We start from the raw sequence: 230686 nt of genomic DNA, 5'->3' as shown, positions 1-230686 counted from the left end.
GGACGGCATCAAAGCGCAGGCCGTCGAAGCGGTATTCCTCAACCCACATCAGAGCGTTATCAATGAAGAAGTCCCGGACCTGAGGGCGTTCGAAATCGATCTCATCGCCCCAGGGCGTTCGCTCACCGGTAAAGAAATCGCCGGCGTAGTGCGGCAGATAGTTCCCGTCCGGGCCGAAGTGGTTATAGACCACATCCAGAAAGACCATCAGGCCCAGGCCATGAGCCTCATCAATCATGGCCTTGAGCTGGTCCGGCGTGCCGTAGGAAGCTTCGACGGCGTAAGGCAGTACTCCGTCATAGCCCCAGTTGCGTGCCCCGGGGAATTCGTTGACCGGCATCAGCTCGATGGCGGTAATGCCCATGCCGGCCCAGTCCTGGAGGCGCTTGCGAACGCCATCAAATCCGCCCAGCACACCGACATGCACTTCCAGAATGACGGTTTCATGCCAGGGCCGTCCCTGCCAGTGGCTGTTTTTCCAGCCATGACCCTGGGGGTCGATGACCACACTGGGCCCAGTGATGTCTTCATGCTGGGCACGTGCCGCCGGGTCAGGCACGGCCAGATCATCGCTGATGCGATAGCGATAGTGCGCCCCCGGTGGGCACTCGAGCTCAAGCGCAAAATGACCGTTCTGCCCCTTTTCCATGGAGAGAACTTCGGGTTCACCGCCGGGCGTGCGTGACAGCTCCAGCCTGACTGTCTCGGCATCGGGTGCCCAGAGGGTAAAGCGGGTGCGGTGATCGTCCAGTACGGTGGCACCGTAATGGCAGCGATAAGAAAACCGATCACCAGTGGATTCGGATACGGAAGCACTCATGTTGGCCAGTCTCCCTGACGCAGATAAAGCGTACTCAATGGTGGAAGCGTCAAAAGCAGTGACGCAGGATGGCCATGGCTGGGGTCGGGGTGTGCATGCAAGGCACTCCCGTTGCCCTGGTTACTTCCAGCGTAGAACACACTGTCGCTATTAAATATCTCGCGCCAGACACTCATGACCGGCACACCGATGCGGTAGTGATGACGAACCACCGGCGTCAGGTTGCATACCACCAGCAGTGGCGCCTTGCCGGGCTCGGCGTGGCGCATGAAGGCAATTACGCTGTTGGCACTATCATCGCCGACCACCCACGAAAAGCCCGCCGACTCTCCATCCCGCGCATGCATTGCCGGATCTTCCACATAGATCCGGTTGAGATCGGCGATGGCCCGCGCAAGCCCTCGGGGCCCGGCTTCATCCAGTCGTTCCCAGTCCAGCTCACGGTCATGATGCCACTCGCGCCATTGTCCGAACTCGGAGCCCATGAACAGAAGTTTCTTGCCGGGGTGGGCCCACATGAAGGCCAGATAGGCGCGAAGCCCCGCCAGTTTTTGCGCCTCATCGCCGGGCATTTTCGACAGCAGCGATCCCTTGCCATGCACGACTTCGTCATGGGAAAGCGGCAGCACAAAGTGCTCGGAGAAAGCGTATTGCAGCCCGAAGGTCAGATCGCCGTGATGCCAGGCACGATAGAGCGGATCACGCGACATGTACGACAGCGTGTCGTGCATCCAGCCCATGTTCCATTTGAAGGTAAACCCGAGCCCGCCAGCGGCGGTCGGCGCTGTCACGCCCGGCCAGGCCGTCGACTCTTCGGCGATCATCATGACCCCGGGGCATCGCTCGGCCACGGTTGCATTGAGTTCACGCAGAAAATCAACCACTTCGAGGTTTTCACGCCCACCGTGGATATTGGGCAACCAGTCGTCATCGGTACGGCTGTAGTCGCGATAGAGCATCGAGGCCACGGCATCCACACGTAGCCCGTCAATGTGGAAGTGCTCAAGCCACTCTAGGGCGCTGGCAATCAGAAAGCCCCTTACCTCGTTGCGCCCGACGTTGTAAATCAACGTTTTCCATTCAGGATGAAAGCCTTCGCGCGGGTCGTGATGTTCATAGAGGGAAGTACCGTCAAAGCGCACCAGCCCGTGCTCGTCGGACGGAAAATGCGCCGGCACCCAGTCCAGAATGACGCCGATGCCGGCACCGTGGCAGGCATTGACGAAACGAGCGAAGGCATCGGGCGAGCCCATACGTGAGGTCGGGGCAAACATGCCGATGGGCTGATAGCCCCATGAGCCTACAAAGGGATGCTCGTTGATGGGCATCAGCTCTATGTGAGTGAATCCCATGTCGGCCACCCAGGGAATCAACCGGGACGCCAGTGTGTCCCACTCGAGCGTGTTGCCATTGTGATCGTGCTGCCAGGAAAGGACATGAAGCTCGTAAATGGATAGCGGCGCCGTGCGGATGTTGCTGGCATCGCGGCGTCTGAGCCACGCGTGATCGTGCCAGCTGAACGGGCGATTGCTGGCCACTACGGAAACATCCGGCGTCGTGGCCTCTGTCCGGCGCGCCAGCGGATCGACCTTGTGGCGAACCTGGCCGTCTTGGTCGACAAGCTCAAAGCGATAGCGCTCACCAACCCTAAGATGTGGCACGAAGATGGCCCAGATGCCACTGCCGTCGTGCCGCTGCATGGCATGTCGGCGCCCGTCCCAGACATTGAAGTCCCCGACGACCGAGACGCGTTGGGCGTTGGGTGCCCAGAGCGTAAAGCGCACGCCGTCCACGCCATCGATAACGGTGGGACAGGCACCGAACACGCGTGCCAGTTCGCGATGACGGCCTTCACTGAACAGATGAAGATCCAGCTCGCCGGGCATTGGCGAAAACCGGTAGGGGTCTTCAGTGATCTGTATGACGCCTTCGGGCCAGGTGATACGGAGGCGATAGCGCACACCCTTTGGCAGGGACGCCTGATAAAGGCCGTCCTTTAGGGGTTCGGCCACCGTGAGTACCTGATGCACGGCATCTATCAGTTCGACAGCCTCAGCTCCCGGCAACAGTAGCCGAACCAGCATTTGATCGTCCTGCTCATGCGGTCCCAGCCAGCGAAACGGAGCGTCGTGTTGTGCCTGTACAAGGCGTGACAAGGCATCACGCTCACTCTGGCAAGCGCTGAAAGATACTGTCGCCATTATATGCTCACATGTCTTAACGAATGGGCCGTCACCCCTGCAGGCACCATCAGTTGATGATAAAGGCGTCGATAGGGAGTTACTGACAGTCGCCACTGATAGTGGATGGCCATGGCGGCGCGACGCATGGCATAAAACAGCTCTGTGCACCCAAAGATGCGGAAGGCACGATCGATGGCCTTCTGGAAATCCTGCTGCGAGAGCTCATCGAATAGAAAGCCGGTGACCCCGTCTTCGATCGTATCGGCCAGGCCGCCAGTGCGATGGGCAATCGGCAGCGATCCAAAACGCTGAGCATACATTTGCGACAGCCCGCACGGTTCAAAGCGCGATGGCATCAGGAGATAGTCGCTGCCGGCGAAAATGCAGCGGGCTTCTCGCTCACTAAAGCCGATGTGCACACCAATGGCGCCGGGAAAGCGCGCCTCAAGGTTGCGCAGGGCATTTTCGATGGCCGGCTCGCCACAACCGATCACAACCAGTTGGCCGCCAGCGCGCACGATCGACTCGGCCGCTGCAATGGTGAGATCCAGTCCCTTTTGATGCACCAGCCGGGAGACCACGGCAAACAGCGGTCCGTGACTGACGGCCAGCCGGAACATGCGACGCACATGATCGGTATTGGCACGCTTGCCGGCCCAGTCATTGGTGGCAAAGGCACAGGCCAGATAGGCGTCCGTTTGTGGGTCCCAGCTGTCATCGATGCCGTTGGCAATCCCGCTGAGGCGCTTGTCCCGGGCGCAATCCGATAAAAGCCCTTCCAGCCCGCAGCCAAAGGCTGGCGTGGTAATTTCCCGGGCGTAGGTCTCACTGACCGTCGTAATGTGATTGCTGTAGATGATGCCGGCCTTCATAAAGGAAAGTCGGTCATAAAACTCAAGTCCCTGCGGCGTAAAGGCGCTTTCGGGAACGCCCAGTCGGGTCAGATATTCCGGACCGTAAAGCCCCTGATAGGCCAGGTTATGAATGGTATAGACGCAGGGCGTTTCATCATTGTTCCAGCGCAGGTAACCCGCAGCCAGGCCGGTCTGCCAGTCATGCAGGTGTAAAAGATCCGGATGCCAGCCCTGATCCTCGAAGCGATCTCCCGAGGACTCCATCGCCATCTGCGCGGCGGCCAGTGACAGCCGTCCAAAGCGAATGGCGTTGTCTTCCCATTCCTGTCCGCTCTCATCGAGATAGGGGCTGCCGGGGCGATCATAGAGCTCAGGGCAGATCAGAACATAGACGGTCAGCCCTTCAGGCAGCTCGATACGCCCCAGATCGCAGGCAGGAATATCGGCAAGGCCGGGTAGATGATCGATGACATGAATCGGCCAGATGCTTTCGAGCACCTCGCGGTAGGCCGGCATCAGTACACGCATGTCGTAGTGATTGAGCAGCGCGCGTGGCAGCGCCGCCGAGACGTCGCCCAGTCCGCCAACCTTGACGAAATCGGCCAGTTCCGAGGTCACGAACAGGACGGGGTCCGCCGGTTCACTTTGACCGGCTGAAACAGTGCTGTGGTGTGAAAGGGCGTCAGGTATTGGTGTAATGGATGCTGCGGGTCTTGTAGCGTGAGTGGCGTGTGCCAAAGCGGCATCAACGGCTGAATGAGACATGCGCGACCTCCTCGCGAAGTGCGCTGACGCCGAAGTGTCTCGAGCCATGAAGCGGTACAGCTGACAGCCCTTCAGGGCGCCGGCACTAATGGGCGGCACCACTCGGACACTGTACAAATATCGTCATCGTCGACAATCCCTATCGACAAACGATCGCTTATGGTCGGCTGTGCATCCGGCACCACCGCTACCTGATAAATCCACCAGAAAATGGTACCGAAGCAACACGACCCTATTTGCCGGAACCATAAGCCAGATATAACGTGAACGGCCAGCAGGGTCAAAGCCCTTTTAAGGCGGCTGTTACCAAATTTGTAACTTTTTTAAACAAGTTGATCTGGGTTAAAAATACTGGCGAAAGAAACGCTGTTCAAGGCAAATTGATGAACAATCCTTGCATTTTTACAGACAATCAGGATCCCTTCATGTACTCGTTTGTAACGGCATGACCCTGTCGATGCTACCGATGCCTCAAGCCTGTTAACAATTCAGGGAGCTTACCGAGCCAAGCCGTCGCGATCGGGAAAATGGCCGGACCACGCTGTCAGTCCCGAAGCGCTTCCCTGTCAGATTGAATGGCGCGATGGACACGCATCCTTTGAAACACTACCCCCCGTCCGGGCGCAAACAGAAAGGACAGCAGAAACAACAACGCCTGAACAAGCACGATGACGGCGCCGGTTTCTACATCCATATAAAAACTGATCATGATGCCTGCAAGCACCGAAAGCCAGGTACTCACAGCGGCCACTGCCATCATCGGAGCCAGTCGGCGCGTCAATAGAAAGGCCGTACTACCGGGCGTGACCAGCATGGCGATGACCAGAACCACGCCGACAGCCTGAAGCGCCATGACCGTCGCCAGCGTCAGCAATACGGTCAGTAAAAACTGCAGTCGATGTGTATCAACCCCCATGACACTCGCCTGCTGAGGGTCAAAACAGTAAAGCCGGAGATCGCTGAACTTCAGCATCAGTGTCCCCAGCACGACAATGCCGGTCACCATCAGTTGAAAGCGCGTCGAACCCTCGATACCCAGCAGGTTGCCCAACAGGATGTGCATAAAGTGCACGTCCGATGGGACCGCCGCCACCAACACCATGCCCAGTGCCAGAAATCCCGTAAAGGCGATCCCCAGCACCGCATCGGAACGGATGCGACAATGGCGCTCGATCAAACCTGCTCCTACCAGACAGCTCAACGCACTGACCAGCGCGCCAATCACCATGGGGATTCCCATGAGCCATGCCAGAACAATACCCGGCACGACCGCATGAGAGGCAGCATCCCCCACCAGCGACCACCCCTTCAAGACGACCAGGCACGACAGCACGGCACAGACCGTACCCACCAGCAGCCCCATCCAGAGCGCCTGTTGCATGAAATCCAGCGTCAGGGGCAACAGCAGCATAACCAGCGTATCGCTCAAGGCGCTCATGAGCCCTCCTCACCGACCACCTGCGACCCACGACGCCGACGAGCCAACACCCCATGTCGCGGTGCCAGCACAAAAATGATCAGAAAACAGAAGGTCTGCAGCAGCACAATGGTGCCGCCGACAGAACTGTCCATGAAGTAGCTTGCCCAGCTGCCCAGGAAGGCACACAGGCCACCGACCAGCGGGGCCAGCCACAGCATATGGCCGAAACGATCGGTTAAAAGCCAGGCGCAGGCACCGGGTGTAATCAGCATCGCCACCACCAGCAGCGCACCCACCGCCTGTAGGGCCGCGACAGTCATCAGGGAGAGCATCGACAACAACAGCACATTGAGCCAGGCAACGTTAAGCCCCATGACCCGGGCATGTCCTTCGTCAAAGCAGTACAGCATCAGATCCTTCCAGCGCAACGACAGTGCCACAAGGCAGACCAGCGAGATGATCACCAGCTGAATGGTCTCACTGTCGCCAATGCCCAGCAGATTGCCGAAAAGAATCGTGGTGAGCTGCACGCCACCGGGGTTGAGCGAGATCAGGACCAGCCCGAGGGCCAGAAAGGCTGAAAAGACCACGCCAATGGCGGCATCACTTTTCAACGCGCCCTGCCCCTTGATCAGCCCGATACCACCCACCGCCAGCAATGCACTGATAAAGGCCGCCGGGGCAAATGGCAGGCCAAGGGCGTAGGCGATCGCAATGCCCGGCACCACCGAGTGAGAGAGCGCATCCCCCAGCAAGGACCAGCCCTTGAGCACCACATAGCAGGAGAGCCAGCCGCATACGGCACCGATCAGTGTGCCGACCCAGATACCGCGCGCCATGAATTGATAGTCAAACGGTGCCAGCAACAAGGCGACGGGATCACCGCTCATGACAGGCTCCAGGCCGAACTGCGATCACAAACGCCACGCTCGGTATCCGACAGGACCGTATCGGCCATGACGTCGCCGAAGGTGGTGGCTAGATGGGGCTGGGTAAAGGTGGTCGCCACAGGCCCAAAGGCGACGAGCTGCCTTGAAACCATGGCGACGTGATCACAGTACTGCGGCACGCTGGAAAGCGCATGCGTCACGATCAAAACGGTCACGCCTTCATCACGCAAATCGCGAATCAGCGACATGATGCTCTGTTCGGTATGCGCGTCCACGCCGGTGAAAGGCTCATCGAGTACCAGAATACGACTGCCCTGAGCCAGTGACCGAGCCAGAAACACACGTTTTTTCTGTCCCCCGGACAGCATGCCGATCTGGCGCTGAGCCAGATCCTCAATCTCAAGGCGGGCCATGGCGGCCTTCACACAGCGGCGATCGGTCTCTGACGGAATGCGCAGCCAGTTCATCTGCCCCTGACGCCCCATCATCACCACATCCCATACAGAGACCGGAAACTGCCAGTCCACCTCTTCGGCCTGAGGCACATAGGCAACAAGATTGCGCTTCTGAGCCTGGCGCACGTCCATGCCCAGAAGCCTTACCCGGCCACTGGTCGGACGTGTAAACCCCAGAATGGTTCTGCACAGGGTAGACTTGCCGCTGCCATTGGGGCCGATCAGCGCACAGACACTGGCGCTCGGAAGAGACAGGGAAATGTCCTGAATCCCCAGATGCCCGTCGGGATAGCGCACGCTGATACGGGAGACTTCAATGAACGGTTTGTCATCTCGATCAGGGTTATTCAAGGTCAAACCCCTTTTTTATCTGCTGGGCGTTATAGCGCAAAAGGGTTTCATAATCGGGCACCGGCCCTTCGGCACGTGTCAGTGAATCGACATACAGTGTACCGCCATAGCGCGCACCGGTTTCGGAGGTCACCTGCTTCATGGCCCGATCATTGACCGTGCTTTCACAAAAGGTCACCGGCACGCGATCGGCGTTGAGATCATCGATCAGGCGGCGAACCTGTTGCGGCGTGCCCTCCTGATCGGCATTGACTGCCCAGAGATAGCGTTCACGAAAATCATACTCGCGCGTCAGATATGAGAAGGCGCCTTCACAGGTGGCCAGAATGCGCTGCTTGTCGGGAATTTGTGTCAGGGCAGTCCTGAGCTCGCGATCCATGTGCTCAAGACGCTCACTGTAGGCCCGGGCATTGCGGTTGTAGGTGTCAGCCTGATCCGGGTCCAGTGATACCAGCGCTTTCCTGATGTTCTCGATATAGATCAGGCCATTGATCGGTGTCATCCAGGCATGTGGATTGGGGCGCCCCTCATAGGGACCTTCCTCCAGGCCAATGGGCTCGATGCCCTCGGTCAGCACGGCAGTGGGGACATTCATGCCCTCATAAAAGCGCTCAAACCATCGCTCAAGACCCATGCCGTTATACAACAGAAGATCCGCCTGACGCGCCTTGAGGATATCGCGTGGCGTAGGAGCGTATTCATGAATTTCGGCGCCCGGCGGCACAATCGAGATGACGTTCAGGGCATCGCCTGCCACCTGACGTGCCATATCCGCCATGATGGTAAAGCTTGCCACCACGGTTTTGCGCTCCTGTGCCAGCGCCGAACCGGAGAACAGCATTGATGCTGACAGTGTCAGAACCATGATTGTTCGAATGACTGACAGACGAGCCTGAACAGACGCCCCCATGGCTGCCTCGAGCCGTGAAATCATGACAGATCCCTCTGTGACCCATATCATCATGACGATGCTATTTAACCGTGGTTAAAAATTAAACCCCAAGTTGCTTAAGCAATCCTGACGACCCGGTTCTCATGGAGCGTTTATGGCTCGCGCCCGCTATACCGCTGGGGCAACATGCCGTTTCGATGATTGGAAGAGGCCATCACGTGTCAATACATTCTCGACGTTCAGGGCGCGGCCCTGCTCTGATAACAGGGTTGATCCTGTCATGGCTGGCAACCTCGGCCATGGCGCACCCTCATGGCTGGGTCGACTACCGCGTCACGGTCATGGTCGATGACCATCAGCGGGTCACGGCGCTCAAGCAGTCATGGAAGATGGACCCGTTTCAGAGCCTGACCATGATCGAGGGGCTGGAAAGCGCCGAAGGACATGAGAGCATGCCCGAGCGCCTTGACGCGCTTGGCCACGAGATCGCCGCCAATCTGCCCTCTCAGCACTATCTGACCCATGTCTACGATGGCGACCAGGAGCTGGCACTGGGTGGCATCGAGGATTACACCACTCGCCTGAACAATGATCGGGTCGAGTTCTCCTTTATTCTGACACTGGCCAAACCTCAGCCGCTCAGCGAGACACTGAGCTGGAAGATTTATGACGGCACCTACTTCATTGAATTCCTGTACGACGACCAGACCGAATACCCCATTGAACTGGTCAATGCGCCCGCCCGGTGTCATGGCGAAGTGACCCATGCCGACCCTGATCCGGCAGTCGTTGCCAGCGTTTCCGTCATTGACGTGACCGGCGATACGCCCGAAGGCGTCGGCAGACTTTTTTCGGATACTGGAGGCATCAAGTGTCCGGCTTCCTGAAACCGGTCGGAGTGGCGCTGTCCATGGTCGCAGTAACCGTACTGCTGTTCGCACCCCCTGGCCATGGAATCTGGCAATCGCTGGTGGCAGACATCATTGCCTGGCAGCGTACGCTGCACCGGGGGCTGACCACGGCCATGATGACGCTTTCCAGACGTGAGGAGGTGGGAGACTGGTGGGATCTGATGGCGCTGAGCCTGGGCTACGGTGTCTTTCACGCGCTGGGGCCCGGCCATGGCAAGGCAGTGGTCGCCACTTACCTGCTGACCCATCGTGCAGCCCTTAAACGAGGGCTGGTCATGACTGCCAGCGCCGCCCTGCTTCAGGGCGTGGTCGCCATCGTCATCGTCACGGTGCTGGTACTGGGGTTTGGCTGGCTGACCCGGGAAGCCATGGCAAGTACCGCCATGGTCGAGAAGGCAAGTTTTGTCGCTGTCACCCTCCTGGGGCTCTGGCTCATGGTTCGTGCCGGTCGCGGTCTCCACGGGCTCAGACGCCAGCCCTCCCCGTCTTCCTCTCTCATGGGAACCCTTCAACCGGCTGCCTTGAAGCTCACTGCGCCACAACCTTTCGATACCCGCGTTATGACGCCGTTGAACCATGTCAGCAGCGGACCCTGTCACTGCGGTCGGACCCATCATATCGACCCCATGGCCAGCGGCCGCCACTGGCGTGAAATGACCGCCGCCGTCATCTCGATCGGACTGCGCCCATGCAGCGGCGCCGTCATGATACTGGGCGTGGCCGCCATGCTCGGCTTCTGGTGGGCGGGCGTACTGGCCGTGCTGGCAATGTCGGCAGGTACGGCGCTGTCGACCTCGATTCTGGCGGCGGCGACGGTACTGGGACGCAGACACATGGCCGGTCTTTTCCAGCGCGCCGGGAACCGGCGCCTTCCAGGACTGGGCCACTTCTTCGCCCTGATGGGCGGCGCGCTGATCACGCTGCTGGGCATCGCGCTTTTACTCAATGCGCCTGATGCGGCCCTGTCACCCTTGATGCAGGGACCGCTTCGCTGACCGATGGCGTATCAGGTGTCCGGACGCAGGCCGGTGGCATCCCAGGGGATCAGCACGCCCTCAATGGGATGAACAATGCCGTTGTGCGCCCGAATCTCCTGTTGATCGACAGGAATGTCGTTAACCCTGTACTGACCGTTCTCGACGTTCAGCCCCAGCTGCCCCACAAGGGCCTGGGGACGCCCAAGCACCTTGAATTCACTGGCCGGCACCGTTCCTGGCAACATGTGATACTTGAGCACCTTCTTGAGCCACTCCTCGTGATCACCGCCCAATAGCGCCTCACGTTCGCTCTGAGGCAGCCGCGCGAAGGCTTCATCGGTCGGTGCAAAGATGGTGTAGGGGCCGTTGTCATTGAGCATGTCACTCATGCCGACCTCATCAAGGGCTCTGACCAGTGTATTGAAGTGGCCATTGGCCTTTAACGTTTCAAGCAGCGTCTGATTCTCATGCTCGGTAATATCGCCCGGCTGCTGCTGAGGAGCGTGCTGTGACTCGGTCTGGGCCTGCACCACCGGTGCCATGCCGCCTCCTGCCAGCGCCAGACAGGCCGCCATCCAAACACTGCGATACAAGGTTTTCATCGTTTCTCCATGACACGGATATAAAACATCGGTCGCTACCGGAGCACATCAGGTCTCGCGTCGAAAAGGCAGCATGGTGGCTGCTTCGAGACGCATCTGTTGCATGACCACTTCTTCACGCCCCAGAAACTCCGCCACTGCGTCGCGAAATCCGTCGTGGGCCAGCCAGTGCAGTGAACGAGTCGCCGTCGGTTCAAACCCCCTGGCAATCTTGTGCTCTCCCTGGGTACCCGGATCAAAGCGCGACAGGTTTGATGCCAGACAGTATTCGATGCCCTGATAGTAGCAGGCTTCGAAATGCAGACAGCTGGCCTCGACCTCACTGCCCCAGTAGCGTCCATAGAGCGTAGTCGACCCGCGCAGACACAGCGCTGCGGCGACGGGTCGCGAGGTATCATCCAGGGCCTGAATCAGCACCAGGGCATCAGGCATGTCCTCAAGCAGTTGATAAAAGAAATCAATGTCCAGATAGCCACGCTGCCCATGTTCCAGATAGGTGATCTGGTAGCAGCGATAAAAGTGCTTGATGGCAGTCCGGTCAATCTCGCGCCCCGTCAGACGGCGCATGACCAGCCCCTCCTCCGCTACCCGGCGGCGCTCGCGACGCACCTCCTTGCGTCGTTTCGAGGTCATGGCGGCCAGAAAGCCCTCGAAGTCACCATAGTCACGGTCGAACCAGTGATACTGCATGCCGCTGCGCTCCAGCAGATCGGGCCAGCGCCGACGCCAGTGCTGCGCAAGCTCGGCTTCCGGAAACAGCAGATGCCACGACACCAGCCCGGCGCTTTCCAGGTGCTCGGCCATCATGGTCAACGCGTCATCGGTATCGATGTCGCTTGATAACAGCAGGCGCGGACCCGTGGCAGGCGTAAAGGGAATGGCACTCAACTGCTTGGGATAGTACTCCCCGCCGGCGCGTTCCCATGCATCCGCCCACTGCCAGTCAAAGACATACTCACCCCAGGAATGATCCTTGAGATAGCGAGGCATGGCACCGACCAGTCGGTCGCCCTGCCAGATCGTCAGGTGGTGCGGGGTCCAGCCGGTGCGCGCGCAAACGGCGCCGGTCACTTCCAGGGCGTTGAGAAACTCATGACGAATGAAGGGATAGTCCGAACCTGCCAGCGCATTCCACTGCTGCGCATCGATATCGGCCATTGCACCGATATCGCGAATATCGAGACTCATGGCGCTTCTCCAGCCAGGTGCATGATAGGGGTACAGGATAATGACAGGGGTAAAGGATAGAAGGCCCTGACACGCTGCGGTCAGGTCTTGTGTCAATGCATCGGGATGGAGTCAGCGTAGCGGCTGCGCTATGCTGTCAAGCTATCGTTTAAATGGCCATCAACAGAGATGCCGACTCGCTCAATGCTGCATTCGATCCTTGATAATGACTTCTACAAGTTCACCATGCAAAACGCCGTGGTGAAACTGTTTCCGAACGCTCATGCACGCTACAGCTTCATCAATCGTGGCGAGCATGCCTTCCCGCCCGGCTTTGGTGAACGGCTCAGGGAGCAGGTAGATGCCATGGCGGCACTGCGGCTGACCAGCGAAGAACGCCATTTTCTGGAGGTCACCTGCCCCTATCTTGACCCGACCTACCATGATTTCCTGGAAGGCTTTCGCTACAAGCCTCATGAGGTCACCATCGAGCAGCACGGCGAGGTTCTCAGCGTTACCATCGAGGGGCTTTGGTATCGCACCATCCTCTGGGAAGTGCCGCTGATGACGCTGATCAGCCAGATCTGGTATGAGATGCTCGATGAAAAGCGCGACAGCGATGAGCTGGTGGCCCAGCGCACACGTGAGAAAATCGAGCATTACGGCGAACTGGGCGTGCGCATTGCCGAGTTCGGTACCCGCAGACGTCACTCCTATGAGGTGCATGATCTGGTTGTCAGCACCCTCAAGCGCTATGGCGGCAGCACCTTTACCGGCACCAGCAACGTCCATATGGCGCATCGCCACGGGGTCAAGCCACTGGGTACACATGCTCACGAGTGGTTCATGTTTCACGCGGCCCGCTTCGGCTTCAAGATGGCCAATACCCTGGCGCTGGAAAACTGGGTGGAGGTCTATCGCGGCGATCTGGGCATCGCCCTGTCGGATACCTTTACCACGCAGGTCTTTTTCGAAGGCTTTGACAAGATGTTCGCCAAACTCTTTGACGGCATCCGCCATGACAGTGGCGACCCCATCGAATTTGCCAAGGCCACCATCGATCACTACGAGCACTACGGCATCGATCCGCGCAGCAAGACCATCATCTTTTCCGATGCGCTTGATACCCACAAGGTGGAAAAGATTACCCGTTTCTGTGAAGGCCGCATCGGCATGTCGTTCGGTATCGGCACCAACTTCACCAACGATGTCGGTCTCAAGCCGATGAACATGGTGGTCAAGATGACCGAAACCCGTCCAGAAGGGGATCAGTGGCTGCCGGTCGTCAAGCTTTCCGACATTCGTGCCAAAAACACCGGGGATCCGAGCATGATCCATCTGGCCCGTCGTATTCTGTCCCTGCCGCATTAGGGGCCTGCTCACTCATCCCGCGCCATACATTAAAAGCGCCGGCACGATATTGATCGTGCCGGCGCTTTTAATGGGTAAACAGCATATCCCGACGGATGTCGCCTACTTGGCGCTGGGCTGTGGCGCTGCAAACACCTTGTTGAACACATTGAGCATGACCTGCCAGCTGGCAGCATCGGCTGCGGCGTTATAGGCCAGCGGCAGATCGAACTCCCTGGCCTTTGCATCCACATAGGGATTGGTAAAGGCATGCATGGCATTGGGGTACTGGATCAGGGTGGCATCGGTCTCCACACTCTTGAAGGTATCCAGCAGGGACACCAGCGCCGACTGCTCGACCATCTGATCCTTCAAACCATTTTGAATGATCACACGCCCATCAAAATGGCTGGGGGTTTCAACGACCTGGCCGGGACTACCGTGAAAACTGACCGCAGCCTTGAACGGCATGCCATCAAGCGCGGCATTGAGTGCGATACCACCGCCGAAACAGTAGCCGATAATGGCCATGCGCGAGGCATCCACACCCTGCATGTCCTTGAGGGCATTGATGGCCGTTTCAAGGTTATTTCGAGCACCGGGCCAGTCACTCATGACCGCCTTTGAAAAGCTGCCCGCCTCATCGGGATGTGTGGCCGTCTTGCCGCTGCCATACATATCAACGGCAAAGGCCACATAGCCGAGTGCCGCCAACTGCTCGGTCCGCTGTCGAATGTAGTCGCTCAGCCCCCACCATTCATGCACCACCAGCACCAGCGGGCGTTTGCCCTCCTTGCCGGTGTCACGGGCCAGATAACCGGTGTACTTCTCGCCATCCACACTGTAGGTCAGCGTCCGTGTTTCAACCGTTGGCCCGATCCGTCCCGGCGTTCCTTCATCCCCCCAGGTACTGGCGCTGGCCAGCATCAAGCTCATACCGACTCCCAGAAACATGGTTTTCATGAAATCCCCCTGCGCTGTTGTAAGAGCATTATGTGACGTCATTATGATTGGCAGTATAAGACATCATGGATACCTGGAGGGCCATGTTGCTTTCCATTATGAGAAAGAGGGCTTCGCCAGTCATGGCGAAGCCCTCTTTCAAAAACAGACAGGCAAGGAATAATTCAGGCGCGCCGCTGCTCGGCAAGAATGACGGGTTCCTTGTCAGACACCTGCCCGAGGGCGGCATCAGTCGAGGCTGCTCCATGCGTCTTCGCAGCCTCTCGCGCAAGGCTTGCTCGAACCAGATCACGAAGCTGATCACAGGTGATGATAATGCGTTCCGCGCGGGGCTGACCCTGCCAGATCACATCAATGACAGGATGCTCTCGCGTCTGATCGATACCAACAATGCGCCCCTGCCGCTCCCGACGTGCATCCCTCAGCGTTGATCCCAGAAGCTGATGCACACCGCTGACACATTGTTTCTTGGATACATATGGCATGGCTGGCTGACCTGTTGCTGCCATTGGCGGCAGTCATTTCGGGTGCATTGCTGCACGCAGACAGATAATTCAAGGTTGACAATTTATTCGAATTGGATAGCAACCTTAACATAACCAACTGATCAGAAGACAGGTTATTTGTCAATTAAATTGTCGCCATAATGCGACACCCATGACGCTTCCGGCTAGGTGGATTTTCAGCATCAGGGCATGCTGAATGACCCGATGGTGGCTCGATATCAGCGCGCGCTGGCCATTCGATCAGCCAGCTCATCCAGGCGATTAACTTCAATATTGGGCGCCAGTGATGGGTCCTCTATCAAAGCGGTCGGGTCGCGATGAATCCAGGCGGCCTTCAATCCCACATGACGCGCACCCTGGATATCCCAGTTGTTGCTTGAAACAAGCCAGGTATTGCCATGTTCCACTTCCATGCGACGTATCAGATGGTGATACACCACCGGATCGGGCTTGAAGCGCTTGATATCATCGACGCTGACCATCGCTTCAAAGTGACGAAAAATCCCTGCATTTTCGAGCACTTCCTGCATGGCCTTTTCCGTTCCGTTGGAGAACGCCACACAGCGATAGCCGGCGGCGACCAGTGATGCCAGCGCACCATCAACTTCTTCAAAGGCCGGCAGACTGGAATAGGCCTTCATCCAGTCGTCGCGGGTGCTGGAAGCCACCTCGACGCCCTGTGCCGCAATGGCCACATCCAGAGCATCACGTGTACAGACCGAAAATTCGACATAGCGACCCATAAGACCCCGGCGAAAGGACAGCTGTAGCTGGCTGGCACGCCACTGGGCTGCCACGCTCTCTGCCTGCTCGCCAATCGTTGGGCGCAATATGTCAGCCATGGCGTTCGGATTGATCAATGTGCCGTAGACGTCAAAGGCCAGTAGTGTTTGTGTCATGTCTCCTCCTTGAGAACGTAAAATTCGAAAAAGCGGTGTCAAAAAAGGACGCCCGAAGGCGTCCTTTGATTCGATCATACCGCAATGGTGCTGAAAGAAATGATTTAAAGCGTTTTCCCCATGGCCAGCGCAGTGTCCAGCATACGGTTGGAGAAGCCCCATTCGTTGTCGTACCAGGCCAGAACCTTGACCAGCTTGCCGTTGACACGAGTATGGTTGGTGTCAAAGGTCGAGGAGCTTGGGTTATGGTTGAAATCGATCGACACCAGCGGCTTTTCGTTGATGTTGAGCACGCCCGATTTGGCAGCGGCATCACGCATGATCTGATTAATTTCGTCGCGACTGGTCTCGCGCGAAGCCGTAAAGGTCAGATCCACGACCGAAACATTGATGACCGGTACACGAATGGCAAAGCCATCCAGCTTGCCATCCAGCTCGGGCAGAACTTTCGCCACGGCAGAAGCGGCCCCGGTCTTGGTCGGGATCATCGACTGGGTGGCACTGCGCGCACGGAACGGATCGGAGTGATAAACATCCGACAGGTTCTGGTCGTTGGTGTAGGCATGGATGGTGTTCATCAGCCCGGTTTCGATACCCACGGTATCGTTGAGCGCCTTGGCCACCGGCGCCAGGCAGTTGGTGGTGCATGAGGCATTGGACACGACCGTATGACCGGCTTCCAGTACCTGCTCGTTGACACCGAATACGATCGTGGCATCGGCATCACCACTCGGACCGGAGATCAGCACCCGCTTGGCACCGGCTTCGATATGCTTGGCCGCAGCTTCGCGCTTGGTGAAGATACCCGTGCATTCCATGACCAGATCGACGTTCAGATCGCCCCACGGAAGATTGGCCGGATCACGCTCGGAGAGAATGCGAACACGGTCCCCGTTGACGGTGAAGCTTTCATCGTCATGAGTAATTTCAGCATTGAAATGGCCGTGTGTGGTGTCATTTTCCAGCAGTAGCGCATTCAGCGCCGGGTCGCCCAGATCATTGATGGCCACGACTTCGATACGGTCACGATAACCACTTTCATAAAGCGCGCGAAAGGTATTACGTCCAATACGTCCGAACCCGTTGATTGCGACACGAAGCGTCATGTTTTCTCCTCCTGCGATATTGGATAAAGCTCATCACCGACAGGTTAATGAGCCGCAATTCTCTCGGTTTTCGGCCCCTGATATCTAACGTGGGGTTGTTTTTTATGACCTCAATGGCCCAGTGCAGGAAATGGCTTGTCCGATGATCAAGAATCATTCGGGCAGGCATCTGCATTTCAGCTTGCCACCATGGAATACTCGAACCAGTCTGGCCCCGGATGGCAAATTACGCCAGACCCTGGCCTGACCAGGCCGCGGACGTCGCTCCTTCTCTACCCCTGAACAGAATACGTCAGCCTGCACGATTTCCAAAAAGGACATGAATCGTGTCAAACAAGGCGCAACCCGGTAAAGTCCTTGCTATATGACATGTCTTATCCTGTGCAAACACCTCGCATCAGCATGGCGCCATGATGACTGATATTCTGGCGGCATTGATGATGCAGGATTTGTTTCAAGGACTTACAGAACTTCAGGAGTACCATCCGCCATGACACGCCCCGCCTTGGTCGGCGATATCGGTGGCACCAATGCCCGTTTCGCTCTGGTGACCCCCGGCGCCTTCGATCTGCACGATATCCAGACGCTGGCCTGTGCCGATTACGCCAATCTCGATGAGGCGGTCAACGCCTACCTTGCCGGCATCGAAAGCGAGCGACCGAATGAAGCCTGTCTGGCCTTTGCCTGCCCGGTACACGATGATGAAATCAAGATGACCAATAATCCATGGCGCTTTTCAAAAAGCGACATGAAACAGCGCCTCAAGCTGGATAACTTCAAGGTTATCAACGATTTTACCGCCATGGCCCTGGGGCTGCCCCACATTCCTGATGAGGATCTGGTCAATCTCGGCGATGGACACAGTGAGCCCGGGCGAGCGCGCCTGGTCATTGGCCCCGGCACCGGCCTTGGTCTGGCCGGTCTGGCGCCCAGCCAGCGCTTCTGGATACCCCTTTCTGCCGAAGGTGGCCATGCCAGCTTCGCGCCGGTCGATGATTTCGAGATTCGTCTGCTGCAGTGGTTTCGCGGCCGATACGGTCGCGTCTCGATCGAGCGCGTATTGTGCGGTCAGGGGCTATTGGACATTTATACCGCCATGTGTGAGTTCGAAGGCCATGACTGTACCCTCAGCACGCCGGCCTGCGTCAGTGAAGCGGCTCGCAGCGAAGAGGACCCGGTAGCTCACCAGGCCGTTCTGCGCTTTTGCAAGATCCTCGGCGATGCTACGGGCGATGCCGCCCTGACACTGGGCGCTCGCGGTGGCGTTTATCTGTGTGGGGGGATTTTGCCTCGTATCCTTGATACGCTTCGGATCAGCGATTTTCGCAAGGCCTTTGCCGACAAGGGACGCATGAGCCCCTACAATGCCGATATCGCGACCTGGGTAGTGACCGCCAAATGGACCGGACTGCTGGGCGCTGCCGAAGCACTGCACAACGAGGAGGTGACATGATCCCGGATGCACTGAGCGAGCTTTTATCGGCCACGCAGGGGCAGCGTGATGCCACCTGGCAGGGCCGCTCGCTGCTGGTGATCAATGATGACTGGGGAGAGCTCATTCTCTCTCGTCACGGCGGCCATCTACTGCACTATGCACCGGCCGGAGAGCGGGGATGGCTCTGGACAACATCAACGCCAAAGGCACCGCCTGAAGCTCTGCGCGGCGGTGTACCGTTGTGCTGGCCCTGGTTTGGTGAGCCCGAAGATGGCAACGGCCCGATGCATGGTCTTGCGCGTACCGCCAACTGGCGTATCGATGCCGTGGATGAAGATGTGGAAGGTGGCGTGGAAATACACCTCTCCCCCGAAGCGCGGCTGCATGACTCCCTGGCACCTCGCCTGGTCATTCATGCCAATGCCCAGCGCCTGGCCATGGAACTTGTCACCGAACACATCGGTGAGACACCGATACGCCTGACCCAGGCCCTGCACGCCTATTTCTCGGTACCGGACACCCACCAGTGTCGCATCGAGGGGCTGGGTGGTGCTCGCTATCTGGACAAGCTGGCCGACTACGCCGAAGCCGAACAAAATGGTGTATTGGGCATTCGTGGCGCGCTGGACCGTATTCATCACTCCAGCCGACCGCTGATACTTGATGATGGCCACAGACGTCTGAGAATTGCCAAGCAGGGTAGCGACTCTACCGTGGTCTGGCATCCGGGCGACAGGTTGCCGACTGATATTCCAGAACGTGAACGCCTGAACTTTATCTGCATCGAACCGGCCTGCACCCGGCTGGATCCGGTCTGGCTTGCCCCCGGGGCACAGCACGTCCTGTCGATGCATATAAGTCCTGAATCCTCCGCTCAGGAATAAGCCTGATGAGCATGACAGCCGCGCCCTTCGTGATCGGTCTGCGCCAGCTTCCGTACTACGACAGTCTGCAAACGCCCGAGTCGTTGGCAGGCTGGTTTCAGCAGCGCCTTGAAGAAGGGCTCTGCGAATTTGGCCACAGCAATCTCGAGAAGGACCGTGAAGGCCTGCTGGGACAGGCCATCCGTCAGCTTCCGGCAGATCAGAGGCAAAAGCTCTGCTTCAACATGAGTGCGGGTGTGGTGCCGGCTCGTCAGAATGAAGACCATTTTGGCGCCAAATATTACGACACCCGCCCCGAGTATCTTGATGGGGTGGTGAATCGTACGCTGAAACAGCTGGGGGTCGAGCAGCTCAACACCTTTATGCTCATGCGTCCCGACCCCTTGATGGATGTCGAGGCCACCGGGCGCGCGCTGGATGCCATCGTTGAAAGTGGACGAGCACGCCAGATTGGCGTGGCCAATTTTCTGCCCGCTCAGTGGCGGCATCTACAGGCCGCCATGAAGACGTCACTGGCCTGTCAGCAGATGGAGATGTCGATCGCTCGCAGTCAGATGCTCTTTGATGGCATGTGGGACAGCATGCAACGCGACAATATGGCCGGTCTTGCCGGCTCTCCGTTATGGGGCGGCCGCATCTTTGAAAATCAACTGGGTCAGATGCTCAGGACCATGGCCGATACTCATCAGGCCAGCCCTGGCGGTGTCGCCTTGGCCTGGCTTCATACCATTCCCGGCCAGCCCAGAGCCGTTGTGGGGACGCTGCGCCCTGTGAGACTGCAGGCACTGGCACAGGATGCCGGACTGACGCTGATCCGGCAGGAGTGGTTCGCCCTGCTGGAGGCCGTGCGCGCCTATCGCGTGCCCTGACGCCTACTTCCCTTGATGTACTCAAGGCTGCCCGTTTCCCAACGGGCAGCCTTTTTTATCGGTGCATGCCGGCGCTGGGTCATGACCAAAAAAAGCCCGCCTCAAAAGAGACGGGCAAAACAACAGCCGAGGCTGCCGAGAGAGCCGGTAGCAGCAGGATCATGAATGTCCTGCCGTCTGATCATTCAGTGTCTTTAGTGCTTGATGGTCGATACGGTTTCGCGAGCAATGGCGCGAATGCCGTCCCAGTCCTCTTTTTCGATCAATTCCTTTGGCGTCACCCAGGTACCACCCACACACATGACATTGCGAAGCTTCAGATAATTGGCTGCATTATCAGGGGTAATACCACCGGTCGGACAGAACTGTACGTCACCCAGCGGGCCTGCCAGCGCCTTGAGCGCGGCAACACCGCCGCTGGCCTCGGCCGGGAAGAACTTGAAGCGACGGTAACCATACTGCCAGCCGGTCAGAATCTCTGTGGCCGTCGAGATACCCGGCAGCAAAGGTACCGGGCTCTGGATGCCATATTCGTAAAGACGGTCAGTGGTGCCGGGTGTGACGACAAAATCCACGCCGGCATCTTCAGCACGACGATACTGTGCGGGGGTCAATACCGTTCCAGCACCGATACTGGCTTCAGGCAGTTCATCACGCAGGCGATAAAGCGCTTCCATGGCACAGTCCGTGCGCAGAGTCACTTCCAGTACCGTCAGACCACCTTCATAAAGTGCCCGGCACAGGGGCACGGCATCTTCGATGCGATGGATGGTCAACACCGGAATTACCGTGGCCCGCTGACAGATACTGTCAATTTCAGTCGTACGTGTGGACGGTAGCTGCTTGTCCGATGCCATGAAGCCTCCTGATCGTCACCCCGGCGTTATACGCCATGCTATACAGGCCGAGACAGACGTTCTCGACCTGGCGTGTTTCCTGCCCGGCATTATCTCACATACCGGGATAGGCTTTATCGTGTCATGGAGCCCAGTAAAGTGCCAGCGGCGCATCAAGAAAAGCCCGGATCGGCAACTCATCCTGATCACTGCCTGCCATCGCGCGGGCCAGCACTGCCTTTTTATCCGCACCGTTAAAATGCAGATAGCGACGGCGTGACTGCATGAGTCGATGGCGCGTCAGGGAAATGCGTGGCTGAGCAACACTGGGGGCATGCGCCGCAACGACCAGCGCATCGCTTCCTAGCCCATCGCCAAGCTCGGGACTGTCAGGAAAAAGCGACGCGGTATGACCGTCACCGCCCATCCCCAGCACCACGACACTGGCAGGCCAGGTCAGCGCGGCAAGACGCTGTCCGACTTCTTCGACACCGGCTTCAGGCGTGGCCTCATCGTTGACGAGCGGCTGAAAACGAGCCTCGGCCGCTGCATTGATCAACATATGGGTCCGAACGAAGCGATCGTTGCTGTCGTCGTGATCGGTTGGCACCCAGCGCTCATCGGCCAGCGTAATATCCACTCGTGACCAGGGCAATTCCATTTTGCTCAGCGTCTGCATGAATGGCCTGGGTGTGCTGCCGCCCGAGAGCACCAGCGTCACCCGCTCCTGCTGCGCCAGATCCTCTCTGAGCGCACCAGCCACGCTGGTCGCCAGATCATGGGCCACGCGAGCACGTGAATCTATATCAGTCGTTTTCATGATCAATAGTCTTCATACCAGCTGCGTCCGTCCTGAGTGATCATGCCAATGGAGGAAACCGGCCCCCACGAGCCCGCCGGATAGCGCTTGGGCACGATATCACGTGCTTCCCAGCCCTGAATCAGGCGATCAATCCAGCGCCAGGAGTGTTCGATCTCATCGCGACGCACGAACAAATATTGCTGACCCTTCATGACCTCAAGCAGCAACCGCTCGTAAGCATCGGGAATGCGTGCCGAGGGGAAGGCCTGATGAAAGTCGAGATGAAGCGGTCCGGTGCGCAATCGCATGCCCTTGTCCAACCCGCTGTCCTTGGTCAGAACCTGCAGGGCGATCCCTTCATCAGGCTGCAGCCGAATGATCAGCTTGTTGGCGGCCATGTTGCGCTGATCGTTATCAAAGATGTAGTGCGACTGCGGGCGGAAGTGAATCACGATCTGCGAGAGTTTTTCCGGCATGCGCTTGCCGGTCCGCAGATAGAAGGGCACCCCTGCCCAGCGCCAGTTCTGGATCTCGGTCTTGAAGGCAACGAAGGTTTCGGTACGCGAATCAACGTTGGCGCCCTCTTCCTCAAGATAGCCCGGCACTGACTTGCCGTTGATGGTACCGGCAATGTATTGGCCCCTGACCACATCGGTATCAAGACGTGCGCCCTCGAACGGACGAAGCGCCTTGAGCACCTTGACCTTTTCGTCGCGAATGCTGTCGGCATCCAGGTTGGAGGGCGGATCCATGGCGATCATGCACAAAAGCTGCATCAGATGGTTCTGCACCATGTCGCGCAGCTGACCGGCCTGGTCAAAATAACCCCAGCGACCCTCGATCCCGACCGTTTCTGCCACGGTAATCTCGACGTGCGAAATATGGCTCTGATTCCACTGGCTGCCAAACAGCGGGTTGGCAAAGCGCAGGGCCAGAAGATTCTGGACCGTTTCCTTGCCCAGATAATGGTCGATGCGATAGATGCGGCTTTCATCAAAGACGGCACCAATGGCGTCGTTGATTTCTTCGGAGGTCTGCAGTGAATAGCCGATCGGCTTTTCAACCACCACACGAGATTCATCATCAAGACAGCCGGCGCTGGACAGATTGGCGCAGATATCGCCGTACAGCCGAGCCGGCACTGACAGATAGATGGTCAGCGGCCGCGTGCTATTGCCATGCCACTGGGCAATCTGGTTGTAACTATCAGGGGAGGCAAAATCGATTTCGATATAATCGAGACGCGCCAGGAACCGATTCATGCTCTCCTCGGTCCGCTCATCGGCGCGCACCCGGGTTTCCAGCGCATCGCGGACGCGTGCGCGGAAGGCATCGTTATCGTATTCCTGCCGGGCAAGCCCCAGAATTCGGGTCTCTGGCGCCATCAGCTCTTCGCGATCCAGATGGTAAAGCGCGACATATAGCTTGCGCAGGGCCAGATCGCCCAGCGCGCCAAAAAGCGCCAGATCGACAGCAGTACTGTTGTCGTCGCTCACACTCATGCCGTGCTCCCTTCCCGGTTTGGTAGATTTCCGACAACGTTAGACATCAGGACATTATCCTCGCAACACATTGCTTCACTTCCATCAGGGCAGCCGATAGCAGCCCCATCATCTTCCCTTGCGGGCATGGATACTGTCGAACCGATACATCTGACATGGCTGGCAAACCGTTGATACACGGACATGGCTGCGCACAACCCTGATCATGCGTCGTTTGACAGGGACAGGATAGTTCGGCGGCATCGAGGCTGCATGAAGATCCAATGATATCAGCACTCTTTTACATTGGGGATGAGATTTTCAGAACACCCTGATTGTGAAAGCCATCTTCTCAGGCCCTGGTCATAAGTCTTTGGTCTAACAAATGGCAATAATGACTGGCCTTACCCCAGCTTAACAACTTTATTATGGTGCGCATGATTCATGGGCTAACCGTTGTTGATCAATGAGCATTTCGTGGGTGTGTTCACAGCAGTCCATTTGGACCAAACCCACCCGCTGGAGATGAGCGCGAATGCCCGCAATGGCGCAGCGCCTTTGAAGCGATACTGCTAACCTGGTGCTGACACGATTAAGCAACTCCTTCACCCTTGAAGTACAAGGAAAATGATATGGTAGGTCACTCGGGCAGCAGCTCAAGCGCTGCACAAAACCAGCAGGCAAAACCGGACGCCGTCAGAAATGCCGACATTGTCCCCATGGTATGGTTAAGCTGCGGTCTGGCCGCACTGGCCGGCCTGTTGTTCGGTATGGACATCGGTGTCATTTCGGGGGCACTGCCCTTTATCGTCAACGAGTTCCACGTTTCCACCCTGATGGAAGGCTGGATCGTCAGCTCCATGATGGTCGGTGCCGCCCTGGGGGCCATGGGGGCAGGTGCCATCTCGCAGCGTTTCGGGCGCAAGAAGGCACTCCTTTACAGCTCGCTTCTCTTTTTTGTCGGCGCACTTGTCGCTGTGATGTCCACCGGTCCGAACGTTCTGGTTATTGCCCGTATCCTGCTGGGGCTGGCCGTGGGCGTGGCCTCCTTTACAGCGCCGCTGTATCTCTCCGAAGTGGCCCCGGAAAGAATCCGCGGCACCACCATTTCCTTTTATCAGCTGATGGTCACCATCGGTATTCTGGCCGCCTTCATGTCCAATCTGGCCTTCAGCTACATTGAAAGCTGGCGCTGGATGTTTGGTGTGCTGATGGTTCCGGCCGCCATGCTGTTCATCGGCGTGCTCATGGTTCCCAATAGCCCGCGCTGGCTGGCCTCACGTGATCGCTTTGATGAAGCGCGCGCGGTGCTTAACAAGCTGCGCAGCAGCAAGACCGAAATCGACTATGAGATGGGCGAAATCGAGGAGAGCATCAACGCCGAACAGAAAAGTCGCGGCTTCCAGATGTTCAAGGAAAACCCCAATTTCCGCCGCTCCGTGATGCTGGGCATCTGCCTGCAACTGGTGCAGCAGTTCACCGGCATGAACGCGATCATGTATTTCGCGCCCCAGATCTTCCAGATGTCAGGCTTTGAAGGTACTGCCGCTCAGCTCTGGAGCACGGTGGCGACCGGTCTGGTCAACGTACTGGCGACCTTTATTGCCATCGGTTTTGTTGATCGTCTGGGTCGCAAGCCCATCCTGTATGCAGGCTTTGCCGTCATGGCCGCCAGCATGGCCGTCCTAGCCTCGATTCTGGTTATTGGCCCGACAACCACCTTCCTGCAGTACACCGGCATGGCGTCGCTTCTGATCTTTGTGGCCGGCTTTGCCATGTCGGCAGGCCCGCTGATCTGGACCCTGTGTGCCGAGATCCAACCGCTCAATGGCCGCGATTTCGGCCTGAGCTGCTCAACGGTCGCCAACTGGGTAGGCAACTTTGCCATCGGCCAGTTCTTCCCGGTCATGATTGCTGCCATCGGCGGTGCCATGACCTTTGGCATTCTGTCGGTACTCAATGTGGTCTTTATCATCTTTACGCTGCTATTGATTCCGGAAACCAAGGGTATCTCGCTTGAGAAGATTGAGAAAAACCTGATGAGTGGCAAACCTTTGAAAGACATCGGCAGCTGACTCCCCGGTATCCGTATACTCAAAAACCCCTCTCCTTTGAGAGGGGTTTTTCTTGTTCCTTCTTCCTTTGGGCGCTTATACCCGGGCGCACAAAAATATCAGCGGTGGCGTATATAGCCATCATGGCGTGCTAGCATGCATGCTTAACCCTACTCGACGCTTCTGAGGAGTTTCCCCGATGCGCAGTCTCGTTGCCCTTTCCCTTGTCATGCTGAGCACTTCGGCGTTCGCCGACACCTTCCGCTTTACCGCCATTCCCGATGAGGATGAAGCCAGACTGGTAGAGCGCTTTGACAAGGTCGCCGACTATCTGTCCGAAAAAACGGGGCTTGATGTCGAGTATGTACCGGTCAAGTCCTATGCCGCGGCGGTCAGTGCCTTTCGCAACGATCAGGTTCAGCTGGCCTGGTTTGGCGGGCTGACCGGCGTTCAGGCCCGTCAGATTGTGCCCGGGTCGAAAGCCATTGCCCAGGGCAAGGAAGACGCCGAGTTCAAGACCTATTTCATCGCCAACGCCGACACAAATATTCCGGCCGATCAATCCGAACTGCCTGATGCCATCGAGGGCAAGACCTTTACCTTCGGCGCCAAGACCTCCACATCCGGTCGTCTGATGCCGGACTACTATCTGCGTGAGCGTTTCAACGAAGCCCCCGACAAGGTCTTTTCCCGCGTGGGATATTCGGGCGATCACACACGCACCATGACACTGGTCGAATCGGGTGCCTTTGATATCGGCGCACTCAACTACACCGTCTGGGATGCCGCCGTGGCCGATGGCCGGGTAGATACCGACAAGGTACACGTGATCTGGTCCACGCCGGCCTATCCTGACTACCAGTGGACCATTCGCGGGGATGTCGATGACCATTACGGCGCCGATACGACACAGCACGTTCAAAAGGCCCTGCTGGACATGACGGACCCGGATCTGCTGGCAAGCTTCCCTCGTGAAGGCTTTATTCCGGCCTCCAATGAGGACTATGCGCCCATTGAGAAGGTCGGCCAGGAACTGGGTCTGCTGCGATAAGACGATGCTGGAGACTGCCTCTGTCGGGCCGAGCGCCGCGAGCGTGCTTGCCGGGTTTGAACATGCCCGGCTCGGTCACGACAATCGTGTTGTTTTTCCTGACCTGACACTGCATATCTCGCAGGGCGATCGTATCGCCCTGCTGGGTCGCAGCGGTGTGGGCAAGTCGACCCTGCTCGACGCGCTGCGCGTTCGGCTCGGCGACCAGGCCGCCTGGTGTCCACAGGCCAATGCTCTGGTGCCGACGCTTTCGGCCTATCACAACATTTACATGGGCCGTCTGGCCCATTACTCACGCTGGCAGAACCTGATCAATCTTTTGCGCCCTAGGCCAACCTGCTGGCAGGAGATCGGCGAGCTTGCTGGCACACTGGGGCTGGACGGACTGCTCCGGCGTCAGGTCGACCAGCTCTCCGGCGGTCAACAACAGCGTGTCGCCATTGCGCGAGCGCTATATCAAAAGCGCCCGGTCTTTATCGGAGATGAGCCTGTAGCCAGCGTCGACCCCCGTCAGGGCGTTCGACTGCTGGAGCTGATCAACGCCCGTCACGAGACCTGTGTGGTCGCCCTGCATCAGCGCGAGCTGGCACTGGCCCATTTTGATCGCATCATCGGTCTGGATGACGGGCACGTCATCATTGATGCGCCGGCCAGCGAGCTGTCGTCACACGATCTTGACGTGCTTTATGTCACGAGCTGAGACACCGCCCGGCTGGTTCAGCTGGCTTCGCGGCGACAATGTCGGCGCCAGGCTATTGCGTCTGACCCTGATCATGCTGGCCATTACTCTGGCGCTGCTGCCCCTGGCGGATCTATCGATCACCACCAGTGATCCGTGGAAGGAACTGGGGCGTATGCTTCAGGGAATGATCCTGCCGGACATCACGGCGACCGAGTCGCCTCTGCACGCCCTGCTTCTGACGATTGCCTTTGCCCTGTGGGGAGTGGTGCTGGGCATGGTGCTCGGATTTCCACTGGCGCTGATTTTCATGCGCTCTCGCGTGGTGCGCAGCCTGTGCGCCTTTGTGCGGGCCATCCACGAGATTTTCTGGGCGTTGCTGTTTCTTCAGGTCTTCGGGCTTTCTGCCATTACGGCGTTGACCGCCATAGCCCTGCCCTATGCCGCCACCTTCGCCAAGGTCTACGCCGAAATTCTGGCCCAGATTGATCGAAGCCCCTCACAGACGCTGTCGCCCCACACCGACCGACTGTCGCGGTTTGTGTATACCGAGCTGCCGCTGGCCTGGCAGCGACTGTCCGGCTACACCCGCTATCGTTTCGAGTGCGCGCTGCGAGCCAGCATTCTACTGGGGTTTGTGGGGCTACCGACACTGGGCTATTACATGGAAAGCGCTTTTCGCCAGGGGCGATACCATGAAGGAGGCGCCCTACTATGGGCCTTTTACCTTTTGATCGCCCTGCTGCCCTGGTGGGCGCACCGACGTCTGCTGCTGCTCTGGCTGGTGGGCACGGCGTTTTTGCTGGGGCCCTGGCCCAGCGTCAATCCGACGCTTTTATGGCAGTTCCTGAGTCATGACATCTGGCCGCGACCGCTACTGGAAGGCAATTTCGCCGCCATGCCGCAGTGGTTTGCCCGGCTGCCGGACATTCTTCCCGCCGTTGGCAATACCCTGTTGCTGGGACTGATGAGCACCGTGGGCTCGCTGCTGGCCTGCCTGCTGGCCTGGCCACTGGTCAGCCGCCATTTCGGCAACCGTGCTACCCGTACCATGGGTCGCGGGGCGCTGATTGTCATGCGATCGACCCCGGAACTGCTGCTGGCCTTTATTCTGCTGCTGCTGACCGGCCCGTCACTGCTTCCGGCATGGATCGCGCTTTCACTGCACAATGGCGCCCTGATTGCCTTTCTGGCGGCGCGTCACGCCGATGAGATCACTCCCGGGCTGCCAGGTATTCGCGGCATCAACCTGTACAGTCATGAGCTGCTGCCGCGTGTCTATCCCGGCATTCTGGCGCTTTTGTTCTACCGTGCCGAGGTCATCATGCGTGAGACGGCGCTGCTGGGGATGCTGGGCGTGGTGACGCTGGGCTTTCATATCGACTCAAGCTTTGAGTACCTGATGTTCGATCAGGCCGTCGCCCTTTTGGTGGTGACGGCCGGCATCAATATGGTCGTGGACGTGCTGTCACGGCGCCTGCGGCCGGACGCCCTGCCCGAGCGCCGCGAACAGCCCCGACCGGCACCGGTCGGCGACAGCGTTTAGCGACACCGGGGCGGGCCTGCCCTCACCCCGGGTGGAAGATCGAGAGATTGAAGCTCTCCGGCAGGGTTGGCTGTCCGCTTTTGCGGTCAACGAAGCGAACCCGAAAGCCTTTCCAGGCCTGATACTTCACCGAACCCGAATAGGCCGAAAGATACTCGATGCCATCATGGACAATGCCGGCATCATCTACCGTCACCGTAATGATCGGATCACGCAGCTCCACTTCCCCATCAGGGAAGGAGAACTCGACCTGCCCCTTGTCGACGACCTCACAGCGAGTGAAGAAGTCACAGCCTGGTCCATCGCCGCCCTTACGCCATTTAACGAACTGAGGGATACCGGTCAGGGCATGACGCACCTTGCCCTTTTTATCCACCAGCGACGTTTCGCCAACCACGCCGGGACGCCCCCGATTTACCCGGTAGTCGTCATACAGCACCTTGTCATCGCTGCTGACCTGGGAGGCGAAGCGCAGACGGCCATCCCACACGCCCTTGTTGCCCGAGTCCCTGTCGGTATCGAACACCACATCACCCTCGGGGCCGCTATGGCGAAACACAATCGGGTTGGTCTGACGGGTCTTTTCAGAGTGACTCGACTGGATGACCAGCGGCGTGGCTTCCTTCCAGGCATCCGCTTCGGCACGTATCGCGTCCGGCGACAGGCGCAGCGCGTTACCGGTTGAATTGCGAATAACGACTTCACCCCCATCCAGCGAAACACCACCCATGCTGCCACTGTGTTTTTCGCTGTCGAAAACGTTGGTCCAGCCGTAGACGCAGGTATTGGAGGTGGCAAAACAGTTCATGAACTGCTGGCTTTCGGTCGTGCGCACGCAGGGCCAGGGTGCCTTGCCCTTGTTGCGGCCCTCCCACCAGTTGCCAATAAAGCTTGAGCGATAGATCAGCCTTGCACGAATGGCATCCCCTTTCATGGCCTCGAAGATATTGTCCTGAAAGGTCGCCCCATAGACATTTTTCTCGAAGATAATGCCATTATCGGAATAGTTGAATTCGTTGCCGACAAAACGTGCCGTGGTGGAATTATTGCCCTTTTCGTCATCGACCTGTACGCCGATTCCCATGCCAATAAAGGTACAGCGCACCAGGTTGTAATTGACCATGATGCCCTTAACGCGGATACCGATACCGCCCGAGGCGAAGTGCACGTTTTCAACAACGGTGTTGTAGCCCGGCCCAACAATATAGGTGCCTTTCCATCGCCCCTTTTGACCGCTGGAAAAGTTGAGGTCACGCATCACCGGGCCGTGATCGGTGAACATGACGCCATCACCCAGCGAATGAAAGGGCATCAGAACAGCGTTGCCCTCGTTTCTGAAACGCTGCCTGCCGGGGCCGACAAGATTCTTGCCCTTGAGATCGACCGTTTGTCCGATCGCGTAGCGTCCGGGCGGTACATAAAGACTGTTGACGATGCTGGAGCGCGCGGCGCGCACAAAGGCTGCCGAACTGTCGCGCTTGCCGGTCGGGTCGGCGCCCCAGTAAATCACGTTATTGCGAGCGGTCATGTCGAGCGCTTCGGATCGCTCACGTGACTCACTGGCCTGCGCATGTTCCGGGGCCGTCAATGCCCCTGCCATACCTGCAACAGGCAGCAGCGTCAGTGCACGACGCATAAAGCGTCGGCGGTTGCGATCGTCTGTAGAAAGCGCCATTCCAAACTCCGTATAAAGCCATAAAAGGCTTGAATCAGGGGGTTATCACACCTGTTTTGAACAGACACTGCCATGCCATTGTGGCGGTCACCGGCTGGAGCGTCTCATCACCCGTGTCTGTCATGTTTGTCATACTTGCGGTTTATGAAACCACGCCTGCCGCTTACAATCAGATGTCATTTTCCGGGAGGCTCGCATGGACTGCTTATCCCATGCTGATACAGCACAACCTACGCTCTATCTTCATCGCTGGCGCGCCTGGCTTCCCGAGCGCGCAGGCGAAGAGGTGCCAGCCGGTGTCATTACCGATGAAAAGCCGGCGGCCACCAGTGTACCGGCCCTGCTGCGACGACGCCTGACGCCACTGGGGCGTGCCGTGTGTACGCTGCTTGGTGACATGGGCGCTCATGAGCGTATCGCCATGCCGATACTGCATGCCTCACGCCACGGGGACGGTCATCGTCCGCTGGACATGCTGGATACGCTGTTTGAGGGCGAGCCGCTATCGCCAGCTCGCTTCGGCCTGTCGGTTCATAACGCCGTACTTGGCGTCTATTCGATTGCCTTTAACAATCACGCCTCGATGGCCGCGCTGGCCGCTGCCGGGGAAGAGTTCGAGGCGCTTTTGAGTGAAGCCCGCGGCTATCTGGCAGAGGGATACGATAGTGTCATGCTGGTGCTGACCGACTCGCCGGTCCCCGACCGTTATCGCATCCAGACCCAGGCACCGCAGGCGCCCTCCGCCATGCTGATGGAGCTGTCACTCTCACCTGCCGCCGATGCCATCGCCCTGCAGGCGAACCCGGCTGAACCTCCTGTTGATTCGCTGCCGACCGTGACACCGCCACTGCTGATCGACTGGCTGATGGGGCGGTGCGAGCTCAAAACGCGCGCGCCACGGCTTGACTGGCTGCTCGGCGTAATGGACAGGACACCACACGGCGGATAGCACCCCAAACAATGTTCGGTTCTGGCATCATATGCCGCCCGAACATATCGGACAGATGCCCCTCCAGCAGCGTATTCATCTGTTCGAACAAGACAACAAGGACTGCGGAGAACACCACATGGCCAAGACTGCATTGACCGACCTCGAACGCGATGTCGCCAACATGATCATCGAAGCGCTGGAGCTTGAAGACATTACGGCTGATGACATCGAGCCTGAAGCGCCCCTGTTTGGCGACGGGCTGGGGCTGGATTCCATTGATGCGCTGGAGCTTGGGCTGGCGCTTCAAAAGCGTTACGGTATCCGCCTGGACAGCGATGCCGAGGAGAACCGCGAACACTTTGCCAGCCTCAGACAGCTCAGCGCTCTGGTCGCCGAGCGTCGCTGCGACTGAGGTTCATGATGGGAGTCATGCCCGCCGGACGCCCGGGAACACGTCACTGGTCATCACCGCTTTCGATGGTGCTGTTTCCGGTCGCACTCTGGGTCGTTCTGCCACTATGGGGCACCCGGGCCCTGCTGATCACCTTCATGGTTCTGGCCAGTCTTCAGTGGCTGGCAGGCCTTCATCGCCTGCGCTGGACTGCGGTGCTGGTGATACTGCTGGCCCTGCTGCTTGGCGGGCAGGCCGAACTGGGCATTCGGCTCTATCCGGTCATCATCAATGTCTCGCTGGCACTGGTCTTTCTGGGCAGCCTGCGGGCCACTCCCCTGATCGAGCGTCTGGCGCGTCTTTCAGAGCCCGACCTGCCTCCCAGTGGCGTGCGCTACACCCGACGTGTGACCTGGATGTGGGGCATTTTCATGACGCTCAACGCCCTTGTCGCTCTGACGCTGGCGCTGTGGGCCCCCCTGAACGTCTGGCAGATCTATACGGGGGCCATCAGCTACCTGCTGGCGGCACTGCTGATGGCCGGTGAATGGCTGGTACGTCAGCGCGTTCGACGCAAAACGGTGCACGCATGATTCATCACTCTCTCTGCGCGCCATCACTGACCCGCTGCCCGTGGTTGACGGGAGAGCCCGATGACATCGTGGCCCAATCAGGACAGCGGGTACGCACCCGCGGTGAACTGTGGCAGGCCATCGAGGCCTGGGCCAATACGCCGCTACCGGCCGGACAGGATGTGGCCCTTTACGACACTGACCCATGGCGGTTTACGACGGCCCTGCTCGGGCTCTGGCACGCCGGCCATCGGGTCTGGCTACCTGGCGACAATCTGCCAGAGACCGTGGCTCATCTGCGCCGGCACCATCTGACCCTGCTGGGAGAGTTTGTCGATGCATGGGTCCCCGCAGCGCCGGTCACGCCGTCTCGGCCCATTCCCGATCTGTCGCCCGATCATGACGCTGTGGTGCTGTTCACCTCCGGCTCCAGCGGCGAACCCACGCCCATCTTTCGCACTCTGGGCCAGCTCGAGGCAGAAGTCGCCGCCTTTGAGCGGCACTGGCCGCTCGCGGAAGGGGTCGTCATCAGTCAGGTCAGTCACCAGCATACCTGGGGGCTGACCGCCGGACTTTTGAGGGCGCTTGCCACCTCACACCCCTTCGGGCTCGAGATCGTGACCTGGCCCGAGACGCTGGCCGAGTGGCTGACCCGCCTGCCGGTCAGCGCCCTGATCAGCTCACCGCCCCAGCTTTCCCGCCTGCCGGAAAGTACTACCGGCATGCCGGAGCGCGCCCCCGGACGCATTTTCAGTGCCGCGGCTCCCCTGCCCCATGACGCCGCCGTACAGGCCGAAGCCCTGATGGGCAGTGAGCTCATCGAAATCTACGGCAGCTCGGAAAGCGGCGCCATTGCCTGGCGCAGACCATGTCAGGACACGACATGGCAGGCGCTTGATGATGTCGTGCTGCGCTGCGACGGTAAACGTACCCTTTTGCGATCAAAACGGCTGCCCGAGCCGGAACAGTGGCACGAGCAGGCCGACCACATCGAGCTGCTCGACGAGCACCCTGCCCGCTTTACCCTCCACGGGCGCGCCGACCGTATCGTCAAGGTCGCCGGCAAACGGGTCTCGCTTGAAGGGCTGGCTCATCATATCGAATGCTTTGCTGGCGTCCTGAGTGCCCGCTGTCTGACCATCGATCATTCGGGCGGCCGCATTGGCGCCATTGTGGCCATGACCGAGGAAAGCATTGCTCATGATCATGACACGCGCCGAGCCCTCATCAGCGCCCTGCGACAGCATCTGGCCGATGCCTTTGAGCCGGTGGTGCTGCCGCGCTTCTGGCGCTTTGTGCACCATTTGCCGGTCAACGCGCAGGGCAAGCTGACCCGGACCATGGCACGCCACCTGTTTGATGATCTGGACGATCGACGACAGCCACGCTGGCTGGATATCGAGTCTCCAACGTTCGATCAACGCCGGATTACGCTTGAGGTCCCGGAGCGACTGGCAGCACTGGAAGGCCACTTCCCGGGCCGCCCGATCGTGCCCGGCATTGCCCTGATTCACTGGGCGCGCCAGCAGGCCGAGCGCCTTTTCGGCGAACCGGATCGATGGCGCGACATGCGTCGGGTGCGCTTTCCTGCCCCATTGCTGCCAGGCGATCGTGCTGTCATGACCCTGACCCGCCAGCGTGACGATCTGAACATCACCGTCGCCTCGCATCGGGGTCAGCATCTGCAACTGCGTCTGCTCGGTGTCGATCCGGCCGCCGGCGCCCGGGAGTCTTCATGAATCGCACCCCAGACCGTGCCGCGTTTACGCCCTGCGTGCTGGTGCCCGTCTACAACCATGAGCACGCCATTGTGGCGACCTGTGAGGGGCTCGCCGATCTGAAACTACCCATCGTGCTGGTCGATGATGGCAGCGACGCGGCCTGTGCCGGGGTACTCGATCGTCTGGCGCAGGCAAGTGATGTGCACCTGCTGCGCCTGCCGCACAATCGCGGCAAGGGGTATGCCGTTCGCCACGGCCTTGCTCATGCCCAGACCCTAGGATTTACCCATGCGCTTCAGGTCGATGCCGATGGCCAGCACGATCGTGCCAGCCTGCCGCCTTTTATCGAGGCGGCAAGGCAGGCGCCCGAACGGCTTTTGATCGGCTATCCGCGCTTTGACCATAGCGTGCCGCTTCATCGCTTTGTCAGTCGCTACATCACTCATGTGTGGGTCTGGTTCAACACGCTGTCCATGGCGCTGCGCGATACCATGTGCGGCGTGCGCCTTTACCCGCTGGCCCCGCTCAATGCCATGCTCTTGCGCCACGGCTGCGGCAATCGCATGGAGTTTGATACCGAGGTGCTGGTGCGCTGGTTCTGGGCCGGTCATCCGGTCGATAACCTGCCGGTGCGGGTAACCTATCCCACCGATGGCGTCTCCCACTTTCGCCTTTTTCGCGACAACGTTCTGATGGCACGCATGCACCTGCGTCTGACGCTGGGCATGCTGATACGAGTGCCGATGCTGATCTTCAGGCGCTGCCGGCATCGGCGCGAGGCGCAACACAAGAGCTCTTCATGACATCATCACGACGCAAACGTACGCCGCGCCACTGGTCGGCCATCAGTGAGTCCGGCTCGCTTGGCGGCATCAGGCTGATGCTGGCCATTTACGACCGTTTCGGAGCGCATGCCTATCAGGGCGTGCTGTTTCTGGTCGGAATCTATTACTGGCTGCGCCGTCCGATCGCCCGACGTGCCTCACGCGAATATCAGGCACGACTCAAGGCCTTTTGCCCCTCGGTGTCGATGCCGCGTCTGACCACCGTGCGTCATTTCACCACCTTCGGTACGGCCATTCTGGACAAGGTGCTGGCGCTTTACGGCCGCATTGCCCCCGAGTCCATCCATATCGAGCAGCGTGAAACACTCAGAGCTGCCATCGATTCCGGTCAGGGCGGCATCATTGTGGTCACGCACCTGGGCAGCCACGAGGTCTGCCAGGCGCTCGGACGACTGCGTCGCGATCTGAAGATGAGCGTGGTCATGCATACTCAGCACGCCCAGCGCTTCAACTCCCTGTTCAACGATATCGACCGCCCGCTGTCGGTGGACATCATCGAGGTCAGCGACATGGGGCCTGCCACGGCCCAGCGGCTTCAGGCTCGTGTGGCCGAGGGAGGCTTTGTGGTCATCGCCGCCGACCGCGAACCCATCGAAGCCGACGCCCGACGTCGCTGGATCGATTTTCTCGGCCGACCGGCGCCCTTTCCCGAAGGCGCCTTCTGGCTGGCCATGCTGTTGCGCTGTCCGCTGTATCTGCTGGTCTGCGCCCGGCAGGGACAGTCACATTACGTGCACTTTGAGTCGCTGGGAGATGCCACAAGTCTTTCGCGCCGGACGCGCGATGCCTGGATGGACAGCACCATGAAGCACTTTGTCTCGCGCCTGGAGCATTTCTGCTGTCGTTATCCGCTACAGTGGTTCAACTTTTACCCGTTCTGGCAGTCCGAAAAGCAAAACGCACGTCCACCCCGTTAAACCACGGACACCCGCTGTCCTGCCGGCCCAGGAGCTTGAGTTACATGTCTTGTCGCACGCGTTTACGACCGCTGAGCCTTCTCGTTGTCACCCTCCCACTGTGGATGGCCGCCCTGCCGGCCAGGGCCATGAGCCTTGAGACTCTGGCAGACCACCTGGCCGCTCAGGGCGACGTGTCCGGGCGTTTCGAGCAGACCCGCTATCTGGCCGATCTGGACACCCGGATCGATGGCCACGGTCGCTATCGCTTCGAACAGGGCGACCACGTGATCTGGTCACTGGAGTCGCCGGTAGAAGAGACCATGGAGCTTTCAAAATCAGGCATTGAGCGTAACGGCGAGCACATCAACGATGATCCGGCCGGCGTGGCGACGCTGATCATGCAGCTGCTCAACGGCCAGTTCTCGGCGCTGGCAGAACGCTTTGACATCACGCTTGAAGGCGATCAGGCGGACTGGCATGCCACGCTGGTGCCACGCCAGCAAGGGCTGGCGAACTATCTCCATACCATCGACATGCATGGCGATGCGCGCCTTGAACAGATCGGCATGGCCATGGCCGATGGCGATCGCCTCGATATTCATCTGCTGCCGCCGAACGAAAGCCCCGGCGCCTCTGACGCCGCTTCGCAACAGGTGTCTTCGCCATAATGCGCTCGCTGCGACTGCCGGCACTTCTATGGGGGCTGGTGCTGACGATCTGTCTGATCTTCAGCGCCTGGCAGCTGCTGCGCGGGGCAAGTCTTGATACCCGCATCACGGCACTGCTGCCCGAGACCCACCAGTCTCCCGGGGTTGATCGCGCCAACGATCAGCTCAGCGCGCCCTTTACGCACCGGTTTGTGCTGCTGCTCGATGCCGAGCAACCCGGAGAGGCGGCGGCCGAACTGGCCAGCGATCTGGAGGCGGCAGGCGTTGTCAGCGAACTGCGCTATCGCCCGGGCGACTATCAGCTCGACAGCCTGCTCGAAGTACTGGGGCCATCGCGCTATCGGCTGCTCAGTGATGATCTGCGCGCGACCATCGACAGCGGTGACACCGATGACCTGCGTCGTCAGTCGCTGTCCTCACTGGTCATGCCCACCGGAATCGACCAGCACCCGGTGCGCGACCCCTTCGGACTGCTCAACCGCTGGCTCGACAGCCAGCTCTCCACCCGCTTCGATACGCAGGGCGATCTGGTCACGCTCAAGGTCGATGGCCGAAACCTGGTTGTCATGACCGCAACACTTTCGGGTAATGCCTGGGATACGGGGCTGCAGGATCGTTTGACCGATGCCATCGCAAGCTTTCAAAAGACGCACCCAGAAGCGCATCTTTGGCGCTCCGGCATGGTCTTTCACGCCGCCGACGGCGCCCATCAGGCCAGAAGCGAGATCAGTACCATCGGGCTGGGCTCACTGATCGGGGTACTGCTCATTTTGCTGGTGGTGTTTCGCTCACCGGTCACGATCGCCACCCTGCTGCTGCCACTGGCAACCGGCGGTGTGTTTGCACTGGCAATCACCCTGTGGTGGTTTCAGGGCATTCATCTGTTGACCATCGCCTTTGGCAGCAGCCTGATCGGCGTGGCCATCGACTACGCCCTGCATCTTCAGTGCGCCCGAGTGCTGGCCGGCCGGACATTTCGGCTGCGCACCATGCTGCCGGGGCTGGCGCTTGGTCTTGTGACCAGCGTCATGGCCTATGTGGTCCAAGCTTTCACCCCCATGCCTGGGCTTCGTCAGATGGCAGTGTTTGCCGGCTGCGGCCTGATCGGCGCCTGGCTGACCGTGGTGCTGTGGCTGCCCATGACGCGCGTGCGCACCACTCCAGGTACGCAAACACTGGCCGGGCGGCTCTGGCAGGTGCTCGAGCGTCTTCGTGGTCGGCTCGGCCCGCGCCTGGCACTGGTACTGGCCGTGATCGCCGTTGTCATTGCCGGCGTGCGCCTGCAAAGCGATGACAGCCTGCGTCTGCTCAACACCTCTTCACAGCAGCTGCTCGGCGATGAAGCGCTGATTCAGCGCGAGCTAGGACGCGATACCGGCACCGTCTATCTCCTGATCACGGCTCACGACAGTGAGGGCTTTCTCGGTCGGGTGGAGTCGCTTGACCCGATGCTGGACAGGCTGGTGAAGGATGGCCACCTGAGCAGTCATACCAGCCTGGCCGATCACGTTCCTTCAGGAGCACGTCAAAGCGCCAATCTTGAACGCACCCGCACGCTTTACCAGCAGCAGCTTGATCGCGTATACGCCTCGGCAGGTCTGCCGCCGGCACTGTACGAACGCGCCATGGCCATGCTGGAAACATCACCACCGCTGACGCTGGATCACTGGCTGGCCAGCCCCCTGGGCGAGAGTGATCAGCGCCTGTGGCTGGGCGATATCGGCAAGGGACAGGTCGCCGGCATGATCACGCTGAACGGCCGACTCGACAGTGCCGGACGCCAGCAACTGGAGAGCCTGGCGCGTAGCGATGAACATATCGAGCTGGTCGACCGGGTCGAGCAGATCAGCAACGTGCTGGGCAAGCTGCGCCGCCAGATCGCGCAGTGGGTGGCCGGCGCGCTTGTGGTGCTGACCCTGATGCTGGCCCTGCGCTATCGTTGGCGCACCTGGCGCGTCATTGCACCAGCCGGCGGCGCCATTTTGACCGTGCTGACGCTCTATGCCCTGCTGGGCGTGCCGCTTAATCTGTTTCATCAGCTGGCGCTGTTGCTGGTGCTGGGAATCGGGCTGGACGCTGGCATCTTCATGCAGGAACATCCCAGAGCGCACCACGCCTGGCTTGCGATCACGCTGTCGATCATCTCGAGTCTTCTGGCCTTTGGCCTGCTGGCCTTCAGCGCCACGCCGGTACTTCATCATATCGGCATGACCACCCTGATCGGCCTTGCCAGCGTCTGGCTGCTCACGGCGCTGGTGCAGCATCGCCTGCCTGGGGATCAGACAACGACTTCCGACCATGAACACGACCACGGATAACGCCATGACCACTTCTGTGCCCACCCCTGCCGAGACCGAAATGCCTCTGCATGACACCGATGTGGCCATCATCGGTGCCGGGCCTGCCGGTGCCGTGGCGGCCGCCATGCTGGCCAGGGCCGGCCATCGCATCATCGTGATCGAGGCGACGCACTTCCCGCGCTTTTCCATCGGCGAGAGCCTTTTGCCGCAGTGTCTGATGGACCTTGAAATGGCAGGACTGGCCGAAGTGGTCTCGGGTGCCGGCTATCAGATGAAAAATGGTGCCCGCTTTGTCCGCGGCGATGAGCGGGTCAACATCAACTTCCAGGACAAGTCGAGCGAAGGGACGGGGCAGGCCTGGCAGGTCGAGCGTGCCGACTTCGATCAGCGCCTGATCGAGGCCGCCTGTGAGCGCGGCGCCGAGGTGCGTTTTGGTCAGCGGGTCATGGCCTTTGATCGCCACCCCGAGATCCCGACACTGACCATTCGTGATGAGCAGGACCACTGCTGGCAGCTCAGGGCCCGCTTCGTGCTCGATGCCAGCGGTCTGGCCCAGGTGCTGGGGCGGCTGGAAAACACGCTGGAAGAAACCCATCTGACGCCGCGCCAGGCCCTGTTCACCCATCTATCGCTGACGCCCGAGGCCTGTCGCGAACACGGGTTTGACCGCACCAAGATTCAGATCGGGCTGCATCCACAGGCCAATGTCTGGTACTGGGTGATTCCCTTTGCCAACGGCCGGGCCTCGGCCGGCTTTGTCGGCGCGCCTGATGAGCTTTCACGACTGGCGCCCCCGGATGCCGACGCGCCACAGCGCTTTCAGGCGTGCCTTGAGGCCTTTGGCGAGCTTGATGACTGGCTCGACCCCGCCACGCCTCATCGCGAAGTGGCAGCACTTGGCGGGTACAGCCGCAATGTCACCACGCTCACCGGGCCGGGCTACGCCATCCTGGGCAACGCCGGAGAATTTCTCGATCCCATTTTTTCCTCCGGTGTCACTATCGCCGTGCGCTCGGCCTGTCTGGCCGTACCGCTGGTCAGAGCACAGCTCGAGGGCCAGGTTGTGGACTGGCAGAAAGATTTCGAGCACCCGCTGCGTCACGGCATCGATACCTTCCGCGCCTTTGTGGATGCCTGGTACGATGGCCGACTGCCGGCCATCATCTTCCATCCCGAGCCACCGGCCTACCTGCGGCGCATGATCAGCGCCGTGCTGGCAGGCTATGCCTGGGATGACAACAACCCCTTCGTCAGCCAGCCGCGTCGCCATCTCAACACGCTGGCCCAACTGTGTGGACACGCCGCATGACAGCCCTTTTTATGTCCCGACGACTCTGGCCCGCCGCGCTTTTGCTGATGCTGACCCTGCTTGCCGGCTGTGGCGTGCCGGCCATGGCACCCCAGTCGGCGCCCGGCTGGCAGGGCGAAACACAAACGCTCAAGCGCAAGCTGACCATTACTCCCTTTGATGCCTCACGCCCCGAGCAGACACTGCTGTCGGTCATTCGTCTCTCTGATCAGGGGATGCGCGTGGTGATTGCCACGCCCACCGGTCAGCGGCTGTTCACGCTGGTACGCGACGATCAGGGCGCGCGCTACACCCAGTCGATCATGGATGAGCCGCCCTTTCCGGCCAAATGGTTTGCCCAGCGTCTGGAATGGAGCCTGCGCCCCGAAGCCGATCTGCAGGCGGTCTTCAAGGGCAGTACATGGCGGGTACAGGATCAGCGTTTCGAACATGGCCGAGTGCGCGAGATTCTGGACGGCGACACGCTCATGGCTCGCATCGATACCATTGATCACCCCACCGACCAGGCCCATGACGTCCTGACCGATTTCCAGATTGGTTATCGCATGGTCATCACGCCCTTCGGCAACACTCAAAACGCGGGAAAGACGCCATGACGCGTAAGGATTGCCGACTCTCCTCGCCGGCCGTGATCTGCAGCCTCGGCGGAGACCACGACACCATCATGAAGGCGCTGGCCACAGGGCAGCGCGGGCTGACCAACAGCGAGCGCTACACGCCAGGGCGCGTACTGGCGCTGGGCGATATCACGACGGCGCTGGTCTCGTCCAAGGGCTGGCCGGTCGAGCATACCAGCCGCAATAACCGCCTCATTGCCACGGCACTGGCGGCGCTGAGTCCACAGCTGGATGAGGCGCTCAAACACCACGCCCCGGATCGCATTGCGGTGGTCATGGGCACCAGCACCTCGGGCATCTCCGAAACCGAGGCGGCCATCGCCCGTACCGGGCCCGGCAACGACTTTGACGAACACTATCGCTATGCCCATCAGGAGCTGGGCGCGCCGGCCCATTTCATTCGCGCGCACCTCGGCCTCTCGGGGCCCGCCTGGACCATCTCCACGGCCTGCAGCTCTGGCGCCCGGGCACTGAGCGCGGCTCGACGCCTGCTGCTCTCAGGCCAGGCCGACGCCGTGATCGCCGGCGGCGCCGACACCCTGTGTCACCTGACCGTCCATGGCTTTGATGCGCTGGGCGCGATCAGCGATACACCTTGTCAGCCCTTCACGGCGGACCGATGTGGCATCAACATCGGCGAAGCGGCGGCGCTTTTCATCGTCACCCGCGAGCCCGGCGGCATTCAGCTGACCGGCTACGGGGAAAGCTCGGACGCCCATCACATTTCGGCGCCAGCCCCGGATGGACACGGCGCCATCGCCGCCATCCGTCAGGCGCTCGACATGGCCGGCCGCACTCCCGGTGATATCGACTACCTCAACCTGCACGGCACGGCGACCACACATAACGATGCGATGGAAGCGCTGGCCCTTCATGATGTGTTTGGCAGCCGCCAGCCGCCGGCCAGCTCGACCAAGGCATTGACCGGCCATACGCTGGGCGCGGCCGGTGCGCTTGAAGCCGCCTTTTGCTGGCTGGCGCTGGAACACGGCTTTCTGCCGCGCCATGTTCATGATCAGCCGCTCGACGCCTCGCTGATGCCCCTGTCGCTGGTAGATGCCGGGATCACCGGACAGCCGCGCGTGGCGCTTTCCAACGCCTTTGCCTTTGGCGGCAACAACGCCGCTCTGGTGCTGGAGCGTCACGATGCCTGAGTCCAGCCCGGAATCTGTCTGGCCACCCGTGGCCTCGCTGGTGCCGCATCAGGGGCCGATGTGTCTGCTCGACCACGTCATCAATGCTGATGAGCACCATATCGTGGCCGCCGTAACCCCCTCATCCGGGGATCTTTTTGCCGGCACCCGCGGCATTGCGGTACAGGTGGCACTGGAATGGATGGCCCAGGCCTCGGCGGCCTGGTCAACCCTGCAGCCTCGCGAGGGCGGCACACCCAGACAGGGCATGCTGCTGGGCGCTCGACGATTCGAGGCGAACACTGATTACCTGAGTTTTGACTGCCCGCTGGAAGTCAGAGTCAGCGTGGACACCGTCGCCGACAGTGGCCTGGGCACCTTTGAAGGAGTGCTCTACCGAAGTGGTGATACCCCCGAACACGACTGGCTGGCCAGGGCAACGTTGAGTGTTTTACAGACCCCGGATGACGCATGATCGCCGCACCGTCCATTCAACCCTTCATTGCCAACGAACATACCCTCCAACGCTATCGGAAGATGACATGTCACAGACCATCCTGATTACCGGCGCCAGTCGCGGCATCGGCAGGGCGGCCGCCCTGCGTCTGGCACGCGACGGTTTTGATATCGTCGTGCACTATCGCCACAGCGAGGCCGGCGCACGTGCCGTGGCCGATGAAATCACCGCCATGGGTCGCCAGGCACGCCTGCTGTCATTCGATGTCGGCGACCGCGAGCAGGCACGCGCCTGTCTTGAGGCTGATATCGCCGAGCACGGGGCCTATCATGGCGTGGTGCTCAACGCCGGCTTTCATCAGGATGCCCCCTTCCCGGGCATGTCTGATGAGCAGTGGGACAGCGTGCTCAACGTGGATCTGGGCGGGTTTTACAACGTACTCAGGCCGCTGGTGATGCCCATGATTCAGCGTCGAAAGCCCGGTCGCATCGTGGTGCTCTCCTCCGCCGCCGGCGTGATCGGCAATCGTGGGCAGGTCAACTATGGCGCGGCCAAGGGCGGCCTGATCGCCGCCAGCAAATCGCTGGCGCTTGAGCTGGCCAAAAGAAAGATTACGGTGAACTGTATTGCGCCGGGCTGGGTCAATACCGACATGACCGATAACATCGATGTGGACATCAAAAAAATCGTCCCGATGCAGCGCATGGGCGATGCCGAGGAAGTGGCCGGTGTCATCAGCTTTTTATGCTCGAAAGACAGCAGCTACGTGACCCGCCAGGTGATTGCCGTCAACGGCGGACTGTTCTGATCGCGCTTTTTCAGGCCAGCATCAGGCAGTGCGCTCGTTTTTGAGTGTTTCGTATCACGACAAGACAATAACGAGAGACGATACATGACGTTCAAGGCAGCGCTATATGGCTGGACGGCCACGACCCTTCGCACGCTGGACCATCATGGTGTCCGGCTGCGTTATCCTTACCGTGACCGCATCATGTTTGAAAACCACATTCTGCCGGCCATCGCAGGCGATGACAGCATTCGTCGCGTGCTGATGGTGGGCTGTGGCTGGTATACCCATCACTATCCGTCACTGCTGGGCGACACCGAGGTCACCACCATCGATCTGGACGCCGCCAAGCGCCCCTTTGGCGGAGACAGCCATATCGTGGGCAACCTGACCATGCTCGGCGATCATATCCCGGATGAGGGGCTCGACGCCGTGCTATGTAACGGCGTGCTGGGCTGGGGGTTGAATGAGCTGGCCGATGTGGAACAGGCCTTTACCGCCTGCATTGACTGTCTGCGTCCCGGCGGATTACTGCTGCTGGGCTGGAATGACCACCCCCCTTATAACCGGGTCAGCCCCGAGGATATTCCAGCGTTTGCGCAGCTTGAGCCCGTCAGGGTGCCGGGGCTCGATGCGCACCGGGTCGTGGCACTGCCGCGAAATCAGCACTGCTTTCAGGCCTTTCGTAAACCGTTTTCAGACTGAGGCCCGCATCGTGGCCTTTCGCAAACGTGTGTGAAAGGCTACATTGTGCACCCTGCCTTTTTGATACCTCCCGGAGGACGTTCGATGACCTTCCACCTGCCCTTTAAAGTCTCACTGGCTGCCGCCATGACGGGTGCCCTGATCATGCTGGCCACGGCAGGCCCTGCACAGGCACGCAACACCTTTCTGATGCAGCCGCTGTCCGAGGTCATGACGCAGCCCGAGGCGCAGGAAAAGCTCGACCCCTCGATCCGGCTCTATTTTGCCGACCAGCAGCATCCGGCCATTCAGACACGTCGTGGCGGCTTCTATAGTTCCAACAAGGTACGCGCAGCCCTACGTACCGATGACGAATCCTGTCGTCTGGCGGCGCTTCAGTCGCTGCTGGCCCTGCAGGAGCGTGCCCGTCAGGTCGGCGCCAATGCTATCGTCAATATCACCAGCTACTACGAACAGCGCGCCAATCCGGACAGTCAGCGCTATGAGTGCCGTGCCGGCAACGTCGTGACCGAAGTGGCCTTCAAGGGCGACATGGTCACAATGGGGCAGTAACGTCTCTTGTGAAGCCGATCAAAAAAGGGGCGCCCGGTCGGGCGCCCCTTTTTACTGGCGGTGGGGGTGTGATCAGCGCATCAAAAGAATCGCGCCCGGCATCGCCTCCAGCAACCTGTGGGTCGTACTGCCCATCAAAAAGCGCCGCAGCGAGCTGTGTCCATAGGCGCCCATCGCGACAAAATCGATCGCCTGCTCACGAGCGTAGGCCGGTAGCTTGCGCCCGGCATCCCCTTCCAGAGTGACAGGCTGGGCATCAATACCGGCCGCCTTCAACAGTTCAGCGCCACGCTCGGCCGGTGCCTTGTCAGCCGGTTCGCTGACATGCACCACATGCGTTTCGAGCCCTTCAAGCCAACCCCATTTGACCAGCCGCGAAAGCTGCTCAAGACCTCTTTCACTGCCATCGAAGGCCACCATGGCACGAGCCGGCACCTGAAACCGGGCCGGAGCGATCAGCATGGGCACATCGAGATGCTGCGCCAGATCTTCCAGATGCGCGCCCAGTGATGTGCTTTCATCTTCATGATCGTGCTGATGGCCACATCGCCCCAGTACCAGTAGATCCTCTTTTTGACACTGTTCACGCAGGGTCTCTGCCAGCACGCCATGGCGCTGCTGGGTCTGTGGCGTCAGGGTGTCATCGGTCAAACGCGCCTTGAGCGCCTCAAGCATCTGGCGTCCTTCGTCACGCGCCTGACGAATCATTCGCCCTTCTTCTTCGGTGCGCTCCTCCAGCATGCGCTCACGAGTCCCCAGCCCGATCTGGCCGGAATAATCCTCATGCGTGATGACTTTTTGCTCAAGAACATGCAAAAGACACAAGGGCGCCTCGATCCGGCGGGCCGCCCAGGCCGCATAGTCACCGATGGCGCTGTCAGAGCGTGCCTGATCATCGAAGCAGGCAATGATGGTTCTGCTCATGGGAATCTCCCGCAACACGTGTCGTTGTTCGAGTGTGGCTCATACCGGGCACACATGCCGTGGCCCGGAAACATGATGACGCTCAGTGACCGCCCGGCTCTATAATGCCATCGGTCTTGTCGTGTACCCCAAAGCGATCGACCATGGTCTGACTGGCTTCGTTGAGCCCGATCACCTCGACATCGATGCCCTCTCGACGAAACTTCATGACGATTCGATCCAGTACCTCGACCGCTGTAATGTCCCAGAAATGGGCGTGCGTCACGTTGATGCAGACCCGATCTACCCCCTCCTTGACGTCAAAGGCATCGGCAAAGCGAGTGGTCGAGGCGAAAAAAACCTGACCGCGCACGTGATAGTCACGCTGCTGCTTGCCTTCCTGCTCGGCAAGCACGCTATCAATCTGCAGGATTCGGCCAATCTTGTTGGCAAAGAAAAGCGCCGCCAGCAGCACGCCGACCAGTACGCCCATGGCCAGATTATGCGTAGCCACGGTCACCGCCACGGTAGCGAGCATGACGATGTTGGTGGTCAGCGGCTTTTTGGGCAGATCACGGATCGAGCCCCAGTCAAAGGTACCGATCGAGACCATGACCATCACGGCGACCAGCGCGGCCATCGGAATCTGTGCCACCCAGGGGCCCAGAAAGACCACCATGATCAAAAGCCCCACACCCGCCGTCATGGTCGAAAGCCTTGTCCGCCCGCCGGATTTCACGTTGATGACGGTCTGGCCGATCATGGCACAGCCGGCCATGCCGCCCAGAAAACCGGTCGCCACGTTGGCAATGCCCTGGCCTCGGCATTCACGATTCTTGTCACTGGGCGTATCGGTCAGATCATCGACGATGGTGGCGGTCATCATCGACTCCAGAAGCCCGACCATCGACAGGGTCAGGGCATAGGGGAAGATGATCATGAGCGTATCGAGATTGAGCGGAATATCAGGAATCAGGAAGACCGGCAGGCTATCCGGCAGACTGCCCATGTCCCCCACGGTGCGCACATCAAGCCCGAAGATCATGGCTACGGCCGTCATCAGCACAATACAGACCATCGGCGAAGGGACGACCTTGCCCACCTTCGGCACATACGGGAAGAGATAAATGATCGCCAGCCCGCCCAGCATGATGGCGTAGACCGTCAGCGTGGCATTGGCGCCGGTGATCTCCGGCAATTGCGCCATGAAGATCAGGATGGCGAGTGCGTTGACAAAGCCGACCACCACCGAGCGGGAGACAAAGCGCATCAGATTGGCCAGTTTCAGATAGCCCCACAGAATCTGCAAAAGCCCGGTCAGGATGGTCGCCGCCAGCAGATATTCAAGGCCGTGATCGCGTACCAGCGTCACCATCAAAAGCGCCATGGCACCGGTGGCTGCCGAAATCATCGCCGGCCGTCCGCCGGTAATCGAGATGACCACCGCCATCGAAAAGGACGCATATAGCCCGACCTGAGGATCGACGCCGGCAATGATGGAAAAGGCGATGGCCTCGGGGATCAGTGCCAGTGCGACAACCAGCCCTGACAACACGTCAGGACGTATATTGGACAACCAGTTTTGTTTTATTGAGCCTCTCATGCTCACACTTCCTTCCACGGTTAAAAATTCATGATGCCCCCATGGGGCAAGCGAGTGCTGCCGGCGCTCAAACGTCGCGCGCCGGGCGGAAAAACGGATGACCTGTCGTGCTACGATGGCTATCTACATACCATGAACATGCCTGACGCCTTGCGCCGAAAAACGATCAGCGACGGCATCGATACCATGGTCCTGTCTGAAACAGGACATGACATGCCGCCCCCCGGTAACGGGCGGCGAGCCTCTAGTGACACAGCGATTTAATTTAAAACGACATACGGGGATTTGACGCCGGAGACGTCACGACAAAAGCACTCGTGCGAGTGCACCGCTCGGGTGAGCGGAAAGTCCTGAAAGGCTCAGGGTGGCGTGGAACGCCAAAGGGTCGTGACAGGCATCGAGATCATTGCTTCAACTCATCAAAGAGGTCATCAATTGCGGCGCAGTTTAACAGCCGAAGATTCATCATGCATCCCGCGGTCGGCATATTCTGCAGCCCTCATCCGCCGTCCAGAGGATGACAACCGCTGAGTACCGGGATTCAAGGACACGTTCTGACACCACAAAAAAGGCCGCGATCAGCAAGGATCGCGGCCCTGTCAATCAGACGTCACGGACGCCATGTCCTCGATGGCAGAAAGGTAACCGACTTTATTCTGGAACGAATTCCGCTTCGATCTGCAGCTTGACCTCATCGCTGATGCCCTGCTGATCACCTTCCGGCATCAGGTAGTTGATGGCAAAGTCGCTGCGCTTGATGGTGGCCTCACCGTTGAAACCGATGTGGTATTTCTTGTCAAAGGCGTACACGCCCCCGCGGTTGAACTCGGCGTCGATTTCCACGGAATGGGTCTGACCATTGAGGGAGAGATCACCAATAATGGTGGCCTCATCATCACCATCGAGTTCGATGCTGGTAGAGGTGAAGGTCGCCGTCGGATGCTTGCTGCTATTAAAGAATTTCTCGCCCTGAAGATGCTCGCTCAGGTCGCTGCCGGTCAGCACCCTGTTCAGCGGGATCTCGATTTTCAGGTTGCTGTCGGCCGGATCTTCACCGAGTCTGAGCGAACCGGACAGATCCACGAACTGGCCTTCGTAGTGAGAAAAACCGTAATGGTCCACGCCCCAGGTAATCTTGGAATGCAGCGGATCAATCGTATAGTTGCCTGCCGGCACATCGTTGATGTTATCGGTTTCAGGCGTCTGCTGATCGGCCATGGCCGGTGCAATGCTCAACATGCCTGCCAGTACGGCAGCGCTCAGTACGGTGGTTTTTTGCACGTGGTGCTCTCCCTCGATGATTCTTGAAACGACGTTTCACATCATAGGTTAGATTGTTGATGTCTGCGGTACGATTTCAGATTTGTCACAGTCGCTCAGGGCTCTGAACGATTGCGCATCTGCTCAAAGATTTTGGTGATCTCCAGCGGCAGCGGGAAGACGATGGTGGAGGCATTCTTGTTGCTCATGTCACTCATGGTCTGCAGATAGCGAAGCTGCAGGGCGGCCGGGTTTTTGGACATGATCTCGGCGGCTTCCACCAGCTTTTCGGAAGCCTGCATCTCCCCTTCTGCCGCGATGATCTTGGCCCGACGCTCGCGTTCTGCCTCGGCCTGTCGTGCGATGGCGCGCACCATATCCTCGCTGATGTCGACCTGTTTGATCTCGACGTTGGAGACCTTGATCCCCCAGGCTTCCGTCTGCTGATCGAGAATGGTCTGAATATCATCATTAAGACGATCCCGCTCGGAAAGCATCTCATCGAGATCGTGCTTGCCCAGCACCGAACGCAGCGTGGTCTGGGCGATCTGACTGGTGGCCATGCCGTAGTTTTCGATCTGGATAATGGCACGCTCGGGATCAACCACCTTGAAATAGACGACCGCGTTGACCCGCACCGTGACATTGTCGCGCGAGATGACATCCTGCCCCGGCACATCCAGCGTCACCGTACGTAGATCCACAATCTCCATTTTCTGAATCACGGGAATAATGAAAAAGAGCCCGGGCCCCTTGACGCCCTGAAAGCGTCCCAGAAAGAACACTACTCCGCGCTTGTATTCCGGCAGCACCTTCACCGAGGCGGCAAGAATGAAAACAACAACAACAATGGGAATCAGATAGGTGAGCATGCGACGTCTCCCTGACAGGGCCTGATAGGCTTATTCATGCGTGGATGTTGCATCGTTTGTGGTGGCTGGCGCCTCGTGCTCGAGGACCAGCACAAGGCCATGCACGTCGCTGACGCGGCGACGCTCTCCTTCTGCCACGGGGGTAGTGCTGCGCGCCTGCCACCGCTCGCCCTTCACTCGGGCATAGCCGTGATAGTCCCCCTGATGGTGTTCGGTGAACTGACGAGTAGCTTCGGCCACGGCGCCGATGACCTCCTCGCGCCCGCCCATCGGCGTGATATGTCGAAAGCGCAAAAAGCGCATCACGACCCATAGCAAAAAGCCCCCCAGCAGCAGGGCCGCCGCGATGACCATGGCCATTCCTAGCGCGCTGTCGCCTCCGGGCAAAAGGCCTGCGTTGACCATCATCGACGCCCCGATAACAAAGACCAGAAGCCCAAGAAGGCCCACGACACCAAAGGTTGGGGTCACGGCCTCAATGCCGATCAGCAAAAGACCCAGCAACACGATTAAAACCCCGTCCTCGACGGCCAGCGGTGTCGCCGCCCAGGCAGGCAATGCGACCAGCGACAGTGAAAGAAACATCAGTATGCGGGATGAAGGAGTCATAAAATCCCCCGGCAGACGCGCTGCATCAGACATCATTGATTAGCAGGATACACCCGCTATCGTCCGCCCGCCTGAACGAATGCCCGCGGTCTGGGCATTGTGCAGACACGACCGGATCGAAGCGCAGCGGCCTTGCACGCCTGAGACGCGCGAATCGGCCTAATCGGCATAGCACCAAATGCGCTAGCGTCCGCCCCACTCCATTAAACCTGAATTATGGAAAGCTTATGCAACCGCGGATAGATGTACTGTGGACAGGCGGCTGGGATTCAACCTATCGGGTGCTTTCGGCGGCGATGGTCGATCAAAGGACGGTTGTCCCACATTACATCGTCGACCTGGGACGCGGCTCCAGTCTGCGCGAACTGCAGGCCATTTCAGAGGTACGCGCGGCGCTGAACAGTATCGACCCGGAAGCCGCCGCCCGAATCGAGCCGCTGCGGATCACGCCGGTCACCGAAATTGTGGAGGATCATGAGCTGAGCGCGGCGTATCACCGGCTAACGCAGCAGGCCCATCTGGGCAGTCAGTATGACTGGCTGGCCCGCTATGCCAAAAGCGAAGACCTTCATCATCTGGAGCTGAGCGTCCACGTCGATGACAAGGCCTATCACTTTTTGAAGGGCCGAGTGGTCGCTACCGAAGAAGGCAGCTGGACCTTCGATGAACGCGTCGATACCGACGAGGCTATCTTCCGCTTTTTCGACTTCCCGCTGCTGGAGATTTCCAAGACGCAGATGAAAGCCGAGGCCGAACGCCACGGCTTTATCGAGGCACTGGAGAAGTCCTGGTTCTGCTACAGCCCGATCGATCAGGCGCCCTGCGGACTCTGTAACCCGTGCCGCTATACCATCGAGGAAGGCATGGAATACCGCCTGCCGGCAAAGGCGCTGCGCCGCCATCGCACCCGACACCTGCGACGTGTCGCCAGAGCGCCAAGAGCCCTGTGGCGCCGGGCAGCGCGTGCCCTCTCATCCTGACAAGCCCTGCGCCGGTACGATCCGGCAGTAGCATCGGCTAGATCAGCGCCTTTACGGCACGCTCCACTCCGCGCAGCTCGGCCAGTCCCTTGAGCCGTCCGATCAGCGGATAGCCGGGGTTGGTCTGTCGTGCCCTGTCGTCACAGAGCTGGTGGCCGTGGTCGGGCCGCATCGGCAGTCGGGCGCCACCGTTTTCGGCGCGGCGGCGCTCCTCGCTCACCAGCTCGCGTATCACCCCAACCATGTCGACATCGCCGTCCAGATGCTCCGCCTCGATAAAGCTTGAAGGGTCGTGAGCATCACGCCGTGTGGCGCGCAGATGAATGAAGTGAATGTGCGGGGCAAACTCGCGCGCCATGGCCACAATGTCGTTATCTTCACGCACCCCATAGGAGCCGGTGCAAAAGGTCAGGCCGTTGGCCGGACTTCGCACCTGCTCCAGCACCCAGCGGGCATCCTCGGCGGTCGAGACAATCCGTGGCAGCCCCAGCAGCGGGCGCGGCGGGTCATCCGGATGCACCGCCAGGCGTATCCCCAGCCGCTCGGCTACCGGCACGACCTGCTGCAGGAAATGGCGATAGTTGTCCCGCAGCCGGTTTTCATCGATGGCCTCATAGGCCTTTAGATGCTCGAGAAACTGCGACAGCGTGTAGTGCTGGTCTGCCCCCGGCAGCCCGGCGATCAGGGTATCGACCAGCCGTGCGCGCTCGGTGTCATCCATGCCTTCAAAGCATTGGCGCGCCGCCCCGATCTCGGCCTCACTATAAAGCGCCTGCGCCCCCGGGCGTTCAAGAATGAACAGCTCAAAGGCGGCAAAGGCGGTCTGATCAAAGCGCAGGGCGCGCCCGCCGGTGTCGGTGGGCCATTCAAGCTCGGTGCGCGTCCAGTCCAGAATCGGCATGAAGTTGTAGCACACCGTATCGATGCCGCAGGCGGCCAGATGTTCAAGCGTTGAGCAGAACACTGCGATGGCGCGGTCACGGGCCTCGATGTCCAGCGCCTGCTTGATCGCCTCCGGTACCGGTACACTTTCCACCACCGACCACGACAGACCCGCCGCCTCGATCAGCGCCTTTCGCTCAGCGATCTCCTCGACCGACCAGGGTGCATCAGGCGTGTGACCGTGCAGTGCCGTGACAATGCCGGTGGCACCGGTCTGGCGAATATCGGCCAGCGTCACCGGGTCCTGGGGGCCGAACCAGCGCCAGGTATGTTCCATGCCCTTTTTCTCCCTCTGCCATCCATTTTGAAAATGATCCGCCACTTTCGCCTCGGCTCAGACTCCGGCCAGATGCTGCTCGAGCGCGGCGCGCATGCCAAGCTGCTCGATCGATGAAAGTGCCTTTTGTACCTGCTCTCCAAAGCGCGGCGCCCTGACCAGCGACGGTGAGAAGATCGCCTCGATGCCCATGACAGCCGCGGCTCGATCAACGCTTTTCTCATGGGCATGGCACTGCGCCAATTGATCCGCCATCGGATCGCTGATCGGATAAGCTCGGCCCTGCTCATCGATCCCGCGGGTATAACGAATCCAGGCGGCCACGCCGAATACCGTGGCGCAAAGCGCCTGCTCGTCCTGCGTGGCCGCCAGACGCGCCTCACCGCCACGCAACCAGCGCTGGGGTAGCTTCTGAGAACCGTCCATGGCGATCTGGTGCAGGCGGTGATGCAGGCTGTCGTTGCCAAAGCGCGCCATAAGGGCGCGGGCGTAATCCTCCAGCGAGACGCTTTCCGGCATCGACAGGGTCGGCGCCGCTTCCTCCAGCATGTAACGGCGCAAAAGCTTCTGCATCAGCGGATCACCGACCGCCTCGGCCACCGTTTCCAGTCCCATCAGAGGGCCGGTATAGGCCAGCAGTGAATGCGCGCCGTTGAGCATGCGAAGCTTCATGGTCTCAAAGGGCCCGACATCCTCGACCATCTCGACGCCGTGTTGTCCCCAGTCGGGCCGCCCCTGCGGGAAGTGATCCTCAATCACCCATTGAAGGAAGGCTTCGCTGACCACCGCCGCCGGATCGTCACAGCCAAGCGAGCGCAAGCGCTCCAGGGCGGCGTCATTCATCGCCGGCACGATGCGATCCACCATGCTGGAGGGAAAGGCCACGTGGGTGTCGATCCATTCGGCCAGTGCAGCGTCACGCCGCTCGGCCAGCGCCACCACGGCCTGACGGGTGCGCGCGCCGTTGTCCGGCATGTTGTCACAGCAGAGCACCGTAAAGGGGGCAATGCCCGCCTGGCGGCGCCTGGCCAGCGCCTCGACCAGAATGCCCGGCGCCGTACAAGGCGCTTCAGGGTGTGCAATGTCGGCCACGATGGCCGGATCATTGCTCAACAGCGTCCCCTCACCGGGACTCAGGTAATAGCCCTTTTCGGTGACCGTCAGGGTCACGATGCGTGTATCGACATTGCTCAGGCGATCCAGCAGAGCCGAAAGATCCTCGCCCTGCTGGCCCTGCGGGTCCGTGCCGGTAAACAGCGTCTCGTTGATGGCGCGAATCTCGCGCAGGGTGACATGGGTGCGATCGGTATATTCGGCCAGATGGTAGCGAAAGCCCTGATCACGAAGCGTCTCTACCAGCGCCCGATTGCCACGAATGTTGACGCTGCAAATCCCCCAGTCACGCTCGCCGCGAGCGATACACTGCTCGATCACCTGGGCCTGATGCGCCCGGTGAAAGGCCCCCAGCCCCAGGTGCACGATGCCGATGCGCTCGGGCGCATGTCCTGATGCGATGCGAACGACCTCGATGGCATCGTGATTGTCGGATGCGCTCATCACTGTCTCCTTGTCTGTGACGTTTTCCCGGTAGCCGGCGCCACGTTAGCCTGCTGGCCCCATGACCAGATTGGGCAGCCACAGCGAAATGGCCGGGATATACATCACCAGCACCAGTACTGCCAGATTGCACAAAAGAAACGGGATGATGGCGCGCGCGACCTGACTCATGCGGATCTCGCCGATCCCCGACACCACAAACAAACAGATGCCTACCGGCGGTGTGGTCAGACCGATCATCAGGTTCAAAACCGCCATGATGCCAAAGTGCACGGGATCAACACCGACGCCGGTCGCCACGCCCAGAAGCGCCGGGAACAGAATGATCAGTGCCGCAATGGTCTCCATGAAGGTGCCGACAAACAAAAGGATCAGATTGAGGATCAGGATCACCATCAGTGGGTTGTCGCTGATGCCCAGGATGCCATCGGCAATCATTTGCGGAATGCGCTCGCTGGTCAGAATCCAGCCAAACAGATTGGCAAGCCCGACCAGCATCATCAGTGCCGCCGAAGTCAGGGCGGCATCGACAAAAAGCCCGGGCAGGTTGCGCCAGTTCAGCCCCTTGTAGACGAACAACCCCACCACCAGCGCATAGAGACAGGCCACGACCGAGGCCTCGGTGGGTGTAAAAAAGCCGCCGATGATGCCGTAGAGGATGATGAAGGTCATCAACAGCGCCCAGAACGCGCTCTTGCCTTCACGCAGGATCTCCTTGAGCGTGGCGCGCTTTTCCTTCGGGTAGCCCCTTTTAACCGCCAGTACGTAGACGGTAATCATCATCCCCAGCGCCAGCAGAATGCCGGGGACAACGCCTGCCATGAACATGCGCCCGACCGAGATGCCGGACAGCGAGCCCACGATGATCATCGGCACGCTGGGCGGAATGATCGGCCCGATCGTTGAAGATGCCGCCGTGACGGCCGCCGCGAAGGGCTTGTCATAACCGGACTTCGCCATGCCCGGAATCATGACCGCACCCACGCTTGCCGCATCGGCCACGGCCGTGCCGGAAATGCCGCCAAAGATCATCGAGCCGCCCACGTTGGCAAGGCCCAGACCGCCGCGGATATGACCGACCACGGCGTTGGAAAAGCGCACGATGTGCTCGGTGATGTTGCCCACATTCATCAGGTTGCCGGCCAGAATGAAGCCGGGGATACACAGCAGTACGAACGAATCCATGCCGGCAAACATGCGCTGGGGCACGATGGTCAGCGGAATGCCGGCGGTAAAGAGATAGGCCGCCGAGGAGATACCAAGAGCAAAGGCAATCGGAATACCGGCAAACAGCAGGACAAAAAACACTGCAAACAGCATTAACACTTCCATGGTGCTACCTCCGCTCGCCGCCAGGCGTTGCTTTGTCGTGACGAGACAGGCCTAGAAGCCCGGCCACGGCTTCAATCGCCCCGATCACGCCGTACAAAATGACCATGCCAAACAGCACCACGGTGGCGCCAAAGACCCACTGCATCGATACCTTGAGTGCCGGTGAGGTCTGAAAGGCCCCGATGCTTGAGTACTGCCACGCATAGGGCATGATCAGCCAGGCAAAGCCGACGAGCACGACGCTGATCAGCAGCTGATAGAGGCAGGCGCCCCTGACGCCAAAGCGATGATGAAAAAGCTCCAGGCTGATGTGCTTGCCGCGTCGCATGACAAGCCCGGCGCTGACGGCAATCATCATAATGAAGAGATAGCGGGACAGCTCCTCGGTCCACACCGGCGCCGCCGGCAGGATCAGACGTCCCAGAATCTGCAGGATCACAACGCCTGCAATCGAGATCAGTGTCAGACCGGCGATGGTGGCCAGCAGCCGATCCAGAAGGTTGACCAGGGCACCAAACACGCCGCCCAACCGCGGCACACGCCCCAGAACATCAAGCGCCTCCAGGGCATCGCTGGCTCGCTTTTCAGTGTCGCTCACGTTGTATATCTCCCTGCTGCCGTACCCCTTTGGCGTCAGCCAAAGGGGTACGAAAGTCAGCATTCAGGCCGTGACTGGAGGATTTCAGAGCTTTTCGATGCGCTCGAGAAGCTCGGTCTGCTCGGGGTCGAGCGCTTTCTTGATGGCCGGCATGGCCTTGTCGGCGAAAGCTGTGGTGTCGACCTCAACAAAGGTCATACCCTTGTCCTTGAGAGCCTTCTCAAGGCGTTTCTGGTCCTCGGCGAACAGCTTGCGCTCATAGCTTTGCATGTCGCCGGCGGCATCGCGCACCACCTTTTGCAGATCATCCGGCATGCTGTCGAGCTTGCGCTTGCCAATCACGACATAGATCCAGCTTCGCACGTGATTGGTCATGTTGACGTATTTCTGTACCTCGGAAAGGCTCGCGCTCTCGATCAGGGACAGCGGGTTTTCCTGAGCATCGATGGTGCCCTGCTGCAGCGAGGTGAACACTTCGCTGAAGGCCATGGGCGTGGGCCGTGCACCCAGCGCCTGCCAGGTATCCACAAACAGCGGCACGTTGGGCACCCGCAGGCGCAGCCCCTGCAGGTCATCCGGGGTCCTGATTTCACGATTGGACGTCAGCTCACGTGGGCCACGCTCAAACCATGTCAGCGGGACCAGCCCGGTGCGTTCTGTAATCTGAGCCTCGATTTCGCTGCCAATATCGCCATCAACGGCCTTTTTGAGCTGCTCGCTGTCATGAAAGGCGTAGGGCACAGCCATCATGGCCGCCTTGGGGGCCCAGTTCTGCAGACTCTCGCCGGTAATGGTCATATCGGCCGTGCCCAGCTGGATGGAGTTGATCATGTCCATCTCGTTGCCCAGCTGTTCGTTGGGATAGACCTGCACTTCGATACGGCCGTCGGAGTTTTTCTCGACCTCCTCCTTGAAGTGCATGGCGGCCTTGTTCCAGATGTTCTGCTCATTGGCCAGGTGGCCGAATTTCAGCGTGTAATCGGCGGCCTGTACCGGTGTGGCCATCGCCAGAACACCAGCGGCCAGCACACCGGCCCCAATCAACTGTGATAGACGCAGACGTGACATTTGACGCATCGACATACCTTGCTCCTTCAGGGCCTGCACCCTGATCAAATCAAGCGGTGGGGTCATCCATTGCCCGACAGGGCGTTATTGATCGTTTTGCCTTTTTTTATCGACCTACCAGTGCCAGAGCGTGCCATCCTCGAGGCGGTTGACCGGCAGACTGGCGCGCCTGTAGGGGTATTTCCCCGCCAGTTCCTCGTCGATGTCCACGCCATGACCGGGCGCCTCGCCCGGTGTGAAGTGGCCATCCTCGAAGCGGTAGGCGTGCGGGAAAACGGCTTCGATTTCCTCGCTGTGCGGCATATGCTCCTGAATGCCGAAGTTGGGCACCCAGGTATCGAAATGCAGCGCCGCCCCCATGCAGACCGGAGAGAGATCGGTCGGGCCGTGGAAACCGGTGCGCACGTGATAGAGCTCGGCCAGTGCCGCGATACGACGCACGTGCGTGATGCCGCCGGCGTGGGTCAGCGTGGCTCGGATATAGTCGATCGACTGCGACTCGATCAGCTCGCGGCAATCGTGAATCGAGTTGAAGACCTCACCCACCGCCAGCGGTGTGGTGGTGTGCTGGCGAATCATGCGAAAGGCGCTCTGGTTTTCGGCCGGCACGCAGTCTTCAAGCCAGAACAGGTGATAGGGCTCGACTTCCTTGCCCAGCCGCGCGGCCTCGATGGGGGTCAGACGGTGATGCACGTCGTGCAGCACGTGCAGGTCATCGCCGAAGCGCTCGCGCACGGCCTGAAAGAGCTTTGGCACGTGATTGAGATATTTCGAAGTGCTCCAGACGTTTTCGCTGGGCAGGCTTGAATCCGCCGGTTCATAGCGCTCGCCGGCCTTCTTGGCGACGCCATAGGTGGAAGCGATGCCGGGGATGCCGCACTGAACCCGGACGGCGCGATAGCCCTGCTCAACGTGGCGGGCGACCTCTTCAAGACAGCCTTCGATGTCATGGCCGGTGGCGTGACCGTAAACCATGACTCGATCACGGCTCTTGCCACCGAGCAGCTTGTAAAGCGGCATGCCGGCAGCCTTGCCCATGATGTCCCACAGCGCCATGTCGACGGCGCCGATCGCTGACATGGTGACCGGCCCACGCCGCCAGTAGGCGCCGCGATAGAAAAACTGCCAGATGTCCTCGATATTGGAGGGATCACGTCCGATCAGTGCGGGGGCCACGTGCTCTTCGAGATAGGCCACGACCGCCAGCTCGCGACCATTGAGCGTCGCGTCACCGATACCGTAGATCCCTTCATCGGTTTCAATCTTCAGGGTCACCAGGTTACGACCCGGACAGGTCACGATGACACGTGCATCTACAATCTTCATGGAAGTTCTCTGCCTGTGTGCTCCAATGACGCCAGGCTACCTGCATTATGATTGGCATACCAAATAGACATTGGTATACAAGTGGTTCGCAGGGCTTCAAAGCAGGTCTTAAAGTGTTGTTATATGGGCTTTATGAGCATACCGCTGTAGAATTGGCATGCCACAACAGGCAATCAAAAAACCAGAGCGCATGGGGTCTCATGCACTTCTGGAGCCATCAGGGAGGTCGGGATGCGCCGACAGTATCAGATCATTGGCGAGCAGATCGGTCAGCAGATCGACCGTGACGGCTACCGTCCCGGCGAAAGACTGCCCACGGAGCGCGAATACGCCGAGCGCTTTGACGTCAGCCGTACAGTGGTCCGTGAAGCCTTTATCATGCTGGAACTGGCCGGACGCGTGGAAGTCCGCAAGGGATCAGGCACCTATGTCCGTGACGCCGGTGACAGCAACGAATATGCCTCGACAGCCGCCCTGAACATGTCTGCCCCCACCGAGGATATCGGCCCTTTTGAGCTTTTAAAGGCGCGCCAGGTGGTAGAAAGCGCCGTAGCCTCGGCCGCCGCCGAGCAGATCACGCCGGGCGATATTCGTGCCCTGTCGACCCTGCTGTCCCAGGAGCGCCGGGCGCTTGAAACCTCCATCGGTGGTCATGAGCTGAGCAACGCCCCCGATCAGGCCGACCGAGCCTTTCATTTACTGATTGCGCGGGCCAGTCAGAACACGCTGCTGGAAGATGCCGTCAGCCGGCTCTGGGAGCAGCGCGATCGCAGCCCCATGTGGCGACGGCTGCACGGGCGCATCATGGATTTTTCCTACCGCCGCAACTGGCTGGATGACCATGATCGTATTCTTGCCTGCCTTAAAAAGCGCGACAGCGTCGGCGCTCATGACGCAATGTGGGCTCACATCGAACATGTGATGCATACATTGTTCACCCACTCCGATACCGACGACCCGGGCTTTGACGGGTATCTCTTCACCCGCGGCATCGAGCGTTCCTCTTTCTGATCCCCCTTGCCGATTCAAGGCGCAGAGCGCCATGTCCGGCTCGCCATTCTTATGCGACTGACCTAATGTAGATATCCAGGGCGCTCGTTCTGGATATCAACGCCTGCGCGTCCAACAACAATACCAATATGGATGACCGGCAGCGCCACCGGGCTGACCGGCACGGGAGGGTGACATGGCCTGGCTGGATTACGGGGTTATCGCAGTCTATCTGGGCGGTTTTTTGCTGCTGGGGCAGCTTTTCAGGAAACAGCACTCGGGCGAGGACTATTTTCTGGGCAATCGCGGCTTTGGCTGGTTTCCACTGTCGCTGTCGGCCGCCGCCACTCAGCTATCGGCAGTAAGTTTCATCTCGGCGCCCGCCTTTGTCGGCATGAAGGATGGCGGCGGGCTGATCTGGCTGACCTATGAGTTCGCCGTGCCGCTGGCGATGATCGTGCTTATCGCGCTCTTTTTTCCAACGCTCTACGCCGCCGGCGTGGTCAGCATCTACGGTTATCTGGAAAAACGTTTCGGCCGCAGCACCCGCATTCTGCTGAGCCTGGTCTTCCAACTGTCGCGTGCCTTCGCCACCAGTGTGATGGTCTATGCCATCGCGCTGATCCTCACCCATGCGATCGGACTGCCACTATGGGCCACCATCGTGGTGATCGGCGTGGTGGTCTATGGGGATGTCATTCAGATGGTGCTGCTGGTGATCGGACTGGTAGTCTGCCTGCTGTCGGCCCTGTCCCTGCTTGGCGGCTGGGACGCCTTTCTGGCCAGCGTGGATCCGGCACGCCTTGAAACCGTACGCTTTGACGATTTCGGGATCGGACAGGACAGCAACGGGTTCGGTTTCTGGCCCATGGTGATCGGTGGGCTTTTTCTCTACGCCGCCTACTACGGCGCCGACCAGAGCCAGGCCCAGCGGCTATTGTCCGCTCGCGACGCCCGCACGGTGCGTCATACGCTGCTGGCCAACGGGTTGCTGCGTTTTCCGGTCACTCTGTGCTATTGCCTGCTCGGGCTGGTGCTGGGAACGCTGGCCGTCACGCATCCGGAATTTCGCGCTCTGGTTCCCGCAGACGAGCCGGATCTGATGGTACCGCTGTTCATGCGTGACTATCTGCCGGCAGGGCTGACCGGCATTCTGATCGTGGCGATCTTTTCGGCCGCCATGTCCTCGGTCAGCTCGGCGATCAATTCGCTGTCAGCGGCAAGCGTAGAGGATCTGTTCGTACGTGGACGCCCCATCAGCGAGGCACGTTACATGCGCCTGTCCCGACTCACCTCCGTGTTCTGGGGCGTGGTCTGCATTACGCTGGCCTTTTTTACCGGCAACATCGCGCCCACCATCATCGAAGCCATCAACAAGGTGGGGTCGCTCTTTTTCGGCCCGATGCTGGCGACCTTTCTGGCCGCCATCCTGATACGACCCATCAATGGGACGGGCGCCAACTGCGGGCTGGTCGCCGGGGTAGGCCTCAACGCCTTTTTGTGGCTGTTCGTACCGGAACTTTTCTGGTTCTGGTGGAACGTGACCGGGGCCATCACCATGCTGGTCGTTGCCCTGGCCACAAGCGCCGTGACGCATCGCCGCACGCATGGCGATGTCATGCCCCGCCCCGTTCTGGACGCACATGTGCCCACGATCGCGATACTGGGCGTTTTCTTTGTGGCCATTGTCACGTTCAGCGCATGCCTGCCGGCGCTTTTGACCTGAGCGTTGCATGAAAGCTTCTGAAGCAGGCCTTGATATCGAGGAAGAACGTACCAAAATTCATGGGAAGGACGTCATGGCGAGTCATGAGTGACACGCCATGATGCTCGCAGGAGCGGGCAGTATTTGACTGGTCTAGACAAAAGGATGTGACTCATGAGCAGTGCCAACACCCGTAACATCAAGGACGCCAACCAGAAAGCCGCAACAAGGCTCTACCCGACGCGCAACGATCTCCCGGAAGAGACGCGCGCGAAGGTAGTAGCGGTCATGAATGAACGTCTGGCCGAGCTGATCGATCTGGCGCTGGTGATCAAGCAGGCGCACTGGAATCTCAAGGGCCCGCAGTTCATCGCTGTCCATGAAATGCTCGACGGTTTCAGAAGCGGCATCGATGCCCACGTCGACGAAGTGGCCGAGCGTCTGGTTCAGCTGGGCGGCACCGCGCTGGGCACGGTACAGCAGGTCTCCAAAAACACCAGCCTTGAGACTTATCCGGCTGATATTCATCGCGTCGAGGACCATCTCAAGGCTCTGGCCGATCATTACGCCGGCGCCGGTAAGAGAGTACGCAAGTCCATCGATCAGACCGATGAACTGGGGGATGCCGACTCCTCCGATCTGCTGACTGGCGTATCACGGACGCTCGACAGCAACCTGTGGTTCATTGAAGCGCACCTGCAGGAAAGCGCCTGAGTCGCAACATCGCGCTGCCGGCCATGTCGTCGGCACCTGTCATGTGACAACGGGAGCGCCCCACCGGGGCGCTCCCGTTTTTATCCACGTGCTCAGAGACGTCAGGGCATCTCGGGCATGTGCTCAAGCTCAATGATCGCCCCACGATGGCCGATCACGGTCGAGGCGAGACGGTGCCCCCAGCGCGCTGCCTGCTCGACGTCCCCACCGGTCAAACGACAGGCCAGATAGCCGGCGCTGAAGGAATCTCCTGCTGCCGTGGTATCCACCACCTTCTCGACGCGCTCACCGGCCACCTCATGGCGCATGCCCTCACACTCGATCAGACAGCTCTCGGCTCCACGCTTGATCACGATTTCGCTGACGCCCCGATCGTGATAGAACGCAAACAGCGCCTCGGGTGTTTCAAAGCCGAACAGGGCCTGATCGTCTTCAAAGGTGACGATGGCCAGATCCACCTGCGCCAGCAGCGCCTGATGTGCCTGCCGGGCTTTTTCAACGTCCTGCCAGAGCCTGGGACGATAGTTATTATCGAATACGACGTTAACGCCGCGCGCGCGTATCCCCGGCAATCCCGCCAGCAGTCGCTCACGTCCTTCCTCGGTCAAAATGGCCAGGCTGATGCCGCTGAGATAGATCGTGTCACTATGCGCCAGGCGCTCGAGCAGCTGACCACCTTCATCACCATCGAACATGAAACGCGCCGCAGCTTCACTTCGCCAGTAGTGGAAGCGCCGCTCGCCGGCGTCATCGGCTTCGATGAAATAAAGGCCTGGCAGGCGTGACTCCAGGGTTCTGACGTTATCGACACCAACACCTTCACGAACAAAGCGCTCGCGCATGGCCTGGCTGAATCCATCCGTTCCCAGCGCCGTCACGTACTCCACGTTCAGGTCGTTACCTGCCAGACGCGCCAGATAGGCCGCCGTATTGAAGCTGTCGCCGCCGAAGGTCTGATGGACGGAGTGTCCCGGCCGGCCATGCATTTCAATCATGCATTCGCCCATGAGCGCGATGGTTGATGACAAGATGGTTCTCCCTTTCCGGCATTGTGTTTTGCGACGATGCACCTGAAGCTGTCAGGACTCAAGCCACACCGAAACTTTTCAAACGATACTTTCAAACGTCACGACGTTCCCGAGAGAACGAATTCAGGAGACCCCATGGCAAGACTCAAATGTCTGATCTTTGACTGCGACGGCACCCTGGTCGACAGTGAACCCCTGCTCGCCGAGGTACTGTCACAGACGCTGCCCGAAGCCGGCCTGCCCTTTCGTGCCAGCGATTATATGAACGAATTTCGCGGCGTGGTCTATGCCCATATCGTGGCGGAACTCGAGCAGCGCCACGGTGCCGTTGACGAGACAGTGAAAAAAGAGGCCGAAGCGCGCATGCGCTCGCGCCTGATGGCAGGACTCAAGGATAGCCTGATCGTGATTGAGGGCATTGAGGCATCACTGGACATTCTGCAGCCGGAATATCTCTGCTGCGTGGCCTCCAATGGACCACTCAACAAGATTCGCCAGTCGATGGAAGTATCAAAGCTCGGCCGCTTTTTTGGCGATCACCTTTTTTCAGCCTATGACGTAGGCCATTTCAAGCCGGACCCCGAGCTCTTTTTACATGCCGCTCGTGTCATGGGGGTCGCCCCCGAAGAGTGTCTGGTCATCGATGATGCCCCCGTTGGCATTACGGCGGCACTGGCCGCCGGCATGCAGGTGGCCCACATCAACCATTTTCCCGAAGAAGAGCAGACGCCGGAACGGGCGCATGAGCTGCTTCACATGAAAGACCTGCCGGCGCTGGTGCATGCACTCAATCAGACCTGAATCGGGCACCATGACGTCAGACGATGGTCAAAGCTGTGACGGCTTTCATGCCTCGCACAAGGAGACATTCCATGGCACGCAGTGAACAGGAAGTGATCGACAGTCTGTTTTCCCGCCTGAAGGACACCGAAGCGCAAACCGGCGAACGGGATGCACAGGCTCAGGCACGCATTGATGCCCACGTTCGCGACCAGCCCGGTGCGCCCTACTACATGGCGCAGACCATTGTGGTTCAGGAAGCGGCCATCAAACGGCTTAACGCTCGCATCGAAGCGCTGGAAAAACAAAAGAGCGAGAAGCGCAGCAGTGGCGGCTTTCTGGCCGGTATTTTCGGCGCCGATCAGCGCGAGGAACGTCCCGACGAGCGCAGCCGGTCAGCGAGCTTTTCGGGGCGTGCGGCCGGTTCCGGCCCCGGTCAGAACTGGCAGACCAACGGCCCGGCACCGAGCGCTAACGGCAATGCCAAGCGCGGCGGCGGTGGTTTCCTGGGAGGCGCCCTGCAAACGGCGGCCGGTGTTGCCGGCGGCATGATGCTGGGCAATATGCTGATGGGGATGTTCGGACATCACAACAGCGAAGAAGTTGTTGATGTCATCGAAGATCCGGTCGGCACGGACCATCAGGGTGATCAAAGCGGTATGGACAGCGGTGATCCCGGCATGGATCAGGGCGGGTTTGCTCAGACCGATTATGACTCGCCGTCCGATGCTTCCTATGACGATGGCGGCTTTCAGGATGACAATGCCTTTTTTGGCGGTGATGCCGGTGGGTTTGACGATTTCGACGAGGTCTAGCCGGCACTGAGCGGTTGATCTATCAGGATATCGTGGGTCAGGTGGACCATGCGCGAACGCTTTCGGGCATGGACTTTTTATCCTGACATCAGTACCATATGGCGCCTTCGGAGAGGTGGTCGAGTGGTCGAAGGCGCCGGTCTCGAAAACCGGAGTGGGTTTACGCCCACCGAGGGTTCGAATCCCTCCCTCTCCGCCAGATATGGAAAAGCCGGCCCCATTGGCCGGCTTTTTTGTGAGTATGTGACAGGCAATGACCTCTCAAGGGAGGTGATGAGAGCCCTCGAGTTCGTGCCGAGGCGCGCAGCGCCGACAAGCGGAGCGAAGCGAGACCCATCCCTCCCTCTCCGCCAGACATAAAAAAACCGGCCATCAGGCCGGTTTTTTTATGCCCGTTTTATGCTCGATATTCGGCTTCGATCCAAGCATCTATCCGCTATAGGGCATGGACTGAGCAGCAGACCCCGACGCTGGCCGTACCGGCTGAGCGACGTGGCGCAGCTCGATGTTTTGCGTGGTATTGATCGGCTGGCCGTTGCAATCCAGCTGACGAAGCCGGTCATTGCCGATGACCTGAAAATTCATGCAGCTGTTGCTGCCTTGTGGGTCAAGTCGATAAATCACGGCCTGTGGGTCAACCTGATTGCCGCGCGTGACGACCCAGTCGCCCGAACGCGTCTGTACCTTTGCCCGGTCGTCGGTCCCCAGATAGCGCTGCTTGAGCGTATAGGTCGACGCAAAACCGGTCATTCCGGAAGACACCAGCGTCAGCTCGGTATCAATCCCTTCGCAATCTGCACATGGCAATACGCCCTGCCAGCTTTCCGCCACGGACATGACCTGCGGTGCCGACGACATTTCCGGCTGCTGACTGCAGCCTGCCAGTGCCAAACCTGCTACGGCCAGCAGGATACCGCTGGAAAAAGCTCTTTTCATGACGCGCCCTCGTTTGCCATTGATGATCCGGACTCCGATCGGGTCCTGACCCTGCCTATAAGCAAACGTAGTCGAGTCGCTTCAAACTGTCCCGGCCTTCAGGAAACGATTCGGTCGCGACCGCGTCCCTTAGCCTGATAAAGCTTTTGATCCACGCTTTCGACCAGATCGTTGCTTCTCATGCCGCGAGCATCGATGATGCCGGCCGAGAAGGTCACCTGAAGCCCGCTCGGGCTGAAAAGTTCAAGCGCCAGAGAGTGACGCAGACGCTCAAGCGCCTGAAAGGCGCCGCTAACGTCGATCCCCGGCAGGATCAGCATGAACTCCTCACCGCCCCATCGCACCAGAATATCGCTGGCTCGCAGCTGGCGCGACAGCACCTCGGCAAACTGCTGAAGCACCTGATCGCCGACGGTATGGCCGTGGTCATCGTTGACACGCTTGAAGTGGTCGATATCCAGCAGGGCAACGCTGATATCCAGATCCTGGCGCTCGGCCTGCTCAAGCGCCGCCTCAAGACTGCTGATGCCAAACCGGCGATTGCGAATGCCGGTCAGTTCGTCATGGGTGGCAAGATATTCAAGGCGTACGTTTTTCTCTTCCAGCGCCATTTCGAGCTTTTTGCGCTCGCTGATATCGACCAGAAAGACCACATCGCGAGGCCGGCCGTCTTCCCCCTCAATACGCACGCTCTCGACGATCACCGTATGACGCTGGCCATGACGTGCCACCAGCTCACACTCCCCGAAATGCTGAGCATGACCATGACGGCTACCCATCGCGCCATGCTGCTGGCGCCGGAGATACTGATGGCTGCTGTAGGGCACCACCATCGAAAAGGGGCGGCCGATCAACTCGTGCTCTTCATAACCATGAAAGCGGCAGTAGGCCGGGTTAACCATTTCAAAGCGGCCATTTTCGGTGAGCACACATATGCCCATGGGAGTGGCATTGATGATGCTGGAGATACACCTTTGGCTACGCCTGAGCTCTTCGTGCTGAACGATCTGTTGAGTACAGTCCTGCAGCACCAGCATGACGCGAGCAACCTTCCCCTTACTTTTCAGGCGACAACCGGTAAGGTTCAATGCCATGCGTCGACCGCATTCATTAAAGCGGAGCCAGCGGACACGTGGCGTCTGTCCACACTCGGTGGCCGCACCATCACGACACCATTCCTGAACAGGATGGCAGTCCGTTTCGTCAGGTACCCATTGCCAGGGCTCATCCGTCCTGATGGTGTCAAAATGGTTCAGCAGGGTTCGCGCCGAACAGTTGATACCTTCAAGCGTAATGCGCTCGCCGCACTGGTAGACCAGCGCTGCAATGTTGAGCTTGTCGAGTGCCTCGATGCTCGGGCAGTCGTCAGCAGGCGGCGGCAGACAATGACTCATCTCGTGATGATTACCTTCCATTACGTTATTACTACCAATAATCACATTATGGGCATCAGTATCTGCCACTTCCTGTCTGATTAACGCATTAGCCTTCATCACTGCGAAAATGCACCGCAAAGGATTCGAATGGCACAAGTCGCATGAGCCAAAGACGTACAAAGGAATGAAAAATGATGAATTAGAAACATGCTCGAGGAGGACAACCGACAGCGTTTTTTATCATTCACAAGGGCGAAAAGAGGATATTCAGATCAGTCGCCGATCTTTCTGTTTACACGTCAGTGACAAATCATCCTTCGAATACTGTCCACTGCCATTGCGATGACCACCTTTTTTGCTACCCATCCTGACAACAACATGGGCTCAAGGTGCCCTGTTTCAACCTGAGAGATTGATGCTTTCTTCAGATCGGGGCACCTGACATGGCCTCCCCTCCCGATCAGGCCCTTCCAGTTGCACCATGGATCGGCGCCAGCCTATGCTCGCTCGATAGTGATCCATTGACGACCTGCCCGGGTCAAAGCTCCCGTCCGGGTGCACGCCGGTCCTGAAGGCGTACAATGACATCTGCCAGCAGATTCGACCCATTACTCCAACGCGAGGTAGACCATGACATCCAGGGTATTCGTGGATGGCCAGGAAGGCACGACGGGCCTGAGAATTTTTGACTATCTACAGGCACGCGATGATATCGAGCTTTTACGTATCGACAGTGAACGCCGCAAGGACCGTGATGAGCGGGCACGTCTGATCAATCAGGCCGATGTCGTCTTTCTCTGCCTGCCGGACGAAGCCTCGCGGGAAGCGGCCTCTCTGGTCGACAATCCCGATACCTGTCTGATCGATGCCAGTACTGCCTTTCGAACTGACCCGACATGGACCTACGGCCTGCCGGAACTGACGCCGGGCCAGCGAACGCGCATCCGCAAGAGCAAGCGCATTGCCAACGTAGGCTGCCATGCCAGCGCGTTCATCATGCTGGTACGCCCGCTGATTGATGCCGGACTTCTGCCATCGGACTACCCCTATTCGGCCTTTTCACTGACCGGCTACAGTGGTGGTGGCAAGAAGATGATTGCCGACTATGAAGCTGCAACCGATGGGTCGCTGGATGCGCCGCGCCCCTACGCCCTGACACTTGCCCACAAACACCTGCCGGAAATGCGCATTCACGGTGGCATTGATCACGCCCCGGTATTTACCCCGATCGTGGGTCATTTCCTGAAAGGGCTGTCGGTCAATATCCCGCTTCAACGCTCATATCTGCCCGAGGGCACCACTGCCGAAAGCATCACCCGCGTCTGGCAGGCGCACTATGACGGCGCGCCCTTTGTGAACGTCATGTCGGCGCAGGACAGTGAGGTCCTTGATGGCGGCTTTTTTGACGTCACGGCCTGCAATGATACCAACCGCGTCGATTTGTGTGTCTTTGGCAACGAGGAGAGACTGGCGCTGGTTGCCCGTCTGGATAATCTCGGCAAGGGTGCCGCCGGGGCGGCCGTCCAGAACATGAATATCCATCTGGGGCTTGATGAGACCACAGGCCTGACCTGCCGGCTCGGTTAATCCCTCTCTCCTTGCGCGCAAGGGGCGCGTCAGGAGATTTCCTGCGTTTTGCTGTAGCGGATATTGTCGATGAAAGAGCGCGTCACTCCCTTTCAGCTGTTTATCCTGGTGCTATCGATCTATGTGATCGGCGCCATGGCCGCCAGCCTTTTGCTGACGTTACCGCCGGAACTCAACCGGCTGCTGCAGTACATGGACTACATCGTCTGTTTTTTCTTTTTCATCGACTTCTGCCAGCGTTTCATGCGCGCCGAGAGCAAGCTGGCCTATATGCGCTGGGGCTGGATTGACCTGCTGGCCTGCATCCCGGCCGGCCTCTTTCAGGGCGCGCGCATGTTTCGTGTGGTACAGGTGCTGCGCGTACTGCGGGCAGTCAAATCGATGGAGATGATCTGGCGTCTCCTGTTTCGCAACCGTGCCGAAGGCGTGTTCGCTTCGGCCGCGACCGCCACGGTACTGCTGGTCGCCTTTGGGGCCATCACCATGCTGATGGTGGAAAGACCCAACCCGGCAAGCCCGATCGAAACCGCCGAGGACGCCCTGTGGTGGGCGATCGTGACGATTACCACGGTAGGCTATGGCGATTATTATCCGGTCACCACACTGGGAAGAGTTGTGGCCGTGCTGTTGATGATCGGTGGCGTAGGACTGTTCGGCAGTTTTGCCGCCTACATCAGCTCGATCTTCATTGCCGATGACAGCGAACGGGAATCCCGCGAGGCGCGCGCCCAGCGAGACATGACCCGCGCCCTTCATCATCAGATTCGTGAGCTGACCGGCGAGGTACGCGAGCTGCGCGAGCGGCTGGATCAAATGCACAACACGTCCAGTCCTCCCTCCCTGCCGGGCGAAGACGAAAAAGGCCCCGACCGGCGTTCATGATCAGCGCTTTCCAGCAACGATGAGGCATAACGTCGCATTTGCATTACGCTTTATAGAAAGGGCACGACACGCAGCCCCTCTTTCATACGCAAGCCATGCATGAGGCGATGACATGACCCAGACCGACCATCAGCATCAGAAGGACGGGCAGCAACAAAAGGCGCCCCCACCGGCCGACAACACCACCATGTTCATCTTTGGCGCCAGCGGCGATCTGGTGAAGCGCCTGCTGGTCCCCTCGCTGTACAACCTGGACCGCGACGGTCTGCTTGATCGCGGCATGAGCATTGTCGGCGTCGACATCGCCGAGCACGATGACGACAGTTTTCGCAGACATCTCAAGGACTTTATCGCTGACAAGGCTGCCGACAGGCACGCCGAAGGCGGTGGTCAGGAGCTCGACGAAGAGCACTGGCAGGATTTTGCCCAGCGCCTCCACTATCTGCAGGGCGATTTCACTAAACCGGACGTTTTTGAGCAGATCAAAAGCCATCTCGAGCAGGCTGACAGCGACAACGCACTGTTCTACTGCGCCACGGCACCGCGCTTTTTCAGTGACATCGCCGGGCAGCTGGGCGAAGCCGATCTGATGAAGGAAGGGGACAACCGCTATCGTCGTCTGGTGGTGGAAAAGCCCTTCGGCCACGATCTCGAATCGGCAAAGGCGCTCAACGCCCGCCTACTGGAGGTCATGAAGGAAGAGCAGATCTATCGCATCGACCACTTTCTGGGCAAGGAGACCGTGCAGAACATCCTGGTCGCCCGCTTTGCCAACGTGCTGTTTGAGCCCTTCTGGAACAATCACTATATCGATCACATCCAGATCACCGCCGCCGAAACCGTCGGCGTCGAAAAGCGCGGCAATTTCTACGAAAAAAGCGGCGCCATGCGCGATATGGTCCCCAATCACCTTTTTCAGCTGCTGGCCATGGTCGCCATCGAGCCGCCGGCGGCCTTCGGTGCCGACGCCCTGCGCAGCGAAAAGGCCAAGGTGCTGGGCGCCCTGCGCCCCTGGCCGCGGGAAGAAGTCCGAAAAAACTCGGTCCGTGGCCAATATCGTGCCGGTAACGTCAATGACAGCGATGTGCCCGGCTATCGTGACGAGCCTGATGTCGCCGAAGACAGCAACACCGAAACCTTTGTGGCCATGAAGATGATGGTCGACAACTGGCGCTGGGTGAACGTGCCCTTCTACCTGCGTACCGGCAAGCGCCTGAGCGCACGCGATACCGAGATCGCCATCTGCTTCAAGCCTGCGCCCTACGCCCAGTTCCGTGGCACGGATGTGGAGAGCATGAACTCCAACTGGCTGATCATCCAGCTTCAGCCCAATGAAGGCATGTGGTTCGATTTTCAGGCCAAGCGCCCGGGGCCTGAGCTCGAAATGGATACCGTCAAGATGGGCTTTGCCTACAAGGACTTCTTCGACCTGCCGGCGGCCACAGGCTACGAAACCCTGATTTATGACTGCCTGACCGGCGATCAGATGCTGTTTCAGCGTGTAGACACCATTGAAAACAGCTGGCGCGCCGTGCAGCCCTTCCTGGATGCCTGGGCCGAGGACAACAGCGTCGAGGGCTACGAAGCAGGCTCTGAAGGGCCACAGGGCGCGCATGACCTGCTCGAGCGCGATGGTCGTGAATGGCACAAGATCGGCGAGGTCACCGGCCCGGGTGTGGCCCCGGTACCGGGCAGCTCACGACGAAAATAGCACCGGGGAGGGCCGACATGAGAGACGTACAGCAATGCCGCGACCTGTCGGAGGTTCGGCAACACATTGACCGTATTGATCGTGAAATCGTGGCCACACTTGCCGAAAGAGGTTATTACGTCCACCAGGCAGCTGGCTTCAAGCGTAACGAGCAGGAAGTCAAGGCGCCTCAGCGTGTCAAGCAGGTCATTGAAAGGGTTCGTACAATGGCCGAAGAACAGCAGGGAGACCCCGGGGTGGTTGAGCAGGTTTATCGAGCCATGATCGCGGCATTCATTGAGGCCGAAATGCACACGCACCGGAACAACCACGGCTGAGTGTCCTGGTGATTGGGCAAAAAAACAGGGAGGGCGCGATCGCGCCCTCCCTGTCCTTTTAATCCCAAAACCGGGGACATCAGCGGCCCTTCTACAGGAATGCTTCTGCCGCGTGCCGGGGGTTACTGATCCAGCTCGTTCCGCCAGGAATGCTGCGGCACAAAACCAACCATACGGCGCGCCTTCTCATTGCTGTAAAAGGTCTCGAACTCACCTATCTCTCGCCTGAGTGGCACCCCCTGATAGAAACGCTCGATCACCTCGGCGCTGGTCAGCCCTACCGATAGATCGTCATTGGCCACATTGAACACCTGATAGCCCAGTCCATCCGTCTGCAGGCAACAATCGACCATCCGCCCCAGATCCCGGGCATCAATGTAGGCAAAGATATTCCGACGACGCAGCCCCGGATTCTCCATGAACGCCGGAAATTTTTCGCGGTACTCATGGGGCTCGATCACGTTATTGATGCGCAGGCCATAGATGTCGATGCCCGAGCGCGCCTGAAAGGAGCGCGCAGTGACTTCGTTGACCACCTTGCTCATGGCGTAGCTGTCCTGCGGGACGGTAGGGTGTTCCTCATCCACGGGCAGATAGGCCGGCTTTACCTCGCCATCGGCAAAGCAGATGCCGTAGGTGGTTTCACTGGAGGCGAAGATGACCTTGGGGATGCCCAATCTGGTAGCAGCATCCAGCACGTTGTAGGTACCCAGCGTGTTGATGCGATACGTCTCGTTATCCGGCCGATGCAGAATGGCCGGGATAGCCGCAAAATGAACGATCGCGTCATAACGCGGCACGCCGGTGCCAGGCTCCAGCTCATCAAGGCTGGCATAGGCCTGACAGGCATTGAAGACCTGGCCTGCATCGGTCAGATCGGTGATCAGGGTCGCAATACCGGGCGTGTCGGACCTCATACAGTCCAGATTGGTCACCTGATGGCCTTGGTCGCGAAGAAAGGCGGTCGCATGTCGGCCGGCCTTGCCGCTACCACCCGTAAATAGAATGCGCATGGGGTCTCTCGATGGATGAAACACTAATGACACCCTGGCAAGGCGCGTCCGGCTGCGCCAGTGAATATCACGTGCCGGCCCGATACGTCCTTGTCCTGGAGGGCATCATGGCTGGCCGCAACAAAAAGCCGGGCTTACACCATGCCACCATTGGCCCGCAGCGTCTGCGCGTTGATCCAGCCACCCTCCGGGCCGACCAGAAACGAGACCGTACTGGCGATGTCTTCCGGCTGGCCCAGCCGCTCAAGTGGATTGGCCTTCGCCAGCGTCTCGATCTGCTCGTCGGTCTTGCCATCCAGAAACAGATCCGTTGCCGTTGGCCCGGGCGCCACGGCGTTGACCGTGATATTGCGTCCCCGAAGCTCTTTCGACAACACATCCCCCATGACCTCAATGGCGGCCTTGGTCGCGCTGTAAACGCCATAGGTCGGCAGCTTCGCCCCCACCACGGACGTGGAGAGATTGACGATTCTTCCGCCATCGGCCATCCGGCGCGACGCCTCACGCATTGTCAGAAAGGAGCCTTTCAGGTTGACGTCAATGGTCCGCTCGAACAGCGCATCATCGCTTTCGGCCAGCGGCGCAAGCTGCATGACGCCGGCAGAGTTCACTAGCACGCTCGGTATGCCAAAAATCGCTTCACTCTCGTCGAAAAGTCGTGCCACCTGTTGTGGATCAGACACGTCAGCCCTTGCCGCAACGGCTCGCCCACCTGCCGACTCGATGGCCGCCACCACCTCGGATGCCGTCTGTTCACTGCCCGAGTAGTTGACCACCACGTTGAAGCCGTCTGCGGCCAGACGTTTTGCGATGGCGGCACCGATCCCACGGGAGGCGCCGGTCACCAAAGCGGTTCTCAGGGTTTGTTCGGTCATGGAATACTCTCCTTTTGTCTATCGGACGTGCCCGCGGATCTACTGATCCAAGAATGGCACGCCGTCATGACCGCATAAACGTCATTTTGCCGACATGAGTATTCGGAGAAATCGTACAATGGATCGTTTTGACGAGATGCGTATCTTCCTTCGCGTGGCGGAAACGTGCAGCTTCCGGCGCACGGCTGAAAGCCTTGGCATGCCGGCCTCGACGATTTCCGACGCCGTCAGGCACATGGAGACGCGACTGGGCGTTCGCCTGCTGGATCGTACTACCCGGGTCGTTGCGCCCACTCTGGACGGCGAGGCCTGGTATCAGCGCTGTCTTGCGATCGTCGGCGAGGTCGAGGATGCTGAAGCCGCCTTTGCCGGCGGCGATGTAAAAGGCAGGCTTCGAGTGGATGTTCATGGCACGCTGGCACGTCATTTCCTGCTGCCGACCCTGCCGGACTTTCTTCGCGCCCAGCCGCAGCTTGAACTCGTCATGTCAGAGGGCGATCGGCTGGTTGATCTGATTCGAGAGGGTGTCGACTGTGTCGTACGCGTCACGGAACCAGCTGACAGCGATCTCATCGCTCGGCGTCTGGGCGTGTTGCCAGAGACCATCGTCGCTGCACCGGCATATCTGGAACGCTACGGTTTACCCTTGACCCCTGACGAGCTGGAAGGTCATCGCGTTGTGGCCTTCCTGTCATCAAAAACCGGGGCGCCCATGGATCTGGAAATGATGGTCAATGGTCAGATCGTGACACGACGCTTGCCGACGAGCTTTGTGACAACTGGCGCCGAAACCATGGTCGACGCCGCACGTCTGGGGCTTGGTCTTGTTCAGGTACCGCGCTATCACGTGACCGCCGACATTGCCGCCGGACGGCTCATCGAGGTGCTGACCCACTACGCTCCGGCTCCATCTCCGGTCGTTGCCCTCTACCCACGAAACCGTCAGCTGTCGCCGCGCCTGCGAGTGTTCCTTGACTGGCTTGCCACACGATCGTTTACGGCCTGATCCGTCGGATACCGACTTCAGCTGACGTCCCGACCGCCGGGGCTATTCTGCTGTCGAAGTCCCGCCACCAGCCTTTTCAGCGCAAACCCGGCAATGGCCGTGTCCTGCACGCCGGTGCCGGTCAGATCACACACCGTGATCTGATCACGACCGATACGCGGCGACTGTCCGCTGGCGATCACCTTTCCAAGCTCGACAATCTCAAACGGAACTATCCCATCGACCCAGGCCTTGAGTTCGCCGTTGGTTTCGCTCTGGGCACGGGTGTCGGCCACGAATATCTCGGCACGCGTCATCACCGACGCGTCCAGTTCGCGTTTTTCCGGGCTATCCGAGCCCATGGCCGTCACATGCACACCGGCAGGCAAGTGATCGGCGTAGAGCAGCGGCGATTTCGACGGCGTGGTGGTGATGATTACATCCGCCTCGCGGCAGGCGCTTTCAAGGTCACCATGCACATGGACGGTGAGCCCTTCAAAGCGCTCACGCATCCGCACGGCATACGCCTCGGCGCGGTCAGTATCCCGTGCCCAGACATCGACGGTGTCGATATCCCGCACCAGCTTGAGTGCGGCGATCTGCAGCTCGGCCTGAACCCCGGCGCCGATGACGGTCGCGCGCCGGCTGTCCTGACGCGAGAGATGCTTTGCCGCAATGGCACCGGCCAGTGCCGTGCGAATATCGGTAAGATAGCCTTCGTCAAAGAGCACCGCCTCAACCAGCCCGGTTTTGGCCGAAAAGACAATCATCAGCCCGTTGAGACTTGGCAGACCCAGCGAGGGGTTATTAAAAAACCCGGGGCTGACCTTGATGGCAAAGCGGTCATTGCCGCGAATATGGGCGGTCTTGACGTCAACCTCACCATTGGACTCTTCGATGGCCATGGAGAGAATCGGCGGCTGTACCACCTCTCCCTGCCCAAGCGCGCGAAAGCCGGCTTCCACGGCTTCAAGCGCAGACTGATCCAGCCCAACGACGTCCTGAATCTGCGTGCGGTGATAAAGCTCCATGCCCACCTGTCTCCTGTGTTGCGTGATGGTTCAAGTGTCAGTCATGCCTCTGGCACGCTGCCAGGTGGCCATATCCACACCGTTGCCCGAAACGATCAGTGCCACCTTCTCACCGCGAATATCAATGGCATGCTCCTCAAGCGCTGCCAGCCCCACGACTGCCGCGCCTTCAACCAGCATCTTCTCGACCTCCAGAAAGTGCACCATGGCCGCGGCAATGGCGCGCTCACTGACCTGATGGTGATCGCTCATCACCTCACGTACCAGCGACCAGGTGCAGCGATTGTCGAGCCCGATGCCGCCACCCAGCGAGTCCGCCAGCGTTTCGACCTCCTCAACCTCAACTGGATGGCCGTTAGCCAGACTTTCGATCATCGCCGCCCCGTACATCATGCTCACACCGGTGACGCGAACCCGCGGATTGATCCCGCGCACGGCGCGGCCAATGCCTCCCAGCAGTCCGCCGCCGGAGAGACCAATCAGCACCCGATCGAGTTCGGGCACATCTTCCATCAGCTCAAGACCGATGGTGCCCTGTCCGGCCACGATCAGCGGATCATCGAAGGGCTCGATCAGCGTCATGCCCTCTTCCGCTACCAGTCGGCGTGCCTCCACGAAGGCATCATCCTGACTGCGCCCGACCGTGCGTACCTCGGCGCCCAGCGCCTCGATGGCGGCCACCTTGTTGGCCGGTACCAGGCCGGAGACGCAGATGATGGCACGCGCGCCCAGCCGGGACGCCGCCCAGGCCACCGCTCGGCCGTGATTGCCGGTCGAGGCCGTGGTCACACCGCGCTCAAGCGTCGCCTCGTCCAGTGCAGCGATGGCGTTGAGCGCGCCACGCAGCTTGAAGGCGCCGCTGGGTTGAAGGGTCTCGAGCTTGAGATAGACCTCGGCCTCGAAACGCTCGGAGAGCGAAACGGACTTCACCAGCGGCGTTCTCACCGCCTGTCCCGCGATTCGGGCACGAGCAAGGTAGATATCGTGCAGGGTCACGGCACTTTGGGGGGTTGCGCGGTTGATCATGACACTCCCGGTCGGTAAGGCACATGCTGCCTGAAGGTTCACTCTGGAACCGCTTTACTCTGGAGCATGTGCCATGACGCTTCAAGACACGTCGGGATCAGCTGCCTGATGGGCCCGGCATGTTGCCCAGGCAGAAGTACTTGGTATCCAGATACTCCTCCAGACCCTGGGCACCGCCCTCGCGACCGAGCCCGGATTGCTTGACTCCGCCAAAGGGAATCGGCGCACCGGTCATCTTGAGCGTATTGACGCTGACCATGCCGTACTCGAGCCCGCGCATCATTTTCCAGATGCGTTTGACATCGTTGCTGTAGATATAGGCGGCCAGCCCGTATTCGGTGTCGTTGGCCGCAGCCACGACCGCCTCGTCGTCATCGAAGGCACACACACCTGCCACCGGCGAGAAGGTCTCCTCGCGGAACACGCGCATCTCCGGGGTAATGTCGGCCAGAAGCGTCGGCATGAAGAAGTTGGCCCCCGGTGCCATCGACTGGTTGCCCGCCATCAGACGAGCCCCTTGCGCCAGAGCGTCATCAACAATGGCCTGCGCCGCCTCGACCGCGCGTCGGTGAATCAGCGGGCCGATATCGACCTCCATCATGCCGCTGCCGACCCGGAGCGCCTTCATGTGTACGGCAAAACGTTCCAGAAAACGGTCATAAATGCGCCGGTGGACGAAGATCCTGTTGGCGGCCAGGCAGTCCTGACCGGCCGTCTGAAACTTTGCCGCCACCGCCTCGCGAGCGGCCTCGTCGACATCCACATCCTCACAGACAATAAAGGGCGCATTACCGCCCAGCTCCAGCGACATGCGCTTGACGCTGCCGGCACTCTGACGAATCAGGAGCTTGCCAACGCGCGTGGAACCGGTAAACGAGACCGAGCGAACCCGGGTATCGGTACACAGCACCTCGGAGACCGTAGCAGGCTCGCCGGTGACCACGTTGAAAACGCCCGGTGGAATGCCGGCACGCTCGGCAAGCTCGGCAAGCGCCAGTGCCGTAAACGGTGTCTCGTTGGCCGGCTTGACGATCACCGGGCAACCGGCCGCCAGCGCCGCGCCGGCCTTGCGGGTGATCATCGCCAGCGGAAAGTTCCAGGGCGTAAGCATCACCGATACGCCCACCGGCTCCTTGAGGGTGCCCAGCATGGCATTGGGAATATGACTGGGGATCGTCATGCCATAGGCACGACGCGCTTCTTCGGCAAACCACTGGATAAAGCTGGCGCCGTAATCCACCTCGCCGCGGGCATCACGTAGCGGTTTGCCCTGCTCAAGCGTCATCAGATGCGCCAGATCCTCACGGTGTTCGTGAAGAAGCTGATACCAGCGCTGCAAAAGCCGGCCACGTTCATCCACCGACAGCGCCCGCCAGCCGGCAAAGGCACGCTCGGCGGCGGTCACGGCACCAGTGATCTGCTCGGCGTCCAGCAGCGCGCAATATCCCAGAATCTCGCCGTTGGCCGGGTCCAGTACGGGCTCATCGTGATTACTGCGGCCGGCCATCCATTGCCCGTCGACATAGGCCAGCTGACGGAAAAGGCGCGGATCGTTGAGCTGCATATCACCTCCTGAACGCTTGAGCGTTGTGGCTGCATATCGTCAAACAAGGGGTCGACAGAGCGTGCTGGGCACTGTCGCCATCTGTGTGTCAGCGTGACAGATCCCGCCGTGGTGTTTTTTCTGTCCCCTTGCCTGCAACGGTGCGTTTTTTTCCTTGTGCGTGGTGCAACCTGGTGTTTTTTTGGCCGATGACGGTGCGGCCTCGAAACGCGTCAAACGCACAGACACCAAAACGCCGCCCCGAGGGGCGGCGTTGTCAGCAGGATGTTGAGAGGGGTCGAAGCTTAATTGGTGCTCTGCTGGTCGCTGTTCATGTGCTCATCGACCCACTGGCTGGCGACCTGCGCCGGATCAGCCTTGTCGATCTCGACACGGTGGTTCATGGCCTGCAGATCTTCGGTGGTCAGCGTCTCTGACACACGATTGAGAGACGCGCGTATTTCATCATTCAAGGCCTCGCTGCGACCCACGGCCACGATGTTCTGGGCGGGCTCCAGATTCTTGTCATCCTTGAGCGCGACCCAGTCGTTTTCGGCAATCGCCCCCTGAGAAGAAAACATGCGCGCCACGTCGATGTCGCCATTGGCCAGCGCCCCACGGGTCAGCGGCCCGCCGGCATCCAGCGAGCGGAAGTTGGCAAACTCGATGTTATAGACCCGCTTGAGCCCGGGGATGCCGACATCACGCGTACGCGTCTCCGGCGGCCCACCCAGGGTCAGCTCACCAGAGACCGGTGCCAGATCAGAGAAGGTCTTGAGGTTGTATTGATCGGCCGTTTCCCGCGTGACGACCAGCGCGTCGCGATCCTCGGCCGGCGAAGCTTCCAGCGCCTCGATGCCATCAGGCAGTATGCTGCGCAGTGCCGCCATGACATCGTCATTGCTGCGCGCATCGGCATGCGCCTCGTCCTGATCAAGGTAGGTCATCAATGCGCCTGAGTACTCCGGCAGCAGATCGATCTCACCGTTGGTCAGCGCGGGGAACACCACTTCACGTGAACCCAGATTGAGACGGGTGTTGACGTTGACCCCGTCATTTTTGAGGACGTCGGCATAGATGTTGGCCAGAATCAGCTGCTCGGGGAAATTGGTCGACCCGATGGTCACAGTGGCCTGATCACTGTCATCGTTCTGTGCGGCATTGTTGTCCGCGCTGTCCTCGTCGCCGCCGGAGCAGCCGGCAAGGGCTGCCAGCGCCAGCGCGCCGAGCCCCAGTTTCCATCCACGACTCATGTTCATGGTCCCTTTCATGATGTGCATTCCCTTGTGTTCATCATCGGCCCTATCGATTCTGGCCCAGACCGGCGCGTCGTGCACCTGACAATTGTCATCACTGCGTTATTGTAACCCTTTGGCCGTGATCAGCTTTTGGAGACCGGCAAACAAAAGCTCGGTCATTACGGCCAGCACAGCCACCAGAATGGCACCGACCAGCACCTGGGATAGATCACGCACGGCAAGGCCATCAATCAGATAGCGGCCCAGTCCACCCAGGCCCACATAGGCGGCCAGTGTCGCCGTTGACATGACCTGGACTGCCGAGGTGCGAACGCCGGCCATGATCAGTGGCATGGCGATCGGCAGCTCCACCTGCCACAGCCGCTGCCAGCCGGTCATCCCCAGTGCCATGGCGGCCTGGCGCACGGCCGGGTCGACTTCACGCATGCCGACAAAGCTGTTGGTCACCATGGGCGGAATGGCCAGCGCCACCAGCGCCACGATCACCGGAATCACGCCATAGCCCGCCAGCAGAAAAACCAGAATGATGACGCCAAAGGCCGGAATGGCACGCCCGATATTGGAGATATTGATGGCCAGCAGCCCGCCGCGACCGCTGTGCCCCAGCCCGATACCAATGGGCAGCGCGATGGCGGCACCGATCAGCGTCGAGATCAGCACGTAGGTGACATGCTCAAGAATATGATCGGGAATGCTGCCCGGCCCCTGCCAGTTCATGGGCTGGGAGAAGAAGTCGATCACCCCGGTCATGAGCGTCATGAGCGTCATGACATCATTGTTCATCTAGCGCACCCCCCTCTGCCACGGCGTCAGACAGTACAGGATGCCCACCAGCGCCAGATCCACGGCCACCGCCAGTGCCACCGACAGGACAAAGCCGATGATCAACGGCGTGGCAAAGCTCAGGGTAAAACCGGTGATGAAAAGCTGACCCAGTCCCCCCTGTCCAATCAGGGCAGTGACCGTCACCATGCCGATGATGGTCACCGCCGCAATGCGGATGCCTGCCACGATGACCGGCAGGGCAATGGGCAGCTCCACGGCAAACAGACGACGGGCCGGCGTGTAGCCCAGCGCTCGCGCCGCTTCCCTCACGCTGGGCGACACCCCGCGCAGCCCCTGAACGATATTGCGAAACAGGATCAACAGCGTATAGAGCGTCAGCCCGATCAGCGAAGTGGCCATTGAAAGCCCGGTAAAGGGCATCAGCAGGATAAACAGTGCCAGCGAGGGAATGGTAAACATCACTCCGGTGACAGCCAGTGACGGGCCGTAAAGCCTGGGCCAGCGCACCGCCATCAGCGCCAGCGGGAAGGCGATCAGAAAGCCGAACAGCAGTGACAACCCGACCAGCTGCACATGCTGCAACAGCGCCGCCGTAATCTGATGGCTGTTGGACGCCACCCATTCCCAATTCATGACAGCCGCCTTGTCAGCTGCAGCTGATCAATCACCCCCAGATAGCGCCCTTCAGCGTTCAGCACCGGCATGACCTCGCCCGGCGCACTGATCAGAGCATTGAGCGCGCTGCGCAGGTTGTCATGCACATAAAGGCGATGGCGCCACGGTTTGAGAGGCAGGGAGTCAATCCGTGCCCGTTCATCGGCCTGCTTGATCGTGTCCCAGTCCAGCCAGCCCAGCGGCGCGCGCTGCTCGTCGAGTACCACGATACCGCTGCTGCCGGCCTGCTGAAGATAGCTGCGCGCCCGCGCAACGATTTCATCACGCGGCGCTGTCAGTCCGGCGTCCAGCTCCAGGCAGTCCAGACGCTCCAGCGCCAGGCGCCGCAGCTCGCGATCGGCACCGATAAAATCGACCACAAAATCACTGGCCGGCGCCGACAGCAGGCGTGCCGGGGTATCAAACTGCGCAAGCTGTCCACCCTGGGCAAAGATCGCCACACGATCACCAAGCTTCATCGCCTCGTCGATGTCGTGGGTCACCATCACGATGGTCTTTTGCACCCGCCGCTGCAGACTCAAAAACTCCTCCTGCAGGTGGGTACGCACGATGGGATCGACGGCGGCAAAGGGCTCGTCCATCAAGAGAATCGGCGGGTCGGCAGCCAGCGCCCGCGCCAGCCCCACGCGCTGCTGCTGGCCGCCGGAAAGCTGATGCGGATAGCGCGAGGTGAGCGCATCATCGAGACCGACCAGCTCAACCAGCTCGGCGACGCGTTCGCGAATGCGCTTTTTGTTCCAGCCCAGAAGACGTGGCACGACAGCAATATTGTCGGCAATCGTCTTGTGGGGAAAGAGTCCCGAGTGCTGCATGACATAGCCGATCTGGCGGCGCAGCCGGGTGGCATCCACCGACATCACGTCCCGATCACCGATCAAAAGCCGCCCGTCACTCAGCGTCTCCAGCCGGTTGATCATGCGAAGCGTGGTGGTCTTGCCACAGCCCGAAGGGCCAACCAGCACGGTCAACTCTCCGGCCGGCAGGGTCAGATCGAGCGACTCGACCGCCACCGTGCCATCGCCGTAGCGCTTGGTGACCCCTTCAAACACGATGGCACTGCTGTCGTGCGTATCACGATCTTCTACGCTGGCGCGTTGGCGATGCTCGTCCGTCAACGGCGTATCCTCCTGGAGTGAACCAGCGCTGCCTCACACCGACAGCGCGCGATCAATGGGCGTCAAACCCAGTCGTCAACCACACCGCCGGCGTCACCCGCCACCGGGTCCAGTGCCGGTCTGGGTACAGCTTCGATGCGTTGACGAATGGCAGGGGTATTGTCACTGCCTCGGCAAATGTCCCAGTCACCCTGCCCGCGCGGATATCCGGCCGTCAGGGCAAAATCGTTGCTGGCGCTGATACGACAGTGGCCGGTACCCGCCGGCAGCACGATCACATCACCGGCGCTGACCTCAATATCCTCACCCTGCTCGCCACCCAGACGCAGCGTGGCCGCACCGTCATAAACGCCCAGCACCTCATGAGCCGTGCTGTGGAAATGGTGGTAATCGAACACCCCGCCACGCCATTGAACGGGCCAGTCGTTTTGTTCAAACAGCGCCTCGAGCGTTTCCACCAGTGACCGGCCGTGTTCTGCAGTCAGACCACGATAGAGCAGCGCGGGATAGCGGCTGTTGGGAATACTGCCATCGTCCTGAAACGAAAGGGTCTGCGGCTTTTTCATTCACGCTCCGGGGTCAGAAATCCATGGCCATGACTGGCAAGTACAGCAGGAAATCGCACGATCTGCGATAAATATGCACAGACTCTAACGGGTGCGTGCCGTGCGATGACAGGCGTGCACGGCGCGCTGAAGTCGCCCCAGGTAGCTGTCCTCGATCCCCAGGTCACGCAGCCCCGCGACCGTGTTGTCGAGATACTCAAGGCAGCTCCCCAGCACCCCGGTGGCTCTGGACAACCGACCCACGATGTCAGCATCCGAAAGCCCGGGCAGATAGCGCGGGTGGTCAGGATTGGCGATAAAGGCAATGCCCGGTAGCTCGCCCTCATCGGTGGCAAGCGTCACCCAGCGCGGCATATAGGCACCGGTCAACATCTCGCGCCGCCAGACCAGTAAAAGTTCATGCTCCAGATGCTGCTCCCGAATACGCAGCGCCATGCCTTCACTATCTCCGCCGGGCACCAGTGCCAGCATCAGCCCGGGGCACTCGGGCGTGCCACGACCATGCTCCAGATTCAGGCAGAAGTCGCGATGGTAGCCCTCAAGGCGCACACGCCGGCGCTCCTCGATCTCGATACACGGATTCCACACCAGCGAGCCATAGGCGAACAGATACACGCCGTCGATCTGCTCGGCACATGGCGGTCGATGGGTGAGCATCTCATTGATCGAGTCGCGAAAGGCCTCGTTGGACAGCAACGCTTCCTGCGGGTGGTGCTGCTCGTAATGGGCACGCAGACGATCAGCTTCAAGCACCTCGCGCGTCATGGCCAGCGGTCGTTCATCATCCGGCTGTTCGTTCATGCAGCGCCCTCGCTTGTGACAGTCATGACACAAGCCTAACGTGAACGGTCCCTGAAAACGAAAGCATCGGTGGTGATAACGACATGGCCCTGTCATGCCAGGCGCATGACAGGGCCACCAGACAGTAGATCAGTGACCGCCTTCCAGCGTCCTGCGCGCTGGGCCGCGACGCAGAATGGCATGCAAAATGACCGCGCCGAAGGTAGCGGTGCCGATGCCATCAAGCGTGAACTGTCCAAGACTCAACGAGAAATTTCCGGCACCCAGGACCAGCGTCACCGCCACCACGATCAGGTTGGCGTTATCACCCAGATCCACATTGTTTTCGATCCAGATGCGCGCGCCGGCCACGGCAATCAGACCGAACACAACAATCGAGGTACCGGCCAGTACCGGCCCGGGGATGGTGTGGATAACCGCGCCAAAGCGTGGCGAAAAGCCCAGCAAAATCGCAAAGCCGGCGGCGGCAACGAAGATCAGCGTCGAGTAGACGCGGGTCACCGCCATGACGCCGATATTTTCGGCATAGGTGGTGACACCGGTACCGCCGGCCGACCCGGACAACATGGTCGCCAGACCATCGCCCACAAAGGCCCGGCCGATATAAGGGTCAAGGTTACGCTGGGTCATCGCACCGACGGCCTTGATGTGACCCAGATTTTCGGCGACCAGAATCACCGCCACCGGCGCGATCAACACCATCGCATGGGCGCTGAACTCGGGAGTCGTGAAGGTCGGCAGGCCAAACCAGGCCGCCTGCGAGATCACCGAGAAGTCAATCGGCGTGCCCCAGCCCAGACCATTGGTGACTACGGCATAGATGATATAGGCCGCCACCAGCCCGACCAGAATCAACAGCCGCTGCAGCATGCCGCGGGTGAATACCGCGGCCAGTCCGACGCAGAGGATGGTCACCAGCGCCATGACACTGTCAAATGAGGAGTCAGCCACGCTCGACACTGCCACCGGCGCCAGATTGAGACCGATGGTCATGACGATCGCCCCGGTGACCACCGGTGGCAATAGCACCTCGATCCAGCGAGTGCCCAGTGCCATGACCACAAGGCCCACCACGGCATAGATCGCGCCGCAGGCGATGATGCCGCCCAGCGCCAAAGCAATATTGGGATTACCACCACTGCCGGCGTAACCGGTCGCCGCAATCACCACGCCGATAAAGGCAAAGCTCGAGCCCAGATAGCTCGGCACACGCCCGCCCACGATTACAAAGAACAGCAGGGTGCCGATACCGGACATCAAAATGGCCAGATTGGCATCAAAGCCCATCAATAAAGGCGCCAGCACGGTCGAGCCGAACATGGCCACCGCATGCTGAACGCCCATGACCAGCGTCTGGCCGGCACTCAGGCGCTCATCGGGCGCGACCAGCCCGCCCTTGCCAGCGTCGGCCGGCTGCCAGCGTGGAAACCAGGATTGTGCCATTGCTTGTCTACTCCAGCCTTGTCATCGGATGCCATTTGGCGCGCATTCTACCGTCCCGGGCGACTGGATGCTGCTCCATGATGGTGTCATGCTCCCGCGCCTTACTCCCTGAAGGATCGAGCGACAGGACGTCCTGCATTCGGCATGCCATGACAGACCTGCCTGATCGCAGGCACGACAGCGAAGCATATGCTTCAAAACAGTGACCTATCTCCTTTTACAACGGTATAAAAACTGAAGCATTCTTCAGGGGGAAAGCCATGGGGGGATAACCTCTGATATCCTGGAGTTCCTGCAAGCGATGATGATGACGCATCAATGAGTGATGACCAGACCCGTTTGAAGGCAGTGCCTGCCAACCGCAAGCGTCGCGGAGCCATCGAGCAACGCCGGGCCGGCATGCGCCAGGCCGCCCTGCACTTTTTCTCGCGCTTTGGCCTGCATGGCACCAGCCTCGATCAGGTGGCCGAGCGTGCCGGCGTTTCCAAAACCAACCTGATCTATCACTACCCGACCAAGGAAGCACTCTATACCGCCGTGCTCGGCGACATGCTCGATCTCTGGATCGCGCCCTTTCAGGCGCTGCAGCCGGATACCGATGCCCTGCCCGCCATTCGCCATTACATTCGCCTCAAGCTGGAACTTTCCCGCGATCATGCCGAGGCCTCGCGGCTTTACTGTCTGGAGATGGTACAGGGTGCACCGCACCTGAGTGATCTGTTGAAAGGCGATCTGCAGGTGCTGGTCGATGAAAAGGCATGGGTGATCGGGCAGTGGATCGCGCGTGGCGATATCGCTCCGATCAATCCGTGGCACCTGTTTTATATGCTTTGGGCCACTACCCAGCACTACGCCGACTTTGCCGTGCAGATCGAGGCCATCTCCGGAAGCACCCTTGAGGACCCAGCCTTTCTGGAAACGGCCATCAGCAATATTCAGACCATCGTCATGAACGGGCTGATGCCCCGCCCGGTCTGATCCAGGTCGAAGGGTTACCCGACAGCCCCGCCCGTCCTGAACTACGCTTGAGACATCGGGCTGCTGGCTGGACGCCGGTGCCCACTCAACGCATGACAGGGAGTCGATATGCAACGCCATGATTATCTGATCATCGGGGGCGGCATGGTGGCCGCCAACGCCGTTAATGGTATTCGCGAGCACGATAAAACGGGCAGTATCGCCATTCTGGGCGCCGAACCCGACGGCCCCGTGACGCGTCCGGCCCTGTCCAAGAAGCTCTGGACCGATCCCGATTTCACCTACGACAAGATCTGGATGACACCGGAAGAGGATGATCACACCACGCTCCATACCGATACGCGCGTAAAGAGCATCAATCGCGATGAAAAGACCGTCACCACGGCCTCGGGCGAAGTGCACGGCTACGGCAAGCTGTTGCTGGCCACCGGCGGTGCGCCCGTGACGCTTGAAGACCTGCCTGCCGGTGATCGCGTGCTCTATTTTCGCACCGTGCGCGACTATGACCGCCTGCGCGAGCTGTCGGGCGATCAGCGCCATATCGTGGTGGTGGGTGGCAGCTATATCGGTACCGAAATTGCCGCCGCGCTGGTGCAAAACGACACGCAGGTCACGCTGGTGTATACCGAAGAGGTGCTGGGCGGCAAGATGTTGCCACCGTCGCTGGCCAGTCGTTTCCATCAGACCTATCTGGATCAGGGCGTGAAACTGCTTGGCGGGCGTAGCGTGGATACCGGCCGGGTCCAAGGGGATCACGTGATCCTGTCACTCGATGATGGCAGTACACTGGAAGCCGATGCCGTAGTGTTCGGGCTGGGCGTGACACCCAATGTCGAAATTGCAGAAAACGCTGGCCTTGAAGTGGATGGCGGTGTGGTCGTCAACGAGCGGCTGCAGACCGCCGATGAGCATATCTTCGCCGCTGGTGACGTGGCCTGCTATCCAGATCGGATTCTGGGCCGTCGACGCATCGAGCACGTCGATCACGCCAACCAGTCCGGCATCACCGTAGGCCATATCATGGCCGGCAGCAGTGAAACCTACGACCACACGCCGTATTTCTACTCTACCGTGTTCGACATGGCCTACAAGGCCGTCGGCACGCTCGACAGCTCACTCGACACCATCGAGGACTGGGCCATGCCTCAAGAGCAGGGGGTCGTGTATTACCTGAAGGACGCCAGGGTCCAGGGGGTGCTGCAGCTCAACATGGACCCGGACAAGCTCAATGAGGCACGCCAGGTGCTGGCCGACACGTCAGAACAGAGCGAAGAAACCCTCAAGGGCCGCATCGAGATTGCCTGAGCCTCGCCGTTGTAGCCATGTGCCTGCCGCGGGCTAAAGCGTCAGGCGCATGATGTAGTCGGTATCCACGACCTCGCCCATGTGGAAGTCGTGGGTACCTGTAATTTCAAATCCCATGGACGTATAAAACCCGATGGCCTGGTGGTTATTTTCCCATACGCCCAGCCAGACAAAATGGCTACCGGATGACCGGGCAAAGGCGATCGCCCTGTCAAACAACCTCCGCCCAAGCCCACGCCCCTGAAAGGCCTTTAGCAGGTAAATCCTTTCGATTTCGATGCCATCCTCTTCCTGAGACTCGGTCTGGGCGTCCCCTTGATTCATCTTGAGATAGCCTGCGACCTGATCATCAACCTCGAGCAGCCAAAAGGCTGACTTCGGCTGTTCAAGCTCTCCTGCCACAACATCAGGGGCAAAGGCACGATCGAGGTACTGCGTCATGACCTCGGGGGCATAAAGCCCTTCAAACGTCTGTCGATAGGTCTCGCGTCCAATATCGGCAACCTTCAAGGCATCCGCCGGGCCACACGTTTTAAACACCACCGCCATGACGTCTCCCTGCAACCATATGAACCTTTCGATATCGGCCTGCCCTCTGAAGCATGTGGCGATATCTGAAAATATATCATTCTTGTGAACACAAAACGGGCGCCCTGGTCGCAGGGCGCCCGTTTTAAAAAACCGATCAAAACCTTTAGATGCTCAGGCGGCTGTCATCAAGCTTTGAAATGACCAGCTTCGAGCGGCGCTCAATTTCCTCGAGCATGCCGGCACACTCATCGGACATGCCACTGTCGCGGATCTCGGCCAATGCCAGCAGTGCCTTGAGCTGGCTGCTGGTCTCCAGCGCCTTGTTCTGATCACCGTCGTTGTTGCCCATGACATGATCTTCCAGTTCACGCATATGATTGTTGGCCTGATCCAGAATATTGCGTTCCAGTCTGATCATGTTTTTACCCTTGCTCGATTCATTGCGGTGTATTGCGAGGGGCGCCACTGTATAGATTTGGCGGCGCATATACCACCAACATGGGGACAACCCCGGCCGGATTCAAAATAAAAAGGGGCGTCGGCACGTGCCGACGCCCCCGAACTGCCGGGCCCTGATCAGACCTGTAGATAGTCCAGAATGCCTTCCGCAGCCTGACGACCTTCAAAGACGGCCGTGACGACCAGATCCGAGCCACGCACCATATCGCCGCCGGCAAAGATCTTCTCGTTGCCGGTCTGATAGGCAAAGCGCTGCATTTCCATGTCGCCCTGCTCCGGAGCCAGCACACGACCGCGGTCATCTATCTCGACGCGATGGTCGCTGTACCAGTCCACCTCATGAGGCTGGAAGCCAAACGCCACGACTACCGCTTCGCACTCGATGATCTCTTCGGAGTCCGGCACCACCTCGGCACGCTGGCGTCCGTTTTCGTCCGGGTCGCCCATGCGGGTCCGCACGACCTTGATGCCCTCGACCCTGCCGTCTTCGCCGACCACGGCGATGGGCTGGCGATTGAAGAGAAACTCGACGCCTTCTTCGCGGGCATTTTTCACCTCGCGACGCGAACCGGGCATGTTGGCCTCATCGCGACGGTAGACGCAGGTCACCTCATCGGCGCCCTGACGCAGGGCGGTACGGTTGCAGTCCATCGCCGTATCGCCGCCGCCAAGGACTACCACTCGCTTGCCCTTGAGCGAGACAAAATCAAAGTCAGCGCTGGCAAAGCCAAGGTTATGGTTCACGTTGCCGATCAGATAATCCAGCGCCTTGTAGACGCCGTCGAGCTGCTCGCCGGGGAAGCCCCCTTCCATGTACTTGTAGGTGCCCATGCCCATGAAGACAGCATCAAACTCCGACAGCAGCTCGGTGATCGCGACATCGGTGCCAATGTTGACGCCCAGGCGGAACTCAACGCCCATCTCCTCGAACACCTTGCGACGGCGCTGCATGACGTGCTTTTCGAGCTTGAACTCGGGAATGCCGAAGGTCAAAAGCCCGCCGATTTCCGGGTAGCGGTCATAGACCACCGGTTTGACCCCGTTGCGCACCAGCACATCGGCGCAGCCCAGACCTGCAGGACCGGCACCAATCACCGCCACGCGCTTGTCGGTCCATTCAACGCCGGACATGTCCGGGCGCCAGCCCATCGCAAAGGCGGTGTCGGTAATGTATTTCTCGATCGAGCCGATCGTCACCGCCCCGAAGCCGTCGTTGAGCGTACAGTCGCCTTCACACAGGCGGTCCTGCGGACAGACGCGACCACACACTTCCGGCAGCGAATTGGTGCGGTGGGAAAGCTCGGCGGCTTCCAGAATATTCCCCTCGGTGACCAGCTTCAGCCAGTTGGGAATGTAGTTGTGCACCGGGCACTTCCACTCGCAGTACGGATTGCCACAATGCAGGCAGCGGTGCGCCTGACTTGCGGCGTCACGCGGGCGATACTCTTCATAGATCTCGCCGAACTCCTGCACGCGCAGGTGCGCTTCCTTCTTTTTCGGGTCCTGGCGACCCACATCGATAAACTGAAAATCGTTGGAGAGCTGTTCTGCCATTTGAATTCACTCCTCACTCGGGCCGGCGGCGGGATTCGGCCAGAAGGCTTCCAAGGCTTGCAGCCTTGGGCTTCACCAGCCAGAAATAGCGGACAAATTCGGTGAAATCCTCAAGAATTTCCTGACCCCAGGCGGACCCGGTTTCAGCAACATACGCCTCGAGTGTTTCACGCAGATAGCGCCGATAGGCTTCCATGTACTCGGTGTTGACGCGCTGAATCTCGACCAGCTCGTGGTTGTAGCTATCCACGAACTCGCGATCCAGATCGAGTACAAAGGCAAAGCCGCCGGTCATGCCTGCCCCGAAATTGAGTCCGGTCCTGCCCAGCACCGTGACGACACCGCCAGTCATGTATTCGCAGCAGTGATCGCCGGCACCCTCGATGACCGCAAAGGCTCCGGAGTTGCGTACCGCAAAGCGCTCGCCGGCCGTTCCCGCGGCATACAGCGTGCCGCCGGTCGCGCCATACAGACAGGTGTTGCCGATGATCGCCGTATGGCGACTTTCGAAACGACTGTCCTTCGGCGGAGTAATGATCAGCCTGCCGCCGTTCATGCCCTTGCCGACGTAGTCGTTGGCATCGCCTTCGAGATACATGTTGAGCCCGCGAGCGTTCCACACGCCAAAGCTCTGACCGGCCACGCCCTTGAGGCGCAGCGTGATCGGCGTGTCCTCAAGGCCTGCCTCGCCATAGCGCTTGGCAATGGCGCCCGACAGCGTCGCACCGATCGAACGGTCACAGTTGGTGGTGGTGAGATGAAACTCGCCGCCACTTTGCTCCTCGAGCGCTTCACGTGTCAGATCCATGATCTCGAGATTCTTCTCGCCGCCATCGTGGGGCACGTTGCGCTCGACCTGACAGAACTGCGGTGCATCGTCCGGTACGAAGTCGTTGTGCAACAGCGATTCGAATTCGAGCGCGCGCTGAGAGCGAGTCTCGCCCTCGATTTTCTCGAGCAGATCCACCCGTCCGATCAGATCGGTCAGCTGGCGAACGCCGAGCATGGCCATCAGTTCGCGCACTTCTTCGGCAATGAAGCGGAAGTAGTTCTTGACCATATCCACCGTGCCGCGGAAATGCTCGTCACGCAGGCCCTGATGCTGGGTGGCAACACCGGTGGCACAGTTGTTGAGGTGGCAGATACGCAGGTACTTGCACCCCAGCGCCACCATCGGCGCGGTGCCAAAGCCAAAGCTCTCGGCGCCCAGAATCGCGGCCTTGATAACGTCCAGACCGGTCTTGAGACCGCCGTCGGTCTGCAGGCGAATTCGCCCGCGCATGCCATTGATGCGCAGCGCCTGATGCACCTCGGGCAGCCCCAGCTCCCAGGGAGAGCCGGCATGCTTGATCGAGGTCAGCGGGCTTGCCGCCGTACCGCCATCGTAGCCTGACACCGTGATCAGATCGGCGTAGGCCTTGGCCACACCCGTGGCAATGGTGCCGATGCCGGGTTCGGAGACCAGCTTGACCGACACCTGACCGGCCGGATTGACCTGTTTCAGGTCAAAGATCAGCTGAGCCAGATCCTCGATCGAATAGATGTCGTGGTGCGGCGGCGGCGAAATCAGCGTCACCCCGGGCACGGCGTAGCGAAGCCTGGCGATCAGCGCATTGACCTTGCCACCTGGCAGCTGTCCGCCTTCGCCGGGCTTGGCGCCCTGAGCGACCTTGATCTGCATGACTTCGGCGTTGACCAGATAGGCCGGCGTCACGCCAAAGCGCCCGGAGGCGATCTGCTTGATCTTGGAGGAGCGAATCGTGCCATAGCGCGCCGGGTCTTCACCGCCTTCACCGGAGTTGGAACGACCGCCCGCCTCGTTCATGGCCTGAGCCAGCGATTCATGCGCTTCAGGCGAGAGTGCGCCCAGCGACATGCCGGCACTGTCAAAACGCGGCAGCAGGTTTTCGACCGGCTCGACCTCATTGATCGAGATCGGCTCGGCACCGGGCTTGAGCTTGAGCATGTCACGGATGGTCGCTACTGGACGCTCATTGACCAGCGCCGCAAACACCTTCCATTTCTCGTAACTGCCTTCCTGCACGGCTTCCTGCAGCTTTTTGACCACATCCGGGTTGTAGGCGTGGTATTCGTGACCGTGCACGTAGCGATAGATACCGCCCTGGCGGATCGGCTTGCGCGCCGTCCAGGCATCCCGGGCCAGCAGTTCCTGCTGCAGCTGCAGCTCGGCAAAGCCGGTCCCTTCGATACGCGAGGCCATGCCGTGAAAGCATAGATCCATGATCTCGGACGACAGCCCCACCGCCTCGAACTGCTGCGAGCCGCGATAGGAAGCGATGTGTGAGATGCCCATCTTGGAGAGAATCTTGAACAGCCCCTTCTGCAGGCCGCGGCGATAATTTTCACGCCCGTCTGCCGGGTTGCCGGTCAGCTCACCGGTGCGGTACATGTCCGCCATGGTCTGATAGGCCAGCCACGGATAGACCGCCGTGGCGCCCACGCCAAAGAGCACCGCCATCTGGTGGGCGTCGCGGGCATAGCCGGTTTCGACCACAAGGTTGACGCGCGGACGCAGGGCCAGACGGCCCAGATGCTGGTGCACGGCACCCACGGCCAGCGCCGGATGAATCGGCAGCTGTCCCTTCTCCAGCCCGTTGTCGGAGAGCACCAGCACCACACAGCCGGCACGCGCGCTCTCTTCGGCCTGCTGACGCAGATGCACGATGGCCTCTTTCAGACTCATCGATTCGCTGTCGTACATCATCGGCAGGCGGCAGCTGGCGAAGACCGGATCATCGTGTTCGGTCAGCGCCGTGAACTTGCGCGGTGACAGCACCGGCGTGGTCAGAATCAGGCGGTGAGCATGATCGGGCGTGACCTCGAAGACGCTGCGCTCGGCACCCAGACAGGTTTCCAGCGACATGACGATCGCTTCACGTAGCGGGTCGATCGGTGGATTGGTGACCTGAGCGAACTTCTGACGGAAAAAGTCACTCAGAAGCCGCGGCTGGCGAGAAAGCACGGCCATGGGCGTGTCATCACCCATCGAGCCAACCGCTTCCTGACCGGTTTCGGCCAGCGGCCGCAGCACCTGATCTCGTTCCTCGTTGGTCACAAGGAACATCTTTTCCATCGCCAGCAGCTGGCCCTCATCCACGGCCTGGAACTGCGCCAGCTCGGTCAGTGCCGATTCCAGATAGTGGGCATTTTCCTTCAACCAGCGCTTGTAGGGATAAGCGCGCTTGAGCTTGTCATCAACATCGCGGGTATGCAGCACCTCGCCGGTATGGGTATCCACTGACAGAATCTGCCCCGGACCCACACGGCCCTTGGCCACGACCGATCCGCTAGGATAGTTCCATACGCCGATTTCCGAGGCGAGCGTGATATAGCCGTTGTCGGTGATTACCCAGCGGGCCGGCCGCAGACCGTTACGATCCAGCATGCACACCGCATGGCGACCGTCGGTCAACACGATCCCGGCCGGGCCATCCCAGGCCTCCATGTGCATGGAGTTGTATTCGTAAAAGGCGCGCAGCTCGCTGTCCATGGTCTCGACGTTCTGCCATGCCGGCGGCACCATCAGGCGCACGGCACGGTAGAGTTCCATGCCTCCGGTCAGCAAAAGCTCGAGCATATTGTCCATGCTTGATGAGTCGGAACCCGTGGTATTGACGACCTCCTCGAGCCCTTCGATATCTTTCAGCCGCTCGGTCGCAAAGTTTTCCTTGCGCGAATTGGCCCAGCTGCGGTTGGCCTCGATGGTGTTGATTTCGCCATTGTGGGCCAGAAAGCGAAACGGCTGGGCCAACGGCCAGCGCGGTGCCGTATTGGTCGAAAAGCGCTGGTGAAAGACGCAGATCGAGGTCTCCATGCGCTCATCGCCCAGGTCGTGATAGAAGGTCGGCAGATCCGCCGGCATCATCAGACCCTTGTAGGAAACGACCTTTGAAGAGAGCGAGCAGACGTAAAACTCCTGTTCGCTCTTGAGCCTTTGCTCGGCATAGCGGCGCGCCATGTAGAGATCGACATTGAAGTCGAGGTCACCATCACGATTCTGTGCCGGTGATACGAACATCTGACGAATGCGCGGCATGCAGGACTGCGCCAGCGGGCCGCAGACGCTTGAGTCCACGGGCACATCACGCCAGCCATGAAACGTCAGGCCTCGGGCGGCGAGTTCTTCCTCGACAACGCCCCGCGCCGTCATTTCACGCTCGTCGTCGGGGAAGAACACCACGCCCACGGCGAAATTGTCACCCAGCTCGGCCTTGAGCGACTCGCGGGCGACGTCGCGCATGAACTCTACCGGCATCCCCAGCAGCAAACCGCAGCCGTCACCGGTCTTGCCGTCGGCATTGATGCCGCCGCGGTGCGTCATGCAGGTCAGCGATTCAATGGCCGTGGCCAGAAGGTGGTGACTGGACTGCCCTTCCATGTGTGCGATCAGGCCGAAACCACAGTTGTCTCGGAACTCGTCGGGCCGATGAAGACCTCTTGTCATGAACATGCCTCTCCGTAAACGCTAAAAAGCGAAGCATCAAGAAATTGACACGGTTGTAATGGGTCTAAAAGAAGGATACTCTGCCCGGTTATTTTTATTTCAGACAGCGCCTCTTGAGCGCCCGAGGTGGGAAAAGAGCTGCTTCGAGCATACGATAGACGGCCTTGCAGGCAAACCCCCTTGCCGCCTTCGGCATTTCAAAAAAGTGACTCAATTTCGAAGGGTTACGTACCACTCCGGCTAAAAAACACTGTCTTCTCAAGACGTTAGCTCTGCACCCCAATAGCGCCTCAATTCTTTCGACGCCCTATAAAAGTGCGCGCCCACCCATGCCGTTTATGCATAACCCATGCCTTTTTTGGTTTCGCTTTCGATCCAGAAATGGGGTCTTCCCTATCGCAAAAGGCCCGGAAGCAGGCTTCCGGGCCAGGATGACCTCGTTGAAATCGATAATGACGGTCAGGCGCCTTAATACAAGCCGAAGAGATAGCCCACGAACATCATGATCAGGCTGAATCCCCAGAGATAGAGAAAGGCGTAGCGGATGTAGCGCCCCATCTCGAGACCGGCCAGTCCCAACGCCAGCCACAGCGCCGGTGAGAACGGGCTGATAAAGGTGCCCACGATACTGCCAATCGACATGGCATGAGCCACCGCAATCGGATCGACCCCGGCGCTGGCCGTGATCTGCTGAATGACCGGCAGCAGCGCAAAATAATAGGCATCAGTACTGGTCAGAAGCTCCAGGGGGACCCCCATGGTACCGACCAGAATATGCAGCACGCTTACAGCCTGACCCGGCAGAATCTGCGTCACATCCAGTGCGATCGACTCCAGCATGCCGGTGCCATTGAGAATACCCAGAAAGGCACCGGCCGCGGCGATGATCGCGCCCATGTTGAAGGCCTGTGGCGCGTGCTGCGTAATGACGCGCGACTGTGCCGCCAGGCTTGGATAATTGAACAGCAGTGCCACGGACAGCGCGATCATGAAGATGTAGGCAGGCGCCATCAGACCCAGCGCCAGCGAGACGACCGTGACCAGCGTCAACGCTGCATTGAACCAGTAAAAGCGTGGCATGCCCTCACGCGCCCCGGAGGGCGCGCTCTGTTCGCCATCGTTGGACGCCTTTTCAGTGACAGCCGTGCCTCCGGAAGCAATGTCGGTACTGCTGCCCGGCGGATAATTGTGCGCGATGGCCGCCTCCATCCCGCCAAGGCGCTCAATGCGCCGCTTTTCCCGCCATCCCAGTAGCGCTGCACCGACGACGGCCAGGGCAATGCCGGCCAGCTGTACCGGGATCAGGCCATGCCAGAGTTCGTCAGGAGAGATATCGGTGACGGCCGCGGCACGACCGATCGGCCCACCCCAGGGCACCATGTTCAGGATGCCCATGCTGGTCGCCATCAGGGTCAGCATCAGATAGGGGTTCATGCCCAGTCGACGATAGAGCGGAATCAACGCCGGCAAAACGATCAAAAAGGTCGCAGCGCCAGCTCCATCCAGATGTACACAGGCCGCCACCAGCGCCGTCATGACCGCCACGGCCACCACATTACCGCGTGTCAGCGTCACCATGGCGGAAATCAGAGGGTCAAAGAGGCCACGCTCTTTCATGATGGAGAAAAAGAGAATGGCAAACATGAACATGAAGGCAACACCTGCCACCTTGTTCACACCCTGCTGGAAAAACTCCGAAATTTCGCTGATGCCAAAACCGGCCAGCAATGCACCGATGAAGGGAATGGCACTGAGCGCGATGATCGGAATGACCTTCTCAAACAGCAAAAGGGTCACGATGGTGATAATGATGGCAAGGCCTATGAAGGTCAGCACCTTTACTCTCCCGCGTGTGTTGTCATGAAGGGGACTTCCGGCATCGAGCCGGCGGACAATCATCGGGCGAGCGTAGGGGGCAACACGGTGGCGAGGCAAAGCTTACACAATTGAAAGGAAAGGACTTTTTAGAAACAACCCGAGACAGCAATAAGACCTTGGTATCAGGCATCATTGAGTTAACAGGAATCATTATTATTTAAAGCGGCGTTTGGACGCCGAGCCTTTCAAAAATGAAAGACTCCTTCGATGTAGCGATACTACTAAAGTTGAGTTAAAAAAATGGCCGGTGCGCGATCACACCAGCCAGGCATCAGGGCAAACACACTACATCAGGAAATATTCATTAATCTACTGCCTTTCCCAGTGTTCCAGCAGGTCATGAACCTGGCCTTCGTCGACGTCATCGGTAATGCAGGCGTCGCCAAAAGCCTTTAACAGTACCAGTCGCAGACGTGCATCCATCACCTTCTTGTCCAGATGCATCAACTCCAGAAAACGCTCGGCGCTGACGCTGGCCGGCGCATGGCGCGGCAGACCGGCCGCCTCGAGCAGCATTGCCACGCGCTTGACGGCGGCCTCATCAAGCCAGCCCAATCGATGCGACAGGGCTGTGGCCATCATCATGCCGGTACCCACCGCCTCGCCATGCAGCCAGTTTCCGTAGCCCATGGCCGTTTCTATTGCGTGACCGAAGGTGTGGCCCAGATTGAGATAGGCTCGTACACCCTGCTCGGTCTCGTCCTCCACCACGATCTTGGCCTTGACGGCGCAGCTTTTGAGGATCGCCTCGGTCAGGAGTGCGGCGTCCAGCGAGCGTAGACCGGTCATACTGGTTTCAAGCCAGGTCATGAAGGCCTCATCGCGGATCAAGCCGTACTTGATGACCTCGGCAAGCCCGGCCGTCAGCTCACGTGCCGGCAGGGTCTTGAGCGTATCGGTGTCCACAATGACCGCGCGCGGCTGATGAAAGGCGCCAATCATGTTTTTGCCACGGGGATGATTCACACCGGTCTTGCCGCCGACCGAGGAGTCCACCTGCGCCAGCAGCGTGGTCGGAATCTGGATAAAGGCGATGCCACGCTGATAACAGGCAGCGGCAAACCCCGTCATGTCGCCGGTCACGCCGCCGCCCAGTGCGATCAGGGTAGCGCGCCGGTTGAAACCGGCCGCCAGCAGGGCGTCCCAGATCCGTTCGACGTGCTCGAGATTCTTGGTCGCCTCACCATCGGGCAGCACTACTTCATGCACGTCATGACCCGCGAGGGTCGCCTTCAAGCGCTCAAGATACAGCGGCGCCACAACCTCGTTGGTCACGATCATGACCTGGCGCCCGGCAAGATGTGGCGTCAAAAGCGAGGCATCGTCCAGAAGGCCCGGGCCGACATGAATGGGATAGTGACGATCCGGCAATTCCACCGTGAGGGTCTGCATCTGCGACATCCATTGATCCGTAAAGAGATGATGGCGGTGTCTCGCACCGCCGCTGACGGGCATTGACTAGAGCGGGTAGCCTGACAGGTCAGTGCAACAGCCACGCGCGGCGCTGCTCGCATAGCGTCGGGTGCGCCGGCGAATCTCGGCCACCACCGATCGTGGGCTGCGCCGGTCGGTACTGACAATCAGGGTGGCGGTATCGCGGTAAAGCGGGTCACGCAGCTCCAGCAGTTCGCGCAGGCGCTGCTCGGGATTCTCGCACTGCAACAGCGGACGATTGCGGTCACGCGCCGTGCGTTTAAGCTGCTGCTCGATGGTGGTGGACAGATATATGACCACGCCCCGCTCGCGCAGCAGGCGCCGATTGGTCGGGTGCATGACCGCTCCGCCACCGGTGGCCAGCACGATGCCCTGATAGCGGGTAATTTCATCAATGACCTGAGCTTCGCGAAGACGAAACCCGGCCTCACCCTCGACATCAAATATCCAGGGAATATTGCAGCCACAGCGCTTTTCGATAACGTGGTCGCTATCAAAAAAGTCGCGGTGCAGCTCGGCCGCCAGCGTGCGACCGATGGTACTTTTACCGGTCCCCATGGGGCCGATCAGAAACAGATTGGGTAAAGCCTGCATTAGCGCACCGTCAGGGTGTCCTCAAGGATCCTTGGCGTAATGAACACCAGCAATTCTACCTTTTCATTGGACTGCTCGGTATAGCGAAACAGTCGACCAAGGCCCGGCAGGTCACCAAGGAAAGGAGTCTTGTACAGATTGTTGACCTGCTCGGTAGAGAGGATACCGCCAAGTACGACCGTTTCACCATCATTGACCAGCACCTGGGTCTGAATTTGATTGGTATCGATGGCCGGCACACCGTTGTACTGATTGCTGGAGACGTCGTCATTGTTGACGATCAGATCCATGATGATGCGATTGTCGGGCGTGATCTGAGGTGTGACTTCCAGCGACAGCACCGCCTCCTTGAACTGCACGGTGGTGCCGGTCAGGGTGTTGTCGCCGCCCTGCTGATAGGGAATTTCCTGACCCTGCTTGATCAGGGCCGGGTGCTGATTGGCCGTGATCACCTTGGGCTGGGAAATTGTCTGGCTCTTGCCCTCGGACTCCAGCGCATTGAGTTCCAGGTCCAGCAGCACATCTCCCGAGAGATAGCCAAAGCTGAAGCCGGTGGTAGGCGCTACGGCGTTACCCAGATCCACACTCAGCCCACCATTGGCCGCCAACCCATTGGAGGCACCGTTCAGATTGATGCCGCTTGACGGCGTGCCCGGTCGTGACAGCCCCCATCGCACGCCCAGCTGATTGACCACCCGGTCGCGGGCGATCACGATGCGCGCCTCGATCTGTACCTGGCGCACCGGCACATCCAGATGATCGATGGTGCGACGAATCTCCTCGATACGCTCGCGGGTGTCCTGCACCAGCAGCGTGTTGGTGCGTTCATCCACCGACACGTGCCCACGCTCGGACAACAGTCCCAGCCCCTGCTCTCCACGCAAAAGTGCCGCCATGTTGATCGCCTTGGCATAGCGCATCTGCAGATAGTCGGTGGTCAGCGCCTCGTTGGCCGACATTCCCTGATCGGCCTGAGCGACACGCTGCGCCATACCGGAAAGCTCCTCGGCGGGCGCCACCAGCAGTACGTTGCCGCTGCGCCGACTGGCAAGGCCACGGGTCTGGAGAATCAGATCAAGCGCCTGATCCCACGGCACCTGGCGCAGGTTGATCGTCACGTTGCCACTGACGCTGTCACTGACCACCAGATTGAGCCCGACCTCATCGGCCAGAATCGACAGCACCGTGCGCACATCGATGTCCTCGAAATTCAGCGAGATGCGCTTGCCATCAAAGGGAAACTGCGACTGCAGGCGATCGGCTGCGGCAGAGCCGGCCGGCGATACCCGGATCACGGCCTCGCTTCCTCGCTGGGTGGCCATCGCCACCGCCCCTGGCGCCATGGCCAGCGTCAGCACCACATCCTCACCCGACTGCGAAGGCGTCACGCGGGACACGGGGGTTGCAAAGTCGCTGACATCCATGATGCGCTGCCACTGCGGCGTCAGCCGCACGCCCGACAGGCGTACGCGAGCCTGATCGCCCTGTACGTCCAGCTGGGGCGAGATGCCCTGTCGATCCAGCGTCACGATCAGCTCACCACTTCCCTGACCGACGGCGCGATAATCGATGTTTTCAATACGGGCCCGAGCATCGCTGGCCGCCGCAGTGGCGCTCTCATCATAACCCCGAGCAGTAGCACCACCGGCCTGAACCGCGGCAATACGCTGCAACAGATCACCGCTTCCGGCAGCGGTGCCGCCCGAGATGCGATCGCCGAGCCTGACCTCAAGCACATTGCCTGCAGCGGAGAGCTGCCACCCCACCGGGCGCGCCATGGCCAGAATAACACGCAGCCGATTGCCGGAGACGCGCGCCTCGGCGGCATCGACATTGGCACTGGCCAGCGGCACGCGCGAAGACGACAGCCGACTGCCGGCACCGTCAAAATCCAGCACCAGCCGCTGCGGCGCACTCAGCATCGTGGACTGCGGCACGTTGACCGGACCATCAAAGACCAGCTGAACGACCTCCCCCGAGCCTGTCTGTTTAGAGGTGATATCGGTCAGGGAGGCCGCATTCACCAGCGCTACCCCTAAAAGCAGCAAAAGGCCAGTCACGAATGCCAGGGCATCACGCCATCGCCTGTGTCGATGATTCGAAACGATCGCGGCATAGGGGCCGGGCAACTGCCGACCGCGGTAAACATGGTGACCCATTGGTGTCATGAAGTTGCTCCCAGCGTCAACGTGCGGCTGACGTCACTAAAACCGCCGCGGCCATCAGGCGCCAGCTCGGTAATCTCGATATGGTCACTGCCAATGCGGGTGACCCGTCCACTGTTTTCACCAATACGCGCTCGGTATCCGATGCGTATGACCCGGCCTTCCGGGGTGCGTATCAGCGCGATCGTGCGCCCTCCTACGCTCAGGGTGCCTACCAGTCGCAGTGACTCCAGCGGATAGCGCTCAAGCGGTTCGCGTGCACGGTCGGGGTCCGGACTGACACTGCCTGAAGGTGGCGATGCCGCAGGCGTTGCGGCCACCATGCCCGGCGGGCTGGCAAAGGGACTGCGATGCCCCCCGGCGCTATAGTGCAGGGGTTGATAGGCGGGCTGTTCGGGCAGCGCATCCAGATGACCTACCGGACGAGTGCGCAGCGTCTCGAGTTCGGCGTCCAGCTGCGCCGTATCATTGCGTCCGCAGCCCCAGAGCGCCAGGCACAGCGTCATCACCATCAGGGGCGCGGGCTTCATGGTGTCACCGCCTTCGACGGAGTGGCCTCTACCTGGCCGGGCTCATAGCGATAGGTCTCGGCCTGCAGCGACAGCACCAGCGCATCGTTGGCTCCGCTGGCCGTGGGCGTCAGGGTAAAATCATGCAGCGTCACGATGCGTGGCAACTCTGCCACGCGGGAGATAAAGGCGGCCAGACGGTGGTAATCGCCGCGCACCTGAATTTCCAGTGGCTGGGTAATATAGAAAGGGTGTGATTCGGGCGTGGCCAACCGAATGAAATCAATGTCGAGCTGCTGACGCCGGGCCGCATCGCTGATGTCATCAAGCAGCGCCGGTACTTCACTGTCCGTGGGTAACATGCTCAAAAGCGCACCCATTCGCACATCCAGCTCTTCCATACGCTGTTCCAGCAGCGGTAGATTGGCAGCCTGAAAGGCACGCGTAGCGTACTGCGACTTCATCGTCTCGACCTGCGCGCGCGCCTCGCCTACCTCCTGTGCCACCGGAGCTGCCAGATACCACTGCGCCCCGAATGCCACGATCAGTGTCACCAGCGTGCAGAACAGCACACGCAACAGCCAGGGCCAGCTGCCGCCCTCCTCAATGCTAAGCTCGGTCAGGCGCACCTGACGCAGCCGCTGCCATTCAAGACGCCAGTCGATACGTGTCATGGCAACGCCTCCACACTCGTCGGCACCTCATGCAGGGGATGTTCCGGCACCTGCAGGTTAAAGCGCCGACGGTTCGAGCGTTCATCCTCGGCACGCACGTCCAGCAATAAAGGCTCCCCCAGTACTGGCGCGCTGGAGAGCGCACGCATCTGATCGGACACCTGACGATTGGTCATGGCCAGACCACTGATTTCGAGCTGACCGTCATGGCGATTGATCCGGTCATACACCACGCCATCGCTCAGGGTGTCGGTCAACGCCTGAAAAAGCGCCACGGTCTGGGAGCGGGAGAACTGCAGCTGACGAATCAGCTCGATACGGCCCTGCATCTGATGACGCTTGTCTTCGAGAACATGTCCCTGGTTGATGTCCTGCTCGAGATGCTCGGTGCGCTGCTGAATATAAGCGATGTCATCATTGATGCGATCGAGCTGGTACTGCTGGTAGAACTGACATAAAAACCCGATGGCCAGTCCGAGTATCACGCTGAAAAACAGCCAGAGATGAAATCGTCGTGTACGGCGCTCGCGCGCCTGTTCCCGCCAGGGCAGCAGGTTGATATCGATTTGAGCATTGCCGGGCGTTTCAATGACCGTACTCATGACAGCGACCTCATGGCCAATCCGCAGGCAGTCATCATGGCGGGTGCATCCAGAGACAGCTTAACGTGATCGATTCCGTTGCCAATGCGCATGCTGGCAAACGGGTTGGCAGAGATGACCTCAAGACGGCTCTCTTCGGTCAGACGCTCGGCCAGCCCCTCGATGACGCTGGAGCCTCCGGCAAGGATCAGATGCTCTATTTCACAGGCACCGGCCGTGGTGTAGTAAAGCTTCAGCGAGCGCATGATCTGCTGCACCAGCGACTCGCGAAAGGGGTGCAGAATGCGCGAACGATACTCCGGCAGATCGCCGGCCTTCTTGGCGCGCCCGGCCTCCTCGAACGTCAGGCGATAATGCTGGCGAATCTCGTCGGTGAGCTGGCGCCCGCCCATGACATTGTCGCGGGTATGCACGATGCGGCCACGATGGACGATGTTAAAGGCAGTCATGCTGGCGCCAATATCAATCAGCGCGCTGCCCCGGTCGGGATGATGGGGGATTGCGGACAGCAGATAACGCGTCGCGCGCTCCATAGCGAACATTTCAACGTCCACAACGGCAGGCTCGAGCCCAACCTGTTCCAGCACATCAGTCAACAGCTGCATGTCCTGTCGCCGACAGGCCACCAGCAGAATATCCTGCTGATCGTTATAGCGAGCATTGACGCCCAGACGCTGAAAGTCGAGCGTCACTTCATTGAACGGAAACGGAATATGCTTGTCCGACTCCATGGCAATACGCTGGGTGATGTCATCGTCGTCAAACGACACCGGCATGCTCAGCACCTTGGTAATGACGGCGCCAGTGGGAAGCGCCACCACGGCACGGCGTGCCCGGGGGCCGGCATGATCCATGGCACGCGACAGCGCCATGACCACCTGGTCCATATCACGAATGCGGCGCTCGACCACGGCGCGATCCACCAGCGGGCGTACGGCCCAGGAGGCCACCCGCCAATGATCACCCTGACGCTCAAGCTCAAGCAGCTTGACGGTGGCAGAGGTAATATCCACGCCGATCAACCCCTGTGTCGCACGTCCAAAACCCAGCACGTCAGTTCTCCAGCCTGTGGCCCGTCTTATTACGGCATTGTTTATAACGTGTTCAGGATCGCTCTGATGACGCAAATAACGGGGTTTACGCACGCTTTAAACGGTTTTAAAAGCAGGCACTCTGTGCTCGACTACCCATTAACGCTGGTCGCTCTGGCACCGGCTACTTATAATGCCCGGCTTGCTAGTGCCATATTTCAGCGCGGTCTTCGACAACGACGCCAGACGGTCACCGATGTCCTGCGCACTCAAGCCCGCCTCATCGACGGAACACGTGTTACATGACGTTCATCAAGCGCCTGGTTTTCCATCTCTTCTTCCTGCTGCTTGCCATAACGGCTGGCATTGCACTTTCTGTAGCTGGCGCTGCGCTCTACTTCGCCCCCAGCCTGCCCGACGTTCATCAGCTGCAGGACTATCAGCTCGAGATGCCACTGCGGGTCTATACCAGCGACGACAAGCTCATCGGTGAGTTCGGCGCCCAGCGCCGTCAGCTGGTCAAGGGAGACGAGATTCCGCAGAACTTCATCAATGCCCTGCTGGCCGCCGAAGATGCCGGCTTCTATCAGCATCCGGGCGTGGACCCGCGCGGTCTGCTTCGCGCAGCCCTCGAACTGGGTACCAGCGGTCGCATTCGCTCCGGCGGCAGCACCATTACCATGCAGGTGGCACGTAATTACCTGCTCACCCTTGATCAGACCTTTACCCGCAAGATTCGCGAGATCCTGCTGTCGCTGCAGATGGAACAGATCCTGTCCAAGCAGCAGATCCTTGAGCTCTACGTCAACAAGATCTATCTGGGCCAGGGCGCCTATGGTGTCGGGGCTGCGGCCGAAGCCTATTTCGACAAGCCGCTCAACGAACTGAATCTGCCGGAACTGGCCACCATTGCCGGCCTGCCCAAGGCGCCGTCGAGCCTGAACCCGATCAGCAACCCGCAGCGCTCCCTGATTCGCCGTAACTGGGTGCTGCTGCGCATGCATCAGCTCGGCATGATTGATCAGGCCACCTATCAGGACGCCGTTCAGGCGCCGATCGAAACCAAGCGCCATCACGCCCAGCCTGATGTCCAGGCGCCCTGGGTGGCCGAGATGGCACGCCAGTACGCCCTCGAACGCTTTGGCGACGAGGCCTATACCGGCAACTACCGTATCGTCACGACCCTTGACAGCAAGATGCAGGAAGCCGCTCGTAACGCGCTGATCAATGGGCTGGTGGACTACGACACCCGTCATGGCTGGCGTGGCGCCGAGCAGAGTGATATTCCGGCCAGTCTGTCGGAGGCTCAGGATCGCACCGACCGTGCCGGACTCGAGGAAGAGCTTTCCGAGTCACCGGAAGTCGAAAGTACCGCCCGCGAGGCCGCCGCCCGCAGCAAGGCATCGGTTCCGGGCGTCGATGGCGATGTCAGCAACTGGCAGCGCGTGCTGGATGCCACTCCGCGTCTTGGCCCGCTGCGACCGGCCATCGTGATCGATACCAACGGTCGTACCATGCGTGTCCTCGATGACAACGATGACGTCATCACCATCGAGTGGCCGGGCCTTGAATGGGCCGCACGCTACCTGAGCCCGCGCGGCCGGGCGGCGGCGCCGAGCAGTGCCGGCCAGATCGCCAAACGCGGCGACCTGGTCCGCATCATGGAGCGTACTCGCGGCGACGGCTGGCGTCTGGCCCAGATGCCCCAGGCCGAAGGCGCACTGGTTTCGCTGGACCCGCAGACCGGGGCTCTGAGAGCGCTGCAGGGTGGCTTCAGTTTTGCCAACAGCAAGTTCAACCGCGTTACTCAGGCTCGTCGCCAGCCCGGCTCCAACTTCAAGCCGTTCATCTATCTGGCAGCGCTTGAAAATGGCATGACCCCGGCCACCATCGTCAACGATGCGCCGATCGTGCAGGCCGGTGTTGGTAATCAGGACGCCTGGCGCCCGGAGAACTCCGAACGCAGCTTTGGTGGCCCGACCCGGCTGCGCGTGGGGCTTTACCGCTCGCTCAATCTGGTGACCATTCGGACCCTGCAGTCGGTCGGTCTGGACAAGACCATCGACTTTTTGGTCAATATGGGCTTTGAGCGCAAGCGCCTGCCACACGGCCTGTCGCTGGCGCTGGGTACGGCCGAGCTGACACCGCTGGAAATTGCCCGCGGTTATGCCGAGATCGCCAACGGCGGTTTCCGCATCAAGCCATGGTTCATCGAGCGTGTAAGCCAGGGTGAGGATGGCCCCAATCTGCTTGAAGAGACCAATCCGCCGGCAGCCTGTCGCGAGTGCGATCCGATGGACTCGACCGTCACCATTGATGATCGCACCTACCCGATCGCCGAACGCGTGGCCTCGCCGGACTCGGTCTATATGCTGCGCACCATGATGCGTGACGTGATCGAGCGCGGCACCGGTCGCGCCGCACTGTCGCTTGATCGCGGTGATATCGCCGGCAAGACCGGTACCACCAACGATCAGCGCGATGCCTGGTTCTCGGGGTTCAACAACAACGTCGTGACCAGCGTCTGGGTCGGCAAGGACAGCAACGAGACCATTGCCGAATACGGCGCCCAGGCCGCCCTGCCCATCTGGAAGGACTATATGGGCACCGTCCTCAAGGGAACGCCCGAGGCCTCCCCCAGTGCGCCTGACGACATCGTGACCGTACGCATCGACCCGGACACCGGCAGACGTCTGCATGATGAAGACAGAGGCGGCATTACCGAAATTTTCCAGAAGGACAATCTGCCGCCCTACCAGCCGCGCTCGATTCGCCCTGAACTTGAATCGGAAAGCGGCTCCCAGGGAACCGGCAGTTACGACGCCATTTTCTGATCACCCTTACCTACCTGTCCGGGCGCCCTGCCCGGACAGGTCTTTATATCGCAACGATAGCCATGACCATGAACCCACCCGTTCACGCCAACAGCAACATCATGACCGCACCTGACATGACGACCCTGCCTTACCGGCGCCTGACCTGTCGTCGAGGCCTGGGCGTCTTCGTTCTGGCCGTCATCGCATTTTGCTGGCATGACAGCGCCCGGGCCGCCGATTCGCTGTTTTATGCTCCCCCCCCGCCCAGCGATGATGCCGTGCCCTTTTCAGGCGCCATCGAGCTTGGCTATACGGCGCTGTCCGGCAATACCAATACCGAGACCCTGCTTGGCAAGGGCCGTATCACCTGGTATGACCAGGCCTGGACGCACACAACCCGCGCCGAGGTCAAAAACGTCAAGGACAGTGAAAACACTACTGCCGAGCAGTATCTGTTCAGCCAGCGAGAGCGCTATTCGCTCGGAGATTCTCCCAACTATCTGTTCGGGCTGGCGCGTTACGAGAAGGAGCGTTTCTCGGGCTACGACAATCAGTTCACGACCATTGTCGGCTATGGCCGCCAGATCTTTGACACCGACCTCCAGGCCCTGTCGCTGGAAGCCGGCCCCGGCTACCGCTTCGACGATTATGAAAGCGGGGGCAGCCGACACATGCTGCTGGGTTACCTGGCCGCCGACTACTCAATCTCGATATCCGATACCGCAAGCTTCATTCAGCAATTTTCGGTAGAAGGCGCAGAGGACAACGTGACGCTTCGCTCCTACTCCGCCATTTCGGTAGCCATCAACTCAAGCCTGGCGCTTCGGGTGTCTCACGACATCAAAAGCAACTCCAACCCGCCGCGTGAAGCGGATGCCCATACCGATCGCACCACGGCGGCCTCGGTGGTTTACAACTTCTAACACCGCTCAACGTTTTGGCCAACGAAGACATCAGGCCTCACAAAACGTGACCCCAAACCTCGTGTAGCCCCCACACCTTCCGGGCAAACTGCCCTCGCGCGGCAGCACTGCCGGTTCAGGCCGCGCCACGCCCCAGGGCAGGAACCATCATTGCTGCTAGCGCAGCGTATCGGTATTCAAGAGACTTGCATCATCATGGGTTCACGCTACATACGTTTTTTTGTGCCTCTTCTCCCCCTTTTCGTCACGATGCTGCCGGCCGAACAGAGCCTGGCCGATGACAATGAAAACTTTGCCGGCTATTCAACGCTTGAAAGCGCCCAGCAGGCCGATGATGACTTTGATGGCGAGTATGCACTGGGGTACACAAAACTCTCCGGTAACAGTAACAGCTCCAGCCTGCGCACCCATGCTGACCTTACCTGGTACAACGGCCCCTGGTCATGGAACCTCTATGCCGGCATCAACAGCGCCAGCGATGAGAACGACACCTCGGCCGAGAACTACAACCTTGGCGGGCGCACACGCTACAGCCTCGACGAGGATAACTATCTCTTCGGCCTGGCGCGCTGGCGCAAGGATCGCTTCGCCGGTTACAACTCCCAGAGCACGCTGGCCGGCGGTTACGGCCGCCAGCTACTCAGCGGACCACCGCAGTCGCTGTCGATTGAAGCCGGCCCAGGTGTGCGCCGCGACAGTTACACCGATAGCGACGAAAAGAAATATCGGGCGCTGGCCTATGGAGGACTGAACTATCGCTGGCAGGTCTCGGATACCGCCACCTTCGGTCAGGATCTGGTCATTGAAGCCACGGGACTCAATCTGATCATGCGCTCCCAGACCTCAATGACGGTTTCCATCAACGATGCCCTGGCCATGCGCCTGTCCTATGACGTCGACTTCAACGACGACCCGCCCGAAGACGCCCAACACAAGACCGATACCACCACGGCCGTTTCGGTGGTCTACGACCTCTGACACGGCGCCATGGACCCTGCATAAAAAAACCCCGTCACCATGGGTGACGGGGTTTTTGTGTGAAGGATCCAGCCAGCGGATCAGCCGCCGTAAACATCCTCAACGCTGGTCAGCGGGTAGTGCGACGGATAGGCCTTTGTGGCCACTCCTGAATCGACTGCCGCTTGCGCCACGGCGGAGGAGACGCGGTCCAGCAGACGCGAATCCAGCGGTGTGGGAATGATGTAGCCGCGACCGAACTCGAGAGCATCAAGTTCGTAGGCGGTCAGAACTTCCTGCGTGACCGGCTCACGGGCAAGGTCCTTGAGGGCGTGAACGGCGGCAACCTTCATCTCTTCATTGATTTCGCGGGCACGTACATCCAGTGCACCACGGAAAATGAAGGGAAAGCCCAGCACGTTGTTGACCTGATTGGGATAGTCCGACCGGCCGGTGGCCATGATCACATCATCGCGAGTGGCATGCGCCGTATCGGGATGAATTTCCGGATCCGGGTTGGAGCAGGCAAACACGACGGGGTTGGCCGCCATTTTCTGAAGCTGCTCGGCGGCGAACAGATTGGGCCCGGACAATCCGATGAAGACATCGGCACCGTCGATGGCATCGTCCAGGCTGCGCTCGGAAGTAGTGGCCGCGTAGCGTGCCTTGAACTCGTTGAGATCTTCACGACCGTCATGAATGACCCCCTTGCTGTCGAGCATGCGAATGTTGTCGCGCGCGGCACCACAGGCGATCAGCAAATCCATGCAGGCGATGGCCGCGGAGCCTGCACCCAGACAGACAATGCGCGCATCACCGAGCGTCTTGCCGGCGATATCAAGGGCATTGAGCAGGCCGGCAGCGGTGACGATGGCCGTGCCGTGCTGATCATCATGAAAGACCGGGATATCGCATCGCGCCTTGAGTTCACGCTCGATCTGGAAGCACTCGGGCGCCTTGATGTCCTCGAGATTGATACCGCCCCAGCTGCAGGCGATATTGGCCACAGTCTCGATAAAGGCGTTGGGATCGGCGTTGTCGACTTCGATATCAATGGCGTTGATTCCGGCAAAGCGCTTGAACAGCACGCCCTTGCCTTCCATGACCGGCTTGCTGGCCAGTGCGCCCAGATTACCCAGCCCCAGAATGGCGCTGCCATTGGAGATGACGGCCACCAGATTGCCCTTGCCGGTATAGCGATAGGCAGTTTCCGGATCGCGAGCGATTTCACGCACCGGCTCGGCCACGCCCGGGCTATAGGCCATGGCGAGATGTTTTGAGGAGGTCGTGGGCTTGGTAACTTCAATGCTCAGCTTGCCCGGAATCGGATAAGCGTGATAGTCCAGTGCTGCCTGTTTCTTGTCCTGAGACATGTTCATTACTCGTTCGAAAATCAATTATCAATTCGGCGAAGCGTAACGAAAAAGACCTGCCCCTACAAGTTGATGAACCCGCTATTTCAGTGGATACACGGGCGCTACATGACGACATCCAGACCTTGCCATCACGGCCAGTGCAGAGTGTCATCACGGCCGGTACAGAGAACGTGCTAACCTGCCGCGGCCCGCAGAATCTTCCTCAGCAGGCGGGCCGAAACATCCTTCTTTTTGATTTCTGGAGCAAGCCGATCGTGTCCACGCCCGGGCCTGACCGCGTGATTCTGGCGGTAGCCGTGCCGTCGCCACTCAAGCGAGTATTTGATTACCTGCCAGGCCATGATGCCCCCGAGGAGGGCTGGGTCGCCGGCGTGCGCGTGCGCGTGCCTTTTGGACGCCGATCCGTGATCGGCGTGGTCATCGATATTCACCACCAAAGCGATGTCCCGCTGGCTCGACTGCGTCGCATTGACACCCTGATCGATCGCACCCCCCTGCCAGCAGACTGGCTGTGGCTATGCCGCTTTGCCGCCCGCTACTATCAGCACTCGCTGGGCGAGACCCTGAGCAGTGCCATGCCGGCCCTGCTACGCCAGGGCCGGCCACTGACGGCACGCTCTCAGGCGCGTTGGTTCATCACCGAAGCGGGCCGAGCGCCGGGAGAGGTCTTGTCACGCGCGCCGCGTCAGGCAGAGCTGCTGGCCGCTATCGCCCAGCACCCGCGTGGTCTGGTGGCGTCAGCCATCTCGGCGCTTGGCTTCAATCGCCCTCAGCTTCACGCCCTGCGCGACAAGGGGTTCATCGACTGCCATGAAGAGAGCGTGGCTGCGCCGGCAAGCGTGGGCTCGCCAAAAACGCTGGCCGAACCCACGCTGCCGCTCAATCGTGAGCAGGCAAGCGTACTGGCCGAGCTGCATCAGGATCTCGACCGGTTTCGGGTCTCTCTTCTGCACGGTGTCACCGGCAGCGGCAAGACCGAGGTCTATCTGCAGCTGATCGAGGCGGTGCTGGATCGCGGGCGTCAGGCGCTGGTGCTGGTCCCCGAGATCGGCCTAACGCCGCAGACCCTGTCGCGCTTTAGAAAGCGCTTTAACGCCCCGGTCATTGCCCTGCACTCCGGCCTCAATGACAACGAGCGTCTCGACAGCTGGGAAGCCGCGCGCTCGGGCCGTGCTGCGGTGCTGATCGGCACCCGCTCGGCGGTCTTTACGCCGCTGGCCTCTCCTGGCGTCATCATCGTGGACGAAGAACACGACGGCTCCTTCAAGCAGCAGGACAGCCTGCGCTATCACGCCCGCGACCTGGCCATCGTTCGCGCCCAGCATGACGGTGTGCCCATCGTGCTGGGCAGCGCCACACCATCACTTGAAAGCCTTGCCCGCGCACGCGACGGTCACTACCGCCACCTGCGACTCAACACTCGGGCCGGCAATGCCGCACCGGCCGCCCTGTCGCTGGTAGATCTGCGTGGTAAACCCCAGCGCGGTGGCCTGGGGCCGCAGGCACTGACGGCCATCAGAGAGCATCTTCAGGCCGAGCGCCAGGTTTTGGTGTTCGTCAATCGCCGCGGATTTGCGCCCACGCTGACCTGTCATCAGTGCGGCTGGCTGGCCGAATGTCCGCAGTGCGACGCCCGAATGACCCTCCACCGTGACCCGCATCGGCTGATCTGCCACCACTGCGAACAGCAGCGCGGCGTTCCGGATGCCTGCCCGAAGTGCGGCAGTGCCGATCTCAGGCCTCAGGGCGCCGGCACCGAACGCACCGAAGAGGCATTGCAGGAAGCCTTCAGCGATACCCGCATCATGCGAATCGATCGCGACAGCACCCGCAAGCGCGATGCTCTCGAACAGACGCTGACCGAAATTCGTCAGGGCGGCTCATGCCTGCTGGTCGGCACCCAGATGCTGGCCAAGGGCCACCACTTCCCTCATGTCACGCTAGTGGTCGTGGTCAACGCCGACGGCGGGCTTTACAGCGCCGACTTTCGCGCACTCGAACACTCGGCACAGCTGCTGACCCAGGTGGCGGGCCGGGCTGGACGCGCCCAGCACCCCGGACGGGTGCTGATTCAGACCCTGCATCCGGAGGACCCGAGTCTGAGACTGCTGGTCGAGGAAGGCTACGACGCCCTGGCCGAGGAGCTTTTGACCGAGCGCCGGCTGGCCGGTCTGCCGCCCTTTCGTTTCATGGCGCTCATGCGGGGTGAAAGCGCGCGCATGGAGGCCGTGATCGAGCTGTTCACCCGAGCCGGAGAGGCCATGCGAGCCTGGCTCGACGAGCGGGGGCTGGCGGTTCACTGCCTCGGGCCGGTTCCGGCACCGATGGAGCGGCGTCAGAACCGCTATCATGCTCAATTGCTGCTCAGCGCCGACCGGCGCAGCGCACTGCATGAAGCCAGCGCCTGGCTGGATGAGTGGATGACCCAGCAGGCCGATGCAAGACGCCTGCGCTACAGCATCGACATCGATCCGCAGGAGATGTATTAGAACGATGTCTGCGCTGGAGAGGGCCTGATACATCCCGGACACAATACCGGTTTTGACACTGTCCACGGTTGAACGATAATGGCGGGCGCCAAAGCGCCTGCCCCCGTTTGATCCATCAACCTCGTCAACGCGGACGTTTTGTGACGGGGCGCGCAGTTCAAGACCTGGCCGAATGCGTCGGGCCAGCCATCCACGACCATAGATGCCAGCATGAAAGAGACGATTACCCTACTGCTCAATACGGCGCTCGAGGCGCTCAAGGCCGAAGGCGCCCTGCCCGTTGGCACCCAGCCCGACATTCGTGTCGATGCCGCGCGTGACCGGGCCCACGGCGACTACGCCAGCAACCTGGCCATGATGCTGGCCAAGCCTGCCGGCATGAAGCCGCGCGATCTGGCCGAGCGCCTGATCAACGCCCTGCCGGCCTCCAGCGCCATTTCAAGCGTCGAGATCGCAGGCCCCGGCTTTATCAACTTTTTCGTCAATACCAGCGCCGCGGGCGAAGTGCTGTTCGACATTCTCGAGGCCGGGGATGATTTCGGCCGTAACCGCGATGGCGCCGGCCAGAAGGTGCAGGTCGAGTTTGTTTCGGCCAACCCGACCGGTCCGCTACACGTCGGCCACGGTCGGGGCGCGGCGGTGGGCGACAGCCTGTGCCGCCTGCTCGAGGCCAACGGCTATGACGTCACCCGCGAGTTCTATTACAACGACGCCGGTGCCCAGATCGATAATCTGGCCCTGTCGGTGGCGGCCCGCATCAAGGGCATCGAACCCAACGACCCGGCCTGGCCGGCCGACGGCTACCGCGGCGAGTACATTCAGGATGTCGCGCGTGCCTATATGCAGGGCGATACCGTCACGGCCGACGATCGTCAGGTGACGGCCGCGGCCAACCCCGATGACATGGACGCCATTCGCGCCTTTGCGGTGGCATGGCTGCGTCACGAGCAGGATCTCGATCTCAAGGCCTTTGGTGTCGGTTTTGATGTCTTCTTTCTGGAATCCGACCTCTACGAGAGTGGCAAGGTGGAAGACACGGTCGAGCGCCTGATTCAGTGCGGTCACACCTATGAATCCGACGGCGCGCTGTGGCTCAAGACCACCGACTTCGGGGATGACAAGGACCGCGTGATGCGAAAGCGCGAGGGCGGATACACCTACTTCCTGCCCGATGTCGCCTACCACCTGGACAAGTGGCAGCGTGGTTTCACCACCGTCATCAACGAACAGGGCGCCGATCACCACTCTACGGTCACCCGCGTGCGCGCCGGGCTACAGGCGCTCGACGCCGGCATTCCGAAAGGCTGGCCGGACTACGTACTGCACCAGATGGTGCTGGTTACCCGTTCGGGCCAGGAGGTCAAGCTTTCCAAGCGGGCCGGCAGCTACGTCACCCTGCGCGATCTCATCGATGAAGTTGGTCGTGACGCGACGCGCTACTTCCTGGTATCGCGCGCTGCAACCTCGCAGATGACCTTTGATATCGATCTGGCACGCTCGCAGTCCAGCGACAATCCGGTCTATTACGCCCAGTACGCTCATGCCCGTGTGTGCAGTGTCGAGGCGAAAGCCGCCAGTAACGATCAGCCCTTTGATGCGCAGCGGGCGCGCGCCTCGCTGCACCTGCTCGAGGATGCTCGCGAGCGCGACCTGATCAACCGCCTGGGCAGCTGGCCCGAGACGGTGCGCCGCGCCGCCGACCAGCGCGAGCCCCAGCAGATCGCCCTGTATCTGCAGGAACTCGCCAGCGAATTCCACACCTGCTACAACGCCGTCAAGGTCATGGTCGATGACGCTGACCTGCGCAATGCACGACTGGCCCTTGGTCTGGCCGTGCGCCAGGTCATGCGCAACGGTCTTGACCTGCTGGGCGTTTCGGCCCCCAGGGAGATGTAAATGGCACAGCGCCAGAGCAAAAAGGCGCCCTCGGGCAAGGGCGCCACATCACGTAACAAGTCAAAATCCGGCGGCGACGGCTTCCATATCCCCGGCTGGCTGTGGGCGCTGGTCGGCATCATCGCGGGCTTTGCGATTGCCCAGTATTTCCAGAATGACGCCCCGCCAAAGCGTGACCAGGTAGCCGCCGTGGTCGCAAAAAAGCGCGCTGATGGCGGCGATCAGCAAAAGGGCAGCGAGTCTGCATCAACGGCCGAGGAAAAGGACCAGATGCCGACGTTCGAGTTCTATACCCTGCTGCCCGAATCGGAAGTGATCGCGCCGAACGTGGAAGATTACAACTCGGCCCCGCGCCCGGGCACCGAGGGCGCCGTGCTGGAACAGCACGCCAAACGCATTGCCGGCAATAGCAGCTCTGCGTCGGTAAGTCACCCGGAAAGCAAGACCACGTCACAGAAGAGCGCCACATCCAGCAGCTCCGAAAAGAGCAGCGCCGACAGCGGTGATGCCATCCAGCAGATGGCCTCTCGTCATGAAGCCTCCAGCAGCCGTCAGAGCGCGCCTGCCAGACAGCAGAGCGCGAGCAGTGCCGGCAGCGGCCCCAGCTACATGCTGCAGGCGGCATCATTCAAGTCACAAAGTGATGCCAATAACATGGCCGGCAAACTGCGGGATCTGGGGCTTGTCATGCAGGTCACTCAGGTTAAAACGGCCGACAACACCACCTGGTATCGCGTCCAGGCCGGTCCCTATCGCGACTCCGGGGAACTGGCACGCGCCCGGGGGCTGATGCAGACCCGAGGCATCGACCCGATGCAGATCCAGCAGCGTTAGAGCACGGTAACGCCTGGCCGCGGGGCGCCTGTTGCGATGCAGCAGGCGCCCTTTTTTATTTCAGGACCATGTTTCAGGGCAATGTTTCAGAAACCCTCTTCCTCCCCTTGTGACATTAAAAATCGGCCTGATCGACGCCGCCTTGCACACTTCAGACAACTTCCATATGGGTCATGGCTTGATTTGAGCCCCGGCCGCCCGCACTTCAGGGGAAAGTTTTCAGCAACGCAGATGAGTTCAGGCGCCACTGGCGCCGTTTGCGTTCAAGTCACCAGGTGCATGTCACCAACGCATTGGAGTAGCGCCGATGACCACGATTGTTTCGGTTCGCCGCGGCGAACAGGTCGCCCTGGGTGGCGACGGACAGGTGTCGCTGGGCAATACGGTCATGAAGGGAAATGCCAGCAAGGTCCGTCGTTTTTACCGGGGCCAGGTGCTGGCCGGCTTTGCCGGCGGTACGGCAGATGCCTTTACCCTGTTTGAGCGTTTTGAAGCGCAGCTCGAGAAATATCAGGGACATCTGACCAAGGCTGCCGTGGAGCTTGCCAAGGAATGGCGCACCGACCGCGCCCTTCGCAAGCTCGAGGCGATGCTGGCTGTGGCCGACCGCAATGCCTCGCTCATCATTACAGGCACCGGCGATGTGCTGGAACCCGAGCACGGCATCATCACCATCGGTTCGGGTGGTCAGTATGCCAACGCCGCGGCACGGGCGCTGGTACAAAATACCGACCTGTCAGCACGTGAAATCACTGAAAAGAGCCTCGCGATTGCGGCAGATATCTGTGTGTACACCAACCACAACGTGACGCTCGAATCACTGGACTGATCATGACCGAGACTTCCATGACCGCTCAAAATGCCAACAGCCAACACATGACCCCGCGTGAGATCGTGCACGCGCTGGATCAATACATCATCGGCCAGGCCGATGCCAAGCGCGCCGTGGCCATCGCCCTGCGCAACCGCTGGCGTCGCATGCAGCTCGACGACACGCTGCGCCCGGAAGTTACCCCCAAGAACATCCTGATGATCGGCCCGACCGGCGTGGGCAAGACCGAAATCGCCCGCCGTCTGGCGAAACTGGCCAACGCGCCGTTTATCAAGATTGAAGCGACCAAGTTCACCGAGGTCGGCTATGTCGGCCGCGATGTCGAATCGATCATTCGCGATCTGGTCGAAGCCGCCATCAAGCTGGTCCGTGAGCAGGCCAAGGCTCAGGTCGGCCACAAGGCCGATGACGCCGCCGAAGAGCGCATTCTTGATGCCCTGCTGCCGCCTGCTCGCGGCAGCGAGTACGACAGCGGCAAAAGCCGTGACAGCGCCACGCGTCAGACCTTCCGCAAGCAGCTGCGTGAAGGCAAGCTCGATGACAAGGAAATCGACATTGAGCTGTCGCCGGCCGGTCAGGGCATGGATTTTCAGGCCCCTCCCGGCATGGAAGACATGGCCAATCAGCTGTCCAGCATGTTCTCCAACATGGGCAAGCAGAACAAGGAAACGCGTCGCATCACCGTCAAGGAAGCCCTCAAGGTGGTCCGAGACGAGGAAGCCTCGCGTCTGGTCAATGATGAAGACCTCAAGGCCCGCGCCATCGAGGCCGTCGAGCAAAACGGTATTGTGTTCCTCGACGAGATCGACAAGGTGGCCAAGCGGGCCGAGTCCGGCAGTGGCGGCGATGTCTCCCGCGAAGGCGTACAGCGTGACCTGCTGCCGCTGATCGAGGGCTCGACGGTCTCGACCAAGCACGGCATGGTGCATACCGACCATATCCTCTTTATCGCCTCGGGCGCGTTTCACCTCTCAAAGCCCTCGGATCTGATCCCGGAGCTGCAGGGGCGTCTGCCGATTCGTGTTGAGCTCTCCGCCCTGTCGCCGGATGAATTCAAGCGCATCCTGACCGAGCCGTCCGCTTCGCTGACGCGCCAGTATGAAGCGCTGATGAAAACCGAAGGGCTGGACGTTCAATTTACCGATGATGGCATCGAGCGCATCGCGCAGATTGCCTGGCAGGTCAATGAAGGGACCGAAAACATCGGTGCTCGTCGTCTGCATACGGTCATGGAACGTCTGCTGGAAGAAGCGCTCTTTGAAGGCAGCGACATGCAGGGCCCGCTGGTCATCGACGGCGCCTATGTCGATGAGCGTCTGGGGGCACTGGCACGCGATGAGGATCTGTCGCGCTACATCCTCTAAACGTCTTTATCGTTTAACGCCAACAGCGTATCCTGGAGGGCGGCCCGTTCATGGGCCGCCCGTTTTTTTAAAAGGATGCCGACGCCCCTTTCGCAAGGGCGCTTCATCCGGTGCTACCTGATATCATGGAGACGTCCCATGAGTGCCCCCATGCCAACCGGCGTTCACTATCATCAGCGCAGTCGCGAACTGGCGCTGACCTATGACCTCAACGGTGAATCGCAAAGCTTTCGCCTCAGTGCCGAAATGCTCAGGGTCTATTCGCCCTCGGCCGAGGTACGAGGCCACAGCCCGGAACAGGCCGTCCTGCAGACCGGCATGAAATACGTCGGTCTGAAAAACATCACGCCCGTAGGCAACTACGCCCTCAAGCTGCACTTTGATGACGGCCACGACAGCGGCCTTTATACCTATGCCTACCTCTGGGAAATGATCGAAAACCGCGACCTCTGGTGGGACGACTATCTTCACGAGCTCAAAAAGGCCAATGCCTCGCGCGAGCCACTGGGTATCCCGCTACAGCGTCAATGAGCCAGGCACCTGATGGGCGTCAGGACAAATGATCTCCTGAAAGCTACAATGGCTTTCGACAGGCGCGACCCTCCCGACCGGATAGACGACGCACCGATGCCCAAAGGGCAGGTAGCGCCACTGACGATACCAGAACACATGACTTGCAAACGCTGACAGGGGAACGCCATGGACAAGCAGACAACGCACTTCGGCTATGAGGAAGTCCCTGTCGAGGAGAAGGCCGGCCGCGTCGAGCAGGTCTTCGATAGCGTGGCACGCCGCTATGACATCATGAACGATCTGATGTCGATGGGCGTTCATCGCTTCTGGAAGCGCGTGGTAATGGAGCGCTCAGGCGTACGCCGCGGCCATACCGTACTGGATCTCGCCGGCGGCACCGGTGATCTGACGGCCAAATTCGTGGAACGTGTTGGCCCCACCGGTCGAGTGGTACTGGCCGATATCAACGCCTCGATGCTGCAGGTCGGGCGTGACCGTCTGATGGATCGCGGCATCGGCGCGCAGGTCGAGATTGTTCAGGCCGATGCCCAGGCCCTGCCCTTCCCTGACAATACCTTTGACTGCATCACCATCGCTTTCGGCCTTCGTAACGTGACCGACAAGGACGCTGCACTGGCATCGATGACGCGCGTGCTCAAGCCGGGTGGACGGCTGTTGATTCTGGAGTTCTCAAAGCCTGTCAACGCGGTCTTCGAGAAGGTCTACGATCAATACTCCTTCCATGTTCTGCCGCGCATCGGCAAGTGGGTAGCCAACGATGCCGACTCCTATCGCTATCTGGCCGAGTCGATTCGCATGCATCCCGACCAGCCGACGCTCAAGGCCATGATGGAAAATGCAGGGCTCGAGCGCGTCGAGTACACCAACATGACCGGCGGTGTTGTGGCACTGCACCGCGGTATCAAGTTCTGAACGTCCCGCGCGGATGATGCCCATCACCTGGCAGCATCCGCCGGGCCGCTTTCCCGACAGGGTTAATGGCATGACACACGCGTATTTCATGACTTTTCGTCATTGCATACCTCAAGGGCAGTTCTGCTGATGTCCTTTATTACCCCCGTATTGCTGGCCGGCGTCGAGAAAACGGTAAACCGTCTGCTGGCGCGTGACCCGGCAGCTCCGTCTCGTCTCGCGGCCATGGCCGGGCAGCGCCTTTTACTGAGACTTGAATCCCCAAGGATTGAAGTCCTGGTGATCTTTCACATTCATGGCCTGACGCTCGCCTCCCTGCCCGACGGCGAAGACCGGGATGCCGATACCACCATCGAAATCGATACCGATACGCTCGGCGCCCTGCTGGGCGGCATGCCGATCCAGTCACTCATGACCAGCCACCAACTGGTCGTGCGCGGCCAGCTCGGTCTCTTGATGCAGGCACGCGAACTGTTGATGGACCTTGATATCAACTGGGAAGGCGCCTTCGCCGAATGGTTTGGCGAGGCACCGGCACATAGTCTGGCGACCGGGCTGCGACGCCTCGGCCATTTTGGCGTGCACTCTTCCAAAAGCCTGGAGCAGGATCTGCGCGAGTACATCCTGGAAGAGGGACAGTGGCTCGCCGGCCGTGGTCGCTTCGATGTCGCCCGTGAACATCTAACTGAACTCGAAATTGCGACGGACCGGCTGGAAGCCCGGCTTGAACGTCTCAACCGTCGTCTGCGAGGGCACCACTCTTGATGACGCTATGGCGCCTGATCCGTATTGCCTGGGTAGTCACCCGCTATCGGCTCGACAGTCTGATTCCGACCGAACGCCTGCCGGGCTACGCCCGCCTTGTCATGGCCATCGCCCCCATTCGACTGTTTCCGAAAGGCGACAAGACGCGCGGTGAGCGCCTGCGACTGGCACTCGAGGATCTGGGTCCCATTTTCATCAAGTTCGGACAGATGCTCTCGACACGGCGCGATCTGATGCCGCCGGACATCGCCGTTGAACTCAAGCGGCTGCAGGATCAGGTACCGCCCTTCCCCAGCGATACCGCCCGTCACATCATCGAAGAGGAGCTGGGTGCACCGGTTGGTGAACTCTTTGATCATTTTGAAGCCGACTCGATGGCCTCGGCCTCCATTGCGCAGGTGCACGCAGCGCGACTTCACAGTGGTGAAGAGGTCGTGATCAAGGTCATTCGCCCCGGCATCGATAATGTCATGCGCAACGACATTGCGCTTTTGTATACCTTTGCAAAAGTGCTTTTAAGGGTGTGGCCCGAAGCAAGGCGCCTGCGTCCGGTAGAAGTGGTCAAGGACTACGAGTCCACGCTCTTTGATGAGCTCGATCTGCAAAAGGAAGCCGCCAACACCTCCCAGCTCAAGCGCAATTTTCAGCACTCTCCGCTACTGCACGTGCCGACCATTTACTGGCCACAGACGCGCAAGCGGGTCATGACCCAGGAGCGGGTCAGCGGTGTGCCGGTGGCAGATACCGATGCACTGGAGGCCCAGGGGGTCGACATGCGCCTGCTGGCCGAGCGCGGCGTGGAAATCTTTTTTACCCAGGTGTTTCGCGACAACTTCTTTCACGCCGATATGCACCCGGGCAATATCTTCGTGGATATCAGCAACCCCAGTGATCCCAGCTATATCGCCATTGACTGCGGGATCGTGGGCAGTCTGACCCGAGAGGATCAGGACTATCTGGCGCGCAACATTATCGCGTTTTTCCGCCAGGATTATTACGAAGTGGCCATGCTCCACATCGAATCCGGGTGGGTGGGTGAACACACACGCGCCAACGAGTTTGCCGCAGCCATTCGCTCGGTCTGTGAGCCCATTCTGGAAAAACCGCTCAAGGATATCTCCTTTGGTCAGGTACTGATGGGGCTTTTCCAGACCGCGCAGCGTTTTCACATGGAGGTGCAACCTCAGCTGGTGCTGCTGCAGAAGACCCTGCTCAACATTGAAGGACTGGGGCGCTCCCTCTATCCCGAGCTTGATCTATGGCATACCGCCAAGCCCTTTCTGGAACGCTGGATGCATGAGCGCGCCGGACCCAAGGGTTTCTGGGAGGAGCTCAAGCGTCAGGCACCGGATCTGGCCCAGCGCATGCCGCAGCTGCCGGTCCTGGCCCATCAGGCCCTCTCCCAGGTTGAAAACGAGCGCAAGCACCGTGAGCAGCAAACCGCCGCCTTCGTGACCCTGCAGAACTCCTTTTCAGGGGTTCGCAAGGGCGCACGACGCATCAGGATCGGACTGGTGCTGATCGCAGGGGCACTTGCCTGGCAGCCCATTTCCCAGTGGGCGTTTCAGCAGCACTGGAGCATACTGGCCGCGGCCGGTATCGGGCTGGCACTGGTCATATGGCGCTGAGCGCCGCGGAGAACATCGACAGATTGCGGACGGTGATGATATAAGCTCCCATCGTCCTGAACACGCCCTGGCATGATGAATCAGGAACCCATTTCAATGAGCACCATTCTCGACCAGCTCGATGAGAGTCTGGCCAGCCGCCGCCACGGCGACGCTGATACGTCCTACGTCGCCGGCTTGCACCAGCGCGGTCTCAACAAGATTCTGGAGAAGGTGGGTGAAGAGGCGGTCGAGGCGATCCTTGCGGCCCGTGACGCCGAGCATGGCGATGACGCCGCCAGACAGGCATTGATCAGCGAGACAGCCGATCTCTGGTTTCATTCGCTGGTCATGTTGTCCCATCTGGGACTGGATCATCGCGGCGTGCTTGAAGAGCTGGCACGCCGTCAGGGCATTTCCGGGCTTGAAGAAAAGGCGTCACGCACCGGGAAGTAACATTTGCTTCTTTTACCTGTCCTACCATTACAATGATGGGTGCAGCCACAGGCGGCATCGGATTTACCAATGACCGTGTCCGGTCGGACACAATGGAGAGACGTCATGTTGGGTGGTATCAGTATCTGGCAGCTTCTGATCGTTCTGGGCATCATCATCCTGATTTTCGGCACCAAGAAGCTTCGTAATCTGGGCGGTGATCTGGGTGGCGCCATCAAGGGCTTCAAGCAGGCCGTCAACGATGACGACGAGGCCGGCAACAAGCCTCAGCAACGCGTCAAGCATGACGACGAACGCCCGGGCCACGAGACCATCGATAGCCATACGGACACGCGCGATAAAGAAGACACCCGGAAATAATTCGCCATGTTCGATATCAGTTTTCCCGAGCTGATCGTGGTCGGTGCCATCGCGCTGGTGGTGCTGGGCCCGGAGCGTCTGCCAACGGCAGCCCGTACGGCCGGTTTGTGGCTGGGAAAGATCAAACGCACGGTCTCCAGCGTTCAGCAGGAAATCACCTCGCAGCTTGAGGCCGAAGATCTGCAGCGCAAGATGAAAAGCCAGCAGGACCGCTTCGATCAGGGTCTGAAAAAGGCACGGGAAGATATCGAAGGTCTGGGCGATGACCCCTCGGCCACGAGCCGAAAGCTCTCCGATCGGGCGCTTTCCAGCGCTCCCGCACCGGATCGATCAGGTGAGCAATCACCTGATATCGAACTGTTATCGGATCGCCACGCCAATACCGCCGATCCCTCCACTGCCCCGCTCTCGGCCGCCGAGGCCGCTGAAGCAGAAGTGACAGCTGGCGAGCAGACAACCTCCGATACGTCCTCCGGGCAAACATCGGGATCGGACGGCCATGACGACAGCCATGACAGGGATAAACAGGATCGATGAGCCCACAGGACGGTAATCAGTCGCAGACCCCGCTGATCGATCATCTTATTGAGCTGCGCTCACGCCTTCTGCGCGCCATGATTGTCGTCGTGGTCGCGTTCGCGGCGCTGTACGCCTTCTCCAACCAGATCTATACCTTTGTGGCCGAGCCGCTCATGGCGCTGCTGCCGCCCGGCTCGCAGATGATTGCCACCGAAGTCGCCTCGCCCTTTCTGGCGCCCTTCAAGCTGACACTGATCGTGTCGCTGTTTCTGGCTATCCCCTTTGTGCTTTATCAGGCCTGGGCCTTTATTGCCCCCGGTCTTTATGCCCATGAGAAAAAGCTCGCGCTGCCCCTTCTAGGCTCAAGCGTGCTGCTGTTTTACGGCGGGGCGGCCTTTGCGTATTACGTGGTATTTCCGTTGCTGTTTCAGTTTTTCACCACGGCGGGGCCGGCAGATGTACAGGTAATGACCGACATCAACGCCTACCTTTCATTCGTACTCAAGCTGTTTCTGGCCTTCGGCATTGCCTTCGAGATTCCGGTTGCCACCTTCCTGCTGGTGCTGACCGGCGTCACTACGGTCCAGGCGCTGTCGGCCAAGCGGCCCTATGTAGTGATTGGCTGCTTTATCGTCGGCATGGTGCTCACGCCACCCGATGTCATTTCGCAGACCCTGCTGGCAGGGCCGATGTGGCTGCTGTTCGAGATCGGCATCCTCTTTGCCCGTCTCATTCGACGACCGCGCGGCGGCCGTGATGATGTCGAAATGGACGATACCGACAGTTGAGTGAACCGCCGCGCCTCAGCGCGGCTGCTCCATTAGCGTATTCACGCGCTCCACCAGCTTGAAAATCCCCTGAGCCACGTCCGACGGCCGCTTGCCCATGAGCCAACCGGGCGTGGTCAGAACGCGGTGCTCAATATCCACCACGATTTCCCCGACGCCGGCACTCTTGTGCAGCCCGCCCATGGCACTGATGGTACCGGACAGCTCGGCGCTCTGGCCAAGCGTAACCGGAATGGCCTGCTCAAAGAGACGGGGTACCAGCAGGGCTGCCATACCCACCAGTGCGATGGGCTTGCGGGACTCATGAAATTCGTAAAGCTGACCGACCAACTGCTCAAGCACCTGCATGGAAGACCCGCTGACGGCAAAATCGCTCAGCTGATTGATGGCGCCATGCCCACCGGGGATGATCACGGCCCCAAACTCCTTCGCCTGTAGCTTGTCTAGCGGATAAATCCGCTCATGGACCATGCGGCAGGATTCGACCATGGCGTGACGATTCACACTGTCCATGGGCTCGCCGCTGGTATGGTCAATGACGTGGTGCTGTACCACATCCGGGGCAAAGCAGCTCCATTCAAGCCCGAGCTGATCCAGGCGCAGAAGCACCATTGTCATCTCCTGCACATCGGTACCATCCAGCCATCCGCACCCGGAAATCACGACTGCTACACGCTTTTTCATGCTGCTGCTCCCATGAGATTCATGACATCCGCCTTCCTGGCAGGAGAGTGGCGACAGATACCCTGTCGGCCCTGTCGAATGTGACGATCGTTGTCACCGCTGCCGAACAGGCCAGCTATTATAGTTGTGTCCGTAGTGTCACTTTTGTGTTTCAGGAGTTCTATCGTGGCTGCCATTGTCTCACGCAAATTTCCCGGAACCCGTATGCATCGCATGCGTCACGATGATTTTTCACGTCGCATGATGCGTGAAAGCACGCTGACCGTGGAGGATCTGATTCTGCCTGTTTTTATCCAGGAAGGAGACAATCGCCGCGATGACATTCCATCAATGCCGGGAGTGGAGCAACTCTCCATTGACCAGCTTGTGCAGGATGCCGGCGAGATCGTCGCGCTCGGCATTCCCGCCATTGTCCTGCTTCCGGTCATTGACGCTGATCATAAAAGCGAGCTGGCCGAAGAGGCCTACAACGCCTCGGGTCTGATTCCGAGGGCGCTTCGTGCACTCAAGGCCGCTTATCCGACACTGGGCCTCATTACCGACATTGCCCTTGCCCCTTATACCGTACACGGTCAGGACGGCATTCTCGACGACCAGGGCTGCCTTCTCAACGACCGCACGGTCGAAACGCTGACCAAGCAGGCTCTGAGTCATGCCGAAGCGGGGGCCGATTACGTTGCCCCCTCCAACATGATGGACGGTCACATTGGCGCCATCAGAAAGATTCTCGAAGCCGAGGGGCTGCCCCATACCCGCATCATGTCATGTTCGGCGAGATACGCCTCATACTATGACACGCCCGCCTTCAATACAGGTTCATCCCCTGTCGACCGCGCCTCTTATCAAATGGACCCGGCCAATGGCGATGAAGCGCTGCATGAGGCGGCCATGGATATTGATGAAGGCGCTGATGCAATCATGATCAAACCCGGCATGCCCTATCTGGACGTACTGTATCGCGTCAAGCAGGAGCTGCGTGTCCCGACTTTCGTCTACCAGGTGAGCGGTGAGTACGTCATGCACAGGGCAGCCTTCACCAACGGCTGGCTGGATGAGGATACCGTCATACTGGAGTCACTGCGCTGCTTCAAGCGGGCCGGCGCCGACGGCATCGTGACCTGGTTTGCCCGGCAGGCCGCACAGGCGCTCAGAGCGTGAGGAGTGTCATCAAACGGTCATGAGTGTTTCCCAAACTGATGGATGCACCGCCGCGCCCCAGGGGGCGCCTGTCATTTCCCGGAGAGTTCTCGATGTCATCACTGCCCACTACCCCGGCCTCTGAAACACCTGCATCACTCGAGAATGACCCCGCCTCAACGCTGAGGATCAATCATACCCACGCCGGTATTCGCGCCCGGGCAGTCGCCAATGCCTCGCGCGATCTCAATGATGCCGGGCTCTACTTCAATCGAGAACTGTCGACCCTGCGCTTTCACGTGCGCGTGCTGGAGCAGGCGCTTGATGAGACCCACCCGCTGCTTGAGCGACTCAAGTTTTTGCTGATTTTCTCCTCCAACCTGGATGAGTTTTTCGAGATTCGCGTGGCGGGCCTCAAGCGCCGCATTGCCTATGGCAATGAAGATGCGGGCATGGACGGGCATTCGAGCTCCAGCATTTTTCAGGAGATTGTGAGCACCGCTCATGAACAGGTCCAGCGTCAGTATCATATTCTCAATACCGGCCTGATCCCGGCACTGGCTGAGCGTGGCATCCATTTCCTGCGCCGTAACAGCTGGAACAAGGCGCAAAGGCAGTGGGTCAGCACCTACTTTGATGACGAAATCATGCCGGTCGTCAGTCCGATCGGGCTGGACCCATCCCACCCTTTCCCTCGACTGGTCAACAAGAGCCTCAATTTCATCGTCGAACTGGAGGGCCGGGACGCCTTCGGGCGCGAGGGCGGCATGGCAATCATTCCGGCACCCCGCTCACTGCCCAGGTTGATCAGGCTACCCAAAGAGCTCGAGCGCGAAGGCCGTCAGGAGTATGTGTTTCTCTCTTCGATGATCCATGCCCACGCCGAACAGCTCTTTCCCGGCATGACCGTTCGCGGCTGCTATCAGTTCCGTCTGACCCGCAACGCCGACCTTGCCATGGATACCGATGATGTGTCGGATCTGGCCTCGGCGCTTAAAAGTGAGCTGCTGGCCCGACGCTACGGCGATGGTGTGCGTCTTGAGGTCGCCAACAACTGCCCGGCGCATCTGAGCGACTTTCTACTCAAGCAGTTCAAGCTGGGACAGGAGGATCTGTACCTGGTCGATGGACCAGTCAACCTGAGCCGGCTGATGGCCATGATCGGTGACAGCGAGCGCGCGGACCTGCGCTATACCCCTTTCGTGCCGGGCCTGCCGAAAGCGCTTCGCAAGGACGAGAGCCTGTTCGACATGATCGCTCGGCAGGACATTTTGCTGCTTCACCCCTGGGAGTCGTTTGGCGTCATCGAAAACTGGCTGGCCGAGGCTGCCCGTGATCCGGGCGTTCTGGCCATCAAGCAGACGCTCTATCGCACCGGTTTTGAATCAGGCGTGGTGAGCGCGCTGGTCGATGCGGCAAGAAGCGGCAAGGAAGTCACGGTGGTGATCGAGTTGCGCGCCCGCTTTGATGAGGCCGACAACATTGCACTGGCCTCCCGGCTTCAGGAGGCCGGGGCCAACGTGATTTATGGCGTCATGGCCTACAAGACCCACGCCAAGATGCTGCATATCGTGCGCCGCGAAGCCGGTCGCATTCGACACTACGCGCATATGGGTACCGGCAACTACCACTCCAAGACCGCGAAGCTCTATACCGATTACAGCCTGCTGACGGCCCGAGAAACGCTTTGTGAAGACGTTCATCACGTGTTTCAGCAACTCTCGGGAATGGGCGAACCGCGCCATACCGAACACCTTCTGCACGCCCCCTTTACGCTGCACCGTCGACTGGTGGAGCTGATTGACCGCGAAACCGCGCATGCCCGCAAGGGACGAAAGGCGATGCTGACCGTCAAGTGCAACTCCCTGACAGAGCCCAAACTGATTCAGGCGCTGTACCGCGCGTCTCAGGCCGGCGTCATTTGTCAGCTGATCATCCGGGGCACCTGCTGTCTGCGCCCGGGGGTCCCCGGCATTTCTGACAACATTACGGTGCGTTCGGTTGTGGGCCGCTTTCTGGAGCATACCCGCGTCTTTCACTTCCACAACGCCGGCAAATCCGAGACCTGGTGTTCCAGCGCCGATTTCATGGAACGCAACATGTTTCATCGGGTCGAGACCTGCTTCCCCCTGCTGGATCGCAGGATTGCTCAGCGGGTCAGAAAGGATCTGGACACCTATATGCTGGACAACTGTCAGAGCTGGACACTGCAGCCGGACGGACATTATGAAAAACGTTGCCCTGGCAAGGATGAAGCCGCCATCAGTGCTCAGGAAACGCTGCTGTATGCCTATGCCGCACGCCCCTGACGACATCCCCCTCAACATCCTGCAGTACCCATGACAACACTCGGGCCGCATATGCGGCCCGAATGCTGTTCCCGGAATACTCCAATCAGAGGTCAGACACCAATCATGCCGCCATCGCGCTTTTGAATGACCACGGTTGACGAGCGCGGACGCACCTGCCCCTGTGCTGTTTGCGTGGCATCGTCGGTATCGGCTGCCGGCCAGTTGGCGGGGTGCTGAATATTGATAAATAGCGCCGTTCGATCAGGGGTTGCAAAGATCCCGGTGACTTCAGCTTCGTTGGGGCCGATGGCAAAACGCTTGAGCTGTGCCTGGTTTTGCGCGTTGATGGCTGGCCTGCCCTCTTCATTCATGGCGCCCGGAACCACGGCCAGCACCTGGTCATTGGTCATGTTGGCCACCGCATTCTCGCGTCCCTTGTCCAGCCCGTTATCCGTCTCTATCCAGAGAATACCCTCGCCATTGTCACGCTCGTCAAACCAGAGGCCATCAGGGCTTGCAAAGGCATTGAGGTCGGTCAGACCGGAAGGATTGGTGGCGTCCTGATCATCGGGGCTACCGCCAAATACGAAAGGCTCCCAGCGCATGCGGGTGGGATCATCGTGGCGCTCCTGCCAGCGGATGATATGACCATAGGTATTGTCCGGACGTGGATTGGCCGCATTGACCGGCGCTGTGGCATAACCGCTACCCATGTCAGACACATCGCTGCCGTCACCGGTAAAGCTGGCCGAGCTTTCTTCATCGGTACGTTTGGAGTTGTTGGTCAACGTCATGTACACCATGCCCGACTGCGGATCGACCGTTCCCCACTCCGGACGGTCCATGGGGGTAGCGCCCATCAGGTCCGCGGCGTCACAGGTATTGATGATAATGCCTGCCTGATCCTCGAACAGCTCACCCAGTCGCTGCCCCTTGTGCTCTCCCTGAGGGATTACGGCGTCAACGGTCAGGGGCAGCCACTCCCCTTCACCATCGGCATCAAAACGGGCGACATACAGCGTGCCTTCATCCAGGTAGCTGGCACCGATGGCCTGACGGTCATAGGTCTCACCGGGACGGTTGGCATCGCTTTGCTGCCAGCGTTTGTTCGACACAAACTTGTAGATATATTCGTTGCGGCTGTCATGGCCGGTATAGAAGGTCAGCGGCATGCCTTCGACGACCCGACCGGGCCAGCAGCCCTCATGACGAAAACGCCCCAGTGCCGTGCGCTTGTAGATGGTGCTGTCAGGGTCGTAGGGATCGATTTCCACGATGTAGCCGAAACCGCGAGCCTCGTTGCGATAGTCCCGAGCGGGATCATCACCCTGCGGCGTATTGTCGAAACGACTGAACTCCCCCTGCTCGCCGTCATTGGCGCTTTCCCAGCCGTAGCGGCCACGCTCGCCGTTGATGCCCAGACGAGCCTGATCGGCCGTCAGCTCGCCACGATTGATAAACACCTCGGGCCAGTTTTCCTCGCAGGTCAGGTAGGTACCCCACGGCGTGTAGCCACTGGCACAGTTGTTATTGGTGCCGCGAACATGTGTGCCTTCGGGCGACCAGGCGGTCACCACCCAGGGCGTTCCCGCCACGGGCCCTGCCAGCGCCATGGGCGTGGCCGAGGTAATGCGTCGGTTATGGGCATCGTCGGCCACGGGCGCCCAGTGCCCCTCGTCATCGCGCCGCAGTCGGACAATCGCGACACCGTGGGCATTGATCTCGGTACGTGCCTCATCGGCCGGACGCGCCCCCTCGGCCTTGTGGGTCGGCCCTCCCTGCGGGGCCCAGAGCGCGCCCTGATCGATATATTCGTGATTGATCGCCAACAGAAAATCACGTGAGGCATGCTGCGTATCAAGCGCGAAGTGGTACATGCCATCGTGATGCATGCCCATGGCACGTGCCTGAAAGGCTGGTGTCATGCGCATGTCCTGCTGCCAGCCGACCGTACGGCCATCCAGCGGGGTGCCCCAGGGCACAAGAACCTGAGCGGTATAGCCTTCGGGAACCACAATGCCATCCGTCATGCTGCCGGGGAGCGATTCAAAGCCCAGTGTCAGCCGGCGTCCCGGTTCGGCGCCGGCCTGACGGATGACGCTCCCAAGGCCAAAGTCGGTAAACAGTGTGGCAGCCGCCAGCCCCAGGCTTCCCTGCAGCATGCGCCGACGCGACATGTAGCGTGCCATGACGGAGGAAAAGGGGCGGTTATCGCTATCATTGTGGTTGTCATGATTCTCGATTTCCTGACTCATGCCATCGTCTCCCGTGGATTGATCGATGGCCGAGATTACGACGATATCATGACAGGTTTTTGACACCCCAATGGTCGGGACAGCCTCGACACTGTCCCGGGCGACAACCGGCTACCTTAAACCGGTTCGGACAGCCGCTTCGCCGCCATACGAATATAATGCTCGCTTTCCGCCCAGCCCAGACAGCCATCGGTGACGGAAACGCCATAGCGCAGCTCAGCGCCCATGGGTTGCCTGCCCGTTTCCAGATGACTTTCGAGCATGATGCCGACCAGTGATGACATGCCATTGAGGCGCTGGCGGATCACCTCATCGAGTACCAGCGGCTGTCGAGCGGGATCCTTGCCACTATTGGCATGAGAACAATCCACCATGATGGCGCCTGAAACGCCCGCCGCCCTGAGGGCCAGAGCAGCCTTTTCAACGCTTGGCGCATCGTGATTGGGGCCGTGATGCCCGCCGCGCAGGACCAGATGGGTGTCAGGATTACCGGGTGAATGCAAAAGCGCCGGCTGACCGCTGTCATCAAATCCCGGGTAGCGATGACCATGCTGGCTGGCCCCCATGGCATCGATGGCCACCTGAATGCCGCCGTCAGTACCATTCTTGAACCCGGTGGGCATGGGCAGCGCACTAACCATTTCACGATGGATCTGCGACTCGGTCGTCCGTGCCCCTACGGCAGCCCAGCTGATGAGATCATCCATATAGGCACTCAACATGGGCTGAAGCAGCTCGCAGGCAATCGGTAGCCCCAGCGCCGTGATATCCCGCATAAGCCGGCGCGTACTGGAAAGCCCTTCAGCCATGTTGTCACTGCCATCCAGGTGCGGGTCATACACCAGTCCTTTCCAGCCAACGGTCGTTCGTGGCTTTTCAACGTAGACGCGCATGACCAGCACCATGCGATCAGCCACTTCGTCGGCGAGCCCTTTCAGGCGGCGGGCATAATCCAGCGCGCTATCACGGTCATGAATGGAACAGGGCCCCATGACAACCAGCAGACGCGAATCCTGACCGCTCAGGATATTGCGGATCGTCTGTCGCTGTTCAGCAATCTGCTCCCTTATAGCAGGCTCGAGGGCAATGGCCTTTTTGAGCGCACCGGATGTTGGCAGAGGCTGGGACACGGTGGTGGTACTCGCGTCATCGACCTTATCAGAGGAGATGGGATGGGCAGCTTCAGCGGTGTTGAGTAAGGCATTCATGACGATGTCTCTATCCTTTAACAGCGTAACAAGGGTAAATGTGGAGCGCCCGTTACTGACACGCCAGCGGTCAGCGCTCGAAGCGCCGCCAGCGTGTGGTTAAATCGCCAGCCATACATTGGATAGCCATGAAAGGACATGGTCATGTGATTCTCCCTGTGCCGTTTGACGAATCACTTGTCGTGACGCGCAAAACAAAAAAACCCCGGTGGCGTGCTGCCGACCGGGGTTTTTGAGGGTGGGCAGCACGGTGGATACCGGCACGCCCTGATATTCAGGCGTGCCTGTCTCTAAACCAATAGCCCAGTGAATAACCTGCCGCGCCCGAAGCATACACAAACGCCGCTGTCGCCTTTTGGGCCAGCAGGGTCTGAATATCATTGAGCGCGAGATGCAACATGCAGGGTTATCCTGATCAAAAAATTTGATGCAACATCATGAGAGCACCGCCCTCATGGTCGATCATCCGAGACTAGCATGGCTGACTCAGATGAGAAACTCCTTCCAGATAAACAGCGCCGGCAAAGCCGCTGCCAGCGATATCACTACCACACCGGCCACCATACCGACCAGCAATGCACGATCCTTCAGTAACGTCGACGGCGATGTCATGATGCCACCTGTCACGGTTGTTGGAACAACATTGTCTTGAACATCGTGGTTGTTGTCTGGCGAGTTGTTCGCCGATACCAGTTCACTTCACATGACGTCCGCCGTCAACAGGCAATGTGATGCCTGTGACGAAAGCACTATCGAGCAGGTAGCGCACGCCCTGCCAGATCACCATCGGCCCGGGAACGGCAGGCAACGCTGATTTACTATTGAGATGCGCCAGATAGTCATCGCTATCGCCGGCATTGAGCATGATACCGGCCGGCGCAATGGCGTTGACCTTGATGTCGGGTGCAAACCTTCCGGCCATCGACAGGGTCAGATTTTCAAGACCGGCCTTGGTGGCTGCATAGGCCATATGCCTTTGAGAGCCGTGTGCGGCGCTGTAGTCGGTGATGTGAATGATGTCGCGCATCGGCTCGGGACAGGCCATCAAAAGCGTGTGAGCGTGCAGGTTGATGAGATAGGGGGCCTGCATATGCACCTGAAACATCAGGGCGAAATCCTCGCCGCAGGCCGTGCTGTCTTCATCACGCTGCCAGTGCGAGGCGTTGTGGATAATGGCCCGCAGCGCATGGGTATGCGCCTTCAATCGGGCAATGAACTCCAGAATGGACGACTCGCTTGAAAAGTCGGCATAAAGCGCCGTGATGCCGCGCTTTCGCAGCGCCTCAATGGCAGGACGCTCCCGGCGGTAGGTAATGATGACCGGATGACCATCATCATGAAGACGTTCGGCACAGTAGCGGCCCAGCCTTTGACCGCCGCCCGTGATCAGTATGGGCGCCTGACTCATGACACTTCGTCCGGCCCTTTCCCACGGGGCGCATAGCTGAAGACATCGGAAAAGATCCGCTTGGCCATCGGCTCGATCCGGGCAAGCGTGTCCACCACGGCATATACCATGCCTGGCGAGCCGGCGATGAAGATGCTTGCCTCGTCGGCACGCTGAACCCGGTCGTGCAGGGCATTATCGATGCGCTCAACCACCCCGTCGAAGTCCTCTTCACCGGGCAACTCCACCACCGGCGTAAAGCTGAAATGCTCGTTTTGCTCGGCCCACTGGCGTGCCTGCCACTCCATGTAAAGTTCACTGCGTGCGCGTGCCGCCCACCAGAGATGGATGGGACGTTCGGGATGCAGGGCCAGCGAGGCCTCGATGATGGATTTCATCTGCGCAAAGCCCGTTCCGGCAGCAATCAAAAGCAGCGGGCGCGGATCATCAAGCTCGAGCACGGACTCGCCACCGGCCAGCGACACCTCGATCTCGGCGCCCACATGGAGCTGCCTGAACAGTGCCCGGGCGTTGTCGCTCTCGGCGATATACTGGACATGAAGTTCCAGAATGCCGTCACCGTTGGGCGCATTGGCAATCGAAAACGGCAGATGGTTGCCCTGCACGATCAACATCAGATATTGACCGGGGGCAAACAGAATCTGTTGCGGGTCACCACGCAGGAAAAGGCGATAGACATCGGCCGATAGCGTTTCCATGGTCTCGACCGTGCAGGTCAGCGTCCTGGCAGACATGGTGCTTCCTTCAATCGATAGATATGCAGCAGTGCATTGTGTCAGTAATTCCCGAGCCATGAAGGGCTCAGGTATTGATGCCGTAGGTGTCCCAGCGCTCGTCCACCCGGGCCTTGATTTCATCGCTCATGACAATGGGCGTGCCCCATTCACGCTGGGTCTCGCCCGGCCATTTGGTGGTCGCATCCAGCCCCATTTTGGAGCCCAGACCGCTGACCGGCGAGGCGAAGTCGAGATAGTCGATCGGGGTATTCTCCACCATGACCGTATCGCGCGCCGGGTCCATGCGCGTGGTGATGGCCCAGATCACATCCTTCCAGTCGCGGGTATTGACGTCATCATCCACCACGATCACGAACTTGGTGTACATGAACTGACGCAGAAAGCTCCAGACCCCCATCATCACCCGCTTGGCATGCCCCTGGTACTGCTTTTTCATCGACACCACGGCCAGGCGATACGAGCACCCTTCAGGTGGCAGATAAAAATCCACGATTTCAGGAAACTGGCGGCGCAGAATGGGAACAAAGACCTCGTTGAGGGCTACCCCCAGCACGGCCGGCTCATCCGGCGGACGACCGGTATAGGTGGAATGATAGATGGGATCGCGTCGATGCGTGATGCGCTCGACGGTAAAGACCGGGAAGATATCCACTTCGTTGTAGTAACCGGTATGGTCCCCGAAGGGGCCTTCAGGTGCCATGTCATCGGGGTAGATATGGCCCTCAAGCACGATCTCGGCACTGGCCGGCACGCTGAGATCAGCATGATGACACTTGACCAGCTCGGTTCTGGAACCACGCAACAGACCGGCAAAGGCGTATTCGGAGAGCGTATCAGGCACGGGCGTTACGGCCCCCAGAATGGTGGCCGGATCGGCGCCCAGCGCGACCGCCACGGGAAATGGCTCTCCTGGATGGGTCTGCTGCCAGTCGCGAAAATCGAGCGCCCCGCCGCGGTGAGACAGCCAGCGCATGATCAGGCGATTTTTCGAAAGCTTTTGCTGACGATAGATCCCCAGGTTCTGGCGCTCCTTGTGCGGCCCTTTCGTGATGACCAGCGGCCAGGTCACCAGCGGCGCAGCATCGCCCGGCCAGCAGTGCTGGATGGGAATGGCGTCGAGATCCACCTCATCGCCCTCAAGCACCACCTCCTGACAGGCCGCCTTTTTGACATGCCTGGGCCCCATGCTCATGACCTGCTTGAAGATGGGCACCTTCTGCCAGGCATCGCGAAAGCCCTTCGGCGGCTCGGGCTCTTTCAGAAAGGCCAGTAGCTCACCGACTTCACGCAGCGCCTCGACGCTGTCCTGGCCCATCCCGAGCGCCACCCGACGCGGCGTGCCAAACAGATTGGCCAGCACCGGCATGTTGCTGCCGCGCACGTTTTCAAACAGCAGGGCCGGCCCTTCATCGCGCAGCACGCGATCACATATCTCGGTCATCTCCAGATGGGGATCTACTTCAACGGTGACACGCTTGAGCTCCCCCATCCGTTCAAGCCCCTGGATAAACTCCCGCAGATCGCGATACTTCATGCCCGGTCCTGCTCCCGTAATAAAGCAAAGGGGCAGCATAGCATGCTGCCCCTTCCCTGCAGACGACCCATTGGTACGTCCGTTGCCTCCGACCCGCGCTTTATCGGCGCTTCATGGCCTCGAAGAATTCCAGATTGGTCTTGGTATCCTTCAGGCGGTCGATCAAAAACTCGGTAGCCGCCACGTCTTCCATCGGATTGAGCAGCTTGCGCAGAATCCACATGCGCTGCATCTCATCCTCGGAGGCGATCAGGTCTTCACGACGTGTGCCGGAGCGACGGATGTTGAGTGCGGGGTAGACGCGCTTCTCGGCCAGCTTGCGATCCAGATGTGCTTCCATGTTACCGGTGCCCTTGAACTCCTCGAAGATGACTTCATCCATCTTGGAGCCGGTATCGACCAGCGCGGTCGCCAGGATGGTCAGGCTGCCACCCTCTTCGATGTTACGGGCCGCACCAAAAAAGCGCTTGGGCTTTTCAAGGGCGTGAGCATCGACACCACCGGTCAGTACCTTGCCGGAGCTTGGTACCACGGTGTTGTAGGCACGGGCCAGACGGGTAATGGAGTCCAGCAGGATCACCACGTCCTTTTTGTGCTCGACCAGCCGCTTGGCCTTTTCGATGACCATTTCGGCTACCTGCACGTGGCGGGCCGGCGGCTCATCGAAGGTAGAAGCCACGACTTCGCCACGCACGGTGCGCGACATCTCGGTCACTTCCTCGGGACGCTCATCGATCAGCAGCACAATCATGTGACATTCGGGATTGTTGCGGGTGATCGAGTTGGCGATGTTCTGCAGCATCATCGTCTTGCCCGCCTTGGGCGGCGAGACGATCAGGCCACGCTGACCCTTGCCGATCGGCGAGGTCAGGTCGATGACACGAGAGGTAATGTCTTCCGTGGAGCCGTTGCCGATCTCCATGACCAGACGCTCCTGTGGAAACAGCGGCGTCAGGTTTTCAAACAGGATCTTGTGCTTGGCGTTCTCGGGGCGGTCAAAGTTGATCTGATTGACCTTGAGCAGCGCAAAGTAGCGCTCCCCTTCCTTGGGCGGGCGAATCTTGCCGGCGATCGAGTCGCCCTTGCGAAGATTGAAGCGGCGAATCTGGGACGGCGAGACATAGATGTCATCGGGACCGGCCAGATAGGAAGAGTCGGCACTGCGCAGGAAACCAAAGCCATCCTGAAGGATTTCGAGTACGCCATCGCCATAAATATCCTCGCCGCTTTTGGCGTGCTTTTTGAGGATGGCGAAGATGATGTCCTGCTTGCGCGAACGAGCCAGATTGTCGATGCCCATTTCCTGGGCAACTTCCAACAGCTCGGGAACAGTCTTTTGCTTGAGTTCGGTTAGATTCATCGGCTTGATTCGGAAATCGCTTTAGTCAGCATGGCTGTAAGAGATGCGGCCGGGACAGGAAACGGTATCTTGAATACCGCCTGATTTGTCGTCAGAGCCCGCGGGGTCTCGACGCCTGATGGTTATTGAAACCCCGGCTGTGGAGATACACCCGAAAAGCGCCTCGTTCGAAGGAAAGAAGTAACATGACGGTAAAACCCGAGTTCAGCACCGATCGCGTCAGGGTCAGTTCGTCTGCTTGAGAAATGGCGTGGCAGACTGGGAGAAAAGCAATATGACCCTGCGGGCTCGTTCGGCGGCTGGCTAGCAGCTGAAATCAGGCGAACGCACCGATGTTAGACAACGCTGATCGTCGACGCAAGCCCTTTTATTATCCCGCAGGCTACCGATTCGAGCACAGGGACCGAAGGGTGTATTTAAAGATGCTCATCAAGGAGCTGGTGTAACTGCACTCTGGAAAGGGCACCAACGCGTGTGGCCTCAAGGGTGCCATCGACGAAAAGACACATCGTCGGCACACCTCTGGCGCCCAGGCGTCCCGCCAATGCCGGTGATTCATTGATGTCGACACGATAGACCTTCACCTGTTCAGCGTAGTGCCGGGCCACTTCCTCAAGGGTCGGCATCAGTATACGACACGGTCTGCACCAGTCGGCTTTCAGCACCACCAGTGCCGGCTCGTGCCGATTGGCCACCTCCTGCTCGAAGCGGTTTTCGTCCAGATCGGTAATGATATTCACATCCTTTCCCATCGACGTCGTGTCCTTGCCGGTCTTGAAAGCGACCTGTTGGTTTAAGCAATTGACATGATATCAGCCTGACATCACTCTTTGGCGAACCATTATCTGACCTGGGGCCTGATGCGCAGGGCCTGCCAGGGCAGCAACGCCATGGATACAGGCTCATGACGAATTTTCAGACATCTCCTTCCGCCGCTCTGCGCCTTGCCGCAGTGGATCTCGGATCCAACAGCTTTCACCTTCTGATCGTGGAGGTAGACAACGGCCACTTTACAGAGCTTGAGAAGCGCAGCAAAAAGGTACAGCTGGCGGCAGGACTGGATGATCAGGGCCAGCTCGACGAAAACGTGATGATCCGCGCACTGGAATGTCTGAAAGAGTTTGGCACGATCATCGATGAGCACCGGGTTGACCGGCTGCGGGTGGTCGGCACCAACGCCCTGCGCACGGCCGCCAACAGCATCGACTTTGTCATTCGTGCCGAACAATGCCTGGGACAGCGCATCGAAACCATTTCAGGACGTGAGGAAGCCCGGCTGATCTATCAGGGCGCCTCGACCGCCTGGCAGGAAGACACCGCCCACTGCCTGGTCGCCGATATCGGCGGCGGCTCGACAGAGCTGATCGTGGGCAGCGGCACCCGCCCACTGGCGCTTGAAAGTCTTGAAATGGGCTGTGTGGTCTATACGCGACGTTTTTTTGATAACGGCGACATTACCGAGGCCACCATGGCCAGCGCCGAGCAGGCCGCCCGGCTGGAACTTGCCAATATCACCGCACACTATCGACGGCTGGGCTGGCAGCGCGCCATCGGCACCTCGGGTACCATCAAGGCAGCGGCTGCCACCCTGAGAGCGATACACCCACGTTTAAAAAAGGGCGAAATCACACGGGAAGGCCTCGCAGAGCTGCGCCAGAAGCTGATCGAACTGGGGCATCTTGACCGTGTCAGCCTGCCCGGGCTCAAAAGCAATCGTGCGCGCGTTTTCCCGGCAGGCATCGCCATTTTAAGTGCCATCTTCGAGGCACTGAATCTTGAACACATGCAGCACACCAACGGCGCGCTGCGCGACGGCGTACTGCTGGATCTACTCGCGCGCGACACCCGGCATGACGTACGTCATACCACCCTGAGCGACATGCAGCGTCAATATCAGGTCGACGCTCAACACGTCGATCATGTCGCGGCCACTGCCCTGACGCTGTTTGACCAGCTTGACACTTCCCTTTCGCTGGATGACGCATCACGTCAGCTGCTTGAGCAGGCCGCCATGGTTCACGAAATCGGTCTGGGCGTGGCCCATAATCGCTATCACCAACATGGCAGCTACCTGCTGGCCAACAGCGACATGCCGGGATTTTCCCTGCCCGACCAGCTGGCGCTGGCCTGGCTGGTGCAGGCCCACCGACGCCAGCTTCCCGAACCGCCACCGGAACATCGCGCCGCCCTGCCCTCAGACGTGCTCATGCGACTGGCACAGCTGCTTCGACTGGCCGTGGTGCTCTGCCGCGCCCGCGAATCGTCCACCGACTGGCAGCCAGCGCTCTACGCCGAGGAGGACACTCTGGTACTGACCTTTCCGTCACCGATCCCCGATCTGTTGCGTCAGGATCTGGCGCTCGAGCACCAGTGGCAGCAGCGGGCGGGACTGTCACTCAGGATCAACACGCCCTGAACCTTCAGGATGTTCGGGGCCTTCCAGTGTCCAGCCATCGGCTGCCAGCCTCAAGGGCCCCAGAACGCCGACCGGTGTCTCGCCATGCCACACGACCACGACCCGGTCGCGCTGCCATGGCGGTATGCCCTGCTCCTGCAACAGTTTTTTGAGCGGGCGACGCTGCCCGTGAAGCCTGAGCCGCTCCCCGCCGACTCGAGAGACCAGTGTCAGCGCTGGCTGACCACCTGTCATCGGCGTTAGTCGATCGTGCACGATACCCAGCGGGGTGTTGATCGGCGTCTGACCATCCCAATCGAGCGGCCACGAAATTTCTGAAACCCTTGCTTCATTTTCAGGAAGCAGCAACAACTCTCCTCGCCAGAGCCGTGCCTGCGCGCCGGGCCAATCAACACACATTCGTCGATCCTGACCGGCGCCCGCCAGCTGATCCAGCAGGGTCTCCAGCCGTCCACGCGGCGGTAATGTCAGCGCCAGGCGTCGTAGCGCCGCCTCGATTACCAGCCGCTGCCTCGGGCGGCTCAAATGACACAGCTGCGTGCGGGGCAGACGATCGGGCGTATCCCCCAGCGCCGCCAGATCCATCTCGGCCAGCACCTGCAGGAGCTCGTCCGCCTCGCGCAGATAATCGGCGCTGCGCGCGATCTGTTCGGACGCCGCCGGCCAGCGCGCCTTCAGGGGCGTCATGACGTGATGGCGCAGGTAGTTGCGGTCCTGAATAGCGTCATGATTGGTAGGGTCATCGCACCAGGCGATGGGGGTCTCGGCCAGACGGGCATCAATGTCTGCTCGACTCGTTTCCAGCAGCGGGCGTTCGAGCCAGCCCGCCCCCAGAGCTCGACGCGCCGGCATACCGGCAAGACCCCGCACGCCGCCACCTCGCATCAGGCGATAGAGCAGCGTTTCGGCCTGATCATCGCGATGATGGGCCATCCACAGGGTATCGCCGGGTGAGAGCAGCGCTTCAAACACGGCGTAGCGGGCACGACGTGCATCGGCTTCAAGTCCGTCACGTGTTTCAGGCCTCACCCGTTCGACATGGAGGACCACCCCCAGCCGGTCGCAGGCTTCCTGCGCTGACTCGACAAAGCCATCGGCGGCCGGTTGCAGCCCGTGATGAACATGAACAGCGTGCAGGGTAACGCCGGGATAGCGCTGCACCGCATGGGCAGCCAGCAGCAAAAGACAGGTACTGTCGCGACCACCGGACAGCGCGACCCAGAGCGTGGAGGTTGCCGCGCGAGAATGCAGTGCTGCCATGGCATGATCGATACGCGCCTCAAGCGATGACGTCATGGCAGAAGAGACTCCGTGCTCGACGGGGGTGGACAGGAGCTACAGGGCAAAATGCCCAGAGGCGTTTTAACCATCAAAAACGGGAAGGCAGAGCCTTCCCGTGATGTTGTCGTGATTGAGCAACGTGTCGATCAGTCGAGAGCACCGTAGCTCATCAGGCGCTCGTAGCGGCGCTCGAGCAGGGACTGGGTGTCCATGGCCTGCAAAACGTCCAGCTGCTGAAGCAGGGAAATCTTGAGACGACGCCCCATCTCGGACATGTGGCGATGCGCGCCGCCCAGCGGCTCCTCGATCAGTTCATCCACGAACCCGAGCTCCTTGAGCCGGGTCGCCGTAATGCCCATGGCCTGAGCGGCGTCCGAGGCGCGGTCGGCGCTTTTCCACAGAATCGAGGCGCACCCTTCCGGCGAGATCACCGAGTAGGTGGAAAACTGCAGCATGGCCAGCGAGTCACATACGCCGATGGCCAGAGCCCCGCCGGAGCCGCCCTCACCGATCACGGTCGAGATGATGGGCGTTTTCAGGCGCGACATGACGGCCAGATTGCGGGCGATGGCTTCACTCTGTCCACGCTCTTCGGCATCAATCCCCGGATAGGCGCCGGGCGTATCGATAAACGTCAGGATGGGCATGTGAAACCGCTCGGCCATCTCCATCAGGCGACAGGCCTTGCGATAGCCTTCCGGACGCGGCATGCCGAAGTTACGGCGCACCTTGTCCTTGACCGTTCGGCCCTTCTGATGGCCGATGACCATCACCGGGCGGTCATCAAGACGCGCCACGCCACCAATCAGCGCGGCATCGTCCGAGAAACTGCGATCGCCGTGGAGTTCGTCGAATTCGGTGAAGATTTCGTCAAGATAGTCCAGCGTATAGGGACGCTGAGGGTGACGGGATAGCTGAGACACCTGCCACGAGGTCAGATCGCGAAAGATCTGTTCGGTCAGCTTGCGGCTTTTCTCCTCAAGCTTGGCGATCTCGTCACTGATGTTGATCTTGCTATCGTTGCCCACCAGCCGCAGTTCTTCGATCTTGGCCTGCAGTTCGGCAATCGGCTGTTCAAAGTCGAGATAATTTGGATTCATAGGGGTCGTCACAGAGCTCTTTCATCAACGCGAGCAGCGCAGGGCGTGCACGACAGTATCGGCCTGGACCGTCGCGGCACGGATAGGCAGCGCACGGCGTCGGTGAATCGGTGGGTCATTATCCCATTGTGGGCGTTGGGTGCAACCATGAGACGACATCCATTGCATTGCGATGTCGTCTCGATGGATCAATTGCGTCAGGGATGACGGCGTCAGCGATAGCAGAGCCTGACCTGAGGATGGCCTTCCACGCCCTCCTGAAGCCCGGTGATCAACTCATCACAGGGCGAGACTCGCCACTGGGCATCAAATTCGAGACAGCCGCCGGCCTGACTGTTGCGATATTGAAGACGAATGGGCAGCCCCTCCTGATCCAGATGCGGGGTCAGCCGGTCCATGAGCGTGCGACTGAAACGTCCGTTGATATGCTCGGCATCAATGCTAATCTCGAGTGCCTCGCCAAAACGCGCGCGGGCCTCGACCATCGGCGTCACCTCTTTGGCCCGCAGGCGCAGTCCACCGGAATAGTCATCCAGGCTAACCTCACCTTCAAGAATCACGACCCGATCGGCCGCCAGATGCTGGCGCACCTGGTCATAAAGCTCGCCAAAGAGAGAGGCCTCGATGCGGCTGGTCCGGTCATCCAGGGTAACAAAGGCGATGGTGTCACCGCGCTTGGACTTCATGGTCCGCATTGCCACGATCAGACCGGCCACGCGCTGGGGTTCACGTGAGGGCTTTAAATCGACGATACGGGTCGAGACAAAGCGCTTGAGTTCGGCCTCGTATTCATCGATGGGATGACCGGTCAGATAAAGCCCCAGCGTATCCTTCTCGCCGGCCAGACGATCGCGATCACTCCAGTTGCGCGCGCCGCGATGGTCGCTATAGACGTCCAGTGACGCTTCATCGTCACTGACAAACGCCTCACCGAACATGTCCACCATGCCAATGCTGGCGTTATTCTGACTCTGCGACGCTGCCCGCAGGGCGTCCTCGAGCGCCGAGAAAAGTACCGCCCGCGATGGGCCCAGATGGTCCAGCGCACCGGAGCGGATCAACGCCTCCAGCGTACGCTTGTTCATGCGCTTGCCGTCAATGCGACGGCAGAAGTCAAAGAGATCACGAAACGGGCCTTCCGCTTCTCGCGCCTCAACGATGGCACCGATCGGGCCTTCGCCCACGCCGCGGATGGCCCCCAGCCCGTAGACCACCTGCCCCTGTTCATTGACGCTGAAGCGGTAGCTGCCGATGTTGACGTCCGGCGGCGTTACGGTCAGCCCCATGCGTCGACACTCCTCGATCAACGGCACCACCTTGTCCAGGTTGTCCATCTCGGTGGAGAGTACCGCTGCCATGAAGGGCGCCGGGTAATGTGCCTTGAGCCAGGCCGTCTGATAGGACACCAGTCCATAGGCCGCCGAGTGCGACTTGTTGAAGCCGTAGCCGGCAAACTTCTCGACCAGATCAAAGAGGTTGCCCGCCAGATCAGCATCAATCCCGTTATTGGCGCACCCCTCCATGAAGCCGGCACGCTGCTTGGCCATCTCCTCGGGCTTTTTCTTGCCCATGGCACGACGCAGCATGTCTGCCTGACCCAGGCTGTAGCCGGCCAGCACCTGAGCGATCTGCATCACCTGCTCCTGATACAGAATGATGCCGTAGGTGGGCTCCAGCACGCTCTTGAGCCATTCGTGCTGATAATCCGGGTGCGGATAGGCAAGCTCAGCGCGGCCGTGTTTGCGGTTGATGAAGTCATCCACCATGCCCGACTGCAGTGGCCCCGGGCGAAACAGCGCCACCAGAGCGATCATGTCTTCCAGCGAATCCGGCTGGAGGCGCTTGATCAGCTCCTTCATGCCACGGGATTCGAGCTGAAATACCGCCGTGGTCTCGGCCTTCTTCAGCATGTCGAAGGTCGGCTTGTCATCGAGCGGGATGGTGGCAATATCCAGCGCCCCCTTCCCTTCTCGCGCTCGTACCGTATCGACCATCTCCAAAGCCCAGTCGATGATGGTCAGCGTACGAAGCCCCAGGAAGTCGAACTTGACCAGCCCGGCCTCTTCGATGTCGTTCTTGTCGTACTGCACCATCAACCCGCTGCCGTCCTCATCGCACAGCAAGGGCGAAAAGTCGGTCAGGCTGGTAGGTGCGATCACAACCCCGCCGGCGTGCTTGCCGGTACCTCGGGTAATACCTTCCAGTCGACGCGCCATGTCCCAGATTTCCTGGGCATCTTCGTCGACGCCCAGAAATTCGCGCAGCGCGCTTTCCTGTTCATGCGCCTTGGCAAGCGTCATGCCGACCTCAAACGGAATGAGCTTGGAGAGCTTGTCGCCCAGCGAATAGGGTTTGCCCTGGGCACGGGCCACATCACGCACCACGGCCTTCGCCGCCATGGTGCCGAAGGTCACGATCTGAGATACGGCGTTTCGACCGTAGCGGTCGGCCACGTAGTCAATGACCCGGTCACGTTTTTCCATGCAGAAGTCGACGTCAAAGTCGGGCATGGAGACACGCTCCGGGTTCAAAAAGCGCTCGAACAGCAGATCGTATTCCAGCGGGTCAAGGTCGGTGATCTCGAGTGCATAGGCCACCAGCGAGCCGGCACCGGAGCCACGCCCAGGCCCGACCGGCACATCGTTTTGTTTGGCCCAGCGGATGAAGTCCATCACGATCAGGAAGTAGCCGGGAAAACCCATCTGATTGATGATGTTGAGCTCGAAATCAAGCCGCTTGCGATACTCGGGTTCGTGCTCTTCGCGCGAACGCCCCGGGTAGATGGGCCGCTCACCGCCAAACAGGAGGTCCAGACGCCGGCTCAGGCCATCATGAGAGAGCTCACAGAAAAACTCCTCCATGGTCTGGCCTTCCGGTACCGGGTAGTCCGGCAGAAAGATTTCGCCCAGTCGCATCTCGACACTGCAGCGCGCCGCGATATGGACACTGTTTTCCAGCGCTTCGGGGATGTCGACGAAAAGTTCTGCCATCTCCTCGGGCGTCTTGAAATACTGCTCCTCGGTGTAGCGCGTCTCGCGTCGCGGGTCATCCAGCGCCTTGCCCTCGGCAATCGAGACTCGGGTTTCGTGTGCCCAGTAGTCCTCGCGAGACAAAAAGCGGACATCGTTGGTCGCCACGACCGGCGTACCGGTCTCCATGGCCAGTTCCACCGAAAGATGCAGACATTCCTCATCGTTTTCCCGCGCCGTGCGCTGCAGCTCCAGATAGAACCGGTCGGGGAAAAAGCGTTGCCAATCGGTGAGCAGTTCGCGGGCCGTCTCGGCATGACCGTGGAGCAGATAGCGTCCGATTTCGCCTTCCCGCGCGCCCGACAGTGCGATCAGCCCCTCGCTCTGCTCAAAAATCCACTCCTTGTGGAGATAGGCCCGCCCCTGCTGCTGGCCGTGCTGCCAGGCTCGGGAGATCAGCTCGGTCAGATTGAGATAGCCGGTCTGATTCATGGCCAAAAGGGTCAGGCGATAGGGATGGGCCGGATCCTGAGCGTTGTAGAGCCAGACATCGCTGCCCACGATCGCCTTGAGCCCGGCGCCCTGCGCCTGTTTATAAATCTTGACCAGCCCGAACAGGTTCGTTTCGTCAGTGACGGCCAGCGCCGGCTGACCGACCTCGACGGCCTTCTGCGTCAGCGCCTTGAGCCGAATCAGCCCGTCAGTCAGCGAATATTCACTGTGCAGTCGCAAATGTACAAAGGGCGTGGTCATGGGTGCAGGCTCGCTATGGTCAACGAATGGCATCAGTCAACGAAGAAGATCGGGGAACATCGGAGAGGCCATGCCATGGTACCGATGATCACCGCTGCCGGGCCAGCGACCCGGCGAGAAGAGAGATGTTTTTACAGCCGGTGTCAGTCCGGCAACAGCGCTCTGACAGGGCGAAAGGAACGCCGGTGTTCGGGCAATGGCCCCAGTCGTGCCAGCGCGTCCAGGTGGGCGCGGGTCGGGTAGCCCTTGTGGGCAGCAAAACCATATTCGGGATGGCGCGCATCGAGTGCGTGCATCTGGGCATCCCGTGCCACCTTGGCCACGATCGAGGCAGCGGCAATCGCGGCCACTCGACCATCGCCCTTGACGACTGCCTGCCCTGGCAGACGGTGACCTGGCAGTCGATTGCCATCAACAAGCAGATATTCAGGCGTGATCGACAGGCCATCGATGGCCCGACGCATGGCCAGATGCGTGGCATGATGAATATTGAGCGCATCGATTTCACCGGAGGTCGCCTCCCCCAGCGACACGGCCAGCGCCCGCTCGCGAATCAAAAGATCGAGCTTCTCGCGACGTTTGGGCGTCATCTTCTTGGAATCCATCAGCCCATCAATGGGACGCTGGGGGTCAAGAATGACGGCGCAGGCCACCACGGTACCGATCAGCGGGCCGCGGCCGACCTCATCAACGCCTGCCAGACGCCAGCCCTGATAGGGAATGACCAGCGGCGAATGCTCGGAATTCGGGGTCATGATTTCGGGAATAAAGTTCATGTTTTGCTGCGCTGTTGTCCAAAAGGAACCGGCTCGGAATAACCGGCTCAGTGTGGCGAGGCCATCAGATCCAGAATGACCCGGGCGGCCCGCGCGCTGGCACCGCGCTGAAGTGTTCGGTGCATGTCGACAAATCGCGCGCTCAGCGCATGGGACTCGGATTCGCTTTCAAGCATGGGAACCAGCGCCTCGGCAATGGCCTCCCCCGTCGCATCATCCTGAATCAGCTCGGGCACCAGGCTTTCCTGCGCGATCAGATTGGGCAGGGAGATCCAGCGCGTCTTGACCAGCCGACGGGCAATCTGCCAGGTCATGGGCGCCATGCGATAGGCCACCACCATGGGACGATGGCAGAGCATGGCTTCAAGCGCCGAGGTGCCCGAGGTCAAAAGCACCGCATCGGAAGCCGTCATGACCTCCCACGCCCGGCCATCCACGATGGTAATACCCTCATTGGCCACACCGTGGGCCATCAGCTCTTCACGCCTTGCCGGTGAAGCGGCGGGAATGACGACCTCAAGTGCCGGCAGGCGCTGTCTTAAAAGCCGAATCGCCTCAAGAAAGACCGGCGCCATGAAGGCAATCTCGCTGCTGCGTGAGCCGGGCAATACCGCAAGCACCCGGGTGCCGTCGCTCAGACCCAGCGCGCGTCTGGCCTGGTGGCGATCGTTATCCAGCGGCAGCTCTTCGGCCAGCGGGTGACCGACAAACTGCACCGGCACATCATGGCGCTCGTAGAACTCGGCTTCAAAGGGGAGAAACGTCAGCATCATGTCGACAGCGCGACGAATCTTTTTGACCCGCCCCTGACGCCAGGCCCAGACCGATGGGCTGACATAATGGGCCGTGGTCATGCCGCCTGATCTGAGCTGGGCCTCAAGCCCCAGATTGAAATCCGGCGCATCGATGCCGATCATGATGTCGGCAGGCCAGGACTGCGCCTCGCGCCTGAGGTGACGACGCACGCCCACCAGCCGGGGAAGATGTCTGAGCACTTCGACCAGCCCCATGATGGAGAGCGTTTCAAGCGGATAGAGGCTCTCGAGCCCCTCCTCGATCATTCGCGGGCCGCCAATGCCACGAAAGCTTACGTCACCATGCTGACGCTTGAGCTCGCGCATCAGGGTCGCCCCCAGGATATCTCCCGAGAGCTCACCGGCTACCAGAAAAACACGCATCGAGGTTCTCTCCGGCCAGCGGCCTGCATCATCAGCGGGTCAGACCACGCGATGAGCTTCTCAGCGAATCGATGAAGACATCAAGCCAGGCACTGCGATTTGCCTGTTGATCCAGCTCTTCAAGAGCCTGCGCCAGAGTGCGCTGGCTGCGAAATACCAGCTTGTAGGCACGACGCAGCTCGTTGACCACATCACTTTCAAAGCCGCGGCGCTTGATGCCCTCGGCGTTGAGCCCATGCGTGGCGGCCGGATTGCCGGTCACCATCACAAACGCTGCGATGTCCTTGGTGATGATGGAACCACCACCGCACATGGCATAGGTCCCCACATGGCAAAACTGATGCACGGCGGAGAGACCACCGAGAATCACGTTATCGCCAATATGGACATGGCCGCCGAGCGTGGCCTGATTGGCAAGAATCACGTTATCGCCCAGCACACAGTCGTGAGCCACATGGGCGTAGGCCATGAAAAGCCCACCGCTGCCGATGCGTGTCACGCCCTGATCCTGGACCGTGCCGCGATGAACGGTGACGCCTTCGCGGAAGACATTGTTATCACCAATCTCGAGGCGGGTGGCTTCCCCCCGATACTTCTTGTCCTGACAGTCTTCACCGATGGTCGCAAACTGATAGACGCGATTGTTGCGCCCCATCGTGGTGGGCCCTCTGACCACCACATGCGGCCCGATAACGCTTCCGGCGCCGATCTCGACATCGGCACCGATCACGCTGAACGGGCCAACCTCGACATCATCCGCCAGACGCGCAGCAGGATCGATGATGGCAGATGGATGTATCAAGAGACTTTCCTCTCGGCACAGATGATGTCGGCTTCACAGACCACCTCACCTTCGACGTGCGCACGGCAGGAAAATTTCCAGATGCCGCGACGCGCCTTGAGCATGCGAGCTTCGAGCGTCAGCTGATCGCCAGGAAAGACCGGACGCTTGAGGCGAACATTGTCACTGCCGACATAGTAATAGATGTAGCCATCGGCGGGACGCTTGTCGACAGTCTTGAAACCGAGGATTCCGGCCGCCTGTGCCAGCGCTTCAATGATCAGAACACCCGGCATGATGGGATGACCCGGAAAGTGGCCCTGAAAGAAGGGCTCGTTGTAGCTGACGTTCTTGCAGGCCGTAATGCATTCGCCCAGTTCCAGTGCGTTAACACGGTCCACGAGCAAAAACGGGTAACGATGGGGGAGATATTCCTGGATCTCGTTGATATCCATGACCATGGGCTCACAACCTCTGACATAACGAAATGCCTGCCGAGCCGGCAGGCATGTGACTGGCGGCCGCATGGCCAACCATTATGATATTTGCTGCCGCAGCAGCAATGGAAAACCGATTGCACCAGCAACCCGAGGGCGCTTATTCACCCTCGTTGTGGCGTTCAAGACGGGTAATTCTTCTGGCCAGCTGATCCAGCTGTTTGAAGCGCACGGCATTCTTGCGCCACAGCGCGCTGGGCATCGAGCCAGTCCCGGAGGAGTAGATACCGGGCTCATTGATAGAGTTTGTGACAAGACTCATGCCGGTCACGTTGACGCCGTCACACAGGGTCAGATGGCCTGCAAGGCCTACCCCGCCCCCCAACTGACAGTGGCGCCCGACATGGGTAGAACCGGCAATACCAACACAGCCGGCCAGCGCACTGTGATCACCAATGTGAACGTTGTGCGCAATCTGCACCTGGGAATCGATCTTGACGTTGTCACCGATGACAGTGTCATCAAGCGCCCCACGATCAATGCTGGTGCAGCTGCCAACTTCCACATCGTCGCCGAGGATCACGCCGCCAAGCTGTTCAATCTTGTGCCAGCGGCTGCCATCGTGGGCAAAGCCGAACCCGTCACCACCGATCACGGCACCACCGTGGATGATGGCCCGGGCACCGATGATGACCCCGTGATACAGGGTCACTCCCGGATGGATCAAACTGTCCTCGCCCACCGTGCAGTACTCTCCAACCACGCTGTTGGCACCGACAGTGACCCGATCCCCCAGAGTGACGCCGGCACTAACGACCGCATGAGCGGCCACGGTGACATCACTGCCCAGCTGCGCGGAGTCATCGATCACCGCAGTCGGGTGGATCCCCCCCTGCTGGCTGGGCAGAATCGGGGCAAAGCAGCGAGACAAATGCGCATAGCCCAGATAGGGATTGTCGATGGCCAGCGCCGGCACGGGGCACTGATCGACCAGATCCGGGTGCAGCATGACCGCAGCGGCCTTCGTACCCGCCAGATCCTTCAGATAGGCACGGTTGGCCAGAAAGGCAATGTCGGTCGTGCCGGCATCATGAAGGGTCGACAGCCCGTCAACACGCACGGCGCCATCCCCGTGAAGAGTGGCCCCAAGGCGCTGAGCGAGCTCGGCGAGTGTGTAACCTTGACTTGAATATCTTGTCATCTTGGTGGAGCGACGCGCGCCTTCAGTTGAGCGAGTTGAAGGTTTTGGTCACTTCCTGAGTCAGATCCAGCGCATCACCTGCATAGATCACGCTGTTGCGATCAACCAGCACGTCCACGTTGTGACGCTTGACTACCTGCTCGATGGCACGATCGAGCTTGGGACGTGCCTGCTTCAGGAAAGCCTGCTCCTGCTGGGCCCGCTTCTGTTCAAGCTGACCACGCTGTTGCTGAAACTGACCGCCCTTCTGACGCAGTTGTTGCATGACGTTTTGCCGCTCGCTGTCGGACATCACGTCACCATTGCTTTGCAGACGCTGCTGGAGCTTTTGAACTTCCTCGCCCAGCGCCTTGACCTGCTGCGGCTGACTACCCAGCTGATTCTTGAGCTGGTTCATCGACTGCTGCGCCGACGTGGTATCCAGCAGCGCCTGCTGCCAGTCAAGTACCGCTACCTCATTGGCCTGCGCAGTCCCCGCAGCCGTTCCAAGCGCTCCGGTCACCGCCAGAGCCAGCATCCACTTACGCATTACTCAACTCCTGCAATTCGCATCATTGTAACGCAACGGCCAATGATCAGAAGGTCTGGCCCAGCGAGAACTGGAAGAACTGTGTATCGTCGCCATCCTTTTTATTGATGGGACGGGCCACCGAGAAGGTCAGGGGGCCTACCGGCGTCAACCAGGAAAGCCCCAGACCCGCGCTATAGCGCAGTTCCCCAAGGTCAACTCCGGAGCTGCACTCGGAAGTGCGGCCTGATTCTACCGGATAACAATCGCTCAGGAAGGTATTACCGGCATCCACGAAGAAGGATGTCTGAACCTGGCGGTGATCCTCGATAAAGGGCGTCGGGAAGATCAACTCGGCGGAACCTTCCATCAGGATGTTACCGCCCAGGGTATCGTCATCACCGTCATTACGGGCGGTGGTCGGCTGGCCCAGCGTATTGCTACGGAAACCGCGCACGGAACCCAGACCACCGGAATAGAAGTTCTCGTAAAACGGCATGTTATCGGTGCCACCGAAGCTGTTGGCATAGCCAAGCTCTGTACGGAACTTGAGCGCCCACTCTTCGGTCTTGATCGGGAAAAGCTTCTGGCCCTGATAGCGCAGCTTGTAGAACTGGGCATCGCCACCGGCCGTTTCCACGGAAGCATTCTGATAGCTGCCCGCCGTGGGCAGGATGCCACGGTTGAGGTTATTACGGGTCCAGCCGGCGGTCAGGCTGTAGGTATTGAAATCCTTGCCTTCGTCGTCGATAAACTGAACGATTTCCGAGGGAGAATCGTCGTAGTCATCGACATGCAGGCTTTCAAGATTGACACCGAAGTTCAGGCGCGACAAATCACTGATGGGATAACCGAAATTCACCCCACCGCCAAAGGCGTCGGTGGAATAGGTGGAAATATCGGAATCCTCATAATCGGTGGCCCGATAGTAGAGGTTGTAGCCGCGCGAGATACCATCCAGCGTCCAGTAGGGGTCGGTATAGCTGAACCGCAGATTCTGATAGTACTTGCTGGTCTGCGCACCGATATCCACGCGATTCCCAGTTCCCAGGAAGTTGCGCTGGGACAGCGAGGCACCGTAAATGATGCCTTCGGACTGGGCAAAGCCGAGGCTGGCCGAAATGCTGCCTGAGGGCTGCTCTTCGACGTTGTAGGTCACATCCAGCTGGTCGGGCGTATCGGCCACCGGCTGGGTATTGACCTCGACCTGACGGAAAAAGCCCAGCCGCTCGAGTCGAGCCTGAGAGTCGCTGATGGCATCCGTCGAGGCAGGAGCCCCTTCAAGCTGGGTCATCTCTCGGCGCAATACTTCATCGGCCGTGGTGGTATTGCCCCTGAAGTTGATGCGTCGAACATAGGCACGACGCCCCGGATCAACGTTGAAGGTCACATCGACCCGATCATCGTTGTCATGAATATTGGGAACTGCTTCGATGCGGGCAAAGGCAAAGCCCTGCGCGCCAAGCGCCTTGCGAAGCGCCTCGGAAGAGGTCGTCAGGTCCGACTGGGAAAAGATTTCACCGCTTTTGGCCTGGACCAGACTGCGCGCCTTGTCGTCAGGCATTTCGATGTTACCGGCAAAGTTGATATCGCCAAAACGATAGCGCTTGCCTTCATCGATATTGACCGTGACATAGATCGAGGACTTGTCGGGGCTGATAGAGACCTGAGTCGAATCAATGGAGAAATTGACGTAGCCACGATCCAGATACCACGAACGCAGACGATCCAGATCGCCCTGGAGCTGCTCGCGGGAGTATTGATCGGAGGAGAACCAGCCAAAGAACCAGCCCGGACGGTCTTCCAGTTCGAACTGTTGCTGAAGGGTTTCGTTATCAAAATCATGGTTGCCCACGATATTGATCTGCTTGATGCGCGCCACGTTGCCTTCGTTGATATCGATATCAACCTGCACGCGGTTTTGATCAAGCTTTTGCACCGAGGTCGAGATTCTGGCGCTGTAACGCCCCTGGCCCTGATAGACCCGCTCAAGCTCACGCTGCATCTCTTCAAGCGTTGAACGCTGAAGTACCTGCCCCTCTGAGAGCCCTGCGTCGCTCAGGCCCTTTTTGAGCTGATCCTCGGGAATCTTGGAGTTGCCCTTGATGTTGATGCTGGCAATTGAGGGACGCTCATCAACATCTATGACCAGCACATCGCCATCGCGACCCAGCTGGACATCATCAAAAAGGCCGGTACGAAACAGCGCCTTGCCGGCATTGGAAATCGACTCGTCGTTGACCGTATCGTGGGCGGAAATGGGTAACGCGTTGAACACGGTACCCGCAGAAACACGCTGCAACCCTTCCACGCGAATATCGGAAACCTCGAAGGATACGGCAAATGCCGCCTGGGAGGCGCCCATTAACAACACCGCCCAACCTGTAGCTCTAATCTTCATGCCGTCATTTCGCTTGTTACAGAATTCCGCCCACTCGGGGCCCGCTTTTGCTCAAGGTTCATGCCAATGCCCTGACAGGGTCCAACAAAAAGGAAACCGTTTCGCTTGTCGACATCGATGCTCCGAGCGGGAAGGCCAGTATGACACCCCAGATACGTCAGCAGTAGTCATCAACCACGCCAACGAGAACAGGCACCTTATACACAACCCCACCACCCTGACAAGCGCGGACGTCATGAGCCAGGTACAGAATTTGTAATGATTGCAGCGACAACCGCCCCGGCCGTCGGGTCTGACACCGTCGAATCGGTCAAAGACGCATGATGTCAAAATAAAAGGCCATCAGCATCAGCGAGGCGATCAGGGCCATGCCGATACGAAGCCCGAACGCCTGTATACGCTCCGATACCGGGCGACCACGCACCAGTTCGATGACGTAATACACGAGATGTCCGCCATCCAGTACCGGCACCGGCAGCAGATTCAGCACCCCGAGGCTGATGGAGAGGTAAGCCAGAAAACTGATGAAGCTTTCAAGGCCTGACCGGGCGGAATCTCCTGCCACCCGAGCGATCGTGATCGGTCCGGACAGATTGGAAGGTGAAATCAGCCCCGTGATCATTTTACCGATGGACCCTACGGTCAGGGAGGTCATTTCTCCTGTACGCGACAATGCCTGCCCCATGGCGCCCAGCGGCCCCCAGGCGAGCGTGCGCTGGTACTCCTGCGGCCAGCTGACACTACCTGCGCCGGCACCCATGAACCCAACCATGGTGCCCTCCTGCTCACGCCCTTCGGGCGTGACCGTGACCGTCATATCGCGCCCGGCGCGTGCGATCTGCAGCTCAAGCGGCGTATTGGCGGCCGCCTGAACACGCGAGACCAGCGCCTCCCATGTCGAGATGGTCTGCCCATCCACCGCCCTGATGCGATCACCCGGCTCAAGGCCACCCTTCGCAGCCGGGCTGTTATCAAGGACCTGACCGATCACCGGGGCGATATCCGGACGCCAGGGCGCAAAGCCAAGTGTGCGCAATGGTTCGGGCGGGTCCTGCCGCGCCATGAAGCTATCGACCGGCAGCTGGTGTGATTCAAGCCGACCCTGCTCGTCGCGCGTCGAGATTTCGAGATGGCCTGTGGCCCCGATTTCGGCCACCAGCGCCAGATTGACCCCGTTCCAGTCTGGCGTCTGCCGACCCTGAACGGAGACAATCTCCTGACCGTTTTTCAGCCCGCCGTGCGCGGCTGGCGAATCCGGCGTGACCTCGCCGACCATGGGCACGATGGCCGTGGTACCGGCCATGAACATGACCCAGTAGGCCACCACGGCCAGAATAAAGTTGGCCAGCGGTCCTGCGATCACCACAGCGATCCGCTTGAGCACATGCTGGCGATTAAAGGCCAGATGCTGCTCGGAAGGATCAACCGGGCCTTCACACTCATCAAGCATCTTGACGTAGCCGCCCAGCGGAATGGCGGCCAGGGCAAACTCGGTGCCGTAACGGTCCACTCGAGAGATCAGAGGCTTGCCAAAGCCCACCGAAAATCGCAGGACACGAATGCCACAGCGCCTTGCCACCCAGAAATGGCCGAACTCATGAATCGTGATCAATAGTCCAAGTACGACAATGACCGCGATGATATTTTGCAGGATTCCCATGGCTATCCTCCGGCAGCAGTCATGGCCAGCTCATCAATAACCACCCGCGCCTCGTGCCGCGCCAGACGATCCTGCGCCAGGATCACGTCAAGCTCATCGGCACTGCGACGTTCGATACGTCCCATGACGGTTTCAACCACGAAAGGAATATCGGTAAAGCTGATACTGCCGGTCAGAAAGGCATCCACGGCAATCTCGTTGGCGGCGTTGAGTACGGCAGGCGTCGTACCACCTGTCATCATGGCTTCTCGTGCCAGTCTGAGACAGGGGAAGCTTTCAAGGTCAGGCGTTTGAAAATCAAGGCGTGCCACGGCAAAGAGGTCCAGCGGTCTGACACCGGCATCAATACGCTCGGGCCAGGCCAGCGCATGCGCGATGGGGGTACGCATGTCCGGATTGCCCAGCTGGGCCAATACCGAGCCGTCGCTGTAAGCGGCCATGGAGTGAATCACGCTTTGTGGATGAACAACCACATCAATCTGGTCCGGCGTGGCATCGAACAGCCAGCAGGCTTCGATCAGCTCAAGCCCCTTGTTCATCAGCGTGGCGCTATCGACCGAAATCTTGCGTCCCATGGACCAGTTGGGGTGCGCGCAGGCCTGATCGGGCGTCACATGGGCCAGTGCTGCCCGGTCGTGATCGCGGAAGGGGCCGCCTGATGCCGTCAACAGCAACCGGGTAATCCCGTGACGCTCGAGCCCACCGCGATGCTCCCGCGGCAGACACTGAAAAATGGCATTATGTTCGGAATCCAGCGGCAGCAGTATGGCGCCAGAGCGAGCCACTTCGCGCATGAACAGCGCACCGCTCATGACCAGCGCTTCCTTGTTGGCCAGTAGAACCCGCCGCCCGGCACGAACGGCGGCCAGCGTCGGCATCAGTCCGGCAGCACCTACAATGCCGGCAACCACCACTTCTGCCGCACCCGCCACCTCACACAGCGCCTGCTCTCCCCAGCTGACCCGGGTGGCCACCTGATGTGCCTCCAGCGCTGCGCCAAGCTGATCAGCCTCCTCCTCACTGCCCAGCACCGCATGCTCGGGCTGATGTTTTAGACACAGCGCCAACAACTTTTCAACACTCGAATGGGCAGTCAGTGCGTGCAGACGATAACGGTCAGGATGGCGTTCGATAACATCAAGGGCACTGGTACCGATGGAACCGGTAGCCCCCAGCAGGGTGACGGTCTGCATGAAAGAGATCCTGAAAACTGAAACGGATGGGAGGCACAAAACGCGCGACCCGAGCCGATTCAATCATGATCATCGGCTACAGGCCACAAAACCGCATGCTGACAACAATTAACCGATCCAGGGTGCCAGCAGGGCAAAAATGGGAATGGCAGCGGTCAGGCTGTCGATTCTGTCCAGCACTCCGCCGTGTCCCGGCAACAGATTGCCGGAGTCCTTGATGCCACGATAGCGCTTGAGCATGCTCTCATTGAGATCGCCCAGCACCGAGGCACCAGTAACAATGGCGCTGATGATGACCAGTACCAGCGTCTGGCCAATACCCATGCCCTGAAAGAGTGCCATGAGCAGCGCAAGCACAGCCGTGCCGCCCAGCGCGCCGTAAACACCGGCCCAGGACTTGCCAGGGCTGACCCTGGGGGCCAGCTTCCGATTGCCATAGGCACGGCCGGCAAAATAGGCCGCGATATCGGCGCCCCAGACCAGAAACAGCACGTACAGAAGCCATATCGGTGATTCGCGCAACAAAAGCAAACCGACCCAGCAGGGTAGTAACGCCCACAGGCCCATGGCATAGCGCATCCCACGGCTGCGCCACTGGTCAGTATTGTCGGGATAGCTGATGACCCAGTAGAGACAGAGCAGCCAGCCGGCCAGCGCGATCCACAGTGGCCAGGTCTGCAAGGCAGCACCGGAGGACCAACCCAGCGCCATCAGGGCAATCAGTGTCACTGTAAACAGGGCGCGATCCTTGAGGCTCTCGCCGCCGGAAAGATTGGACCACTCCCATGCAGAAGCGGCGACCAGTAGGCCCACGAACGTGGCAAACCAGCCGCCCCCCAGTACAAACAGCAGTATCAGTGACGTGGGCCCGATGGCCAGCGCTGTCAACACCCGTTGCTTAAGCACCCTGAACCTCGATTTGTTCGTCGGTCATGCCAAAACGGCGCTTGCGACCAGAATAAACACTCAATGCTTCATCGAAGGCATCGCCATCGAAGTCAGGCCAGTATAGTGGTGAAAAGTAGAACTCTGCGTAGGCCATTTGCCAGAGAATAAAGTTACTGATGCGCTGCTCGCCACTGGTACGAATGCAAAGATCCACTTCCGGGATCCCTGTCGTTGACATTTCACGCTCAAAAAGCGCTTCGTCAATGTCATTGGCCGACAACTGACCATCCTCAACCTGGCGCGCGAGACGCTGCGCGGCACTGGCGATATCCCAGCGACCACCGTAGTTGACGGCCACGATCAGTTTCAGCCCCTGGTTATGACGGGTCAGATGCTCGGCTCGATCAATGGCACGATTCAGGGAGGAAGATAGCTTCGAGCGGTCACCGACGATGCATAGGCGGATACCGTTTTTATGCAGTCGGGAGACCTCACGCTTGAGCGCCATGATGAAAAGCTCCATCAGGGCACTGACCTCCTGCGCCGGACGCTTCCAGTTCTCACTGGAAAAGGCAAACAGGGTAATGGCTTCAAGGTGATGTTCGGCCGCGCGCTTGATCACGGCCCTGACCGACTCTACTCCGGCATGGTGACCGCGCACGCCGGACAGTCCACGAGACTTGGCCCAGCGATTGTTGCCGTCCATGATGATAGCCACATGCCGGGGCATGTTTGAAAACTTGTCAGGCGTCATGACTTCTCACTGCAGGCACGGCCGAAGCCGTGCCCTGAGTCGGATGGTTTCGGGTCCGGACCTCAGACCTGCATCAGATCGCTTTCCTTTTGCTCAAGCGACTTGTCGATCTCGGCAATGAAGCGATCGGTCAGCTTCTGGATACCGTCCTGGGCCTGACGCTCTTCATCTTCCGAAATTTCCTTCTGCTTGAGAAGGGCTTTCAGATCCCCATTGGCATCACGTCGAATGTTGCGCACGGCCACCTTTGCATGCTCGGCTTCGGCCCGCGCCTGTCTGGTATAGCCCTTGCGGGTCTCTTCGGTCAGCGCCGGCATCGGTACGCGAATAACGGTACCGGCCGTGGAGGGGTTCAGGCCCAGATCTGCGGTCATGATGGCCTTTTCCACCTTGGGAACCATGGTCCTTTCCCAGGGCACCACGGACAGTGTACGAGCGTCCTCGACATTGACATTGGCCACCTGAGAAAGCGGCATCTCGGCACCATAGTATTCAACGCGCACGGCATCGAGAATGCTGGGGTGGGCACGCCCGGTACGGATCTTGCCAAAGGTCGAATGCAGCGATTCAACGCTTTTCTGCATGCGGCTTTCGGCGTCTTTCTGGATCTCGTTGATCACTTTATAAATCCTCTGCTCAGCCTTTTGGTTGCACCGGGCCGTTATCGACGATAGTACCTTCTCGACCACCCATGACAAGATTCAACAGCGCACCGTGGCGCGTCATGTCGAAGACGCGAACCGGCATGTCATGGTCACGCACCAGACATATAGCGGTCAAATCCATGACCCCAAGTTTCTGGTCGAGTACATCATCGTAGCTGAGTCGCTCATATTTGGCGGCATCGGGATGCTTGACGGGGTCCTTGTCATAGACACCATCCACCTTGGTGGCCTTGATGACCACGTTGGCATCGATCTCGATCCCGCGCAGACAGGCGGCACTATCGGTCGTAAAGAAGGGGTTGCCTGTACCTGCCGAGAAGATGACGACATCACCGGAGGTCAGGTAACGGATGGCGGTACGGCGGTCGTAGTGCTCGACCACGCCGCTCATGGGAATGGCAGACATGACGCGCGAGCGGATGTTGGCGCGCTCCAGCGCATCACGCATGGCCAGGGCATTCATGACCGTGGCCAGCATGCCCATGTGGTCGCCGGTAACGCGGTCCATGCCGGCTTCGTGGAGCGCTGCTCCGCGAAACAGGTTGCCGCCGCCGACCACGATACCCACCTGGACACCAATGCCCACCAGTTGGCCAATTTCCAGCGCCATGCGATCCAGTACCTTTGGATCAATACCGAAGTCCTGTTCGCCCGTCAGCGCCTCACCCGAGAGCTTGAGCAGAATACGCTTGTACTTGGCGCTACGTTCAGTATTGGGGGGCATGTGACATCCTCCTGATGGCCCGAGGGGAGAAAACGTGAGGTGTATCGCTCATCATGGCATCAAAATGCCATACCTGAGCAGATACGCGAAGGCGTGCGCGAACGCACGCCTTCAAAAGGCCTGCGACCGATATCGGCCGCAGGCCGGAAGCGACACGCCCGATCAGCTGCGGCGTGCCTGCTCCATGACTTCCTTGGCGAAGTCGACTTCTTCCTTCTCGATACCTTCGCCAACTTCAAAGCGCACAAAGCTAACAACTTCTGCGCCAGACTGCTTGGCGTATTCGGCCACGGTCACGTTCTGATCCTTGACGAAAGGCTGGTTGACCAGGCTGTTTTCGGCAAGATACTTCTTCAGACGACCCTGCATCATTTTTTCAGCGATTTCAGCAGGCTTGCCGGCCATGTCGGGCTGCGCAAGGATAATCGCCTTCTCGCTGTCGAGCTCTGCCTGGGGCATGTTCTCGGGATGCGAAACGGATGGGTTGATCGCGGCCACGTGCATGGCGATGTCACGTGCGACGTCCTGATTGCCGCCCTTGAGCACGACAACGGCACCGATACGATCACCGTGAACATAGGCACCGACACTGCCACCTTCAGGCGCGTCGATAACGGCGGCGCGACGTACCGTGATGTTTTCGCCGATCTTCTGGACCAGCTGCGCACGGGCGTCTTCCAGCTCGCCTTCCATCACGACAGCGATATCTTCGCTGCGCGTGTCGAGCACCTTGTTGACGACTTCATTGGCAAAGTTCTTGAAGTTGTCATCGCGCGATACGAAGTCAGTCTCGGAGTTGACCTCCAGCATCACGGCAGTAGTGCCATCTTCGGCGACGCGGGTCAGTATTGCGCCTTCGGCGGCTACACGGCCGGCCTTCTTGGCGGACTTCAGACCTGCGTTCTTGCGCAGGTTTTCAATGGCGGTTTCGATATTGCCATCGGCTTCGGAGAGTGCCTTTTTGCACTCCATCATGCCAAGCCCGGTGCGCTCGCGTAGTTCCTTGACCAGAGATGCGCTGATAGCTGCCATGTCATGAACCTCTGTTGAATCATGTATTCGGTTCCGGAGATCCCGGAACGAGAAGAAAAATCGGTACCACCTGTCAATGACAGTTCCGCGACAGACGCTCGTACACCACGGCCGATGCGATTTGTCGCCTCAAAAAAAGGGGCCCTTGAGCCCCCTTTTGCACTGTCATTCACAGACACCGGCAGTGAACTCCCCTGCCGGTGCGGGTGACATTACTCGGAAGCCGCTTCGGCCGCTTCGTCGACTTCGACAAACTCGTCGCCGCTGCCTTCCTTCGACTTGGCGCAGGCATTGGCAATCGCCTGAACGTAGATCTGGATGGCACGGATGGAGTCGTCGTTGCCCGGGATGATGTAGTCAACACCGTCCGGATCGGAGTTGGAATCCACAACGCCGATGACCGGAATGCCCAGCTTGTTGGCTTCATTGATCGCGATACGCTCGTGATCAACGTCAACCACGAACATGACGTCCGGCAGGCCGCCCATGTCCTTGATACCACCGATGGAGCGCTCGAGCTTTTCCTGCTCGCGCGTGGCCATCAGAACTTCCTTCTTGGTCAGCTTCTCGAAGGTGCCATCTTCATGCATGGCTTCGAGTTCGCGCAGGCGCTTGATGGACTGACGAATGGTCTTGAAGTTCGTCAGCATGCCGCCCAGCCAGCGATGATTCACGAAGGGCTGGCCGACGCGAGTCGCTTCCTCGGCGATGATCTTGGCCGCAGCGCGCTTGGTGCCAACGAACATGATCTTGTTGTTGTTGGCAGACAGACGCTCAACCACGGAGACGGCTTCGTTAAGAGCCGGCAGCGTGTGTTCGAGGTTGATGATATGAATCTTGTTACGAGCGCCGAAGATGTATTTGCTCATCTTCGGGTTCCAGTAACGGGTCTGGTGACCGAAGTGGGCACCTGCCTTGAGCAGGTCACGCATATTGACTGACATGATGACTCTCCTGAGTATCGGGTTAAGCCTCCACGCACCCCATGGGTCCGACCGTTTTCACGGCACCCGGGACCATGTGTCGGTACATGTGTGGTCTCTGTGGTAATGGTTCAGACGCTTTCCGTGATCGCCTGTCCAGAAGACAAGTCTGTCATACCCGGACACGGATTGCAGGAAAACGCGCGGCTTTATACCATATAATGCTGTCAAGATGAAGCCGAACCTTACTGTCACAACCCCTGACTGCGGGGAGATATTGACCCTGCGCCCTCGCACGGCTTCCCATTTCGCTTACCACGAGTCGCCATGAACATCCCCATCCATAATGCCGAAGATATCGACAAGCTACGCATCGCCGGACGTCTGGCCGCCAGCGTACTGGAGATGATCGAGGCACACATTCGCCCGGGCATTTCCACCGGCGAAATCGACCGCCTGTGTCATCACTACATCGAAAACGAGATCGACTCGATTTCGGCCACCATCGGGTACCATGGCTATCAGCACGCTACCTGTATCTCGCTTAACCACGTGGTCTGTCACGGCATTCCCGATTTCGACAAGAAACTCAAAAAGGGCGACATCTTCAATATCGATGTCACCATCATCAAGGATGGCTATTACGGCGACACCAGCCGCATGTTCATCGTCGGCGACAACATCAAGGGCGAACGTCTGTCACGCGTGGCCCAGGAATGTCTCTATGAGGCCATGAAGATCATGCGCCCGGGTGTCTGGCTGTCCGACATCGGCCGCGTTATCGAGGCACATGCCAATGACAACGGCTATAGCGTCGTACGCGATTTCTGTGGACACGGCATCGGACGCAGCTTTCATGAAGACCCGCAGGTGCTGCACTACGACGGCTATAATGAACACAATGATGCCGAGCTCAAGGAAGGCATGTGTCTGACCGTCGAGCCGATGATCAATGCCGGCGGCTGGCAGACCCGGGTATTAAAGGACGGCTGGACCGCGGTCACCCGCGACAAGAGTCTTTCCGCCCAGTGGGAGCACACCCTGATCATCACGGCTGATGGCGTGGAAGCCACCACCGTCCGCCATGACGAGGACCTCGGTTTTCTGACAAACTGATCCATCGTCTGTTCGATGCGCTCTCCGGCCTGCCACTGGCAGGCCCGTGGCGGACGCTGCCGCTCACTTTCATTACGGTCACCGCCCATGCTGCTCCACCACTATCGGTTTACACCGGACACCACCCTGATCGATCTCGAGGCCCTGAAGGCACGCCTGGATCGAGACACCTCTCCCATCGGGGCCGTTCGGGAAGTGCTGGCCGATATTCGCAGCCGTCTGGACGAACGTTTTAAAAACGGCGCAGACATTCGCGACCTGGTGTTTGGCAGGGCATGGTGTATCGACCAGTTGCTGGCACTGCTGTGGTCACGCCTTGAGTGGCATGACGATGGTATCGCCCTGATTGCCGTGGGCGGCTATGGCAGGGGTGAACTGCACCCGTATTCCGACATCGACCTGATGATTCTGCTGGCAGACGATGACGACACACCCTATCGAGAGTCACTGACCGCCTTTATCACGATGCTCTGGGACATCGGCCTTGATATCGGCCATAGCGTTCGCTCACTCAACGACTGCGAGCGCGAGGCAAATGATGATGTCACCGTGATCACCAATCTGCTGGAAACACGTTGTCTGGCAGGTTTTGAACCGCTTCTGGAGCGTATGCGCGAGCGTCTGAACCAGATGGACACGTGGCGTAGCGAAGCCTTTTTTCAGGCAAAGCTTGCCGAACAAAAGGCCCGCCATCAGCGTTTCAACAACTCCGAACATCATCTTGAACCCAATATCAAGAGCTCACCCGGCGGTCTGCGCGACATCCAGACCGTTACCTGGATCGCCAAGCGCCATTTTGGCACCAATATCATTGAAGTGCTGATGCAGCGCGGCTTCATGACGGATGCCGATATGCGCATCGCCAGTCAGAGCCGAGCCTTTCTCTGGCAGGTACGCTACGCCCTGCACATGATCAGCGAACGGGGTGAAGACCGTCTTCTGTTTGATCATCAGCGTGCCATCGCCGCCCTGTTTGGCTATCACGACACGCCGGAACGACTGGGCGTTGAAGAGTTCATGCGCCGCTACTATCGCGTGGTCACGGCCCTGGTCGAACTCAATGACATGCTGATTCAGAACTTTGAGGAAAACATCCTCCAGCAAGATCAGCAGCCGGAGGTCGTACCGCTCAACAACCGCTTCGAGCTGGATGGAAGGTATCTGCGTATTCGCGGTCCACACGTCTTCAAACGCCGCCCTTCTGCCCTGATCGAGATGTTTGTGCTGCTCGCACAGCATCCCGGTATTGAAGGTGTCCGCGCCGCCACCATCCGCGCCATTCGTGACCACCGCCATCTGATCGACAACGGCTTTCGGGCCGATCTGCGCAATCGCAGCCTGTTTCTGGAACTGCTGCGCGGCGGTGGCATGGTAGCCCGTGAACTGGGCCGGATGGCGCGCTATGGCATTCTGGGCAAGTATCTTCCCCGCTTTGGCCACATCATCGGCCTGATGCAGCACGACCTTTTTCACATCTACACGGTGGATGCTCACACGCTGCGCGTGCTGGACGTCATTCAGCGCTTTCGAACCTCCGAAGGGCGTGAAGAATATCCTCTCTGCGCAGCACTTGTGGCACGCGTGCCCAAGCTTGAGCTTTTGTGGATTGCCGGTCTTTATCACGATATCGCCAAGGGCCGCGGGGGCGACCACTCCCAGCTGGGCGCCCGGGATGTCCAAGGGTTCTGCCATCGCCACGGCGTTCCAAGGCGTGATACGCACCTGGTCAGCTGGCTGATCGAACATCACTTGCTGATGTCCACGACCGCTCAAAAGCGCGATATCAGTGACCCGGACGTCATCAGGGAGTTTGCCGCCATCGTTCACGATGAAGTACATCTGGATTATCTCTATCTGCTGACGGTGGCCGACATCAACGCCACCAATCCCACGCTCTGGAACAGCTGGCGCGCGGCCCTTCTACGTCAACTGCACGGGGAAACGCGCCGCGTGCTTCGACGTGGATTGGAAAATCCGCTCGACCGTCAGGAATGGATCGAGGAGACACGCGAAGAAGCCCGTGCCCTCACCCAGTGCATGGGCGGCGAGTGTCAGGCCGTGGATGCACTCTGGGAAACGCTGGGCGATGACTACTTCCTGCAGTACAGCGCCAGTGAGATTGTCTGGCACACCCAGGGCATCATGCAGGCCGGTGTGGACGTCATGCCGCTGATTCTGATCAGCGCCCCGACCGAGGACATGACCGATGGCGGTACCAAGGTCTTTATCCACACCCGCTCGGTCAATAATCTGTTTGCCGCCACCGCCGCGGCCATTGACCAGCTGGACCTGTCCATCCACGACGCCCGTATCGCCACCTCGAGCAACGACTGGACGCTCAATACCTTCATCCTGCTCGACGGTGATGGCCAGGCCATTCGCGACCCCGCCCGGCTCAAGGAGATTCAGGCGCATCTGGTCGAAGAGCTCGACGACCCGGACGACTACCCCCGCATCGTCAAGCGTCACACTTCGCGCCAGCTCAAGCATTTCCGGGTGCCCACGCGCGTACTCATTGAGCAGGATGAAGCCAATCAACGCACCGTACTGGAGCTGATTGCCGCCGACCGGCCCGGACTTCTGGCCCATGTCGGACAGATCTTCATGAGCTTTGATATCGCGCTGTCCGGGGCCAAGATCGCCACACTGGGCGAACGGGTCGAGGACGTGTTCTTTATTACCGATACCAACGGCGATCCGCTGACCAATCCCGAGCTACAGAAAGCACTGAGTGACCGCCTGCGCCATGTCCTCGATGCCGAAGCCGGTATTGCCACGACCGGCTAGCACTGGCCGATCGGGATCATCACCTTTCCCGATTTGAGCCCCACTACGCCGGGCGCCTATAATCGCCGCCCAATGCGTCACGAGAGACCTCTCATGCTGAAGCTTTACGGCCTATCCAACTGTGACCGCTGCCGGCGCGCCCGCCGTCGGCTTGAAGCCAGCGGCCAGGAGGTCGAAATGATCGACCTGCGTCGTCTGGCCGACCAGGATGGACTGGAGGAAACCCTTCAGCATTTTCTGGGCTTTGTGGACTGGTCCACACTGCTTAACCGCCGCAGCACCACATGGCGTCAGCTGGATGACGCCGAACGCGACGCGCTGGATCAGACGCGTGCCATGACACTAATCAAGGCGCATCCCAGCCTAATCCAGCGTCCGGTACTTGATACCGGCACCGAGGTGCTGGTGGGCAAGGCCGTCGACGACTGGCCGGCCTGACACATCCCCATCGATAAGGAATTTTCCATGCTGAGTTTTGCACTGGGTATCGGCACCCAGAACCGTCAGGGCGACTGGCTCGAAGTCTACTACCCGGCCCCGCTCCATACTCCTGAGCAAACGCTTGTCGACACCGTGCGCAGCACGCTGGGCGCCCCCGAAGGCAATGTGGCGGTGAGCTTTTTGCCCGAGCATTGCGAAAGTCTGGCCGAAGCCCTGAGCCATGCCGGCTCTGACGCGCAGGCCGATATCGCCCGTGCCATGGCAGACAGCCGTCGTCCGCTGGTGGCGGTTTTTCTTGAAGAAGACCGCGCACCGGAAAGCGTGCCTGAGGTGTATCTCAAGCTGCACCTGCTGTCGCATCGTCTGGTAAAGCCTCACGGCATCAAGCTGGATGGCATGTTCGGTCTTTTGAAGAACATTGCCTGGAGCAGCGAAGGCGCCATCGATATCGAGGAGCTCGGCGACCGCCGTCTGAAGGCACGCCTTGAAGGCCGTGCCCTGTCCGTCGACTGTGTCGACAAGTTCCCGAAAATGACCGACTACGTGGTACCGAAGGGCGTGCGCATTGCCGACACGGCGCGTGTTCGTCTGGGCGCCCATCTGGGCGAAGGCACCACCGTCATGCATGAAGGCTTTTGCAATTTCAACGCCGGCACCGAAGGTCCCGGCATGGTGGAAGGCCGCATTTCAGCCGGCGTCGTGCTGGGCAAGGGCTCTGACCTGGGCGGCGGCGCCTCGACCATGGGCACCCTGTCCGGCGGTGGCAATATTGTCATCGGCACCGGCGAAAACTGCCTGATCGGCGCTAACGCCGGCATCGGCATCCCGCTGGGCGATCGCTGCACCGTTGAAGCCGGTCTCTACATTACTGCCGGTGCCAAGGTAGCGGTTCTCGACGATCATGGCGAACTGGTAGACACTGTCGCTGCGCGCCAGCTGGCGGGACAGAACGACCTGCTGTTTTTGCGCAACTCCCAGACAGGCCGACTGGAGTGTCGCACGAACAAGAGTGCCATCGCGCTCAACGACGCTCTGCACGCCCACAACTGACGCCCTGCACGCCCACTACCAGGGGCCATCAGCGCTGTCCACACATCCGGGCGCTCACGCGAGCGCCCGTTGAATGAAGAGAGTCATGCAAAAGGTTTTCGACAATACGCCTGACACCCGACAGGCACCGGGCGAGACACTGTCACTGGCGCTTGAGCTGCTCTCAAGAGCCTCCATAACGCCTGATGATGCCGGCTGTCAGACCCTGATCGCCGAGCGCCTGACACGGATGGGCTTTCATCTGGAGTGGATGGACCAGGGGGAAGTGCGCAACCTCTGGGCCGTACGGGGTCAGACCGGCCCGACCCTGGTACTGGCAGGCCACACCGACGTCGTGCCGACAGGGCCTGAGCACCTGTGGCAGACACCGCCGTTCTCACCCCGCATCGATGAGCACGGCTATCTTCGTGGACGCGGCGCCGCCGACATGAAGGGATCGCTGGCTGCGATGGTAACGGCCGTTGAGCGTTTTGTGACGGCTCATCCCGAGCGCCCGGGCCGAATTGCCTTTTTGCTGACCAGCGATGAAGAAGGCCCGGCACGAGACGGTACCCGCGCCGTGGTTGAAATCCTGCGCGCACGAAATGAACCCATTGATTACTGCATCGTCGGCGAGCCCTCCTCGGAGGCACGCTTTGGCGATGTCATCAAAAACGGACGACGCGGCTCACTCAATGGCGTGATGCGCATTCAGGGCACGCAGGGTCACGTGGCCTATCCACAGCTGGCCCGTAACCCCATTCATCAGGCCATGCCGGCCTTGGACGCTCTGGTCTCCGAGCACTGGGATAGCGGCAACGAGTTTTTCCCGCCGACCAGTCTGCAGATTTCCAACATTCATGGTGGCACCGGCGCCAACAACGTTATTCCAGGCGAGCTGGAAGTCACCTTCAATCTGCGCTTTTCCACGGAGGTCACGGCTCAGGCGCTGCAGGCGCGCATCGAGGCTCTGCTCGATGCACACGGGCTTGACCGGCATATTGACTGGCAGCTCTCCGGCGAGCCCTTCATGACGGAGCCGGGTGAATTGACCGAGGCGGTCAGCGCAGCTCTTTGTGAGATCACGGGCGCAACACCGAGGCTTTCAACCGGCGGCGGCACCTCGGATGCTCGCTTCATTGCAACCCTGGGGCCGCAGACCATCGAGTTCGGGCCACGTAATGCCACCATCCACCAGCGTGATGAGCGCATTCTTGCCACGGACCTTGATCTGATGAGTCAGGCCCTTGAATCTACCCTTGACCGGCTGCTGCGATAATCCCATGGAGCACTATCCAGATATCGAGGTTTACCTCGCCTGCAATGATGCCGAACGCATCTCCCAATGGCTTGCCAACGCGCTGGAGACCAGCGTTACGCTTGAGCGCGCCGGCAAGCACCAGTGGCGGGCGGCCCCCATCTACAAGGGGCAGCGGCTGCCGATTCTGCTGGTCGAAAACGCCGCGGACCGAATGGCCAGTCTCTGGCTGGATAGCGATCTCACGCCCTGGCCTCGCGATGCCGACTGCGCCCGGGCTGCCAGTCAGGCGTTGGCCTGTGAGGTACGCTGTTCGCTCGGCGGCTGGCAGCCCGGTGATGACCCCGACCGCTTTTTTCAGGTTCTTGCTGATGGCAGTGAAGGCGTCATTTACTGGCCCGACGCCGGGGCTCAGGATGGCAAGAAGTAGGGCGCCAGTGACGGGGCTCATACTGGACACCATCAAAAACGCCCCGCGTTGCGGGGCGTTTTCCTGCGACACCATTCTGGCGTCTTGAAAGGACAGCCTGTCAGGTAATGACGGTGACATCCTCGGCCTGAAGGCCACGCTCGTTCTGAATGGAGTAATAACGCACCCGCTGCCCCTCGGCCAGCGTCCGATGGCCCTTGCCACGAATGGCGCGAAAATGGACGAAGACATCCTCACCGCCGTCCCTGGTAATAAAGCCATACCCCTTGTTGACATTGAACCACTTGACCACGCCGATCTCGCGATCATCCTTTTCGACTTCCACCACATTGGAAAGCGTCGGGGTCAGGACATGCATGGCAAGGGTGGCAACTTCAAGTGCGACAAAGGAGGCCACGGCAGATAGCCCCCAGATGACGACAAGACCGGGCTCAGCGGCCATGTTTTCGATAACGACAGGGCTTGCAAGATAGACAAGAAAACCTGCGAGAACCGGCGTTAAAAGCGCCAGCAGCAGGCTGATAACGGTACAGCGCCAGATGGTTTTTGCACTCATGACGATACTCTGCTTCAAACGTTTATCGGATTGTTTAATCAAATGGTCCGCATCCCGCAGATTCCCATGATGCCCTTGTTCACGGGATGTGAACCCAGCCACCGACCCCACGGCCGGATGTTTAACGTACGGAGATCAACGACATGAACACACCTCCGCAACAAGCTGATTCTAACATGCACATTGACACTACGCTTAAGCAGGTGATAGAGCGTGCTAACGATCTGGAAAGTCGTCTGGCCTGGCAGGAAGACTGGCTGGAACGCCTCGACAAGGCACTGATCACGCAAAATGCCACCATCGAAAGACTGGAACGTCTGTGCAATCTCATGGCCCAGCGCCTGGGAGAGCAGCGGGAAAGCCTTGAATCGATCCAGTCCGACAGCGCTCAGGAGCGGCCACCACACTACTGAAATGTGGCGGCCTTCATCGGCCAGGAGATTCCATCGGACACAAAAAAGGGAAGGCCTGAGCCCTCCCTCCTTTCATATCACGATCATCGGTGATGCTTACCAGGCCGAATGCGGCACACTCGGATCCAGCCCATCCAGAAAACGCTCGGCATCCAGCGCGGCCATACAGCCGCTGCCGGCCGAAGTGATGGCCTGACGATAGATCTGATCAGCCACATCGCCGGCGGCAAAGACGCCCGGAATGCTGGTGGCCGTGGCATTGCCTTCGAGGCCCGATTTCACGGTGATGTAGCCATCCTTCATGTCCAGCTGCCCCTTGAACAGGTCGGTATTGGGACGATGGCCAATGGCCACGAACAGACCGGGCGCTTCGAGCTCGCGCGTACTGCCATCCGTCATCGACCTGAGGCGCACACCTGTCACCCCGGAGCCGTCTCCCAGCACTTCATCCACGGTCGTGTTCCACTCGATCGCCATGTTGCCATTGTCGACCTTGTCGAACAGCTTCTGCTGCAGGATCTTCTCGGCACGCAGACTGTCGCGGCGATGCACCAGCGTGACCTTCGAGGCGATGTTGGAAAGATAGAGCGCCTCCTCGACTGCCGTATTGCCACCGCCGACCACCACGACTTCCTTGTTGCGATAGAAAAAGCCATCGCAGGTAGCGCAGGCCGACACACCCTGCCCCTTGAATCGCTCCTCGGACTCAAGGCCGAGATACAGCGCACTGGCACCGGTCGCCACGATCAGGGCATCACAGGTATAGCTGCCGTTTTCACCCTTCAGCCGAAAGGGACGCTCGGTCAGCGTGACTTCGTTGACGTGATCAATGCGGATATCGGTGTCAAAGCGTTCAGCATGACGACGCATGCGCTCCATGAGCTCGGGGCCCTGTACGCCGCTGTCATCTCCCGGCCAATTGTCGACATCCGTGGTCGTGGTCAATTGACCGCCCATCTCCATGCCGGTCAGCAGCATTGGAGACAGATTGGCGCGCGCCGCATAGACCGCAGCAGAATAGCCGGCCGGGCCCGAACCCAGAATAATCAGCGGATGATGGCTGACTTCACTCATGACATAACCTCAACAGAAATCGACGGTAATTGAATGGCGCCCAGTGTAACACTGCATATGGCTGGCTTCAGTGCCCGCGTAGACATGATAGGCCATGCCTTATTGTGAGCAGACAGGCAGCCCGCGGCCAATCGGCGATGGCAATGACGCTCATTGCCCTGCCAGGGGCTCAGGCATCGTCATCACGCCCGAGGGTGACCGACTCCAGGGTGTCATCGAACAAGGATATCGTGACCGTGACGCTGATCGGGGCGCAGCACCATTGGCAGTCCACCCAGGTCACATGAGAACCCTGGCTGGTATCGATATCGATGTCGTTCATGGCGTCGCAGTAGGGGCAATGTTCCTGCCAGGATATTAGTCTTTGGTCGATCATGAGGGGCTTTCGCCTTGAAAAACTTGAACGAAACAGGCGGTAAACTGTTATGCTAGCGCCACGAAGTTTGTCGACAATGTAGGCAGGCCGACACAAGGTCATATTGCAGGTATGCTTACTATACTTATCAGGGAACGGTAGTACGCTGGACAATGTTCCCTGATACGGCGTACCGGCCATGCGTTATCGCCTCTCCTGACGGAGGTTATCAAGCCGCATGGCGCGGGTCCGGAATCCGATGATGAGGAGGCTTCATGAGCCCTGATAACACCAACAGCACGCTTGGCGAGCTGACGGTCGGTGAAAAAACCTACCATTACTATAGCCTCAAGAAGGCTGCCGAGCAGTATGGCGATTTTGCACGTCTGCCCTTCACCCTCAAGGTGCTGCTCGAAAACCAGCTGCGCTTTCAGGATGGTGTGACTGCGACGCAGGACGACATTCAGGCGCTGGTCGACTGGCAGAAGGAAGGTCGCTCCACGCGTGAGATCGGTTATCGCCCCGCCCGCGTCCTGATGCAGGACTTCACCGGCGTCCCCGGCGTTGTCGACCTTGCTGCCATGCGTGACGCCGTCGCCAAGCTGGGTGAAAAGCCTTCTCGCATCAACCCGCTGTCGCCGGTCGATCTGGTCATCGACCACTCGGTCATGGTGGACGATTACGGCAACCCGGAAGCATTTGAAGACAACGTCAAGATCGAGATGCAGCGTAACCTCGAGCGCTATGAGTTTCTGCGCTGGGGCCAGCAGGCCTTTGACAACTTCAGCGTTGTTCCCCCGGGTACCGGTATCTGCCACCAGGTCAACCTTGAGTACCTGGGCAAGTCGGTCTGGACCAGGGAAGAAGACGGCAAGACCTTTGCCTTCCCCGACACTCTGGTGGGCACCGACTCCCACACCACCATGATCAACGGTCTGGGCGTACTGGGCTGGGGTGTTGGCGGCATCGAAGCCGAAGCGGCCATGCTGGGCCAGCCTGTCTCCATGCTGATCCCCGAAGTCATTGGCTTCAAGCTCGAAGGCAAGCTCAAGGAAGGTATCACGGCGACCGACCTGGTACTGACCGTGACCCAGATGCTTCGCAAGAAGGGTGTGGTTGGCAAGTTTGTCGAATTCTATGGTGATGGCCTCAAGGATCTGCCGCTGGCCGATCGCGCCACCATTGCCAACATGGCACCTGAGTATGGCGCTACCTGTGGTTTCTTCCCGATCGATGATGAAACCCTGAATTACATGAAGCTGACTGGCCGCAGCCAGGAGCAGATCGAACTGGTCAAGGTCTATGCCCAGGAACAGGGCATGTGGCGTGAGCCGGGCCACGAGCCGATCTTCACCGATACCCTGTCGCTGGACATGGATACCGTCGAGGCCAGCCTGGCCGGCCCCAAGCGTCCGCAGGACCGCGTTGCCCTGACCGACATGAGCGCCACGTTTGAAAAGCTGCTGGCCGATCAGTCAAAGGATGCATCAGCGAAGGAAGAAGGTCGCTGGCAGAGCGAAGGTGGCAACACCGCACCCTTTGTCGACAATAGCTTTAGCGAAAACCCCAATATCGAACACCGCGGGCACAACTTCCGCCTGCAGGATGGCGCGGTCGTCATCGCAGCCATCACGTCATGCACCAACACCTCTAACCCGAGCGTGCTGATGGCGGCAGGTCTGGTGGCCAAGAAGGCCGTCGAAAAGGGCCTGACCAGCAAGCCCTGGGTCAAGACCTCGCTGGCTCCTGGCTCCAAGGTCGTCACCGACTATCTCGCCACGGCCGGTTTCCAGGAGCCGCTTAATGCCCTGGGCTTCAACCTGGTCGGCTATGGCTGCACCACCTGTATCGGTAACTCCGGGCCGCTGCCCGAGCAGATCGACAAGGCCATCCAGGATGAAAACCTGACGGTCGCCTCGGTCCTGTCCGGCAACCGTAACTTCGAAGGCCGTATCCATCCGCTGGTCCAGACCAACTGGCTGGCGTCACCGCCCCTGGTCGTGGCCTATGCGCTGGCCGGCAACGTCCGCCTGGACATCTCGAAAGAGTCGCTGGGCAACGACAAGGACGGCAATCCGGTCTATCTCAAGGACATCTGGCCGTCTCAGAAGGAGATCGCCGAGGCCGTCGAGCGTGTCCGCAGCGACATGTATCGCAAGGAATACGCCGAGGTCTTTGACGGTGATGCTGCCTGGCAGTCCATCGACATCACCCCGGGTGAAGTCTATGAGTGGTCGAAGGATTCCACCTACATCCAGCACCCGCCCTTCTTTGAAGGCATGGGTCGCGAGCCGGAACCGATTCAGGACGTCAAGAACGCCAGCGTTCTGGCCAAGCTGGGTGACTCGGTCACTACCGACCATATTTCTCCGGCAGGCTCCATCAAGCCCGATAGCCCGGCCGGTCGCTACCTTCAGGAGCATGGTGTCGAGGTCAAGGACTTCAACTCCTACGGCTCGCGTCGCGGCAACCACGAAGTCATGATGCGCGGCACCTTTGCCAACGTGCGTATCCGCAACGAAATGCTCGACGGTGTTGAAGGCGGCATGACCCGTTACGTACCCAACGGCGAACAGATGGCCATCTATGATGCCGCAATGAAGTACGCCGAAGAAGGCAAGCCGCTGGTCATCATCGCCGGCAAGGAATACGGCACCGGCTCCTCGCGTGACTGGGCCGCCAAGGGTACGCGCCTGCTGGGCGTTCGCGCCGTCATCGCCGAATCCTACGAGCGTATTCACCGCTCCAATCTGATCGGCATGGGCGTTCTGCCACTGCAGTTCCCGGAAGGTGAAGACCGCAACTCGCTGGGCATGACCGGTGACGAGACAATCAGCATCTCGGGTCTGAACGATCTGAGCCCGGCAGCCAGCGTGAAGGTCTCCATCACCTTCGCCGATGACAACACCAAAGAAATCGACGCGCTCTGCCGCATCGATACCGTTAACGAACTGGAGTACTACCGTCACGGCGGTATCCTCCATTACGTGCTGCGCAGCATGCTGCCCAACTAAGCGGTCGCATCTGCCATACAAAAGGCCCCATCCATGGATGGGGCCTTTTTTCATGACCTGACTGTCAGACTTCCCCGCCTCAATCCGCCATCAGGCTGTCTGTACCACCTGCTGTCGCGCCCAGAGCCAGAGTTCGACAATGGCCAGAAGAATCAGCGCAAACCCCAGCGTCTCGATGCTTTCCTCTATTGTGGCCTTGATTTCATAAACGTACTGCGCCTTTAACACGGCTTCCCAGAAAATGCCCCGACCCATCAGTCGTGAGAAGACATAAACGGACACAAAGCCCCCCAGGAAAAGGCCAAAGGACATTTGCTTCATATAGCGACAGCACTCGTCCAGCACGTGCAGCCGGTAGCGCACCAGAAACACAAGGGCCGGCACCAGTACCAGCGTGACCAGCCACTGCCACAGGTCATCAAACACGCGGTCGAGCATGAAATCCTGTTCACGGATCAATGAGGCCAGTAAAAAGGCAAACATCAGGACAGTGCCGTGGCGATAAATCCCCATGGCACGAACCTTCCATAGAAGTATCAGGCTACCCAACAGCATGAAAGGCTGAGCAATTTCAGCAAAAGAGGTTTCGGAAAACTGATCGTCAATGTCTCTAGGCAATGCGTCCCAGTACATGCATTGACAGATCAGGGCAATCAGGAAAAGGTAGGCAATGTAGCGATAGAGGCTCTTGAGCGTCTTCTGGCGTTCGGCGGGGGTTGAGGTGATCGAACCGGGCATGCAACTTCCGTAAATCGTAAGCGTGTTAACTAATCATTATAGCCCGTTTCATTAAAAAACCATTAAATATTTTCACAACACACATGGGAAACAACGGGTTAATGCACAAAACGGCACGGAGATGCCATCAGGCATCTCCGTCTCCCGGCTCGGAAATCAAGCCATCTCAGCAGCCACTCACGGCGGGACGCGCAGGTTGTTCGAAAAAGAAGGGACGTAGCTTCACTCCGACCATGTTGCCGGCGAAGGCGAAAACCATCCATACCCAGCCATGCAGGCTTCCCGAGGCGATGCCGCTGAAATAGGCACCGATATTGCAACCAAAGGCGATACGCGCTCCATAGCCCAGCAATACGCCTCCGATGACGCAGGCCAGCAGCGAGCGCAACGGAATATTCAACGTGGGCCGAAATCTGCCCGCCAGCGCTGCTGCCACCATCGCGCCCAGAATAATGCCGATATTCATGGTACTGGTCACGTCATGCCAGATACTCTGAGTCAGCGCCTGCGCATTGCCGGGCTGCTGCCAGTAGCTCCACTGTCCCGGATCGATACCCAGCGTCTGAATGATCTTGGCACCCCAGAGCGCAAAGGCCGAGGTAATGCCCCAGGGGCGACCGGCCAGTGACAGCGTTGCGAAGTTAAGCAGCGCCAGTGCTACCGCACCGAAAAGCAGGGGCCATGGCCCCCTCAGCCAGCGCGCCGTGCCACGCCGCTCGGCCAGTATCGCCGCCGCCTCCAGGCGGCCATGCCGACGACGCTCCAGCCACACGGTAACGGCTGCGATCACGGAAAACAGGGCAAGACTTGTGGCAATACCGGGGCCTGCGCCCAGCTCGACCAGCGAGGTTGGCTGAAACGCCGGCAGCGACAACCACCAGTCAAAATTGATGGTGGCCAGTACTGACCCGACGATAAAGAAGAGTAGCATCACCACCATACGGGCATTACCTCCTCCGGCCGTAAACAGGGTGCCAGAGGCGCAGCCGCCGCCCAGCTGCATGCCGATACCGAATATGAAGGCTCCGACCATCACGGAGACGCCAATGGGTGAGACAAAACCTCGTACCGGATGGTCAAACAGCGTGCCTGCCGACAGGGCCGGAAAGAACAGCACCACTGCGACGGCCAGCAATACCATCTGCGCCCGCAGGCCCCGCCCTCGACGGTCAATAATGAACACACGCCAGGCCGACGTGAATCCGAACGCGGCGTGATAAAGCACCAGCCCCAGCGCGCCGCCGACCAGCATCAGCGCTCCCTGGGTAACGCTGATTGTCATGGCGACCGTCAGCGCCGCGATCAATAAAACGCCTGCGGCCCCCCAGACGATCGGCGATTGATGCAGGGGCCTCTGTTGAGGCTGATCCGCTGCCGTTACTTGCGCCATACCCTTGCTCCAGTAATAAAAAGATGCTTGTCCATAGTTTATCGTCATAAACAATGTGTCTGAAATAAAAGCTGTCTAATGGATTCATCAGGCCCGGGATAACCACGTGCGTTATGCTGTCGAAATCCAGATGACACCGCAGACTCATGCGGTGACAGCCTATCGATGCAAGGAGTTCATGATGCGCTGGATCAATGTTGCGCTGGCGGCCGTACCGGCCAGCCAGACCCCTTCGGCAGGTGCCGGCCCGGCAGATGACGTGGCGCTTATCGAGCGTCAGCGCCTGTTTGGCAATCCCAGCCGCGTCCAGGGACGTCTGAGCCCCGACGGGCAATGGCTCTCCTGGATTGCGCCTCACAATGACGTGTTGAATCTTTGGGTTGCCCCGGCCGATTACCCTGAAAACGCTCGCGCTCTGACGCAGGAAGACACTCGCCCGATCCGCAGCTATTTCTGGTCACCGGACAGTCAGCAGCTTCTGTATGTCAATGACCAGGGCGGTGACGAAAACTTTCGCCTTTACGGTGTGAACGTGGAAAACGGCGAGCAGCGTATCCTCACGCCACAGGAAGGCGTACGCGTACAGATACTGGGCGTGAGTCGCCACATCAAGGATCGCATCATGGTCGGGATCAACGACCGTGACCCACGCTGGCACGATGTCTATCAGCTCAACCTCGACAGCGGCGAGCTGTCGCTGGTACTGCAAAACGATGGCTATGGCGGCTTCTTGCTCGACGAAAATCTGGAGATTCGTCTGGCCGAGCAGCCTCGTGTTGATGGTGGTGAAGACTTTTTCCGCGTTAACGACCTGAGCGTTGAAAGCGAGCCGTTTGCCTCCATCAGCTTTGAAGATAGCGCCAATACCGGGCCAGCCGGGTTTACCCGTGATGGTCGCACCATGTACTGGATCGACAGCCGCGGACGCGATACGGCCGCGCTCACCGCACAGGACTGGGACAGCGGCGAACTACGCGTGATCGCCGAATCATCGAAGGCCGACATTACCGGTGTCATGGCCGACCGCGACAACCACAACATTCAAGCCTGGGCGGTGGACTATCTGCGTACCGAATGGACCGCCATTGACCCGAGCATCGGTGAGGCACTGACCTTTCTTGATGAGCGGCTCAAGGGCGATGTTAACGTCACCTCGCGTACGGATGACGACCGCCGCTGGATCGTGGTCAATGACCCGGTCACGGCACCTGCCGAAACCTGGCTCTTTGATCGCGACGCCCTCACGTTGACCTCACTGTTTGTCAGCCGTCCGGAGCTTGAAGGCGCACCGCTTGCCGGCATGACACCGCTTGAGATCAAAACGCGTGATGGCCTGACGCTGGTGTCCTACCTCACCCTGCCCCATGGCAGCGAAGCGGACGGCTTCAAGACGCCTTCAGAACCGCTGCCCATGGTGCTGCTGGTGCACGGCGGCCCCTGGGCGCGCGACAGCTACGGCAGCAACAGCTATCACCAGTGGCTGGCCAACCGCGGCTACGCCGTGCTGTCGGTCAACTATCGCGGCTCGACCGGCTTTGGCAAATCCTTCACCGCGGCCGGTGACGGCGAATGGGGCACCAGCATGCACGATGATCTGATCGATGCCGTCAACTGGGCCATCGACCAGCGCGTTGCCGACCCGAAAAGGGTTGCGATCATGGGCGGCTCCTACGGTGGCTATGCCACACTCGCCGGTCTGACCATGACGCCCGAGGTGTTCGCCTGTGGCGTCGATATTGTCGGGCCGTCGAATCTGATCACCCTGCTGGAGAGCATCCCGCCCTACTGGGAAGCAGGACGCCAGCAGATGTATCGGCGCATGGCCGACCCCAATACCGAGGAAGGTCGCGAATGGCTGAAAGCGCGGTCGCCGCTGACGCACGCTGACCGTATTCAGCGACCACTGCTGATCGGACAGGGGGCCAACGACCCGCGCGTTAAGCAGGCTGAAAGTGACCAGATCGTTGACGCCATGCGCGAAAAATCGATTCCCGTCACCTATGTACTCTTTCCCGATGAAGGCCACGGCTTTGCGCGTCCGGCGAACAACATTGCCTTCAACGCCATTACCGAGGCCTTTCTGGCCGAGTCACTGGGCGGCCGGTTCGAACCGATCAATGATGCATTGACACCCTCGACCGTCACCGTGCCGCACGGTGCCAAGTACACGCCCGGACTTGAAGCTGCCCTCGACACAACATTCTGATCGGGCCACGCATGACAAGACAAGGGCCGCCTTCTCATGAAGGCGGCCCTTTTATTATGCGCTTTAATGCTCAAGGCGCTGGTGCCCTGACGTTCAGGGCGCCGGTGCAATCAGACCCGGATCAAACGAATCGACCCAACCCCACCGCAGGGCGCAGGCGTTCCAGCAGCGTATTGGCCTCACTGCGCGCACGCTCGGCGCCCTTTTGAAGTACCGACTCGATATGAGCCGGGTCCTGCATGAGCCTTTCATACTCATCGCGCGGCCCTTCGAGCTGGGCGTTAAGGTGCTCAAATACCGCATTTTTGGCATCGCCCCAGCCAATCCCTTCGGCGTAGCGGCTACGCATGGCCTGCTCTTCGCTTTCGTTGGCGAAGGCCGAATAGATCTGAAACAGCGTGCAGGTCTCGGGGTCCTTGGGTTCACCCGGCTCCAGCGAGTTGGTCTTGATCTTGCGGATCAGCTTTAAAAGCTTCTTTTCGGAGGAGAATAGCGGAATGGTGTTGTCGTAGCTTTTGGACATCTTGCGTCCGTCCAGCCCGCTGAGCGTCTGAACCCGCTCATCGACCACTGCCTCGGGCAGTGTGAAATAATTGCCCTTGTAGATGTGGTTGAAACGTCCGGCCATGTCACGCGCCATCTCGATGTGCTGAACCTGATCACGCCCGACCGGCACGCGGTTGGCATTGAACATCAGGATATCGGCCGCCATCAGCACCGGATAGCTGAAAAGCCCCATGGTGATGCCGCGATCCGGATCGGGACTGCCGGTGTCTTCATTGTCCGTCACGGCGGCCTTGTAGGCATGCGCCCGATTCATCAGCCCCTTGGCGCAGACACAGGAGATCATCCAGGCAAGCTCGGTGGTCTCATGGATGTCCGACTGGCGATAAAAGATGGCGTTGTCGGTGTCCAGTCCCAGCGCCAGCCAGGTGGCCGCAATCTCAAGGCGCGACTGCTGAACTCTCCTGGGGTCGCTGGCCTTGATCAGTGCATGCAGGTCGGCCAGAAAATAGTAGGACTGAACGCTTTCGTCCTGACTGGCGGCAATGGCGGGGCGAATGGCACCGACATAATTGCCCAGATGGGGGGTACCGGTCGTGGTGATGCCGGTCAGTACTCGTGTGCTGGTCATGAACGCAACGTCTGCTCGGTGATGGAAAACGGCGCGGATGAAGTCATCGCGTGAAGGTACCCACAGTGTAACGCGCCCGTGACGACCGGGCGACAGGCACGCCCATTGGCGCTATGGATCAGGCCTTTCAAGCCCGCACTGCCAGCAGGTATCGAAATTCGCCTCGTGCCACTCGCCACAGCGCTGACAGCGCCAGCCCCGTGACAGCCGCGCACCGGGCGAGGACGGAGCCTCAACATTCTGGCGCCACTGCTCGATAATCTCTTGCGCGCACGGCGCGTCGCCGGAGGCCACCCACAGTTCCGGCTCGCAGTCGATGGGGGCCAGATCGCCCATGCCGCCGGCCAGCGTCCAGTTGCGCAGCTCGCACGCCACGCCCGCACCTTCAAGCAGATTGCGCACATGCCCCACCAGCAGGCTGTTCGGATGCTGAAAGATACGGACCGGACGCGGCATGAAGACCTCAGTCGCGGAAGATACGCACGCCCATCGCCTTGAGATAGGCCGTTTCCGGAATGGACGGGTGAATGGGGTGGTCACCGGCCTGATGGCCCTGATAGATCAGCTGGGCATGGCGGTCCTGATGACGTGCCGAGCCGCGCACGACGTCAATGAGCCGATCACTGGCCAGATGCATCGAGCACGACGCCGACATCAAGAGCCCGTCGCGACCCAGCAGACGAATCGCCTCGCGGTTGAGTCGACCATAGGCTCGCTCGCCGGCATTGATGTCCTTGCGCTTGCGAATGAACGCCGGCGGATCAAGCACGATCACATCAAAGACGTCGCCCTGCGCCTTGAGCTGGGCCAGCACTTCAAAGGCATCGCCCTGCAGCGTCGAGACACGGTCTTCCACACCATTGAGCGCAGCATTTTGTGCGACGCGCTCAAGCGCCGGGCCGGAGGCATCAACACAGACCACTTCAGAGGCGCCGCTGGCCGCGGCCTGAACGCCCCAGCCACCCACGTAGCTGAACACATCCAGCACTCGCTTGCCGGCCACCTGGGCGTTGAGCCAGGCACGGTTATCGCGGTGATCAAAGAACCAGCCGGTCTTCTGGCCACCCACGACATCGGTTTCAAAGCGCACGCCATTCTCTTCCAGCGCCACGGGGCCATCAAGCTCGCCCTGAACGATCTCGACATGCTCATCGAGCTGCTCCAGCCGCCGACCGGCAGTATCCCCGCGCAGGACAATTACCCTGGGGGAAAGCACCTTGTTGAGCGCATCGATGATTTCGTCACGCACCTTCTCCATGCCCAGCGTATTGAGCTGAACCACCACCACATCGTCAAAGCGGTCAACGACCAGCCCGGGAAGCAGATCGCCCTCGCCATGCACCAGACGATAGAAGGGACGCGAATAAAGACGCTCACGCAGGGACAGCGCCTGCTTGAAGCGGTGTACCAGCAGGGAACGCCCCAGCATCACATCAGTGTCGCGCGAGACCACGCGGGCACAGATCAGGGAATTGGGATTGACATAGGCCACGCCCATGGCGCGCCCGTTGGCCGCCTCGACAATGGCCTGGGCACCCGGCTCAAAGCTCTTGAGCGGTGTTTCGGCGATATCGATTTCATTGGAATATAGCCACAGATGGCCCGCCTTGAGACGACGATCGGCGTTTTTCTTGAGACGAAGACGTTGGGTCACGACAGCTTCCGGAATTGGTAATAAAAGGGGCACGAGTGTATTGCCCGACATTCTATCAGCTGGGCTCCGCCGCGGCAGTGTGTCATGCGCGGTGACTAGTGCTGACAGTGAGGGCAGAACACGCTGGCGCGCTGGCCAATGGTCATCGAGCGCAGCTCATGCCCGCAGACACGGCAAGGCTCACCGCCACGTCCATAGACGTTGAGTCGCTGCACGAAATAGCCCGGTTCGCCGCGCCCGCTGACGAAATCACGCAGCGTGGTACCGCCCTGCTCGATCGACGCCGCCAGTACCTGCTTGATGGCCGCTGCCAGACGCTGATAACGCTCGCGCTCGACTAGGCCGGCCTCGACACGCGGGTCGATGCCAGCCATAAACAGCGCCTCGGCAGCGTAGATGTTGCCAACGCCCACCACGGTGGCGTTATCCATGATGAAGTTCTTGACCGCCACGCGCTTGCCGCGCGAGCGCTCATACAGGTGATCGCCACTGAATCCGTCGTCAAGTGGCTCGGGGCCGAGCGCGGCCAGGCGACGGTCACTGAACGGATCACCTTTGAGGAAATCCACCAGTCCGAAACGACGTGGGTCGTGGTAGCGCAGCACCAGCCCCGAGCTCATGACCAGATCAATGTGATCATGCTTGCGCGGCTCGGTGCCGATCTCGACCAGCCGCAGACTGCCGGACATACCGAGATGCCAGAGCAGGTGTCCACCGGCCACCGGCAGAAGCAGATACTTGGCACGGCGCTCGATCTCGCCGATGCGCTCACCGGCCAAAAGCTCGGCCAAGCCTTCCGGGACCGGAATGCGCAGGCGATGATGACGAATGATGACTTCATTAATCTCGAAACCTGCCACCCACGGTGCAATACCGCGGCGGGTCGTTTCGACTTCAGGCAGCTCGGGCATGAGGGTCTAATGTGACAGCGTTGAAGAAAGGGGAGACGGCGCAGCAGATGAGGGCCTGCCAGCCAGGCATCGAAAAAAGGACCAGATACAAAAAGACCCGGCCATGACCGGGTCCTTTCAGGCCACCCTGTCGGGCGGCGCGCAAAGCGGGATCAATTACTTGATCTTGGCTTCACGGTACATGACATGCTTGCGTACGACCGGGTCGTACTTCTTGAATTCCAGCTTGTCAGGAGTGTTGCGCTTGTTCTTGTCGGTCGTGTAGAAATGACCGGTACCCGCGCTTGAAACCAGCTTGATCTTGTCACGCATGATGTTGCTCTCCGCATTCAAGCGCACAGGGCGCTTGAGGTGTAATCACGAACCGTCGTCTCAGACGCTCAGGCCATTGGCACGCAGATCCTTGAGGACCACTTCGATGCCTTTCTTGTCGATAATGCGCATGCCCTTGGAGGACAGACGCAGACGGACAAAGCGCTTTTCGGACTCGACCCAGAACCGATGCGTATGCAGGTTCGGAACGAAACGACGACGCGTCTTGCGCTGAGAGTGGGAAACGTTGTTACCAGTCACCGGACGCTTGCCGGTAACCTGACAGACTTGTGACATGGAAGCCTCCAGCCGTGAGCCCGAATGGGCCCCACATGAGTGTCTATTAAGTATTCGGGCAAACCGGTGAGAAGTGGCAGGCGATACGCCTCCCTGCCCCCTGTTCATAACCCGCAGAAAGTCAAAGGGCGTACTTTATACCAGAGCACCCCCTGATCGGCAAGCACCCCTTGATATTATTGCCCTTGTGCCGGTGTCGGCCTTACAGCCATCCCCTTTCGGCAAAGGAGCTCACTTCGCCGTCGCCCACCACAAAATGATCCAGCACCCGAATGTCAAAAAGCCCCAGCGCCTCGACCAGGCGCGTGGTGATGCGACGATCGGCGTCGCTGGGTTCGGCGACCCCGGAGGGGTGGTTGTGGGCAAAGATGATGGCCCCGGCATTGAGCGCCAGCGCACGCCTGGCCACTTCACGCGGATAAACGGCAGCGGCGTCCAGCGTGCCGGTAAAGAGTTTCTCAAAGCGCAACACACGATGCTGGCTGTCCAGAAAGAGTGCGGCGAACACTTCATGGCCAAGATCACGCAGATGCGCGCTCAAAAAGCGACGCACCATGGTGGGTGAATTGAGTGCATCGCCACGCATTAAAAGCGTTTCCAGATGACGACGCGAAAGCTCAAGCGCGGCCTGCAGCTGCACGTACTTGGCATCACCCAGCCCATGGGCACGACAAAAGGTATCGCGATCGGCCTCCAGCAGTGGCCGTAGTCCGTCAAACTCGCTCAAAAGATCCCGTGCCAGATCCACCGCCGAGCGTCCCTTGACACCCACCCGTAGGAAAATCGCCAGCAGCTCGGCATCCGACAGGGCCTGAGGCCCCAGATGAATCAGCTTCTCCCGCGGTCGTTCGCCTTCCGGCCAGTGACTGATACCCACGCCTGCTCCCTTTAACAGAATATCCTGATAAAGGATTAACGGCGCTCGATTCGAGAACTGAAATCACGGCGTTTTATTGTCATGCTTCTCTGTCCCGCTACGCTTTCCCTGTCATATGGACAATGCTCAGGAGAATCATGATGCGTCTTTATACCCTGCCCAACACCGGCGCGATCAGCGACCTGACCCTCACCGAACGCGATACGCCCCGGCCGGCTCGTGGCCAGGTTCTGGTACGGATGCGCGCTGCCTCCCTGAACTACCGTGACCTGATGGTCGTCACTGGCAAGTACGGTCGTGGTGGCGTCGCCCCTGATCGCATTCCACTCTCCGACGGTGCCGGTGAAGTGGTCGAGATCGGTGAGAACGTCACGCGGTTCAACGTGGGCGACCGTGTGGCGGGCATTTTCATGCAGAACTGGCTGGGCGGCGAGGTTAACGACAGCCATCCCGGGTCGGCCCTGGGCGGCGCCATGGATGGCGTGCTCAGCGAGTATGTGCTGTTCGATCAGGAAGGCCTGGTCGCGCTGCCCGAGCACCTCTCATATGAGGAAGGCGCCACCCTGCCCTGCGCCGCCGTCACGGCCTGGAATGCCCTCTATGCCGGCAAGTCACCCCTGAAAGCCGGCGACAGCGTGCTGCTGCTGGGCACCGGCGGCGTCTCGATGTTTGGCCTGCAATTCGCGCGCGCCGCCGGCGCCCGGGCCATTCAGACCTCTTCCAGCGACGACAAGCTTGCCCGCGTACGCGAACTCGGCGCTGACGCCACCATTAACTATCGCCAGACGCCCGAGTGGCAGGAGGACGTTCAGCGACTGACCGATGGGCGCGGTGTGGATCATGTGGTGGAGGTTGGCGGTGCCGGCACTCTGCCCCGCTCGATCGAATCTGCCCGTCTGGGCGGGCAGATCAACCTGATTGGCGTTTTGACCGGGGGTGAGATCAACCCGACTGCCATTATGCGCAAGAGTGTGCTGATGAGGGGAATCTATGTCGGCTCGCGCGAGATGTTCGAGCAGATGAACCGTGCCATCACCCAGCATCGGATCAAGCCGGTGATTGATCGCACCTTTGCCTTTGACGATACCCGTGCCGCCTTCGAGCATCTTCAGAGCCAGCAGCATCTGGGCAAGGTGGTCATCACCCTTGATTAAGACGTCAAACCCTTGCCGGGCGCGCCACCCGGCAAGGGCGAGACCTGATGTCTCTTCCTGGTATATTGGCGGATACCCAAATCTTCCGGCATCCCCTAGCGTAAGCGCAGGAAATTGTTAGCGCTAACAACCAGAAGGGGATGCCGATGGACTCTCAATTTCATTGCGAAAGCGGTTTGCGCCGTATGTTTTTAAAACAGTCGCTGGCCTGTGGCGCGATTGCTGTCACCGGTGTCTCACTGGCGCAGCCGGCCAGCGCACAGCCGCTGAATCAGCGCTATCCGGACCCTGCCGTTGAGATTCTGGATGATCGCTTTCTGGAACTGCGCATTTTTAATGCCAGTGTCGAAATGCTGGCCGATGGCCTGCGCTGGGCAGAGGGTCCCGTCTGGATTGGCGATGGCAACTACCTGCTGGTCAGCGACATCCCCAATAACCGCATCGTGCGATGGGACGAGATCAGCCAGTCACTGGGCGTGTATCGAGACAATGCCAACTTTTCCAACGGCATGACACGCGACCTGCAGGGTCGTTTGATCGTCTGTGAAGGTTCTACGACCCACGATCTCGGCCGTCGCATCACCCGTACCGAACATGACGGCAGGATCACGGTGCTGGCCGATAATTTCGAGGGCAAGCGCTTCAATTCGCCCAACGATATCGTGGTCAAGCGTGATGGCTCGATCTGGTTTACCGACCCGCCGTTTCAGGCCGGGGGCTATTACGAAGGCCATAAAATCGACATCGAGCTGCCCCACGGCGTCTATCGCATTGATGGTGACACCCTGGGCCTCACCCGCGTGATTGACAATATCGCCGGCCCCAACGGGCTGTGTTTCACGCCGGACGAAAAGCGCCTTTACGTTGTGGAAGGCCGTGCCAGACCGGACCGGCTCGTATGGGCCTATCAGGTCAATGATGATGGCACGCTGGGCGAGCGCACCCGCCATATCGAAGCAAAGGGATTTGGCGGGCTGGACGGCATCAAGTGCGATGATCATGGCAACCTGTGGTGCGGCTGGGGCAGCTCGGGGGCACCCGAGGCGGACCCGGCAGCACTGGACGGCGTTCGCGTTTTCGACCCGTCAGGCAAGGCCATCGGCCATATCCACTTGCCGGAGCGCTGCGCCAATCTATGCTTTGGCGGGCCACAGGGCAATCGCCTTTTCATGGCCGCCAGCCACGGCATTTATTCCCTTTTCGTCAACGCCCGTGGCGCGCAGTATTTACGCTGATCAAAAACATCAACGGGGGCACCTCGCGTGCCCCTGCCTGCCGCATTACTCGCCGGGCGCCTGCGGCCCCGACCAGACGCGCAGCGCGGCGCGGCGCCTTTGATCCTTTTCCTGTGGCGACAGCGAGTAGTCACCGTCATAGAGCGCCTTTTCCCAGCCACCATAGGTCGGATTGGGCAGTACGATATAGCGCTCGCCAAAATGCGCACGATCCTGAATGACCTGTGCGTTACGCGTGGCGACCTCATCGGCATCATAGCCACTGTCGAAGTCGGCCAGATTGTCGCCCACCAGCAGTGCCACATCATGGGTGGCCATGACGGCTTCACGGCGCGGCTGCTTGTCGCTGGTGTCAGTGCGCAGCATCATGTGCTGCTCGTCGACCCACGGAAAGTCGAGCTGCCTGAGATTTTTCATGGTGGCTTCCAGACCGCTCTCATCCCGGTTGGTCACATAGAACACCTCGACCCCGCGCGAGCGCGCATACTCCAGAAAGGCCTGCGCGCCGGGCAGCGCACGCGCCTGAGCATCCTCGACCCAGGCATTCCAGTTGGCGCTGGAATAATGCTCATCGCGCCCGATCAGCCATGCTTCAAAGGGCGTGTTATCGATGACCGCCTCATCACAGTCCACGATGACCGCCAGCGGCCGGTCACCCGATACCCGAGCTTCCAGCGCCTGATCAAGGCGCAGTCGGGCGATATTGAACGCCTGGAAGGAGAGCGCTCGATATTCGGCTGAGCTTTGCATCCAGGCCGTGGCCATGACCAGCTGTTCATTAAGCGCTGCATTATCGTAAGACGGCGATGCTGGCTGATTCTGGCTGGCGCAGCCGCTCAGGGCGACACCGACGGCCAGCGCCGAAAGGGCCGGGACCAGACGATGACGACGCAGAAAGGCACGCGTGCGGTTCGGGTTTGACTGCATGGCAATGTTCCTCATGAGCATGTCGTTGTGGTTGTTGACGGCACGGCGGATGCTACGCACGCCATGCACGCAGTGGTAAGGTAGCATCCCACCGATTTTAGTTATGCTCATGGAGCCTTTGCATGTCACGACTGGCGGGTCAACGCATCGTTTTAGGCATCAGTGCCGGCATCGCGGCCTACAAGAGTGCCGTATTGGCGCGACTGCTGAAAAAGGCCGGCGCCAGCGTCCGCGTGGTGATGACCGAGGGCGCACAGGCCTTTATCACGCCACTGACCCTGCAGGCCCTGACCGGCGAAGAGGTCCGCACCTCGCTGCTGGACCCGCAGGCCGAAGCCGGCATGGGCCATATCGAGCTGGCCAAATGGGCCGACATCGTATTGATCGCACCAGCCACGGCCGATGTAATGGCGCGCCTGGCCGCCGGCATGGCCGATGACCTGCTCACGACGCTGTGTCTCGCCACCCGGGCGCGCTGCCTGCTGGCCCCGGCCATGAATCAGGCCATGTGGTCGCATCCCGCCAGCCAGCGCAACGCCGAGACGCTCAAGGCCTTCGGTTGGCAACAGCTTGGGCCGGATGCCGGCGAGCAGGCCTGTGGCGATGTTGGCGGCGGGCGCATGCTGGAGCCGGAAGACATTGTCGCCGCCCTTGACGCCGCTTTATCCGGGCACTCACCCGCCCCCGGCACCCTGCCACTGGATGCTACCCCCGAGCATGATGATCACGCTCCCGCACCGGATGCCTTCATGGCCGACGATGCCGACCCGGCAACCGGGGCGCTGGCCGGGCAGCATGTCGTGATTACGGCCGGCCCCACTCGTGAGGCCATCGACCCGGTGCGCTATCTCTCCAACCACAGCTCGGGGAAAATGGGCTTTGCGCTGGCCTGCGCTGCTCGAGACCAGGGCGCACGCGTCACCCTGATCAGTGGCCCGGTGGCGCTTGCTACACCTGAAGGCGTCACGCGAGTGGATGTTGTGAGCGCCGTGGAGATGCTTGAGGCCGTGAACGCCTCACTGGCCGAATGCGACATCTTCATCGGCTGTGCAGCGGTCGCGGACTACCGCCTGGCAGAAGTGGCCGAGCACAAGCTCAAGAAGGTGTCCGGCAGTCCCGGCCTGACGCTGAGCCTGGTCGAGAATCCGGACATTATCGCGGCCGTCACCCATCGCCAGTCGCCCCCTTTCACCGTCGGCTTTGCCGCCGAAACCCGGGAACTTGCCCGCCACGCCCATGACAAGCTCGTGCGCAAGCGCCTGGATCTTATCGTTGCCAATGACGTGGCGGCACCGGGACTGGGCTTCGGCGCCGATGACAACGCTGCCGTGCTGTATTATCTCGACCCTGACCAGCCGGACAATCCGGCCACGTCGCATACGCTATCACCGCGTGCCAAGCAGGACCTGGCGCGCGCCATTATTGATTACATGCTGCCCCTTTACCGCGGGCATCAGATAACGCGGAGCCCTGTCTGCTCATGACTGCTTCTTCCGACCGGCCGCGACTGCAGGTCCGAATTCTCGATGACCGGGTACGTGAATACCCTCTGCCCCATTACGCCACCCGTGGCAGCGCCGGCATGGATCTGCGCGCCCTGCTGGATACTCCGCTGACGCTGGCACCCGGTGACTGCGAACTGGTGCGTACGGGCCTTGCCGTGCATATTGCCAATCCGGCCTGGGCCGGCATGATCCTGCCGCGCTCGGGACTGGGTCATAAACGCGGCATCGTACTGGGCAACCTGGTCGGGCTGATCGATGCCGACTACCAAGGCGAGCTGATGATTTCGGTCTGGAACCGCGGGCAGGAGCACGTCACGCTCGAGCCGTTCGAGCGTATCGCCCAGTATGTACTGGTACCGGTCATTCAGGCCGAACTGGAGGTCGTCGACGAGTTCACGCCCGGTGACGATGACAACGATATTCGTGGCGCCGGCGGCTTCGGCCATTCGGGACGACACTGACGCTGGTTTAAAGGACAGGAGTCTTTTCATGACACAGGTAAGTGCCGCCATCTTTCGTGCCTATGACATTCGTGGCGTGGTCGACGAGCAGCTCACTTTTGATACCGCGCGCCTGATCGGCCAGGCCATCGGCAGTGAAGCGCTCGCCCGCGGTGAAAAGGCCGTGGCCGTCGGCCGTGACGGTCGGCTTTCGGGCCCCATGCTGTCCAAGGCCCTGATCGAGGGGCTGTGCGCGGCCGGCTGTGATGTGGTGAATGTCGGCATGGTCCCCACCCCCACGCTCTATTTTGCTACCCACATACTCGAAGGGATCACCTCGGGCGTGGCCGTTACCGGCAGCCACAATCCCTCGAACTACAATGGCTTCAAGATCGTGCTGGGCGGTCACGCCCTGTCGCGCGATGACATTACCGCTCTGTATCGGCGTATCGAGCACAATGAGCTCTCACATGGCGAGGGCCACTGTCGCGAGCATGACCTGCGTGAGACCTACCTGGCACGCATCCTTGACGATGTCACTCTCGACCGGCCACTGCATGCCGTGGTGGACTGCGGCAATGGCGTCACCGGTGAACTAGGGCCGGAGCTGATCCGCCGCCTGGGCGCCCGTGTCACGCCCCTTTTTGAAGAGATCGACGGCCGCTTCCCCAATCATCATCCAGACCCGGGCAAGTTTGAAAACCTGACGGATCTGATCGCGAAGGTCCGCGAGACCGGTGCCGACATTGGGCTTGCCTTTGATGGCGACGGCGATCGGGTCGGCGTGGTCACCCCTTTCGGTGAGATCATCTATCCCGACCGCCTGCTGATGGCCTTTGCCTGCGATCTTCTGGAGCGTCAGCCGGGGGCGCGGATCATTTTCGACATCAAGAGCACCGGCAATCTGGTTCCGATCATCGAGGATGCCGGGGGTACGCCCGAGATGTGGTACACCGGTCACTCGCTGATCAAGGCGCGTATGAAGGAGACCGGCGCTGCTCTGGCCGGCGAAATGAGCGGCCACATTTTCTTTGAGGAGCGCTGGTACGGCTTTGATGACGGCCTCTATGCCGCCGCCCGTCTGCTCGAGATTCTGTCACGCCAGCCCGAAGATGCCGATCAGTACTTCAGCCGCTTTCCTCAGGACGAAAGCACTGCCGAAATCAACGTGCCCGTCACCGATGACAACAAGTTCGATATCGTCGAGCGTTTTATCAGGGACACCGATTTCGGTGAGCAGGCCACCAGAACCACGCTCGACGGCATCCGCGTGGACTATCCGGACAGCTGGGGGCTGTGCCGTGCCTCCAACACCACGCCCATGCTGGTGTTTCGCTTTGAAGGCAAATCCCGTGAGGCGCTCGAGCGCGTTCAGGATCGTTTTCGTCAGGCATTGCTGGCCGTCGCCCCCGACATCACGCCGACCTTCTAGAGCGCCGGCGATCTCCAGGCCGGCTCGGAGATATTGAAGTCCTCTCCATGAGGACTGACATCCGGGCCGGCCCCACCCTTTTCTCTTTTACAGGAGCGTTTTGCAACATGCATGACAGCGAATACAATCCGCGCCAGGTCGTTGAAATCCTGTCCGAGGCGCTGCCCTATATTCAGCGGTTCTCGGGCAAGACGGTCGTGATCAAGTATGGCGGCAACGCCATGACCGAAGACAACCTGATTCACTCTTTCGCTCGTGACGTGGTGCTGCTCAAGGAAGTCGGTCTCAACCCGATCGTGGTGCACGGCGGCGGCCCTCAAATCGGTCAGCTGCTGGAGCGTCTCAATATCGAATCCCGCTTTGTAGACGGCATGCGGGTGACCGATTCGGAAACCATGGATGTGGTCGAGATGGTGCTCGGCGGGCTCGTCAACAAGAGCATCGTCAATCTGATTAATGGTGCAGGTGGCAAGGCGATCGGCCTGACCGGCAAGGACAACGCCCAGATTCGCGCTCGCAAGCTGTCCGTGCAGCGCAAGCGCGCCGACATGACCGCCTCTGAAATCATCGACATCGGCCATGTCGGGGAAGTCGAGCACATCTCGACCGACTTGATCGAGATGCTCTCGGAGGCCGATTACATTCCGGTCCTCGCGCCCATTGGTGTGGACGCCGCAGGGCACTCCTACAACATCAATGCCGATCTGGTCGCCGGACGCGTGGCCGAGGCCCTTGGCGCCGAGAAGCTCATGCTGCTGACCAACGTGGCCGGCCTCATGAATCAGCAAGGCGAGGTCATGACGGGCCTGACCACCGAGCAGGTCGACCAGCTCATCGAGGACGGCGTCATCTACGGCGGCATGCTGCCCAAGATTCGCTGCGCGCTGGAGGCGGTGAAAAACGGCGTCAACAGTTCGGTCATTGTGGACGGGCGCGTAGAGCACGCCATTTTGCTGGAAATCTTTACCCGCTCGGGCGTGGGCACGCTGATTACCGATCAGACAGGCACCGCCTCGAACTGATGTCGCGTGTGGCACGGACATGACCACATTCACGGGTGCCCGAGGCCGTCCCGGGCACCCTAGCAGGCAGATAAAAAAGATGGCCATGACAAGGGAACAGAAACTTTCACGCCGCGACCAGATCCTTCAGGCACTGGCGCGCATGCTGGAACAGGGGCGTGGTCAGCGCATCACGACCGCTGCACTGGCACGCGAGGTAGGCGTGTCGGAGGCTGCGCTTTACCGCCACTTCCCCAGCAAGACCCGCATGTACGAGGCGCTGATCGAGTACATTGAGCAAACACTTTTTGAGCGCGTCACCCTGATCGTCAATGAACCCGGCAGCGTCAGTGACCGCTGCCAGCGCATTTTGACGCTTTTGCTGATCTTTGCCGACAAGAACCCGGGACTTTGTCGCATCATGACCGGCGAAGCGCTGACCGGTGAACATGAGCGCCTGCAGACCCGCATGGCACAGCTCTTCGAGCGCCTTGAAACACAGCTCAAGCAGGTGCTGCGCACCGGTGAAATCGAACAGGGGTATCGTCCGGACATTGGGGTTTCAGCGCTGGCCAACCTGCTCATGGCCGTTGCCGAAGGACGCATTGGACAATACGTCAGAAGTGGTTTTCGTCGCGCACCCCAGAGTCACTGGGACGATCAATGGCAGCTTTTGAGTGCTCATCTGACTGCAGGGGAATAGCGTCCCGTCAGTACTGATGTTCCTTCAGGTATCTGACGGCCTTGTCGGCCTCGACCCCGGGGCCGAACAGGTAGCCCTGCAGGATCTCGCATCCCAGCTCGTTGAGCAGATGCTGCTGCCGGCGCGTCTCGACACCCTCGGCCACGACCGTCAGCTGAAGTGAATGCGCCAGCCGCACGATCGCCTCGATGATCTGATAGCCATGATGGGTATCGGGCAGTGCCATGACGAAACTCTTGTCCAGCTTGAGACGATCCAGTGGCAGCAGTGCCAGCTTGTCCAGTGATGAGTAGCCAGTGCCGAAATCGTCCAGCGATATCCGAATACCCTGCTGACGCAGTCTTGAGATGACGTGCACACATTCGTCAAAATTCTGCATCATGCGGCTTTCGGTAATCTCGAACTCCAGGCAGGCGCCATCAAGGGCGTAACGTTCCAGCACCGTTGCCACATGCGCCAGCAAAGCCCGATCGAGCTGTAGTACGGAGACGTTGATAGCCACAACCGGCACCTGATAGCCCTGCGAGCGCCAGCAACTGATCTGTCGGCATACTCTGTCGATGACCCAGTTGCCCAGTACCGGCATGAACTCTGCCGATTCAGCCATCGGAATGAAAGTCGAGGGTGGAATGGTGCCGTAGTCGGGGTGATGCCATCTCAGCAGCACTTCAAAACCGGCAATGTGTTGATCGTTACCCTGCACCTGGGGTTGATAGACCAGCCGCAGCTGTTCATTTTTCATCGCCCGATGCAGCGCCTTCGAATCAGGCGGAGACGTGGTGTGCGACCCTCTGCGGTCAACAAACATCGCCGGATAATCGTGGTGATCGTGTCGTGAAGAGAAGGCATGGTGTGAAGAGGCGGCCTCACCGGGCATCGAGCACCTTTCCTCCCCTTCCGGCACGACGCTACCTGCCTCGAGCCGGCTAATGTCGATCAGAAGCCCGTGACACTCGGTCCTCCCGTCGCGACGCAGAATCACACCGCGATCCAGCACCTGCTGCTCGGTCGCCCCATGGACCAGACGATAGGTGTGCTCGAAATACCCTCGCTGAAGGGCAAGATGGCGGGCGCACTTCAGTGATTGACGATCATCGGGATGCACCATGGCATCAAAGGCACTGCCGGGCAGACAGTAGCCTGGTAATTCCGGCATCGATACGGTCGTATTCGCTGCACTGTTCAGATAGCGATACCGCCGCTCATCATGGCAATAGCGGTACATGATGCCGGAAAGCCTGCTGCCGCAGTCATCGCTATCATCCGATCCGCCCTGCTTCAGGCAATATCGCTCATAGCCCTTCGACAACAGCTCCCTGCCCTGAAAAAAACAGCACAGCCACAGCAGCAGCCCCATGGCCAGCGTGTGGTCATCCATATGTTTTTGCCACCAGAGCAGGCACAGTGCCGTCAGCATCAGGGCAAACATCAAACGATAGAGCGCATTCAGCAAGGGGGGGACTTTCAGAGGTGCCATCAGTTTCGATTGACGCAAAAGTGCAGAGATAGACATCGGTCAGCGCTCGGAGCAGCCACAGAAATCACCTGACGATCATCAATATAAGTAATAAAAAATATTGATCATCATTTTTTTTCATGAAGCACGACCGTAAAGCAAAACCCCGGGCCTTGGGAGCCCGGGGTCAACTTTTGCATCAAAAAACAATCTTTAGTATGAGATCAAAGGCGTCATGATCAGGCTACTTCAGCCGATTCGCCGATCGCCTGTTTAAGTTTTTTCATGGCATTCTTTTCGAGCTGTCGAATGCGCTCTGCAGATACCCCATAGGTATCGGCCAATTCATGCAGCGTGGATTTCTGCTCGGCCAACCAACGGCGCTGAAGAATGTCACGAGAGCGGTCATCAAGCCGGGCCAGCGCGTCACGCAATTGCTGCGACGAACGATCCTGCCAGTCGGATTCTTCGAGTGACAGTGCCGGGTCAGAACGACCATCCTCCAGATACTGTGAAGGAGACTGATAGCTCTGCTCGTCATCCTCGCTGCCGGGTGCCGGGTCGAAACCGGCATCAAAGGCCGACAGACGACCTTCCATCTCGCGCACGGCTTCAGGCTTGACGTCCAGATCCTGAGCAATGGCATTGACTTCATCGTTGTTCAACCACGACAGACGCTTCTTGGCACTGCGCAGGTTGAAAAACAGCTTTCGCTGCGCCTTGGTGGTCGCCACCTTGACGATGCGCCAGTTGCGCAGCACAAACTCGTGAATCTCGGCCTTGATCCAGTGTACGGCGAAGGACACGAGCCGCACGCCCTGTGCCGGGTCGAAACGCTTGACGGCCTTCATCAGACCCACGTTGCCTTCCTGAATCAGATCTGCCTGTGGCAGGCCATAACCGGAATAGCTGCGAGCAATGTGCACGACAAAACGAAGATGCGACATGACAAGGCGACGGGCGGCTTCAATGTCACTGTCGGTATGAAGACGCGTAGCGAGGTCACGCTCCTCGTCCACGGTCAGTACGGGAATACGATTGACTGCCTGAATATAGCCATTCAGGTCATTGCCCGGCGAAAGATGACCGATAGGCTGAAGACTGGTACTCATGTTTAAACGGTCTCCCCTGGTCCCTGACTGGTAATTATCTACCATTATAGACCATGGTAAAGGTGCTTTGTTTCGCGCATTACGGCTTTTATCGGCCCGTTGTGTTCATTGCTTCAACGCGGACTGATCTCTGCCAGATGGCGACTGACGGCAAGCCATGCGCCTACAAGTCCCAGCATGGTACTACAGATCAGCAATAAAACCGATCCGCCCATCCCGATGCCCGGCAGGGTAAAGTGACTGCCGAATCCGGAGGCGAGCATATCGATGGGGGCTGACAGCCACCCTCTTCCCAGCGTCAGGAGAATCAGCGCCAGGATGCCGCCACCAAGCCCATACCAGACCCCCACATACAGAAAGGGGCGTCGTACAAAGGCATGGGTGGCACCGATCAGGGTCACGACCTCGATCTCCTGACGCCGGCTTTCAACCGCCAGTCGGATGGTATTGCCGACGACCAGCAACACGCCGAGCGCGAACAGAGCGCCAAAGGCCATCACGACACGGCGGCCCAGCTCGCCGAGCTGGCGCAGGCGCTCAAGCCAGGCCATGTCCAGACGCGCATCGGCCACACCATCGAGCTTTCCAAGCCGCTCGGCCAACGCCTGCGCGGCCTCAGGGTCACGCGAGCGTGGCTGAACCAGAATGGTCGCCGGCAGCGGATTATCATCCATCATGGCCAGGGCATCATTCATCCCCAGACGCTGCTGAAAGCTTTCAAGCCCGGCAGCAGCCGTAATCAGCTCGGTCGAAGCGATATCGGGCTCCTGCCGCACCCGATCGGTCACGTCCATGGCCTGTGACTCCGACAGCGCCGGGTTCAGATAGAGCGTCATGCGGGCACTGTCGTCCAGGTTGCTGTCCAGAAGGTGCGCGCTACCCAGCGCCAGCCAGAGACTGGCCGGCAGCACCATCGCAATGGCAATGGCCATCATGGTCATGAAACTCGACAGCGGCCGACGGCGCAGACGATGGAGGCTATCAACGGCCATCTGTTCATGATGACGACGCCAGGCGCGCGATCGGCTTTCGAAGGTAATCTGGTGGGAGCGTGCCCCCCGGCGCGGCTGCGGCTTCTCGCCTCTCGGAGCAGGACGGCGTGGTGTCTGGCTCATGCGGCCTCCTCATCGCCGATCAACCGACCGTCTCTCAGCTTGAGCACACGGTGTCTGAGCCGCGCGATCAGCGCCAGATCGTGACTGGCCAACAGCACAGTCGTGCCAATACGGTTGAAGTCTTCAAAAAGGCGCATGATGTCGGCCGATAGCTGCGGATCCAGGTTGCCCGTAGGTTCATCGGCCAGCAGCATGGCCGGCTTGGTGACGACCGCACGGGCAATGCCGACCCGCTGCTGCTCACCGCCGGAAAGCTCGATGGGCAGGGCCTTTTCACGGTGCAAAAGCCCGATCTTGTCCAGCGCCGCATGTACCCGGCGCCGGGCATCCTGGGGCGTAGCGCCCTGGATAACCAACGGCAGGGCCACGTTATCGAACACGCTGCGATCAAAGAGCAGCTGATGGTTTTGATAAACCACCCCGATCTGGCGCCGGTAGAAGGGAATCTGCGAGATATGAAGGCTGGTGATGTCATGACCGGCCACAACGATACGGCCCCGGGAAGGCCGCTCCAGCGCCATGAGAAGGCGCAGGACCGAACTTTTCCCGGCACCGGAATGGCCGGTGAGAAACACCATTTCACCACGCTGCACGGTGAAATTGAGATCGGCCAGCGCTTCGAAACGACCGCCATAGCGCTTGCCGACATGCGCAAACTCGATCATGGCCATGAGAAATCAGCTGCCTTCCCGGTCAAAGAGCGCCCCCACGAAATCCTCGGCCTCGAAGGGACGCAGATCATCCAGTGTCTCCCCGACCCCGATATAGCGAATGGGGGTTCCGAGCTGCTTGGCGATGGCAAAGATGATGCCGCCCTTGGCGGTTCCATCCAGTTTGGTCAGGGTAATCCCGGTCACGGGCACGGCCTGATTGAAGGTTTCTGCCTGAGAGATCGCGTTCTGTCCGGTTCCGGCATCCAGCACCAGCATGACTTCGTGAGGCGCCTGAGCATCCAGACGCGCCATGACGCGCTGCACCTTGCTGAGCTCATCCATGAGATGCCCCTTGTTGTGCAACCGCCCGGCCGTATCGGCAATCAGGACGTCAATACCGCGCGCCTTGGCCGCGGATACCGCATCATAGATAACGGAGGCACTGTCGGCGCCAGTGTGCTGGGCAATGACCGGTACATCATTGCGCTCGCCCCAGACCTGTAGCTGCTCGACGGCCGCGGCGCGGAAGGTATCGCCGGCGGCCAGCATGACGCTACGCCCCTGACGCTGAAAGCGCTGGGTCAGCTTGCCGATCGTCGTGGTCTTGCCCACGCCATTGACGCCCACCATCAGAATCACGAATGGCCCCTCGCCCTTCGGCGGCAGGCGCAGTGGCTTCGCCACCGGCTCGAGCATTCTGGAGAGCTCTTCCTGAAGCGCCTTGTAGAGCGCATCGACATTTTTGAGCTCACGCCTGGAAATGCGCTCTTCCAGGTTTTCCATGATCTCGCTGGTCGCCGCGACGCCGACATCGGCCATCAGAAGCTGTGTTTCGAGCTCTTCCAGCAGATCATCATCAATTTCCTTGTGACCCAGCAGCAGCGTTGCCAGACCGTCGGTGAGGTTGGAGCGTGTCTTGCCAAGCCCCTGACGCATGCGCGAGAACCAGCCCTTTTTGGCACTGGCGGTTTCGCTTTGTTCATCGGCGGTTTCAGGCCCTGCTTCGATGGCCGTGTCATAGCGACCCCGACGCGGCTTGTCACGACCACGGTTGCGAGCAGGCGTCGTGACTTCTGACGCGCTGCCGGGCGCTACCTCCTCTGGCGGCTCCTTGAGCTCGGACGGCCGCTCCTGAGCAGGCTCCTGCTCGGGTTCAACGACGGGCTCGGGCTCGACCACCGACTCCGGTTCGGGCTCAACGACGGACTCGGGCTCTTGTTCGAACACCGGCTCCGGTTCGGGCTCAACGACGGACTCGGGCTCTTGCTCGAACACCGGCTCCGGTTCGGGCTCAACGACGGACTCGGGCTCTTGCTCGACCACTGGCTCCAGTTCGGGCTCAACGACGGACTCGGGCTCTTGCTCGAACACCGGCTCCGGTTCGGACTCAACGGCGGGCTCGGGCTCTCGCTCGACTACCGGTTCCGGTTCGGACTCGACAACGGGCTCGAACTCTCGCTCGACCACCGGCTCCGGTTCGGGCTCAACGACGGGCTCAGGCTCTCGCTCGACCACCGGTTCCGGTTCGGACTCGACAACGGACTCGGGCTCTTGCTCGACCACCGATTCCGGTTCGGACTCGACAACGGACTCGGGCTCAATGACGGGATCAGGCTCTCGCTCAACGACCGGTTTCGGCTCGGGCTCGACGACGGGTGCTTCTCGCGCCTCGACAGGAGGCTCAGGGGACCTTTCTCTGGTGTCTTCGGCCTCAGGCGTCGGCGCCTGCTGCTCCAGTTGCTGCTGTTCTTCGCGATCCTGCTGATCGCGGCGCTGCTTCTTGCGCTTAAAAAAACCAAACATGGGCTATATCGTCGCGATTGATCCATCGGGAAAAGGCGGTCGGGCCGCCATTTGATACCGCATCCTACCACTCAAGCGCCGCTCGCCGGTACAATCCGTGTACATCATCCAGGGATGGCATACCCGCCACCCACTGTAGATTGACCTTTACCCACAGGCTGACCGGCACTGGCAGTATATCTTCATCCACCGAGGCTTTAAGCGCACATGAGGCGACAGCGTCACGGCACATCAGGACAGGATTCAAGGCAGAACAAGGCACGTTCGGGCAGTGGCCGTCTGCGGTTGATTGGTGGGCGCTTCCGGCGTCGCCTGCTGCCCGTACTCGACCATCCGGGCCTGCGGCCCACCCCGGACCGCGTACGCGAGACGCTTTTCAACTGGCTGGCGACCGAGATCGATAGCCAGACCCGCGTACTCGATCTGTTTGCCGGCACCGGCGCTCTGGGACTCGAAGCACTTTCCCGCGGCGCCGGAGAGGTGCATTTCGTCGAAGCCGATCGTCAGGTCGCCCGCCAGATTGCCGAAAACCTTGAAACGCTTGAAGTGACGATGCCGGTCCACACTCAAAAGGCACAGGCCTTTATGGACACACGCCCCATAGAGCCCTTTCACCTGGTCTTTCTGGACCCGCCCTTTCGACAGGACCTGATCACCGAGTGCTGTCAGCGCCTTGAGCACGAAGGCTGGCTGAGTGAGCGCGCGCTGATTCATGTCGAAACCGAGGCTGGATTGATTCCACAGCTGCCTGCCGGCTGGCATCTGATCCGGGAGACCCGGGCCGGCGACAGCCACGCCCGGCTCTATCGACGTGAAAGCGCGCAATAACCCCGCACGCCCTCTTGCCGCCGCGCGTCGGCGCGCGTAGTCTGGCCTGCGCGCGCGCCGGCACCCGTTCCGGGCCATGCAGGGCAGCACTTCGCCTTAATATCTGTATCAGGAGGACAGCATGAGCAATGAACTTTTCGAGCAGCTTGAACAGCGCGTCAACAGTGCCGTTGACACCATCGAAATGCAGCGCATGGAGCTTGAAGAACTGCGCCAGGAAAACGAGCGTCTGAAAAACGAACGTCAGCAGTGGGAAAGCCGTCTGGGTGGCCTGCTGGAGCGTTTCCGCGAGCTCGACACCAGCACGGCTTCCGACACCGCTCCCGCCGCCGAAACTCCGGCGACCAGCCCCTCCTGGTGAGCTGACCTGTCGGCGCCCTGATCTCAGCGAGCGAGAGGACGCGACATTAGTATCGCGTCCTCTCGCTCGCCCGAGGCCTGCGGGTAATAGCCCATTCGGCGTCCGTCCACCTCAAAGCCATGACGTGCGTAGAGTGCCTGTGCAGCGTCGTTGCTCGCGCGCACCTCCAGCAGTATTCGCTCACGCTCAAGCGCCATGCCCTGCTCGATCATTGTCTCGATCAATTGCCCGGCCAGCCCCCGGCGTCGATGCTCCGGGGCCACCACGATCATTTCAAGCTCGAGATCAAAGGGGCCTACCGAGACCACAGCAAAGGCCTGCAGTGCCCGCCTGTCACAGTCAGTAATGCCAGTGATTCGATACCTTTGATCACTGACCAGTGCCTCGAAGCGCATGATCGACCAGGCCTCCTCACCACGGGCGCAGGCATCCAGTGCCGCCAGCGCTTTAGCGTCTCCGATCAGCTCAGGCGTCATTGTTATCCTGTCCTGCAATCTGTCCCTGCCACCAGCGCTGCCACTCTCCCATGGTCGCCCAGAGCGCCCGGCGAGCCGAGGCCGACGCCAGCGACTCAAGCGATGGCCCCTGCCAGAAGGGCAGATCCAGAACGCGGCTTTGCCCGTCCTGTACATCCAGCACCTCTTCCAGCACGGGCAGTCGCCCAAAGAGCAGAATCCGTTCAGGCGCCCAGCCTCGCGCCCGCCGGCCGGCCAGAAAGGCCTTGAACCCCTGGCGCGCCTCGTCGAGGGCGTCATCGACCGGCAGCCCTTCCATCATGGGCCAGCCAAATCGCTGACAGGAAAGCGATGCCGAAGGCTCGACCCCACCGGCCTGAAGGATGGCCTTGAAAAGCGTCTCCTCCTGATCGCTCAATGCCTCGTCACGAGCCAGCAACACCAGCCAGCGGCCGTCCAGTGCGGCCACCTGCACCGAAAAGCGCAGTGGCTCATGAGCAGATCTGGCCGGAGAGGCCACGACATCACGTGTCGTCGTGTCGGGGGCTTCGACCACGGGCGCGGCCGGTGTCGGCGCTGCCACGCTGTCGGCACGCGCCTTCTCCCCATTCCTGCCGTGGTCGAGCAGCGCCTTGATCGAACGTGCCGGCCGTGTGGTTTCACGCAGCGCACTCTCCGGCTCAGGCGTTGTGGGCCTGGGCGGGGCTTCAGGATGATCGAACTCATCGATCAGGGCATGCAGTCGCTGATGGTGATCCAGCGTGGCCGCTCGCTCGTCAGTAACCGGCTCCACTTCCGGCAGGGACGATGCCAGCGCGTTGGGCAGCGGATGGCGTGCCACCCACAGGTTGATGCCCATGGCCTCGAGATATTGTCGGCGCGCGCGCTCGGTCACCATGCAGGATATCCGTTGACGGGATACAGTCTGAAAGGCCTTCCCATGAGGAAGGCCTGACGCCGGTATCGATGACTCAACATCTCGAGGACACTAGGCGTCACCGCCACGACAGTTGGGCGAGTCGGGGCGAGCATTGCCACGCGCTTCCCACTGTTCGGGCGTATAAAGATGCAGGGCGAGCGCATGTACCGGACCTGCCAGCTCGTCAGAAAGTGCGGTATACACCTGCTGGTGACGCTTGACCGGCATCATGCCCTTGAACTGATCGGAAACCAGGGTCACCTTGAAATGCGTCTGTGAATTGGGAGGTACGTGATGCTTGTGGCTTTCGTTTTCGATGCTCAGCCATTCTGGCTCGAAAATGGCCAGCTTTTGCTCGATCAGCGCCGCGATGTCGGCGCCTTGAAGCGTATCCACCGAAGAAATTGTCATGGGTTATCACCTCCGGCACGTCAGATATTGTCAGTGGGCATGCGTCGCGTCGCTGGCCGGAACCGACGCCTGGTCAGGCGGCTACCGGCGCAGCATGCGTATTCTTGAAGCCGAAAGTACCAGCGCCACAATGGCAGAGGCCATGCCCATCCAGAGGGCCAGACCAACCGTGACCGCGCTGTCCATCGTGGTATTCATTATTCCAGAAAGCACCAGTGCAACCAAGGCAGCGCCTACCGACTGACCGAAGGTGCGCACGCTGGCCAGTACGCCGGAGGCGCTGCCGCTGCGCGACTTGGGCAGTGACCCCATCATTTCACGGTTATTGGGCGCCTGATAGAGGCCAAAGCCGAGTCCGCACAGGGCACTGCGCCACAGGATATCCAGCGTTGAGGGCTGATCCCCCAGAAGCGCCAGCACCGCCAGTCCAGCCACGAACAGCAAAAGCCCGATTGATGAGATGAGCGGCGGACTGAAGCGGTCCGCCAGCCGCCCGCCCAGCGGCGCGCCGATCATGACCCCCAGTGGCCAGGGCGTAAACAGGAAGGCAGACTCCAGCGGCGTGTAGCCCTGTACGTTCTGAAATAGAAACGGCAGGCTGATAAACGCCATGCTCTGCGCCAGAAAGGAGAAAAATGACGTCATCACCGCCATGGTAAAGCGCGTTTCGCGAAAGATGACCAGCGGCAGCAGCGGATTGTCAAAATGGCGCTGACGCCAGATAAAACCTGCCAAAGACGCCACGCTCACCGCCAGCAGCACCGGCACGACCGCCGGGCGAGACATGTCGGCAATGCTGTCGAGCATGATGACAAAGGTCCCCAGCCCTACCGCGGACAACACCGCACCGAGCACGTCGAACCGATAATGACTGCCCTGCTCCTGGGGCAGCGCCCGAATGGCCAGCCAGACAGCGGCCATGCCCAGCGGCACATTGATCCAGAAAAGCCACTGCCAGCTGGCCACGGCGAGCACCAGTCCGCCCAGCGCCGGCCCGCCGGCCACGGCCAGCGACACGGTCAACGCGGTCAGTCCCATCGCCTGACCCAGCAGCCGGGTAGGGAAAATGACCCGATACATTGAAGGCCCAATGCTCATCATGGCCGCCGACCCCAACCCCTGAATGGCACGAAAGACGATCAGCCAGCCCAGCGATGGCGACAGCGCACAAAGAACGGAGGTCACTACAAACGTGATCATGCCGCCGATATAAAGCCGATAGCGACCGATGCGATAACCAAGGGCTGCAAAGGTCAGCATAGAGGCCGCCCCTACCAGCTGATAGATGTTAATGATCCAGACAGAAGCCGCAGAGGAGATATCCAGCTCATCGGCTATCGTGGGCAGGGCGATATTGACGCTGTTGATGTTGAGTACCGCCATCAGCGACCCCGACATCAGGACCATCATGGCCAGAATACGCTGACGGGGAGGGAGGCCATCATCACCTTCACGCCAGGACAGTAGTGCTTTCAAGAAGAGTTACCGGTAGTGCGGGACAGCGTGTGAGCGGGAAAAGGGACCAGGCAAAAAAGCTTACACCGGCATTCATGCCGGGCAAGCCACGCGATCATGTCAGTCTCGAATGACTAGACCTCGTCAGTGTCGAGCAGCAGATCATCCTCGAAATCGCTCTGCTCGAGTGCCGCCTCTTCGTCCAGATCCACGCACAGATAGCTGTGCTCGACGCGAAGGAAGAATTCAAAGGTGACTTCATTGATGTCCGGCCAGTGACGGGAATTTTCTTCCCATGCGGACAGCTCGTTTTCAAGGATATCGGCAAAGCGTTCATGCAGGCAGGCCCGCAGCGCATCTTCCGTATCCATCTCGGGAATGAGGTAGATCGTGCTTTCGCGTTCGGCATCCTCGAGCGTGAGGTCATCCTCACCTTCGGTGGCTTCCAGCGAATTGATCCAGTCCACAAAGGCCTGTTTGGGACGCACGCTAAGTGCAGAGCGGTTCACCAGTTTCATGGCGACTCTCCCGGTTCGGGGCGGGTGGAAATCCTGTTCAAGCGCCCAAGTATGGCCGTCCGGGCGCGCCAACGCCATGATTCATCCGGCCATTGGCGCACACAACACGGCCAGCCCCTGTTGATCGCCGCGAATTACTCGGCTTCCGGGCGCATGGCCGGGAACAGGAGCACATCTCGAATGGACGGCGCATCCGCCAGCAGCATCACCAGCCGGTCGATGCCGATCCCCTCACCCGCCGTCGGCGGCAGGCCGTACTCGAGCGCACGCACGTAGTCGGCGTCATAGTACATCGCCTCGACATCACCGGCGTCCTTTTCAGCCACCTGAGCGGCAAAGCGCTCGGCCTGATCCTCGGCATCGTTGAGCTCCGAGAAGCCATTGGCGATCTCACGGCCACCCACAAAGAACTCGAAGCGGTCGGTCACAAACGGATTGGCATCGTTGCGACGTGCCAGCGGGCTGACCTCGGCCGGATACTCGGTGATAAAGGTCGGCCGCTCAAGGCGATGTTCGGCGACGGTTTCAAAGATTTCGGTCTGCAACTTGCCAAGGCCCCAGCCCGACTTGACCTCGATCCCCAGTCGCCCGGCCAGTGCCGTGGCGCGCTCGAGATCATACAGCTCGCTGGACTCGATTCCCTGCCCGTACATCAGAATCGACTCGCGCATGGTGAGGCGGTCAAAGGGCTGAGAGAGGTCAACCTCGGTGCCCTGGTAGTTGATCAGGGTGGTGCCCACGGCCTTCTCGGCAGCGAAACGCACCAGCGACTCGGTCAGGTCGATCAGGTCATGATAGTCGGCATAGGCCCAGTAGAATTCGAGCATGGTGAATTCGGGGTTATGCCGGGTCGAGAGCCCTTCGTTGCGGAAGTTGCGGTTGATCTCGAAGACCCGCTCAAAGCCCCCCACCACCAGACGCTTGAGATAAAGCTCTGGAGCGATGCGCAGGTACATGTCGATATCCAGCGCATTGTGATGCGTCACAAAGGGGCGCGCCGTGGCACCACCGGGAATCGGTTGCAGCATCGGCGTTTCGACTTCCATGAAGTCACGCTCGGTAAAGAACTGGCGAATGGCGCTGATGACGGCGGCGCGAATGCGGAAGGTATCGCGCACTTCCGGATTCATGATCAGGTCCACATAGCGCTGACGATAGCGCGCTTCCTGATCGGTCAGGCCGTGGAACTTGTCCGGCAGCGGCCGCAGGCTCTTGGTCAAAAGGCGCGCCGTCTCCATCATGACATAGAGATCGCCCTTGCCGGACTTGTGCACCGGCCCCTGACCAAAAACGATATCGCCGATATCCCAGCCCTTGATGTCTTCAAGTACTTCCTGAGGCAGGCCCTTTTTATCCACATAGAGCTGAATCTGACCGGAAGCATCCTGAATGACGATAAAGGGGCCGCGCTTTCGCATGATGCGCCCGGCGACCGCCGCCTGACGACCCAGTGACTCGAGCGCTTCCTTGTCATGCTCGCCAAGCTCTGCCTGAAGATCCGCCGCGAGGCTGTCGCGACGCAGATCGTTGGGAAAGGCGCTGCCGCCATGGGCGCTGGCCTGCTCGCGGCGAGCGGCAAGCTTAGCCCGCCGCTCGGCGATCAGATGATTCTCTTCGTGTTCGCTGCCTGCCTGCTGATCCTGATTCGCCATTACCTTGCCTATTGAAAATAACCGTCAATGGCAGGCTCGTTACGGCCTGCGGTTCATGTCTGAAGCCACTCAAATGTAAAACGCGCCGGGCCGCCAGCGAGCCTGCCGGTCGGAAGTCGTCTCTTCCAGACGCCTCTTCCGATCAAAGCCCCTGCTTGAGACTGGCCTCGATGAACTGATCCAGGTCGCCGTCGAGCACACGCTCACAGTTGCTGGTCTGCACGCCGGTGCGCAGATCCTTGATGCGCTGATCATCCAGCACATAGGAGCGGATCTGGCTGCCCCAGCCGATGTCGGACTTGGAATCCTCGGCCTTTTGCTTCTCGGCGTTGCGCTTTTGCATTTCCAGCTCCCAGAGCTTCGCCTTGAGCTGCTTCATCGCGAAGTCACGGTTGGCATGCTGGCTGCGCTGGGTCTGGCACGACACCACCACACCGCTGGGTTCGTGGGTAATACGCACGGCCGAGTCGGTCGTGTTGACGTGCTGACCGCCAGCGCCCGAGGAGCGATAGGTGTCCACACGCAAATCAGCCGGATTGATCTCGACCTCGAAACTGTCGTCGATCTCGGGGGAGAGAAAGACCGACGCAAACGAGGTATGGCGGCGGCCGCCCGAGTCAAACGGGCTCTTTCTGACCAGCCGGTGAACGCCGGTTTCGGTGCGCAGCCAGCCAAAGGCATATTCGCCCTGAACATGAATGGTGGCCGACTTGATACCGGCGACGTCGCCAGCTGAAATTTCGGTGATTTCCGCCTTGAAACCGTGATGCTCGGCCCAGCGCAGATACATGCGCAGCAGAATATTGGCCCAGTCCTGCGCCTCGGTACCGCCGGAACCGGCCTGGATGTCCATGTAGGCGTTGTTGGGGTCCATTTCGCCGGCAAACATGCGGCGAAATTCGAGCTTGGCCAGCTGCGCCTCGAAGCGGTCGAGGTCGCGGCGAATCTCTGCCACGGTGTCCTCGTCGTCTTCCATCTGCGCCAGCTCATAAAGCTCGCCGTTGTCACGCACACCGCTTTCAAGCGCGTCGAGCGTGGTCACGATATCTTCAAGCTGCGCCCGCTCACGCCCCAGTTTCTGGGCATGCTCCGGATCATTCCAGACGTTGGGATTTTCCAGCTCGCGCGTTACTTCCTCGAGGCGGTCCTTGCGTTCGGCATAGTCAAAGATACCCCCTCAGGACGTCTGTCCGTTCGGACAGGTCCTTGAGGATATGATGAATGGGAGTCAATTCCTGCATGGTATCTCGCTCGGACAGGACGGCGGCGTCATAACGCCGACATCGCATGAGAGTTGAAAAACAAGGGGCGTTATTGTAGCCAAAGCACCACCTGCCCGTCACCCGCCGCCCGTGCCTTATCCGGCCACAGGAATAAAAATGTCAAAAAAGGTTATATGCCCTGCTTTGACACTTCTGCTCCGGACTGTGATCTTTCAGACACGCACCTTTTGCGCGTTGACAATAAAACCTTCAGGGAACCGTCATGAAAAAAGTAACGCTTGCACTGCTGGGCGCCGCCGGCCTGTCGCTGGGCGCACCGCTGGCCACCGCTGCCACGCTCAATGTCGGCATCAGCGGGGACCCGGCCTCGCTGGACCCGGCCCGCGTCACCGGTGGCGTATGGGAAGAAGATGTGTTGCGCGACATCTTCGAGGGTCTGGTGGCCATTGATGCTCAGGGGCAGATCATCCCGGGTGTGGCGAAATCCTGGGAGACCAGTGATGACGGTAAAACCTATACCTTCCATCTTCGTGAGGACGCCCGCTGGTCGGACGGCGAGCCAGTCACGGCCGACGACTTCGTCTATGCCCTGCGCTACCAGGTCAACCCGACAACCGCGTCCAACTACGCCCATCGCCTTTACCCGGTGGTGAACGCGCAAAAGATCAACGCCGGCGATGCCAAACCCGAAACGCTGGGCGTGGAAAGCCGCGATGACGGCCATACCCTGGTCATTCATCTGACCGAACCGGCCGCCTACTTTCTCAAGACGCTGGTGCTGCCGTTTGGCTATCCGATCCCCGAGCATGTTGTGGCAGACAAGGGAGAAAAATGGAGCCGGCCGGAGAACATTGTCGTCAACGGCGCCTTTAAACCGGTGCGCTGGATCTCCAATACCGAGCTCGACACGGTCAAGAATGACGCGTTCCACGACGCCGACAAGGTCACGCTCGACGGTGTGAACTACTACCCCATCGAGGACAAGAATGCCGGGATTTCGCGCTTTCAGGCCGGCGAGCTCGATATCCTGCGAGACTTCCCCGCGGCGCGCTATCAGTGGCTTGAGCAGCAGATTCCCGACGCCGTGAAAATCACGCCGTCGCTGGGCAGCTACTACTACGTGTTTAACCTGCGTGACGGCTCCCCGGTGGCCGACAAGCGCGTGCGCGAGGCACTCTCGTTGGCGATTCGTCGCGATGTCATCAGCGAAAAACTTCTCGATGGCGCAGTGACGCCCTCCACGTCCCTGGTGCCGACCGGCGTCAGCCATTACACCCCGGCCTCCCAGCCCGGCTTGAATGACGACATGGACACACGACTGAGCCGTGCCCGTGAACTCATGAAGGACGCCGGCTATGGTCCTGACAAGCCGCTTGATCTGACGCTGCGCTACAACTCGGGCGAGGAGCACCAGCGCATTGCCGTAGCGGTCGCTGCCATGTGGAAGCCGCTGGGCGTCAACGTCGAAATGCGCAACAGCGAAGCCAACGTGCACTATTCCGACCTGATGCAGGGTGATTTTCAGGTCGCCCGCGCGGCGTGGATTTCAAGCTATGACGACGCGCAGAATTTCCTGCAGCTGCTGTCGGCGGCCACCAACAACTACGGCGACTATCAAAACCCCGAGTACAGCAAGCTCATCAACCAGTCCGACCGCGAACTCGACAGCGACAGGCGCCGTGACATGATGCAGCGCGCCGAGGCCATGGCACTGGCCGATTATCCGCTGGCGCCGATCTATACCTACGCCGCGCGCAACCTGGTCAAGCCTTCGCTTTCCGGCTGGGACAACAACGCGCTCGACATGCACGCCTCGCGCTGGATTTCGGTTCAGCCATCACAGTAAACCAGCATTTTTCAGCAGGCTCCATGATCCTCGAAGTCAGCCAGCACTCGACTTCGAGGATCATGACGACTGTCCTACCCTCGGCTTTTCTTCGTATTGCCCTCCGAATAAAATTCCACGCCTGAACAATTGGTCAACTCTGGACACATCCGCTAACGCGGAGTAAGTTCACAAAATCGAAAATCGTCATAAGCGATATTTCAGCTCGCGCCGCTATCCCGGTCCGCGATAGCGATAACAACAATGCCAATAACTTCAGGAACCTCCATGCCCTCGATCCGTCCGCTACTGGGCGCTATTGCGCTGTCATCCGCTTTTTTCGCCTCCCCGCTTTACGCACAGACCCTAAACATCGGCATCATCGGAGAACCCGCCTCGCTGGACACCTCCCAGGTCAGCGGCGGCACATGGGAAAGCGATGTGCTGGATGATCTCTACGAAGGCTTGCTCACACAGGACCCGGAAGGTCACCGAATTCCGGGGGTGGCCAAATCCTGGGACATCAGCAAGGACGGTAGAACCTACACCTTTCATCTGCGCGATGACGCGAAATGGTCGGACGGAAAGCCGGTCACGGCCGAGGACTTCGTGTTTGGCTGGCAGCACATGCTTGATCCCGCCAGCGCCTCCAAATACGCCTACATGCTCTACCCGGTCAAAAACGCTGAAGCGGTTAACACCGGCAAGATGTCGGCCGACCAGCTTGGCGTGGAGTCACTCGACAACGGCAAGACCTTTCGCGTCACGCTCACGGAGCCGGCGCCCTATTTCCTCGGCATCCTGACCCACTACACGGCCTTCCCGGTACCCAGGCACGTGTATGACCAGTACGGCAAGCAGTGGACACAGATGGATCACATCCAGACCAACGGCGCCTACAAGCCGACCAGCTGGGTCTCACACGATCACATCACGGCCGAGAAAAACCCCGAGTTTCACGATGCCGACAACGTCGCCATCGACACCGTCAATTATTATCCGACCGAAGATCGCAATGCCGGCATTTCGCGCTTTCGCGCCGGTGAACTCGATGTCATGCGTGAATACACCTCGGATCGTTACCAGTGGCTCAAGGAAAACCTGCCGGATGCCACGCACATGAGTCCGTTTCTGGGCTCCTATTACTACGTGCTGAACCATCGTGACGGCCATCCGACTGCCGATATTCGTGTACGCGAAGCGCTCAATCTGGCGGTACGTCGTGAGGTCATGTCCAAACAGATCATGGACAACACCTTCCTGCCGGCCTATGCGCTGGTGCCACCGGGCACCAATCACTACGAGACGCAGCACATGACGCTCGACGGTGATGACATGAACGCCCGCCTGGCCGAAGCCAAAAAACTGATGCAGGAGGCCGGTTACGGGCCGGACAAGCCACTCAATCTGCGTCTGCGTTACAACTCAAGCGACGAACATAAAAAAATCGCGGTAGCACTTGCCGCCATGTGGAAGCCGCTGGGCGTCAACGTGCAGATGATCAACTCCGAGGCCACGGTGCACTATCAGTCCATTGCCAATGGGGATTTTGATGTGGCGCGCGCCGGCTGGGTCGCCGACTATGATGATGCTGAAAACTTCCTGACCCTGTTGCACACCGGGGTAGGCAACAACTATGGCGCCTACTCAAACCCCGAGTACGACAAACTGCTCGATCAGGCCAACATCACGCTGGATGAAGACAAGCGTGCCAGTCTGATGCAGCAGGCCGAGCAGATTGCGCTCGGTGACTACGCATTGGTCCCGCTTTTGACCTATGTCACCCGTAATCTGGTCAATCCAGAGCTTCAGGGCTGGAAGGACAACGTGCAGGATGACCACCTCTCTCGCTGGGTCAGCTTCAAGAAGTAACCGCCTGGTGGCGGCATCCTGGTGATGCCGCCCGTGTTTGACGTACTCGGGAATTTTCCATCATGACCAGGTGTCTTTTTAAAAGCCTTGGCGCGGCCGTGTTGCTGACCTGCCCTCTGCTTGCCTCTCCCCTTTCAGCCCAGGCCGCCACCCTGGATATCGGTATCTATGGCGAGCCGGCTTCGCTGGACGCGGCTCGCGTGACCGGCGCGGTCTATGACAACGACGTGCTGGGCGATCTGTTCGAGGGGCTGGTGACGCTGGCGCCAGATGGCGATTACCAGCCGGGCGTGGCCACCGACTGGTCGGTCTCCGATGACGGTCTGACCTGGACCTTCAAACTGCGTGATGACGCTCGCTGGTCCGACGGCGCGCCGGTCACAGCCGGGGATTTCGTACTCGCCTTCCAGCGCGCGCTCGATCCAGAGATTGCCTCCGTCTACGCCAACCTGCTCTATCCGATCAAAAACGCTGCGGCCATCAATCGCAATGAGTCCGAGGTGGCCTCATTGGGCGCCCGGGCCGTCAATGAACATCAGCTGGAAGTGCATCTCGAGCAGCCCACCCCCTATCTGCCGACCCTGATGGCGCACATTATCGCGGCACCGGTGCCGGCTCATGTGGTGAAGGAGTACGGCAACGACTGGACGCAGCTTTCGCATATCGTGACCAACGGCGCCTTCATGCCTAGCCGTTGGGTCTCGCATGACCACATCGAGACGGTCAAAAACCCTCGATTCCACGATGCCGACAGCGTCACGCTGGACGGCGTCAACTACCATCTGGTCGAAAACCTCAATACCGGCCTGTCACGTTTTCGCAGCCATGATCTGGACGTGATGCGTGACTTTGACGCCAGCCGCTATCAGTGGCTCAAGGAGAATCTGGGCGACGCCGTTCATCTGCACAACCAGCTTTCGACCTACTACTACGCGCTCAATAATCGCGACGACCACCCTACCAGCGACGTTCGCGTTCGTGAGGCGCTCAATCTGGCACTGCGACGCGACATCATCACGCAGAAAGTGCTGCAGGGCGCGGCCAATCCCACCAGCTCGCTGGTGCCCGCCGGCACCGCACACTATGACGTGCAGACCATGCCGGGCATTGATGCACCCATGGAGGCGCGACTCGAGAAGGCTCAGGCGCTGTTAAAGGAGGCAGGCTACGGCCCGGAGCATCCGCTCAATCTGCGCCTGCGCTTTAACTCCCGCGATGACCATCGGCGTATCGCCGTGGCGGCCGCTGCCATGTGGAAGCCGCTGGGCATCAACATCGAGATGGTGAACGCCGAGGCCAACGTGCACTACGCCGAAATTGCCCGCGGCGACTTCGATATTGCCCGTGCCAGCTGGGTGGCCGACTTTGATGATGCCAGCAATTTTCTGGGCATTCTCGCCTCCGGCAACGTCAAGAACTATGGCGGCTATCACAGCAACGAGTTTGACCAGCTACTGGCACAGGCTGCCGCACAGCCTGATCAGGACAAGCGTCAGCAGCTACTGGAACAGGCCGAGCGCCAGGCGCTGGGCGATTACGCCATGGCACCCATCTATGCCGATGCTGCCCGCAATCTGGTCAATCCGGACATGACAGGCTGGGAAGACAACGCCATCAACCGTCATCTGTCCCGCTGGATCAGTCTCGACCCGTAAACCATCATGCGGCGCGGGGCCCGGCCCGCGCGACATGAGCACCACCTCGGACAATAACAATGACCGATACAATGCCTGACCTGCGCACCGTGCGCGGGCGTACCCCCTTTTTCAAGCGCGCCGTGCTGGCAGCCTGTCTTCTGGCCGTCGCACCGCTGGGCATGGCCGCCACGCTGCGCATCGACAACAGCGCTGAACCCGGCACGCTCGATCCACAAAAGACCAGCGGCACCTGGGAGACGCGTATCGTGCGCGAACTCTTCGAGACGCTGATCAGCCACGACGCCAGGGGCGATCTGATACCGGGGCTGGCCAGTGGGTGGCAGCTCAGCGATGACGGTCTGACCCTGACATTTGAACTGCGCGACGATGCGCAGTGGTCCGACGGCCAGCCCGTGACCGCCAGTGATGCCGTGTTCAGCCTGCGCCGTTTGTTAAGACCCGATATCGCGGCCCACAACGCCAACCTCTACTACCCGATCCAGAATGCCCGGGCCGTCAACGCCGGCAAGGCCGCCACGGAGACGCTGGGCGTGCGTGCCATCGATGACCGGCATCTGGAGATCCGGCTCGAGCGCCCCACCGCCTGGTTTTTGCAGGCGATGGCCATGCCGGAAGCCGCCCCATTGCCCGAGCATGTGCTGAAGGCGGGCAGCGAGCGCTGGATCGTGCCCGGGCAGACAGTGGTCAGCGGCCCCTTCACGCTAAGCGAATGGTCACCACAGGATCACATTACGCTGGATAAAAACGAGCGCTATTACGACGCCGGCGAAGTATCCCTTGATGAGGTCATCCTCTATCCGCTGGAAGAAGCCACCGCGGCACTCAATCGCTTTCGTACCGGCGCACTGGACATCAGCTATACCAGCGTTCCGGGCGGGCGCCTTGAGCAGCTGCGTCAGGAACTGGGCAACGCCCTGCGGGTCAGCCCGCTGGTGGCGCAATATTTCTACATGTTCAACCTGCGCCCCGACAGCCCGCTCAGCGACATTCGCGTACGTGAAGCGCTGAACCTGGCCACGCGACGTGAGGTGATCACCGATCAGCTGCTGGGCATGGGTCAGACGCCATCCTACTGGCTGGTCCCGCGGGTAACCCACGGCGGCACCAAAGGCGAAATGCCCATGGTGCAGATGACGATGGATGAGCGCATGGCGCGCGCCCGCGAGCTGATGAAAGCGGCCGGCTTTGGCCCAGACACTCCCCTGACGCTGACGCTGCGCTACAACACGCTGGAAGATCACAAGAAGATTGCGGTAGCGCTGGCCGCCATGTGGAGGCCGCTGGGCGTTGAAGTGTCGCTGGTCAACACCGAGGCCACCAGCCACTACGCCGCCATCCGCGAAGGCGATTTCCAGCTGGCACGCTATGGCATGGCCGCCACCATCGACGACCCGTATGACTTTCTGGGCAGCTATACCACCGGTGGAAGCGCCGCCATCAGCAGCGGCTATCACGATGAACGCTTTGATCAGCTGGTCGAGCAAAGTAGCGAGACCATCGCGCCAAATGCGCGTGCCGAGCTTCTGACCCGGGCCCAGCAGCGCCTGCTCGACGATTATGCCCTGCTGCCGCTTTACGATTACATCAACACCGCGCTGGTATCAGAGCGCGTCCATGGCTGGGAGCCCTCCCCAATGGACGTGCATCCCCTGCGCTACATCAGTATCAAGGAGTAATCCCTTGTTTTCGATATCCATCCTGCGCCGAGGTAGACCGGCATGCTGAGCTATATCGCCAAGCGTCTGGCCATGGCCATTCCCACACTATTGATCGTGATCACGGCCTCCTTTTTCCTGATGCGGGTCGCCCCGGGAGGGCCCTTTGATGGAGAGCGCCAGCTCCCGCCGGAGATCGAGGCCAACCTGATGGCGGCTTACCATCTGGATGAACCGCTGCCCATGCAGTATCTGCGCTACATGGGCAACCTGGTTCAGGGCGATTTCGGGCCGTCGTTCAAATACAAGGACTTCTCGGTCACCGACCTGATCGCCCAGGGCTTTCCGGTCAGTCTGGAACTCGGGGGGCTGGCGATTGCGCTTGCCCTGCTGCTGGGTATTCCCATGGGAGTGATGGCCGCGCTCAGGCGCAACTCGACCGTGGATTATCTGCTGATGGGGACAGCGCTGGGCGGCATTGCCGTCCCCAACTTCGTGATCGCCCCGCTGATGGCGCTCTTTTTCGGCGTCATTCTGGGCTGGCTGCCGGTGGGCGGCTGGAACGGCGGTGCCCTGCCCAACCTGGTCTTGCCGGTGGTGGCGCTGGCCATCCAGCAGATTGCCTATATCGCCCGCATGATGCGCGCCTCGATGATCGAGATTCTCGGCAGTCATTTCATCCGCACCGCCCGCGCCAAGGGACTCAACGAGCGCCAGGTCATCTGGCGTCACGCCCTGCGCCCGGCGATGCTGCCGGTGCTCTCCTACCTGGGGCCAGCCATTGCCGGCATCATCACAGGCTCGGTGGTCATCGAGCAGATCTTTGGTCTGCCAGGCATCGGACGCTATTTCGTTCAGGGCGCACTCAATCGCGACTACACCCTCGTGATGGGCACGGTAGTGTTCTACGGCGTGCTGATCGTGCTGATGAACCTGATTGTCGATCTGCTCTATTCGCTGTTCGACCCCCAAATTCGCTATGACGACTGACCGGAGCACATCATGACTTCATCCAGCGGTGCTCATGACACCCGGGCCGCATCCGGCACGACTTCAGATAACGCTGATCATCTTCAGGGCGGCGGCAGTCCCAACCCGCCTCAGGCACCGGTCGCGCAGCCCGGCGAGAGCCTGGCCCGAGAGGCCTGGCGCCGCCTGCGCCACAATCGGGCCGCCATGGCGAGTCTTATCCTGCTGGCACTGATGACCATCATCTGTATTGCTGGTCCCTGGTTTCTGCCCTGGGATCTGGCCGAGGTGGACTGGAATGCTTTCGGCGTGGCGCCGACGATGGAAGGCCAGCACTGGCTGGGCACCGATGCCAACGGTCGAGACCTTCTGACCCGCACGCTCTACGGCGGGCGTGTGTCCCTGTCCGTGGCGCTGGTGGCCACACTGGTGAGCCTAGTGATCGGCGTGCTGTATGGCGCGATTTCCGGCTATGTCGGCGGTCGCACGGACAACCTCATGATGCGCTTTGTCGACATCATGTACTCACTGCCCTTCATGTTTCTGGTCATTCTGTTGATGGTGGTGTTCGGCCGTAACATCTTTTTGATCTACGCCGCGATCGGGGCGGTGGAGTGGCTCGACATGGCGCGCATCGTGCGTGGTCAGACGCTGTCGCTCAAGCGCCGCGAGTTCATCGAAGCCGCCCATGCCCTGGGCGTTCGGGATTCAAAGATCGTCACCCGCCATCTGATCCCCAACTCAATCGGGCCGGTCATCATCTATGTCACGCTGACGGTGCCCAAGGTCATTTTGCTGGAAAGCTTTCTCTCCTTTCTGGGTCTGGGCGTGCAGGAGCCGCTGACCAGCTGGGGTGTTCTGATCAGCGAAGGGACCTCCAATATGCAGGGCGCGCCCTGGATGCTGATCGTGCCGGCGGCGTTTCTGGCCGTGACGCTGTTCTGTCTCAACTTCCTGGGCGACGGGCTGCGTGATGCCCTCGACCCGCGTACCCGCTAAGGAGTCCTCCATGTCGGCACATCTACTCGAGATCGACAATCTAAAGGTGGACTTTGAACTGCCCACCGGCACCGTTTCTGCCGTCAAGGGCGTCAGCTTCCATATCGACCAGGGCGAAACCGTGGCGCTGGTGGGTGAATCCGGCTCCGGCAAGTCGGTCACCTCGACGGCATTGATGCGCCTGTTACCGGAGATGGCCAAAATCTCCGGTGCCATTCGTCTGGACGGTGAGGACCTGACCCAGGTCAGCGCCTCACGGATGCGTCGGCTGCGCGGCAACGAGTTCTCGATGATCTTTCAGGAACCGATGACCTCGCTCAATCCGCTGCATCGCATCGGGCGCCAGATTGCCGAAGTCCTGCATCGCCATCGCGGCATGTCCGGCAGTGAAGCGCGCATGCGAGTGCTGGAACTGCTGCACCAGGTCGGTATTCCCGAGCCCGAACGGCGCATTTCAAGCTATCCCCATGAACTCTCCGGCGGTCAACGCCAGCGCGTGATGATCGCCATGGCACTGGCCTGCGAGCCGCGCCTGCTGATTGCGGATGAACCCACCACGGCACTCGATGTCACCGTCCAGGCCCAGATTCTTGACCTGCTCCGGGACCTGCAAAAGCGCTACGGCATGGCGATCCTGTTCATCACCCACGACCTGAGTCTGGTACGGCGCTTTGCCGAACGGGTCTGTGTAATGCGCTACGGCGAGCTGGTCGAATCCGGTGAGACCGCGAAGGTCTTCAATGCGCCGCAGCACGACTACACCCGCATGCTGCTCGATGCCGAGCCACGTGGCAGCAAGGCAGCCGTGGCAGAAGATGCCCCGGTGCTGCTCAGCGGTCAGGATGTTCGGGTGCGCTTTACCACCAAAAAGCGCCTGTTCGGCAAGAGCGACTATTTCGAGGCGGTACGCGGCATCGACCTGACCGTCCGACGCGGCCAGACCGTGGGGATTGTCGGTGAGTCAGGCTCGGGCAAGTCAACGCTTGGGCGGGCGCTGCTGAGACTGTTGAAAAGTCAGGGGCAGCTGCGCTTTGAAGACACCGACATCACAAACTTTGACAAGTCTGACATGCGGCCGCTGCGCTCGCGCATGCAGGTGGTCTTTCAGGACCCCTTTGGCTCGCTGTCACCGCGTCTGACCGTGGGCGAAATCATCAGCGAAGGACTCAAGGTGCACTTTCCCGAGCTCGACCGGCGCGAGCGCGAAGCGCGGGTCATCGAATCTCTTGAGGAAGTGGCGCTCGACCCGGCGATGCGCAAGCGCTATCCGCATGAATTCTCCGGCGGCCAGCGTCAGCGCATCGCCATTGCCCGGGCACTGGTGCTCAAACCTGATTTCCTGTTGCTCGATGAGCCGACCTCGGCGCTCGATCGCTCGGTGCAAATGACGGTCATCGAACTTCTGCGCCACCTCCAGCAGAAATACGACCTGACCTATGTGTTCATCAGCCACGACCTGGCCGTGGTCCGCGCGCTGTCCGACACCGTGCTGGTCATGAAGGAAGGTCAGGTCGTTGAACAGGGCAGCGCAGAACGTATTTTCCGGGCACCGCGCGAAGCGTATACGAAGGCCCTTTTAAAGGCCGCCTTTCTCGAAACGGCCGCCTGATACCTCAGGGGAACAACACCTTTAAAAGAACATGGCAGGCCATTGTGGCCTGTCTGTCCATGACGCTCCTTTTGGGGCGTCACGGGAGGCTTTTGCCTCAATGATGGGCCTTGCGCCCTCACACGACCGACGTGCAATAACAAGGGATCCATCATGCACAAATACAATAACGTCCTACGAAATGGTCTGCTCGGCGCTGCATTGCTGCCATTCACACTGGCTGGCTGCACGGGCCCGCTATTTGGACCGGGCGGCTTTGACAACGCCACTCTGGAAAACGGGGCGCCTCCCGAGCTTGTCAGTCGCTTTCATGAGGCAGACAGCGATAACAATGGCGTCATCGACCCAACGGAAGCCAGCGCCGCCGGGCTGCAGGGGCTTTTTACCACGCTGGATGAGGACCGGGATCGACAGATCTCCGAGGCCGAATTCATCAACGGTATACAGCAGCTCGATAACAATCAATAAGCGCGGAGCCTTCTCTCATGACCTTCAACCAAAAGGGCATTACGCTCTCCCTTTGCCTGTCGTCCCTGTTCGTTGCACAGCAGGCCTCGGCCGTCATTTTGTATGAATCCCCCGATGACCGGCTGCAATTCAGCGGCCGACTGGCGGCAGCCAGTACCTGGGTCGACAACGTCCACGATGACCATGACCCGACCAACTTCGGGTCTCGTGTTCGCCTGATTCACGAACACAACTTTGAAGACGGCTGGTCATCAATTCTACGTACCGAATGGGGCTTCAATCCCTGGTTCGAAACCGGCAGCGACGAGCATTACAAGCGGCTCCAATACGCCGGACTCAGCCATAGCCGTTACGGCACCATCCTGATCGGCAAACAGTATTCACTCTGGTATGACATGGTCGGGGTCTGGACGGACTGGTTCTGGATCAACGGCGCCGCAGCCCAGGGCTCGTTTTCAGGTCGTAACGGCGATGGCGGCTTTGAAGGCAATGGCCGTCCCGACCGAGCCATTTCCTATCAGAACAGCTGGGGGGACTGGTCGTTCGGGATGCTCTATCAGACCGAGCGCGATCACAGCCACAGCGACAATGCTCCGATCTATGGCAATATCGGCGGCCAGCAGGTGGTGACCGGCTTTGAGCAGCGCGACAGCGGCGTGGAGCGCAATTATACCGGTCAGGCTGCTCTCAACTGGCTGCCCAGTGAAACCGTGTCGCTGGGGCTTGCCTACACGCACACCAGCATTACTGATCACGATGATGACAACAATCGTCATCCTGACGTCAATGCCACGCTTCTGGGGGCACGCTGGACACCGGGTGACTGGTATTTCGCGGCCACGGCCGGTGACTACCACAACCTTGAGCGCAATAATGTCTTCGATGGTTTGCCGGATACCGGTGCCGTGGAACATGCCCGCGGCTATGAGCTGGTCGCCCTGTATAACCTTCGCGGCTATACGCCGGGCAGCGTGCAGATCTATGGCGGCCTTAATCGGCTCGAAGACCGCGACTCCGATGCCCGCAACGCCAATTACATTGCGGGTGTCGCCTGGCTTCTGGCCAACGACAACCTGGTGCTGGCACTGGAGCGCTCTGAAGATGACTCAAAGGATGCCGATGGCGGCAGTATCGGCAACGACAATACTGCCTTTCTGGTGCGCTACGATTTCTAGACCCGCCGCAGTATGACCCAAAACCCTCGCCCTGGCCGGCGAGGGTTTTTTATCCAGGCAACTTCAGCGCGATTGTCTTGAAAAACAGGCCGGGGCTGGCGTCACAGATGATCGACGGCAGGATCGACCGGCGGCTAGATTTCCACCGCGCGGCCAATGTATTCGATGGGTCCGGTCGGCAGGCCCGTGGGCGAGCCGGTAGCGTCTTCAAGCGTCAGCTCGAACAGCTGGTTGTCCTCAAGCGGTGGCAGCGTGTCCAGATTCAGGCGTACGGGCCTGCCCGGCTGAACCAGACCAAGCGACACCGGTGCCTGCCAGTCATCGGCCTTGGTCCAGAACTGGAGCGCCTTGCCTTCGGGCACCTCGAAGGTGCCCAGCGGAATCAGCTCGATCTGCTGGCGGTTGGCGGCCTGAACCACCCAGCCGGCGGACTGGCCCTGCGGGGCGAGCAGGACCACCATGTACTCCGGCGTCGTCGGCGCAGCAGGCTGTCGCCATAACAGTGCTGCCATGACCAGCGTTGCCGCCACGCCCAGCCCCGCGGCAGTACGCCAAAGGGCCAGACGCTGAAAAAGACCGGTCGCAGGCGCCGACGATCGGCGCGCTTCCAGACTTCGCTGAATGCGAGGCCAGAGAAAATCGCTCGGGGTTTCAGGTTCAGCGAGTGCGGTGTAAGGGAAAAAGCGCTCCTCCCACTCGATGACCATTTGGCGCAGCTCGGGGTCGTTGGTCAGACGTGCTTCAAACGCCTGACGCTCGGCATGGGAAAGCGTCCCCAGTACGTATTCGCCTGCCAGAACGTGCTTGTCCTCATCAGACGGCAGGTCACTCTCGTGAGACGTGGTCATGCCAGACACTCCCGTAAACGCACCAGGCTTCGTTTGATCCAGGCCTTGATCGTGCCCAGCGGTGCGCCCGTATGCGCCGCGATTTCCGCATGGCTTAACCCTTCCACGTATGCCTGTAGCACGCAGTTGCGTCGCTCGACCTCAAGCGCTCTAAGGCATTCGTCCATTCGCTGACCGGTTTGCCAGTCGAAGGCTTCAGCGGACGGGCTTTCAGGGCGGGTGTCATCCACCTGCTCAAGGGTATCTGCATCGATTTCCCCCACCACCAGCCTTTCGCGCTGACGAATGGCGTTCAGCGCCAGATGGCGGGCAATACTGAATATCCAGGTGCGGGCGCTACCCTTTCCGGAATCAAAGGTATCAGCGCGCTGCCAGATGGCGAGAAAGGCATCATGGACGATGTCTTCTGCCATGCCGCGGTCCCTGACGATGCGCTGCACCACACCCAGCATTCTCGCCCCCTCCAGACGATAGAGCGTATGAAGGGCGTCATGATCCCCCCGGGCGCAGCACGCCAGTGCCTCGTTGTAATCAAATTCGCGGGTTATATCGGACACCTGTGCTCCCTCGTAGCGCCTGGCTCGTTCACCGATGCGCCGAAGCAGCATAACCATCGAAGGCTCATGACACGAGCCCTCGATGTTATCGCGATGGAAAAGCCCCTGCTCGAGGCAGGGCAGGGACTGAACTTACTCGGCGGTCCAGAAGATGTAGTCGGCCTGATAGGTCACGATGGCCGTAGCGCCCTTGTGGTCGGTATCGCATGCGGCATCCGGCGGAACACCCCCCTCGGTATTCAAACGCTGAATATAGCTGACCCCGGTCATGGCGCCCTTGCCTTCGGCCGGATTGGCCTTGACCAGCTGCAGCGCAATGTTCCCGTCGCCATTACCGGCGGTGGCCTGCTGGGTGCCGGTCACTTTCGAGCCGTCCAGCGCTTCCCAGGTGGCGGGCGGGCCATAATAGCTGCCGACCTGATGGCCGTCGCCGTCATTGAGCGCGGCGCTGGGGCCCTTGAAGACCCATGCCATGGCACCGTCATCGCTGGTATCACACAGATACTTGATGGCACCGACGCCGACGGTCTCAAGTGCAATCTTGTTGCCCTCCGGCACCTGGACACTCTCTGGGGTATCCGCCAGAGCCGCATGACTAAAGGAAGCGATCAAGGCGGTCGCCAGAGCAGTACGCGTTAGACGTTGAACATTCATGTCAATCTCCCTGATGGTGGTTATCAACCGCTCCAATCGCTGCGGCTGTACAGGGGATACACACGAGATGTCGTTCTGGATGCACTTTTTTTAAAAAAAATGTGATGGCGCCTGACGAGCCTCGTATTGAAGCGATGACCGTCTGCCGGGTCCATTATTTGACCCTGTGGCTACCCCAGGGTTTTATGCTGACACCATGACAGGTAACCGGCAGGCAATGACATGAAAATCGGAGAACTGGCCGAACGGGGCAACGTGACCCACGAAACCATCCGCCACTATGTCCATCAGGGACTGATTCACGCCGACCGCAATCCCGGCAACGGCTATCAGCTTTTTGACGACGAGGCGCTCAGACGGCTGCGCTTTATCAACCGCGCCCGGACTCTGGGCTTTAGCCTCAAGGAGGTTGGGGAGATCTTTGCCCACACCGATCACGGTGACTCCCCCTGCCCCATGGTGCGTGATCTTCTGCGCACGCGCCTGCCGGAAGTCAGAGCGCAGATTCAGGAGCTGGAGCAGCTGGCTGATCGCATGGAAAAGGCGCTCAACGCATGGTCCTCCATGCCGGATGGCGCGCCCGATGGCAACACGCTGTGTCAGCTGATCGAACACTGGAACGATGCGCGCACCGAGGTAAACGCACGCGATTCAGGGAGTTCTCATGCCTCATGATCACCGACTCGCCCTGAGCGGCCTGCACTGTGGTAGCTGCGTCAAACGCACCCGCGCCGCGCTGGAGGCGCTCGATCCGAAGGCCCATATCGATATCGATGTGGAGCACCTTGTCATGCATACCGATCACTCGCTTGATGAGGTCATCAGGACGGTGGAAAGCGCCGGCTTTCAGGCCACACCGACGCAGGACACGCCCCATCATCAGCTGGTGCTTGAGGGTCTGCACTGCGGTGGCTGCGTCAAACGCACCCGCACAGCGCTTGAAGCACTTGATCCACAGGCGCAGATCGACATTGATACCGATCATCTGTCGATCACCACTCACCGATCGCGTGATGACGTGATCAATGCCGTGGAAGCCGCAGGCTATCGAGCGATACCCGTCGGAGAGAAGCCGGCGTCAGTGTCCGAGTCCGAGTCCGAGTCCGAGTCCGAGTCCGAGTCCGAGTCCGAGTCCGAGTCCGACAATGCTGCGCCAGCCGAGGCCGACAGACCGGCAGGTTCAAACGAGGCCATCGAACTGCAGCTGTCCGGCATTACCTGTGCCGGCTGTGTGCGCACCATTCAGAATGCGCTGGATCACGTCGACGGTGTGAATGAGGCGCAGGTCAACTTTGCTACCCGCAGCGCCCGGGTCAGCGGCAGCGCCCCCACCAGCGATCTGATCAAGGCAGTCGAACGGGCTGGCTACGGCGCCGAGGTCATCGAAAGCATTGAACAGGGAGAGGCGCGGCGCGGCGAGCTGGAGCAGCAGAGCTACCGTCACAAGATTCGGGACACCTGGCTGGCACTGGTGCCCGGGGCCGCGCTGATGCTGTCGATGTTCTTTCACCATCCTCAGCTGGAAGGTGGCGAGCGCTGGTTCTGGTTTGTGATCGGCCTGGGCGTTCTGGGCATCATGCTGACCGCTGGCCGCGGCTTTTATGATGCCGCCTTCAAGGCTGTGCGCCATCGCATGGCCAACATGGATCTATTGGTCGCCATCGGGGCCACCACCGCCTGGCTCTACTCGATGTTCGTCGCGCTGTTGCCGGATACCGTGCCCGAAGCGGCACGGTCGCTCTATTTTGAGGCGCCGCTGATGATCATCGGCCTGATCAGCCTGGGACAGGCGATTGAGACCCGCTCACGAGGACGCACCTCGAAGGCACTGTCACAGCTGGTATCACTGCGCGCCAGCACCGCAAGAGTGATTCGCGGTGATCAGGATGTCGATGTGGCCATTGATGATGTGGCCCAGGGCGATCTTGTCCGCCTGCGTCCCGGTGAGCGGGTACCGGTGGATGGCGAAGTGGTCGAAGGCAGCAGCCATATCGATGAATCGATGCTGACCGGTGAACCTCAGGCCGTCGCACGAACAGTCGGCGACCAGGTCTCTGCAGGCACGCTCAACACCAGAGGCACCCTGACCCTGCGTGCGACCCGGATCGGCGGCGACACCAGTCTGTCACGCATCATTGAGCAGGTGCGTCAGGCCCAGGGATCACGCCCGCCCATCAGCCGGCTGGCCGATCGGGTCGCCAGCATTTTTGTACCGGCGGTCATGATCATTGCAGTGATCACGGCGCTAATCTGGTTCAATCTTGGCCCCGAGCCGCGGCTCACCCATATGCTGGTGACGGCAACGTCGGTGCTGATCATCGCCTGTCCCTGCGCACTGGGACTGGCCACCCCAATCTCAACCATGATCGGTATAGGCCGGGCCGCCAGCGCCGGCATTTTGATTCGTCATGGTGAATCGCTGCAGCGTATCGGCGAGCTGACCGCACTGGTGGTCGACAAGACCGGGACGCTGACCGAGGGCAAACCGCGCGTGACCGACAGCATCTGGCAGAATGAAGATCATGACCGGGCGCTGGCCCTGCTGGCCGGCCTTGAACGCGGCTCGGAGCATCCGCTGGCCAGTGCCGTGCTGGCCTGGTGCGACGAGCAGCAGGCGGAGACCGTCGAGGTCAAGGATTTCGAGGCGATCTCGGGGCGCGGCGTCACGGCCACCGGCCCCAACGGCGAGCAGCTGGCGCTTGGCAATGCCGAGCTGATGAAAACGCAGGGTGTGCCCCTGAATGAGCGCCAGGAGACCATCAGCGCCTGGGAAAATCAGGCCCGAAGCGTGCTGCACTTCGCCATCGATGGCCGACTGGTCGCGCTGCTGGCCGTACAGGACCCGCTTCGAGGCGATGCTCGAGCGGCGATCGAGCGGCTGCATGCCCGCCAACTGCGCGTAGTGATGCTGACCGGTGACGCCGAACCTACCGCCCGGGCGATCGCCCATGAAGCGGGCATCGATGAGGTGCACGCCGGCCTTCTGCCTGAAGACAAGCAGGCCCATATCGAGCGGCTGCGCCGCGAGGGTTACGTGGTTGGCATGGCCGGCGACGGTATCAACGACGCGCCCGCACTGGCAGCCGCCGATGTCGGCTTTGCCATGGGTGCCGGCAGCGATGTGGCGATCGAATCGGCAGGCGCTGCCCTGATGCGCGACTCCCTGCACGGCATCAGCGATGCCATCGACTTGAGCCGCGCCACCATCAAGAACATCAAGCAGAATCTGTGGGGCGCCTTTGCCTACAACACGCTGGGCATCCCGATTGCTGCCGGGCTGCTCTATCCGCTGACAGGCACCCTGCTTTCCCCCATGGTGTCGGCCCTGGCCATGGCGGCCTCCTCGGTAACGGTCGTCACCAATGCCAACCGATTACGCCACTTCACGCCGGAGCGGATCACACGTCCGGACAGCGACAGCTCAACCGCGGAGGTGACCTCATGAGTCTTTTGATCAATGCCCTGGGGGTCGTACTGATGGTGCTGATTGCCTGGTGGTTCTGGGGTGGGCACAAGGACACATGACAGCGTGGGCGGGCTCGCCCACACTGCCCTTTGGATTCATGCCACGAGAGTGTTTAGCCATGTCCGAACAATCTGCCCCCGCCCTTCATGGGGTGATCGAAACCGCGCTTTATACCGCCGACATGGCCCGGGCGCGGGCCTTTTTCGAAACGGTGCTGGGCCTGACGCCCCATCTCTTTGATGAGCGCTTTACGGCCTACCCGACCGGGCAGTCGATGCTGCTGATCTTTCTGCAGGGGGAGACGCAGGACACCGTACATCTGCCCGGGGACATGGGCACCATTCCGCCCCACGATGGCGGCGGACGCCAGCATATCGCGCTGGCCATCGATGCCGAGGCATTGGGCGCCTGGGAGGCACATCTGGCCCATCATGACGTGGCCATCGAAGGGCGCACGCACTGGCCGCCGGGTGGTGAAAGCGTTTATTTTCGCGACCCCGACGGCCATCTGCTGGAGCTGGTCACGCCGGGACTCTGGCCCAACTATTGAGCCAGGCCGGAGACTAATTGCTGCTGGTGCCGGTATAGCGTCCGGGGCGATGGTTGAGGGTCAGAATCACGCCCAGCACGACGGCCCCCACGATCGAATAGATCACATTGGCCGGCGGCAGCACGAAAAAGGCCATGAGCATGACCAGGCCATCAAGGATGAGCTGAACCTTGCCGGCGCTCCAGCCGCGCCGGTCCTGAAGATACAGGGCAAGAATGTTGAAACCGCCCAGACTGCCGCGATGGCGGAAAAGCGCCAGCGCTCCCAGTCCGATCAGGCTACCGCCCATCAGCGCTGCAAACAGCGGCGAGACCTCCCCGATATCAATCCAGCGCGGCATCTGCCAGCTGATCAATGACAGCAGCGCAATGGCGGCAAAGGTCTTGAGCGCAAACTGATGGCCGACCCGCTGCCAGGCGAGCCAGTAAAACGGCAGGTTTACCACGAAAAAGACCGGGCCAAAGTCCCAGCCGGTGCTATAGGTAATCAACAGCGCGATACCGGCGGTGCTGCCGATCAGAATCTGGGCGTGTTCATACAGTCCGACGCCCAGCGCAGCGCAGGCCGAACCCAGCATGATGGCCATGACATCCTCGTGCAGGCGATGTCGACTCAATGAAGTATCCATCGATAATATCCTTGTTGTTGTGTGACCGCCGGATAGGCAGTGCCTGAAACACGGCGCTTGTGGCACCTCGGGATATTATCGACAGCCCGCACGCAGGCGTCGAGTGGCCTCGGTTCAATCAAAATGCGGCGTGGCATGCTCGATCATCAGTTGCAGGCTCTCCCTACCCCGATAGCGATTGCGCGACAGACGAAAGGCACAGTGTATTTCCTCCCCGACCGCCACCGGCGTGCTCTCGCCGGGCGTGACGGCGCGAAACCAGATCGCCCGAACCATTTGATCGCCGGCATCCAGCGTCATCATCAGATGGTTGCCGTCACTGCCGACCAGGCGGGCCTGATCCACCACGAAGCGGCCCTCGAACAGCGGCGCCTCAAATTCCCGGCCATAGGGTGCCAGCGCCTCGAGCTCATCGAGAATCGGCAGCGCCAGCTGATGCGGCGAGAGCGTGCCGTCGCTGAGAATCAGCGGATAGAGTTCGCGACCATCCAGCTGCTCATCAATGGCCGTGACCAGCGCGCGGCGAAAGGCTTCCAACTGATGGACAGGCACCCCGACACCGGCCGCCCCGCTGTGACCGCCAAAGCGTGGCAGTGCCTCGGGCGACAGCTCAAAGGCGCGCTGAAGCGCATCACGCAGATGTACGCCCTCTACCGAACGTCCGGAACCGGTCAGCATCTCCGGGTCTGGCGCCTGGGTCAGCACGACGGCCGGCCGCCCGAAAGCCTGCACCAGTCTTGAGGCCACAATGCCCTGAACGCCGGGGTGACCGTCGGCGAGATGAACGACCAGCACGCGCGCGCCCTGCTCGAGCTGCTGATGGGCCATGGCTCGTGCCTGCTCGGCCATATCGGCCTCGATGGCCTTGCGCGACTGGTTGTCATCATCGAGTACGTTGAGATAGCGACGCGCGCTGGCATCGTCCTCGGCCAGCATGAAATGCAGCGCCGCATAAGGATCATCCAGTCGCGAGCGGGCATTGATGCGCGGCCCCATCTGAAAGGCGAGCGTTTCGGCATCAAAGGGCGTGCTGTCAGGCCCCAGTCGTTCGGCCATCATGCGCCAGCACGGCGCCTCCATGCGATTGATCAGCTTGAGCCCGAGCGTCACCACGGCGCGATTGATGGCGCTATCCCCCAGTGAGACACAGTCGGCCACCGTTCCCAGCGCCACGTAGGCCAGCCATGGCGAGAGCTTGGGAGTATCACCGGCCAGCCGGCCGGCCTCGATCAGATGCGTGCGGGTCAGCGACATCAGAAGCCAGCACACCATGCAACCGGCGATGGTGGCATCGGGATAATCACAGTCAGCGCGCGACGGGTTGATCACCGCATGGGCCGAAGCCGGCGGACCTTCCACGGGCAGGGCGTGGTGGTCGGTCACTACTACATCAATACCGGCTTCCTTCAGACGTGCTAGGCGCGGCTCGTCACTGGAGCCGCAGTCGGCACTGATGATGAGCGACGGACGCGGCGTGAGCGCCAGTGTCTTGTCCACCAGGGCGCTGCTGATGCCATAGCCATCATTGATGCGATGACCAATCAAACTGTGAAGCCGCTCGCGCGGCACGCCAAAAAGTTCGTTAAGCGTTCGCAGAATCACCACGTGCGAGGTAATCCCGTCGACGTCATAGTCGGTGATGATGCCGATATGCTCCCCGTCGATCACGGCCCGGGCGATGCGCTCGGCACCGCGGGTCGCATCACACAGCTTTTCGGGATGTTCGATATAGCGCAGGGCCGGCGCAATCAGAGCGGACACTGGTGCACGCGGGTCCTTGAGACGTCCGGCCAGGATCCGCGCCTGCAGCTCGGTCAGGCCGGCATCGAGCGCCTCCCGGTAGAGGCCTTCATGACAGGGACGCTGCAGGATTTTCTTGTCCAGCAGCGTTTTCAGGGAAGGGCTCGCGTTATCCACAGGGGCTCCGAAAACTCAAGGGCTGCGCCGGCATCATTGATGCCGGCGCAGCCCTGTTGATGGATCGTTCAGAATGGTCAGGTCAGCGGCGTCATGACCTGGCGCTGAAAGGCGGCGCGCTCGGTGAGGCGTTGATACCAGCGCTCGAGATGCACCAGTGCCGGACGCTCGATGGGCATTTCAAACCAGGCATACATCATGCAGCCCAGCGGGATATCCCCCATGCCCAGCGACTCACCGGAAAGCCAGGGCTGGTCGGCCAGCACGTTATCCACACGCGACAGCAGCCTCGTGCATTCGCCAATGCCACGATCCCTGATCACACTGTCGCGCTGATCCGACGATAGCCGTACGGTATTCCAGAAGACATCCCTGAAGGGTGCCGCGAAGGTCGAGGTGGCCCAGTCCATCCACTTGTCCGCCTCGGCACGTGAGGCGGGATCATGGGCGGCCAGTGGCTCTTTGCCGTACTGCGCCATCAGATAGCGCACGATGGCATTGGATTCCCACAGCACCAGCGCCCCGTCCTGAAGGCAGGGGACCAGGCCATTGGGATTGAGCGCCCGGTAGTCGGGATCATCCACGACGCCAAATTCGCCACCGGCATCGATACGCTCGATATCAAGCCCAAGCTCATCGGCGCACCAGAGCACCTTTTTGACGTTGGTCGAGTTGGTCCGGCCCCATACCTTCAGCATGTCCCCTCCTCACTCCGTGATGCAGGCAACGCCTGTCCGTTTGATCAGCTGCTGGCCACGCGATGTTTTGCCACAAAGCGCTGAACGTCATGCGCTCCGGCCGGCAACACATCATAGCGCTCTTCTCGATCCATCAGATCACTCATGGACTCCGGCAGTGCCGCCCCTTCAAAACCGGCCCTGACCACGGCGTCTTCGAACTTGGCCGGGTGGGCGGTCGCCAGCGTGATCATGGGCGTGGTGTCATCGCTACGTGCCACTTCAGCAGCGCGATAGCCGGTCGCGGTGTGCGGATCGAGCAGCTCGCCGGTACGCTCGAAGGCTTCGCGAATCACCTCAAGGATGGTGTCATCATCCACACGATGGCTACCGAACTTCTCGCGCAGCCTGGCCAGCGGTGCATCGGCCAGCGCCGTGGGCTCCTGCTGGAAACACTCCAGCAGTGCGCGCACGCGATCGCCGTCGCGATCATAAGCATCAAAGAGCAGCCGCTCGAAGTTGGACGACACCACGATATCCATCGAAGGCGCCAGAGTGGCAGCCAGTTCGCGCTTGGAAAAGTCGTTGTCGGCCAGCGTTCTGTGCAGGATATCGTTGGCATTGGTAGCAATCACGAACTGCTTCACCAGCAAACCCATCTGACTGGCCGTATAGCCGGCAAACAGATTACCGAAGTTCGCCGAGGGCACCGTGAAGCTTACCTCACGATGCGGTGCACCAACGGCCACAGCCGAGGCAAAGTAGTAGACGATCTGCGCCATGATGCGCGCCCAGTTGATCGAGTTGACCGCAATCAGCCGGGTGCCGTCGAGAAAGCTCTGGTCGGCGAAGCTGGCCTTGACGATGGCCTGAGCGTCGTCGAAGTTGCCTTCGATGGCGATGTTGTGGACGTTATCGGCCAGCACCGTGGTCATCTGGCGACGCTGAACGGCAGACACGCGCTGATAAGGATGCAGGATAAAGATATCGAGGTTGTCACAGTGACGACAGCCCTCGATGGCCGCCGAGCCGGTGTCACCGGAAGTGGCGCCCATGATGACCGCCTTCTCGCCACGCTTTTTGAGAAAGTAATCCAGCAGGCGGCCCAGCAGCTGTAGTGCCACATCCTTGAACGCCAGCGTCGGCCCGTGGAAGAGCTCCATCAGCCAATGGTTGTGCGAGAGCTGTTTGAGCGGCACCACGGCGTCATGCTTGAAGGTGGCATAGCTGTCGTTGATGAGACCGCGCAGAGTGTCATCGTCGATCTCACCGCCGACAAAGGGCTTCATGACCCGAAAGGCAATCTCGGTATAGGGCTGCCCGGCCATGGCCGCGATCTCTTCACGAGAAAACTTCGGCAGCGTTTCCGGCACGTACAGGCCGCCATCGGGCGCCAGCCCGGTCAGTACCGCTTCTTCAAAATTCAGCGCGGGAGCATTCCCGCGCGTACTGATGTAACGCATGGTCTGTGCGCCCCTGATCAGACGTTTTCGTCAAGGTGTTCAATGCGGATACGGGTTACCGGCCCGGCGATGTCAGCCAGTGCTTCAAGCTGGCGAATCGCTTCATTCATGTTCGCCTCACGGGTGCGATGCGTGGTGATGATGATCGGCACCAGTTCCCCCTCGGTGGCTTCCTTCTGGATCAGAGCTTCGATGCTAACGCCCTGCTCGGCCAGAATGGTGGCCACACGCGCCAGCACGCCGGGACGGTCCACGGCCAGAAGCCTCAGATAATAGGCGGTGACGATGTTCTCCATCGGCATGATCGGCAGGCTTTCATCGCCCTCGACGATACCGCTGAAGGCAAGATAGGGCGTGCGATAGTCATGATGCGTCGCCATATCGCGCGCCACGTCCAACAAATCCGCCACGACCGCCGAGGCGGTTGGCTCGGCGCCGGCACCGGCACCATAGTAGAGTGTCGGGCCTACGGCATCGCCCATCACTTCGATGGCATTCTTGACGCCATGGACGTTGGCCAGCAGCTGCTCCTTTGGCACCAGTGCCGGATGCACGCGCAGCTCGATGCCGTCATCGGTACGCTTGGAGATGCCAAGATGCTTGATGATGTAGCCCAGCGCGTCGGCCTGTTTCACGTCATCAAAGGTGATGCGCGAAATGCCTTCGGTATAGGCCCGCTCGAACTGCAGCGGCACACCGTAGGCAATCGAAGCCAGAATGGTCAGCTTGTGGGCAGCATCGATGCCCTCGACATCAAAGGTCGGATCGGCCTCGGCATATCCAAGCGCCTGAGCTTCGGCCAGCACGTCCTCAAACGCTCGCCCTTCATCTCGCATGTGGGTCAGGATGTAATTGCCGGTACCATTGATAATGCCGGCGACCCATTGAATGCGGTTGGCGCCCAGCCCCTCACGCAGAGACTTGATGACCGGAATCCCTCCGGCCACGGCCGCCTCGAAAGCGACAATAACGCCCTGCTCGGCCGCAGCGCGGAAGATTTCGTTGCCATGAACGGCGATCAGGGCCTTGTTGGCGGTGACCACGTGCTTGCCATGACGAATGGCTTCCAGCACCAGCTCGCGGGCCACGTCATAGCCGCCGATCAGCTCGACCACGACATCGATATCAGGATTTCGGGCGACCTCGAACACGTCGCGGGTAACATTGATCCCGGTCAGGTCCACCTGCGGGCTATCACGCCGCGCACCAATCTGCTCCACCACAATGGCGCGTCCGGCTCGGCGTTCAATGTCCTGGGCGTTACGCACCAATACATTGAACGTGCCGCTGCCCACGGTCCCCAGTCCGCAAATGCCTACCTTTACCGGTTCCACCGTCTTGCCCCCTGGTCTACTGATCTCAACGCTGCATGACTGTTTTCCCGGCGCCGTCAGGACACCGGGAGGAGAAGCAGTGTAACGTCCCGCACGGCTTCCATGAATGCCTTGTGGTTAATTCTTCAACCCCAGCATGTTGACCAGTCGATCCACCGGCACGTAGCCTGGAATCATGCGACCATCAGGCAGAATCAGCGCAGGCGTTCCCTGAATGCCAATCTGCTTGCCCAGCTCGAACTGTGTCTCGACCGGGGTATCGCAGCTGGAGGCGCCCTTGAGCTTCTTGCCCTTCGTGGCTGCCGTCATCGCCTCGGTGCGGTTATCGCTGCACCAGACCTGGTTGAGCTCGCGTGCGCCTTCGCCCTGCATGCCGGCACGCGGAAAAGCCAGATAGCGCACTTCGACGCCCCGCTTGTTGAGCTCGGGCACCTCTTCATGAAACTTGCGACAGTACGGGCAGGTGGTATCGGTAAAGACGTTGATCACGGCCTTGACCTCACCGGCGGGCCGAAAGACCACCGTGTCCTTGTCGGGTACCTGCTTGAGCAGCGCCAGGCGATGCTGCTGCTGTTTCTGCTCGGTCAGATTGACCATCTGACCACTGTCGTTGCGATAAAGATCGCCAACCAGCAGATACTTCCCTTCCCGGTCGCTATAGAGCGTCTGGCCACCTTCCAGCTGCACCTCAAAAAGGCCCGGTACGGGTGAGGCTTCTACCGAGCGCACCGGCATTGACTGACCGTTGACGACCAGGTGATCGGTTAGATCCTTTGGTATCTCGGCGTCACTGGCCTGGGCACCCTGAGCAAGTACGGCGCCGGCCAGCAACGTACCGGTCAAAAGCGAACGAAAGGAGAGAGCAGGCAATCTGGACATGGATAATTCAGCCCCTTGGGTGATGTTTGGCATGAATGGCTTCAAGACGGGCCTGAGCCACACGCGTGTAAATCTGTGTGGTAGAGAGGTCGCGATGACCGAGAAGTTCCTGCAGCACGCGCAGATTGGCACCATGGTTGAGCAGGTGGGTCGCAAAGGCATGGCGCAGGGTATGCGGTGACAGTGAGGCATCAATGCCCGCTCGGGTAGCATGATGCTTGATGCGATACCAGAAGGTTTGTCGCATCATGAAACCATCGCTGCGACCCGGAAACAGGGGGGCTCGAGTAATATCGACCATCAGCTCGCCGCGCCCTTCACGCAGATAGCGCTCCAGCCATTCAATGGCAGGCTCGCCCATCGGCACCAGCCGTTCGGCATCCCCCTTGCCCAGCACTCGCACCACGCCCTGACGAAGATTGATGCTGTCCACCCGAAGACCTACCAGTTCGGAAACGCGCAGCCCGCAGCTGTAGAGGACCTCGAGCATGGCCCGGTCGCGCAGACCCAGCGGCGTGGTCACATCCGGCGCGCCTAGCAGTCGTTCAACCTCTTCCTCTTCAAGCGTTCCCGGCAGTCCCGCACGAGCCCTTGGCGCCACGATGTCGGCCAGCGGGTCATGGTGGATCTGGCCGGTCACCAGTGCCCAGCGATAAAAACGCCGCAGACTGGAAGTCAGTCGGGCATCGGAGCGCGCCTGATAGCCATCACGGCGTCGCTCATCAATAAGATTTTGATAGGTCTGACTATCCGGCGCCAAAAGGCTCATGTCGTGACGTGACAGATAACGCTGCCAGTGCATCAGATCACGGCGGTAGGCATCCAGCGTGTGCATGCTGGCACCACGCTCAAGCCATAGCGCATCAAGAAAGGCATCGATCAGCTGGCTGGACATGACGGTCTCTCATGAAAACACGACAGTGATTCGGGCAGTCATCTCTGGGTCTTCCAGTTCCGATGACGGACGGGCCAGTATCCAACAGACAAAAACCCCGCCCATGATGCATGGTGCGGGGTCTTTGAGAAACTGCCCGATGATAACGGGCAGTCACGAAAAGGCTCAGGACTTCTTGGCGAGCTTTTCCTTGATACGTGCAGACTTGCCGCTACGATCGCGCAGGTAGTAGAGCTTGGCCTGACGAACGTCACCACGACGACGCACTTCAATGCTGTCAACCTGACGGCTGTAGGTCTGGAAAGTACGCTCAACGCCAACACCGTGAGAGATCTTGCGCACGGTGAACGCGGAGTTCAGTCCACGGTTACGCTTGCCGATGACAACGCCTTCAAACGCCTGCAGACGCTCACGGGTGCCTTCCACGACCTTGACCTGTACCACGACAGTGTCGCCGGGGCCGAAATTCGGGATTTCCCTGTCCAGCTGCTCGTTTTCAAGCGCCTGGATGATCAGGTTTTTGCTGCTCATGACATTTCTCCAATGTGACTGGACCCGGTAGCAGTGTCTGCAACACCGGCGTCCTTGATCCCGGCGACATGCGCGGGGTCGATTCGTGGGTGACGCGGCATCATCCGGACCATGGTCCGCTAATCCCGCACCGCCGCATCGGCATCCACCGATGCGTGTTCGTCGATGAACTCGTCCAGCAGCTGACGCTGCTCGCGGTCGAGTGTCATCTCCTGCAGCAGTTCCGGTCGACGCTGCCAGGTTCGTCCCAGTGACTGCTTGAGGCGCCATCGGCGAATTTCGCCATGGTGTCCTCCCAGCAGCACTTCGGGTACCCGTCGCCCGTCAACCTCTTCCGGACGCGTATAATGCGGACAGTCCAGCAAACCAGCGCTGAAGGAGTCCTCCTCGGCAGAGGCCTGATGCCCCAGCACGCCCGGCACCAGTCGTGCCACGGCATCACACAGCACCATGGCCGGCAGTTCACCACCGCTGAGCACGTAGTCACCAATGGACCACTCTTCATCGATATCAAGATCGATCACGCGCTCATCAATGCCTTCATACCGCCCGGCTACCAGCACCAGTTTCCTGTAGCCAGCCAGCTGCCTGACACCGTCCTGATCCAGCTTTCGCCCCTGAGGAGAAAGGTAGATCACGCGTACAGGTGCATCATCATCCTGCCCGCCCTGCGCTTCACCGTGACGTCGAGCCTGAGCAATGGCACTACGCAATGTATCCACCTTCATCAGCATGCCTGGGCCGCCCCCATAGGGACGATCATCCACGCTGCGATGGCGATCAAGCGCGTAGTCACGCGGGTTCCAGCAGTCAATGCGCATCAGGCCGCGCTCGACAGCGCGCCCTGTCACCCCATAGCGGGTGACGGCATCAAACATTTCCGGAAACAGCGATACCACTCCAATCCACACGATCCATTACTCGCCTGAGGGGAAGACAGTCATCAAAAATCGGGATCCCAACTGACGGTCATGGTGCCGCCCTCAAGATCCACCCCTTGAATCACATCATCCGGCAAAAATGGAATCAGGCGTTCACGGTCTTCACCACGAACTACCAGAACATCGTTGGCACCGGTCTCGAACAGATATTCGACACGTCCAAGAGAGACACCATCGACCGTATGAACCTTGAGCCCTTCCAGCTGATACCAGTAATACTCATCGCTGGCCAGCGCCGGCAGCTCATCGGCCTTGAGCCAGATGGTAGCCCCCGCAACACGCTCGGCGGCTTCTCGTGAATCAACACCATCAAGGCGAACCACCAGTCCCTTGCCGTGACGCTGACCGTTGAGCAGGGTCATGGGCGTACGCTGCCCATTGTGCTCAACCAGCCATGTCCCGTAGGTAAGGATACCTTCCATGGGGCTGGTCCACGAATACACGCGAAGCCACCCTTTCACGCCATAGGGGCTTGTCAGCTTGCCCATGACGACGTACTGCTCAGGCGACTGCGTCATACCGATTCCAGAATGTATCAGGCGGAAGCGGTTTGCTGCTTGCGCGCAAAACGCACCAGCTCGGCAACGCGGTCAGAGAGCTGTGCGCCCTGTGCCTGCCAGTGTTCGATACGCTCGAGGTCGATACGCAGACGTTCCTGCTGACCACGGGCGATCGGGTTGAAAAAGCCCACCTGCTCCAGATAGCGGCCGTCACGCTTGACGCGCGAATCGGTCACATGCAGGTGATAAAAGGGACGCTTCTTGGCGCCACCACGTGCCAGACGAATGGTAACCATTTAAAGTCCTTCAGTTGGAATAACGTCGCTCAACAGCACGACGAGGCCATAAACATGTTGCGCGCATCATCCTGATCACGAGCGTTGCCGGAAAATTCATTCCGGAAAACGCCATGCGCAGGCGCGCCGCTTCTCGAAGACGCGGTATTCTACGGGAAATTTCAAGGCTTGGGAACTGCATAAATGCAGTTCCCAGGCAAGCGAAATCGGGCCCTTCTCAACGACGCGGGAAACCGCCCGGACCACCCATACCGCCCATGCCACCACCGGGGCCGCCCATGCCGCCACCGCCCATCATGGAGCTCATGCCGCGCATCATCTTCTGCATGCCGCCCTTTTTGCCCATCTTCTTCATCATCTTCTGCATCTGCTTGTGCTGCTTGAGCAGACGATTGAGATCGGGCACGGTCGTTCCGGAGCCTGCACAGATGCGGCGCTTGCGTGAGCCATTGATGAGATCGGGCTTTCGGCGCTCCTTCGGCGTCATGGAATTGATCATGGACTCGAGCTTG

General features: G+C 59.9%; 211 protein-coding genes and 1 tRNA gene (2 of these 212 running past the window's edge). 89 read left to right on the top strand and 123 right to left on the bottom strand.

Annotated features, from left to right (window positions below):
- From treZ to B9H00_RS13130, 7 genes are all read right to left on the bottom strand, one after another.
- Window positions 1–820: the 5' end (the start) of a malto-oligosyltrehalose trehalohydrolase gene (treZ, locus tag B9H00_RS13160; protein WP_086901027.1), read on the bottom strand. The gene continues 977 nt to the left of window position 1, outside the view; the window shows 820 of its 1797 coding nt (coding positions 1–820); the start codon lies at window positions 818–820; the stop codon falls past the left edge of the window.
- Window positions 817–3021: a 1,4-alpha-glucan branching protein GlgB gene (gene glgB / locus B9H00_RS13155; protein WP_086901026.1), complete on the bottom strand. Its 2205-nt coding sequence runs from the start codon at window positions 3019–3021 to the stop codon at window positions 817–819. Before glgB ends, treZ begins: the two co-directional genes overlap by 4 nt.
- Window positions 3021–4622: a glycogen synthase GlgA gene (gene glgA / locus B9H00_RS13150; RefSeq protein WP_086901025.1), complete on the bottom strand. Its 1602-nt coding sequence runs from the start codon at window positions 4620–4622 to the stop codon at window positions 3021–3023. The genes glgB and glgA overlap by 1 nt, the downstream gene beginning before the upstream one ends.
- A gap of 544 nt (window positions 4623–5166) precedes the next feature.
- Window positions 5167–6060, bottom strand: coding sequence for a metal ABC transporter permease (locus B9H00_RS13145; RefSeq protein WP_211329576.1), 894 nt, complete (start codon window positions 6058–6060; stop codon window positions 5167–5169).
- Window positions 6057–6932 carry a metal ABC transporter permease gene (locus B9H00_RS13140; RefSeq protein WP_086901024.1) on the bottom strand — a complete coding sequence of 292 codons (876 nt, stop codon included), beginning with the start codon at window positions 6930–6932 and terminating at the stop codon, window positions 6057–6059. Before B9H00_RS13140 ends, B9H00_RS13145 begins: the two co-directional genes overlap by 4 nt.
- The gene (locus B9H00_RS13135; RefSeq protein WP_211329575.1) at window positions 6929–7738 is read right to left on the bottom strand and encodes a metal ABC transporter ATP-binding protein; all 810 of its coding nucleotides are present in this window, start codon (window positions 7736–7738) and stop codon (window positions 6929–6931) included. Before B9H00_RS13135 ends, B9H00_RS13140 begins: the two co-directional genes overlap by 4 nt.
- Complete coding sequence (locus B9H00_RS13130) at window positions 7731–8672, bottom strand: metal ABC transporter substrate-binding protein (RefSeq protein WP_169713443.1); 942 nt, start codon at window positions 8670–8672, stop codon at window positions 7731–7733. The genes B9H00_RS13135 and B9H00_RS13130 overlap by 8 nt, the downstream gene beginning before the upstream one ends.
- A 176-nt stretch (window positions 8673–8848) precedes the next feature.
- Between B9H00_RS13130 and B9H00_RS13125 the strand changes: the two genes are divergently transcribed.
- Window positions 8849–9517, top strand: a complete 669-nt coding sequence (locus B9H00_RS13125; protein WP_236944282.1) for a DUF1007 family protein — start codon at window positions 8849–8851, stop codon at window positions 9515–9517.
- On the top strand, window positions 9502–10536 hold the full coding sequence (locus B9H00_RS13120; RefSeq protein WP_086901022.1) for a nickel/cobalt transporter: 1035 nt from the start codon (window positions 9502–9504) through the stop codon (window positions 10534–10536). The genes B9H00_RS13125 and B9H00_RS13120 overlap by 16 nt, the downstream gene beginning before the upstream one ends.
- 11 nt (window positions 10537–10547) lie before the next feature.
- On the opposite strand, the gene B9H00_RS13115 is transcribed toward B9H00_RS13120, so the two are convergent.
- Both B9H00_RS13115 and B9H00_RS13110 read right to left on the bottom strand, forming a co-directional pair.
- A complete protein-coding gene (locus B9H00_RS13115) occupies window positions 10548–11120 on the bottom strand; it encodes a fasciclin domain-containing protein (protein WP_086901021.1) in 573 nt (190 codons plus the stop codon).
- A 48-nt stretch (window positions 11121–11168) separates the two neighbouring features.
- Entirely contained in the window at window positions 11169–12308 is a 1140-nt protein-coding gene (locus tag B9H00_RS13110; protein ID WP_086901020.1) for a GNAT family N-acetyltransferase, read from the bottom strand.
- Between the two features lie 183 nt (window positions 12309–12491).
- Between B9H00_RS13110 and pncB the strand changes: the two genes are divergently transcribed.
- Window positions 12492–13658, top strand: coding sequence for a nicotinate phosphoribosyltransferase (pncB, locus tag B9H00_RS13105; protein ID WP_086901019.1), 1167 nt, complete (start codon window positions 12492–12494; stop codon window positions 13656–13658).
- 102 nt (window positions 13659–13760) lie between these two features.
- On the opposite strand, the gene B9H00_RS13100 is transcribed toward pncB, so the two are convergent.
- Window positions 13761–14600, bottom strand: coding sequence for a dienelactone hydrolase family protein (locus tag B9H00_RS13100; RefSeq protein WP_086901018.1), 840 nt, complete (start codon window positions 14598–14600; stop codon window positions 13761–13763).
- Between the two features lie 83 nt (window positions 14601–14683).
- On the opposite strand from B9H00_RS13100, the gene B9H00_RS16810 reads away from it, so the two are divergent.
- On the top strand, window positions 14684–15031 hold the full coding sequence (locus tag B9H00_RS16810; RefSeq protein ID WP_147376549.1) for a hypothetical protein: 348 nt from the start codon (window positions 14684–14686) through the stop codon (window positions 15029–15031).
- Window positions 15032–15324: 293 nt separating this feature from the next.
- On the opposite strand, the gene B9H00_RS13090 is transcribed toward B9H00_RS16810, so the two are convergent.
- Together B9H00_RS13090 and gap are read right to left on the bottom strand one after the other, a co-directional pair.
- A complete protein-coding gene (locus B9H00_RS13090; RefSeq protein WP_086901016.1) occupies window positions 15325–16005 on the bottom strand; it encodes a haloacid dehalogenase type II in 681 nt (226 codons plus the stop codon).
- A 104-nt stretch (window positions 16006–16109) separates the two neighbouring features.
- Window positions 16110–17111 carry a type I glyceraldehyde-3-phosphate dehydrogenase gene (gene gap, locus B9H00_RS13085; RefSeq protein WP_086901015.1) on the bottom strand — a complete coding sequence of 334 codons (1002 nt, stop codon included), beginning with the start codon at window positions 17109–17111 and terminating at the stop codon, window positions 16110–16112.
- 490 nt (window positions 17112–17601) lie between these two features.
- On the opposite strand from gap, the gene glk reads away from it, so the two are divergent.
- The 3 genes from glk to B9H00_RS13070 are packed head-to-tail and all read left to right on the top strand — an operon-like array spanning window position 17602 to window position 20299.
- Window positions 17602–18564: a glucokinase gene (gene glk / locus B9H00_RS13080; protein WP_086901014.1), complete on the top strand. Its 963-nt coding sequence runs from the start codon at window positions 17602–17604 to the stop codon at window positions 18562–18564.
- On the top strand, window positions 18561–19430 hold the full coding sequence (locus B9H00_RS13075; protein WP_086901013.1) for a D-hexose-6-phosphate mutarotase: 870 nt from the start codon (window positions 18561–18563) through the stop codon (window positions 19428–19430). The genes glk and B9H00_RS13075 overlap by 4 nt, the downstream gene beginning before the upstream one ends.
- 5 nt (window positions 19431–19435) lie before the next feature.
- Window positions 19436–20299, top strand: coding sequence for an aldo/keto reductase (locus B9H00_RS13070; protein WP_086901012.1), 864 nt, complete (start codon window positions 19436–19438; stop codon window positions 20297–20299).
- Window positions 20300–20493: 194 nt separating this feature from the next.
- On the opposite strand, the gene B9H00_RS13065 is transcribed toward B9H00_RS13070, so the two are convergent.
- The 3 genes from B9H00_RS13065 to zwf (B9H00_RS13055) all read right to left on the bottom strand — a co-directional run bounded on the left by B9H00_RS13065 (window position 20494) and on the right by zwf (B9H00_RS13055) (window position 23439).
- Window positions 20494–21156, bottom strand: coding sequence for a bifunctional 4-hydroxy-2-oxoglutarate aldolase/2-dehydro-3-deoxy-phosphogluconate aldolase (locus B9H00_RS13065; protein WP_086901011.1), 663 nt, complete (start codon window positions 21154–21156; stop codon window positions 20494–20496).
- Window positions 21157–21277: 121 nt separating this feature from the next.
- On the bottom strand, window positions 21278–21955 hold the full coding sequence (gene pgl, locus B9H00_RS13060; protein WP_086901010.1) for a 6-phosphogluconolactonase: 678 nt from the start codon (window positions 21953–21955) through the stop codon (window positions 21278–21280).
- 2 nt (window positions 21956–21957) lie between these two features.
- A complete protein-coding gene (gene zwf, locus B9H00_RS13055; protein ID WP_086901009.1) occupies window positions 21958–23439 on the bottom strand; it encodes a glucose-6-phosphate dehydrogenase in 1482 nt (493 codons plus the stop codon).
- A gap of 611 nt (window positions 23440–24050) precedes the next feature.
- Here zwf (B9H00_RS13055) and B9H00_RS13050 point away from each other — a divergent pair.
- From B9H00_RS13050 to B9H00_RS13035, 4 genes are all read left to right on the top strand, one after another.
- Window positions 24051–25493 carry a sugar porter family MFS transporter gene (locus B9H00_RS13050; RefSeq protein ID WP_236944281.1) on the top strand — a complete coding sequence of 481 codons (1443 nt, stop codon included), beginning with the start codon at window positions 24051–24053 and terminating at the stop codon, window positions 25491–25493.
- A gap of 178 nt (window positions 25494–25671) precedes the next feature.
- Window positions 25672–26523: a putative selenate ABC transporter substrate-binding protein gene (locus tag B9H00_RS13045; RefSeq protein ID WP_086901008.1), complete on the top strand. Its 852-nt coding sequence runs from the start codon at window positions 25672–25674 to the stop codon at window positions 26521–26523.
- 4 nt (window positions 26524–26527) lie between these two features.
- Window positions 26528–27223 carry an ATP-binding cassette domain-containing protein gene (locus B9H00_RS13040; protein WP_086901007.1) on the top strand — a complete coding sequence of 232 codons (696 nt, stop codon included), beginning with the start codon at window positions 26528–26530 and terminating at the stop codon, window positions 27221–27223.
- Window positions 27210–28748 carry a PhnE/PtxC family ABC transporter permease gene (locus B9H00_RS13035; protein ID WP_086901006.1) on the top strand — a complete coding sequence of 513 codons (1539 nt, stop codon included), beginning with the start codon at window positions 27210–27212 and terminating at the stop codon, window positions 28746–28748. The genes B9H00_RS13040 and B9H00_RS13035 overlap by 14 nt, the downstream gene beginning before the upstream one ends.
- 22 nt (window positions 28749–28770) lie before the next feature.
- Here the strand turns inward: B9H00_RS13035 and B9H00_RS13030 are convergent, their stop codons facing one another.
- Window positions 28771–30423 carry a pectate lyase family protein gene (locus B9H00_RS13030; RefSeq protein ID WP_086901005.1) on the bottom strand — a complete coding sequence of 551 codons (1653 nt, stop codon included), beginning with the start codon at window positions 30421–30423 and terminating at the stop codon, window positions 28771–28773.
- Between the two features lie 196 nt (window positions 30424–30619).
- On the opposite strand from B9H00_RS13030, the gene B9H00_RS13025 reads away from it, so the two are divergent.
- The 15 genes from B9H00_RS13025 to B9H00_RS12955 all read left to right on the top strand — a co-directional run bounded on the left by B9H00_RS13025 (window position 30620) and on the right by B9H00_RS12955 (window position 44310).
- On the top strand, window positions 30620–31372 hold the full coding sequence (locus B9H00_RS13025; RefSeq protein WP_086901004.1) for a beta-ketoacyl synthase chain length factor: 753 nt from the start codon (window positions 30620–30622) through the stop codon (window positions 31370–31372).
- A 118-nt stretch (window positions 31373–31490) separates the two neighbouring features.
- Window positions 31491–31766, top strand: coding sequence for a phosphopantetheine-binding protein (locus B9H00_RS13020; RefSeq protein WP_174678728.1), 276 nt, complete (start codon window positions 31491–31493; stop codon window positions 31764–31766).
- Window positions 31767–31783: 17 nt separating this feature from the next.
- The gene (locus B9H00_RS13015; RefSeq protein WP_086901003.1) at window positions 31784–32338 is read left to right on the top strand and encodes a COG4648 family protein; all 555 of its coding nucleotides are present in this window, start codon (window positions 31784–31786) and stop codon (window positions 32336–32338) included.
- Window positions 32335–34056, top strand: a complete 1722-nt coding sequence (locus tag B9H00_RS13010) for an AMP-binding protein (protein WP_157663222.1) — start codon at window positions 32335–32337, stop codon at window positions 34054–34056. The genes B9H00_RS13015 and B9H00_RS13010 overlap by 4 nt, the downstream gene beginning before the upstream one ends.
- Window positions 34053–34841 (top strand): glycosyltransferase family 2 protein, encoded by a 789-nt coding sequence (locus B9H00_RS13005; protein ID WP_086901001.1) that lies wholly within the window; start codon window positions 34053–34055, stop codon window positions 34839–34841. The genes B9H00_RS13010 and B9H00_RS13005 overlap by 4 nt, the downstream gene beginning before the upstream one ends.
- The gene (locus B9H00_RS13000; RefSeq protein WP_086901000.1) at window positions 34838–35800 is read left to right on the top strand and encodes an LpxL/LpxP family acyltransferase; all 963 of its coding nucleotides are present in this window, start codon (window positions 34838–34840) and stop codon (window positions 35798–35800) included. The genes B9H00_RS13005 and B9H00_RS13000 overlap by 4 nt, the downstream gene beginning before the upstream one ends.
- 44 nt (window positions 35801–35844) lie before the next feature.
- The gene (locus tag B9H00_RS12995; protein ID WP_086900999.1) at window positions 35845–36450 is read left to right on the top strand and encodes a LolA family protein; all 606 of its coding nucleotides are present in this window, start codon (window positions 35845–35847) and stop codon (window positions 36448–36450) included.
- The gene (locus B9H00_RS12990; RefSeq protein WP_086900998.1) at window positions 36450–38768 is read left to right on the top strand and encodes an MMPL family transporter; all 2319 of its coding nucleotides are present in this window, start codon (window positions 36450–36452) and stop codon (window positions 38766–38768) included. Before B9H00_RS12995 ends, B9H00_RS12990 begins: the two co-directional genes overlap by 1 nt.
- Window positions 38749–40059 carry an NAD(P)/FAD-dependent oxidoreductase gene (locus tag B9H00_RS12985; protein ID WP_236944280.1) on the top strand — a complete coding sequence of 437 codons (1311 nt, stop codon included), beginning with the start codon at window positions 38749–38751 and terminating at the stop codon, window positions 40057–40059. Before B9H00_RS12990 ends, B9H00_RS12985 begins: the two co-directional genes overlap by 20 nt.
- A complete protein-coding gene (locus B9H00_RS12980) occupies window positions 40056–40655 on the top strand; it encodes a DUF3261 domain-containing protein (protein ID WP_086900997.1) in 600 nt (199 codons plus the stop codon). Before B9H00_RS12985 ends, B9H00_RS12980 begins: the two co-directional genes overlap by 4 nt.
- Window positions 40652–41830: a beta-ketoacyl-ACP synthase gene (locus tag B9H00_RS12975; RefSeq protein ID WP_086900996.1), complete on the top strand. Its 1179-nt coding sequence runs from the start codon at window positions 40652–40654 to the stop codon at window positions 41828–41830. Before B9H00_RS12980 ends, B9H00_RS12975 begins: the two co-directional genes overlap by 4 nt.
- Window positions 41823–42284 carry an ApeP family dehydratase gene (locus B9H00_RS12970; protein WP_086900995.1) on the top strand — a complete coding sequence of 154 codons (462 nt, stop codon included), beginning with the start codon at window positions 41823–41825 and terminating at the stop codon, window positions 42282–42284. Before B9H00_RS12975 ends, B9H00_RS12970 begins: the two co-directional genes overlap by 8 nt.
- A 67-nt stretch (window positions 42285–42351) precedes the next feature.
- Complete coding sequence (fabG, locus tag B9H00_RS12965; RefSeq protein ID WP_086900994.1) at window positions 42352–43074, top strand: 3-oxoacyl-ACP reductase FabG; 723 nt, start codon at window positions 42352–42354, stop codon at window positions 43072–43074.
- Window positions 43075–43158: 84 nt separating this feature from the next.
- Complete coding sequence (locus B9H00_RS12960; protein ID WP_086900993.1) at window positions 43159–43758, top strand: methyltransferase domain-containing protein; 600 nt, start codon at window positions 43159–43161, stop codon at window positions 43756–43758.
- A gap of 84 nt (window positions 43759–43842) precedes the next feature.
- Window positions 43843–44310 carry a hypothetical protein gene (locus tag B9H00_RS12955; RefSeq protein WP_086900992.1) on the top strand — a complete coding sequence of 156 codons (468 nt, stop codon included), beginning with the start codon at window positions 43843–43845 and terminating at the stop codon, window positions 44308–44310.
- A gap of 72 nt (window positions 44311–44382) precedes the next feature.
- On the opposite strand, the gene B9H00_RS12950 is transcribed toward B9H00_RS12955, so the two are convergent.
- The 5 genes from B9H00_RS12950 to B9H00_RS12925 all read right to left on the bottom strand — a co-directional run bounded on the left by B9H00_RS12950 (window position 44383) and on the right by B9H00_RS12925 (window position 49557).
- On the bottom strand, window positions 44383–45234 hold the full coding sequence (locus B9H00_RS12950; protein WP_086900991.1) for a universal stress protein: 852 nt from the start codon (window positions 45232–45234) through the stop codon (window positions 44383–44385).
- A gap of 82 nt (window positions 45235–45316) precedes the next feature.
- Window positions 45317–46816, bottom strand: coding sequence for a SulP family inorganic anion transporter (locus B9H00_RS12945; protein WP_086900990.1), 1500 nt, complete (start codon window positions 46814–46816; stop codon window positions 45317–45319).
- A 651-nt stretch (window positions 46817–47467) separates the two neighbouring features.
- Window positions 47468–48097: a YceI family protein gene (locus tag B9H00_RS12935; protein ID WP_086900988.1), complete on the bottom strand. Its 630-nt coding sequence runs from the start codon at window positions 48095–48097 to the stop codon at window positions 47468–47470.
- 95 nt (window positions 48098–48192) lie between these two features.
- Window positions 48193–48948: a slipin family protein gene (locus B9H00_RS12930; RefSeq protein WP_086900987.1), complete on the bottom strand. Its 756-nt coding sequence runs from the start codon at window positions 48946–48948 to the stop codon at window positions 48193–48195.
- Window positions 48949–48978: 30 nt separating this feature from the next.
- Complete coding sequence (locus tag B9H00_RS12925; protein WP_157663221.1) at window positions 48979–49557, bottom strand: NfeD family protein; 579 nt, start codon at window positions 49555–49557, stop codon at window positions 48979–48981.
- A gap of 227 nt (window positions 49558–49784) precedes the next feature.
- Between B9H00_RS12925 and B9H00_RS12920 the strand changes: the two genes are divergently transcribed.
- The gene (locus tag B9H00_RS12920; protein WP_086900985.1) at window positions 49785–50537 is read left to right on the top strand and encodes a 7-cyano-7-deazaguanine synthase; all 753 of its coding nucleotides are present in this window, start codon (window positions 49785–49787) and stop codon (window positions 50535–50537) included.
- Window positions 50538–50574: 37 nt separating this feature from the next.
- On the opposite strand, the gene uxuA is transcribed toward B9H00_RS12920, so the two are convergent.
- The 6 genes from uxuA to manD form a co-directional block, all read right to left on the bottom strand.
- The gene (uxuA, locus tag B9H00_RS12915) at window positions 50575–51756 is read right to left on the bottom strand and encodes a mannonate dehydratase (protein WP_086900984.1); all 1182 of its coding nucleotides are present in this window, start codon (window positions 51754–51756) and stop codon (window positions 50575–50577) included.
- 57 nt (window positions 51757–51813) lie between these two features.
- On the bottom strand, window positions 51814–53313 hold the full coding sequence (locus B9H00_RS12910; RefSeq protein ID WP_086900983.1) for a mannitol dehydrogenase family protein: 1500 nt from the start codon (window positions 53311–53313) through the stop codon (window positions 51814–51816).
- Window positions 53314–53358: 45 nt separating this feature from the next.
- The gene (locus B9H00_RS12905; protein ID WP_086900982.1) at window positions 53359–54645 is read right to left on the bottom strand and encodes a TRAP transporter large permease; all 1287 of its coding nucleotides are present in this window, start codon (window positions 54643–54645) and stop codon (window positions 53359–53361) included.
- A gap of 4 nt (window positions 54646–54649) precedes the next feature.
- Complete coding sequence (locus tag B9H00_RS12900; protein WP_236944279.1) at window positions 54650–55243, bottom strand: TRAP transporter small permease; 594 nt, start codon at window positions 55241–55243, stop codon at window positions 54650–54652.
- Between the two features lie 84 nt (window positions 55244–55327).
- On the bottom strand, window positions 55328–56248 hold the full coding sequence (locus tag B9H00_RS12895; RefSeq protein WP_407656584.1) for a TRAP transporter substrate-binding protein: 921 nt from the start codon (window positions 56246–56248) through the stop codon (window positions 55328–55330).
- 177 nt (window positions 56249–56425) lie between these two features.
- Complete coding sequence (manD, locus tag B9H00_RS12890) at window positions 56426–57637, bottom strand: D-mannonate dehydratase ManD (RefSeq protein WP_086900980.1); 1212 nt, start codon at window positions 57635–57637, stop codon at window positions 56426–56428.
- A 231-nt stretch (window positions 57638–57868) separates the two neighbouring features.
- Between manD and B9H00_RS12885 the strand changes: the two genes are divergently transcribed.
- The 3 genes from B9H00_RS12885 to dps all read left to right on the top strand — a co-directional run bounded on the left by B9H00_RS12885 (window position 57869) and on the right by dps (window position 61046).
- On the top strand, window positions 57869–58648 hold the full coding sequence (locus B9H00_RS12885) for an FCD domain-containing protein (protein WP_086900979.1): 780 nt from the start codon (window positions 57869–57871) through the stop codon (window positions 58646–58648).
- A gap of 175 nt (window positions 58649–58823) precedes the next feature.
- Window positions 58824–60353: a sodium:solute symporter family transporter gene (locus tag B9H00_RS12880; RefSeq protein ID WP_086900978.1), complete on the top strand. Its 1530-nt coding sequence runs from the start codon at window positions 58824–58826 to the stop codon at window positions 60351–60353.
- Window positions 60354–60506: 153 nt separating this feature from the next.
- Entirely contained in the window at window positions 60507–61046 is a 540-nt protein-coding gene (gene dps, locus B9H00_RS12875; RefSeq protein WP_086900977.1) for a DNA starvation/stationary phase protection protein Dps, read from the top strand.
- Between the two features lie 101 nt (window positions 61047–61147).
- Here the strand turns inward: dps and kdgK are convergent, their stop codons facing one another.
- Window positions 61148–62074 carry a 2-dehydro-3-deoxygluconokinase gene (gene kdgK / locus B9H00_RS12870; protein WP_169713442.1) on the bottom strand — a complete coding sequence of 309 codons (927 nt, stop codon included), beginning with the start codon at window positions 62072–62074 and terminating at the stop codon, window positions 61148–61150.
- A 135-nt stretch (window positions 62075–62209) separates the two neighbouring features.
- Between kdgK and B9H00_RS12865 the strand changes: the two genes are divergently transcribed.
- From B9H00_RS12865 to B9H00_RS12855, 3 genes are all read left to right on the top strand, one after another.
- Complete coding sequence (locus B9H00_RS12865) at window positions 62210–62875, top strand: HAD family hydrolase (RefSeq protein WP_086900975.1); 666 nt, start codon at window positions 62210–62212, stop codon at window positions 62873–62875.
- A 71-nt stretch (window positions 62876–62946) separates the two neighbouring features.
- Window positions 62947–63669: a DUF2076 domain-containing protein gene (locus tag B9H00_RS12860; protein ID WP_086900974.1), complete on the top strand. Its 723-nt coding sequence runs from the start codon at window positions 62947–62949 to the stop codon at window positions 63667–63669.
- Window positions 63670–63778: 109 nt separating this feature from the next.
- A tRNA-Ser gene (locus B9H00_RS12855) sits at window positions 63779–63868 on the top strand.
- 230 nt (window positions 63869–64098) lie between these two features.
- Here B9H00_RS12855 and B9H00_RS12850 read toward each other — a convergent pair.
- The gene (locus B9H00_RS12850) at window positions 64099–64605 is read right to left on the bottom strand and encodes a copper resistance protein NlpE (RefSeq protein ID WP_086900973.1); all 507 of its coding nucleotides are present in this window, start codon (window positions 64603–64605) and stop codon (window positions 64099–64101) included.
- 98 nt (window positions 64606–64703) lie between these two features.
- The gene (locus B9H00_RS12845; protein WP_169713441.1) at window positions 64704–65999 is read right to left on the bottom strand and encodes a sensor domain-containing diguanylate cyclase; all 1296 of its coding nucleotides are present in this window, start codon (window positions 65997–65999) and stop codon (window positions 64704–64706) included.
- A gap of 612 nt (window positions 66000–66611) precedes the next feature.
- Between B9H00_RS12845 and argC the strand changes: the two genes are divergently transcribed.
- From argC to B9H00_RS12825, 4 genes are all read left to right on the top strand, one after another.
- Complete coding sequence (gene argC, locus B9H00_RS12840; RefSeq protein ID WP_086900971.1) at window positions 66612–67568, top strand: N-acetyl-gamma-glutamyl-phosphate reductase; 957 nt, start codon at window positions 66612–66614, stop codon at window positions 67566–67568.
- Window positions 67569–67637: 69 nt separating this feature from the next.
- On the top strand, window positions 67638–68450 hold the full coding sequence (locus B9H00_RS12835) for an ion transporter (RefSeq protein WP_086900970.1): 813 nt from the start codon (window positions 67638–67640) through the stop codon (window positions 68448–68450).
- Between the two features lie 112 nt (window positions 68451–68562).
- Window positions 68563–70161 carry a glucose-6-phosphate dehydrogenase gene (gene zwf / locus B9H00_RS12830; RefSeq protein WP_086900969.1) on the top strand — a complete coding sequence of 533 codons (1599 nt, stop codon included), beginning with the start codon at window positions 68563–68565 and terminating at the stop codon, window positions 70159–70161.
- Between the two features lie 17 nt (window positions 70162–70178).
- Entirely contained in the window at window positions 70179–70478 is a 300-nt protein-coding gene (locus tag B9H00_RS12825; RefSeq protein WP_086900968.1) for a chorismate mutase, read from the top strand.
- Window positions 70479–70600: 122 nt separating this feature from the next.
- Here the strand turns inward: B9H00_RS12825 and B9H00_RS12820 are convergent, their stop codons facing one another.
- Both B9H00_RS12820 and B9H00_RS12815 read right to left on the bottom strand, forming a co-directional pair.
- Window positions 70601–71491: an NAD-dependent epimerase/dehydratase family protein gene (locus B9H00_RS12820; protein ID WP_086900967.1), complete on the bottom strand. Its 891-nt coding sequence runs from the start codon at window positions 71489–71491 to the stop codon at window positions 70601–70603.
- A 134-nt stretch (window positions 71492–71625) separates the two neighbouring features.
- Window positions 71626–72366, bottom strand: coding sequence for an SDR family oxidoreductase (locus B9H00_RS12815; RefSeq protein ID WP_086900966.1), 741 nt, complete (start codon window positions 72364–72366; stop codon window positions 71626–71628).
- Window positions 72367–72484: 118 nt separating this feature from the next.
- Here B9H00_RS12815 and B9H00_RS12810 point away from each other — a divergent pair, with 118 nt between their 5' ends.
- The gene (locus B9H00_RS12810; protein WP_086900965.1) at window positions 72485–73372 is read left to right on the top strand and encodes a LysR family transcriptional regulator; all 888 of its coding nucleotides are present in this window, start codon (window positions 72485–72487) and stop codon (window positions 73370–73372) included.
- A gap of 17 nt (window positions 73373–73389) precedes the next feature.
- Here the strand turns inward: B9H00_RS12810 and B9H00_RS12805 are convergent, their stop codons facing one another.
- The 10 genes from B9H00_RS12805 to B9H00_RS12760 form a co-directional block, all read right to left on the bottom strand.
- The gene (locus B9H00_RS12805; protein WP_086900964.1) at window positions 73390–74382 is read right to left on the bottom strand and encodes a cyclodeaminase; all 993 of its coding nucleotides are present in this window, start codon (window positions 74380–74382) and stop codon (window positions 73390–73392) included.
- 30 nt (window positions 74383–74412) lie between these two features.
- Window positions 74413–75408 (bottom strand): hydroxyectoine utilization dehydratase EutB, encoded by a 996-nt coding sequence (eutB, locus tag B9H00_RS12800; RefSeq protein WP_086900963.1) that lies wholly within the window; start codon window positions 75406–75408, stop codon window positions 74413–74415.
- Window positions 75409–75505: 97 nt separating this feature from the next.
- Entirely contained in the window at window positions 75506–76972 is a 1467-nt protein-coding gene (locus B9H00_RS12795) for an NAD-dependent succinate-semialdehyde dehydrogenase (RefSeq protein ID WP_086900962.1), read from the bottom strand.
- A gap of 284 nt (window positions 76973–77256) precedes the next feature.
- The gene (locus B9H00_RS12790) at window positions 77257–78222 is read right to left on the bottom strand and encodes an ABC transporter substrate-binding protein (RefSeq protein WP_086901874.1); all 966 of its coding nucleotides are present in this window, start codon (window positions 78220–78222) and stop codon (window positions 77257–77259) included.
- A gap of 87 nt (window positions 78223–78309) precedes the next feature.
- Window positions 78310–78993 (bottom strand): ABC transporter permease, encoded by a 684-nt coding sequence (locus tag B9H00_RS12785; protein ID WP_236944277.1) that lies wholly within the window; start codon window positions 78991–78993, stop codon window positions 78310–78312.
- Window positions 78994–79629 carry an ABC transporter permease gene (locus tag B9H00_RS12780; protein ID WP_086900961.1) on the bottom strand — a complete coding sequence of 212 codons (636 nt, stop codon included), beginning with the start codon at window positions 79627–79629 and terminating at the stop codon, window positions 78994–78996. It lies immediately after the preceding gene.
- On the bottom strand, window positions 79626–80786 hold the full coding sequence (locus B9H00_RS12775) for an ATP-binding cassette domain-containing protein (protein WP_174678727.1): 1161 nt from the start codon (window positions 80784–80786) through the stop codon (window positions 79626–79628). The genes B9H00_RS12780 and B9H00_RS12775 overlap by 4 nt, the downstream gene beginning before the upstream one ends.
- A gap of 62 nt (window positions 80787–80848) precedes the next feature.
- Window positions 80849–81352: a cupin domain-containing protein gene (locus B9H00_RS12770; RefSeq protein ID WP_086900960.1), complete on the bottom strand. Its 504-nt coding sequence runs from the start codon at window positions 81350–81352 to the stop codon at window positions 80849–80851.
- 84 nt (window positions 81353–81436) lie between these two features.
- Window positions 81437–82153 (bottom strand): gamma-glutamylcyclotransferase, encoded by a 717-nt coding sequence (locus B9H00_RS12765; protein ID WP_157663220.1) that lies wholly within the window; start codon window positions 82151–82153, stop codon window positions 81437–81439.
- A 129-nt stretch (window positions 82154–82282) separates the two neighbouring features.
- Window positions 82283–83596, bottom strand: a complete 1314-nt coding sequence (locus tag B9H00_RS12760; protein WP_086900958.1) for a solute carrier family 23 protein — start codon at window positions 83594–83596, stop codon at window positions 82283–82285.
- Between the two features lie 318 nt (window positions 83597–83914).
- Between B9H00_RS12760 and rutR the strand changes: the two genes are divergently transcribed.
- Complete coding sequence (rutR, locus tag B9H00_RS12755; RefSeq protein WP_086900957.1) at window positions 83915–84574, top strand: HTH-type transcriptional regulator RutR; 660 nt, start codon at window positions 83915–83917, stop codon at window positions 84572–84574.
- 108 nt (window positions 84575–84682) lie between these two features.
- Entirely contained in the window at window positions 84683–85879 is a 1197-nt protein-coding gene (locus B9H00_RS12750; RefSeq protein ID WP_086900956.1) for an NAD(P)/FAD-dependent oxidoreductase, read from the top strand.
- Window positions 85880–85912: 33 nt separating this feature from the next.
- Here B9H00_RS12750 and B9H00_RS12745 read toward each other — a convergent pair whose 3' ends face one another.
- The 12 genes from B9H00_RS12745 to pilM all read right to left on the bottom strand — a co-directional run bounded on the left by B9H00_RS12745 (window position 85913) and on the right by pilM (window position 101796).
- Window positions 85913–86428, bottom strand: a complete 516-nt coding sequence (locus B9H00_RS12745) for a GNAT family N-acetyltransferase (RefSeq protein ID WP_086900955.1) — start codon at window positions 86426–86428, stop codon at window positions 85913–85915.
- 145 nt (window positions 86429–86573) lie between these two features.
- Entirely contained in the window at window positions 86574–86828 is a 255-nt protein-coding gene (locus B9H00_RS12740; protein WP_086900954.1) for a hypothetical protein, read from the bottom strand.
- A 158-nt stretch (window positions 86829–86986) separates the two neighbouring features.
- Window positions 86987–88423 carry an FAD-dependent oxidoreductase gene (locus B9H00_RS12735; RefSeq protein WP_086900953.1) on the bottom strand — a complete coding sequence of 479 codons (1437 nt, stop codon included), beginning with the start codon at window positions 88421–88423 and terminating at the stop codon, window positions 86987–86989.
- Between the two features lie 13 nt (window positions 88424–88436).
- Window positions 88437–92888 carry a glutamate synthase large subunit gene (gene gltB / locus B9H00_RS12730; protein ID WP_086901871.1) on the bottom strand — a complete coding sequence of 1484 codons (4452 nt, stop codon included), beginning with the start codon at window positions 92886–92888 and terminating at the stop codon, window positions 88437–88439.
- Window positions 92889–93356: 468 nt separating this feature from the next.
- Window positions 93357–94724: a CitMHS family transporter gene (locus tag B9H00_RS12725; RefSeq protein ID WP_086900952.1), complete on the bottom strand. Its 1368-nt coding sequence runs from the start codon at window positions 94722–94724 to the stop codon at window positions 93357–93359.
- A 351-nt stretch (window positions 94725–95075) separates the two neighbouring features.
- A complete protein-coding gene (gene aroB, locus B9H00_RS12720) occupies window positions 95076–96158 on the bottom strand; it encodes a 3-dehydroquinate synthase (RefSeq protein WP_086901870.1) in 1083 nt (360 codons plus the stop codon).
- Between the two features lie 66 nt (window positions 96159–96224).
- Window positions 96225–96794, bottom strand: a complete 570-nt coding sequence (gene aroK, locus B9H00_RS12715) for a shikimate kinase AroK (RefSeq protein ID WP_086900951.1) — start codon at window positions 96792–96794, stop codon at window positions 96225–96227.
- Complete coding sequence (pilQ, locus tag B9H00_RS12710) at window positions 96794–98962, bottom strand: type IV pilus secretin PilQ (RefSeq protein WP_236944276.1); 2169 nt, start codon at window positions 98960–98962, stop codon at window positions 96794–96796. Before pilQ ends, aroK begins: the two co-directional genes overlap by 1 nt.
- Complete coding sequence (locus B9H00_RS12705) at window positions 98959–99489, bottom strand: pilus assembly protein PilP (protein WP_086900949.1); 531 nt, start codon at window positions 99487–99489, stop codon at window positions 98959–98961. Before B9H00_RS12705 ends, pilQ begins: the two co-directional genes overlap by 4 nt.
- Window positions 99486–100142 (bottom strand): type IV pilus inner membrane component PilO, encoded by a 657-nt coding sequence (locus B9H00_RS12700; RefSeq protein WP_236944275.1) that lies wholly within the window; start codon window positions 100140–100142, stop codon window positions 99486–99488. Before B9H00_RS12700 ends, B9H00_RS12705 begins: the two co-directional genes overlap by 4 nt.
- Window positions 100139–100744, bottom strand: a complete 606-nt coding sequence (locus B9H00_RS12695; protein ID WP_086900948.1) for a PilN domain-containing protein — start codon at window positions 100742–100744, stop codon at window positions 100139–100141. Before B9H00_RS12695 ends, B9H00_RS12700 begins: the two co-directional genes overlap by 4 nt.
- Window positions 100741–101796 carry a type IV pilus assembly protein PilM gene (gene pilM / locus B9H00_RS12690; RefSeq protein ID WP_086900947.1) on the bottom strand — a complete coding sequence of 352 codons (1056 nt, stop codon included), beginning with the start codon at window positions 101794–101796 and terminating at the stop codon, window positions 100741–100743. Before pilM ends, B9H00_RS12695 begins: the two co-directional genes overlap by 4 nt.
- A gap of 281 nt (window positions 101797–102077) precedes the next feature.
- On the opposite strand from pilM, the gene B9H00_RS12685 reads away from it, so the two are divergent.
- The 3 genes from B9H00_RS12685 (at window position 102078) to B9H00_RS12675 (ending at window position 106492) form a co-directional block, all read left to right on the top strand.
- The gene (locus B9H00_RS12685; protein WP_086900946.1) at window positions 102078–104609 is read left to right on the top strand and encodes a penicillin-binding protein 1A; all 2532 of its coding nucleotides are present in this window, start codon (window positions 102078–102080) and stop codon (window positions 104607–104609) included.
- Between the two features lie 68 nt (window positions 104610–104677).
- On the top strand, window positions 104678–105514 hold the full coding sequence (locus B9H00_RS12680) for a DUF481 domain-containing protein (RefSeq protein ID WP_236944274.1): 837 nt from the start codon (window positions 104678–104680) through the stop codon (window positions 105512–105514).
- A gap of 195 nt (window positions 105515–105709) precedes the next feature.
- On the top strand, window positions 105710–106492 hold the full coding sequence (locus B9H00_RS12675; RefSeq protein ID WP_147376547.1) for a DUF481 domain-containing protein: 783 nt from the start codon (window positions 105710–105712) through the stop codon (window positions 106490–106492).
- A gap of 80 nt (window positions 106493–106572) precedes the next feature.
- On the opposite strand, the gene B9H00_RS12670 is transcribed toward B9H00_RS12675, so the two are convergent.
- Complete coding sequence (locus B9H00_RS12670) at window positions 106573–107844, bottom strand: malic enzyme-like NAD(P)-binding protein (RefSeq protein ID WP_086901867.1); 1272 nt, start codon at window positions 107842–107844, stop codon at window positions 106573–106575.
- Window positions 107845–108101: 257 nt separating this feature from the next.
- Here B9H00_RS12670 and B9H00_RS12665 point away from each other — a divergent pair, with 257 nt between their 5' ends.
- From B9H00_RS12665 to tatC, 13 genes are all read left to right on the top strand, one after another.
- Window positions 108102–110336 (top strand): primosomal protein N', encoded by a 2235-nt coding sequence (locus B9H00_RS12665; RefSeq protein ID WP_174678726.1) that lies wholly within the window; start codon window positions 108102–108104, stop codon window positions 110334–110336.
- A 210-nt stretch (window positions 110337–110546) separates the two neighbouring features.
- Window positions 110547–112232, top strand: a complete 1686-nt coding sequence (gene argS / locus B9H00_RS12660) for an arginine--tRNA ligase (protein ID WP_086900944.1) — start codon at window positions 110547–110549, stop codon at window positions 112230–112232.
- Entirely contained in the window at window positions 112233–113066 is an 834-nt protein-coding gene (locus tag B9H00_RS12655) for an SPOR domain-containing protein (protein WP_086900943.1), read from the top strand. It begins immediately after the preceding gene.
- Window positions 113067–113373: 307 nt separating this feature from the next.
- Window positions 113374–113895: an ATP-dependent protease subunit HslV gene (gene hslV, locus B9H00_RS12650; RefSeq protein ID WP_086620612.1), complete on the top strand. Its 522-nt coding sequence runs from the start codon at window positions 113374–113376 to the stop codon at window positions 113893–113895.
- A 2-nt stretch (window positions 113896–113897) separates the two neighbouring features.
- Window positions 113898–115262: an ATP-dependent protease ATPase subunit HslU gene (gene hslU / locus B9H00_RS12645; RefSeq protein ID WP_236944273.1), complete on the top strand. Its 1365-nt coding sequence runs from the start codon at window positions 113898–113900 to the stop codon at window positions 115260–115262.
- Window positions 115263–115400: 138 nt separating this feature from the next.
- The gene (locus B9H00_RS12640; RefSeq protein ID WP_086620613.1) at window positions 115401–115793 is read left to right on the top strand and encodes a gamma-butyrobetaine hydroxylase-like domain-containing protein; all 393 of its coding nucleotides are present in this window, start codon (window positions 115401–115403) and stop codon (window positions 115791–115793) included.
- Window positions 115794–115961: 168 nt separating this feature from the next.
- A complete protein-coding gene (gene ubiE / locus B9H00_RS12635) occupies window positions 115962–116708 on the top strand; it encodes a bifunctional demethylmenaquinone methyltransferase/2-methoxy-6-polyprenyl-1,4-benzoquinol methylase UbiE (protein ID WP_086900942.1) in 747 nt (248 codons plus the stop codon).
- A 129-nt stretch (window positions 116709–116837) separates the two neighbouring features.
- Window positions 116838–117473 carry a ubiquinone biosynthesis accessory factor UbiJ gene (locus B9H00_RS12630; RefSeq protein ID WP_086901864.1) on the top strand — a complete coding sequence of 212 codons (636 nt, stop codon included), beginning with the start codon at window positions 116838–116840 and terminating at the stop codon, window positions 117471–117473.
- Window positions 117473–119101, top strand: coding sequence for a ubiquinone biosynthesis regulatory protein kinase UbiB (ubiB, locus tag B9H00_RS12625; protein WP_086900941.1), 1629 nt, complete (start codon window positions 117473–117475; stop codon window positions 119099–119101). The genes B9H00_RS12630 and ubiB overlap by 1 nt, the downstream gene beginning before the upstream one ends.
- A 96-nt stretch (window positions 119102–119197) precedes the next feature.
- A complete protein-coding gene (locus tag B9H00_RS12620) occupies window positions 119198–119536 on the top strand; it encodes a phosphoribosyl-ATP diphosphatase (protein ID WP_086900940.1) in 339 nt (112 codons plus the stop codon).
- A 105-nt stretch (window positions 119537–119641) separates the two neighbouring features.
- Complete coding sequence (gene tatA, locus B9H00_RS12615; protein ID WP_086900939.1) at window positions 119642–119896, top strand: Sec-independent protein translocase subunit TatA; 255 nt, start codon at window positions 119642–119644, stop codon at window positions 119894–119896.
- A 6-nt stretch (window positions 119897–119902) separates the two neighbouring features.
- Window positions 119903–120433 carry a Sec-independent protein translocase protein TatB gene (gene tatB, locus B9H00_RS17075; protein ID WP_236944272.1) on the top strand — a complete coding sequence of 177 codons (531 nt, stop codon included), beginning with the start codon at window positions 119903–119905 and terminating at the stop codon, window positions 120431–120433.
- A complete protein-coding gene (tatC, locus tag B9H00_RS12605) occupies window positions 120430–121203 on the top strand; it encodes a twin-arginine translocase subunit TatC (protein ID WP_086900938.1) in 774 nt (257 codons plus the stop codon). Before tatB ends, tatC begins: the two co-directional genes overlap by 4 nt.
- Before the next feature lie 15 nt (window positions 121204–121218).
- Here the strand turns inward: tatC and elbB are convergent, their stop codons facing one another.
- Window positions 121219–121887 carry an isoprenoid biosynthesis glyoxalase ElbB gene (gene elbB / locus B9H00_RS12600; protein ID WP_086900937.1) on the bottom strand — a complete coding sequence of 223 codons (669 nt, stop codon included), beginning with the start codon at window positions 121885–121887 and terminating at the stop codon, window positions 121219–121221.
- Window positions 121888–122052: 165 nt separating this feature from the next.
- On the opposite strand from elbB, the gene hemB reads away from it, so the two are divergent.
- A complete protein-coding gene (gene hemB / locus B9H00_RS12590; RefSeq protein WP_236944271.1) occupies window positions 122053–123045 on the top strand; it encodes a porphobilinogen synthase in 993 nt (330 codons plus the stop codon).
- Window positions 123046–123137: 92 nt separating this feature from the next.
- Window positions 123138–125333: a polyphosphate kinase 1 gene (ppk1, locus tag B9H00_RS12585; RefSeq protein ID WP_086900935.1), complete on the top strand. Its 2196-nt coding sequence runs from the start codon at window positions 123138–123140 to the stop codon at window positions 125331–125333.
- Window positions 125334–125425: 92 nt separating this feature from the next.
- Here ppk1 and B9H00_RS12580 read toward each other — a convergent pair whose 3' ends face one another.
- The 9 genes from B9H00_RS12580 to B9H00_RS12550 form a co-directional block, all read right to left on the bottom strand.
- A complete protein-coding gene (locus B9H00_RS12580) occupies window positions 125426–127570 on the bottom strand; it encodes a PhoX family protein (RefSeq protein WP_086900934.1) in 2145 nt (714 codons plus the stop codon).
- A 116-nt stretch (window positions 127571–127686) separates the two neighbouring features.
- Window positions 127687–128778, bottom strand: coding sequence for a 3-deoxy-7-phosphoheptulonate synthase (locus tag B9H00_RS12575; protein ID WP_086900933.1), 1092 nt, complete (start codon window positions 128776–128778; stop codon window positions 127687–127689).
- Window positions 128779–128795: 17 nt separating this feature from the next.
- Window positions 128796–128924, bottom strand: coding sequence for a hypothetical protein (locus B9H00_RS17135; protein ID WP_257789416.1), 129 nt, complete (start codon window positions 128922–128924; stop codon window positions 128796–128798).
- A gap of 340 nt (window positions 128925–129264) precedes the next feature.
- Window positions 129265–129390, bottom strand: coding sequence for a hypothetical protein (locus B9H00_RS17130; RefSeq protein ID WP_257789415.1), 126 nt, complete (start codon window positions 129388–129390; stop codon window positions 129265–129267).
- Between the two features lie 82 nt (window positions 129391–129472).
- The gene (gene folM / locus B9H00_RS12570; RefSeq protein ID WP_086900932.1) at window positions 129473–130186 is read right to left on the bottom strand and encodes a dihydromonapterin reductase; all 714 of its coding nucleotides are present in this window, start codon (window positions 130184–130186) and stop codon (window positions 129473–129475) included.
- A complete protein-coding gene (locus B9H00_RS12565) occupies window positions 130183–130920 on the bottom strand; it encodes an FAD-binding oxidoreductase (protein ID WP_086900931.1) in 738 nt (245 codons plus the stop codon). Before B9H00_RS12565 ends, folM begins: the two co-directional genes overlap by 4 nt.
- A 67-nt stretch (window positions 130921–130987) precedes the next feature.
- Window positions 130988–132457, bottom strand: coding sequence for a 4-hydroxy-3-polyprenylbenzoate decarboxylase (gene ubiD / locus B9H00_RS12560; RefSeq protein WP_086900930.1), 1470 nt, complete (start codon window positions 132455–132457; stop codon window positions 130988–130990).
- Window positions 132458–132557: 100 nt separating this feature from the next.
- Window positions 132558–133817 (bottom strand): transcription termination factor Rho, encoded by a 1260-nt coding sequence (rho, locus tag B9H00_RS12555; protein ID WP_086620628.1) that lies wholly within the window; start codon window positions 133815–133817, stop codon window positions 132558–132560.
- A gap of 416 nt (window positions 133818–134233) precedes the next feature.
- Window positions 134234–134569 carry a thioredoxin family protein gene (locus B9H00_RS12550; RefSeq protein ID WP_086900929.1) on the bottom strand — a complete coding sequence of 112 codons (336 nt, stop codon included), beginning with the start codon at window positions 134567–134569 and terminating at the stop codon, window positions 134234–134236.
- 152 nt (window positions 134570–134721) lie between these two features.
- On the opposite strand from B9H00_RS12550, the gene B9H00_RS12545 reads away from it, so the two are divergent.
- Window positions 134722–136233: a Ppx/GppA phosphatase family protein gene (locus B9H00_RS12545; protein WP_086900928.1), complete on the top strand. Its 1512-nt coding sequence runs from the start codon at window positions 134722–134724 to the stop codon at window positions 136231–136233.
- On the opposite strand, the gene tilS is transcribed toward B9H00_RS12545, so the two are convergent.
- The 18 genes from tilS to rpsB form a co-directional block, all read right to left on the bottom strand.
- Window positions 136210–137529, bottom strand: a complete 1320-nt coding sequence (gene tilS / locus B9H00_RS12540; RefSeq protein ID WP_086900927.1) for a tRNA lysidine(34) synthetase TilS — start codon at window positions 137527–137529, stop codon at window positions 136210–136212. The genes B9H00_RS12545 and tilS overlap by 24 nt on opposite strands.
- A gap of 131 nt (window positions 137530–137660) precedes the next feature.
- Window positions 137661–138614 (bottom strand): acetyl-CoA carboxylase carboxyl transferase subunit alpha, encoded by a 954-nt coding sequence (accA, locus tag B9H00_RS12535; protein ID WP_086900926.1) that lies wholly within the window; start codon window positions 138612–138614, stop codon window positions 137661–137663.
- Window positions 138615–138826: 212 nt separating this feature from the next.
- Window positions 138827–142336, bottom strand: a complete 3510-nt coding sequence (gene dnaE, locus B9H00_RS12530; protein WP_086900925.1) for a DNA polymerase III subunit alpha — start codon at window positions 142334–142336, stop codon at window positions 138827–138829.
- Between the two features lie 143 nt (window positions 142337–142479).
- Window positions 142480–143112 (bottom strand): ribonuclease HII, encoded by a 633-nt coding sequence (gene rnhB / locus B9H00_RS12525; protein ID WP_236944270.1) that lies wholly within the window; start codon window positions 143110–143112, stop codon window positions 142480–142482.
- Window positions 143113–143159: 47 nt separating this feature from the next.
- Entirely contained in the window at window positions 143160–144290 is a 1131-nt protein-coding gene (gene lpxB / locus B9H00_RS12520) for a lipid-A-disaccharide synthase (protein ID WP_086900923.1), read from the bottom strand.
- Between the two features lie 31 nt (window positions 144291–144321).
- Window positions 144322–145092, bottom strand: coding sequence for an acyl-ACP--UDP-N-acetylglucosamine O-acyltransferase (gene lpxA / locus B9H00_RS12515; protein ID WP_086900922.1), 771 nt, complete (start codon window positions 145090–145092; stop codon window positions 144322–144324).
- Window positions 145089–145532, bottom strand: a complete 444-nt coding sequence (gene fabZ / locus B9H00_RS12510) for a 3-hydroxyacyl-ACP dehydratase FabZ (protein WP_086623243.1) — start codon at window positions 145530–145532, stop codon at window positions 145089–145091. The genes lpxA and fabZ overlap by 4 nt, the downstream gene beginning before the upstream one ends.
- Before the next feature lie 136 nt (window positions 145533–145668).
- Window positions 145669–146709 (bottom strand): UDP-3-O-(3-hydroxymyristoyl)glucosamine N-acyltransferase, encoded by a 1041-nt coding sequence (lpxD, locus tag B9H00_RS12505; RefSeq protein ID WP_086900921.1) that lies wholly within the window; start codon window positions 146707–146709, stop codon window positions 145669–145671.
- A gap of 22 nt (window positions 146710–146731) precedes the next feature.
- Complete coding sequence (locus tag B9H00_RS12500) at window positions 146732–147238, bottom strand: OmpH family outer membrane protein (RefSeq protein WP_086900920.1); 507 nt, start codon at window positions 147236–147238, stop codon at window positions 146732–146734.
- Window positions 147239–147284: 46 nt separating this feature from the next.
- On the bottom strand, window positions 147285–149618 hold the full coding sequence (bamA, locus tag B9H00_RS12495; RefSeq protein ID WP_086900919.1) for an outer membrane protein assembly factor BamA: 2334 nt from the start codon (window positions 149616–149618) through the stop codon (window positions 147285–147287).
- A gap of 310 nt (window positions 149619–149928) precedes the next feature.
- A complete protein-coding gene (rseP, locus tag B9H00_RS12490; RefSeq protein ID WP_086900918.1) occupies window positions 149929–151278 on the bottom strand; it encodes an RIP metalloprotease RseP in 1350 nt (449 codons plus the stop codon).
- Between the two features lie 2 nt (window positions 151279–151280).
- Entirely contained in the window at window positions 151281–152471 is a 1191-nt protein-coding gene (ispC, locus tag B9H00_RS12485; RefSeq protein WP_086900917.1) for a 1-deoxy-D-xylulose-5-phosphate reductoisomerase, read from the bottom strand.
- Between the two features lie 108 nt (window positions 152472–152579).
- Complete coding sequence (locus B9H00_RS12480) at window positions 152580–153377, bottom strand: phosphatidate cytidylyltransferase (RefSeq protein ID WP_086900916.1); 798 nt, start codon at window positions 153375–153377, stop codon at window positions 152580–152582.
- A complete protein-coding gene (gene uppS, locus B9H00_RS12475; RefSeq protein ID WP_086900915.1) occupies window positions 153370–154113 on the bottom strand; it encodes a polyprenyl diphosphate synthase in 744 nt (247 codons plus the stop codon). The genes B9H00_RS12480 and uppS overlap by 8 nt, the downstream gene beginning before the upstream one ends.
- 62 nt (window positions 154114–154175) lie before the next feature.
- On the bottom strand, window positions 154176–154733 hold the full coding sequence (frr, locus tag B9H00_RS12470; protein WP_086900914.1) for a ribosome recycling factor: 558 nt from the start codon (window positions 154731–154733) through the stop codon (window positions 154176–154178).
- A 16-nt stretch (window positions 154734–154749) separates the two neighbouring features.
- Window positions 154750–155502: a UMP kinase gene (gene pyrH / locus B9H00_RS12465; protein WP_086900913.1), complete on the bottom strand. Its 753-nt coding sequence runs from the start codon at window positions 155500–155502 to the stop codon at window positions 154750–154752.
- 162 nt (window positions 155503–155664) lie between these two features.
- Entirely contained in the window at window positions 155665–156534 is an 870-nt protein-coding gene (gene tsf / locus B9H00_RS12460) for a translation elongation factor Ts (protein WP_086900912.1), read from the bottom strand.
- Window positions 156535–156746: 212 nt separating this feature from the next.
- Window positions 156747–157481, bottom strand: coding sequence for a 30S ribosomal protein S2 (rpsB, locus tag B9H00_RS12455; protein ID WP_086620646.1), 735 nt, complete (start codon window positions 157479–157481; stop codon window positions 156747–156749).
- Window positions 157482–157784: 303 nt separating this feature from the next.
- Here rpsB and map point away from each other — a divergent pair, with 303 nt between their 5' ends.
- The 6 genes from map (at window position 157785) to B9H00_RS12425 (ending at window position 164518) form a co-directional block, all read left to right on the top strand.
- Window positions 157785–158573 (top strand): type I methionyl aminopeptidase, encoded by a 789-nt coding sequence (gene map, locus B9H00_RS12450; protein ID WP_086900911.1) that lies wholly within the window; start codon window positions 157785–157787, stop codon window positions 158571–158573.
- An 87-nt stretch (window positions 158574–158660) separates the two neighbouring features.
- Window positions 158661–161360 (top strand): [protein-PII] uridylyltransferase, encoded by a 2700-nt coding sequence (locus tag B9H00_RS12445; protein WP_086900910.1) that lies wholly within the window; start codon window positions 158661–158663, stop codon window positions 161358–161360.
- A 93-nt stretch (window positions 161361–161453) separates the two neighbouring features.
- Window positions 161454–161798 (top strand): ArsC/Spx/MgsR family protein, encoded by a 345-nt coding sequence (locus tag B9H00_RS12440; RefSeq protein WP_086900909.1) that lies wholly within the window; start codon window positions 161454–161456, stop codon window positions 161796–161798.
- 27 nt (window positions 161799–161825) lie between these two features.
- Window positions 161826–162851, top strand: coding sequence for a 2,3,4,5-tetrahydropyridine-2,6-dicarboxylate N-succinyltransferase (gene dapD / locus B9H00_RS12435; protein WP_086900908.1), 1026 nt, complete (start codon window positions 161826–161828; stop codon window positions 162849–162851).
- Window positions 162852–162936: 85 nt separating this feature from the next.
- Complete coding sequence (dapE, locus tag B9H00_RS12430) at window positions 162937–164109, top strand: succinyl-diaminopimelate desuccinylase (protein ID WP_086900907.1); 1173 nt, start codon at window positions 162937–162939, stop codon at window positions 164107–164109.
- 4 nt (window positions 164110–164113) lie between these two features.
- On the top strand, window positions 164114–164518 hold the full coding sequence (locus tag B9H00_RS12425) for a hypothetical protein (protein WP_086900906.1): 405 nt from the start codon (window positions 164114–164116) through the stop codon (window positions 164516–164518).
- Between the two features lie 100 nt (window positions 164519–164618).
- On the opposite strand, the gene B9H00_RS17160 is transcribed toward B9H00_RS12425, so the two are convergent.
- A complete protein-coding gene (locus B9H00_RS17160) occupies window positions 164619–165074 on the bottom strand; it encodes a cold-shock protein (RefSeq protein ID WP_086901862.1) in 456 nt (151 codons plus the stop codon).
- Window positions 165075–165250: 176 nt separating this feature from the next.
- On the opposite strand from B9H00_RS17160, the gene B9H00_RS12415 reads away from it, so the two are divergent.
- Window positions 165251–165487 carry a SlyX family protein gene (locus B9H00_RS12415; RefSeq protein WP_086620654.1) on the top strand — a complete coding sequence of 79 codons (237 nt, stop codon included), beginning with the start codon at window positions 165251–165253 and terminating at the stop codon, window positions 165485–165487.
- Window positions 165488–165583: 96 nt separating this feature from the next.
- On the opposite strand, the gene trxB is transcribed toward B9H00_RS12415, so the two are convergent.
- Complete coding sequence (trxB, locus tag B9H00_RS12410; protein ID WP_086900905.1) at window positions 165584–166561, bottom strand: thioredoxin-disulfide reductase; 978 nt, start codon at window positions 166559–166561, stop codon at window positions 165584–165586.
- A 169-nt stretch (window positions 166562–166730) separates the two neighbouring features.
- The gene (locus B9H00_RS12405) at window positions 166731–166883 is read right to left on the bottom strand and encodes a CPXCG motif-containing cysteine-rich protein (RefSeq protein ID WP_322788246.1); all 153 of its coding nucleotides are present in this window, start codon (window positions 166881–166883) and stop codon (window positions 166731–166733) included.
- Window positions 166884–167191: 308 nt separating this feature from the next.
- Here B9H00_RS12405 and acnA point away from each other — a divergent pair, with 308 nt between their 5' ends.
- On the top strand, window positions 167192–169930 hold the full coding sequence (acnA, locus tag B9H00_RS12400) for an aconitate hydratase AcnA (protein WP_086900904.1): 2739 nt from the start codon (window positions 167192–167194) through the stop codon (window positions 169928–169930).
- A 90-nt stretch (window positions 169931–170020) separates the two neighbouring features.
- On the opposite strand, the gene B9H00_RS12395 is transcribed toward acnA, so the two are convergent.
- A complete protein-coding gene (locus B9H00_RS12395; protein ID WP_086900903.1) occupies window positions 170021–170668 on the bottom strand; it encodes a hypothetical protein in 648 nt (215 codons plus the stop codon).
- A 166-nt stretch (window positions 170669–170834) separates the two neighbouring features.
- Window positions 170835–172058, bottom strand: coding sequence for a YeeE/YedE family protein (locus B9H00_RS12390; RefSeq protein ID WP_086900902.1), 1224 nt, complete (start codon window positions 172056–172058; stop codon window positions 170835–170837).
- A 106-nt stretch (window positions 172059–172164) separates the two neighbouring features.
- Here B9H00_RS12390 and B9H00_RS12385 point away from each other — a divergent pair, with 106 nt between their 5' ends.
- The gene (locus tag B9H00_RS12385) at window positions 172165–174264 is read left to right on the top strand and encodes a S9 family peptidase (protein WP_236944269.1); all 2100 of its coding nucleotides are present in this window, start codon (window positions 172165–172167) and stop codon (window positions 174262–174264) included.
- Window positions 174265–174385: 121 nt separating this feature from the next.
- Here the strand turns inward: B9H00_RS12385 and trpS are convergent, their stop codons facing one another.
- From trpS to radC, 7 genes are all read right to left on the bottom strand, one after another.
- Window positions 174386–175399, bottom strand: coding sequence for a tryptophan--tRNA ligase (gene trpS / locus B9H00_RS12380; protein ID WP_086900901.1), 1014 nt, complete (start codon window positions 175397–175399; stop codon window positions 174386–174388).
- Window positions 175400–175510: 111 nt separating this feature from the next.
- On the bottom strand, window positions 175511–175855 hold the full coding sequence (locus tag B9H00_RS12375; RefSeq protein ID WP_086900900.1) for a putative signal transducing protein: 345 nt from the start codon (window positions 175853–175855) through the stop codon (window positions 175511–175513).
- Between the two features lie 7 nt (window positions 175856–175862).
- Window positions 175863–177053 (bottom strand): class I SAM-dependent rRNA methyltransferase, encoded by a 1191-nt coding sequence (locus B9H00_RS12370; protein WP_086900899.1) that lies wholly within the window; start codon window positions 177051–177053, stop codon window positions 175863–175865.
- Window positions 177054–177148: 95 nt separating this feature from the next.
- Complete coding sequence (gene mutM / locus B9H00_RS12365) at window positions 177149–177964, bottom strand: bifunctional DNA-formamidopyrimidine glycosylase/DNA-(apurinic or apyrimidinic site) lyase (RefSeq protein ID WP_086900898.1); 816 nt, start codon at window positions 177962–177964, stop codon at window positions 177149–177151.
- Between the two features lie 156 nt (window positions 177965–178120).
- Window positions 178121–178276 (bottom strand): 50S ribosomal protein L33, encoded by a 156-nt coding sequence (rpmG, locus tag B9H00_RS12360; protein WP_086620664.1) that lies wholly within the window; start codon window positions 178274–178276, stop codon window positions 178121–178123.
- 60 nt (window positions 178277–178336) lie between these two features.
- Window positions 178337–178573 carry a 50S ribosomal protein L28 gene (rpmB, locus tag B9H00_RS12355; RefSeq protein ID WP_086620665.1) on the bottom strand — a complete coding sequence of 79 codons (237 nt, stop codon included), beginning with the start codon at window positions 178571–178573 and terminating at the stop codon, window positions 178337–178339.
- Between the two features lie 202 nt (window positions 178574–178775).
- The gene (gene radC / locus B9H00_RS12350; protein WP_086900897.1) at window positions 178776–179450 is read right to left on the bottom strand and encodes a RadC family protein; all 675 of its coding nucleotides are present in this window, start codon (window positions 179448–179450) and stop codon (window positions 178776–178778) included.
- Window positions 179451–179587: 137 nt separating this feature from the next.
- Here radC and B9H00_RS12345 point away from each other — a divergent pair, with 137 nt between their 5' ends.
- Window positions 179588–180604 carry a zinc-dependent alcohol dehydrogenase family protein gene (locus B9H00_RS12345; protein WP_211329574.1) on the top strand — a complete coding sequence of 339 codons (1017 nt, stop codon included), beginning with the start codon at window positions 179588–179590 and terminating at the stop codon, window positions 180602–180604.
- A 146-nt stretch (window positions 180605–180750) separates the two neighbouring features.
- On the top strand, window positions 180751–181839 hold the full coding sequence (locus tag B9H00_RS12340) for an SMP-30/gluconolactonase/LRE family protein (protein ID WP_086901859.1): 1089 nt from the start codon (window positions 180751–180753) through the stop codon (window positions 181837–181839).
- Window positions 181840–181884: 45 nt separating this feature from the next.
- Here the strand turns inward: B9H00_RS12340 and B9H00_RS12335 are convergent, their stop codons facing one another.
- Window positions 181885–182766, bottom strand: a complete 882-nt coding sequence (locus B9H00_RS12335; RefSeq protein ID WP_157663219.1) for a 5'-nucleotidase, lipoprotein e(P4) family — start codon at window positions 182764–182766, stop codon at window positions 181885–181887.
- A gap of 122 nt (window positions 182767–182888) precedes the next feature.
- Between B9H00_RS12335 and coaBC the strand changes: the two genes are divergently transcribed.
- The 5 genes from coaBC to slmA all read left to right on the top strand — a co-directional run bounded on the left by coaBC (window position 182889) and on the right by slmA (window position 187847).
- On the top strand, window positions 182889–184250 hold the full coding sequence (gene coaBC, locus B9H00_RS12330) for a bifunctional phosphopantothenoylcysteine decarboxylase/phosphopantothenate--cysteine ligase CoaBC (protein WP_086900894.1): 1362 nt from the start codon (window positions 182889–182891) through the stop codon (window positions 184248–184250).
- Entirely contained in the window at window positions 184247–184732 is a 486-nt protein-coding gene (dut, locus tag B9H00_RS12325) for a dUTP diphosphatase (RefSeq protein ID WP_086900893.1), read from the top strand. Before coaBC ends, dut begins: the two co-directional genes overlap by 4 nt.
- Window positions 184733–184760: 28 nt before the next feature.
- Window positions 184761–186143 carry a phosphomannomutase/phosphoglucomutase gene (locus tag B9H00_RS12320; protein ID WP_086900892.1) on the top strand — a complete coding sequence of 461 codons (1383 nt, stop codon included), beginning with the start codon at window positions 184761–184763 and terminating at the stop codon, window positions 186141–186143.
- Between the two features lie 107 nt (window positions 186144–186250).
- Entirely contained in the window at window positions 186251–187165 is a 915-nt protein-coding gene (gene argB / locus B9H00_RS12315; protein ID WP_086900891.1) for an acetylglutamate kinase, read from the top strand.
- Between the two features lie 85 nt (window positions 187166–187250).
- Window positions 187251–187847, top strand: coding sequence for a nucleoid occlusion factor SlmA (slmA, locus tag B9H00_RS12310; RefSeq protein WP_086901858.1), 597 nt, complete (start codon window positions 187251–187253; stop codon window positions 187845–187847).
- Between the two features lie 7 nt (window positions 187848–187854).
- Here the strand turns inward: slmA and B9H00_RS12305 are convergent, their stop codons facing one another.
- From B9H00_RS12305 to ftsY, 5 genes are all read right to left on the bottom strand, one after another.
- Window positions 187855–189324 (bottom strand): putative bifunctional diguanylate cyclase/phosphodiesterase, encoded by a 1470-nt coding sequence (locus B9H00_RS12305; RefSeq protein WP_157663218.1) that lies wholly within the window; start codon window positions 189322–189324, stop codon window positions 187855–187857.
- A 218-nt stretch (window positions 189325–189542) separates the two neighbouring features.
- Window positions 189543–190415, bottom strand: coding sequence for an RNA polymerase sigma factor RpoH (rpoH, locus tag B9H00_RS12300; RefSeq protein WP_086900889.1), 873 nt, complete (start codon window positions 190413–190415; stop codon window positions 189543–189545).
- Window positions 190416–190528: 113 nt separating this feature from the next.
- On the bottom strand, window positions 190529–191530 hold the full coding sequence (gene ftsX, locus B9H00_RS12295) for a permease-like cell division protein FtsX (RefSeq protein WP_086900888.1): 1002 nt from the start codon (window positions 191528–191530) through the stop codon (window positions 190529–190531).
- Window positions 191527–192195, bottom strand: coding sequence for a cell division ATP-binding protein FtsE (ftsE, locus tag B9H00_RS12290; protein ID WP_086623246.1), 669 nt, complete (start codon window positions 192193–192195; stop codon window positions 191527–191529). Before ftsE ends, ftsX begins: the two co-directional genes overlap by 4 nt.
- A gap of 12 nt (window positions 192196–192207) precedes the next feature.
- Window positions 192208–193650 (bottom strand): signal recognition particle-docking protein FtsY, encoded by a 1443-nt coding sequence (ftsY, locus tag B9H00_RS12285; protein WP_407656583.1) that lies wholly within the window; start codon window positions 193648–193650, stop codon window positions 192208–192210.
- Window positions 193651–194193: 543 nt separating this feature from the next.
- Between ftsY and rsmD the strand changes: the two genes are divergently transcribed.
- The gene (gene rsmD, locus B9H00_RS12280) at window positions 194194–194814 is read left to right on the top strand and encodes a 16S rRNA (guanine(966)-N(2))-methyltransferase RsmD (RefSeq protein WP_086900886.1); all 621 of its coding nucleotides are present in this window, start codon (window positions 194194–194196) and stop codon (window positions 194812–194814) included.
- Between the two features lie 121 nt (window positions 194815–194935).
- Window positions 194936–195175, top strand: a complete 240-nt coding sequence (locus B9H00_RS12275) for a cell division protein ZapB (protein WP_086900885.1) — start codon at window positions 194936–194938, stop codon at window positions 195173–195175.
- Between the two features lie 23 nt (window positions 195176–195198).
- On the opposite strand, the gene B9H00_RS12270 is transcribed toward B9H00_RS12275, so the two are convergent.
- The 7 genes from B9H00_RS12270 to prfB all read right to left on the bottom strand — a co-directional run bounded on the left by B9H00_RS12270 (window position 195199) and on the right by prfB (window position 201826).
- Window positions 195199–195651 (bottom strand): GNAT family N-acetyltransferase, encoded by a 453-nt coding sequence (locus tag B9H00_RS12270; RefSeq protein WP_086900884.1) that lies wholly within the window; start codon window positions 195649–195651, stop codon window positions 195199–195201.
- Complete coding sequence (locus tag B9H00_RS12265; protein WP_086900883.1) at window positions 195641–196528, bottom strand: hypothetical protein; 888 nt, start codon at window positions 196526–196528, stop codon at window positions 195641–195643. The genes B9H00_RS12270 and B9H00_RS12265 overlap by 11 nt, the downstream gene beginning before the upstream one ends.
- 90 nt (window positions 196529–196618) lie before the next feature.
- Window positions 196619–196960 (bottom strand): BolA family protein, encoded by a 342-nt coding sequence (locus tag B9H00_RS12260; RefSeq protein ID WP_086900882.1) that lies wholly within the window; start codon window positions 196958–196960, stop codon window positions 196619–196621.
- An 81-nt stretch (window positions 196961–197041) separates the two neighbouring features.
- The gene (locus B9H00_RS12255; protein WP_086900881.1) at window positions 197042–198436 is read right to left on the bottom strand and encodes a DHA2 family efflux MFS transporter permease subunit; all 1395 of its coding nucleotides are present in this window, start codon (window positions 198434–198436) and stop codon (window positions 197042–197044) included.
- Between the two features lie 113 nt (window positions 198437–198549).
- Window positions 198550–198933, bottom strand: coding sequence for a hypothetical protein (locus B9H00_RS12250; RefSeq protein WP_086900880.1), 384 nt, complete (start codon window positions 198931–198933; stop codon window positions 198550–198552).
- A gap of 134 nt (window positions 198934–199067) precedes the next feature.
- A complete protein-coding gene (lysS, locus tag B9H00_RS12245; protein WP_086900879.1) occupies window positions 199068–200585 on the bottom strand; it encodes a lysine--tRNA ligase in 1518 nt (505 codons plus the stop codon).
- A 142-nt stretch (window positions 200586–200727) separates the two neighbouring features.
- Window positions 200728–201826, bottom strand: a protein-coding gene (gene prfB / locus B9H00_RS12240) for a peptide chain release factor 2 (RefSeq protein ID WP_120211706.1) whose coding sequence is annotated in 2 segments (ribosomal slippage) — window positions 200728–201750 and window positions 201752–201826 — 1098 coding nt in all. Because the reading frame shifts where the segments join, the coding sequence is not laid out codon by codon here.
- 244 nt (window positions 201827–202070) lie between these two features.
- Here prfB and B9H00_RS12235 point away from each other — a divergent pair.
- The 9 genes from B9H00_RS12235 to B9H00_RS12195 all read left to right on the top strand — a co-directional run bounded on the left by B9H00_RS12235 (window position 202071) and on the right by B9H00_RS12195 (window position 214038).
- Complete coding sequence (locus B9H00_RS12235; protein WP_086900877.1) at window positions 202071–203654, top strand: peptide ABC transporter substrate-binding protein; 1584 nt, start codon at window positions 202071–202073, stop codon at window positions 203652–203654.
- 267 nt (window positions 203655–203921) lie between these two features.
- Window positions 203922–205505 carry a peptide ABC transporter substrate-binding protein gene (locus B9H00_RS12230; RefSeq protein WP_086900876.1) on the top strand — a complete coding sequence of 528 codons (1584 nt, stop codon included), beginning with the start codon at window positions 203922–203924 and terminating at the stop codon, window positions 205503–205505.
- Between the two features lie 62 nt (window positions 205506–205567).
- Window positions 205568–207160 carry a peptide ABC transporter substrate-binding protein gene (locus B9H00_RS12225; protein ID WP_086900875.1) on the top strand — a complete coding sequence of 531 codons (1593 nt, stop codon included), beginning with the start codon at window positions 205568–205570 and terminating at the stop codon, window positions 207158–207160.
- A 59-nt stretch (window positions 207161–207219) separates the two neighbouring features.
- A complete protein-coding gene (locus tag B9H00_RS12220; RefSeq protein WP_236944268.1) occupies window positions 207220–208839 on the top strand; it encodes a peptide ABC transporter substrate-binding protein in 1620 nt (539 codons plus the stop codon).
- Window positions 208840–208881: 42 nt separating this feature from the next.
- Window positions 208882–209808 (top strand): oligopeptide ABC transporter permease OppB, encoded by a 927-nt coding sequence (gene oppB / locus B9H00_RS12215; protein ID WP_086620687.1) that lies wholly within the window; start codon window positions 208882–208884, stop codon window positions 209806–209808.
- A gap of 12 nt (window positions 209809–209820) precedes the next feature.
- Window positions 209821–210786, top strand: a complete 966-nt coding sequence (locus tag B9H00_RS12210) for an ABC transporter permease (RefSeq protein ID WP_236944267.1) — start codon at window positions 209821–209823, stop codon at window positions 210784–210786.
- Window positions 210787–210796: 10 nt separating this feature from the next.
- Complete coding sequence (locus tag B9H00_RS12205; protein ID WP_086900873.1) at window positions 210797–212395, top strand: ABC transporter ATP-binding protein; 1599 nt, start codon at window positions 210797–210799, stop codon at window positions 212393–212395.
- Between the two features lie 153 nt (window positions 212396–212548).
- The gene (locus B9H00_RS12200; protein WP_086900872.1) at window positions 212549–212863 is read left to right on the top strand and encodes an EF-hand domain-containing protein; all 315 of its coding nucleotides are present in this window, start codon (window positions 212549–212551) and stop codon (window positions 212861–212863) included.
- Window positions 212864–212880: 17 nt separating this feature from the next.
- Window positions 212881–214038 (top strand): porin, encoded by a 1158-nt coding sequence (locus B9H00_RS12195; RefSeq protein WP_086900871.1) that lies wholly within the window; start codon window positions 212881–212883, stop codon window positions 214036–214038.
- 134 nt (window positions 214039–214172) lie between these two features.
- Here the strand turns inward: B9H00_RS12195 and B9H00_RS12190 are convergent, their stop codons facing one another.
- From B9H00_RS12190 to B9H00_RS12180, 3 genes are all read right to left on the bottom strand, one after another.
- The gene (locus tag B9H00_RS12190; protein WP_086900870.1) at window positions 214173–214886 is read right to left on the bottom strand and encodes an anti-sigma factor; all 714 of its coding nucleotides are present in this window, start codon (window positions 214884–214886) and stop codon (window positions 214173–214175) included.
- Window positions 214883–215443, bottom strand: a complete 561-nt coding sequence (locus tag B9H00_RS12185; RefSeq protein WP_086901856.1) for a sigma-70 family RNA polymerase sigma factor — start codon at window positions 215441–215443, stop codon at window positions 214883–214885. Before B9H00_RS12185 ends, B9H00_RS12190 begins: the two co-directional genes overlap by 4 nt.
- A 132-nt stretch (window positions 215444–215575) precedes the next feature.
- Window positions 215576–216097: a DUF3455 domain-containing protein gene (locus tag B9H00_RS12180; protein WP_086900869.1), complete on the bottom strand. Its 522-nt coding sequence runs from the start codon at window positions 216095–216097 to the stop codon at window positions 215576–215578.
- A 222-nt stretch (window positions 216098–216319) separates the two neighbouring features.
- Between B9H00_RS12180 and B9H00_RS12175 the strand changes: the two genes are divergently transcribed.
- From B9H00_RS12175 to B9H00_RS12165, 3 genes are all read left to right on the top strand, one after another.
- On the top strand, window positions 216320–216772 hold the full coding sequence (locus B9H00_RS12175; protein WP_086900868.1) for a MerR family transcriptional regulator: 453 nt from the start codon (window positions 216320–216322) through the stop codon (window positions 216770–216772).
- Window positions 216762–219542, top strand: coding sequence for a heavy metal translocating P-type ATPase (locus B9H00_RS12170; RefSeq protein WP_236944266.1), 2781 nt, complete (start codon window positions 216762–216764; stop codon window positions 219540–219542). Before B9H00_RS12175 ends, B9H00_RS12170 begins: the two co-directional genes overlap by 11 nt.
- Window positions 219543–219681: 139 nt before the next feature.
- Window positions 219682–220113, top strand: a complete 432-nt coding sequence (locus tag B9H00_RS12165) for a VOC family protein (protein ID WP_086900867.1) — start codon at window positions 219682–219684, stop codon at window positions 220111–220113.
- Window positions 220114–220126: 13 nt separating this feature from the next.
- On the opposite strand, the gene B9H00_RS12160 is transcribed toward B9H00_RS12165, so the two are convergent.
- The 12 genes from B9H00_RS12160 to ffh all read right to left on the bottom strand — a co-directional run.
- Window positions 220127–220741 (bottom strand): YitT family protein, encoded by a 615-nt coding sequence (locus B9H00_RS12160; RefSeq protein ID WP_086900866.1) that lies wholly within the window; start codon window positions 220739–220741, stop codon window positions 220127–220129.
- Between the two features lie 114 nt (window positions 220742–220855).
- Window positions 220856–222658, bottom strand: coding sequence for a single-stranded-DNA-specific exonuclease RecJ (locus B9H00_RS12155; RefSeq protein WP_086900865.1), 1803 nt, complete (start codon window positions 222656–222658; stop codon window positions 220856–220858).
- Between the two features lie 77 nt (window positions 222659–222735).
- A complete protein-coding gene (locus tag B9H00_RS12150) occupies window positions 222736–223356 on the bottom strand; it encodes a glutathione S-transferase family protein (RefSeq protein ID WP_086900864.1) in 621 nt (206 codons plus the stop codon).
- A 44-nt stretch (window positions 223357–223400) separates the two neighbouring features.
- On the bottom strand, window positions 223401–224798 hold the full coding sequence (gene thrC, locus B9H00_RS12145; RefSeq protein WP_086900863.1) for a threonine synthase: 1398 nt from the start codon (window positions 224796–224798) through the stop codon (window positions 223401–223403).
- A 17-nt stretch (window positions 224799–224815) separates the two neighbouring features.
- Window positions 224816–226132 (bottom strand): homoserine dehydrogenase, encoded by a 1317-nt coding sequence (locus B9H00_RS12140; protein ID WP_086900862.1) that lies wholly within the window; start codon window positions 226130–226132, stop codon window positions 224816–224818.
- Window positions 226133–226249: 117 nt separating this feature from the next.
- Window positions 226250–227011 carry a DsbC family protein gene (locus tag B9H00_RS12135; RefSeq protein ID WP_236944265.1) on the bottom strand — a complete coding sequence of 254 codons (762 nt, stop codon included), beginning with the start codon at window positions 227009–227011 and terminating at the stop codon, window positions 226250–226252.
- A gap of 7 nt (window positions 227012–227018) precedes the next feature.
- Window positions 227019–227906 (bottom strand): site-specific tyrosine recombinase XerD, encoded by an 888-nt coding sequence (gene xerD, locus B9H00_RS12130; RefSeq protein WP_086900860.1) that lies wholly within the window; start codon window positions 227904–227906, stop codon window positions 227019–227021.
- A 165-nt stretch (window positions 227907–228071) separates the two neighbouring features.
- Complete coding sequence (rplS, locus tag B9H00_RS12125) at window positions 228072–228437, bottom strand: 50S ribosomal protein L19 (protein WP_086900859.1); 366 nt, start codon at window positions 228435–228437, stop codon at window positions 228072–228074.
- Window positions 228438–228556: 119 nt separating this feature from the next.
- Window positions 228557–229348 (bottom strand): tRNA (guanosine(37)-N1)-methyltransferase TrmD, encoded by a 792-nt coding sequence (gene trmD / locus B9H00_RS12120; protein WP_086900858.1) that lies wholly within the window; start codon window positions 229346–229348, stop codon window positions 228557–228559.
- 32 nt (window positions 229349–229380) lie between these two features.
- Window positions 229381–229896: a ribosome maturation factor RimM gene (gene rimM / locus B9H00_RS12115; RefSeq protein WP_086900857.1), complete on the bottom strand. Its 516-nt coding sequence runs from the start codon at window positions 229894–229896 to the stop codon at window positions 229381–229383.
- A gap of 17 nt (window positions 229897–229913) precedes the next feature.
- Complete coding sequence (rpsP, locus tag B9H00_RS12110; protein ID WP_086620704.1) at window positions 229914–230174, bottom strand: 30S ribosomal protein S16; 261 nt, start codon at window positions 230172–230174, stop codon at window positions 229914–229916.
- Between the two features lie 217 nt (window positions 230175–230391).
- Window positions 230392–230686, bottom strand: the final stretch of a protein-coding gene (gene ffh / locus B9H00_RS12105) for a signal recognition particle protein (RefSeq protein WP_086901854.1). The gene runs 1118 nt beyond the window's last position; only the last 295 of its 1413 coding nucleotides appear in the window; the start codon falls outside the window, past its right edge; its stop codon occupies window positions 230392–230394.

It is taken from the genome of Kushneria marisflavi (genome assembly GCF_002157205.1).
GTDB lineage: Bacteria > Pseudomonadota > Gammaproteobacteria > Pseudomonadales > Halomonadaceae > Kushneria > Kushneria marisflavi.
Note: the sequence above shows the minus strand (reverse complement) of the source record. Positions and strands in the feature narration are given on the sequence as shown.

What these genes read in the sequence shown, in the direction of transcription:
- B9H00_RS12905 (WP_086900982.1), bottom strand. Translation starts at nt 54,645, where the DNA reads ATGGAAGTGTTAATGCTGTTTGCAGTGTTTTTTGTCCTGCTGTTTGCC.
- B9H00_RS12395 (WP_086900903.1), bottom strand. Translation starts at nt 170,668, where the DNA reads ATGCCCGGTTCGATCACCTCAACCCCCGCCGAACGCCAGAAGACGCTC.
- B9H00_RS12160 (WP_086900866.1), bottom strand. Translation starts at nt 220,741, where the DNA reads ATGGATACTTCATTGAGTCGACATCGCCTGCACGAGGATGTCATGGCC.
- argC (WP_086900971.1), top strand. Translation starts at nt 66,612, where the DNA reads ATGACATCCAGGGTATTCGTGGATGGCCAGGAAGGCACGACGGGCCTG.
- dapE (WP_086900907.1), top strand. Translation starts at nt 162,937, where the DNA reads ATGCAAAAGGTTTTCGACAATACGCCTGACACCCGACAGGCACCGGGC.
- B9H00_RS12845 (WP_169713441.1), bottom strand. Translation starts at nt 65,999, where the DNA reads ATGAGTCATTGTCTGCCGCCGCCTGCTGACGACTGCCCGAGCATCGAG.
- B9H00_RS17135 (WP_257789416.1), bottom strand. Translation starts at nt 128,924, where the DNA reads ATGACCATGTCCTTTCATGGCTATCCAATGTATGGCTGGCGATTTAAC.
- B9H00_RS12960 (WP_086900993.1), top strand. Translation starts at nt 43,159, where the DNA reads ATGACGTTCAAGGCAGCGCTATATGGCTGGACGGCCACGACCCTTCGC.
- rseP (WP_086900918.1), bottom strand. Translation starts at nt 151,278, where the DNA reads ATGGGAATCCTGCAAAATATCATCGCGGTCATTGTCGTACTTGGACTA.
- B9H00_RS12865 (WP_086900975.1), top strand. Translation starts at nt 62,210, where the DNA reads ATGGCAAGACTCAAATGTCTGATCTTTGACTGCGACGGCACCCTGGTC.
- B9H00_RS12685 (WP_086900946.1), top strand. Translation starts at nt 102,078, where the DNA reads ATGACGTTCATCAAGCGCCTGGTTTTCCATCTCTTCTTCCTGCTGCTT.
- B9H00_RS12190 (WP_086900870.1), bottom strand. Translation starts at nt 214,886, where the DNA reads ATGACCACGTCTCACGAGAGTGACCTGCCGTCTGATGAGGACAAGCAC.
- aroB (WP_086901870.1), bottom strand. Translation starts at nt 96,158, where the DNA reads ATGCAGACCCTCACGGTGGAATTGCCGGATCGTCACTATCCCATTCAT.
- map (WP_086900911.1), top strand. Translation starts at nt 157,785, where the DNA reads ATGAACATCCCCATCCATAATGCCGAAGATATCGACAAGCTACGCATC.
- elbB (WP_086900937.1), bottom strand. Translation starts at nt 121,887, where the DNA reads ATGAAAAAGCGTGTAGCAGTCGTGATTTCCGGGTGCGGATGGCTGGAT.
- B9H00_RS12150 (WP_086900864.1), bottom strand. Translation starts at nt 223,356, where the DNA reads ATGCTGAAGGTATGGGGCCGGACCAACTCGACCAACGTCAAAAAGGTG.
- B9H00_RS12785 (WP_236944277.1), bottom strand. Translation starts at nt 78,993, where the DNA reads ATGAACAATGATGTCATGACGCTCATGACGCTCATGACCGGGGTGATC.
- hslV (WP_086620612.1), top strand. Translation starts at nt 113,374, where the DNA reads ATGACCACGATTGTTTCGGTTCGCCGCGGCGAACAGGTCGCCCTGGGT.
- B9H00_RS13130 (WP_169713443.1), bottom strand. Translation starts at nt 8,672, where the DNA reads ATGATTTCACGGCTCGAGGCAGCCATGGGGGCGTCTGTTCAGGCTCGT.
- B9H00_RS12220 (WP_236944268.1), top strand. Translation starts at nt 207,220, where the DNA reads ATGACCGATACAATGCCTGACCTGCGCACCGTGCGCGGGCGTACCCCC.
- uxuA (WP_086900984.1), bottom strand. Translation starts at nt 51,756, where the DNA reads ATGGAACATACCTGGCGCTGGTTCGGCCCCCAGGACCCGGTGACGCTG.
- B9H00_RS13115 (WP_086901021.1), bottom strand. Translation starts at nt 11,120, where the DNA reads ATGAAAACCTTGTATCGCAGTGTTTGGATGGCGGCCTGTCTGGCGCTG.
- xerD (WP_086900860.1), bottom strand. Translation starts at nt 227,906, where the DNA reads ATGTCCAGCCAGCTGATCGATGCCTTTCTTGATGCGCTATGGCTTGAG.
- B9H00_RS13090 (WP_086901016.1), bottom strand. Translation starts at nt 16,005, where the DNA reads ATGACACAAACACTACTGGCCTTTGACGTCTACGGCACATTGATCAAT.
- B9H00_RS12850 (WP_086900973.1), bottom strand. Translation starts at nt 64,605, where the DNA reads ATGAAAAGAGCTTTTTCCAGCGGTATCCTGCTGGCCGTAGCAGGTTTG.
- B9H00_RS13075 (WP_086901013.1), top strand. Translation starts at nt 18,561, where the DNA reads ATGATCCCGGATGCACTGAGCGAGCTTTTATCGGCCACGCAGGGGCAG.
- argS (WP_086900944.1), top strand. Translation starts at nt 110,547, where the DNA reads ATGAAAGAGACGATTACCCTACTGCTCAATACGGCGCTCGAGGCGCTC.
- B9H00_RS12820 (WP_086900967.1), bottom strand. Translation starts at nt 71,491, where the DNA reads ATGCGCATTCTATTTACGGGTGGTAGCGGCAAGGCCGGCCGACATGCG.
- B9H00_RS13030 (WP_086901005.1), bottom strand. Translation starts at nt 30,423, where the DNA reads ATGGCGCTTTCTACAGACGATCGCAACCGCCGACGCTTTATGCGTCGT.
- B9H00_RS13050 (WP_236944281.1), top strand. Translation starts at nt 24,051, where the DNA reads ATGGTAGGTCACTCGGGCAGCAGCTCAAGCGCTGCACAAAACCAGCAG.
- dps (WP_086900977.1), top strand. Translation starts at nt 60,507, where the DNA reads ATGAGCAGTGCCAACACCCGTAACATCAAGGACGCCAACCAGAAAGCC.
- B9H00_RS12580 (WP_086900934.1), bottom strand. Translation starts at nt 127,570, where the DNA reads ATGAGTCAGGAAATCGAGAATCATGACAACCACAATGATAGCGATAAC.
- B9H00_RS12945 (WP_086900990.1), bottom strand. Translation starts at nt 46,816, where the DNA reads ATGAGAGGCTCAATAAAACAAAACTGGTTGTCCAATATACGTCCTGAC.
- B9H00_RS12985 (WP_236944280.1), top strand. Translation starts at nt 38,749, where the DNA reads ATGAACACGACCACGGATAACGCCATGACCACTTCTGTGCCCACCCCT.
- B9H00_RS12990 (WP_086900998.1), top strand. Translation starts at nt 36,450, where the DNA reads ATGCGCTCGCTGCGACTGCCGGCACTTCTATGGGGGCTGGTGCTGACG.
- B9H00_RS12265 (WP_086900883.1), bottom strand. Translation starts at nt 196,528, where the DNA reads ATGGTGACCGAGCGCGCGCGCCGACAATATCTCGAGGCCATGGGCATC.
- mutM (WP_086900898.1), bottom strand. Translation starts at nt 177,964, where the DNA reads ATGCCCGAGCTGCCTGAAGTCGAAACGACCCGCCGCGGTATTGCACCG.
- gap (WP_086901015.1), bottom strand. Translation starts at nt 17,111, where the DNA reads ATGACGCTTCGTGTCGCAATCAACGGGTTCGGACGTATTGGACGTAAT.
- B9H00_RS12165 (WP_086900867.1), top strand. Translation starts at nt 219,682, where the DNA reads ATGTCCGAACAATCTGCCCCCGCCCTTCATGGGGTGATCGAAACCGCG.
- B9H00_RS12835 (WP_086900970.1), top strand. Translation starts at nt 67,638, where the DNA reads ATGAAAGAGCGCGTCACTCCCTTTCAGCTGTTTATCCTGGTGCTATCG.
- bamA (WP_086900919.1), bottom strand. Translation starts at nt 149,618, where the DNA reads ATGAAGATTAGAGCTACAGGTTGGGCGGTGTTGTTAATGGGCGCCTCC.
- B9H00_RS12340 (WP_086901859.1), top strand. Translation starts at nt 180,751, where the DNA reads ATGGACTCTCAATTTCATTGCGAAAGCGGTTTGCGCCGTATGTTTTTA.
- fabG (WP_086900994.1), top strand. Translation starts at nt 42,352, where the DNA reads ATGTCACAGACCATCCTGATTACCGGCGCCAGTCGCGGCATCGGCAGG.
- rsmD (WP_086900886.1), top strand. Translation starts at nt 194,194, where the DNA reads ATGAGGCGACAGCGTCACGGCACATCAGGACAGGATTCAAGGCAGAAC.
- B9H00_RS12680 (WP_236944274.1), top strand. Translation starts at nt 104,678, where the DNA reads ATGAACCCACCCGTTCACGCCAACAGCAACATCATGACCGCACCTGAC.
- B9H00_RS13100 (WP_086901018.1), bottom strand. Translation starts at nt 14,600, where the DNA reads ATGAAAACCATGTTTCTGGGAGTCGGTATGAGCTTGATGCTGGCCAGC.
- B9H00_RS12795 (WP_086900962.1), bottom strand. Translation starts at nt 76,972, where the DNA reads ATGCAGCTCAACGATCCGCGCCTTTTCCGTCAGCTGGCCTATGTCGAC.
- B9H00_RS12195 (WP_086900871.1), top strand. Translation starts at nt 212,881, where the DNA reads ATGACCTTCAACCAAAAGGGCATTACGCTCTCCCTTTGCCTGTCGTCC.
- ubiD (WP_086900930.1), bottom strand. Translation starts at nt 132,457, where the DNA reads ATGAAGTATCGCGATCTGCGGGAGTTTATCCAGGGGCTTGAACGGATG.
- B9H00_RS12780 (WP_086900961.1), bottom strand. Translation starts at nt 79,629, where the DNA reads ATGAATTGGGAATGGGTGGCGTCCAACAGCCATCAGATTACGGCGGCG.
- argB (WP_086900891.1), top strand. Translation starts at nt 186,251, where the DNA reads ATGCATGACAGCGAATACAATCCGCGCCAGGTCGTTGAAATCCTGTCC.
- B9H00_RS12910 (WP_086900983.1), bottom strand. Translation starts at nt 53,313, where the DNA reads ATGAGCGCATCCGACAATCACGATGCCATCGAGGTCGTTCGCATCGCA.
- rplS (WP_086900859.1), bottom strand. Translation starts at nt 228,437, where the DNA reads ATGAGCAGCAAAAACCTGATCATCCAGGCGCTTGAAAACGAGCAGCTG.
- zwf (WP_086900969.1), top strand. Translation starts at nt 68,563, where the DNA reads ATGACCCAGACCGACCATCAGCATCAGAAGGACGGGCAGCAACAAAAG.
- manD (WP_086900980.1), bottom strand. Translation starts at nt 57,637, where the DNA reads ATGAAGATTGTAGATGCACGTGTCATCGTGACCTGTCCGGGTCGTAAC.
- B9H00_RS12670 (WP_086901867.1), bottom strand. Translation starts at nt 107,844, where the DNA reads ATGTCTCAGGACAAGAAACAGGCAGCACTGGACTATCACGCTTATCCG.
- tsf (WP_086900912.1), bottom strand. Translation starts at nt 156,534, where the DNA reads ATGGCAGCTATCAGCGCATCTCTGGTCAAGGAACTACGCGAGCGCACC.
- B9H00_RS12750 (WP_086900956.1), top strand. Translation starts at nt 84,683, where the DNA reads ATGCAACGCCATGATTATCTGATCATCGGGGGCGGCATGGTGGCCGCC.
- ubiB (WP_086900941.1), top strand. Translation starts at nt 117,473, where the DNA reads ATGACGCTATGGCGCCTGATCCGTATTGCCTGGGTAGTCACCCGCTAT.
- rpsP (WP_086620704.1), bottom strand. Translation starts at nt 230,174, where the DNA reads ATGGTTACCATTCGTCTGGCACGTGGTGGCGCCAAGAAGCGTCCCTTT.
- B9H00_RS13045 (WP_086901008.1), top strand. Translation starts at nt 25,672, where the DNA reads ATGCGCAGTCTCGTTGCCCTTTCCCTTGTCATGCTGAGCACTTCGGCG.
- B9H00_RS12640 (WP_086620613.1), top strand. Translation starts at nt 115,401, where the DNA reads ATGAGTGCCCCCATGCCAACCGGCGTTCACTATCATCAGCGCAGTCGC.
- B9H00_RS12550 (WP_086900929.1), bottom strand. Translation starts at nt 134,569, where the DNA reads ATGGGAAAGGATGTGAATATCATTACCGATCTGGACGAAAACCGCTTC.
- lpxB (WP_086900923.1), bottom strand. Translation starts at nt 144,290, where the DNA reads ATGCGTGTTTTTCTGGTAGCCGGTGAGCTCTCGGGAGATATCCTGGGG.
- pyrH (WP_086900913.1), bottom strand. Translation starts at nt 155,502, where the DNA reads ATGCCCCCCAATACTGAACGTAGCGCCAAGTACAAGCGTATTCTGCTC.
- B9H00_RS12705 (WP_086900949.1), bottom strand. Translation starts at nt 99,489, where the DNA reads ATGAAGCCCGCGCCCCTGATGGTGATGACGCTGTGCCTGGCGCTCTGG.
- pgl (WP_086901010.1), bottom strand. Translation starts at nt 21,955, where the DNA reads ATGAAAACGACTGATATAGATTCACGTGCTCGCGTGGCCCATGATCTG.
- dnaE (WP_086900925.1), bottom strand. Translation starts at nt 142,336, where the DNA reads ATGACCACGCCCTTTGTACATTTGCGACTGCACAGTGAATATTCGCTG.
- folM (WP_086900932.1), bottom strand. Translation starts at nt 130,186, where the DNA reads ATGAGTCAGGCGCCCATACTGATCACGGGCGGCGGTCAAAGGCTGGGC.
- B9H00_RS12270 (WP_086900884.1), bottom strand. Translation starts at nt 195,651, where the DNA reads ATGACGCCTGAGCTGATCGGAGACGCTAAAGCGCTGGCGGCACTGGAT.
- B9H00_RS12250 (WP_086900880.1), bottom strand. Translation starts at nt 198,933, where the DNA reads ATGAAACTGGTGAACCGCTCTGCACTTAGCGTGCGTCCCAAACAGGCC.
- B9H00_RS13010 (WP_157663222.1), top strand. Translation starts at nt 32,335, where the DNA reads ATGATTCATCACTCTCTCTGCGCGCCATCACTGACCCGCTGCCCGTGG.
- B9H00_RS12980 (WP_086900997.1), top strand. Translation starts at nt 40,056, where the DNA reads ATGACAGCCCTTTTTATGTCCCGACGACTCTGGCCCGCCGCGCTTTTG.
- glgB (WP_086901026.1), bottom strand. Translation starts at nt 3,021, where the DNA reads ATGGCGACAGTATCTTTCAGCGCTTGCCAGAGTGAGCGTGATGCCTTG.
- lpxD (WP_086900921.1), bottom strand. Translation starts at nt 146,709, where the DNA reads ATGACAAGATATTCAAGTCAAGGTTACACACTCGCCGAGCTCGCTCAG.
- rpmB (WP_086620665.1), bottom strand. Translation starts at nt 178,573, where the DNA reads ATGTCACAAGTCTGTCAGGTTACCGGCAAGCGTCCGGTGACTGGTAAC.
- B9H00_RS12415 (WP_086620654.1), top strand. Translation starts at nt 165,251, where the DNA reads ATGCACATTGACACTACGCTTAAGCAGGTGATAGAGCGTGCTAACGAT.
- rho (WP_086620628.1), bottom strand. Translation starts at nt 133,817, where the DNA reads ATGAATCTAACCGAACTCAAGCAAAAGACTGTTCCCGAGCTGTTGGAA.
- B9H00_RS12345 (WP_211329574.1), top strand. Translation starts at nt 179,588, where the DNA reads ATGATGCGTCTTTATACCCTGCCCAACACCGGCGCGATCAGCGACCTG.
- B9H00_RS12930 (WP_086900987.1), bottom strand. Translation starts at nt 48,948, where the DNA reads ATGCTCACCTATCTGATTCCCATTGTTGTTGTTGTTTTCATTCTTGCC.
- B9H00_RS12200 (WP_086900872.1), top strand. Translation starts at nt 212,549, where the DNA reads ATGCACAAATACAATAACGTCCTACGAAATGGTCTGCTCGGCGCTGCA.
- thrC (WP_086900863.1), bottom strand. Translation starts at nt 224,798, where the DNA reads ATGCGTTACATCAGTACGCGCGGGAATGCTCCCGCGCTGAATTTTGAA.
- B9H00_RS12790 (WP_086901874.1), bottom strand. Translation starts at nt 78,222, where the DNA reads ATGAAAGGGACCATGAACATGAGTCGTGGATGGAAACTGGGGCTCGGC.
- B9H00_RS12575 (WP_086900933.1), bottom strand. Translation starts at nt 128,778, where the DNA reads ATGAATGCCTTACTCAACACCGCTGAAGCTGCCCATCCCATCTCCTCT.
- B9H00_RS12305 (WP_157663218.1), bottom strand. Translation starts at nt 189,324, where the DNA reads ATGGCACCTCTGAAAGTCCCCCCCTTGCTGAATGCGCTCTATCGTTTG.
- B9H00_RS12210 (WP_236944267.1), top strand. Translation starts at nt 209,821, where the DNA reads ATGACTTCATCCAGCGGTGCTCATGACACCCGGGCCGCATCCGGCACG.
- tatC (WP_086900938.1), top strand. Translation starts at nt 120,430, where the DNA reads ATGAGCCCACAGGACGGTAATCAGTCGCAGACCCCGCTGATCGATCAT.
- B9H00_RS12335 (WP_157663219.1), bottom strand. Translation starts at nt 182,766, where the DNA reads ATGCAGTCAAACCCGAACCGCACGCGTGCCTTTCTGCGTCGTCATCGT.
- B9H00_RS12735 (WP_086900953.1), bottom strand. Translation starts at nt 88,423, where the DNA reads ATGGCAGAACAGCTCTCCAACGATTTTCAGTTTATCGATGTGGGTCGC.
- B9H00_RS12170 (WP_236944266.1), top strand. Translation starts at nt 216,762, where the DNA reads ATGCCTCATGATCACCGACTCGCCCTGAGCGGCCTGCACTGTGGTAGC.
- B9H00_RS12630 (WP_086901864.1), top strand. Translation starts at nt 116,838, where the DNA reads ATGTCCTTTATTACCCCCGTATTGCTGGCCGGCGTCGAGAAAACGGTA.
- tatA (WP_086900939.1), top strand. Translation starts at nt 119,642, where the DNA reads ATGTTGGGTGGTATCAGTATCTGGCAGCTTCTGATCGTTCTGGGCATC.
- glgA (WP_086901025.1), bottom strand. Translation starts at nt 4,622, where the DNA reads ATGTCTCATTCAGCCGTTGATGCCGCTTTGGCACACGCCACTCACGCT.
- B9H00_RS12815 (WP_086900966.1), bottom strand. Translation starts at nt 72,366, where the DNA reads ATGACCGAACAAACCCTGAGAACCGCTTTGGTGACCGGCGCCTCCCGT.
- eutB (WP_086900963.1), bottom strand. Translation starts at nt 75,408, where the DNA reads ATGATCAACCGCGCAACCCCCCAAAGTGCCGTGACCCTGCACGATATC.
- B9H00_RS12885 (WP_086900979.1), top strand. Translation starts at nt 57,869, where the DNA reads ATGCGCCGACAGTATCAGATCATTGGCGAGCAGATCGGTCAGCAGATC.
- acnA (WP_086900904.1), top strand. Translation starts at nt 167,192, where the DNA reads ATGAGCCCTGATAACACCAACAGCACGCTTGGCGAGCTGACGGTCGGT.
- coaBC (WP_086900894.1), top strand. Translation starts at nt 182,889, where the DNA reads ATGTCACGACTGGCGGGTCAACGCATCGTTTTAGGCATCAGTGCCGGC.
- B9H00_RS13065 (WP_086901011.1), bottom strand. Translation starts at nt 21,156, where the DNA reads ATGGCATCGGACAAGCAGCTACCGTCCACACGTACGACTGAAATTGAC.
- B9H00_RS12620 (WP_086900940.1), top strand. Translation starts at nt 119,198, where the DNA reads ATGAGCACCATTCTCGACCAGCTCGATGAGAGTCTGGCCAGCCGCCGC.
- slmA (WP_086901858.1), top strand. Translation starts at nt 187,251, where the DNA reads ATGACAAGGGAACAGAAACTTTCACGCCGCGACCAGATCCTTCAGGCA.
- B9H00_RS12765 (WP_157663220.1), bottom strand. Translation starts at nt 82,153, where the DNA reads ATGAACGAACAGCCGGATGATGAACGACCGCTGGCCATGACGCGCGAG.
- B9H00_RS12740 (WP_086900954.1), bottom strand. Translation starts at nt 86,828, where the DNA reads ATGATCAGACTGGAACGCAATATTCTGGATCAGGCCAACAATCATATG.
- B9H00_RS12860 (WP_086900974.1), top strand. Translation starts at nt 62,947, where the DNA reads ATGGCACGCAGTGAACAGGAAGTGATCGACAGTCTGTTTTCCCGCCTG.
- B9H00_RS12375 (WP_086900900.1), bottom strand. Translation starts at nt 175,855, where the DNA reads ATGCCGCGTCCGGTCCGTATCTTTCAGCATCCGAACAGCCTGCTGGTG.
- dut (WP_086900893.1), top strand. Translation starts at nt 184,247, where the DNA reads ATGACTGCTTCTTCCGACCGGCCGCGACTGCAGGTCCGAATTCTCGAT.
- B9H00_RS17130 (WP_257789415.1), bottom strand. Translation starts at nt 129,390, where the DNA reads ATGACATCGCCGTCGACGTTACTGAAGGATCGTGCATTGCTGGTCGGT.
- ftsX (WP_086900888.1), bottom strand. Translation starts at nt 191,530, where the DNA reads ATGAGCCAGACACCACGCCGTCCTGCTCCGAGAGGCGAGAAGCCGCAG.
- trxB (WP_086900905.1), bottom strand. Translation starts at nt 166,561, where the DNA reads ATGAGTGAAGTCAGCCATCATCCGCTGATTATTCTGGGTTCGGGCCCG.
- B9H00_RS12920 (WP_086900985.1), top strand. Translation starts at nt 49,785, where the DNA reads ATGCAACCGCGGATAGATGTACTGTGGACAGGCGGCTGGGATTCAACC.
- ftsE (WP_086623246.1), bottom strand. Translation starts at nt 192,195, where the DNA reads ATGATCGAGTTTGCGCATGTCGGCAAGCGCTATGGCGGTCGTTTCGAA.
- B9H00_RS12975 (WP_086900996.1), top strand. Translation starts at nt 40,652, where the DNA reads ATGACGCGTAAGGATTGCCGACTCTCCTCGCCGGCCGTGATCTGCAGC.
- rimM (WP_086900857.1), bottom strand. Translation starts at nt 229,896, where the DNA reads ATGACGCAGTCGCCTGAGCAGTACGTCGTCATGGGCAAGCTGACAAGC.
- B9H00_RS12545 (WP_086900928.1), top strand. Translation starts at nt 134,722, where the DNA reads ATGACGAATTTTCAGACATCTCCTTCCGCCGCTCTGCGCCTTGCCGCA.
- ispC (WP_086900917.1), bottom strand. Translation starts at nt 152,471, where the DNA reads ATGCAGACCGTCACCCTGCTGGGGGCTACCGGTTCCATCGGTACCAGT.
- B9H00_RS16810 (WP_147376549.1), top strand. Translation starts at nt 14,684, where the DNA reads ATGTTGCTTTCCATTATGAGAAAGAGGGCTTCGCCAGTCATGGCGAAG.
- B9H00_RS13110 (WP_086901020.1), bottom strand. Translation starts at nt 12,308, where the DNA reads ATGAGTCTCGATATTCGCGATATCGGTGCAATGGCCGATATCGATGCG.
- uppS (WP_086900915.1), bottom strand. Translation starts at nt 154,113, where the DNA reads ATGACGCCTGACAAGTTTTCAAACATGCCCCGGCATGTGGCTATCATC.
- B9H00_RS12405 (WP_322788246.1), bottom strand. Translation starts at nt 166,883, where the DNA reads ATGAACGACATCGATATCGATACCAGCCAGGGTTCTCATGTGACCTGG.
- B9H00_RS12225 (WP_086900875.1), top strand. Translation starts at nt 205,568, where the DNA reads ATGACCAGGTGTCTTTTTAAAAGCCTTGGCGCGGCCGTGTTGCTGACC.
- B9H00_RS12880 (WP_086900978.1), top strand. Translation starts at nt 58,824, where the DNA reads ATGGCCTGGCTGGATTACGGGGTTATCGCAGTCTATCTGGGCGGTTTT.
- B9H00_RS12970 (WP_086900995.1), top strand. Translation starts at nt 41,823, where the DNA reads ATGCCTGAGTCCAGCCCGGAATCTGTCTGGCCACCCGTGGCCTCGCTG.
- glk (WP_086901014.1), top strand. Translation starts at nt 17,602, where the DNA reads ATGACACGCCCCGCCTTGGTCGGCGATATCGGTGGCACCAATGCCCGT.
- B9H00_RS13040 (WP_086901007.1), top strand. Translation starts at nt 26,528, where the DNA reads ATGCTGGAGACTGCCTCTGTCGGGCCGAGCGCCGCGAGCGTGCTTGCC.
- B9H00_RS12805 (WP_086900964.1), bottom strand. Translation starts at nt 74,382, where the DNA reads ATGGAGCTTTATCACCGCACGCAGATTCAGGACGTCGTTGGGCTGGAT.
- accA (WP_086900926.1), bottom strand. Translation starts at nt 138,614, where the DNA reads ATGAATCCAAATTATCTCGACTTTGAACAGCCGATTGCCGAACTGCAG.
- B9H00_RS12995 (WP_086900999.1), top strand. Translation starts at nt 35,845, where the DNA reads ATGTCTTGTCGCACGCGTTTACGACCGCTGAGCCTTCTCGTTGTCACC.
- tilS (WP_086900927.1), bottom strand. Translation starts at nt 137,529, where the DNA reads ATGACGTCATCGCTTGAGGCGCGTATCGATCATGCCATGGCAGCACTG.
- B9H00_RS13015 (WP_086901003.1), top strand. Translation starts at nt 31,784, where the DNA reads ATGCCCGCCGGACGCCCGGGAACACGTCACTGGTCATCACCGCTTTCG.
- lysS (WP_086900879.1), bottom strand. Translation starts at nt 200,585, where the DNA reads ATGGCGAATCAGGATCAGCAGGCAGGCAGCGAACACGAAGAGAATCAT.
- B9H00_RS12760 (WP_086900958.1), bottom strand. Translation starts at nt 83,596, where the DNA reads ATGGCACAATCCTGGTTTCCACGCTGGCAGCCGGCCGACGCTGGCAAG.
- B9H00_RS13025 (WP_086901004.1), top strand. Translation starts at nt 30,620, where the DNA reads ATGGACTGCTTATCCCATGCTGATACAGCACAACCTACGCTCTATCTT.
- B9H00_RS13070 (WP_086901012.1), top strand. Translation starts at nt 19,436, where the DNA reads ATGAGCATGACAGCCGCGCCCTTCGTGATCGGTCTGCGCCAGCTTCCG.
- B9H00_RS12205 (WP_086900873.1), top strand. Translation starts at nt 210,797, where the DNA reads ATGTCGGCACATCTACTCGAGATCGACAATCTAAAGGTGGACTTTGAA.
- B9H00_RS12440 (WP_086900909.1), top strand. Translation starts at nt 161,454, where the DNA reads ATGCTGAAGCTTTACGGCCTATCCAACTGTGACCGCTGCCGGCGCGCC.
- B9H00_RS13145 (WP_211329576.1), bottom strand. Translation starts at nt 6,060, where the DNA reads ATGAGCGCCTTGAGCGATACGCTGGTTATGCTGCTGTTGCCCCTGACG.
- trpS (WP_086900901.1), bottom strand. Translation starts at nt 175,399, where the DNA reads ATGACCAGCACACGAGTACTGACCGGCATCACCACGACCGGTACCCCC.
- B9H00_RS13140 (WP_086901024.1), bottom strand. Translation starts at nt 6,932, where the DNA reads ATGAGCGGTGATCCCGTCGCCTTGTTGCTGGCACCGTTTGACTATCAA.
- B9H00_RS12230 (WP_086900876.1), top strand. Translation starts at nt 203,922, where the DNA reads ATGCCCTCGATCCGTCCGCTACTGGGCGCTATTGCGCTGTCATCCGCT.
- B9H00_RS12425 (WP_086900906.1), top strand. Translation starts at nt 164,114, where the DNA reads ATGGAGCACTATCCAGATATCGAGGTTTACCTCGCCTGCAATGATGCC.
- rpoH (WP_086900889.1), bottom strand. Translation starts at nt 190,415, where the DNA reads ATGAGTACCAGTCTTCAGCCTATCGGTCATCTTTCGCCGGGCAATGAC.
- B9H00_RS12275 (WP_086900885.1), top strand. Translation starts at nt 194,936, where the DNA reads ATGAGCAATGAACTTTTCGAGCAGCTTGAACAGCGCGTCAACAGTGCC.
- B9H00_RS12925 (WP_157663221.1), bottom strand. Translation starts at nt 49,557, where the DNA reads ATGACTCCTTCATCCCGCATACTGATGTTTCTTTCACTGTCGCTGGTC.
- B9H00_RS12895 (WP_407656584.1), bottom strand. Translation starts at nt 56,248, where the DNA reads ATGGCCACACCGGTACAGGCCGCCGATTACACGCTGAAATTCGGCCAC.
- B9H00_RS12235 (WP_086900877.1), top strand. Translation starts at nt 202,071, where the DNA reads ATGAAAAAAGTAACGCTTGCACTGCTGGGCGCCGCCGGCCTGTCGCTG.
- oppB (WP_086620687.1), top strand. Translation starts at nt 208,882, where the DNA reads ATGCTGAGCTATATCGCCAAGCGTCTGGCCATGGCCATTCCCACACTA.
- tatB (WP_236944272.1), top strand. Translation starts at nt 119,903, where the DNA reads ATGTTCGATATCAGTTTTCCCGAGCTGATCGTGGTCGGTGCCATCGCG.
- pncB (WP_086901019.1), top strand. Translation starts at nt 12,492, where the DNA reads ATGCTGCATTCGATCCTTGATAATGACTTCTACAAGTTCACCATGCAA.
- dapD (WP_086900908.1), top strand. Translation starts at nt 161,826, where the DNA reads ATGCTGAGTTTTGCACTGGGTATCGGCACCCAGAACCGTCAGGGCGAC.
- rnhB (WP_236944270.1), bottom strand. Translation starts at nt 143,112, where the DNA reads ATGAACTTTATTCCCGAAATCATGACCCCGAATTCCGAGCATTCGCCG.
- B9H00_RS12445 (WP_086900910.1), top strand. Translation starts at nt 158,661, where the DNA reads ATGCTGCTCCACCACTATCGGTTTACACCGGACACCACCCTGATCGAT.
- B9H00_RS12655 (WP_086900943.1), top strand. Translation starts at nt 112,233, where the DNA reads ATGGCACAGCGCCAGAGCAAAAAGGCGCCCTCGGGCAAGGGCGCCACA.
- B9H00_RS12500 (WP_086900920.1), bottom strand. Translation starts at nt 147,238, where the DNA reads ATGCGTAAGTGGATGCTGGCTCTGGCGGTGACCGGAGCGCTTGGAACG.
- B9H00_RS12260 (WP_086900882.1), bottom strand. Translation starts at nt 196,960, where the DNA reads ATGACAATTTCTTCGGTGGATACGCTTCAAGGCGCCGACATCGCGGCG.
- pilQ (WP_236944276.1), bottom strand. Translation starts at nt 98,962, where the DNA reads ATGACACCAATGGGTCACCATGTTTACCGCGGTCGGCAGTTGCCCGGC.
- B9H00_RS12135 (WP_236944265.1), bottom strand. Translation starts at nt 227,011, where the DNA reads ATGTCCAGATTGCCTGCTCTCTCCTTTCGTTCGCTTTTGACCGGTACG.
- B9H00_RS12955 (WP_086900992.1), top strand. Translation starts at nt 43,843, where the DNA reads ATGACCTTCCACCTGCCCTTTAAAGTCTCACTGGCTGCCGCCATGACG.
- B9H00_RS12180 (WP_086900869.1), bottom strand. Translation starts at nt 216,097, where the DNA reads ATGAATGTTCAACGTCTAACGCGTACTGCTCTGGCGACCGCCTTGATC.
- B9H00_RS17160 (WP_086901862.1), bottom strand. Translation starts at nt 165,074, where the DNA reads ATGAGTGCAAAAACCATCTGGCGCTGTACCGTTATCAGCCTGCTGCTG.
- B9H00_RS12675 (WP_147376547.1), top strand. Translation starts at nt 105,710, where the DNA reads ATGGGTTCACGCTACATACGTTTTTTTGTGCCTCTTCTCCCCCTTTTC.
- B9H00_RS13005 (WP_086901001.1), top strand. Translation starts at nt 34,053, where the DNA reads ATGAATCGCACCCCAGACCGTGCCGCGTTTACGCCCTGCGTGCTGGTG.
- B9H00_RS12825 (WP_086900968.1), top strand. Translation starts at nt 70,179, where the DNA reads ATGAGAGACGTACAGCAATGCCGCGACCTGTCGGAGGTTCGGCAACAC.
- B9H00_RS12565 (WP_086900931.1), bottom strand. Translation starts at nt 130,920, where the DNA reads ATGTCTGCCAGGACGCTGACCTGCACGGTCGAGACCATGGAAACGCTA.
- rpmG (WP_086620664.1), bottom strand. Translation starts at nt 178,276, where the DNA reads ATGCGTGACAAGATCAAGCTGGTTTCAAGCGCGGGTACCGGTCATTTC.
- hslU (WP_236944273.1), top strand. Translation starts at nt 113,898, where the DNA reads ATGACCGAGACTTCCATGACCGCTCAAAATGCCAACAGCCAACACATG.
- ppk1 (WP_086900935.1), top strand. Translation starts at nt 123,138, where the DNA reads ATGTCATCACTGCCCACTACCCCGGCCTCTGAAACACCTGCATCACTC.
- fabZ (WP_086623243.1), bottom strand. Translation starts at nt 145,532, where the DNA reads ATGGTCATGGATATCAACGAGATCCAGGAATATCTCCCCCATCGTTAC.
- aroK (WP_086900951.1), bottom strand. Translation starts at nt 96,794, where the DNA reads ATGCAGGCTTTACCCAATCTGTTTCTGATCGGCCCCATGGGGACCGGT.
- B9H00_RS12175 (WP_086900868.1), top strand. Translation starts at nt 216,320, where the DNA reads ATGAAAATCGGAGAACTGGCCGAACGGGGCAACGTGACCCACGAAACC.
- ubiE (WP_086900942.1), top strand. Translation starts at nt 115,962, where the DNA reads ATGGACAAGCAGACAACGCACTTCGGCTATGAGGAAGTCCCTGTCGAG.
- rutR (WP_086900957.1), top strand. Translation starts at nt 83,915, where the DNA reads ATGAGTGATGACCAGACCCGTTTGAAGGCAGTGCCTGCCAACCGCAAG.
- zwf (WP_086901009.1), bottom strand. Translation starts at nt 23,439, where the DNA reads ATGAGTGTGAGCGACGACAACAGTACTGCTGTCGATCTGGCGCTTTTT.
- B9H00_RS12700 (WP_236944275.1), bottom strand. Translation starts at nt 100,142, where the DNA reads ATGACACGTATCGACTGGCGTCTTGAATGGCAGCGGCTGCGTCAGGTG.
- B9H00_RS12320 (WP_086900892.1), top strand. Translation starts at nt 184,761, where the DNA reads ATGACACAGGTAAGTGCCGCCATCTTTCGTGCCTATGACATTCGTGGC.
- B9H00_RS12770 (WP_086900960.1), bottom strand. Translation starts at nt 81,352, where the DNA reads ATGAAAAAGCCGCAGACCCTTTCGTTTCAGGACGATGGCAGTATTCCC.
- B9H00_RS12745 (WP_086900955.1), bottom strand. Translation starts at nt 86,428, where the DNA reads ATGGCGGTGGTGTTTAAAACGTGTGGCCCGGCGGATGCCTTGAAGGTT.
- B9H00_RS12810 (WP_086900965.1), top strand. Translation starts at nt 72,485, where the DNA reads ATGGATCGTTTTGACGAGATGCGTATCTTCCTTCGCGTGGCGGAAACG.
- gltB (WP_086901871.1), bottom strand. Translation starts at nt 92,888, where the DNA reads ATGACAAGAGGTCTTCATCGGCCCGACGAGTTCCGAGACAACTGTGGT.
- B9H00_RS12950 (WP_086900991.1), bottom strand. Translation starts at nt 45,234, where the DNA reads ATGAGCAGAACCATCATTGCCTGCTTCGATGATCAGGCACGCTCTGAC.
- B9H00_RS13000 (WP_086901000.1), top strand. Translation starts at nt 34,838, where the DNA reads ATGACATCATCACGACGCAAACGTACGCCGCGCCACTGGTCGGCCATC.
- B9H00_RS13035 (WP_086901006.1), top strand. Translation starts at nt 27,210, where the DNA reads ATGTCACGAGCTGAGACACCGCCCGGCTGGTTCAGCTGGCTTCGCGGC.
- B9H00_RS12390 (WP_086900902.1), bottom strand. Translation starts at nt 172,058, where the DNA reads ATGGCGCAAGTAACGGCAGCGGATCAGCCTCAACAGAGGCCCCTGCAT.
- B9H00_RS12695 (WP_086900948.1), bottom strand. Translation starts at nt 100,744, where the DNA reads ATGAGTACGGTCATTGAAACGCCCGGCAATGCTCAAATCGATATCAAC.
- B9H00_RS13020 (WP_174678728.1), top strand. Translation starts at nt 31,491, where the DNA reads ATGGCCAAGACTGCATTGACCGACCTCGAACGCGATGTCGCCAACATG.